This is a genomic window from Fusibacter sp. QWL-12 (assembly GCF_058683495.1).
In genome coordinates, this window is record NZ_CM178745.1 from 3,571,859 (window position 1) to 3,802,544 (window position 230,686).

A 230,686-nucleotide genomic window follows, 5' to 3' on the forward strand; every position below is an offset into this window, starting at 1 on the left:
ATATATCTTAAGGATATTTTTACAAATGCAGATTATTTGATATCAAGTGGCTTAATTGAAGCTGATCGATTGGTTTCAGCAAGACTAATTTCAATCGATGGTGAAAATGCAATTATTGGTGATACCTTTGAAATGGATACCTTTTATCTTGAAAGTATACGCAAGTATTTATTAGATCAGTACAATCAATTTTCAAAAGTGAATGGCATTCTATCTTTAACTGACTTTCTTGACATTAACGGTCATCTACTTTATAAGGTTATGGGTATTTTAACTCAGGTTGAAGAGGAAAACTACGACAGTGAAGAATTGATTTTATATCAAGCAACTTATGCTTTTAATTGTCCAATGGATATTTTATATGATAAGATGTTAAATCTCTCACTCCCTGTATTTTCAGATGAGGATGAAGAACCGATATTAAGGGTAATGAAAGAGGATGAAATCGTAGCTGAAATAGAGATAACCAATGGGCAGTTCCATATACTATGTAATAAACCTTCACATCGTGATATGATGCATGGTGTAATTGCTGATATACTTGATGCATCAATCGTTTTCTTAAAGGATGAAGTTTTTTCATTAGAAGATTTATTATAAACTAGATATAGGTGGTATTTCAGTGTTAAATTATACGGACTACCGACAACTTTATAGTCATGAAAGTGCACTTTTTAGTGAGAAGAGAGATGGCATCGTCTATACACCAGACTGGTTGGCAAAAGAGATGCTTTATCATCTCTTAGATGAAAGGCTGTTTGCTGATCATCCTTCTCATAAATACAGGGCACTGTTTGCTGATTGTTTCAAACAGGTGGCAGGTGAAAAACCTTCTACCTTTTTTAATTGGCTACTTGAAGCCTTAAGGTCATTAAAAATATTAGATTTATCCTGTGGTTCAGGTGTATTGTTATTGACTTATTTAGATTTTTATAAAAAAGTGATTGAACAAAGTGATGCAAGAGACAATGAAAAATCACTTTTAGAAGAAGCAATAAGTGATCGTATTTATGGTGTAGATATTAATCGAAAAGCCATTGATATCTTTGAAGAAACGTTACGTGTATTTTGCTTAAGTCATTCACTTGAGCCAAAGACTTTCAATCTATGGACTACAAACAGCTTAACGACACACTTGTTTGAAACGGCTTCTTTTGATTTAATCATCGGCAATCCGCCCTATATTGGAGAAAAGTATCACACTGATATTTTTGCTGAGGTTAAAGCAACTGAATTTGGCAGTAAGTATTATGAAGGCAAAATGGATTACTTCTATTTTTTCATCTATAAAGGCTATGAATTACTCAAACCAAATGGGGTTTTAACTTATGTGTCGAGCAATTATTTTTTAACAGCAGATGGTGCTGTGAAGTTAAGGCAGTTTATACATGATTCCTTTTTTATTCACAGATTTATCGATTATGGCGATGAACGCATTTTTCCTGAAAAAAAACTTCATGGCTGCACATATTGTTTGTCGAAAAGTAAAACGAAGTTAATAGATTTTTATCAAATGAATTTTGAATGTGTGAAATCTTTTGAAGCAGAAGCAGTATTTAAATCAAATGGTTCTATAAGGTTTGTTTTGTCTGATGCATCCAATCATAGGCTTCAAAGGCTAGAGCAGTTGAAAATCGATCGATTAGGCGTTCTATATAGTGTGAACCAGGGGATTGTATCTGGTGCAGATAAGGTCTATGTCCTTGATCACGATAAGGTTAATCTACTTCCACCGACTTTACAGGATAAAACCGTTCGCTTCTATAAAAATAGCGATATCGGTCATTTTAAAATTAATACTGAAACAAATCGCCGTTTAATTTACTTTACAGAAGAGCTTGATGAAGATGCTATTCAGTATTTTGAACCTTTTAATGAAGTATTAGTCAAAAGACGAGAAGTGAAAAAAGGAATCCGAAAATGGTATCAGTTAACTTGGCCAAGAAATAAGTCATTATTTGAAATGCCTAAAATTGTTGCACCACAAAGAGCATCAAGTAATCGATTTGCCTATGTTGAAAATCCATTTTACGCTTCAGCTGATGTCTATTATATTTCTATGAGAGAAAATTCTCCTTATTCTTTAAAGGTGCTTTCATTAATTTTAAATTCAAGTCTTTATAAAGAATGGCTGTTACAATTGGGAAAACGCAAGGGGAGCCTTTTAGAGCTATATGCAACACCTTTAAAAGCGATGCCAGTTATCAGTATAAGCGATTCAGATATCCATAAACTAGAGATGCTGGCAAGTCAGATAGAAGTTGAAGCTTTTGAAGTTCAAGAAATAATTGAAAAGATTGATTTAATTTTGAGTCGTTATTTATAACCGCGCTTATTGCCATATTATTCCATTTTGATATAATGGAAATATATGGGAGGTTCTATGAAGCGTGGTTTTTTCTTTTTTGTGCTCTGTTTATCACTTGTTTTACTGATGTATCAAAATACACATTATAAGGACATTGTATCTGAAGCTAGATTACAGTATCCATCAAACGATAAAAGAGAATCCATGGAAGTATCTGTTAGTGGAGAGCTTATTGAAGGAAACTGGACGGATGATTCTGTTTTGGTTCGTATTAAATCGATTGGTAATCAAAAGGTCAACTATAAATGGCTGATTTATCCTAAATTTACCGAAATAAGGCAAGGAGTAGATTTGGAAAATGATATCGCTTTTAATGGATCAGTGAATGTTAATACAATTCCATTTACATCTGCAAAAAATCCAATAGTATTTGACTATGACAAATACCTTTATTCAAAGGGGATTAATGGTAAATATACGGTTGAAGTCAATAATGTATATTCGTCTACCCAATGGGGATTTAATGCATTTATTATCCGAGTAAGAAATAAAATGAATCATCAAATCAGTGAACTTTTTTCAACTGAGGAAGCACAATTGGTTAACGCGGTTATCTTTGGAGAGAGAGATCAGCTTGAGAATTATGATGCGTACAAGCGCTTAGGTCTTGCACATCTATTCGCTATTTCTGGTTTACACTTTGGTATTTTGTTTTCTAGTATTTCTTTCATTACAAAAGGCATGCCTAGGGTTGCACGTTTTAGCATTACTTCATTTCTTATGCTCATTTTACTGCTGATTATAGGTGCACCCTATTCAGCTCAAAGGGCTTTTTTCATTATATTATACAAAGAGCTTTCATTTTTATTTAGGCGAAAAACTGATGTGCTTATGAGTATTGCATTTAGTTTACTCAGTATTTTGATTCTTCAGCCATATGCAATTTTATCGACGTCATTGTATCTATCTTACTATGCCTATTTAGCAATAGTGATTATTTATCCGCTACTGCCAGTGCCTAAATTTAAAAACAAGTTAGTTGAAAGCTTAAAATTCAGTATCTCAATTCAACTCATTTTATTGCCAATTAGCATCTATTATTTTAACGCCATCAATTTACTTAGCTTTATTGCAAACTTGATCTATATCCCTTTGATTGGTTTATTTTTACCATTTTCACTGTTGTCAGTACTTTTCGCTAAATTACCTATTTTAAGTTTCATTCTTAAAACGGTAGTTGTAGGGCTCTCAGCACTTATACAATTTATTGTGTCAGTGATTCCGTATATCGAGAGTGATATTCATCTTTACTATTTAAAAGATTTTAGTTTGTTTCTGATTTTGTTATTTGCACTTGTAGTGAGCTTTGTATTTTGGCGATTGCATAAAAATAGAGTGCTATTTTTAACCATCACCTCTTGCGGCCTTATTCTTTGTGCACTGGTGCCAAACAATGCTGGCACACAGGTTATCTTCTATGATGTTGGCCATGGGGATATGGTTTTAATTAAAGACGATGACTTTTCATTATTAATAGATACAGGTGATGGTAGAAATGATCCAGTGAGTTTGCTTCGAGCTAACGGAATAACTCAACTTGATTACTTGGTGTTATCGCATGATCATAACGATCATACAGGTGGATTCGAGTCATTAAGAGATAAGATAGCAATAGATACTATATTCGTTACGGATTCGTTCTTCATGTCACAACAATCAACTGCTAGGGAAGATGGTTCTGATTTAATTGGTTCAAATCTAAATGTATCAGTTTTAAATCAAAGCTTGGTATTAGAACACAATCGTATTCGTTTGACGCTGGTTCCTATCTCGGGAAAGGCGTATTTAGAAGATCCTAATGAAGAAGCGATTATCACGAAACTTGAAGTTCAAGATGAGGTCATCTATTTCTTAGCAGATATCTATGACGACATGATTGATTCAGTAGAAGGGATAGAGACGGCAACCATTGTAAAAACAGCACATCATGGTTCGAAGACTTCAATCAGTAATCAATTGTATAACTGTGCATCTTTAAAACTTGCGATATCATCGTGTAATTATAAGTACACAATGCCTTCAAAAGTACTTGAGAGCACCTTAGAAGTCAATCAAACTTCACATATGACGACCTATACTTATGGTCAAATACAATTAAAATTCAGTCACAATGATTTTTCAATAGAGACTTATCTTAATTAATTCTACTTAGTGTATTTATTTATTGGTTCATTCTTGTTATGATAGATTTTGGAGGTAATCTATGGATTTCATGACGTACTTTAAGACGATAAAAAGTGGTGAGCTTGATCGAATTACATTGATAACAGGTGATGAGGTTTATCTTATCGATAACCTGATAAAATATATTGGTGAAACATTCTTAATGCCCTCGTATTTGGACTTTAATTATTCGGTCTACGATCAGGTAACAGATATGGATACCATTGTGGGAACAGCTAATACGTTACCTTTTTTTGATGATAAAAGAATTGTATTATTTCAAAATAGTGGCGTTTTAAAGAGCGTGAAAGAGGAACAAGAGGAAAAACTTCTCTCTCTATTGAAAAGTATCCCTGAACACTTATACATTATCTTTGCAGAATCAGATATTGATAAAAGGAAAAAGACTTACAAATTTCTTTCTAAAAACAGTCAAATCGTGAATGTTGATAAACTATCTAGACAAGAACTCGTCAAATGGATTGCGAAAAGGTTTAAAACATATGACAAAGACATCTCTTTGCACATTGTTAATTATTTGATAGAGATGATTAACTATTTAGAAGAGTCAAGTGGTAAGAATTTATACGACGTAGATAATACCATAAAAATGCTTTGTGGTTTGGATTCAGAAATCACTGAACAAGTGATTAATCAATATATAGAAGTACCAATCGAGCAAAATATTTTTAAAATGATGGACGCCATAAGCACTAAAGAAATTACAACAGCGATTCAGATTTTAAATCAGCTGGTTAATAATGGTGAAGCTGAAATTAAAATATTCTTCTTGATCAATCAGCAGTTTAGAAACATTCTTAAGACAAAGCTTTTATTATCGGAAGGGCATAGCAGTTCGACGATTGCTTCAAAACTAGAAATTCATCCTTTTGTTGCGAAAAAAGCAGGGCAATTTGCTTCTCAGTTTACAGTCAAACAACTGACAAGTATTATTTCTATGCTTGAGGACGTCGATACGTCTATGAAGTCTAGTGGCACTGCACCAATGCTGTTAATAGAAAAGGCGATATTTGATATCGCCTTAGTGAAGTAACCCGTTTGTAAGAAATATAGTTTAAAATAAAATTCATATATCAAAAAAAGAAGAAAGCGTACTTAACTTGTACGCTTTTTTAATATTTGATCAAATATTAAATTGACACGGTCTCTTAAATTCGGGGAATCTCAAATTAAGTCAAATTAAACGACTATTCAGCCGCAGCGTTTAATCTTTTTCTTAATCTAGAGATTTTTCTAGCAGCTGCATTTTTATGGAAAAGACCATTTGCAGCGTTTTGAGCCATCTTTTTCTCAAAGAAATTAAATTTCTCTGTAGCTAAAGCGATGTCACCAGCTTCTAATGCTTCAGTAAATCTTCTTTCAGCAGTTTTGATTGCAGATTTTCTAGATTTATTTACAGCAGTTTTTTTGTTGATAACGCTAATTCTTTTCTTAGCTGATTTTATATTTGCCATTCTTTCACCTCCCCAGAATTTTTCAACAGACTTATTTTATCACTTCAAGCGGTTCTATGCAAGTTTTTTATTTGGCTTGATAGAATTATTTGAGTGTCGTCAGTGACTATGGTATAATTTATAAGCTAGTCAACCGTTTATAACTTCGAAAGAAGAGACTATAAATCTAGCTTCATAGTATAAGGAGGCATATTAAATGTCAAGTGAAAGACAAAAGTATATTAGAAATTTCTCCATTATCGCACATATCGATCATGGTAAATCGACATTGGCGGATAGATTGATTGAAAAAACAGGACTTTTAACACAACGTGAAATGAAGGATCAAATCCTTGATAGCATGGATCTTGAAAGAGAACGTGGCATCACAATAAAGTTAAACAGCACACGTCTGGTTTACAAAGCAAAGGATGGTCATGAGTACCTTTTAAATCTCATCGACACCCCAGGACACGTGGATTTTACGTATGAGGTATCAAGATCATTAGCAGCATGTGAAGGGGCAATCTTAGTTGTTGATGCGACACAAGGCGTTGAGGCACAAACATTGGCGAATGTGCACTTAGCAGATGAACAAGGCTTAACCATAGTTCCTGTTCTTAACAAAATAGATTTACCGAGTTCAAGACCAGAAGAAGTTATTCAAGAAATTGAAGATGTTATCGGCATCATCGCTGAAGATGCACCTCGCGTTTCAGCAAAAGAAGGCTTAAATATCGAAGATGTACTTGAAAAAATCATCACTGATATTCCAGCACCAGAGGGAGACGAAGAAGCACCATTAAAGGCGCTCATCTTTGACTCATACTATGATAGCTATAAAGGTGCGGTTGCATATGTCCGTATCGTAGAAGGCTCTGTTAAAAAGGGTGACAAAATCCTAATGATGGCAACTGGTAAAAAGTTTGAAGTTGTTGAAGTGGGTATCAGTGTTCCAGGCCCATATCCTGTAGATGTTCTTAAAGCAGGAGATGTAGGCTATATTACCGCAAGTATTAAAAATGTTAAAGACTGTCGTGTCGGAGATACGATTACTTTTAGCGATCGAAAAACTGAAACGGCATTACCTGGCTATAAAAAGGCAACGCCTATGGTTTACTGTGGTATATATCCTGCTGAAGGCCAAAGCTACGACGAAATTAGGGATGCACTTGAAAAGCTACAGTTAAATGATGCGGCACTCTCATTCGAACCTGAGACCTCTGTTGCACTTGGTTTTGGTTTTAGATGCGGTTTCTTAGGGCTTTTACACCTTGAGATCATTGAACAGAGAATTGATCGTGAGTTTGATTTGGATATTATTGCGACGGCGCCAAGTGTTATTTATCGCGTAACAAAGACGGATGGTGAAGTTTTAATGATTCAAAACCCTACCAATTTACCTGCTGTCACTGAGATTAAAACGATGGAAGAGCCAATTGTAAAAGCAAATATCATTGTACCAAATGAGTATGTTGGTAATATCATGGAGCTTTGTCAAAACAGACGTGGAGAAATGATCCATATGGATTATCTAGATCCAAAAAGAGTTGTGCTTCATTATGAGTTACCACTCAATGAAGTTATTTACGATTTCTTCGATGCATTAAAATCAAAAACACGTGGTTACGGCTCACTTGATTACGAGTTCTTAGAATATCGTGAATCAGATCTTGTTAAACTAGATGTTTTATTAAATAAAGAGATGATCGATGCCTTCTGTATGATCGTTCATAGATCGAAGGCTGAATCTAGAGGTCGAGTAATCTGTGAGAGACTTAAGGAAGTCATTCCAAGACAAATGTTCTTAATTCCAATTCAAGCAGCAGTCGGTAATAAGGTCATTGCAAGAGAGACCATCAGTGCACTTAGAAAAGACGTTCTCGCAAAATGCTACGGTGGTGATATTTCCCGTAAGAAAAAACTACTAGAAAAGCAAAAAGAGGGTAAAAAGAAAATGAGACAGCTGGGTAATGTTGAAGTACCACAGCAAGCATTCTTGTCTGTTCTCAAATTCGAAGAAAATTAGAAAGCATTATTTTTTCACGCGCTATTGGAGCAATCTTCGGATTGCTCTTTTTATCCCTATCAATTAAGGAGGGCATATGAAAGAAAGATTAGGTATTTACATCCATATTCCATTTTGTGCAAGCAAATGTGCCTACTGTGACTTTGTATCCCATCGAGTCGCTGAATTTGAAATTAACAATGGTATTGAAGCGTATTTCACCGCTTTATCAAATGAGATTGAGTTTTATAAAGAAGAGATTCAAAAATATGAAATTGGTTCTGTCTATTTTGGTGGTGGTACACCTAGTATCGTCGATGGTATCTATATCAGTCGGGTTTTAAAGCAATTAAGAAATGTTACTACTTTTACAACTGATGTTGAAATTACACTTGAAGTAAACCCTGGTACATTAACTGAGGAAAAACTCAATTATTATACGGCATCAGGCATTAACCGCATTTCTATGGGCCTTCAGACGACCAATGATGTTTTACTGAAGCAAATTGGTAGAATTCATTCAACCAACGACTTTCTTACATCATATGAAGCAATTAAACGATCTGGCATTGATAATATCAGCTTAGATCTAATGTTTGGTCTTCCTGACCAATCCATTGAGGACATAAAAAAGGCAGTTGAACTGGTTAAAACGCTTTCTCCTAAGCATGTCTCTGCTTACTCTTTGAAATTAGAAGAGGGGACACCTTTATATGAAAAATATGTTAATGGAAAAGTTGAACTTCCTGATGATGAAGTTGAAAGAGAGATGTATCATACTTTAGAAAGTGAGCTTGCAAGCATAGGTTTAATGCAATACGAAATCAGCAATTTCTCAGTACCAGGATATGAATCCAAGCACAACCTAACCTATTGGAAAAACAAACCTTATTTAGGACTGGGACTTTCATCGCATTCAAAAGTTGGACATAAAAGATTTGCAAATTCGTCGGTAATGTCGAGTTATATAGAGCAGTGGCAAGTCATGCAGCCCAAATATACCGAAGAGTCCCTTTTAGATGAGAAAGAAGAGCTTTTCGAAACCATTATTCTCGGTTTAAGGCTAAATGAGGGCATATCATTTGAAAAAATTAATGAGGCCTACAATATTGATTTTAAAGATCGGTATGCAGTTGCTTTGCATGAGCTTAAAGGATATGAGTTGGTATCCGAAACAGAGACGCACTTATCCTTAACAGCTAAAGGAAGAGATCTTTCAAATCTCGTATTTTTGAAGTTTATGGACTAGTTGACCTTATTTAAAGGTTATATAGATAAAGGTACCATTTCAGCCTGTATTTCAAGGGTTATCTTATACCCATTGAGAATACAGGCTTCTTCATTTGTGAATAGAGTGTAAATAGAGTTTAAAATGAAAAAAAGTCACTTGACAGATAAAAGGTGCTGCTGTAAAGTAAATATAGAATTAGCACTCGGTAATATTGAGTGCTAACAAAAGGCAGGTGAGTCAATGTTATCTGATAGACAGTTAAAAATACTTGAAGCCATTATAAGTGACTTTATTGATACGGCACAGCCTGTGGGCTCAAGAACAATTTCTAAGAAATACCCTCTCGGTATAAGTTCTGCAACGATTAGAAATGAAATGGCAGACCTAGAGGAGCTCGGTTATCTATTGCAGCCACATACTTCTGCAGGTAGAATTCCTTCAGATTTAGGTTATCGATTGTATGTTGATTATCTCGTTAGGGAAAACAGCATTTCGATAAGAGAAAAGGAAGTAATACAATCTCTATTGCTCAATAGAATTATTGAGGCAAGTGATATCGCGAAACAAGCGGTTAAATTACTTTCTGAGTTTACTAAATTAGTTGCAATTGTTTCGATTCCTAAATTTAATAAATGTAAATTAGCGAATCTTAAGCTTGTAAAGGTTTCTGATTCAAAGGTTCTATTGATTTTAGTTACAGATACAGGGATTGTAAAGAACATTCAGTTGGCTTTAACCAATACAGAGCAGTACATTCTAGATCGAATTTCAGATACTATGGTCGATCACTTAAGTGGTGAAACCATCGAAAATATCGATGTAAGAGCTATTTCTAAGATCAAAGAAAAATTAGCCGCTTTTGGTGGTATCGTTGATTACTTGATACCGATTTTGAGAGATGCACTTAAGGGATTAAATGGTACTGAGCTTTATGTAGATGGCGTTTCCCATTTATTATCCACCTATGAATTTTCAGATACAGAAAAAGCAAAATCAATATTTGAGTATTTAAAAAATGAAAGCCAATTGGTTGAGCTTTTAGATGAATTACCTGAAAATAAGCTTTCGATTAAAATTGGGAATGAAATTGGGATTGATGCACTTGACGACTGTAGTATCGTCGCATCTTCTTATCACGTTGATGGTAATAATGCCGGCAAGATACTTATCCTAGGACCTAAACGTATGGATTACGGTTCAGTGGTATCAACGGTTAATTATATTAGTAACACTTTGTCAGATGTTTTTTCAGGAATATACTTATAAGACTAGTTGGAGGAACTTATGGCAGGCAAGAAAATGAGTAAAAAAAAGGTAGATGATGAAATGAGCAAAAAGAAAAGTCATGAAGAAGAGGTCGTAAAAGACGAGGCTGCTGAAGCAACTCCAGAGGTTACAGAAGAAACAGGAGTGGATGAGCTAGCAAAATTGCAGGAAGAAATAGGACAATTAAACGATAAGTATTTAAGATTAAATGCTGAGTTTCAGAACTATCGTAAACGTGTTGAAAAAGAAAAAAGTGATATCTTTAAATTTGGAACAGAAAAACTCATGATTGAGATGCTTCCTATTATGGATAACTTTGAAAGAGCACTTCAAGCAAGTGCAGCTGAAAACATGGATAGTAAGGTTTTAGATGGCATCATCATGATAAAAAAATCACTTGATGAATTCTTTGACAGAAATGGTGTTAAAAAAATTGAAGCGTTGGGAATGCCTTTTGATCCAATTAAGCATCACGCAGTTATGACGGTTGAAGCTGAAGATGGTAAAGAAGACCATGTAACAGAGGTTTTCCAAGATGGGTATGAACTTAACGATAAAGTGATTCGACCAAGTATGGTTAAGGTATCACATTAATTTAAAAAATAAGGAGGATAAAATATATGGCTAAAATAATTGGTATCGACTTAGGTACAACAAACTCATGTGTATCAGTATTAGAAGGTGGAGAGGCAGTTGTAATCCCTAATGCAGAAGGTAATAGAACAACGCCATCTGTAGTTGCATTTACAAAAAATGGCGAAAGATTAGTTGGTGAAACTGCTAAAAGACAAGCAATCACAAACCCAGATCGTACCATCATCTCTATCAAAAGAGAAATGGGTACGGACCACAAAGTAAAAATCGATGACAAAACATATACACCACAAGAAATTTCAGCGATGATTCTTCAAAAATTAAAAGCAGATGCTGAAAGCTACCTTGGTGAAACTGTAACTGAAGCAGTAATCACTGTTCCTGCTTACTTTACAGATGCTCAAAGACAAGCTACAAAAGATGCTGGTAAAATTGCTGGTCTTGAAGTAAAAAGAATTATCAATGAGCCAACAGCGGCTTCATTATCATACGGTCTTGATAAAACGGATAAACAACACAAAATCATGGTATTTGACTTAGGTGGTGGTACATTCGACGTATCTATCCTTGAAATCGGTGATGGCGTGTTTGAAGTATTAGCAACAAATGGTAACAATCATTTAGGTGGCGATGACTTTGATAAAGTTGTAATGGATCACTTGGCTGAAACTTTCAAAGCAGAACACGGCGTTGATTTAAGACAAGATAAAATGGCACTTCAAAGACTTAAAGAAGCTGCTGAAAAAGCTAAAAAAGAGCTTTCAAGTACACAATCTACTAACATCAACTTACCATTTATCACTGCAACTGCTGAAGGTCCACTTCATATGAATTTAGATCTTACGAGAGCTAAGTTTGAACAATTAACAAAACATTTAGTAGATATGACCATGGAACCATCTAAAAAAGCGTTAAAAGATGCAGGTTTAAATCCTAGTGATATCGAGCAAGTTATCTTAGTAGGTGGTTCAACTAGAATCCCAGCAGTACAAGAAGCTGTAAAACGTTTCACTAGCAAAGACCCACATAAAGGTGTTAATCCTGATGAGTGTGTTGCACTTGGTGCGGCAATTCAAGGTGGTGTATTATCTGGTGATGTTAAAGACGTATTATTATTAGACGTTACGCCATTATCACTTGGTATCGAAACTTTAGGTGGCGTATTCACTAAGTTAATCGAAAGAAATACAACAATTCCTACTAAAAAATCTCAAGTGTTCTCTACAGCAGCTGATAATCAAACAGCAGTTGACATCCACGTATTACAAGGTGAACGTCAAATGGCGAATGATAACATCGCATTAGGTAGATTCCAATTAGATGGTATTCCACCTGCAAGAAGAGGATTACCACAAATCGAAGTAACATTTGACATCGATGCTAATGGTATCGTAAATGTAAGTGCGAAAGATTTAGGAACTGGTAAAACACAACACATTACAATCACTGCTTCAACTAACTTATCTGACTCAGATATCGAAGCAAAAGTAAAAGAAGCTGAGCTTCATGCTGAAGAAGATAAAAAACGTAAAGAGTTAATTGAAGAGAGAAATAAAGCTGACAACATGATCTATGAGATCGAAAAATCTTTGGATGAAATTGGCGATAAAGCATCAGATTCTGAAAAAGAAGATGTAAAAGCAAAAATTGAAGCATTAAAAGTAACCATGGCAACAGATGATGTTGAAGCAATTAAAAAAGATTTTGAAGCATTAACTAATGCATTCCAACCAATTGCTCAAAAGTTATACGCTCAAGAACAAGCAGGTGCACAACAAACGACTCAAGATGATGGTCAAGATAATGTTGACGAAGCAGACTACGAAGTGGTAGACTAAATTTCAGGACATGACAGTAATAAGGGCATCTAACGATGCCCTTCATCAATAGAAAGGCGGTTTGAGGTGTGAGCAACAAGAGCGATTATTATGAACTACTGGGAGTGGAACGAAATGCTGATGAAGCTCAGTTAAAAAGCGCTTATCGAAAACTCGCGATGAAATATCATCCAGATAGAAATCCTGATGATAAGGAAGCTGAAGCAAAATTTAAAGAAATCAACGAAGCGTATGAAGTCTTAAGTGATGCTGAAAAACGTCGACTTTATGATCAATTTGGTCATGCAGGTGTCAACCAAAATGGTGGTGCTGGTGCAGGATTTGGCGGATTTGAGGGCTTTGGTGGATTTGAGGATATTATCAACGAGATGTTCGGTGGTGGCTTTGGTTTCGGTTCTTCCTCGAGAGGTCGCAACAGTGCAAGAAAAGGTAAAGACATACGAGTAGACTTAACACTTGAGTTTGAAGAAGCTGCATTCGGTAAGAAGCAAACGATAGAATACCTAAGAACTGAAGAATGTGACGTGTGTCACGGTGCCGGAAATGAACCAGGTACAGATACACATAAATGTAGTGCTTGTAATGGTACGGGAGAGATTAGATATTCACAAAGATCTCTTTTTGGTGAGTCTATAAGCGTGAAACAATGCCCTACTTGTAAGGGGAAAGGTGAAACGTTTGATCAAGCCTGTCATCAATGTAAGGGGCATGGCATCATTAAGAAAAGATACACTAAAGAAATCGATATTCCAGCTGGTGTTTTTCATGGTGCACAAATGCAACTTAGAGGTGAAGGCGATCTAGGACAAAACGGTGGTCCAAGAGGCGATGTAATGATTGTTTTAAGGGTAAAACCACACAAATTCTTTACAAGAGATGGCAATGATATTTATTATGATCTTTGGATAACCTACCCTCAAGCGGTACTCGGTGCAGAAGTATTGGTTCCAACACTTGATGGTAAAGCTAAGTTTACTATCCCTGAAGGAACGCCTTCTGGAAAACAGTTCAAGTTAAAGGGAAAAGGCATTCCTGTCCTCAATGGCTATGGTAGAGGCGATCAATTCGTTAAAATTAATGTTGAGATTCCGACTAAGCTGACTAAAAAGCAAAAGGAAGCATTGATGCAATTTGATTCAGAACTATCTGGAATTAAAGCTTCTACTACAGAAACTGAAGAAAATCCAAAGCCAAACTCTAAAGGAAAAAAAGGAAACGATAAAAATTTTTTCGATAAGCTAAAAGACAATTTTAGCTAAGATAAGTTAAATCTACACAATCCTGCTATGCACTTGTTTGAAGTGATGGCAGGATTTTTTCACGATAGACGATAGAGTTGAATTATGATATATTATTTAGGATATCTTAGTATTTAAATAGGGTTTATTTTGAACATAAATAAGGAGTTAAGTATGAGCTGGTATGAAATTAATGTTAAAACCTCTGAAGCTGCCATAGATGCAGTTACAAACTTATTATATGGTTATGGTGCTACAGGCGTTATGATTAATAATCCTAATGATGAGGATTTTACGAATCAGGAAATGGGAAAATGGGATTATTATGATCCGCAGAATTTAGAACTTGATTTTGACGGTGTGTTAATTACTGGCTACTTTGATGATTGCAATATCGAAGAAGTGGCAAGTAATTTAAAAGAGAGCATAGAAAATTTGCTTGAATTTGATATCCCAATTGGCCTTAATGAAGTTAGTCATAAAGCAATATATGCTTCTGACTGGGAAAATGAGTGGAAGAAGTACTTTAAACCTTTTAGACTTGGGAATCGAATCGTTATTAAACCTTCATGGGAAACTTTTGAAACCAAAGAGGATGACCTTGTGATTGAAATTGATCCAGGTAATGCTTTTGGTTCTGGTACACATGAAACCACATCCATGTGCATAGAAATGATTGAGAAGTATATGAGACCTTCAGATACGGTTATAGACGTAGGATGTGGTAGTGGGATACTTGCTATAGCAGCTGGCAAATTGGGTGCAAAGGAAATTATTGCGGTAGATATAGATGAAAACGCGGTTAATACTGCTCGTGAGAATTTAAGATTGAACGGCCTATCAGAACGCTCTGATGTAAGACATGGTGATTTGATTAAAGTTGTACCTGAGAAAGCAGAGTTAGTTGTAGCAAATATCATTGCGGACATCATCGTTAGACTTTCAGATGATGTTGAAAGTATCATGAAGCCAGATGCGTTGTTTGTTAGTTCAGGATTAATACTGGATAAAGTGGATTGGGTTATTGAAGAACTTAAGAAAAGACAGTTTGAAATTGTCGAAGTCATGAAAAAAGGTGAGTGGGCTGTTGTTGTCTCTCGAAAGGTTAAAGGATAGGGTATGCATCGTTTTTTTCTAGAATCTGAAGATGTCATTTCTGAGAATCAGGTCGTTCTCAATCACACTGAAAGCGTGACGCACTTAACGAAAGTTTTAAGAGTTAAAATCGGCGAGATGATTGAGCTCGTTTCAGATACCGAGCTTATAATTGGTAAGGTCAATGTGATAGAGTCAAATTCTGTCGTTCTAATCATTGACAGCAAACAACCATTGGGCACTGAATCAAATATTCAAGTCGACCTTTTTCAATGTTTGCCAAAAGGATCAAAGCTAGAATTGATCTTGCAAAAGAATGTTGAGTTGGGCATTCACGATTTTTATTTGGTGCAGTCAAAGAGATGTATTGTCGATTATAAGCCCAAAGATGTTCCTAAAAAACTAGAACGATTGGAACGCGTTATCAAAGAGGCTGCTAAACAATCAAAAAGAGAGAGAATTCCAGGTCTCAATGGAATTCTTAAAATAAACGAACTGGAGGCAATTGTGGCTGATTATGATGCCTTCTTTATTCTTTATGAAAAAGAAAAAATTGCATCATTAAAGCAGCATATGCAAGCCTTTAAAGGTAACAAAATAGCTATTCTTGTTGGTCCTGAAGGTGGATTTGAAACCTCTGAGGTTGAGAAAATTGTAACTGCCGGAGCTAAATCAGTTACGCTTGGCAGTCGAATTTTACGTACAGAAACCGCTGGATTTGTTGCGACGACATGCATCCAATATGAAATCGGCGAGTTAGATTAAGGAGTATTTAATGAATAAAGTTGCATTTGTCACACTTGGTTGTAAAACAAACCAATATGAAACAGATGCCTTAATGGATCTTTTTTATAAAAACAGATATGAAGTTGTCGATTTTGATGACTTTTCAGATGTATATGTGATCAATACTTGCACAGTTACTAGCATTAGCGATAAAAAGTCAAGACAGATGATAAGACGTGCCAAAAAGAGCAATCCAAATGGCATCGTGGTTGTGGTTGGCTGTTATGCACAAATTTCACCGGATGAAGTTAGTGCGATAGAGGATGTTGATATTGTAGTCGGAACGGATGCGAGAACATCTATCCTTAACTATATCTCAGACTATATCAGCGGAAACACACCAAAACCTTACGTTATCGTAGAAGATATTTCAAAAATTAAGGTATTTGAAGAAATGACCGTCTCTAATATAACCACACATACAAGAGCGTTTGTTAAAATTCAAGAAGGCTGTAATCAATTCTGCACTTACTGTATTATTCCTTATGCACGAGGTAGAGTGAGAAGTCGGGAATTATCACATGTAGTAGATGAAATCAAGCAATTAACGACAAAAGGTTATGTGGAATTTGTACTAACAGGCATTCATATAGGGTCATATGGTTTAGACCTTGATCAAGTTGAATTAATTGATTTGATTGAGTCTATCCATGCTATTGAAGGCGTTAAACGGATTCGTTTAGGTTCTATTGAACCTAGATTGATTTCTGATTCATTTGTATCGCGTCTTTCTTCACTTCCGAAAGTCTGTGATCATTTCCATCTTTCTCTTCAAAGTGGTTCCAATACAGTCTTGAAGAGAATGAATCGCAAATATACTGCGGAAGAATTCTACGAATCTGTTAAAAGACTCAAATCCATTTACGAAGCACCTTCATTAACAACGGATATTATCGTTGGTTTTCCAGGTGAAACAGAGGAAGAGTTTCTTGAGACGATGGCTTTTGTTGAAAAAGTTGGCTTTAGTGAAATTCATGTATTTCAGTTTTCTAAGCGTGAAGGCACACCTGCTGCAGAGATGAAAGATCAAATAGACGGCAAAGTTAAGAAATCCAGAAGTGAACAGTTAATAACAAAGGCGAATCAATTAACACAAATCTATCAAGAACAATTTATCAATCAGGAACTTGAGGTTTTGGTTGAAGATGAGAAGGATGGCTTTTCGCAAGGCCATAGTACAAATTACCTGAATGTGTTGATTAAAGACAAAGTTAAATCTGGCACATTATTAAAAGTTATCGTTACTGAAATCTCTGAAAATAAGTTAATGGCTACAATAGAGCTTTAATTTTTATTTGTAAGAATATTTACTTTATTTGGTTATTTCCACTTAATTTCGAGTGAAAAGTTTGATATAATAGTTGAGTATTATGATTGCATGAAAGGAGGTGTTAAAAGATGGATTGTATATTTTGTAAGATTATAAACGGAGACATTCCCTCGACGAAAGTCTATGAGGACTCGCAGGTTTACGCATTTAAAGACATCAATCCCGAAGCGCCTGTTCATGTATTGATAGTACCTAAACAACACATTGAATCGGTTGCTCATCTAGATGACACTCATAAAGATTTAATAGGGCACATACATTTAGTTGCCAAGCAATTAGCAGAGGAAGCTGGCATTGATCAAAGTGGTTACCGTTTACTTACAAATATCGGTAAGGAAGGTGGTCAGTCAGTATTCCATTTGCATTATCATATGCTTGGAGGACGTCAACTAAAATGGCCACCAGGCTAAAAAATAGTAAGTTTAATATTGCTTTTTAGCCGTACCTAGTATATAATAACAAGGTATGTTCTAGGTACATTCCTCTGTACTTAAAGAATCTAATAACGGAGGGAGGGAATGTGAATGTCTGGCATCAAAGTTGGAGAAAATGAAAGTATTGATAGTGCTTTAAAGAGATTTAAAAGAGAAACATCTAAAGCTGGCGTAATGGCTGAGATTAAGAAAAGAAGACATTACGAGAAGCCTAGCGTAAAGCGTAAAAAGAAATCTGAAGCAGCTAGAAAGAAAAAGAAAAAGCAGTTTTAGTGAAGAGGTGAAAAGATGTCACTAAAAGAGTTGCTCATGGATGATTTGAAAGTAGCGATGAGAGACAAGGAAACTGTTAAGAAGTCTGTAATCACGATGCTTCGTGCTGCTGTAAAGCAAGTAGAAGTAGACGAGAGAAGAGACCTTGATGATGAAGCTGTTATTGAGATCATTACAAAACAAATCAAACAGAAGAACAATGCCATCGTTGAATTCAAAAATGGCGATCGTCAAGATTTGGTTGAATTGACGGAAAAAGAAATCGAATTTCTTATGAAATATATGCCTGAACAACTTTCAGTTGAAGAAGTTCAAAAAATTGTTGACGATGCAATCGCAACAGTTGGCGCAACATCTATGAAAGATATGGGTAAAGTAATGGGAATCGTTTCGAATGCTACTAAAGGCAAAGCAGACGGCAAGCTAGTTGCTGATCTCGTTAAAAAAGGTCTTTCGTAGAGTTTAACCTAAAGTTAAATGGCACACCATACGGTGTGTCATTAATTTTTTTTGACATAATTATAACTTGGATTAAGTGCTTTAATGATTAAATTATGTTAAAATAAATGTAACTTTCCCCAATTGGAGGATCTATGACAGCTAGTACAGTAAAAAAAGTCGTTTTAAATGATTTCAGTGCATTTCATCTTTTATTTGGTAATCTAGATGAAAATATTTTGTTACTTGAAAAAGCATATCGCGTTAATATCACTTCAAGAGATGGTGAGATTAGTATAAAGGGCGAGCCAGATCAAATTCAAAAGGTAGAAGAAGTTATCTCAATATTAATTAAAAACATTCAATCAGGTGAAGTCGTTGATAAACAGCGCGTCAACTATGTCATCCAATCAGTAAATCATGGTGTTGGAAATCAACTCGAGGATTTAAGCAAATCTTTCATCTGTGTGACAACACGCGGAAAGTACATTAAACCTAAAACTATTGGTCAAAATAACTATATTAAAGCCATTCAAGGTAAAGATGTGGTATTTGGTATTGGACCAGCCGGAACTGGTAAAACTTTTCTCGCTGTAGCGATGGCCATTCGTGCATTTAAAAATAATGAAGTATCGCGAATCATCATCACGCGTCCTGCTGTTGAAGCTGGAGAAAACTTAGGTTTCTTGCCGGGTGATCTACAAATGAAAGTTGATCCATACTTAAGACCCTTATATGACGCTATGTTTGATATTCTTGGTGTGGATACGTTTAACTCTTTTAGGGAACGTGGACTCATAGAGATTGCACCTCTTGCTTATATGCGGGGAAGAACCCTTGATAATGCTTTTATCATCCTTGATGAAGCGCAAAATACGACGCGAGAGCAAATGAAGATGTTTCTAACGCGATTTGGTTATAATTCAAAAGTTGTGGTCAATGGTGATACAACGCAGATTGATTTACCAAATGGCAGAAAATCTGGATTGATACATGCAATAGAAGTCTTAAGAAGTGTAGAAGAAATCGGTTTTGTTTACTTTAATGAAAAAGATGTTGTTAGACACGAACTCGTTAAGAAAATTATACTTAGTTATGATCGATACGAGAAAGAGAATAAGGACGTGAAACATGGCTCAAAGCAGGAATTCAAGCAAGAAATCAAAAAAGACATCCAAAAGGAATCGTAAAAAATTTGGTATTAAAATTCGAAATAAGAATCTTCTAATCAATAATTTAATCATGCTTGCGTCTTTTGTCATTATATTTTTAATGATGAACAACGCCTCTTTTTATGGCATTTACAATTATGTTCCTGGAGATGTGATCAAAGAAGATATCTACTTAAAAAACGATCTGATAGATTATGAAGCTACAAATGCGTTGAAAAACGAAAAAACTTCAGAAGTTGAACCGATTATGTATGTTGATTTTTCTAAACAAGTAGAATCAAAGAAAAATCTCACTGAGTTTTTTTCTCGTCTTCTTGAAATCAAGACAGATTATGGCAACGATATAGAGTTGATGAAAAAAGTTTATGCTGGTATTGAAAGAAGAAATGCATATGGGCTTGATGATGCAGAGCTAATGAGTCTAGTTATTTTATCTAATGAAAAGCTTAGTTTAATTCAAAATTATGCTGTCGATATAACCGTTGAAAATATGTCAAACGGGTTAACTGCATCTGAAATTATATCTGCTGGACAATCTATTGAAAGCTATATTACCTCTCAAACGGATGTTAACGATTTTGAAAAAAGCATTCTTCTAAAACTGATTAGTGGCGCTATTGTTGAGAATAAGTTTATTGATGAAGCTAAGACGCAGGCTAAAGTAGATACTGAGCTAGCTAAAATTGATGATGTAACTTATAACAAAGGAACCTTATATTTGGCAAAGGGCAATACGCTTTCTCAAAGCGACTACGAGTTACTTAAAAGCGGTGGTATTATTTTAGACTCAACACTTGATAGTTTAATTATGAAGCTTGGGCTAGTTGTATTATTAGGTTTGTTATGGTTCATTCTTCATATCTATCTATGGTATTTTGAAATTGATATCATCAAATCCAATAGAAAATATGGCATATTAATGAGCTTATTTTTAACCTTTTTCATTAGTTCAAATTTCTTTTATGAAATATCGCCTTATCTAATTCCATTGCCTGCATTCTCTATACTGGCAAGTATCATGCTTACTCCGACAATCGCATTGTTTTTTGGTTCAGGTTTGCTGATACTCGTTAGCTTGCATTCTGGAATAGATGGATTCACTTTAATTGCTTATCTTTCTACGATTATGATCTCAAGAGCCCTGGTTAAAAACATCAAACAGAGATCACAACTTATAAGCATTGGTCTTTATGTCTCATTGGTCTTAATGATTTTCGTTCTTACTGAATGGTTAATTTTTAAGACTGAATCCACAAACCTTGCGTATGACCTTGCATTTTCAGCCTCAAATGGCGTTTTAAGTGCGATATTAACAATTGGAATTATGCCGTTTTTTGAAAGCTTCTTTGTGGTATTAACACCTTTTAAATTATTAGAGCTTTCTAATCCCAATCGACCATTATTGAAACGGCTGTTAATCGAAGCACCAGGCACCTATCATCACAGTATTCTAGTAGGAAATCTGGCTGAAACAGCAGCACATGATATCGGTGCAAATAGCTTATTGACCAGAGTTGCTGCTTTCTATCACGATGTTGGCAAACTTGAAAGACCGTACTATTTTAAAGAAAACCAGGTTGGTCACGATAATCCTCATGATAAGTTACCACCTCAAGTCAGTGCAAACTTTATTAAAAATCATATGACGGTTGGCGCTGAGTTACTTGAAAAAAATAAATTGCCAAAAGAAATCATAGATGTTGTTAAAGCACATCATGGAACATCACTAATCAAATATTTCTATCATCGTGAGCAAGTCAATAATCCTGATGTTGATGTCACAAAGTTTCTTTATGCTGGCCCTAAACCAGATACAAAAGAGGCAGTTGTACTCATGTTAGCAGATTCGGTTGAAGCTGCTGTAAGAAGTTTAGATGAACCTACTAAGGATTCTATCACAGAACTAATTGACAAGATTTTCAATCAAAAAATTTCAGAAAACCAGTTCTCAAATGCAAATATCACATTTAGAGAGCTTGAGAAAATAAAATCCTCGTTCTTAAAGGTTTTAAGTGGGATTTTCCATGAGCGTATCGCTTATCCTGAAGTAAATCTAGATCAAATCTCTAAATCTGCGTTTGATCAATCTGAAGCAAAGGAGAACTAATATGCAAATTGAGATACTCAACGAAACAGAGATAGAATTATCAGAAGAATTAGAATCCCTAATCGTTAAAGCAAGTGAGAAAGTACTAGTATATGAGGATTTTGATATTGAGGGAGAGGTTAGTGTTCTTTTTGTCAACGATCATAGAATTAAGGAATTAAATAAAGAATACAGAAACAAAGATACAGTTACAGATGTTTTATCTTTTCCTCAATATGATTCAATCATTGAAAATGGTGTGAATGATCCGTTTATTTATTTGGGTGATGTGGTAATTTCATTAGAACAAGCTCAAAGACAAGCCGATGAGTTTGGACATTCTTTGGAAAGAGAAATCGTCTACTTAACAGTGCACAGTATGCTACATCTATTTGGATATGATCATATGACAGAAGAAGATAAAAGTGTAATGCGCGCCAAAGAAAAACAGGTTCTTGGTGCGATGAAAATTTTTAAAGGCACATCACTTGGTGATGTGTTATGAATAAAAAATATATAGCAGCAGCTGGAATCGTTGGTCTTATCGTTTTATCAGTAATCATTGGTATTCTACTAAAAAAGACTTCATCTGATGAAGTCCCAACTACTGAGGCAACAACTGTACTTATTACCACTGAACCTACTGAAAATACAATGGAAACAGAGGAAGTAGAAACAACTGAGGGGATTAAGTACGATAGTCACTATAATCCATATACTGGATTATACTCTGACTCAGAACTGACCGATCGCCGACCAATCGTCGTTATGTTAGATAATCAATATCTTGCTAGACCTCAGGCTGGCTTAGATGAAGCTGATGTTGTATATGAAATCTTAGCAGAAGGGCTTATTACAAGATATATGGCTGTGTTTTACGGTGATCTTCCGGATCATGTAGGTCCAGTGAGAAGCTCTAGACCATATTTTGTTGAAAAAGCTTATGAATATGACCCCTATTATGTGCATGTTGGTGGCTCAATGCAAGCACTATCTGATATTAGAAGATATGCACTTGCTGATATTGATGGCTTAACCAGTGGTGCATTTTGGCGTGAAAACCACAAAACTATTCCTCATAATATGTATACATCGAGTGAATTGCTCATAAAAGATGGTAATCGACTAGGATATAAAACAGCTATAACACCAAATTTTATTAAATTCAACGAGGCATTTAAAGCTCTAAACGGCTCAAATGCGAATGAAATTACATTTGTTTACAAAGACCCTGTTAAAACAGACCCTACAGGTTATTACACTTCGTATATTTATAACGATGAAGAAAAGGTATATTACCGATATACTAATGGTACTCCCCATAAGGACGAGGATTCGAAAACTCAATTAACTTGTACTAATATTTTAGTTCAATATGCGAAAACCGATGTCATAGACAATGAGGGTAGACTTGATATTGATTTAATCACATCTGGAACGGGTAAGTACTACACAGGTGGCAAGTTTATCGAAGTAACTTGGTCTAAGAAAAGTGCGGATGCATTAACTGAGTTCTTTGACCTAGATGGCCAACCGATTCAACTCAATCCTGGAAAAACTTGGATTCAAGTAATGAAGATTGGCAGGGAAGAAATAATTAAATAGCGAGGTATAATATGACATATCATGAATTAGTTGAAAAAGCTTATGAAGCAATGCAGTTTTCTTATTCACCATACTCAAATTTTAAAGTTGGTGCTGCATTACTCACCACTTCTGGAAAAGTTTATACCGGATGCAATGTTGAGATCGCATCTTTTGGCGCAACGAATTGTGCAGAAAGAACAGCAATTTTCAAAGCAATATCTGAAGGTGATCATGATTATTCGGCGATAGCTATTGTTTCATCTAGCAGAGATTTTACTTATCCATGTGGCATCTGCAGACAAGTTATCGTTGAGTTTGCTAAAGATATTGACATCATCGTCGCTAAAGACTATGATTATGAAGTCTATAAAATAGACGAATTATTACCAAAATCATTTACTCAAATTGATCTAAAGTAGGGGCAAATTAGAAAGTAATTAAAGAAACGGAGGCGCTATGCAGTTTAAATCTGGTTTTGTGACCATTATAGGTAGACCGAATGTAGGAAAATCAACTTTGTTAAATCAGATCGTCGGTGAGAAAATTGCCATAATGTCGAGTAAACCACAAACGACTCGTCATAAGATATCAGGCTTTTATAATGATGAGGACAGCCAGATAATTTTCGTAGATACGCCTGGTATACACAGACCCAAAAACAAACTTGGCGACTATATGGTAAACAGCGCGAAAAGTGCAGTAAAAGATGTAGACGTCGTAATTTTAATGGTGGATCATTCATTAAAAATGGGACCTGGAGATGAATATTTAATTGATTTTATAAAGGAAGCTAAGGTTAAAGTCATATTAGCCATTAATAAAGTTGATCTAATCAGCCCAGAAGAGTTTAAGACCATATATGACCGTTATATGACATATGATTTTATAGAAACGGTTATTGGATTATCTGCCATAAACTCAAAAGGTGTAGAAGAACTTCTACAAGCAATAAAAGCAAAATTACCTGTAGGACCCGCTTTTTATCCAACTGACCATCTTACGGATCAAACTGAAAGAACCATTGTATCCGAAATTATTCGCGAGAAGGTTTTACTTTATATCGATGAAGAAATACCTCATGGTGTTGCAGTGGAAGTACAGAGCTTTAAAAAAAGAAACAATAAAGAGCTGTATGACATTGAAGTAGATATTATCTGCGAAAAACAGTCACACAAAGGTATTATCATTGGTAAAGAGGGGAGAAAATTAAAAGGCATTGGCAAAAGTGCTAGACAAGACATCGAGAGATTATTACAATGCTCCGTTAACTTACAGCTATTTGTCAAAGTTCGAGAAGGATGGCGCGACAATCAAAACTTCTTAAAAAGCATCGGTTATAAGGAGTAATTTGTAACGTAACCTAAAGGTAAGTGGCCACACTTACCTTTTTTTATTAAGCAGCAAAGAATTAGATGTAAAATCTGAAGGCTTGATGCCTGAAGATTTTTATTAATTAGGGCAAAAGGAGGTAGCCATGAGCTTATTAATGTTTTATGAGTATCTATCAAAAGTAGAGAGACTTCTCGAAGAAAATAATGAAGTCGAGCTTCATGTCTATCTAGAAGACATGCATGCTGCTGATATTGCTGAGGTTTTAGAAAATCTTGAAGATGATCAGCAAGAAATTGTCTTTGGACTATTATCAACAGAAAAAGCGACCGAAGTTCTTGAGGAGATCAATTCAGAGCAATTTAGTGATATCTTGAAGAATTTGACATATGAAAAAAAGGTCGAACTGTTAGAAAATATGTCCCAAGATGATATCGTTGACAAGTTAAGTGAATTACCTGAAAGTCGTCAACAAGAAATCATTGCATTTCTAGATTATGAAGATGCCGCTGACGTTAAGGAACTTCTCGTGTATGAAGAAGGAACTGCTGGACGTAGCATGACAAAGGATTTTGTTTCTGTAAGAAAAAATTTTTCTGTTTATTATGCTATAGAAACGCTCAGAGCAATTGCACCAGATGCTGAAACCATTTACTATGTCTATGTAACCGATAGCAACGATCGTTTAGTTGGTGTTATTTCGCTTCGTGAATTGATAATATCATCTCCAAACAAACCGATAGAATCTATTATGAATGAGAATTTAATTACAGTCAATGTTCATGATGATCAAGAAGATGTTGCTAAAGTGGTTTCTAAATATGACCTTTTAGCAATACCAGTCGTGGATGATGATAATGTTTTACGAGGCATCATCACTATTGATGACGTTTTGGATATCTTGGAAGAGGAAGCAACAGAGGATATTTTTAAATTCGCTGGTGCTTCTGAAACTGAAATGTACGAAAATGATGACTCATTATTTGAACGTGTAAAAAATTCAGTTTTATCAAGGTTACCGTGGTTAATTATCACTATTTTTGGTGGTCTACTATCAGCAAGTGTTCTTGCAAAGTTTCAGGGAACGATTAGCGCAAATGCAACATTGGCTATGTTTATGCCACTTTTGACTGGTATGGGAGGGAATGTCGGCACACAGTCCTCAACAATCACAGTTAGAAACATTGCAACACATGTCATCGAAGGAACTGGCATATTAAGAACTTTAATACATGAAATATCAGTTGGTCTATTTGTAGGCATCGTCTGTTCAGTTTTAGTTGGATTTGCAGCAATTATAATGAATGCAGAGTTTCATATCGCAATTATCGTAGGCATTTCTATGTGGGCGAATATGACCACAGCTGCAACTATTGGAACGATTGTGCCACTGGTATTTAAAAAAATAGGAATTGATCCAGCGGTTGCTTCAGCTCCTTTTATTACTACCACAATTGACCTAACTGGTCTTACAATTTATTTTTCACTTGCAACGATATTAATGACAAGCTTATAACTCGATAGGAGATCTTATGTATTTCGATACAGATGCCTTAGTGATAAAATCAAATAAATCCTTGAACAACGATATATTTTTAACTTTATTTAGTAGAAAATCAGGGAAAATGGAAGTTGTTGCGAATGGTGCAAAAAGTTCTAAGTCTCAACTGGCTGCCAGTTCTAAGCCCTTTGTGTACGGCACCTTCACCATCAACACATCCAATAAGATTCCTAAAGTAATCTCCTGTGAGATCATTGATTCTCATTTTAGGGTTACAAACGATCTAGATGTGTTGGCATATGGTAATTACTTTATTGAACTCTGTAATTTGACGACTGTACCCAACGTTGGAGATTATCCGCATTATCAGTTAATCGTTGAGCTAATCTCTATCCTGTCAAATTCAGGCAGAGAAGAGGCACCACTCACATTGGATATGCTTGAGCTATTAAGAGCATCTTATCTGATCAAATTATCAAAAATTACTGGTCATCAAGCGAATCTATCAACCAATTGTACCTCTTGTGGTTGTAAACTAAATGATCATCTTTATTTTTCTCCTTATGCAGGTGGGTTAATCTGTGACAATTGTGAAAAAAGCAAGTATAAAGGCTACAAGATTAACCAAACTTATATTAATCTGATCAATTATCTCTTGTTAAAAGATCCAAGAGTCATAATTAAGACTAAAATACATCCAAACTACATTCAAAGATTGTGTAGTTTTTACGAAGAATTAATAATATATCACAATCAAATTAAGGATATAAAGTCTAAAAATTTTTTAGAAGACATCAAAAAACATCAGTAATTCAAATACTTGCAAATCTACAATAATTTTTATATAGATTTTATATTATAGTTATATAAGTTTTAGTTGACAAGAAGGTGTCTATACACTTTCTTTTTTATTGTAAAAATTTATGTTAGAATAATACAACTGTGGGGGTATATTATAGTTAACTTAATTGTTTACGGGGAGGAAGGCTTATGAGAAAATTCAGTTTAAGAGCAAAATTGATTCTCGCTTTTATACTAGTTATTACCATTCCTATGGTGACACTCGGGGGAATCATCTACAAGGTTTCAAAGGACTCATATTATAACAATATGAAGGAATCATCTTTAGAAATTTCAGAACAAGTAAAAAACAGCGTTACCAATTATATGGCTATCTATGAAAGAGCTACTAAATTAATGGCATTGGATCCAAATGTAAAAGTAGCTAGAACTGAAACCGATAGTCAACCATGGATGTTAAAATCGTTTGAATCTTTTATTACTGAGTACAGCGAAGTCAAAAACATTTATGTTGGGTACAAAGACAAATCTTTTTATATTTGGCCAGAGGTTGAACTTCCTGCTGGGTATGATCCGACTGGAAGACCATGGTATACTGATGCTGTAAACAAGGATGGCTTTATTTGGACACCACCTTACACTGATGCAACTGATAAATCAGTTGTCGTTATCTCAGCAGCATTACCAGTAAAAAACAGTTCTGGTAGTCTCGAAGGTGTTTTAGCACTTGATTTGGATATTTCAAAGGTAGCGGTCAGCTTAAATGAAATTAAGATTGGAAAAACTGGATATGTCATTGCTATTGATAGTAATAATCTAGTAATGACACATAAAGATCCCGCTCAAATCGGTAATGAAATTCCACTTGAAGGTTTAAAGAATTTCGTTGCAAACAACACATCTGGTTCATATGAATATGCGTATAAAGGTGTAAATAAAATTGCATTTTTGACAACTATTGATTCATTGGGTTGGAAATTACTTGCTACAGTCGATGAAAGTGAAATTGCAGAACAAACCAGATCTTTGATATTAACTTTATTATTCTTCTCTAGTATTCTGTTAGCATTAGCTATCGTCGTTGCTATTGTATTCTCTAACTTAATCCTTAAAAACATTAAGAAAATCAGTACATTCATTAGTGAAGTGAGTCGTGGTGACTTAAGCCATAGAATTCATATTAAAGCAAAAGATGAAATTGGTCTTTTATCACATGACTTAAACGATATGTTAGATAATGTTTCAGGTCTTTTAAGAAATGTTGATGATGCGACATCAAAAGTACTTGATTCTTCAAATGGTTTGGTTGGGTTATCTGAACGATCAACTCAAGCAGCTAGGGAAGTTGCTCATGCAGTAGAGGAAGTTGCTGTTGGCGCATCAAAACAAGCGATGGACAGCGAAACGAGCAGTAAGGTTGCAACTGAAATGGGTAATAACATTAAAACGCTCACTGAAAACATCGTATCTATGATTGATCAAACGACTAAAGCAAGTCAAATCAATAAGAGCAGCGTTGATGCTGTAAATGTTTTAAGACAAAAGAATGTTGAAAATAATGATGCAACTCAAAAAACTGAAACTGCAATATTAGAGCTAGCAAACCAATCACAAGCGATCGGTAGTATCGTTCAAGCAATTAGTACAATTGCTGAACAAACCAACCTACTTGCACTTAACGCTTCAATTGAAGCTGCAAGAGCAGGTGAGCATGGTAGAGGTTTTGCAGTTGTTGCAGATGAAATCCGTAAGCTTGCAGAAGAATCAAGCAAGGCTGCAGATGAAATTAAGAGTATCGTAAACTCGATACAACAAGGCTCTTCGCATACAGTTAATATCATGCAAGAAGTTAAATTGCGTTCAAATGATCAAAATCTTGCTGTTCAAAAAGTTGAAGAGTCATTTAACAGTATCTTTACAGCAATTACAAGCATTCAAAGTGTAATCGACGCTGTTTCAAAAGATATTGAAGTACTCGATGCAAGTAAGGTTGAAATTCTAGATAGTATTTCAAGTATTGCAAGCGTCTCTGAAGAGGCTGCAGCAGCATCTGAAGAGGTAAGTGCATCAATGCAAGAGCAAACAGCTATCGTAGAAGAAGTTGCTTCTTCAGCTGAAAAACTCAGAGAATTGGCATTGCATCTTGAAGAAAACATCAGTAAGTTCACCATTTAATACGATCAATATAAAAAAGTACAACAATAATTAAAGCAAACCCGCCTTGTATCGTTTATACCGAGCATAGGCGGGTTTTTAGCTTAATTAGGAAAATAATAAATATTTCTATTAGCGTTAGAATTTCATTAAAAACTGGCTATAAATCCGAAAAAACAAAACAAAGATGCAAATGTAGTGGTATAATGATTTTATAAAATCGAAACTTATTATATGACTATAAATAATCAGAAGGGAGAATGTTATGAGAATTACTTTAGAAATGGTTGATGAGGTTATTAGTAGAACTGGCGTATCCTATAAAGACGCAAAAGAGGCTCTAGAGTTACATGAAGGTGATGTCTTACAAGCAATCGTATACTTAGAAGAAAAATCATCTCCAAAACGATCGGCAGGTCAAGATACGATTGAAAAATTAAAAGCTTTGGTTAATGAAGGCTTAGTAAGTCAAATTATCATTCAAAAGAATGGTAAAACGATTCTAGATCTTCCTATCGTTGCTGGTGCAATTAGTGCTGTGATTTTTACAGTCCCTACAGTAGCTGGCATCATTGCTGCAATCGCTACTGGTTGTGAAATCAAAATCATTAAGAAAGATGGCGAAGAAGTCAACTTTAATGAAATGACTCAAACAAAATTTGAAGATTTTAAGAATTTTATCAATAGAGAAAAATCAAAAATGAACAAAGAAGAGCCTTCAGAAGCTGCTCCTGAAGAGGATATTTTTGAAGAAGATATCTTTGAGGAAGAAGATAAGTACGAATAATAGAAACAAAGTTTCTTGGTTGTATGAAATTACTGTAGTTCAGCCTTTACACTAATTTAGTTTTGTGGTAAAATCAAAAAAAATATACTGCTGCGATGATAAAGAGGAGTAATGTGTTCTACTTTATAGAGAGTTGATGTAAGGTGAAAATCAACATTTAGGATATATGAAGGCGCTTTTGAGCTATGCATACTAAAGTGGGTCTTTTGACCAACTAGGGTGGAACCGCGGAATAATCTTTCGTCCCTTCTGGGATGAAAGATTTTATTTTTTGTCAAGAAAGTTGACAGGTGTAAGAAATACACACAACAAGGTAGGAGGCATTATGGAAAAGGTAACGATGGAAAAGGTTGTTTCTTTATCTAAATCAAGAGGATTTATCTTCCCTGGTTCAGATATTTATGGTGGACTTGCGAACACATGGGATTACGGTCCATTAGGCGTTGAACTAAAAAACAACGTCAAACAAGCATGGTGGAAGAAATTTATTCAAGGTTCACCTTACAATGTAGGGATCGATAGTGCAATTCTTATGAATCCAGAAGTTTGGGTAGCATCAGGCCATGTAGGCGGATTTAATGACCCTTTAATGGACTGTAAGTCTTGCAAAACTAGATATAGAGCGGATCAATTGATCGAAGCACATATGATGGCTAAAGGTGAAACACCAGAAGCTTTAGATGCTTGGGGCAATGAAAAAATGGAAAAATACATTGATGAAGAAGGCATTGTTTGTTCTAACTGCGGTAAGAAAGACTTTACTAGCATCAGACAGTTCAATCTTATGTTCAAGACATTCCAAGGGGTTGTTGAAGATTCTTCGACAGAAATCTTCCTAAGACCTGAAACCGCGCAAGGTATTTTTGTTAACTTTAAAGCCATTCAAAGAGCAGCAAGAAAAAAAGTTCCTTTTGGTATAGGCCAAATAGGTAAATCTTTTAGAAACGAGATTACACCAGGTAACTTTACTTTCAGAACAAGAGAATTTGAACAAATGGAGCTTGAATTCTTCTGTGAGCCTGGAGAAGATTTAAAATGGTTTGCTTACTGGAAAGAGTTCTGCATGAGCTGGCTATTAAAACTTGGCATGAATCCTGCTAATGTAAAGTTCAGAGATCACGATGCAGAAGAGCTATCACATTACTCAAATGCAACTACAGATATCGAATATAAGTTCCCATTTGGATGGGGAGAGCTATGGGGGATTGCGGATAGAACTGATTTTGACTTAAAAGCACATATGACGCATGCAAAAACAGATTTATCTTATCAAGATCCAATTACAAATGAAAAATATGTCCCATACTGTATCGAACCATCACTAGGTGCAGATAGGGTTACACTTGCATTTTTAGTCGATGCATATGACGAAGAAGCTTTGGAAGATGGTACATCAAGAATCGTAATGCGCTTCCATCCAGCACTTGCACCTTATAAAGCAGCTATTTTCCCACTTTCAAAAAAATTAAACGAAGGTGCAGAGAAAGTATTTGCAGATTTGGCTGAGCATTTTAATGTAGATTTTGATGACTCAGGTAGTATTGGAAAACGCTATAGAAGACATGATGAAATCGGAACACCTTTCTGTATCACTTATGATTTTGAGTCAGAAGAAGATCAAAGTGTAACGATTCGTCATAGAGATTCTATGGAACAAGAGCGTGTAAAAATTGATGAGTTAGAAAATTATATCCGTACGAGACTCAAGTTCTAAAATGTGATATAATATTGTTTGAATATTCAAACATTTCAGATAATATTTTGGTTTTAGAAATAAATATTTGGATATAATTATTATGACGTACTAATTCTAGGAGGTTTCAATGGACAATCGGTATTATATATTTATCCTATCCGATTCGTTAGGTGAGACAGCTTCGCATGTTGCAAGAGCTGCAATGAACCAGTTTATCAATAAAGACTACGTCGTAAAAAAATACAATTATGTGAGAGATGCAGATGCAGTTGAGGAAATTGTCGTTGAAGCATCTAAGCATAAATCCATGATTTTATTTACAACCGTTATAGAAGAACTGACAAATAGCATTGTCTCACTCTGTGCGAAACACAATGTACTTTGCCATGACATCCTGTCACCAGTTCTGGGACAGTTTTCATCCTTCTTTGACGATTCACCTGTAAGAAAACCAGGAACGATGTACAAACTAGACGATGATTACTTCGAAAGGGTGGCAGCCATCGAGTTTGCGGTTAAGTATGACGACGGTAAGGATTTAAGGGGTTTAAAGTATGCGGATATTGTGCTTTTAGGTATTTCGAGAACTTCAAAAACTCCTCTGAGTATGTATTTATCCCATAAAAATGTAAAAGTAGCGAATGTACCATTAGTACCTGAAATTCAGGTTGCTAAAGAAATATTTCAAGTTCCAAAAAACAAATTAATCGGACTTACAAATTCACCTGAAAAGCTCAATGAAATTCGTATTGAACGTTTAAGAGCACTTGGTTTATCAGCCGATGTAGAGTATGCGAACTTCGATAGAATTCTTCATGAGCTAGATTATGCAGAAAAAGTTTATAAACAATTAGGATGTCCAGTTATCAATGTTGCAAATAAAGCAATCGAGGAAACAGCAAGTATTATCCTCGAAATCACTGGTCTTAATATCAAACTTAAGTAGGCATCATCAAATAAATAACTTTTAGGTAATTTACCCATAGTAAGTTTCGATTTACTATGGGTTTTTTATAAAATTCTTTGTGAGGGAAGGTTTTTATGATGAAAAAGTATGTTTATGCCTTTGAAGAAGGAAACAAGGAAATGAAAGCATCACTCGGCGGTAAGGGTGCAAATCTAGCTGAAATGAAAAAAATCGGCCTCCCTGTACCAGATGGATTTACTATTACTACAGAAGCTTGCAACCAATATTATGTAGATGGTAAAAAAATCTCTGAAGATATTCAAGGCCAAATTCTAGATTATCTCGAAAAATTGGAAACCAAAACGGGTAAACTACTTGGTGATCCAAAAGATCCACTTTTAGTATCAGTTAGATCTGGCGCAGTTATCTCCATGCCTGGTATGATGGATACCGTCTTAAACCTAGGTTTAAATGATGAATCTGTAGAAGGTCTTGCAATTCTAACGGATAACAGAAGATTTGCTTACGACTGCTATAGAAGATTTATTCAAATGTTTGGCGACGTTGTACTTGAAATACCTAAGTACAAATTTGATAGAGTCTTAGATGGCCAAAAGGAAAAAATGGGCTACGAGCTAGATACACAGCTCAATGTTGAAGACTTTACACATATTATTACTGAGTACAAAGCAATCGTTAAGAGAGAAAAAGGGTTTGATTTCCCAATGAATCCTAGAGAGCAAATGATGTTTGCTATCGAGGCGGTATTTAATTCATGGAACAATGATCGCGCAAGAGTTTATCGTAATTATAACGATATCCCTCACGACCTTGGAACAGCAGTCAACATCCAATCCATGGTATTTGGAAATATGGGAAATACATCAGGAACAGGCGTTGCATTTACTAGAAATCCATCAACTGGTGAAAATGTATTATTTGGTGAATTCCTAATTAATGCCCAAGGCGAAGACGTCGTTGCTGGTATTAGAACGCCTCAAAAAATTGATGAGCTTAAAGATGTTATGCCAGAAGTATACGTACAATTTACTGATGTTGCTGATAAGCTAGAAGCACATTATAAAGATATGCAAGACATAGAATTTACAGTTGAACGCGGTAAGCTTTTCATGCTTCAAACTAGAACAGGGAAAAGAACTGCCTTTGCAGCAGTAAAAGTTGCAGTAGATATGGTTGAAAGTGGTGTTATATCAAAAGAAGAAGCGCTTTTAAGAGTTATGCCTTCTCAACTTGATCAACTTTTACATCCTATGTTTGACCCAGATGCAATCAAAGGGGCAAGTCCAATCGCTAAAGGTCTTCCAGCTTCACCTGGAGCTGCTTATGGTAAGGTTTTCTTCCATTCTGAAGATGTTGCGAGACATAAAGAAAACGGCGATGAATGTATCTTAGTTAGAACAGAAACTTCTCCAGAAGATATTGAAGGTATGGTTGCCGCAAATGGTATCCTAACTGCAAGAGGTGGTATGACATCACATGCCGCGGTTGTAGCAAGAGGCATGGGTAAGTGCTGCGTAGCTGGTTGTAGTGAAATCTTTGTTGATGAAGAAGAAAAGTATTTTAGAGTAGGCGATGTCGTCTATAAAGAGGGCGATTATATTTCTTTAGATGGTAACTCTGGTAATGTCTACAGTGGTAAACTGGATACAGTTGAAGTTGCACTTACTGGTGACTTTGCACTGTTATTATCATGGGCTGATGACGTGAGAAAGCTTGGCGTTAGAACCAATGCAGATACTCCTAGAGATGCTGAGACTGCAGTGAAATTTGGTGCTGAAGGAATCGGTCTTTGCCGTACTGAGCATATGTTCTTTAGTGAAGAAAGAATCCTTAACGTTAGACGTATGATTTTATCAGGTACGTTACAAGAACGCTTAGAAGCATTAAAACTATTGCTACCTTACCAAAGAGAAGATTTTATCGGTATCTTCAAAGCCCTAGGTGAAAGACCAGTAACGATCAGACTCTTAGACCCACCTTTACATGAGTTTGTACCTCATAAAGATGACGAGATCAGGGCTTTAGCTGAGGACCTTGGTCAAACTTATGAATTCGTTAAATATAAAATTGATAATTTAATGGAAATCAACCCTATGCTTGGTCATAGAGGCTGTCGTCTTGCGATGACCTATCCTGAAATCTATGAAATGCAATGTATCGCAATATTTGAAGCCGCTGTTCATTGTAAAAAGGATCTTGGAATAGACGTTAAACCAGAAATCATGATTCCACTTGTTGGTCATATGAAAGAGTTCACTGAGTTAAAAGGACTCGTTAAAAAAGTAGCTGATCAAATAATCGGTGAAACAGATTTAACTTTAGATTATAAGATTGGAACTATGATTGAAGTGCCTAGAGCAGCGCTTATCGCTGATGAAGTTGCTAATGAAGCTGAATTCTTCTCATTTGGTACAAATGACCTGACTCAAATGACACTTGGTTTTTCTAGAGATGACTCTGGTAAATTCTTACCTGAATACTTGAAGAAAAATGTATTTGAAAAGGATCCTTTTGAAACCATCGATCAAAATGGCGTAGGCAAACTCGTTAAAATGGCATGTGAGCTTGGTAGAAATACGAATGCCACCTTAAAACTTGGTATTTGTGGTGAACATGGTGGCGATCCAAAATCCATTGATTTCTGTCATAAAACTGGTCTAAACTATGTTTCTTGTTCACCTTATCGTGTACCAATTGCTAGATTAGCAGCAGCACATGCGGCGATTAAAAACAAATAGACTAGTAGCTATCAGTTTAACGGTTTTATAATAGTTAATAAGTATGACTTACTAAAAGGGTATTGTCTATTAATCTATATAGGCAATACCCTTAATGTTTGTTAATTGTAGAAGTTGATACATATTATTTGGATTACAAATGTGTGTTACCTTTGAAAGAAATTCTCATTTAACATATAATTAATGGGTAATAATATAACAAGGTTAAAAAACAGATCTACCAAATAAAGACATAAAGTAAAGAAAGGTAAACATAATATGAAAACTGAAAAAGAAAAAATGTTAGCTGGAGAGTATTACTATGCGAGCGATGAACAGTTAACTTTGGATAGAGAAAAAGCGAGGATGTTAACTTACACATTTAATCACCTTAAACCAAATGAAATGGTGGAGGGTAAAAAAATAATAAAAAAACTAATACATGCAAAGGGGGAGTTTAACTTTGAACCTCCATTTTATTGTGATTATGGATACAACATTGAAGTTGGTAACAATTTCTTCGCAAATTTTGGTTGTACGATTCTTGATGTTTGTAAAGTGACGATTGGTGATAACGTTTTGTTTGCGCCTCATGTGCAAATCTACACTGCAACACATCCTATAGATCCAATTGAAAGAAGTAGTGGAAAAGAATACGCTAAGCCAATTTCTATTGGAAATAATGTTTGGATTGGTGGTAATGCTGTCGTATGTCCAGGCGTAAGTATTGGTGACAACACTATCATTGGTGCTGGAAGCGTGGTTACCAAGGATATTCCATCCAACGTTATAGCTGGTGGCAATCCATGTAAAGTAATTCGTTCAATAAACGAGTAATTCATCACTTCATTATTGCTTTTGAAAATATTGCTGATAGAATATAACTATTGCATTATATTGTATACAGAATACGCCGTATGATAGTCAGTATGATTAATTTCTTAAAAGGAGGAAACATGGAAAATTACAGAAAAACTCAAGAAGCAGAAGAATTTAATCGTTTAAGTCAATTTGCTAAAAAGGTAGCAGAAAGTAATGGTAGAAGAGTATATGAAGAGCCATGTCCCATCAGAACAGATTATCAACGTGATCGAGATCGTATTTTACATTCAAAATCTTTTAGAAGATTAAAGCATAAAACCCAAGTTTTTTTATCGCCTGAAGGCGACCATTATCGAACTAGATTAACGCATACTTTGGAAGTCTCTCAGCTATCGAGAACAATAGCAAGAGCACTCAGATTAAATGAGGACTTAACTGAAGCCATCTGTTTGGGTCATGATTTAGGTCATACGCCATTTGGACATTGTGGAGAAGATCGACTTAACAAAATCCATCCAGGTGGGTTCAAGCATAATGAACAAAGCTTAAGAGTGGTTGACTATCTAGAACGCCGTAAAAATAGCAAATTTGGTTTAAATTTAACCGAAGAAGTACGTGACGGCATTTTCCATCATGGCTCAAAAGGAACTCCATGTACACTCGAGGGCGAAATCGTCAGCAAATGTGACCGCATTGCCTACTTAAACCATGATATAGATGATGCAATCCGTGCAAATGTACTAATAGCAAGTAGTATACCGTCTGAGCTTGAGGCCGTTTTAGGAGCATCACATGGTGAACGAATCAATACTATGATTATGGACATCATAAAACATAGTGAAGGAAAATCTTCTATTCTTATGAGTTCTGAAATTGAAGAGGCATTCAATGCACTACGTAACTTTATGTTTGAAAATGTTTACTATAATAAAGAAGCTAAAAAGGAAGAAGAAAGAGCTGAGTATATCGTTGAAGCACTCTATTCATATTATAAGGATCACCCTGAACAGATGCCAGAAGAACGCTTTATCGATTTTAACAACGGCGACGGATTAGATGCAGTTAAGGATTTTGTCGCTAGTATGTCTGATCGATATGCAGTTAATTTATATAAAGAGCTCTTTATACCAAAATTTTGGGTTTATTAGGATATAAACTTTTGTTAATAAAGAAGGAATTTCCGAATAAATGTCGAATTAATTAGAGTCTCTTAATAATTTAAGAAAGGTGATGGAATGAGCATAAAAAATGATGGGAATATTTTCGACTACATCCTTGATCATGTCAACATAGTCGATGTCATTTCCGGATATATTACGGTCGAACGTTCCGGTAGAAATTATAAAGCATTGTGCCCATTTCATAATGAAAAGACAGCATCGTTTATTATTTCAGAAGAAAAGCAACTTTTTCACTGTTTTGGTTGTGGTGCAGCTGGGAATGCTATTGGATTCATAACTCAATATGAGAACTTAGACAGTATTGATGCCGTTGAATTTTTAGCAGATAAATACAACGTTGATATCTCTCAGTTTGCGCGAGGTGGTCAAAAAAACACTAGTCAATTAACAAGGTATTATGATATATTAAGAGACGCGGCTGTTTTTTATTATAAAAATCTTAGATCGCACCCAGAGGCATTAAAATACTTGGAAAATAGAGGCTTGCATTTAGATGTAATCAAGCAATTTGGTATAGGATTTTCAAGTGATGCATGGGCTGATTTACTAAAATCACTATCACAAAAATACAGTCAGAAAGATTTAGAGAGTGTCGGATTAATTATTCCTAATAAAGATCACAGTAGCTATTATGATCGTTTTAGAAATAGAGTTATATTTCCTATCATTAATCCGAAGGGGAAAGTCATCGGTTTTGGTGGTCGCGTTATGGATCAATCCTTACCGAAATATTTAAACTCTCCAGAAACTGAAGTTTTTAATAAAAGTCAAACCTTATATGGATTAAATCTTGCAAAAAACAACTTAGCGGATAAAAAGCAGTTAATTATCGCAGAAGGTTATATGGACGTTATTGCGCTTCATACCTATGGCTTTACAAACGCCGTTGCAACTTTAGGAACCGCCCTAACGACAGAACACGCTAGACTGATGCGCAGATATGCAGATGAAGTTATCATTTGTTATGACTCTGACTTTGCTGGACAGAAGGCAACTTTAAGAAGTTTAGATGTGCTAGAGGGCATCATTGAAAAAGTACGTATTATCGTGCTTGGCGAGAACTTAGACCCCGATGAATTTCTAAAAAAATACGGTACAGATAAGTTTAAAGAAAAAATCGATACTGCAATTACAGCGACTGAATACCGTTTAAACCATTTGATGCAAGGCTACAATCTAAATAATGATCAGGAGAAAATTGAATTTCTTTCAAAAGCTGTTGTCATAATTGGAAAGCTGGCAAATGCATTTGAAAAAAATCTATACATCGATATTTTATCTTCTCAGTTGAATGTCAGTCGTGAATTGATTGCTCAAGAAGTATACAAAGACAATTATAACGCGAATATCCAATATGGATTTCGAGGTAAAGTCGTTACTCAAGAGCCAATCACTAAGCTTACAAATGATAAAAAAGCATATCTTGAAAAGCAGTTGATTACTTACTTTGTCAATCGATATGATGAATTATCCGAAATTCAAAAGAAACTAATTAGCTCTTTTAGATTTACTGAGGATTTACAGAACATCGTTGATACAATTATCACTTATTTTGAAAGAAATGAGCAATTTTCACTTCAAAATATAATTGAAAATGCTGACATCGATGTATCAACAGGTTTAATTGATTTGATGAACAATCAGCTAGAATCGTTTGAACATTATGATATTGAACTCATCTTAAATAATCTAATCGCTCTAACACTAGACGAAGAAATTAATGCGCTTAAATCAAGGTTAAAGGAGTCAGAGGATCCAACGAGTATCCAACAGCTGATTCAACAGAAAATCATTGAAAAACAAGCGATTACATTAAAAATCAGAAATCATAAATTAAAAAATTGAAAGGAGGCAATTCAATTGAGCGAAAAATTGAATGCCAAAAACCAAGAATTAGTAAAAGCACTTATTAAAAAAGGAAAGAAAAACGGTAGCTTATCTTATAAAGAGATACAAGACAAGCTCTCTGAACTCGAAATCGATAAAGATCAAATCGAAGAAATTTATGAAGCGTTTAGTGCGATGGATATTACTATTGTTTCGGATGACGAAGAAGATGAAGATTCTGATCTAGATGATGAAATTGAAGATATCGATCTTGATGATTTAGAAGAAATCGAAGACTTAGATGACTTAGATGACCTAGACGATTTGGATGACCTTGATGATATAGACAACATGGATGAGGATGAGTCTGAAGACGAGGACGAAGACGACGAAAAAACAATAGATATATCTGTCCCAAAAGGCATTAATATCGACGACCCTGTACGTATGTATCTGAAAGAAATCGGGGAAGTTGCTCTCTTATCAGGTGATGAAGAAGTTGAACTTGCTAAACGTATGGCAGATGGCGATGAAGATGCAAAGAAGAAGCTTTGTGAAGCTAACCTTCGACTTGTTGTAAGTATCGCTAAGAAGTATGTAGGAAGAGGTATGCTTTTCCTTGACCTTATCCAAGAAGGAAACTTAGGTCTTATAAAGGCTGTTGAAAAATTTGACTGGACAAAAGGCTTTAAGTTTTCTACTTATGCAACTTGGTGGATTAGACAAGCAATCACTAGAGCGATTGCTGACCAAGCTAGAACGATTCGTATACCAGTTCATATGGTTGAAACCATCAATAAATTAATTCGTGTTCAAAGACAACTTTTACAGGAGTACGGTCGTGAACCACTTCCAGAAGAAATTGCTAAAGAAATGGATATGACGGTTGAGAAAGTAAGAGAAATCTTAAAAATTGCTCAAGAACCAGTGTCGTTAGAAACACCTATTGGTGAAGAGGAAGATTCACATCTTGGTGACTTTATTCCTGATAATGATGCGCCAGCACCAGCTGATGCTGCTGCATTTTCTATGCTTAAAGAACAATTAATGGAGGTTCTTGAAACCTTAACACCAAGAGAGCAAAAAGTCCTCAAGTTACGTTTTGGTCTTGAAGATGGACGTGCGCGTACGCTTGAGGAAGTTGGTAAAGAGTTCGATGTAACACGTGAGCGAATTCGACAAATTGAAGCGAAGGCACTCAGAAAACTGAAACATCCAAGTAGAAGTAAAAAACTCAAAGATTATCTAGAATAGACTGCCAATATAACATTAATGATCAATAGAATTTGAGTCTTCTCAAATTCTATTTTTTTAAGTAACCGTTTTGCTAGTGGTAAAAAAGTATTTTACGAGGTGTAATCTTGGAACGAATAAAAATTTCAAATAGAATCAAACGACTCGCATTTCAAATTGAACAATTACCTATCAGAATCAACAGAATTGCTGATATTGGGACAGATCATGGTTATCTGCCATATGTTTTATTTGAAAATCAATTAATAAAGTCAAGTATTTTATGTGATGTGAACGTAGGTCCACTTCAAAATGCACAACAAACTTTTAAAGGAAAGAATTACAGTACTGAGTTTCGACTAGGATCTGGGTTAGAACCTTTAAATGAGGGTGAAGTGGATGCAGTTGCAATTGCAGGAATGGGTGGCGGTCTAATCATTGATTTACTAAATCATGATAGAGATAAAACCCTATCTTACCCATTTTTCTTACTTCAGCCTATGACTGAACAAGATCGTCTAAGAAATTGGCTGCTCGACCACAAAATGGTTATCCTTTGGGACTATTTTTTTATTGATATGGACAAACACTATGAAGTCATAGTTGCCTATAACCCTAATTCAACACTTCATAATCAGTTAGCCCATGTAGTTAATTCTTCTGATGAAAGTCTTTTTATTAATCCTACAAGTGATTTGGAATTTGGTTATTGCATTAATTTGAAGGATGCTGATGGCTACCGTACTTTTTTAGATTTTAAAAAGCACAAATATAAATCTGTTATTTCAAAAATATCGAAAGAGAGCCATAGTGAAATATACACAGCTAATCAAAACAAGCTTAAACTAATTGAAAAAATCGAAGAAACTTTAGATGAAACGGTCAATAAGGAGAAAGGATTATGAGTATAACTGTTGAAAGTATATTAAATACAATTGATCTAATTGCACCTTTTTCAACTGCAGATGACTGGGATAATTCTGGTCTATTAGTAGGCACCCCAGAAAAGGTTGTGAAAAAAGTGCTCTTATCGCTAGATGTCACTGATGAAGTCGTCACTGAGGCAACTTCAGGTGATTACGATTTAATCATTTCGCATCATCCACTTATTTTCAAGGGTCTTAAAAAATTAGTTTCAACCGCTTCGCCTTCAAATAATATCATCAAGCTAATTAAATCAGACATTTCGATAATATCAGCACATACAAATTTGGATCTTTCGTTTGAGTATGGCATAAATCGTTTTCTAGCGGATCAATATGAGGTAGAAGAAGTCGTTAAATTAAATGATGAACATGGGTATGGCATCATAGGTACTTTTAAATCAAGTGTATCAGCTGATGCTTTTATCAAAAATACCAAGTCGATCTTTAACATCGAGACCGTAAAGTGCGTCAACTTTAAAGCGTCAGAATTAAAAAAAATTGCAGTATGTTCAGGTGCATCTTCAGATTTTATATCAGATGCAATTCGTCAAAATGTAGATGCTTATATCACATCTGATATAAAATATCATGAAGCACAGGTAGTGCTAGGCACTGGGGTTGCTTTGATCGATGTTGGCCATTTTGAAAGTGAGTTTGTCTACCTTAATTATTTGTGCAAACTACTATCAGAACGCATAAATCATGTTGAATTTAATGTCACTTTGACAGAAAAGCCTATTTTCAGTTACTTGTAGTGGAGTTTGTTGATTATTTGACAACAGTTATGGAAATATAAAAGCGTAAGGAGATCTTCCTTATGCTTTTTTTATTTAACCACAATCTCACTAGTGGTAAAACCTGAAGGCTCGATGCTTTCGACTAACAGAAATCAATATTATAAGCTTACAAATGCTTATATCGCTATAAAAAGGATATATATAGCATAGAAAAAGAAAGAGGTGACATTATGTCTAAAAAAATGTGCAAGCTTTATTCACTCGCTGAAAAAGATACAAAGGCATATACAAAGTATGTATTACCTGCAAAATACGTTTGCAAAAAATGTGGTAGAGTAGCAAACTCTGATGATTTGCTATGCCGTCCTAAAGAACTGGATATTAAAAAAGTAAAAGATCAAAAAGATAAAAGTAACGAAGATCATAAAAAAAAGAAAGATAAAGAGAAATGTGATAAAAAGTTCAAAAAAGATAAAGCAAGTAAGAGTAATAAACTTAAAAAGGCAAAAATCGATAAAAAAGAACAAATTATTAAGGTAAATGATCAGACAGAACCAATTGATGTAGAAGCGATCAATAAATACATCGTTAAAGCGGCATCAAGTGAAGGCTCGCCAGAGAAAAAGCGGGTAAAAGTTAGCAAATCACAAGTACTAAAGTAAAATTTATGTAAAGTACTTAGCTTATGATACTATTTGTATCGATATAACCGTATAATAGAATTATTAAATATCATTAGTGATAGGAGCTTAATATGAATCATCTTTTTGCAGCTATCGATTTGGGATCGAATGCATTAAAGTTAAAAATTGTACAAGTAATCAGTAATCAAATGCAAACCTTGGAGGATATCTCTGTTCAAATTCCGCTGGGAGATGAAGTGTTTCTTTCAAATACCATTCAACTCGAGACTGTAAAAGAAGCTGTGGAAACGTTGATTTATTTTAAACAAGTGATGGAGTCTTACGGCATCGTTGCTTATAAAGCAGTGGGTACAAGCGCTTTTCGTGAAGCAGAAAATGCGAAAAACTTTATCGAAATCATCCGTATGAAAACCGGACTTGAGGTCGAGGTTGTAGAAGATACGATTGAAAAGTTCCTTACTTACAAATCAATACGCGACAATGTTGATAATTATAAAGACATTCGAAAAAGTGCTTTACTCGTTGAAGTCAATTCAGGTAGCTGCGATGTCAGTATCTATAGCCAAAATAAGCTTATCAAAAATGATGAAATAAGACTGGGCACTAAAACGCTAAAATATATGTTAATTGAACTTGAAAAACGCGCGATTAATTATCCTTATGTGCTCAGAGAAATTATAGAGACACGTACTTCGCATATTTGGCCAAGTATTGAGGCAAAGAAAATTAAGCATTTCATCGCAATCGGTGGTGAGGCTAAACAGGTTAAGGAGATTCTGTTTGGCTCAAAATCCAATATTTCAATGCGCGATTTTAAAGCACTTTGCGTTAAAGCGCTTAACAACGATTACGAACTTCGAAAAAAAGTTGAATCAAAGTCTGTAAACTGGTACGAGTTTTTAGCAACCATGGTTTTATACGATGTATTTACCGACTTAGTCGATTCAGAATATCTCACTGTGCCAAATATTTCTTTACGAGATGGTATTTTGGCTGAACTGATTGAACAAGCCTATGATTTAAATCGTTATAAACACTTCAATAACGACATCTATCATCTGGCATATGAAATCAGCAAACGCTACAAAAGTAGTGAGAGTCATATTAAAAACATTGAGCATAATGCCATTAGACTTTTTGAGGGTTTAAATAAAACGTTTTCATTTAACGAAAGAGATGAAATGCTCCTACGCTTGAGTGCTATATTACATGAAATCGGCAAATACACGCGTATGAGAGATTATCTGGTGACCAGTTATGAAAAACTCAGTACAATGGACATTTTTGGAGTGAAGCATAACGAAATGCTTATTATCGCTCACATCTGTAGACTAATTTCAAGCTCAGAAACGAAGCTGTATCAACTGCCGCCGAATAACTTAACTGAAGATGAGCAAATTCGCGTATTTAAGCTGGCTTCAATTTTGTCTATATCAGATTCACTAGATAAAGGAAAGAAACAGCGGATCGAAATCATCGATACCATTATCAATGACGATAATTTTATCATCAATGTTAAAAGACAATCCGAAACCATACTTGAGGATTGGAGCTTTGAGTTTACAATAGATAACTTTGCAAATACCTTTGGGATTTTACCAGAAATTAAGGATGTGGACTAATGTATTTTAATAGAGAGCTGAGCTGGCTTGAGTTTAACAGAAGAGTACTATATGAAATGGATGATCTAAAACAGCCTTTACTTGAAAGACTTAAGTTTAGTGCTATTTTTTCATCTAACCTAGATGAGTTTTTTATGGTGCGTGTTGCTGCGATAAAAAATCAAATCAGTTCAGGCTATGAGGATCCCGATCAAACTGGCTATACAGCAAAACAAAAACTTGATTTAATCAACGAGAAGGTCTCAGAACTGGTAACCTTACAATATGAGAAAACCATGAGTCAGCTTGAAGAGTTAGCGGTAAGTGGTATTAAAATCATTCATAAAACTCAGTTTACTTCAGAAATCATCTCTCAGCTTGAGCAAAAATTCAACTTCGAGATTTTTCCGGTGTTAACCCCAATGGCAGTTGACTTTTCAAGACGTTTTCCTTTAATCTCCAATAAGAGTATTTATATAGGCGTACGTCTTATGATTGGTATGGAGTCCAAATTTGCTTTAGTTCAGGTGCCAAATGTATTGGATCGCCTTATTAAGGTGACCAGCTGCAAAGATAGTGCTTGCTATGTATTACTAGAAGATGTGATTGAAACCTTTATTGATAAACTCTTTATTGGTCATCAAGTCATGTCAACTTGCCAATTTCGTGCGACGAGAAATGCAGACCTCAACATCGTTGAAGACGAAGCTGAGGATTTGTTGATGGTCATAGAAGAAGCAATTAAACTCAGAAAATGGGGAGAAACCGTTCGCCTCGAAATTACTGACAGTTCTCAGGACCCTTGGTTAATGAAAGTACTTGAAGATGCTTTGCAGCTCGATCCCTCACAGATCTTTAGAGTGAATGGTATGCTGGATTTAACATTTCTGATGAAATTAAAGCCACCTAAAGGCAATACTTCATTGGTTCGTGCACCTTATAAACCTAAGAAATATCCACCAATTGATAAAAAAAATTTATTTAAAGCAATCAAGGATAATGATATTTTATTACATCATCCATTTGAAAGCTTTGATTTGGTAGTTGATTTTATAAAGCAGGCGAGCAAGGACCCTCATGTATTGGCGATTAAGCAAACCCTTTATCGCGTTAGTGGAGATTCACAAATCATTAAGGCGTTAGCAGAAGCGGCTGATAAGGGAAAGCAGGTCACCGTTTTGGTTGAGTTACGTGCAAGATTTGATGAAGAAAACAACATCAACTGGGCGAAAAAGCTGGAACAAAGAGGGGTGCATGTCATCTATGGCATCTATGGTCTTAAAACCCATTCCAAAATTACGCTTGTGGTAAGACGTGAAAAAAATAAAATAAAAAGATACTTGCACCTTAGTACTGGGAACTATAATGACCAAACCGCAAAGGTTTATACAGATATGGGACTATTTACATGTAAGGAATCATTTGGAACCGATGCTTCAATCTTTTTCAATATGGTTTCAGGGTTTGTCACTTCCGTAAATACCAACATCATGAGCGTTGCACCCTATACATTAAGGCAAAAATTCTATGATTTGATCAATCGTGAAATCATCCATGCAAAGGCGGGAAATGCTGCTCACATCGTAGCAAAGATGAACGCACTTGTGGATCAAGAATTAATTGCAAAGCTTTATGAGGCATCAAAAGCTGGTGTTAAGATTGAGTTGTTGGTGAGAGGTATATGCACTTTAGTTCCAGGAGTTGAAGGACTTAGTGAAAATATCGTCGTTAAAAGTATCGTTGGGGAATTTCTTGAACATAGCCGAATCTTTTACTTCCAAAATCATCGCTCTCCAGAAATTTACTTATCCAGTGCAGATTGGATGACGCGAAACTTAAGTAGGCGAGTAGAGCTTTTATTTCCCGTAGAAGATCCAGTTCTCTATAAGAGAATATGGCTAACCCTTCAGCTTTATTTTAAAGACAATCAAAAATCATGGTCACTTCATTCAGATGGAAGTTATACAAAAGTTGTAGCTGAAAAAAATCCAGTTCAGGTACATGAAATTTTTAAGCATCTCACATATGAAGACGATGCAGAATATAACAAAAAAATACAATCTCTATTAGAAAGCTAGGCGCCTATGAAAAAAACGATTGCAATAATTGACTTAGGATCAAACTCAATACGTATGAACATTATTGGTATCAATGAATTTGGCGGGTACAGTATCTTTGATCAAGCCAGTGAAATGGTAAGATTGAGCGAAGGGATGGGTTCTGCACTTATCCTCAGAGAAGAGCCAATGCGTCGTACGATTGAGGCATTAAAATACTTTAAACAGCTCATTAAAATAAATGATACAAAAGAAGTTTACGCACTTGCAACAGCTGCAGTTAGAATGGCTAAGAACAAAGATGCTTTTTTATCACGTGTAAAAGAAGAGGTAGATCTTGAGTTTAGAATTTTAACCGGCAAAGAAGAAGCTTATTATGATTATTTGGGCGTCGTAAACTCTATGGAGTTAAAAACCGCATTATTACTTGATATCGGCGGTGGTAGCACAGAGATTATCTATATGGCCGATCGCGAATTAAAGGAATCTGTAAGTTTACCCTTTGGCTCCGTTACCTTAACTGAAAAATTCGCAGATCAAAAGTCAAAGAAAAAGAGAATAGAAGCTGCTTCCAAATTTATCAAGGAACATTATGATAAATTAAAGTGGCTTGAGCAGGTTAAGGATATTCCGATTATTGGCCTTGGTGGTGTGATTCGTACCATCGGTAAAATTGATCGTGATCAAAATGGTTATCCAATTGAAAATATGCATAATTACAAGCTACATGACTCTGAAATCGAAAAACTATTTGATTTAATTATTAACACTGAAGAGAAAGATCTCGATAAAATCAGTGGCATCAGTAAGAAACGAGCTGACATCATCACATTAGGTTTACTGCCTTTTAAATGTTTATTTGAAAGAATCGATGCACCAGAGATAAGAATTAGTGGTAATGGTCTTAGAGATGGTGTGTTTTATGAGAAATATTTCCCTAGTATTGGTATGCCAATCATCGTAGATGATGTGCTCATTCAAAGCAAGCAAAATATGATGCGTCGATTTGAAGTGAACGAAAAACACGCAAGACAGGTGCAGTCATTGGCACTTGGTCTCTATGAAGGATTAAAGCCATTATTAAGCGAAGGGCCTTCAGACATAAAAATCTTGAGTACTGCAGCTTTATTACACGATATTGGTATTCATATAGAATATTACGATCATCATGTGCATGGCTTTTATCTCATATTAAACGGTCGCTTGGAAGGACTTACTAATACAGAACGCATCTCAGTCGCCTACCTTGTTGGTTCTCATAGAGAAGCTGGAATCAAAACCAAAATGACAGACTTTGAAGGTTTATTATCCAAGGCTGAGCTGAATCGTTTAGGCAAATTAGTCGTTATTATGAATTTGGCTGAACATTTAGATCGTGCTGAAGATGGTGTTGTAAAAAGCATTTCCGTCGAAAGCTTTAAAGATGAAGTCGTTTTACACTTAGAAGGGGACGGGACCTTTGAGCTAGAGAAAAAATCAGTTATGAGATTTGCTGAACGTTTTGAAAAGCAATTTTCTAAACGCTTAACCATTATTTAATACTTGAAACAACCTTCACATTTGTATATAATATTTAAGTCGCTTTTGACCTACGGATAGTTATCACGAGATGACTATCCTTCTTCTTTTGTGGAGGTAGTTATGAACGCAAGCCAGCATCCCCAGTATCTTCAAGAAAATGATAGACTGGAAAAGACACTTAAACATGTGCATCTAACCATTGACGCTGTAGATCGTTTTACTGAAAGATCCAAAGACAATCTACGTGACGCAATGAGTGAAATTGATACGCAAGAAGCTTCTTCAAGCTACATTGATGCCATGATTTCAACTCAATTCATCGAAATTGCAAATCGTAACTACGACAGCCTAATGCGTGCTAAGGACAAACCTTATTTTGCGCGAATCGATTTCATCCAAAGCGGTAAAGAGAATACCGAAAGTTTTTATATTGGCAAGACTTCAATTCTTAAAGATGGCGATTTTACCCCATTAGTCGTCGATTGGCGAGCACCTATCGCATCGCTATATTATGAAGGTCGTATCGGAGAAAATCAATATGAGAGCGAAGGAGACACCTACAGTGGTGAATTGACACTCAAAAGACAATTTGCAATTGAAAAAGGTGAGCTTGGCGATATCACAGACGTTGATATTACGACGAACGATGCATTCTTACAAGCATCACTTGAAGCAAATGCAGATAAGAGGCTAAAAGATATCGCTTCTACCATTCAAGCAGAGCAGAATAGAATTATACGTGCAAGCATGAGAAAACCACTTATCGTACAAGGGGTAGCAGGATCTGGAAAGACGACAATTGCACTACACAGAATCGCATATTTTATCTATACTTATGAAAAGACCTTTAAGCCAGATTCATTTATGATCATAGCGCCCAATCGACTCTTCATCAACTATATTTCAGAAGTACTTCCTGAACTCGGTGTAGAAAAAGTCAATCAGACAACCTTTCAAGATCTAATGTTTTCTATATTGGGTAAAAAACTGAAACTTCATGCCAAGCATACGGTTTTAGTTAACTTAATTAATCACAATGAAAATGCTGAAGTCGAAGCGGAAATTGCACGCATTAAAGGATCAATTGGGTTTGTCAAATCGATAGAATCTTATTTAGACAATTATGAAAAAGACATAACGCCAACCGTTCATTGTGACTTTTTTGATGAAAGAGTCGCTTCAAGAGTAGAAGTCAGATCGTGGTTTTTAAGTCATTTTGCTCATTTACCTTATGCACATCGTATAAAAGAAATTCAAAAATTACTTGAGAATCGACTTAAATCAATTTATAAAGAACGATTAAAACACCTTCAGGAATCCTACGATGCTAAAATTGATCACATCCTACGAAAAGAAGTACCTTCTGATGAGAGAAGAGAAAAAGTCGTCGGTTTAATGACGAAAAGGGATTTGCTTATAGAAGAAACTAAGCAGCTTAATAAAACACTCATTAGGGGTTATATGCGTTTGTTTAAAAAATCTGATCCTTTTGAACTTTATTCTGATTTTTTAAAGTCTATAGATACTTATATCAAAAACGCGCCAATTATAAAGCACGATTTTTCAAAAGCCGATACTTTTGACCTTGAAGATGTTAGCCCTTTAACGTTAATCGGTTTTAAGTGTCATGGCTCAGTTGCAGATCTTGATATCTCAACTGTGGTAGTAGACGAAGCTCAGGATTTTAGCTCAGCAGAATTCTATGTGCTGAAGACAGTACTAAAAACAAGTCGTATGACCTTACTAGGAGATCTATCGCAGGGCATATTAGCTTATAGAGGCACACAAAACTGGCAAAAGATGATGGACGAAGTTTTTCCTGAGGACGAACCTAATTATATGACTTTGGTTCAAAGCTATAGAACTACTGGAGAAATAATGACAGAGGCAAGTCAAGTCCTAAAACGTCTGAATCAAGAGGACCTAGTGACTGCAAAGCCAGTTATTAGACATGGGGATGCGCCAATTAAACGTGCGTTTCAGCTTGAAAAGGAACTTCTTTCAAGTACAATTGAAAAAATTGAAGAATGGCACACAAAAGCATATAAATCCATGGCAATAATTGCAAAGACGCAAAAAGAGTGTCTGCATATCCAGCATGAACTCGCTAAACGAAATATAACGACCGAGATACTAACAGATCAATCCCTAATTTATAATGCCGGCGTCGTCATAGTACCATCCTATCTTGCAAAAGGACTTGAATTCGATGCGGTTTTAGTGGTAAGTTTAGCTCAAAGCTATACAGATTCAGAACGTGATATAAAATTACTCTATGTTGCGATGACCAGAGCATTACATCAACTCGATCTATATTATATTAAAGGCAATATTCAAGCATTTGAATAATGGAGGTAGCTATGAAAATCTTCACAAAAAAGAGAGTTCTAATCACTATTTTATCAGTTCTACTAATTGCAATCATTGGAATGGGGGTGTGGTTTACGAATTCTTATGCGCCAGATGAGCAAGCTTTAGAAGCTTTAAAGGGAACAAATGATATCACGGTTACAAACTCAAATGATTATATCTTCTTTAGTCCGGAGACAGCAGAATCAAAAGGGATTGTCTTCTATCCAGGTGCAAAGGTTGAGCCAGAGGCATACAGTGTGCTTGCTTTAGAAATTGCAAAACATCATATTCCAGTGGTCATCGTAAAAATGCCTCTTAATTTTGCCATCTTTGACGTGAATAAAGCAGATGATATAAAATCAGAACTAGCAATCAATCCAGATTGGGTTTTAATGGGTCACTCCTTAGGTGGTAGCATGGCTGCAAAATACCTCTATGATCATTCAGAAAGTTTTAGCGGTATCATATTCTTAGCATCGTACTCAGCTAGTGATTTGTCTCAAATGGATATAGACGTGTTAAGTATTTGGGGGACAAAGGATGCTTTTGTTACCCAAGAAAAGATAGAATCTACAAAAAACAAATTACCTTCTAATTCAATTTTTCAATCTATAGAGGGAGGCAATCATAGCCAGTTTGGTAATTATGGTTTTCAAAAGGGAGACAATGAAGCTGAAATTGACAGAAGCGAGCAAAGAGCAATTATAGTTGATGAGATAGTAACCTTCATAACTGATATTATCAAATAAGGTGGGAAGCCATGAAAATAGGCCAGTTTGCGAAACGTAATAACGTCAGTATAGATACCATTCGACATTATATGGATTTGAACTTGATTTTTCCAGAGAAATATGGAAGCTATTATCACTTTGATCAAGCATGTCAAAACGATTTTGATGATTTAATTCATCTTAAAACACTTGGATTTTCTTTAAGTGAAATTAGTAAAATACTCATCTATAAAAGAATTGGTAATCTTACCGACGTTGAAAAGCGTGATTCGTTTCTGTCTTTTTTTCGTAAGAAATACGATTGGGTTAATAAAGAGATAGAATCGTTACTCGTAACAAAGCAAGGGTTGCAAGATGCGATTTATCAATATAGTGAAACCAAATCATCAGCGACTCGTGTTAAAGGATTGCCTTTAGACGGTCTTGCACTTCTTAAGTGTCCACATTGTCAATCCACACTGATTACAGAGTCGGGACAAATCGTTCAAAATTCGATTTTAAATGGTAGTTTGACCTGTCAAAGATGTGAGGCAGCTTATCACATGAAAATAATTGATGGCATACTTGTATCTTCTGATTTTGAGCCCGATTCAACTTTCAGTTATTCACATTTGGTTACAGAGGCAAGCGAAACCTATATTGATCAATATTTAAGATCTACTGACCCAGATTATCTCCAAAAGCTTTATGCCAGTCTACAATGGTCATCAAGACATAACCAGTTTAATGAGCTAAAACAAGGTGATCTCATTCTTGAACTTGGATCAGGGCATGGCTATTTTTTAAGGTATCATCTTGATCTCTTCGATAAAGAATTGTTCTATGTTGCAGTAGATCATGATATTGAAAAGCTTGTTTGGTTAAAATCAATAATGGACCAACAAGAAACTAGGCTGAAAATCGTCTATATTTGCTCAGATTTTAAAGAAATTCCTTTAGCCGATCAATCTGTCAACTTACTACTAGATGTATCTGGATCTAGTAATTACGCCTTTGAACATACTGAGTTCTTATTAGATGATTTGATGCCACTCCTTCATGATCAAGCGCAGTTTCATGGGTATTTTATTCTGTTTGATAAATTTGCTAAAAATTCTATTATAGAAATGGCATTTAGACCAAACTTCAAGCTAGAAACAATTAAATCTGCTTTAGAAAGATTGGGATTAGAATCGTTTAATGTCTACCAATCACCATCCGTTACAAAAGGTGGTCCTATGGAAAACTACTTTGTATCTGGAGAAAGTGTATTTACTTATATCGTTAATGGCAAGTTTAAACCATTGGGTTAACCCAATGGTTTTAATTTTTTGAACCATAAAAAACCATATTTAATATCTTGCTATCGGTTATACACCATCCTATACACTGTTTATAGAGAGGTGAATATGATGAGTGATAACAAATATGGTAAATATAATTTAGGCTTATTCTTTATGGGAAAAGGGGTGTCCGTCATAGGTTCGGCGATCTATAATTTTGCAGTAGGATTATATGTCCTAAAACTGACAGGTTCTGCGTTGAATTATGGTATAACCTTAATGCTCTCCATTTTACCACTAATTTTGATCAGTCCTTTTGGTGGTGTCATTGCTGATCGCTTTGATAAAAAGAAAATCGTCGTCAGCATGGACATCATCAACGGCTTTCTGTTTATTGCAATTTTCTTTTTAACAGGGAAAATGAATTTCACATTAGAAATGGTTTATTTGACGACAATTTTACTCAATAGCTTTGGCACTCTATTCGCTATTAGCATAGAAGCAGCAAAGCCAAATCTAGTGCCAGATGAGAAACTAATAAAAATCAACGCCTATAGCAAACTCATCGATTCCATTTCCTCTGTTCTAGGCCCAATCATAGGCGGTGTTATATATGCCTTAGTTGACATCCGAGCTTTCATTTTATTCAATGGCATTTCATTTTTAGTCTCAGCCTTAAGTGAGTCCTTTATGGATTTCAATTATCACAAGAAAGAAACACCTATAACTGTCAGTACATCCTTTAAAACAGATTTTAAGGAGGGGATAGCGTACTTTATCAAAAACAAGTCTATTGTAGAGTATTTTTTTATCTTTGCTGCATTAAATTTCCTCCTAGGGTTTTCAGTAAACGTACCTGCACCTTACTTGATTAATGAAATATTCAAACTATCTTCAGCACAATTTGGATTAATAAATGGGCTTTTTCCAGTTGGTTTAATCATTGGCTCATTAACTATTGAATCACTATTGAAGAAATTCTCTTATAAGAAGGTATTGCTCACAATGAATTTATTTTTAGCGATTTTGGCAGGTGGTGTAGGATTACCTTACCATGTTTTTTCAAATCCTGTCATACTTACCTTATATTATGGTTTGAATTTTTGTCTTATGGGTCTTGCAATCGCATACGTGGATGTGCCGATTACAACACTCCTTCAGCAAGAGGTTCCTTCTCATTTATTAGGAAGAGTGATGAGCATTTTAATGAGTTTGGTTAAGGTAATATTACCAATAGCTTTAGTTACATCCGGAGCTGCAATATCAATCTTACCGATAAAAATCATCCCTTTAATTGGTGCATCTATTTCTGGAGGATTTACCATCTATCTTATTAAAAAGGAGTTTAGGATGAATAGATTGAATTTTGAAAATATTGAGTAGCATTATATTATTTGTTGCATAATTGTTCAATTTTTCATACATTTATGTTTTGATTTTTGTACAGTTTATGATACACTATATCTAGTGGGGCATAAACTGACCTAACAAACCTACTAATAATCGAAAAGGAGACTTTATATGCACAAAATGGATTTATTCTCAGCAATTTTTGATTACTATGAACACTTGTTTTCTAAAAAATTGAGCGACGCTGAAAAGCAATCTATTATGGAATCGTTTGAAAGAATGGATATTGAAGATGGCATTGAACGTGCAATTCGTTCTATAGAATCTGGATTGCATATCAAACTACCCTATGAACTTTTCGTTGAAACTAGAGGATCATTTCATGACGACCCAATAGACAGGATTTTACATCGATTTAATTTTCAAGCTTCTATGTGGACAAATGAACATTTGAAGGAGAACTTTATCAATGAGATGGCCTAACATTCAATATATAAGTACTGGTCATAATTCCCTTTATTTAAAATAAAATAGAGGGAATTTTGGTTTTTTGGTGTATAAATAAGTATAGCTCAATTGAGGAGGTTATATGAATCGTTATGAACTGAAAATGAGGGCAAAGGATGCGCTTCAAGGCAAATGGATCATTGCCATTGCAGTAACTATTATTGCACTAATTCTTAACAACATTCATTTGTCCACTGATACATCTATTTTTAGATTCAGTGGAGGTTGGATGGAGCATCTAAGAGTTTTATCACCATTAAGCTCTGTTTCATCAAGTATTTCATCATTAATTAACTTTATTCTATCTGGTCCAGTTGCCTATGGCGTTGCCTTTTTTTATCGGAACATTCTCAGAGAAGATGAGGCAAGAGTTGAATCCATGTTTCAAGGCTTTAAAAGATTCTTAGACACTTTACTTGCGTATTTATTTATTTCAATTTTTACTTTTTTATGGTTTTTATTATTAATTATACCTGGCATTATAGCAGGATTAAGCTATTCTATGACTTATTACATTTTAATTGATCATCCCGAGCTAACCCCACTTGAAGCCATTCGACTCAGTAAGGAAATTATGGTAGGTCATAAAGGAGAGCTGTTTGTATTAGGACTTAGTTTTATCGGTTGGTTTTTCCTCGGACTCATCACATTTGGTATAGGGCTACTATATGTGATTCCATACTTCAATGCGACATTGGCTGAGTTTTACCTCTCAATAAAAGGTGAATAAGTTAAATATGACTTTCGAAACTTCGTTTAGGAATTATAAGACGTTGTTTGGGAAGTCATTTTTATTTATAAGATATTTTTAAGTATAATAAAAGCATCATATTTGGTGAGGTTGTTATGTTGCAGAAACTCATATATGCTGTTTGTTTGATTCTATGTTTTATAGTAATTTTTATTTATGCTGTCTTAATCTATCCGGTATGAAGGAGTGATTTTTTGAAGCACTATATTATCTTAATCGTTTTAACTACAATCGCTTTTTTTAGCTTTTGGGGATTAACAAATATACATAATCTATTGGTTTGGTTTGAGAGACGTGTTGAGAGATACAACGCAACTTATTCCATGTATTTACATAGTTTTCAGTTTTCAATCATACTTAAAACAACCTTGTTCTTGATATTTTTCGTCAGTTTATTTACTTTATTGTCACTAATAATTTTATAGGAGGTAAAAAAGTGTTATCAATTCCAATGCTTATAAACTTAGTCAATCTATCAACACTATTAGCAATTATTTTTGGTGTACCATTTTTACTATACCGATTGTTACAATACATACTAAAAACAAATTTAAAGCTTAAACGTGTAGAAAGAGATATAAGATTATTGACGATGGAAAAAGAAGTAGCCGTTTCAAAATTAAGAAATAGTTTAAAGTAACGCAAATAAAAAGCCACAAACAGTGGCTTTTTTATTTTTTTGCTACAAATTCACATATGGTAAAATCTGAAGACTTTATACTTTAAAATTTTAATTATAGCAGTGTTAATATAATATGTCCTAGGGTAACTATCATAAAAAGGAGGCTATTATGAATCAATTTGAAAAAATTACAATTACAGTATTAATTGATGCGCCACTTGAAAAGGTTTGGCGTGCATTTACTGAGCCAGAGCATATTACAAAATGGAACTTTGCATCTGATGATTGGCATTGTCCAACTGCAACCAACAATCTTGTAAACGGTGGCACATTTTCATATAGAATGGCTTCAAAAACTGAAGACATTGGATTTGATTTTGGTGGTGTTTACTTACAAGTTAACCCATTAAAGCATATTAGTTATGAGCTAGGGGATGGTAGAATTGTAACGATTGATTTTAATGAAAAAGATCCATCTGGTGTCTTAGTAGAAGAGACTTTTGATGCTGAAAAGGTTAACCCACTAGAATTACAGAGAAATGGCTGGCAAGCCATTTTAAATAACTTTAAAAGTCATGTAGAATCATTATGAAAATAAAAAGAGCTGTTGCAAATCCATTTGATTTGAAACAGCTCTTTGGCTTTTACTTAAAATAATTGATTTAAATTACGCGAATGATACGTTATCCGCAACGATTCTTACTAAGTTACAAGAAAGGTCAGAAATTCTTTCAAGGTTGTTTACCATTTCAAGATAATAAACGCCGGCTTCAGTACTACATTCATTTGAATTAAGTCTTGAGAAGTGGTCACGACGTGCATCTCTTTGAAGTTGATCCATTTCCTGTTCAAGACTGATAACAGAATCAATCAATTGTTGATCTGGCTTTTCTAAAACCTCAAGAGCCATCTCATAAGTTTCCTTAGTTTTATTATACATAATGAGTAATGCTTTTTTAGATACATCTGAAAGAGCAATGTGGTTGTCACTCATGGTCATAACGAGTTCAGCGATATTATCTGCATGGTCACCAATTCTTTCAATATCATTTACACTATTAAATAATCCATCTAGATACTTTCTATCTGTATCCATAATGTCTTTATTTGAAAGCTTAACTAAATATTCAGTAATTAACTCTTCCAGTTTATTAACGTCTTTTTCATATTCAAATGTTTTCTTAACCTTATCGAGCTGATCCTCAAATAAACCATCCATAGCAGACACAAGGCTCCTCTTAGCGATTTCACCCATGTTAATGGTTTCATTTGTAACACTTTTAATTGCAATAGTAGGTGTTTCTAAAATACGTTCATCAATATATTTTGTTAACTTAACTTGCTCTTCGCCTTTTTCTGGTATAATCCACATTGCTATTTTAATTAAGATAAACGCAAATGGGAACTGGATTACAACGTTTGCAAGGTTGAAGATCGTATGTGCATTTGCAATCTGTCTTCCTACATCAGTTGGATCAAGTTTAGTAACAATAGATGTAATTGGATGACTTAATACAACGACGAATAATAAAGTACCGACTGTATTGAACGCTAAGTGAATAATTGCAGCTCTTTTAGCATTTTTACTTGCACCAATAGATGAAAGTAGGGCAGTTGTACAAGTCCCGATGTTATCACCATAAAGAATTGGTAATGCAGCTGCTAATGGCAATGCGCCTGCAGAAGCTAAGGCAATTAACATACCGATAGAAGCACTTGAACTTTGTACGATAAAAGTAAGACCAAAGCCTACGAGAACACCAAGAATAGGATTATGACCGATACTTGTCATTAAATCTTCAAAAGCTTGAAGCTCTCTAAGTGGTTTTAATGAATCCTTTAAAAATTCCATACCGATAAATAAGATCCCTAAACCAATGAGGATTTCAGCAAAGTTCTTTTGTGAATCCTTTTTTGACAGCATCCAAATAATCATACCGACACCTACCGCTATAGGTGCGATTTCATCAATGGATAAAGAAACGATCTGTCCCGTTATTGTAGTACCAATATTTGCACCTAGTATGACGCCAACAGCTTGTGAAAGCTTCATAATACCTGCATTTACAAATCCGACAACCATTACTGTAGTGGCACTAGAGCTTTGAATAACACCTGTTACGATGACACCCACTAAAACGCCCATAAAACGATTAGTCGTTAAAATTTCAATTATACGTTCTAACTTCTTACCAGCGGCTTTTTGTAAACCAGCTCCCATCAGCTGCATTCCAAAAAGGAATAGTCCAAGACCGCCTAAAACACCAATTGCTACTGACATTATTTAATGCCCCCTAATTTAAAGATTTTTAAAAATTGTATACACGATAAATTCCTATCCTATTCTAACATAAAATAGATTTTACAATGTTAAATCTATGTAAAGTCGAAGTAATTTAGATGTAAAAGTGATTTGAAATCTGTACATAACTGAAACTGACTGCATTCTACACCATATTATGCTAAAATATTCTAAGGGGGAAAGAATATGATATTAAGCATAAGTAGACGTACCGATATACCAGCTTTTTATAGCGAATGGTTCTATAAAAGAGTAGAAGAGGGCTATCTGATTACTCAAAATCCTATGAACTCAAAGCAAAGACGTAGAATTGAATTTAATGATCAGATAGACTGCCTTGTTTTTTGGACTAAAAATCCTGAACCAATGATTGAAAGATTAAATGAAATTGAACGGTTTAACTATTACTTTCATTTTACATTAAATGCATACGGCACAGACATCGAACCAAATTTACCATCTTTAGACAATCGATTGAATACTTATGTAAGTTTAGCTAAATTGATTGGAAATGAACGTGTCATATGGCGATATGATCCTATATTGCTAAATGATCAATATGATACACAATTTCATATTGAAAACTTTACAAAAATAGCTAAAGCATTATCTCCATATCTATCGAAATGTGTCATCAGTTTCATCGATACATATCCTGTTAATAAGAAAAAACTGGAACAACAAAACATCCATACACCAAATGCAGATGAAGTAGGAAAGATTTTGAATGCCTTTACATCCATTGCATATGAGTATGATTTCTTAATTGAAACTTGTGCGGAACAATCATCACTGGAAGACTATGGTATCTGTCATGGACACTGTATTGATAAAAAATTAATTGAATCTGTATTTGATGTGACTTTATGTGAGAAAAAAGACGATCATCAAAGAGAAAATTGTGGATGCGTGCAAAGTATAGACATTGGTGCCTATAGCACTTGCTTAAATCATTGTATCTATTGTTATGCCCAGCATAAGCAAAACAAATCAAAATTCTGCTATGTTGATTCGCCTTTAATGTGTGGTGTGGAATAAGAATTGTGGCTATAAAAAAAGAGAGTGCAAAAATTGCACTCTCTAATTTTTTTATTTTAATTACCTTTAGAATTACCTTTATTTGAATTATCATTGTTGCCATTATTCGTTTTAGGTTCTACTGGTTTTCCTGAAGGATTTTTTGTTTCAGGTTCAGTGGACGGCTCAGAAGAAGGTTCCGTTGTTGAATCTGTTGAAGGTTCAACAGATTCAGAAGTTGGCTCTGTAGTTAGTGTTTGATCGTTTTTCTTTCCACTATTGCCATTATTGCCATTATTGTTTTTACCATTATTATCATTTGAATCCGTTGTTGTAGGGGATTCAGTCGTTTCATTTTTAGGATTATTAGAGTTGCCATTATTCGATTTACCTGGGTTTTGTGGTAACTGAATCTCTTGTTGTTCTATAAATCCTTTCAATTCTTCAATTAATGAATCGTAGTTCACATCTTCTTGAGATAATTTTGCTCTAAAGGCTGTAACATCTACGCTTAACATCTCAAGTGTATTTAATAACTTGTTTATTTCATTAACTTTAGCTTGATCGCTCTTTTGAATGATGGTACCAAAATGTTCAAATTGATTAATCAGGGCTTCTTCAGCGAAATATTCTTTTACATTTGTCTGATCAGATTCTTGATCTAAAACATAAAGGCCAACAGAAACTGATTTTTCTTTTGCCGCTTTTAACTCATTTTTAGTTGCTTTGTTAAATGCAACATTCACTTCTTGAAGGACTTCTGATTCGTTTATTTTTTCTTCTAATTTATTCTCAATATCAGCGTTATTATTTGGATTACCTTTTACTGGTATCGTCGTAACGAGTACGTAATCATCAATCAAGTCTTCTGAATTGATAAAGCCTTGCTCTATCGCTTGTGAGACGACGATCTCAACGGCATCTTCGACTGCCATCCCTTTGATACTTTCGAGAGAAAGGGAAGCTGCATCATCATTAAGTGCAATATATCTTAAAACTTTATCATTTGCATTTAATTCAAGCTGTACACTTGGATTAATATCAATTGTAACAACTGTAGCGGTTGCATAGCTAACTTGATACATGTTAAATCCAAAGAAACTAGAAAAAACAATTGCGATAACTGCTGCAGCAGCAACGATTGATCTTTTATTAAACATCGATACAACATTATTACTTGATGTATAGAAATCATCACTATTCACCCAGATTTTTTGTCCTACCGATAGGCCAAGTTTATTTTTTATACGTTTGTATTGATTTTCATTTGTTAAAATAATAGAATAGTTTTCATGAACGCTTAAAACGATTCCTTTGTATAACATCGCCACACCTTCTTTCTCATATGTAATATTATACGATTATTATTCAAAAATTAGGTGACAAATCCTTATTTTTTTATAGTTTATTGCATTCTATTTTAATCTTAAGAAATGCTATTATAAATTATGGGTAACTATATAGTAATTTAATGTCTATATAGGAGGCTAACATGAACAAAATTATACCCCACATATGGTTTGACAAAGAAGCGCTTGAAGCGGCAGAAAGATATGTATCTGTTTTTGAAAATGCAAAAATAAATCATACGACTGAACTTGAGGATACACCATCAGGAACCGCACATCTCGTAGAACTCACTCTAGCAGGACAACCCTTTCAGTTTATTTCAGCAGGTCCATTTTTCACACCAAATCCTACGATATCATTTTTAATTAATTGTACAACTAAAGAAGAGGTAGATCGGTTTTACAACTGCTTTATCGAAGGTGGATTTGAACTTATGCCACTAGGAACTTATCCATTTAGTCCATACTACGCTTGGGTTGAAGATCAATATCATGTATCCTGGCAAATCATGCTCAACCATACACCATTATCAGATCAGAAGATTATCCCAACACTTATGTATGTTGGTAAACATCTTGGCGAATGTGAGCAAGCCGTTCATCATTATATTAAAACCTTTGGTGGTTCACTGAGTAGTGAAGTGACACGATACTTGAACGAAGCGCCAAATCCAGATAACAGCGTCAAACACGTTAACTTTATGATTAATGGCATGATGCTTGGTGCTATGGACAGTGGTTATGATCACCAATATCAGTTTAATGAAGGCGTTTCTTTCATTATACCATGTGACACCCAAGAAGAAATTGACCATTACTGGTCGTTATTATCACACGATCCAGAAGCTGAACAATGCGGCTGGTGTAGGGATCAATTTGGTGTCTCATGGCAAATAACACCTTCCATTATGGGGGAATTATTAAACACTGACAATCAAGAGAAAAAGACAAAAGTAATTCAGACCTTTTTAGGTATGAAGAAATTCGATATTAATCAGTTAAAGAAGGCAGCTGAATAACAGCGCCGATTGGAGGAATGTAATGTTAACAAATGTACTATTTTCGCTACTCTTTGTTTTAGTTGGTAGTGCTTTAGGTGGATTTATCATGAGTTTACGTCACAAAAGAGCTTTAAAGCAAATGAATCACTCTTTGAAACTTCTGACTAAGGGCAACTATAAAGTCTCATTTAAAGTAAAGAATAAATCGGTAAAGGAGACAAGTGCTTTATTAACACAGCTAAGCGAAAATTATGAACGCACATTTGAAGAACTTCTCATTACATCGCTTAAAACGAATGCACTTTCAGATGAACTTTCAGAGTTTATGACAAATAATGCAAGTAGAATGAATGAAATGGTAGAAAATGTAGATACGATTGCAGGTTCTTCCCAAAACTATGTAAAGAATATCTCATCAGCAAATGAAGATATTACAAGTGTTGCCAATTATGTGAAGGAAATTACAGATAGCATGAAGCAAGCAAAAATTGCTTCAGCAGAAACCTATAATCGATCAAAAAGTTCACTGGCTGAGGTTGAAGCAACAATGAGCACGGTGGAGACGATGGCAGAGTCAACCAATCGCTTTGTTGGACAAATCGACAATTTAGTGACCTCAGCGAATGCCATCAATCAAATCACAGATACAATAGAAGCCATTTCATCGAATACAAGCTTACTTGCACTAAATGCAAGTATTGAAGCTGCTCGTGCTGGCGAAGCCGGTAGAGGCTTTTCCATAGTTGCAGATGAAATTAGAAAGTTGGCTCAAAGTACTTCAGAGTCACTAACCGATATCGTATCCAGTGTTACGGCTATTACGACAGCACTTAAAGTAACAGAGCAAGAGACGGAAAAAAGCGTTGAAATGAGTGAATCGGTAAAAAATCAGGTCTTTGGAACAAGTAAGATTTTTGAAGCAATCTCAACGGACTCAAAATTAACTGAAGAGCGTGTAGAACACGCCTTTACAGCAATAGATAGACTTTCAAATGCGGTCCATGAAATAGAAAATCAAATTGAAGCTATTTCAAATCATACATCAACAAATAATCAAACCGTATTAACAACAAAGTCTATCGTAAAAACGATGAGCTTAGATATTGAAAAGCTTAAAACCTCTGCATTAAACTTAGGTGACATTAATGAGCGTTTCTACCAAACAATATCTTCTAAGAGTATTGATGTGATTTTAACGCAACAACTTGAGTTTTTAATGAATGAATACCATGCCAAAAGATCAGTTGAAGAAGCAAAGTCATTTGCAGAGCAACATAAAATTTCTAACTATCAAGTCCTTGATCCGTCAGGCAAAATTATTACAGCAACTGAAGCTGAAAGTATAGGACTCAACTTATTCGAGATATACCCGCCATACAAAGACTACTTTGATTCTAAATCAAGTACTTATCTTCTAACGCCTATCGTTAAAAGATTAGATGGCTTTTATGCTAAATTTGCAGCTGTTAGAAAAGAAAACTTTTTAATTATCATAGAGTATTCTTTCAATTTAAAATAATTTAGACTTTCAAAGAGATGACATTAATCTTTAATTAGATGGACGTCGTCTCTTTTTTATTTGCCACATTCTTACTTTTAGTAATATCTATAAACACTATTTCCAAAGATTTTAATTAAAGGATTTTATCAGTGAATGTAGAAGTTATAATAGGGTAAGTATAAAAGGACAGTTTTTCAATTATATTTACAGGAGGCTTTATGGCACAATCAAAAGTTGTCGTATATATTGCAATGTCATTAGACGGTTTTATCGCAAAACCCGATGGAGATTTAGCATTCTTATCACTCGTTGAAAAGGAAGGCGAAGATTACGGGTATCATCAATTTCTAACAACAGTCGGCTCTGTACTAATGGGCAGAAAAACTTATGAAAAAGTCATGTCCTTCGGTATACCTTTTCCACATCAGGATGTGCCTTGCTATATTATTACATCGAAAGAGAAGACTACAAGCGATGGCCCTTACTTTTATAACGGAGACCTCAATGCACTGATTCAAAGGTTAAAAACTTTGGAGGGTGATGTTTTCGTAGATGGCGGTGCTGAGCTAGTGAATACACTTCATAAAATGGACCTGATTGACAGATGGATCATTTCTGTAATTCCAACCTTTATAGGTGAAGGCGTTAGATTATTTAAAGAAAAATCCATGGATCAAGTTTTAAATCTCGTCAAAGTAGAATCCTTTCAGACAGGATTGGTACAGCTCACATATGATAGAAAGGAGAACCACCATGTCTAAACCTTTTAAAACAGGCTTAACCGTTGGAAAATTTGCACCCTTTCACAATGGACATCAATTTCTTATAGAATCATCACTTAAAGAAGTAGAAAAACTCATAGTTATCGTATACGACGCGCCCAAACACACGCACATTCCATTAACCGTTAGAGCTAACTGGATCAGAATGCAATATCCAGAAGTAACCGTTATAGAAGGGTGGCATGTCCCTACCGATATCGGCTGGACAGATGAAATACAACAAAAGCATGTGGATTTTATCATAGAGTTGTTGGCCGGGCAAAAAATAGATGTTTTCTTTTCAAGTGAAGCTTATGGCTTTAGAATGAGTCATGCATTAAACGCTGAAAATAGAATCGTAGACATTGACCGTAAAGAAATTCACGTAACTGGTACCGATATTAGAAACAATCCTTTTGCAAATCGTAACTTTGTACCACCAGCAGTTTATAATGACTTCATCACAAAAGTCGCTTTTTTAGGTTATGACCGCGAAATGACATTTAACTTGGTTAAGAAGCTAAGTGAAATCTACCAAACTGAGTTGGTCACACCATATGATGATGATTTTAAGATAGAAGATATCGGATTAGGCTTAAATAAAGTAGCGACAGAAATAAAAACAAAAACCAGCGACGCCAATCAGTTTTTACTTATACAAGCTGGACTGTACGAGCTTAATTTAATCTATCGTCAAAAGCATCATGTGGATCATCCCGAATTCTTAAGCATACAAGCGGACCATATGTTACAACCGGATGTAGTTTTCATCGTGATGAGTGAAGATACCATAGAAAATCGTAAATTGATAGGTGAGTTTCAGATGCGCAATTTACCTTATATCGCGTTGGTTGGGAATATGGAAAATCAATTGGTCAAAGTCGATAATATCCTGAAACTCTATAAAAAGTTTACCAACCCATTAACCATAGAACTATAGAATACACAATTGGGGGAGCATATGAACGTAATCGAGCTAAATCAACTTACAAAATACTACGGAAAATCAAGAGGCATTGAACAAGTCTCTTTGGATGTAAAGGAAGGCGAGATCTTTGGTTTTATCGGCCCAAATGGCGCTGGAAAGTCTACAACAATTAGAACCATGCTTGGACTGCTATATCCAGACTCTGGTACGGCGAAAATTTTTGGTAAAGACTGCTTTATGTCTGGACCAGAAATACGTCAGGAAATAGGTTATTTGCCATCTGAGGTTTTCTACTATGATAAGATGAAGGTCATCGATTTACTGAATTATACCGCAGGCTTTTTCAAAAATAAAAATTCTAAAGTTAAAATGCGCGAGCTTGCAGAAATCATGGAGCTGGACCTTAAAAAGAGAATTGAGGATCTTTCCTATGGTAACAAGAAAAAAGTTGGTATCGTACAAGGACTCATGCATTCACCTAAACTGATCGTACTTGATGAACCTACGAGTGGTCTCGACCCCTTAATGCAGCAAAAATTCTTCGATATCATCAAGCAAGAAAATCAAAATGGTGCGAGTGTCTTTTTCTCATCACATATTTTAGCAGAGGTTCAAAGTCTCTGTAATCGAGTTGCGATCATAAAAGATGGTCAAATTATAAAAGTGGATGATATCAAGTCCATGAGAGAGGACAACTACAAGAAAGTAACACTAAAAGGCAATCAGATCCCATCAGATCAGTTTATCAACCTTCAAGGAGTAACCAATATTCATCATGTTGATCGCGAACTTAAATTTTTCTATAAAGGAGATATCAATCAATTAACGCATCTCGTCAGTCAAAATAGCCTCAAAGACGTTCTAATAGAAGAACCGACGCTTGAAGAAATCTTCATGCATTATTATCGCTAGGAGGCACTGATGTTAAATATTTTAAAATACGAGATTAAGCTGCATTTGAAATCACTCATTATTTGGGGTATCTCATTAGTCATCTTAGCAGCTTTACTTATGATGTTTTATCCTACATTTGGTGACGACGTAGCACTTGTCGATAAGATGCTAGAGAACTATCCAAAAGAGCTTCTACAGGCATTTGGAATGGGTGGTCAATTATCACTTGCGACGGTTCCAGGCTACTTTTCATTTGTGTTTGTCTTTCTTCAGCTCATGCTTGCTATCCAAGCCTCCAATTATGGATTTTCTATCCTATCCGTTGAAGAAAGAGAGCTGACTGCAGATTATTTAATGACCAAACCGGTGTCTAGAAGCGAAATTTATATCTCTAAGTTCTTAGCATCCGTTATCATCATGATCATATCCAGTGGTATCGCAATTGGAGCATCGTTGATTTCAGTAGAGGCGTTCAGAAACGGACACCCTTATGACCAAGAGCGTATGGTTCTATTACTTTTAACATTATTACCACTATCACTTTTATTTTTATCACTGAGCTTGTTTATTTCAACACTTCTTAAAAAGGTGAAGTCCGTGCTTAGCTTATCACTTGGTTTGTGCTTTGGCCTTTACATCGTGAATAGTGTTCAAACCATCGTCGGTGGCAAATGGGTGAGTGGACTGATTCCATTTCATTATTTTGAACCCAATTATATCCTAGAAAATGGGGAACTTAATTCTAATTACTTTATGATGTACTTTATCATCGTTGTCGTTTCAATTGTCGTTTCCTACAAAACGTATTTGACCAAAGACATTCATTCTGTATAAACAAAGGGGCAAAGTATGCACATATTAAAATGGGAAATTAAAGCACAATTTAAAACATTGCTCATCTGGAGTGTGGTCTTTATCGTCTTAATTTTTATGATGACCTCTGAGTTTTCTGCGTATTATGATAATCCAGAGATGAGCGATGTTCTCGACGCCATGCCAGAAGGGATGCTCAAGGCATTTTCTATGGAGAACGCCAACTTAACCACCACAACAGGCTATATTAGTTTGGTGGCACTTTACTTCTATATCATGGTTGGTGTTTACGCTGTACTGCTCGGGAATGGCATTATAGCAAAAGAGGAGAGAGATAAAACTGCAGAATATCTACTTACTTTACCAGTTTCCAGAAGGAAGCTACTATTTATAAAGTGGCTTGCAGCACTTATCAATACCGTCTTCCTATCATTGGTTATTTTTGCTGCAACTACAGCAGCGATGCAACCCTATGATCTCGATCAAGTGTTTTTCAAATTCTTAACTCAGATTACGGTTTCTTGTTTCATCATCATGCTGATATTCTTATCAATAGGTTATCTCATGGCGAGTGTCTTAAAGCGATATAAAAGTAGCGGAAAACTCTCAGCAGTGCTTGTTTTTATCTTATACCTCGTCAATGTCATTATGGCATTAAGCGACAAGCTAGATTTTATGAAGTACTTAACACCGTTTAAGTACTTTGAAGCACAGAAAATATTAAAAGAAGGTAGCTTAGACACGACCTATCTCATCATTTCAGGTGGTATCGTCATCGTTTCGATGATAACTGCCTTTATTGTCTATCCAAAGCGAGATATAAAAATATAGTTAGAAAACGGCCTTCGGGCTGTTTTTTTTATTATCATAAATTTTTGATGAATAACTTAGACCTCTTGATATTAATCACAAGTCGAAAACTTGAAAGGCTTTTGTAAAGTATGGGTATATAAGCTTCATGGTTACACAATACATATAACGAGGCATTCAAACTAATAGATTGACAACCATGTTGGGTTGTCTTTTTTGCTTAAAGAAAGGAGTGAGAATGGATGTATAAAAAAATCATCATTTTAATGCTGTTTTTCATTTTGGTTTGTGTACCAAGCTATTCTGAAAATGACATTCAAATTGAGATTGATGGCAAACCTTTACAACTTGAAGTTGCACCTCAAATTGAAGATGGTAGAGCACTTGTACCTTTCAAATCAATTTTTGAAGCACTTGGTCTGAATATAAGTTGGAATAACTATTTACGAATTGCAACTGCCTATAACGAAGAAATAAGTGTCTCAATAAAACTTGATGAAAATTTTGGTAATATTAATGGCGAATTGATCGCACTCGATGTCCCCGGGCAGATAAAAAATGGGAGAACGCTTGTACCATTAAAATTTGTATCAGAAGCATTTGGAAATGAAGTTTCATGGGATCCAGTTAAAAGATTAATTTCAATAAAAAGTGGTTTTAAACCCCTTACTTATACAAATAATTTACCCACTGTAGATTCAAATGAAAAACTGCGCTTATTATTTGAATATGCAGAAAAGTACACACAATATTATGTTCCTCCATCAAATGATTATGTTATCGAAGAAATGCCTTTAGAATCTATAGATGAGCCACTCGCAGATTTAGCCCCAGTAGCAGAGCCAGATCATAGCGATACTAATGTCCAGGTAAATGGCGTCGATGAATCAGATATAATTAAAACCAATGGCAATCTTATTTACCAGTTAAGGGGCCAAGATATTAAAATTACAGATATTTCTGGTGAACAAATGAAAGTAATATCAACAATTATGTTTGATGATAATTTAAGAGCATCAGAATTTTATCTTTATAAGAATATGCTCATCGTTATCGCTCGGAAGGAAATATCATATGCTATTGAATATCCACCCACAACACCATCAACAGACGATTTGATAGATGATCCAGATTTTTATCTCTATGATATACCTCCGGTTCAATATCCAAGCACCATTTTAAATTCTGTTTTATTCTATGATATATCAGATCCTACTGACCCAAACTTAATTAGAACTTTTGATAATGAAGGTAATTTATTCACTTCAAGAGTAACCGATGGCAAACTTTATATGGTTCAAAATGCTTGGATGACTACCTACAACTATACTATTGATAACCCAATTCCAAATTTCACTGATACAATAATAGGAAATGGAAAAGATGAAGTAAAAACAATAACCGTGGGTCTTGATGAACTAAAGTATTTCCCTGATTCAATTGAAAGGAGCTTATTAATAACTCTTGGATTTGACTTAGATGTTTTAGATAAAAGTCCAGATATAAATGTTTTTCTAGGTAATAGTTCAACCGTATATGCAAGTTCAAACACAATGATCATTGCTATGGAACGCTATCAATACAAATATCAGATGATTTATGATTATTTCGCACCTGTCAATTTGAGATTTACAGATCTATATAAATTTGAGTTAAGTAACGGCACTTTTCAATATAGTAGTAAAGGTACCGTACCAGGAAATATCCTCAATCAGTTTTCCATTGATGCTTATAATGATCAATACAGGGTTGCGACGACATCTGGAGAAACATGGTTTGATAATTCACAAAACAACATCTATGTTTTTGACTCAAAGATGCATTTAACAGGAAAACTAGAGGGCCTAGCACCTGGAGAACGTATCTATTCCGCTCGATTTGCAGGAGACCGCGCTTATCTTGTAACGTTTAGACAGGTAGATCCGTTTTATGTTATTGATTTAAAAGATGCCTCAGAACCAACAGTATTGGGATTTTTAAAAATACCTGGTTACAGTGACTATCTTCATCCATATGGTGAAAATTCTGTGATTGGATTTGGAAGAGAAATGATCGATACTGGAAATGGTCAGATGTTAGGAGGTATTAAGATTGCACTGTTTGATGTCTCAGATGTTTCTAATCCAGTAGAAAAAAGTAAAATTACCCTTGGTTCAAGCTATAGTTATACAGAAGTGCTCAACAACCACAAGTCACTCTTATTTTCTTATGAAAAAAACTTATTTGCATTACCTGTAACACTTTACGAAGGTGATTATTATGATAATAAATTTGTTTTTCAGGGTGCGTATGTTTACATTATCAACCCAGAAGTAGGCTTTATTTTACTCGGTAAGTCCTCTCATTTAACTCAAAAAGAAATTGAGGATAGTTCTCTTTATTGGTATGACACGTCTAAGTCTGTAAGTCGCATAATTTGGTCTGGTAATAAAATTTATACGGTTTCAAATTATGGTATTAAGAGTCATGATATAAAAACAATGCAAGAAATAGAATTTATGATTTATTAAATTAGTTCATAAAGAATTAATGGGTTATAGCCAATCGATATCGATTGATTATAACCCATTACTATTATATTAATTGTTCTTTTTATTCAACCAAAACGTCAAATTTCTTAACCAATTCTATGGGGTGGTAGGATTGTTTTGCCTTACGAATTCCTTCTTTTCCCATGTCTTGTTCACGGTTAACGACACTTGCTTGACCTAAAACTTGATTGACCAAGGCATGGTTAATTGCGGTATAAGCCCCTGTAACATCCGCATCTGCTTTCTCAATATGACATAAAAAAGTGTCATTTTGTATCCGTTCTCCAAAAGACATCGCCACTGGACGATCATCTACATAGATAAGACTTCCAATTAAGCCCTTTGTCGCATAGCTTTCCCAATGTGTTAAGACGTTTTTAATCCCTGCAAACTCATAGCAAAGATCGTAGGTGTCACCACAGCCGTTTGCCGTACACCAGTTTTGAGCAACGGTAAGTGCATCGTTTGAAGATTCAGGAGTAATGGTTTCAATTCTGTATCGATCCACATAATACTTTCTAAATTGATTCAAATGATTTTTCTTTTTATGATAGGCATTACCAGAAAGCGTTGCTAGCTTTTCTAAATCATAACAGTAATCATAATAATCTTCGGATGTAGTGATATTGAGGGGATAGCCAAAAGATTCAAGCTGATCTTTAAACGACTCACTAACACGTCTAAATCTTATTGTATTATTTTCTGCTCTTAGTAGGGATAGAAGTGCAGTGACGCTATCCTTCAGAGCTATTAAGTCTGAATAATTACCAACCGGTTCAGATATCATTCTTTCAAAGACGTTATCAGGATGATAAATAAAATAGAGATAACCACCAAGTTCTAAGGTGTGTAGTTCATGACTTTCATGCCATATATCTAGATTGGTTAGGTTTAAATCATGCACCTTCGAGGTATAGTTTTCGTAGTATTTTATATAATCTTCATAAAGTGCTGGATCATAGGGTTTAATAAGTTCGTTTATATCATTCATCATATTTTTCACCTCAAAGGTTTTATACCCACGAATTATAATTAATTGACTAATATTTCGTGTACAAAAAAGCAATTGTAATCTTAAGTCGATTACAATTGCTTTCTCATTTTAATTATGACCCCGTAGATTTATAATGTTTAACACCGAACTGCCAGAAGAAGAGAGCAGGGATGATAAAAAACATACCAATGTAGGGCATAAAAGCATAAAAACTACTTTGATAACCTGGTTTTTCAAGAAGATAACTCAAAGGTATGACATTGACAACTGCAAACGGGACAACAAATGTAAAAAATCGCCTTACACTTTTCGCATAGATGGAAAGTGGATACTGCGATAGCTCTCTACCACCATCTGTAAAGATATTAGCGATTTCCAGTCCTTCTATGGTCCAGAATGCCACCGTGGCGAAAATGATAAATAATCCTGAAAAGATAAAGATGCCACCAATTAGCATCCCTGAGATGCAGATGACTTTTAACAGTGTCCAGTGCAATCCAATTTTTGAAAGTGCCCATGTAAAAATCAAAACCCCTTGTAGCAATCTTCCGATGCGTGTAAATTCAAACTTCCAGCCCAGTACCTGTAGCGGTGTGCTCACCGGACGCAGTAATAAGCGGTCAAAGTCACCAGACTTAACTAAGTTTGGAAAGGAATCAAAGCCTCTGACAGATGCCTCAGCAAGTGCAAATGCCATATGGGTGATTCCGTAAAGAAGGGCAACCTCTGTAAAAGACCAGCCTTGCAAGTTTTCAAACCGATCAAAAAGAAGAAACATACCGATAAAGACGAAAAAGGGAACGAAAAACTGACCGATGCACAAGAGAAAAAAGGACAGTTTGTAAACCATCTGCGATTTGATGCCCATCTTGACGTAATGTAAATAGAGTCTCATATTAACCCCCCTGAACAACAAGGTGCTTGAGTGCCTTGTTGAGTAGAAAATTACCAAGGAGCGGCAAGAAAAGCAGCCAGAAGATTTGAATGCATATGCCAATCACCGCATCAGTGATGCCTACATTTCCTGAGTAGATTCTAAATGGAAGATCCCCAGTATATCTGAAGGGTAGACACATCAATACCTTTTGTAAGGTGTCTGGCATAAGTGGGATCGGAATTACCATACCAGAAAAAAACTCACCTACAACGCTAAAGATGAGGAGTGATCCAATCGGTGAAAGTGTTATAAATACAGAGATATAGATAAACATCGATATCGCTACATTGATCATTACCCCTAAAACCAATGCGACGATAAAAAGTAAAAGGGCAGTGAAAGAGTCAGGTAACTCAAGTCCATATGGCTTTGGAAAGAAGTAAGCGAACACCAAAATGGGCAAGCATCTTAAAGCAGCGCTTGCGAACCTCGAAGACAGAAGCTTAGTGTACCAAAAACTATAGAGGTTAATCGGCCTGCACAATTCGTATGCGATGTTGCCTGTTCTGATAAGCTCGAACAGCTCTAAATCGCGAATCCAAAGTGCGATAAAGACCAAAAATGCCTGTTGTAGCCATATATAGGTAGTCAGCTGTGATTTTGTAAAGCCGTCAACAGATGTTTGATTACCGTAAAAAGCAGTGAACATCATGATTAATATCATGCCCCAAAAAAACTGTGTCGCCACACCTGCAGCTGCAGCCGTGCGATAGGTCAGACCCTGTGCCAGCCTTAGCTTAAAGATAGCTGCTTGATAGGATGAGCGTAACTTTTTCATATCGCCATCTCCTTATAAAGTGCGACGATCATTTCTTCTATCGCTTGATTTTCCACAGTGATGTCTTTGATCATCAATTGATTTGTCAGTTGGTGGATGACAGCTGGAACACTTGTTTTTGAAAGGTCGATGGTTAGGAGTGCACGTTCATTTGATTTTTGAATGAGTGTCGTACCTTCAGGGCATGAAAAATCACTCGCTTCGTCAAAATCAACGGCGATTCGCTTTTCTTTAAGATATTGGGCTTTCAAGGTGTCAAGTGCACCATCGTATAGCTTTTGACCTTTTCCGATCAGTAGGATACGATCCGCTAACGCTTCAATATCACTCATATCATGTGTCGTAAGTATGACGGTGACACCCCGTTCTTGGTTAATTTTCTTAATGGTTTGACGGACTGCGATTTTAGATACCGCATCCAGTCCAATAGTGGGTTCGTCTAAAAAAAGGATTTTGGGTTCGTGGAGAAGTGCTGCCGCAATTTCACATCTCATTCTTTGACCGAGACTGAGTTGTCTGACAGGCACGTGTAGTAGTGATTCTAATGACAAGGTGCTCACCAGTTCATCCAATGAACGTTTGTAGCTTGTAGGTGACATCTTGTAGATGTCCTTCAAGAGATTAAATGAATCCAGTACAGGGACATCCCACCATAGCTGTGTACGCTGTCCAAATACCACACCGATATTTTGGACGTGCTTGATACGGGACTTCCATGGTGTCAAACCAAGGATTTGGCATTTCCCTGAACTTGGAACCAGAATACCGCTCATGATTTTGATAGTGGTGGATTTACCGGCACCATTGGGTCCGATGTAACCGACGATTTCGCCAGAATTCACCTTGAACGATACATCTGTTAACGCATGAACGGTTTCGTGCTCGCGCCGAAGTAGAGATCCGTTCTTGCGTTTGGCAACTCGAAATGCTTTTGAAAGATTTTCAATTTCAATCATTGTGCCTCCTAAGATAATATTTAGTTTTGTCGAAAGGATTTTTATTATATCACTGAGGGTTTGTTCATGCAAGTTTAGATAATAAAATGTAGCTGATAGATAAAATAACTTTCTCTGGAGGGCTGGTCGTAATCTTCGATTATTGCTCGCCAATGCATCCTAACTGCGGAGCCTCCTCCGAAAGTTATTTTATCTATCAGCTACGGCATATGAATATCTATAATGAATTCACAAAATATATTAAAACCTTATCATTAATTATAAATAAATAAATTGAACCAAACTAAAAAAACCTCCAAATAGAGGTACTAATTAAATGCTTAATTAGATCCGCTTAATTGGAGGTTTTTATTTATTGTTTTATTATGCTATTGCTATAAGACTATTTTAAATCTTCTGCAGCGAAGGTGCCGCCTAATCTGCCTGATGTGAATGAGTAGCCGATGCCGACGCCGTTTCCAACGTAAGTGTCATTGAATAAGACGCCTTCTGATTCTAAACCAACTGCATACAGACCTTTGATTGGGATTCTGTTGTCATTTAGTACTTGGAATCTAGAGTTGACGAGTAAGCCACCAACTGAACCGAGGTTGTTGATTTCTGCTTTGATTGCATAGTAAGGACCTGTTTCACCCATAGATAAAAGGTAGTCTGTTGATTTACCAAAAGCAGTATCAACGCCTGTGCTGATCGCTTCTTGGTATTGATTAAATGCCGCTGTGAATACTTCAGCATCCATTCCTGCATTTTCAGCTAAAGCTTCTGGGGTATCACCTTTGAAACCATCGCCGTTTGCAACCATTTGATCAAACACAGCATAAGCATCTGCCCATGGTGTGTCGAGTGTAAATTGAGCAGCAAAATCTGCATAAAACTCAGGTGGCATACCTGGTAATCTCGTTGCGCCTACACCGGTCATACCTGAAGCAATTAATGCATCAATTTGAGATTTCGATACGATAACATAGTGATATGGTCCGTTGAAAGCACTAGTATTAGCTGCTGCGACTGCTGTTAACGTCGCTGCTTCATCTCTAAATCTTGCACCTGATGGGCCAACATTCATAAAAGTAGGGAGGTAAGTTAACATTAATGGGTAGCTTGCTTCAAAGCTTTCATATGACTTTTTAAGATCAGCCGTTGCAGATGCTAAGGTTTGGTGAAGCATTTGACCACCGATATTATCTGGTACTTTTGCTCCGATTGCCCAAGCCATCTCTAAGCCTTCACCAACGTTTTGACCCAAACCACCGTTAACACCTTCAAATCCAAATAATTCTTTAACCATTTCAGCATTAGCAGCATATCCACCAGTAGCAAGGATTACTGCATTTGCTTTGATTTCTAAAACTGTACCATCTGCTTTTTCACAGATTGCACCTGTGATGTTGCCATTAGCATCTGTTACCAATGATTTACCTGTCGTTTCGGTTAATAACTGTCCGCCGTTTGCTTCAACAGAGTCACTGATCATATTTCTTAAAAGTCCTTGACGCGTTTCATATGCCGGTAACATGTGAAGCGGTTCACCAAAGAAATTAATAAACGTCGTTGTATAACCTTTTTCATTTAACCAGTCATAGGTTTCGCCAGATTTAACCACATATTGACGAATTGCAGAAGCATCTACGCGCCAGTGATTGTTGACGATCCAGTTTGCTATCTCATCTTCAACAGCGATGTTTAAGCCCGCCGCTACTGAAGCAGAGGAGTTGTAGAACTTACCTGCCCAAGAAAGGTTACTCGCGCCACCAACTGTAGCTGTTTTTTCAACTAATATTACTTTTTTGCCTTCATCCGCAGCTGAAACTGCAGCTGAAACGCCAGATGCACCAGCACCGATAACGACGATATCCGCTTCTAAGGTCTCTGTCACACCAGCATTGCTTTTTTCAATAGCAACCGCTTTTAAAGCGTCAACATCACCACCAGCAGCTTTTACAGCTTCTGAAACTGCCATTAATAAAGCTTCACTGGTTTCAGAAGCCCCAGACACTGCATCTAATCCTAATGATTGATAAGCAACAATATCTGATTTTAATCTTTCAATCGCCTCAGCACCGATACCCGCTGTTTCTGTTTGACTAACGATTTCAATCGATTCAATTTTATCTTCAGAGAAGGTAACCGAAACTTCGATGACACCTTCTTTTCCTTCCGCTTTTCCTGTGTAAGTACCTGCGTTATAGTGAACGCCACCTTCAGCGACAGTTGTCTCTGCTGTCGTAGACGCTTCAGTCGTAGGTGTAGCGTCATTTGCACAACCACTAAGTGAGCCCAACACGAGCATCAAACTTAAAAGTACGATTAACCCCTTTTTGCTTAACGTTTTCACAATATCCTCCTGATATAAATTTAACATATCCTCTTAGACGGCCGTCTTTTTCATAGAATAAACCTTGGTGTAACACCAATGTCAAGAATTTAACAAATTATTTTTTTCTTTCTCATATTGCATTGAAATTCATTAAACTCTTCGCTAAAATAAACGAGGAGGCAAGTATGAAATACACAATTAAAGCATTTTCTGAAAAAATTGGCTTAACCCCAGATACCTTACGTCTTTACGAGAAGTATGGTGTCGTCGAGCCCAAAAAGGACGAAAACAATGGCTATCGATATTATGATGACTTCGATGTGAGGGAGCTCCTATCTTGCAGAAGGTACAGAAGTCTTGATTTTCCGTTGGATCAAGCTGCAAAGCTTTCACTGGGCATCGAGAAAAGCGACTACCAAACGACTTTACAAAATCAAGTCGATCACATCACATCTGAACTCAAAAGACTAGAGCAAGTTCAAAAGCATTTACAGAAACTTAATCGCATTATCGGCTCTTCTCAGATCTATAAGCTTTCTGATTTTAACCTGCCTAACATTCCTTTTGAGCCTGAAAAAGTGACACAAGGTGTACTCTATCGTATGATTCAGACCGATGAAAACCTGTTAATTGATGAAGTTGAAGACATCGCCTTTTGGATGAGTCAGCTGCCTGAAGTTAGTTATAGCTTTAAGCTGAGCTCAGATGATCCTTCACATTTTGATTGGGGAATCGCCATCACAGAAGAAATGCTACATGCCTATCCTAATAAAAACATCGATTCATTTGACGTGATACCTGCCTCAGATACGCTCAAAATGTACGCTCTATCGAATCAAACTAATTTTGACTTTAGTGCAATTATCAAACGATTCGCAAGCTATACTGATCAGTTTGGTTACGGCTCTAGGAATCTATTATGGGGTAGAATTTTAGGCAACTATGTAGAGAACAATGAAAGGTTTACACTATTAGAGATCTATTATCAAGTAAATCCTACAGAAGATTAACTTGTCATAAAATAGAACCACATGCTATAATAAGGCGAATTTAATAATTCGGGAGCTCATATATGGGCTGAGAGGAAACTGAGAGTTTCGACCGTACCTGATTTGGATAATGCCAACGTAGGGAAGCGACATGAATGATTGAATGGGTGCACCTAGTTTTGGGTGCACCCTTTTATGTTGTCTCAGACTTACATGTAAGCAGCTAGACATACAGCTGTTTGGTTACATCTAGTATCTGACGAAATTTAACCGTTTCTTCCTTTCCCGTAAAAGGAGGAAGAATGACACACAAAGCATCACTATCTAACTTTAATCTAAGCATCCTTTGGTTTGGAGCAGCAGTTTCTCTCGCTGAAATCCTTACAGGCGCATTACTTGCACCACTTGGACTTGGAAAAGCACTTCTCGCTATCATTATAGGACACCTAATTGGTGGTGGCATCTTATGGCTCGCAGGTGCCATCGGCGCACATGAAAACCTTGCAGCAATCGAGTCATCTAAACTCAGCTTTGGAAAATACGGCTTACCACTATTCGCAATCCTCAATGTGGTTCAACTCATTGGTTGGACAGCGGTAATGATCAGTAGCGGTGCAAGTGCACTTGGCGGTGTACTGACAGCAATGCCCACACTGACTTTTATTACATCAAATGGTTCAACGCTTCAAATTCTACTTTGTCTATTTATCGCCATTTTAATAGCGATTTGGATCGGCATTGGGTTTGATCGACTAAAAAAGCTTAATCTTATTGCAGTTACAGGACTTTTTTTAGTGAGCATCTATCTAGGCTTTAAAGCTTTTTCCGGTGGTGTAACACCAATGCTCTCAGAGGAAACGCTCTCCTTTGGTTTGGCACTTGAACTCAGTATTATTATGCCACTTTCATGGCTGCCTTTAATTTCTGACTATACGCAGTATGCAAGCTCAAAAAAATCAGGTCCAATCGCAAGTGCATTCGGCTATACCGTAGGGAGTATTTTTATGTATGCCATCGGCCTTGGCGCTGCGCTATATGCTGGGACAAGTGATATCGGTGAACTCTTAACTGCAGCTGGATTACCTGTTTTAGCGCTTCTAGTTATTTCGCTTTCAACTGTTACAACGACATTTTTAGATGTTTATTCTGGTGCGATTAGCTTTATCACACTAAAAAAAGCAAACGAGAAAACCGTGGCACTCATCATCTGCGGTATTGGTGCTCTTTTAGCGATTATGATTCCAACCACATACTATGAGAGCTTTCTTTATTTAATTGGATCAGCTTTTGCACCTATGTTTGCCATCTTACTAACGGATTACTTTTTGCTTAAAAGAAGAGGTGGGAGCGATCTTTATAGCATTCAGAACTTGATTCTTTGGGCGTTTGGTGCAGGTCTATATCAGTACTTCTTAAAACTAGATACGCCTATTGGTAACAGTTTGCCGATCATGTTAATTTTAATGGCGATAAAGTTGATAATAAGTCCGATTCAGAATAAAAAGTCTATAAAATAAATTCAAAGGAGATTAATAATGGATCATTCAAATACAAATACAAACTCAGCTCATACGACAATCAACGTAACTAAAGAAAATATATCAGGGGTACAATTGACCGAACTACTTACACCTATGACAAACGTTAGACTTAAGCATCCTTTAGTACACAACATCACCAACTACGTAACCGTAAATGATTGTGCAAACATTCTCTTATCAATAGGCGCTTCGCCAATCATGTCTGACGATCAAGCAGAGGTATCTGAAATTACAAGTATCTGTAACGCGCTGGTCATCAACATTGGGACATTGAATGCAAGAACGATTGCGTCCATGTACCTTGCGGGAAAGACAGCGACAGAGCTAAAGCATCCAATCGTCCTTGATCCAGTAGGTTCAGGTGCATCTAACCTTAGAACAGATACTGCAAGAGGCTTACTAGATGCGTTAAACATCACTGCCATTCGAGGCAACATCTCAGAAGTAAAATCACTCACTGCGTCACATATGAAAACCCAAGGGGTTGATGCCAATGATCTCGATGCAATTTCAGAGGATAATTTGGAACAAAACTTAGCGCTACTTGGTGAGATCGCTAGATCACTTGCAACCATATTAGTTGTAACGGGTAGAATCGATGTGATTACAGATGGTCAGACGGCTTATACCATTAAAAATGGGCATCAGAATATGAAAAATATTACGGGTACTGGTTGTATGCTAAGTAGCGTCTTAGGCGCATTTATCAGTGCAAATCCAGACCAAATGCTCGAGGCAAGTGTTTGTGCCGTGGCGATGATGGGGATTTCAGGGGAAAAAGCAAATGCCTATTGCGAGCAACACAAACTAGGTACATCAAGTATGCGCACACGCTTAATCGACTTAATGGGTACTGAAACCATAGATGCCTTTAAACAAGCCGTCAAAGTCGAAAAATACACCTTAGATTAAGGACAACACTCATGGAAAATTCAAATTTATCCAAACTATGGGCACACAAAAAATACACGCTCTATCTGGTAACAGACGACCGTTGGAGCGATCAGTATCCTCTGACGGATCAAGTGGAAGCAGCAATCAAAGGCGGCGTCACACTGGTTCAACTAAGAGAAAAAAATCTCAGTACAACTGACTTCATTGAGAAAGCTAAATCGATTAAAGCCATCACAGACCGATATCATGTACCACTCATCATCAACGATAACCTTGAGGTCGCCATAGCAGTGTCAGCAGAAGGCATCCACGTCGGACAAAGTGATGTCTCCTGTAAAGAGATTAAAGATAAACTCAAAGCACCTATGTTAATCGGTGTTTCGGTGACAACCGTAGCAGAAGCCATAAAAGCCTATGAAGAGGGTGCTGACTATCTTGGCGTAGGAGCGGTTTTCCCAACGGGTACAAAACTGGATGCAGATTATGTTTCTCACGATATGATCAAACAGATCACAAGTGCTGTGCCCATACCAGTGGTCGGTATCGGCGGCATCTCTGAAAGGACTCTACCTAAACTTAGGGGAACGGGTCTTTGCGGGGTCTCTTTAGTATCGGCGATCTTGGACAAGGCATCACCGGAGGCGATTCAAACGATTTCAAAAGTTCTCTATGATCAAACCTGTGAAACATTAGAATTGACAACGCCAAAGCTGGATACGGTGATGACCATTGCGGGATCAGATTCAAGTGGCGGTGCGGGGATTCAAGCAGATTTAAAAACGTTCACCGCACTTGGCAAATACGGTATGAGCGTTTTAACGGCTCTTACCGCACAGAACACAACAGGAGTCACAGGAATTTTCCCAGTAAGTGCGGAATTTGTTAAAGCACAGCTCATCGCAAACCTTTCAGATATACCACCTAAAGCCATCAAGATAGGCATGGTCAATAACATCGAGGTGATTGAGACGTTGGCGCATACGCTTAAGGATTACCCTGAAATACCTATTGTGCTCGATCCGGTTATGGTTGCAACATCAGGAAGTCGCTTGATCGATGAAGAGGCGCTTTCTGTGTTAAAATACAATCTGATGCCAATGGCACATCTCATAACGCCTAATCTACACGAAGCGGCACTATTGGCTGATATGTCAATTGAAGATGAAGCGGATATGATCACAGCGGTTGCACACATCCGAGAATTTTATAATGGGCATATCCTCATAAAGGGCGGACACCTAGGTCATGTTTCAGATGATTTACTGGTAGAAGCCTCAAGCGATGGCGACCGCTATCACTGGTTCACACAGCCAAGAGTAACGACAGAAAATACACACGGAACAGGCTGTACATTGTCTTCTGCCATTTCTTGCGCACTCTCAGAAACCGCTGACATCCGCATGGCAGTCACTTTTGCAAAGGACTATATCACAGGTGCGTTATATTCTGGTTTGGACTTAGGCTTTGGCAGTGGACCACTGAATCACATGTGGGCGACGCCTTTCAAATTTTTTAATAACTAAGGTCAAATTTTTTAATTTTAGAATTGACTTTTTAAAAAGAGAAGCGTATAGTTACTTTAACAAACACATCGAAAAGCTTTGACGAGGAGGAGTACAGTTCATACGTAGCTTTAGAGAGAAGGCGGTTGGTGAAAGCCTTTGCGACAGTGATCTGGAAGTAGCCTTTGAGCTTTGGTTTGAAAGATGCCTTGCATCAAGTAGACGCCAACGGATTTCCACCGTTACAAGGAAGCTATATCGGCATTTGCCCGTATAGATAAAGTGCAGAGTTTTCTCTGAATTTAGGTGGTACCACGGACGCAAGCCCGCCCTAAGCATTATGCTTAGGCGGGCTTTTTTATTTAGCCACAATCTCGCTTGTGGTAAAATCTGAAGGCTCGATGCCTGAAGATTTTTATTTGTCAGAAAAGATTTTTCTTTAGACACAATCTCACAGATGAGTTAAGTTTGTGAGTTCGATAAAATACCGCGTTCGCAGGTCAATCTCATTTACAATCAACTTTTTGATGTCGTTTTAAATCCTAAGGAGGCAACTATGAAAAAGAAATACGACTTTAGAGAAATCGAACCTCAAATGCAGACCCTTTGGTCAGAAGAAGCCCTTTACTCATTTGACGAAACATCAGAAAAGCCCTTATACAGCATCGACACACCACCGCCAACCGTAAGTGGTAGCCTGCACATCGGTCATATCTTTTCCTACACACAGGCTGAAATCATCGCGCGTTTTAGACGCATGACGGGCTATAACGTTTTTTATCCATTTGGATTTGATGACAATGGGTTGCCTACGGAACGACTTGTTGAAAAATCACTCGGCATCCGTGCAACGGATCTCTCTAGGACTGAATTTATCCAAAAATGTCTTGAGACCACACAGTCCTATGAGGCTGAGTTTATGTCACTCTGGCAATCGCTTGGCTTTTCCTGTGACTGGTCACTGGCTTACCAGACGATTGGCCCAAAAGCTCAGAAAATCAGCCAAGCCTCTTTTATAGAGCTCTATCACAAAGGGAAAGCATATGCTAAAACGGCACCGGTTCTATGGTGTACCGAATGTCAAACCTCAGTTGCACAAGCTGAGATCAACACAGAAACCCACGATTCACTCTTTCACAAGATCCACTTTAAAACCGATCATCCCAATTTCCCAACACTTGAGATCGCAACTACAAGACCTGAGCTTTTAAATGGCTGTATCGCACTCTTTATTCATCCTGAGGACGAACGTGCCGAAGCTTTAAAGGGACATCACGCCATCGTTCCGCTCTTTGAATATCCCATCCCAATTCTACTAGAAGAAACGGTAGAAAAAGAGAAGGGCACTGGCATCGTTATGTGTGCAACATATGGTGATCTTACCGATACGCAGTGGCAGGAAAAGCATCAACTGCCATATCGAGATGCCATAACTTCAGATGGAAAAATTGCGATGACCACGCCATTCATCGGTGGCTTAACCATTAGAAAAGCACGAATAACCATCATAGAACTTTTAAATGACGCAGGTCAATTATCAAAGAGTGAGCCTATATCACATACCATTGGCACACATGAAAGATGCGGCACGCCAATTGAGTATCTACCTTCTAATCAGTGGTACATTGACATCTTAACCGATAAAGAACGCTATCTAAAGGCTGCCGATGAGATCAACTGGTATCCGGAGACCATGAAGGGCAGATATATCCATTGGGTAACCAATCTCAAATGGGATTGGTGCATCTCTAGACAGCGGTTTTTCGGTGTTCCCATCCCGATTTGGTACTGCAAATCATGTGGCGCAACACATGCTGCTGATGAACAGGCTTTGCCAGTTAACCCCTTAGAAACCAGTCCTTCAAAGCCTTGTCACTGTGGGTGCAACGACTTTATCCCTGAAACGGCAGTATTGGACACTTGGGCGACGTCTTCTATGACGCCTTTTATCAACACGCAGCAGCTACCGATGAGCATGCATACACAAGCGCATGAAATCATAAGAACATGGGCATTTTATTCCATCGTTAAAAGCATTTATCATACTGGAGAAATTCCTTGGAAGGACCTTATGATCTGTGGGTTCGTACTTGCGAAAAAAGGGGAGAAGATTTCTAAATCAAAAAGCAATACCTCACTTGAGCCCTTTGAACTAATACAATCAGAATCTGCTGATGCGCTAAGATACTGGGTTGCTTCTGCCAAACTAGGGACAGATACTTTCTTTGATAGAGACGACCTCGGCAGCGCAAAGCGCACCCTTAATAAACTCTATAATGCGGCGAATTTTTCTCTAATGCATCTTGAAGCAAATGAAGATCTCTACAGCCACACAGACTTGTCAGATTTACTGCCACAAGACAAGTGGTTACTCATCAAGCTTGAAAACACCATGCTTGAGGCAAAAGCTGCACTTGATCAGTACGAGATTGGGCTTGCAAGACACCATATCGATCGTTTCTTTTGGAGCGATTTCTGTGACGATTATCTTGAACTGGCTAAAGAGCGCATCTATCAGCCTGAAAAACATGGCAAAAAAGAACAGGGCTCTGCGCTTAAAACCATCTATCATGCACTCTTAGGTATATTAAAGCTCTACGCACCTTATATACCACATATGACAGAGTCGATCTACCAATCTTATTATATAAATTATGAAAAAGAGAAGTCGATCCATATCCTGCAGTGGGATAGCATTGAAACCGGGTGGTTTAAAGCTGTTATGTTGGAAAATAGTATGTTTGAAAAATACCTCGACTTTGGCGACCAAATCAAGCAAGCACTTTCGGAGGCGAGACGCTATAAGTCTGAAAATAATCTCTCGCAAAAAAGTGAGATGCCGCTTCTTACGATTACGGGAACTGCGCCTTATAAACACTGGTTTGAAGCGAGTTTAAACGATTTATACGCTTGTACTCACGCTTTAAAAATCGAATTATTATAAAATTGTCACCATTTAAAAACTGTGGTACGATAAACGGTGAAAATTCTATCTAGTATTTTGGAGGGATCGGGATTATGAAAAAAACGTTTATCGTACTGATGCTAATCGTCGTCGTACTTGTCGGCGTGCTTATAAATCAAAGACACATCATGACGCAGGATAAGACGGAGACAGTATTGCCACACACCACGGTTTCACTTGAGGGAACCTCGCTTGAAAACTTTGTTTTTCCTAAGGATTTCGATCTTAGGAAGTATGAAGGAATCACTTTAAATTTCATCGTTGAAAATAATCTAGGCGCGAACGTTCTCTCGCTTGAAACCGAGGAGTTTACAAAGCTCACAGGAATCAATATCAAGATTAGACCGACAGATTACGATACCTTTATACAAAAAATCAACCTCGATTTCATCTCTAAGGCGGGGGATTACCAATTGATTTATTCAGATCCTTATCAGACGCTCAACCGTTTTCATAACGATTTAGAACCACTGGAGAACTTTATTCAGAATCCGGATCTGCCATCGCTTCAGGTTGAACTAGATGACTTTTTTGAAAATCAGCTTAAAGTCTGCTCTTATTTTGAAAGCTCAGATCATCTGTACGCGATTCCCTTTGACTCTACGACGATGATTCTTTACTATCGCAAAGACGTCTTCAATGACTTTAAAACCCAATTTTATAATAGCATGGGCTATGATTGGACGCCTGGAGGTCCTGATTTTACATGGGACAGATATATAGAAATAGCGAAATGGATCGACACCTATGTGCCCAATGAGATCGTAAAATACGGTAGTGGTCAGATGGCACAAGCGCACAACGCCATCTTTTGTGAGTTTTCAAATATCCTAGCCTCTAATGGTGGCGATTACTTTAGAGACGACAACATTAGTACCTATGGCTTATCCAGCTTCTATAAGATAGACGTTATGAGCGACGCCTTTATAAAATCGCTTTATGATTATAAAAACGTCATAGCTGCAGCGGCACCGGATAGCGTGAACTGGAACTGGGAAGACTCTGCAGATGCTTTTTATAGAGGCGAAATCGCAATGATGGTGAACTGGGATGAAAACTATGCCACACTTAACGCCTCTAATAACTTTAGGGTAAGAAACAATGTGGGCACAGCGATCTTACCTTACGGTACTGAAAGAAGCGCCAACATCTTTGGAGGTTCGGGCATCGGTATCAACCGATATGCGTCTCAGGAAGAGAAGGAAGCCGCATGGTTCTTTATCGCATGGGCAACCTCTAAAGAAATGCAGCTTCGCATCCTAACTGAACCCACTGGTGGCGCACTACCGACGATAAAATCTGCATATGACGCTATTGATCCTGAATTTAGAGCCACTCATCCACAAATTGATACGGTTTTAGAAGCGTGGCAGCCTGAAAATATATACCTCAGACCGAAGCTAGCCAACTTTTATCCTATAGAGCAGGCGATTATAGAAGCCCTGCACAATATGGTAACTGAGGATTTAAAGCCTGAGGATGTCGCACTTGAGCTCTATAAAAAAATCAACGAGGAGAGATGACCATGAAACGGTTAAAATTTTACAACAGACTGAGATTTCAGCTTGTGGTCATCGTCATCTTCTTTATCATCATACCGATCGTTTGGCTATTTATGCTGTTATCCAACACCATCAAAGATACCTTTAATGAAAAATACAGCACCGTTGCACAGCAATCCATAGCAGAAACAGGGGATAAAATCAATTTCCTCTTAAGCGATATTGTAGACTATACGACGACCATTCTTTCTAACAGAACCTTTTTAGAAATGGTATCCAACACAAAAACACCGGATAGCGATATCAATGAGCTGCTTCGAGGCTTTTTAGCTTCAAGAAGTGACATCGACGGGATTTCTCTTATTAATGCTAAAAGCACTTATGCCATCGGTACAAATAAAACCACACCGCTGATTTCCATCCAGCAAATGTCCAGTGAGCATCACGACAGTAGGCCGATTTGGCTCTCAACGGTAAAGCAGAACATTAAGATTCTGTCTGGTATATCGACACGATATTACTTTTCTGTGGTAAGAAACATCATAGATTTCAATACGCTTGAGTCCTACGGTACGTTTGTGGTCGATATAGAAGAGGTCCTGCTGGAGCAAGCATATACGAATTTAGACGCAGATGGTGGTGAGGTGTTTATCATCGACCAAACGGGCACCATCGTTTCACATCCAGACAAATCCTTAATTGGTACCTCTATTTCAGAGATGCCTTACTTTGTTGAACTGATGTCTGAGTATAACCAGACTGGAGCCATCTCATATCAAAGCAACAATCAAGAAAAAATCGCTTTTTTTAGTTTACTTGAAACCAATGACTGGCGCATCGTTAAGACGATTTCTAAAAATGAGCTCTACTTTGAAGTCGATCAGATTCAGAGGATCTTCTTTATCGGTGCCGGTATTTATACTGCGCTCATTTTGATGTTCGTCTTAGGATTATCTTTACAATACACAGAACCAATGCTTAAAATTATCAGCGACCTTAAACGCGTCGAGCAAGGGGATTTATCTGTTCGTACAAAAGTATCGACGACAAATGAGATGATGGAGCTCAGCGATAGTATTAACAACATGGTCTCTGAAATGGAAGTGCTCATCGACAAGCTGGTCATGGAAGAGCGCATGAAACGAGAAGTAGAGCTTGAAGCCCTACACGCACAAATCAACCCACACTTTTTATACAATACGCTGAACACCATAAAGTGGATGGCGAAAATACAAGGCGCAAATAGCGTAAGTAACGCCATCGTGGCACTGGTCAAGCTTCTGCGCATCAGCATCAACATCAGTAGCGACTTTATTACGCTGAATGAAGAGCTGGAATATATCCAAAACTACGTGGTCATTCAAAAGTTGAGATTTAACGAAGACTTTGAGGTTGAATATGATATAGATCCTGCAACGACACCACTTTTGATTCCAAAACTTATCCTACAACCCATTATTGAAAATAGTATTATCTACGGCATGGAGGCTTCAGAGCATCTAACGATTGCCTTTGAAAGTCACTTTGAAAAAGAAGGGGAGGATTTAATCATCTCAATTAAAGACAATGGTCCAGGCATCTCGGAAGATGTGCTCGGAAAAATTTTCAAGGATAATACCACTGGAAGTAAGCTAAGTAAAGCGGGGCTCAACAATGTCAATCAAAGGATTCAGCTACTCTGCGGAGATTCATATGGACTTGAAGTCTTGACAAGTGAAGGAACTGGCACTACAGTATTGGTTAGATTACCTGTAAAAAGAAAAACCAATGATGAAGAAAATGGAGGTACCGATGTATAAGGTCTTAATCGTCGACGATGAAGTCCTCGTGCGTATTGGACTTAAAAACACCATCGATTGGGAAGAAATTGGCTTTACAGTTGTAGGCGAAGCCTCCAACGGTGAACAGGGCTATGCCCAGTTTTTAAAACTCAATCCCGACGTTGTGATTACCGATATAAAAATGCCGAAGCAAGATGGCCTTTGGCTAACCGATAAGATTCACAAGGAAAACAAGGACACGAAAATCCTAGTTCTAACTTGCTATGATGAATTTCAGTTTGCACGAACAGCGCTTAAAAATGGCGCAACTGACTATATGCTTAAATCAGAAATCGTGGATGATGAGCTCATCGCCTTGATGAAGCGATTCAAGACCACACTAGATGACAGTTCAGCAGGACAATCGGTTATTCCCAATAAGCATCACAACCAAAATGCGATTAAACGTTCCCTTTTAAACGATCTGATAAAAGTTAAGTTCAGTTTTGATGAAAAGTTGTTGTTCCGATTTGAAGAGCAAAACTTTCAGTTGAGCAATACCAAGTATGCCTTTATCAACCTTGAACTCAAACTTAAGGATCAAAAAAACGCTAAGCAAATTAGTGAAACGACTGTTAACCTGATCATAGACCAGCTCAACGAAAAGGGGATTCAATACCTTTTCAATGGCTATATGGACGAGCATCTCTTTTTAATCTCGTCCGCTGACTTGACCCTTTCCACCATAAGTCGAATGGCGTCGGCTGTTCAAAACGGTGTGGTTCAGTACTTTGATATCGCCATCAACCTTATCTATACCAACGCTTTTACTGAAGCTGATGCGCTTTTAAGTCATTATGCACTATTGATGGAAAAATCTGAGATGCTCTTTTATATCCCAAGTGGTGAAAGCTTAATAGAGAATACCGACCACATCAGAGTCCTATCTGGAAATACGCATGAACTCAAGCTTAAAACCACTGCTCAGTTCGTCGATAATATCGGTCAAGAAAACCTCGAAGGGATACTTCATACCATCGACGAGGTGCTCGATCTGTTCCGACAAAAGTGCTATCCACCGAGGATTGCAAAGGTGTTTATGACTCAGCTTGTGGGTGAGCTTTACAATGTGTTTCAGTATCTCTTTGATGCACCTGAGGTCGCTTTTAGCTATAGTGCTTTTCATGAATCCGTTATGAAATCCAAGCATGTGAGCGAGCTTAAAAACATTGTCACCGACCTGTTTAAAACGTTGATTAATGAGCTGAGCTATATCCGCGATCATCAATCGAGATACATCATCAAGCAGGCGATTAATTTTGTAGAGCAAAATTATGATCAAAACATCTCACTTGAGGATGTTGCAAAGGAGCTCAGTTTATCAAAGCAGTACGTCTGCAGCGTCTTTAAGCGTGAAACCGGTCAAAATTTATCGACCTTTATTAATCAAGTACGTATCGATAAAGCGAAACAATTCCTAGTCAATCCAGCCTATCGCAACAAGGACATCTACGCTATGGTGGGCTACTCCAATCAACAATACTTTACTCGCGTCTTTAAAAAAATGACGGGGATGACGACTTCAGAGTGGCAAAAGCACGATCGTAAAGAAAACTAGTGCAAAATTTCACTCAGTAGGAGAATCTAGTGCAAAGTCGCATTAATATAGTGCAATGCCGATTAAAATTTTTATAACTTCAACAAAAATTAAATAATATTGTATTAAATCTTGTGAATCGAGGGCATTTTTTAGCCCTCGATTTTGTTTTATCCTAAATACATGATTAAGGGAGGCAATACAAATGAGTCAAGACGTCAAATTGAAGGTATTGGGCATCGAGAAATCCTTTCCTGGGGTTAAGGCATTGGATCAAATCGAGTTTTCAGTACGAAAAGGAACCGTTCATGTATTATGCGGCGAGAATGGTGCAGGAAAGTCCACTTTGATGAAGATCATCAACGGAATTTATCAGCCAGATGCTGGCCAAATTATTATAGATGGCGTTGAAGTTAAGATTAAAAATCCAATTCAAGCGAGACAGCTTGGTATCGGAATGATTTTTCAAGAACTCAACTACATCCCTGAAATGACCATAGAAGAAAGCTTATTTGTGGGCAACTGGCCACTGGATAAAGCCGGCAAGGTCGATTGGAAAGAGATTAGAAAAAGAACGCTTGCTTTGCTTAAAGCAGAGAACCTCAATTACAGACCTGATATGAAGCTTAAAGATCTAACTGTATCAGATATTCAGATGCTCGAGATCCTTAAAGCCATTTCATATAACTCAGACATCATCATTATGGATGAGCCAACTTCTGCCATTACAAACAAAGAAGTTGAAGTCCTCTTTAGCAAAATCTTTGAACTCAAGGCAAGAGGTGCAGCGATCATCTATATCAGTCATAAGATGGATGAAATCTTTAGAATTGCAGATGACATCACCGTATTTAGAGATGGTAAGGTTATTGACTCTAAGCCAAAAGCTGAACTGGACATCGAATCGGTAATCGCCTTGATGGTTGGTAGAAAGCTGGGAAATGATTTTCCAAAGGTAGAAGTTCCAATTGGTGCACCGATTCTTAAAGTTGAAGCACTTAACAGTAGTAAATTCAAAGATATTAACTTTGAGATTAAAAAAGGTGAAATCGTTGGTTTTGCAGGACTAATGGGTGCTGGTAGAACTGAGGTAATGCGAACAGTGTTTGGACTTGATCCTTATCGTTCGGGAAAAATCATTAAAGATGGCAAAGAAATCAAAATCAAAAATGTTAAAGACAGTATCGATCACAAAATCGTCATGCTGTCTGAAGATAGAAGACGCTATGGTATTTTACCGGTTAGAAGTGTTAGAGAGAACATCAGTATCACCAATCTAAAACGCTTCATTAAAAAAGGTAAGCTCCATGCAAAAGAAGAGTTTGAAACGGTCAAGTATTACTGTGACAAGATGAAGGTAAAAACACCAACTTATGAAACGAACATATCGAGCTTAAGCGGTGGCAATCAGCAAAAGGTACTTCTTGCAAAATGGCTGATCACAGACCCTGAGGTTTTCATCGTAGATGAACCGACAAGAGGCATCGACGTTGGCGCTAAATATGAAATCTATAAACTGATTTCTGATTTGGTTAGCGAAGGAAAAAGCGTCATTATGGTTTCATCGGAATTACCAGAACTGATTGGTATGTGCGATAGAATCTACGTTATGGCTAAAGGTGAAATCATGGGTGTCCTAGACAAACCTGAATTTACACAAGAAAATATCATGCGCCTTGCAACAGGCACTACATCAAACAATTAGGAGCTTTATCATGAACAGTTTACTTCAGAAAATAAAAAAATCGAATTTAATGGCGACGTTCAGCATCTATTTTGTCTTATTATTCTTGTTTTTAATCAGTATGATGGCAAATGAAAACTTTGCAACGATCGGCAACTTATCCAACATCTCAAGACAGATTGCAGTTGGAACCATATTGGCATTTGGTCAAACGATTCTCATCATCAGCGGTATGCTGGATTTATCATCGGGTTCTGTACTTGCACTTGCAGGTGTTTTATCAGTAGATGCATATGTGAAAACTGGCTCTTTGATTTTATCATTTGCAGTAGGCATCATCGTTGCAGTAATTTGCAATATTTTAAATGGACTTATGGTTACTAAATTTAAAACGCCTCCTTTCATCGCAACCCTTGCAATGATGGCGATGGCAAGAGGGGCAGCGCTCCTATATACAAACGGACAAAACATCTATCAAATTGGCGATTATGTCATCTTCGGTCAAGGCTCTTGGTTTGGTGTTCCTAACCCAGTTTGGTTCTTAGTGATCACTATGACGGTTACTTGGTACCTTTTAAAACACACGGTATTTGGTCGTTCTGTCTATGCCATCGGTGGTAACGAGGAAGCGGCAAATGCTTCTGGTATCAACGTCGATCGCGTTAAGATGAAAGCTTATATCATCAACGGTATCTTCGTTGGTCTTGCAGGAATCATCTTTATGTCGAGGGTAAATGGCGGTCTGCCAAATGGTGCCAACGGTTATGAATTTAAAGCATTAACGGCTGCTGTAATCGGTGGTACATCGTTCTCAGGTGGTGTAGGTACAGCTTCTGGAACACTTGCTGGTGCATTCATTGTCGGATTCCTAGACAACATCATGGTACTCGTAGGCGTCAACTCATACCTACAACAAATCGTAAGAGGCGCAATTATTGCCCTTGCAGTTATCTATGATATTTACTTCAAAACAACTCGTAAGAAAAACAAAGCAGCAAAAGGTTAAATTATGGTTGGTTATATTCTGAAGCGAAAGGCATAAGTGGTTTTGACCTCTAAAAACGATTTATGCTATGGCTTCAGGTTTAACATATAAGATGATTAAAAATCATAGGAGGAGAAAATGAGAAAGGTTTTAGCATTATTATTAGTATTTGTGCTGGCATTGGGGATGCTCGCAGGCTGTAGCTCAGACTCAAGTACATCGACAACTGAAGCGGCAACAACAGCTGCTGCAGGTGGTGAATCAACAGATAAGGTTTTCAGAGTAGCATACATCGCAAGAGCGCAAGCAGATTCATTTGCTGCATGGCTTGCAAACGCAGTTATGGAAGAAGCTGACAAGTATGACAACATCACTGTAGACGTATTTGATGGTCAAGCAAGTGACGATATTGAAAATGGTCTTATTGAAAATGCAATCACTAACAAATACGATGCAATCATCGTACAACCAAACAATGGTGAAGCTCAAAGACCATACGTTGAAAAAGCAGTTGCTGCTGGTATAGTAACAATCACTACAAACGCTAGAATCTCAGGTATCGATGGCGCATCTTCAGTAGATGCTGATCCATACCTCCAAGCAAAAGTTAACGCTGATGCTGCAGTAGAACAAATTCCACAAGACGCTAAAGTTGTCGTATTGTTGGGCCCTCCAGGAAACTTCCATGCTGATGCAAGACGTGACAGCTGGCAAAAAGAGTTCTTCGATAAAAGACCTGACGTAACAATCGTTGGTGAAGAAATCGCTAACTGGAACAAAGATGAAGCTATGAACTACATGGAAACTTGGGTACAAGCTAACGATCAAATCGATGCAATCATCGCTATGAACGATAATATGGCTGCTGGTGCACTTGAAGTTATCAAAGATAACGCTAACTTTAGCAACATTTTAGCTTATGGTGTTGACGGTACTGCTGAAGCTTGCCTTTTAATCCAAGAAGGTAAATTAACTTCTACAAGCTTACAATCTGCTTATGCACTTGCAGAAGGCTTACTTGACACAAGCAACAAATTATTAACTGGACAAGAAACTCAAATCGATATCGATATCGATTGTCCACTCATCACTAAAGATAACGTAGCAGAATATATTGAAATGCACAAAAAAGCTGGCGCTATCCAGTAATCTCCCCACAGTAAGCGGCTATATGCCGCTTACATTACATAATCTAGACGAATGGCTTTGGCTATTCTTACATATTTGAGGATGTTTCCAACTTTAAGGATGTTTGCATTTTTAATGATGCTTTCAACTTTAACGAAGTTGCCATCTTCATGTGTGCCATTAAATTGGATAATTCAGCTTATTGGTTAAATGAATAATGATTTAAATCTATAAAATTTATTAAAAGTATCATTTTAGGAGGGCAATATGAAAAATTTAGCGGCATTTATGTCAGGCACAAACAATATGATTTTCAAAGAGATTCCCGTTCCAGAGCTTGGACCAAAAGAAGTATTAGTAGAAGTAGATGTGGTCGGCATCTGTGGTTCAGATGGACACTATTACCAACATGGCAACATCGGTGATTTTGTAGTTGAAGGCGATTTTATCCTCGGTCATGAAAGTGCAGGCTATGTTGCAGCCGTTGGCAGTGATGTTAAATCACTTGTTGTGGGCGATAGAGTAGCGCTTGAGCCAGGTGTGGTATGTGGTACTTGTGAGCAATGTTTATCAGGAAAATACAATCTTTGTGAGCACGTTGAATTTTTCGCAACTCCGCCATATCATGGCACTTTTGCAAACTATGTGAAGCACCCAGAAAACCTTTGCTTTAAATTACCTGAGAACGTATCCAATGCTGAAGGTGCACTCGTTGAGCCACTTGCTGTAGGTCTTCATGCTGCTGCACAAGGTGACGTCAAACTTGGCGATACTGTAATCGTTTTCGGTGCTGGTTGTATCGGACTTGTTTCTATGCTTGCAAGTAAAGCAAGAGGCGCTTCAAACGTCTATGTGGTGGACATCATCGATAAAAGACTTGAGTTTGCTAAAAAACTTGGCGCAACTGAAGTCATCAATGCTAAAAATGAAGATGTCATCGCTAAAATCGACGCACTTACTGGTGGCAAAGGAGCGCATGTCGTCATCGAAACGGCTGGATCTCCTATTACTATAGGTCAAACCGCAAGTGTCGTTAGAAAAGCAGGAACGGTTGTTTTAGTTGGTATGACTGTAAAACCAGAAACCAGCTACGACTTTATGAAATTAATGGGCAAAGAAGGTACGCTTAAAACCATCTTTAGATATAGAAATCTTTATCCAGTTGCGATCAATGCCATCAGCAGTGGCACAATCGATGTTAAAAGCATTGTGACACATGAATTTGAGTTTGAAAATATCAAGGAAGCGTTTGATTTCGTCGCTGCAAATCCAACTGACGTTGTAAAAGCAGTGGTAAAAATTAAGAAATAAGTCTATAAGTATTAATGTGTAGAAGTATTAAAGTAGTAAAAGCATTAAAATAGTAGAAGCATTAAAACGTAAAAACATAGATTAATAATTATTTAATCAACCTAGAAATATAATAATAAATATTAGAAATATAATAATAAATATAAGTATAAATTAGTACTATTTGCATTTGGTTCGTTTATATTTATGATCATGTGAGGTAAAGTATGTATTTTATAGGCGTCGACTTAGGCACTTCGTCGGTTAAAGTACTGGTAATGGATCAAGCGGGTCAAATTATCAGTACGGTTACTAAGGATTATCCACTTTTCTTTCCAAAGGCACTTTGGTCGGAGCAAAATCCTCAGGACTGGCTTGAGCAATCATTGTTGGGTATCAAAGAGGCACTAAACGGACTCGATGCAAATGCCGTAAGAGGTATCGGTTACAGCGGACAAATGCACGGGTTAGTGATTCTAGACGAACACGATAATGTCATCCGTCCTGCGATTTTATGGAACGATCAAAGAAGCGTTAAAGAAACCAACTATTTAAATGAGGAAATAGGTATAGAGAAACTGACTGAACTTACTGGAAACATAGCGTTCCCTGGGTTCACAGCGCCAAAACTCCTTTGGGTTAAGGAAAATGAACCTGAGAACTTTAAAAAGATAAAAAAGGTGATGTTGCCAAAGGACTACTTAGCTTATAAAATGACTGGCGCTTTTGCAACTGATTTTGCAGATGCATCAGGCGCACTTTACCTTGATGTCGCAAATAAAAAATGGTCCCAAGGGATGCTGGACATCATCGGCATCGAGGAAAGCGTTCTTCCAAAACTCTATGAGTCTTATGAAAATATAGGGTCACTTTCGAAAGAAGTCTCTGACTATTTAGGCATCCATCATGAGATAGCAGTTGCTATTGGCAGTGGGGATCAAGCTTGCGCCGCTGTGGGTGGTGGTGTTGTCAGTCCAGGGTGTTGTTCGATTTCCCTCGGCACCTCTGGGGTGGTATTCGTTCACAGCGATACGTTTATCAAAGATCCAAATAATGGCCTCCACGCCTTTGCCCACGCCAATGGTGCGTATCATTTAATGGGCTGCATGCTTTCAGCTGCAGGCTCATTAAAATGGTGGGTTGAAGAGATACTAAAATCAACCGATTACAATCGTTTGATGGATTCGGCTAAGGAAGCGCCACTGGACAATGGCCTTTATTTCTTACCTTATCTTATGGGTGAGAGAAGTCCACACAACGATCCAAATGCAAGAGGTGTCTTCTGGGGTTTAAATCTTTCCCACGGGCAAGGCGATATGACGCGCGCAGTAATTGAGGGAGTTTCATTTGGTCTTAGAGATTCATTTGAGATCGTCAAATCACTGGGTCAAGAAATGACAGAAATCAGAATCAATGGTGGCGGCTCTAAAAATGAATTTTGGTGTCAAACCATCGCCAATATACTTGATACGAAGGTCGTCAAACTTGAAACTGATGCCGGTCCAGCCTATGGTGCAGCTATCCTTGCAGCTGTCAGCGCAGGTGCATATCCATCAGTAAAGGTCGCTTGTGATCAGCTTATAAAAACGACAGAATCCTATCAACCAATCCCACAACTGGTTGATGCATATAATAGAAAGTACAACTCCTTCTCAAAGCTTTACCCAGCTCTAAAAGCACTATTTCCAGAAATAGAATAGTCTAGATTGCGTGGTATCAAGCGTGGCGGTCTTTTGACCGCCTTCTTTTTTTAGTTAATATTATAATTTTATCTTTTTTATATTATGAATATGTCTTTACAGAACGGACTTTATTCTTTATAATAACCTAGAGTAAATCAGATGATCGCGTGCTTCGGCACGAGGAAAGTCCGAGCTCCATAGAGCAGGGTGCTGGGTAATCCCCAGTGGAGGCGACTCCAAGGATAGTGCAACAGAAATAGACCGCCTCGCAAGAGGTAAGGATGGAAAGGTGAGGTAAGAGCTCACCAGCACATAGGTGACTATGTGGCTCTGTAAACCCCATCTGGAGCAAGACCAAGTAGGGTGTAAAAAAGAGGCTGCTCGTCTCTCCCAGTGGTAGGTCGCTTGAGCGTTTCGGTAACGACTCGCCTAGATAGATGATCATCTAATACAGAACTCGGCTTATAGATTTACTCAACAAAGTACCCGCTAACCACTAGGTTAGCGGGTACTTTGTTGATAAATAGTTTAAAATTTTATATATTTTATTTCTTTTATAAATAATTAATTTTAAAACATTCACTGTTTATTTAAATCCATTAGGTTAAATTTGGTTTTCATGTCGTTATAAAACTATACATTAAATAGACATTATGTTTGAAAAACTAAAACTTAGCAGAGTATAATAAATGTAACAATTTAATTTATGTATAAACTTTATTAAAGAGGAGGTTTACATATGGGAAAATTTCCAGAAAACGTATATTTTAAAAATCAGAATTATTTTAAAGAGTTTGTTGGTTTCAGTAAAATAACAACATCAAATGTTATAATTGGTAAAAATAATATTGGAAAATCATCATTGATGGATTTTATTAATTTTATTACTCAGGATGGTGATTTTTCAAACGAATCTAAAATGGACTTTGTTTTAGATGAAAAACTTGTCAAAAAAATATATAGAGAAGATGAATATCGTGAAGTTAAAGGTTATACAGATTGGGAAAGTATCGGTAAATCTGTAGTTGGTGGTAAAATAACAATAACTTCAACTGGTCGATGGAGCCCAAGATTAATAAAAAAAGAGGATGATGTATCAAAAAAAATTGCATCTACATTAGGTTGTGAATTTCTTTTAAGTAAGTTAACTAATCCTTTTAAAGGCTATAATATTGGCCGAATCTCTGCAGAAAGAGATATTTTAAAAGAAAAATATGATTCTGGAAATTTAGATGTTGCTTTAAATGGTAATGGAGCAACTAATTTTATTCAGAATATAATTAATCACATTGGTTATGATTCGAAACTAATTCAAGTTAATTTACTTAATGCTTTCAATGAGATCCTACACCCCGAAGTAAAAGTCAATAATATTGTTACACAATTCGATGGTAATGAATGGGAAGTTTACTTAGACGATTCTGTGAATGGTAGGGTAGCATTATCAAAATCGGGAAGTGGATTGAAGACCATTATATTAGTTCTACTTCAATTGTTAGTAATACCTGAAGTAACTAAAATTTCGCTCAATAAGAGAATATACATTTTTGAAGAATTAGAAAATAATCTACACCCTGCACTTCAAAGAAGACTATTTAATTATATTCATCAATTTGCAGAAAAAAATGACTCAACAGTATTCTATACAACACATTCTAATGTAGTGATTGACCTATTTTCAAAATATGAAAATTCACAAATCGTTCTATTGAAAAATAATAATGGCGTTATAAGCACCGAAGATGTAATAGACGTTTATCAAAAGCGTTCAGTCTTTGAAGAACTTGATGTAAGAGCAAGTGATTTACTCCAAACAAACTCAATTATTTGGGTTGAGGGACCTTCTGATAGAGTATACATTAATAAATGGTTATCCTTGATTGATAATAAAGGGCTAATTGAAGGACTTCATTATCAATATATGTATTATGGTGGTAGGTTACTCTCACACTATTCAACTGAAAATTTTGAAGACAAATTAAGTATATTAAAGGCAAATAAGAACAGTATTATTGTTATTGATTCAGATAAAAAGAGCTCAAAATCACATATTAATGAAACAAAGCGTAGAATTCGTGATGAATTTGAAGCTGCCGGGCTTATTTCTTTAATCACTGAAGGACGAGAAATCGAAAACTATTTAACTGATTGTGTAATTAAAAAACATCTTAAAGATGAAGATATTCCACCTTTAAAAAAGTTTGAAGATTTTAAAGAATATCTAAATAAAATAGAAAAGGACAAGGGAAAAAAATTTGAATCCTCAAAAGTTAAATTTGCAAATGAAATTGTACAGCACATTACACTAGATGATTTAAAATCAACTTACAACTTATATAATGTCATTGATAAAATCATCAGACAAATCTATGATTGGAACAAACTTTAGTACATCGTAGTTAAAGAATAAAAAAACACTCGCAAACGCGGGTGTTTTTTATTTTTAATCAATTTGTTAATATGATAAACTGTAGTCGGCTATTGGATAAAAATTATATTGAAAAGAGGCGCTTATGAAAATCAATTTAGATACTATCAAAATATGGCTACGTCATGTAAGTGTTTTGGGGCTATCACTATTACTTGTTGTTGTCTTAATCAATGCATACATATTATTTAGTACACAATCGAGTATCTTTACCTTTGATGAGTTTGAACGCTCTCAAACAGATGCGTCTATAAAATACGATGCAATCCTCGTTCTAGGCGCTGGGGTCAATCCTGATGGGAATCCCAGTCTTATGCTAAGAGATCGTCTTGATATGTCGATAAAAATCTATGATGCTCAGCTTGCACCTAAACTGCTGATGAGTGGTGACCATGGCAATGTGGCTTACGATGAGGTAAACGTCATGAAAAGCTATGCACGTGCTGCAAACGTGCCATCTTCTGATGTTTTTATGGATCATGCGGGATTTTCTACATATGAGAGCATCTATCGTGCAAAAGCTGTGTTTGATGCGAAAAACTTAATCATCGTTACACAGCGCTATCATCTTCCAAGAGCTGTTTTTATCGCTCAATCGCTTGGTATAGAAGCCATCGGTATCGCTGCAGAGGACATCCGCTACAGTGGTCAAACGATGAGAGAGGTTAGGGAAGTACTCGCTCGAGTTAAGGATATGGCATCTACAATTTTCAAACCGTTGCCAACCTATCTAGGTGATGTGATTCCCCTCAGTGGTGATGGCGATCAAACCAATGATTAATATTACAAAGAGATATCATATACATCACAATTTGATTGCGTAATTGTTACTATTTTTCCGTTAGTAGGACATAGTTAATGGGTATCTGTTAAACTAGTTATAATCAATAACCAAATTAACGGAGGCCTTATGTTTATTAATAATAAAATAAATAATTCTGGAAGTCATTTTTTTAATAAAAAGTCTGTTTTAGGAAAAGGGATTTTCTTTACTCTCATTCTTGTGTTTGCCTTTTCTAATTTTACTTTTGCAGCGGATGAACCACAGGATACTTATGGTGATGTGCTGTTTGATATCGGTATTATCACAGGATACGACGGTGATCTGATGTCTGACAAGGCGCTTAATCGCGCAGAAATGATCGCAATTATTAGTAAGTTTTATCCTGAAGCATTTGAAGCCTATACAGCGCCTGAGACGCCAACCTTCAAAGATGTGCCGACGACTCACTGGGCTTATAAGTATGTAGAATTTGCTTATGAGAAGGGCATAACTGCAGGTAAGGGAAATGGTATCTTTGGTGTCAGTGATTCAATCAATTATAATCAGGCGAGCATCTTTATTATAAAAGCACTTGGTTTTGTACCAGAAGGTTTAGTATATGATTCGGCTTCGTTACAAGTGGAAGCTGAATATGGGTTAAAGCTTACAATTCCTACTTCTGGAAGCGCTTCATTAATTCGTTCAGATATTTTTGAACTCCTTGCCAAAGCGTTGGTAATGAAGGATGCTTCTGATGTTATGACTTTATCTAGATTTGTGGCAAGTGGTGCTGAAGAGGATGCTTATTCTAGTCGGATCACGTTAATCGTCAATACGCCTGTAGCGGTTTATCTAACCGGTTCGTTTTTCAATATTTTTTATGCAAATGGCGATATATACACTGGTGAGTTCGATGGAACACATTTAACAGGTAGTGGCATGACACAGTTTGCAAATGGCGATCTTTATATCGGTCAATATGCAAACGACTTCTTTAATGGTTATGGACTCTATATTTGGAGTGATAATGAAAATTACGAGGACTACTGGCTCGATGGCAGATTCCACGGACTAGGCACTTATACGTATGTGGATGGCGCCTATCAGTACGGTGAATGGGAAGACGATGCGCTTGTAACGCCTATCGAGGAAGTTTCAGATGTGGACGTGTCAAATGGCGTCGTACAACCAAGTGAGTTTTTAACGGTTATTTTGAAAGATCAAAATGATAATCCGATGAATGGGATCGCAATTACAGTTGAAGATCAGTTTAGCGAAGTCGCTTATAATCTAGTATCCAATAGCGATGGGGAAGTCGTTGTACCTCTTACAGGTCAATTTTCAGTTTTAAGTTTAGTGCTGCCTGACAATTCTGCCTATAAGTTTGAGGTGACAGGTCATCCATTTGCTGCTACAACTGCAGGGATTTATAAAACAAATGTTACTTTTGTTCTTTTAAGAGATTAATCGATTAGGTAAGCTAAAAATAGATCATAGTGTGAATTATTTAGAAGTGAACTATAATTGTATTTCATCAAAATTTTACCCCCAATTCTGTTTTTACAGTATTGGGGGTTTGAATTTGTAATGTTTAAATTATAGATTATCTAAAACTTGTATTAAGTGCTTTGAGTAGTGTGCGAACATCGTAGTGATGTGGGGTTACTGGATTGATTTTTCTAGAGCTTTCAAGTAGTGTGTAGACTGCAATTCTTGCTGCTCTGATTGAAAACTCTTCTGTAAACACCATATCCTCAGGAATTTCTACAAACTGGCTGATCATCGCAAAGTTAGTTGAACCTGCTGGAACTACCTCTGGACGATCTTTAATTGCCCTTGGTTGGAACATGGAGATGATATATGGCATCATACATGGAATGACGTTAATTACTGACCCCATGATTTCATCCATTTCTTCTTCCATGTGTAGATGGTGGAGGAGCTCAATTAAGATTTCTTCGCCTGTACAATCCTTCATTGGTTTTTTTACATAGTCGCCGAGTTTGTCTGTATAAAGTCCGTAGCCCCAGAAAATGGTAACGTCTTCAGGTTGATTTTTAAAGTGTGGCTGTTTGGCAACGACGATTGACATTAGCCAGCTTGAGTCTTTAAAGGTCATTAAAGCGCCACTTCCTGGTTTATTTCTAGAGTATTTTTCAATCTTTTTAAGTAGATCGTTGCCTTTCATTGTTACAGTAAAGGATTCCCAATTGGTCTCTGTTGGATTTCCAAAGAAGGATTCTGGATTACCAAGACCTTGTTTTTTAGCTGCGATATTTCTCCAAAAAGTGCCTGAAAGTGGTGTTTCCGGAACAAATGGTGCAGGTTCTTTAAAGCTACCAAGTGTTGCGTTATCTGTCATACTACCGTTTGTTGCAATACAGATATCATTTTCACCTAGTTTAATAACGCCTTCTTTTTCAGCAGCTTTGTATTGGATTCCCGTTACGGTAATGCCATCATGATCTGCGAATTCAAGGTCAGTTACTGTGCATTTTAAGCTGAAATCCACACCTTTTTCTTCAAGGTAAACTTTCATAGGGTGGATGATGGAATCGTATTGGTTATAAGGGGTTCTAGTAACGCCTTCTAATGTCTGAATACGTGAAAATTCAAAGACCATACGTTGCATGTAGCGTTTAAATTCGATTAGGCTTGACCATTTTTGAAAAGCAAATGTGGTCTGCCACATATACCAAAAGTTCGTTTCAAAGAAGTGTGGTGTTTTAGCGAACCAATCTGATATTTTTAGCATTTGAATCTTTTCTTCTGGTGCAATCATGAGTTTACCAAGCGCCATACGATCCGCCATATCAAAGCCCATAGACATAACATCTAAGATTTCGCCGTTTATATCGATTAAGCGCGCATTGGCATGTGTTGGATTTTCGTGGTCAAATGCTAAAATTTCTTCGCATAGACTCATTTCTGGTCGATCAAGGGAAGGGATGGTACTGAGCAATTCCCATGTGTTTTCATAGGTTTCTTCGTTCAGCATACGTCCGCCACGACAGATAAAACCGTTGACAGCATCGCCTGCGCCATCGTTGCTACCACCTAATATCGGTAGGCTTTCTAAGATGTGAATTTGTTCGCCTTTAATTCCAAAATCTCTGATTAAGTAAGTTGCGCCTGCAAGTGATGCCAAACCACCGCCGACGAAATAAACGTTTTCTAAAGCTTCTTTTTTCATGTTTTTCTCCTTATTCTTATCTAATATGCGACATGATTTTTTTCGTTCTTATCGCAATTTCTAATAATAAGTTACATCAGTTAAAACCGCATAAAAATAGACAAACGAGGTGAAATGTCTAATGTTATGACATTTTCACGTGTTTGTCTAAATCTAAGGAACGTACTTCCATATAATCTTTTTTAAGGCTTTGTATACTTTTCTATGGCGCGACTGATTTCACCGTTAATCAGTTTGTCCAGTTTATCGATAATGACTGCTGGTGCTTCCTTTGCACCTGATTTGAGCCATTCGAGCATCAGTGCGACGAAGCCGTAGGTATAAAACTTGGCGATAAAGGACTTGTCATCCTCTGAAATCTGAAAGCCTTCAGCAACTTCTTCTACCACCCCAATTAAAAGGTCATAGGTGAGGCTATAAAGAAACTTTTCTAGGTGATCACGTCCTAGTGAATTCACTGTACAAAGGCAGAAATCGCGATTGGCTTCTACATACTGAAATATTTTAAGAAAGCCAAGCTGCCAAGTCTCATAGGTTTTGAAGGCATCGATGGACCCAAGTGCCTCGGATTTATAGATCCAGCCTAACAGCTCATAGATGTCTTGAAAATGGTAATAAAAGGTTTGTCGATTAACACCACACTCTGTTACGAGCTCCTTTACAGTGATATGCTCAAGGGATTTCTTTGTCATCAAATTTTTTAGGGTTATGCCTAATTCACGCTTTGTTCTATTTTGCATTTTATCCACTCCAAATCATAGTTACATATGTATTTTAGCAGATTTCTTCACACTTTTTAATTCACAAAACCATAAATTTTATATATAATAAAATAACGAAGGGTAATCAATGCTCTTTTCACAATTATATAAAAGATTCGTCTTAATATATCTATCAATTCATTCGTAGGAGGACAACATGCTCATTAAATGTGAAAAGTGTGGTCGTTTTTTTGGAGATGACGGCAATACGCTTTGCTCATCTTGTCGAATCACAAAAAGAAATTTCAAAAGCTCAGGTGATCCTGAACGCGATAAATTCCTCATGGCGAGAGATTTGGTTTATGATAATCCAGATATATCACCTCAGGGCATTATCGACCTCATGGCAGAGATGGGCATGGACATCACTATTAGAGAAATTATGAAATACGTCGATGAAGGCCGTTTAACTTTAAATACCATCCGCGAAGGCAATCATTGTCAACGCTGTGGTACGAAAATAGGATTTGGCAAATATTGCGATCGTTGTCGATTTAAAATTGAACAAGAGGGTGGCTCTGCAAATAGTAGTGCTTCTGATACGGACAACTCAGGTCGAGTAAAAATGCATATTTCAAGAAAATAAGATTCAACGAAACACATCTTAAATAGGTGTGTTTTTTTTACTTTACAAAAGAACATACGTTCTGTATAATAAAATCAAACGTATGTTCTGTTTTCTGCAGTTTCTTTTTCGTACACCCGCATTCGGAAAGTCATCTCAGTAATAGGGCATACGTCTTTAAACTTTTTCTCTCTTTAGAAAGGGGGATTGCATGGGAAAAATAATCTTTCATATAGACGTCAATAGCGCCTATCTATCATGGGAGGCAGTCTATCGACTTCAACAGGGCGATGAGTTAGATTTGAGAACGATTCCTTCTGCGGTTGGTGGCGATCCTGTTAAGCGTCATGGCATTATCCTAGCAAAGAGTATCCCTGCAAAGCCGTATAAGATCCAAACGGGGGAAAGCCTGATGGCAGCCTTTCAAAAGTGTCCTTTTTTAACCGTTGTCCCGCCGCACTATGATCTTTATCTAAGATCAAGTAACGCCTTAATTGAACTCATAAGTGAGTATTCTGCACAGATTCAAAGATACAGCATCGATGAATGTTTCGTAGATTTTACGGATATGGTGGCGCTTTTTGGCGATCCGATAGAAACCGCACACGTCATTAGAGAACGGATAAAAAAAGAGCTTGGCTTTACGGTAAGTATAGGTGTATCTTCTAACAAGCTATTGGCGAAGGTCGCAAGTGATTTAAAAAAACCGGACGCTGTAACGACACTTTTCCCTGAAGAAATTGCAACTAAAATGTGGCCACTTCCAGTGGAGGAACTTTTTATGGTTGGGCGGGCGACCGTACCAAAGCTACATTTTTTAGGCATAGAGACCATAGGTGACTTGGCAAATTATGATCTTGAAGTTTTAAAGACTGCACTTAAGTCTCACGGCGCATTGATTTGGAACTATGCCAATGGCATCGAAAACTCAGATGTTAAAAAGAGCAATCGACTGGCAATTAAGAGTATTGGCAATTCTTCGACCATTCCATTTGATATAGACAGTCGAAAGGAAGCCCATCTCATGCTTTTAAGTCTCTCTGAAATGGTGGCGATGCGTCTTAGAGATAGCCAATATCTTGCAAGGCTTGTCAGTGTAAGCTACAAGACACATGAGTTTAACAGTACTGGGCATCAAAAGAAATTTGAGATTCCCACAGATCACACTTCCGAGATCTATGGTTATGCAAAGAAACTATTTGATGAGATTTGGGATGGAACACCTATACGTCATTTAGGTGTACGTGTTTCTGAATTTTGCGAAAATGATTTTGTGCAGCTACATCTTTTCGATGAATATGCGACGCAAAAAAACAACCGTTTAGATCGTGTGATCGATGAGTTAAGAGGTCGATTTGAGCCTAAGGCAATTATGCGTGGTAGTTTTATCGGAAGTGGTATAAAACCGATGACTGGCGGCGTTGGGGAAGATGATTTTCCACTTATGAGCAGCATTTTATAAATTTATATCGCAAGGTGTTTGGGAAAACTGAAATTAATATGTTAGAAAGTAGTAAGGCGTATGAAGGTTGTTAGAAAAGATATCGATGTTCTTTGTTGGTTCGACCAACAAGGTTATCCAAATCCAGTCAGGTTTCGAATTATAGATGAAGCGCAAACACCACAGGTGATAAAAATAGATAAGGTCATTACTCGCGAATTTGAAAAACTGGCGGGTAATAAGATGTTTGTATTCACCTGTCAGTGCGTGATTCAAGAGATGCTTCGAACAATTGTTATCAAATATGAGCTCGAAAGTTGTCGCTGGATTTTATTCAAGTATTGACCTCACTCATTTTGTTGTATTTTACTGTAGAGATATGTTATAATTTACGAGTATAAAACTAACTATTACCTCATATCAGAATTTATGAGGTAACAACAAAATATTTATTTAATTAGGAGTGTGGTTTTTTTTGGAAGCAGGCGCGAGTTGGCAGTTTATACTATTAGCGGTGTTGATTGGGATGTCCGCATTTTTCTCAGCATCGGAAACAGCATTAATGTCACTCAGTAAAATCAGAATCAGGCACTTGATGGAGGAAAAAGTCAAAGGTGCCACTGCCGTCAATCGATTGGTTGAAAACCCTAACAAGTTATTGGGGTCAATCCTTGTAGGAAATAACATCGTTAATATCGGTGCATCTGCACTGGCAACCTCTTTAGCAATTCAATATGCTGGTAATGCCGGCGTTGGAATTGCAACTGGAATTATGACGTTGTTAATTTTAATTTTTGGTGAAATTACGCCAAAATCCTTAGCGGCGCAGCATTCAGAGTTTATATCTCTTAAAATTGCCGGTATTATCAACTTTTTTGTCGTGCTTTTTAATCCAATTGTATTTGTACTTCTGTTACTTACAAATGGCTTGATTCGTTTGTTAGGTGGTAAGCCTGCAAGCTCACAACCATTTATTACAGAAGATGAACTTAAGACGATTGTAACTGTTAGCCACGAAGAAGGGGTTTTAGAAGTTGAAGAAAAACAGATGATTTATAACGTTTTCGAATTTGGTGATGCACAAGTTAAGGATGTGATGACACCAAGAACGGATATGATTTCACTGGAAGTTGGTGTAAGTTATGAGAAAATCATCGAAACCTTCAGAGCCGAGCAGTTCTCAAGAATTCCAATTTACCAAGAAACAACTGATAACATCATTGGGATCCTTTATATTAAGGACCTGATCTTTAAGGCAAATGAGAATACCGAGTTTGTTATTCAGGATTATATGCGTGAACCGCATTTCACATTTGAATTTAAAAAGACAACTGAGCTTTTCCAAGAGCTTAGATTAAAGAGAATTCCTATGGCCATCGTTTTAGATGAGTATGGTGGTACTGCAGGTATTGTAACGATGGAAGACCTTATTGAAGAAATCGTTGGCGATATCAGAGATGAATATGACGATCATGAAAAAGACATCGAAGTGATCAAGGAAGATGAATATATCGTCGAAGGCAGCACACGTATTGATGAACTAAACGAACTCATTGGGGTTCATATCGAATCAGAAGACTTTGATTCAATCGGTGGCTTTATCGTCGGCGAATTTGGATATATACCTGAAGTCAATGAAGTAATTGAATATGAAGGTATCCGATTTGTAGTTGAAGAAGTCGATCGAAACAGAATTGAAAAGTTAAGAATTCACACGTAGTTAATAATTGAATCATTAATAAAGAGTCCTCGAACTGAGGACTCTTTTATATAGTCATGTAAGTATCATTAGGAGGAAATTTAGTGTTAAATCAGTTTTCAAGAACAGAATTATTAATAGGGGAAGACGGTATAGATAGATTAAAAGATGCATCCGTCGCAATTTTTGGAGTAGGTGGCGTTGGTTCTTTTTCAGTGGAAGCGCTTGCAAGAAGTGGTGTTGGTACGTTCTATCTTTACGATGATGATAAAGTATGCCTAACAAACATCAACAGACAGTTGATTGCTACACGTAAAACAGTTGGTAGAGTTAAAGTTGAAGTTATGAAGGAAAGAATTTTAGAGATTAATCCCGATGCGATCGTCTATGATCATAGATGTTTCTTTGGTGTCGAAACGGCTGCTGAAATTGATTTTACAAAGTTCGATTACATTATAGATGCGATAGATACAGTATCCTCTAAACTTTTACTCATTGAACTAGCAAACCAATCAGGTGTTCCAATTATGAGTAGCATGGGGGCTGGCAACAAACTTGACCCAACACGTTTTGAAGTAACAGACATTTATAAAACATCGGTTTGTCCACTTGCCAAAGTTATGAGACGTGAACTAAAAGCAAGAGGTATAAAGAAGCTCAAAGTAGTATACTCGCAAGAGCCTGCCATGAAGCCTATCGAAAAGGAAGAATCCAGTTGTAAGACCAACTGCATTTGCCCTAAGGATGTTCAAAGGAATTGTAGCACTAGAAGACAAGTTCCTGGCTCAATTGCATTTGTGCCTTCTGTCGCTGGCCTAATTATAGCGGGTGAAGTCATCAAAGATTTAATTAAAACAAAATCCGTAAAAAAAGAAACGCCAATAACGGAGACGATATCAGATATTAAAGTTTTATAACCAGTTGTTTCAACTGGTTTTTACATATAGAAATTACCATGTGTCACTCTCATTCTAAATTATTTATCACAATAAAGGGGGAAACATGCTAAAAGTCATTCTCAAAAGAATTCTTCACACCTTACCCTTATTGCTAGCGATGACGATTGTCGTATTTATCATCGTCGATGCCATGCCTGGCGATGCGCTTTCTGCTTACATCAATTCTTTGCCAGAGGGGACTCCGAGACCTTCCTATGAACAAATCAGTCAAATGAGAGCTTTACTCGAATTTGATAAACCTTGGTTTAACCGCTATCTCGATTGGCTTTCAGATGTTGCTAGAGGCAATTTTGGTATCTCACTTTACTATCGAGCGCCAGTGGTCGAAATTGTTCCCAATCTGATCTGGCACACTTTCATGATTAATTCAATTGCACTTATTTTAACGTTTTTACTTTCTATTCCAATAGGGGTACGATCTGCTATACACAAAAACGGTATATTCGATCGCGTCATGACCACCTCTACATTGATTCTCGTTTCTTTACCTTCTTTTTTTATTGGTTTATATTTGATGCGTCTTTTTGCAGTTAAATTAGGCATGACACCAGCCACAGGGATGCACTCTGTACTTTCTGTTGTAAAAGGCTATGAAAGCAAACAAGCTGAAATTTTAGATGTACTACATCACATGATTTTACCCGTTATGACACTGACGTTAGTTGAACTTGGAACGGTTTCTAGATATGTTCGTAACGCGATGGTAGAGGTCATTCATCACGACTATATTAGGACAGCAAGATCTAAAGGTTTGAAAGAAAGAGTCGTCATCTATCGCCACGCCTTTAGGAATGCGCTAATTCCTGTTATCTCATTATTTGGTGTGCTGTTTCCAACACTCTTTGTCGGTAACATTTTCGTGGAAGCGATCTTTTCTTGGCCAGGGATTGGTCTCGAATTTTTAGCTGCAGTTTATCGTCGTGATGCTTCCATGATTTCTATGTTTATCTTATTTTTCTCAGTCGCTTCAATCTTGGGTAATTTGCTCGCTGATTTACTATATGGTGTTGCAGATCCTAGAATAAAAGTAGAGTAGGAGGTAAATATGACTGAATCACCTTGGAAACAATCCATAAGAAGATTCTATAAAAATAAACTTGCAATCTTAGGCGGTATTATACTCCTTTTTATTATTGCCTTCACATATATCGGCCCTTATTTTTCTCCATATCCTAACGACGTCATCAACGTTGTTTTAAGGTACAAAAAACCAAGTATAAGTCATCCATTTGGCACTGACCGACTTGGATTTGACATGATGACCAAAATTATGGAAGGTGGTAGAATTTCACTTGCACTTGCTGCACTCTCAGCATCTGTTACTTTAATTTTTGGAACGATTGTAGGAACATTTGCCGGTTACTTTGGCAAGTGGATTGATCATTTGTTGATGCGTATTTCTGAGTTTATATATGTACTCCCATTACTACCTATGATTATAGCTTTTACAGCAGTATTTGCCTTTAATGTAACCCCAATGAAGCGAATGATTTTAACGATGATCATATACGGGTTTTTAAGTTTTCCAAAGTTAGCTCGATTGATACGTGGAGAGATTTTATCTATTAAAGAGTTAGAATATATTAAAGCTACTGAAGTCTTAGGATTAAAAACACATAGCCGTGTTTTTAGACATTTATTACCCAACACCATCGGGGTAATCGTCGCGTCTACTACCGGTATTATTGCAAATGCAATTTTACTTGAACTCACTTTATCATTTGTCGGTATGGGTTTTCCAGCAGGGATTGCAACATGGGGCAATCTCATTCCCAATATACGCGGTGAAAGTTTGGTCACAGCAGGCTATTATTGGATGTGGTTTTATCCAGTTACTTTTATTTCATTGACCATTATAAGCATTAACTTACTTGGTGAAGGACTGCGTGATGCGCTTGATCCAAAGGGTGAGGGGCAGTAAATTAAATCTATATTACAACCCTTATCATAGCCTTCTTTTAAAACTATATTATGTTAAACTAGGACTATAATCATAGCACGAGGAGGTTATCATGACACAATGGATTGAAAAGATTAAAGCACATTCGCTTTGGATAATTGTTGCTCTTGTAGTTTCAATTTTGATTCTAGTGAGTCTTGCAATATATTCTGCTAATTTAAATCGTGATTTAAATAGTTCAAACGATGAAATAAACACACTTAATAAAACGATTGAAGAAATCAATCGAAGCAATGATACTTTAAACAGTGAAAAAGAGTCCCTTATTGGTCAACTTGCACAATCTGCATCTGATTACGAAGCTCAGATTACAGAGTTAAAGACACAGCTTAATGCACTTGAGGGTAACACTTATCATTATCCAGATTATTTGGTAAGTGAGTTTAATTCAAATGGCTTTTCTGATATTCAACAATTTTTAAACACATTGACTGATCATCCAGAATTGATCCCTACAGAAGGTGTACTCGGTGGTACTATGAGATGGTATCCTGAATTTTCAATTGTATTAGATGATAAATTTGTATATGCTTATTTTGAGGATGGTCATATTTCAGGCCACTCAATTCTTCAGTATAACCTTTTGGGTAATGGTGAAGTGGATTGGCAGACCAGTCAAACTTTTATGGATTAATTAATTTTAATTTAAGGGGTGAACGATGCAATCGTTTAAATTTATAGTGAATGATCCTGTTGGGTTTCATGCAAGACCTGTATCAAAGTTGGTGCAAGAGGCAATGCAATTCGAAAGCGATATAACTCTCACGTTTTTAAACACATCCGTTAACCTAAAATCAATTTTTAGTGTTTTAGCCTTGGCTATTCCAACACATAGCAATATTGAAATAACGGCGAATGGCATAGATGAAGAAACAGCAATAAATCATCTAATAAAAATATCGAAATCTTTATGAAGTAGGAGAAAACTATGGAATTAGTTACACTGGTCGATAATTTGGTTTATGGTGAAGGATTAATTGGAGAACATGGTTCTTCATTCTTGATAAAAGTTGGTTCAAAAAAAATACTTTTTGATACTGGGCAGACATCTGCACTTATCAATAATGCCATGTATATGGCTGAAGATTTAACGGATGTTGATTATGTGGTTCTGAGTCATGGTCATTACGATCATTGTGGTGGTCTTGAAGCCTTCTTATCTGTCAACCAGACCGCTAAAATTTATCTAAAACCCAAAGCTTTAGGTGAAAAGCTTTCACTTCGAGATAATGTTGAACACTTTATTGGATTTAAGCTAAAAAAACCGATTCAAGATTATCCAAATGAGTTCATTCTAATTGAAAAGGATACTAAGCTTACAGACAATATTGAAATTATAACAGAGATACACACCTACACGCACGACCTCGTCGATACCTCTAGGTTTTTTGTTAAGGACACCATGAATCTTGTTCAAGATCCATTTAATGACGAGTTGTTTTTATTGTTGCACGAAGGGAAGCGCACCTTCTTATTTACAGGTTGTTCTCACAAAGGAATCCTCAATATTTTAAAAACGGCATATGAAAAAAATGCACACCAGCCCATAGATTATGTCTTTGGTGGCATGCATTTTAGTGGTGAACTTTTACGTCATTTAGATCAGTACTTAATGCAGCTGAAACACTTTGGAATCAAAGCGTTCTATATTAATCATTGTACGGGAATCGATGGCTATTTTAGGTTAAAAATAAAATTCCCGCAAAAGGTATTTTACGCTTTTACGGGCTTTCATGTGGAACTATAAAAATTTCACTTTATTTTCTAATTTAAATGAATAAATAAAAAGAGTGGGGGTATAAAGTCGATAGACTTGAGAAGACGATTTCTTCATAGTCTATTATATATTTCCCCCCTATTTCCTCTAGTGCAGCTAGGGGATTTTTTTTTAGCCACAATTTTAATTGTGATAAATTATGAGAATTCAAAAATCAATGATTTTACTATTTAATCATCATTTATATTAAAATACATAATTTTATAGTTTTGTAAGTTTAAGTTTATATTTGTGAAACACTTATTAATAATTACTTCAATTATATAGTATACAATAATGCCAGTATGCTTAAAGTTCCTCGTTGTAGGGAACAATAGGTTTTCTTTTTAAAGGGCTTGATAAAATAATTGAAGTTCTTGTATCACCAATTCTTTGAATTTTGTCAAGTAATGCTTCGAGCTTATGAGTATCCTCACACACGACGCGAACGGTCATACAGTCCTCACCAGTCACATGATGGCACTCTACAATTTCTCTTTCATCATAGGCCAATTTCTTAAAACGCTCATGTGAACTGACTTTCATGGCAACGTGAATATATGCCTCAACATGTAATTGAAGTTTTTTAGGGTTTATAACTGCGGTATAGCCTTCTATCACACCACTTTCTTCAAGACGTCTTATACGTTCTGAAACGGCAGGTGAGGTAAGATTAACGCGCTGTCCTAGCTCTTTCATTGAAACACGAGCTTCTTGTTGAAGTATCTTTAAAATTCGAAGATCTGTTAAATCCATGTTAAACTCCCTAATTATATTAAGTCTAATTCAAAATATATTTATTTAATTAACCAAGATTAGTCTATCACTTTTCCATTCTTCTGTACAGTTATATGTACAAATGTTAAACTTTTGATGAATAAGCGTAGGAGGGTTCATTATGGCCACTATAAAAATTACCGAGACAATTTTAAGAGATGCACATCAATCCTTAATTGCGACTAGACTTAAAACAAATGAAATGATCCCAATTTTAGAAGATTTGGATGCAGTGGGTTATTACGCCTTGGAATGCTGGGGTGGTGCAACTTTTGATGCGTCATTACGATATTTAAATGAAAACCCATGGGAAAGATTAAGATTAATTAGAAAACACGTTAAAAATACCAAGTTACAAATGCTTTTAAGAGGACAAAATCTTTTAGGGTACAAGCACTACCCAGATGATGTCGTTTCTGAATTTGTAAAAAAATCAATTGCCAATGGTATTGATATTATTCGTATTTTTGATGCATTAAACGATATAAGAAACTTAGAAACCGCTTTGATAACGACAAAAAAAGAAGGTGCACACGCACAAGCTGCGATTTCATATACGATAAGTCCAGCACATACAATTGAAAAGTATGTTGCACTTGCAAAAGATATGGAATCACTTGGTGCTGACTCAATCTGTATCAAAGATATGTCTGGTTTATTGACACCTTATGAAGCTGAGAAGTTAGTAAAAGCTTTAAAATCAAATATCCAAGTACCATTGGAGATTCATTCGCACTATACAAGTGGACTTGCATCTATGACATATTTAAAAGCGATCGAAGCAGGCGTCGATATTATCGATACAGCAATTTCACCATTTGCACTCGGCACCTCTCAGCCTGCGACTGAGCCTATGGTCGCTGCGCTTTCTGGTTCACCATTTGATACTGGTCTTAGCTTAAATAAACTGGATAGAATTACTGAATACTTTACACCAATCCGTGAAAAGGCAATTGATACAGGTTTATTAGATCCTAAAATGCTTGGTGTAGACATAAACACATTAGTTTATCAAGTCCCAGGTGGGATGCTGTCGAATCTCGTATCTCAACTAAAGGCTCAAAATGCTTTAGATAAATACGAAGAAGTATTAAAGGAAGTCCCAAGAGTTAGAGAAGATTTAGGTTATCCGCCACTTGTAACGCCTACAAGCCAAATGGTAGGAACTCAAGCTGTTTTAAACGTCATTACTGGTGAAAGATATAAAATGGTTCCAAAAGAAATTAAAGAATACGTACGCGGCATGTATGGTCGTCCAACGGTTGAGATAAAAGATGAGATTGTCAAAAAAATAATTGGCAATGAGGAAGTCATCACTTGTAGACCTGCGGATTTACTAAAACCAGTAATTGCACTTGAAAGAGAAAAGATAAAAGAGTATATTGAAGAGGACGAGGATGTCTTATCTTACATTCTTTTCCCAAATGTAGCTGAAGAATATTTTAAATTCAGACAAGCTCAAAAATACAAAATCGATTCTGATTTAGTAGATAAGGAAGAGAAAACGCATCCAGTCTAATTCAACGTTGGAGGCATAAATGTTTCAAAAGAAAGAAAACACAGTGGATCGCGCAACCAAGCAAAAGATGAGAGAAGCTGAAAACGAAAAATTAATCTATGATACTTGGCCACAAAGCCGAGAGAATGGTAAGTTAAAATTTGTATTGAGATTTGGCGCAATAACATGGGGTTTACCCACTTTTTTAATCTACTCTGCGATTATGATTGTATTGAATTTCTTTGTTAAGGAAAGTGTCAAATACGACTTCGTTCAAGCGGTTATAGCCATTTTATTCTTCATAATATTTGGTACCATTTATGGCCATTTTATCTGGAATAAAAATGAAAAAATCTACAGAAAAAAATTCCCTTATGGAAAAAAATAAGCTAAGTTTAACATCAACACCCTTTGAAACCTAAAAGGGTGTTTTTTATTTTTTGTATTGCTTTTACCAGTATATGGAAGTATAATATCATTATCCATTATTTTACAATTGAGGTCACAATGATCTATTTGCTTAAAAACCGTTATACAGAAAAATTATACAACAAAATAAAAATGTCAGTTGTTAATCTAGCCTTAATCACATTGGAGAGTATTGAACAGCTTCAACCAGATGATCTCTTAGTTGTAGAAGATATTGATCGATCTTTGATAAAAGAGCTAGACATAAAAAAAGAAAATGTTATTCTCCTAGGTGAAGCTGAAGATGATTACCGCGTTATCTCTAAGTATCAAAGCTTTGAGCGCATAAAAAGCTTACTATCAGATCAATTTTTTCCATTATACTATTGCACCAGTACTGAAGTAATTGGTATAACCGAGCCACAGATGTATGAAATTGCAGAGAAATATGGCATAGAATATATGATCTGTCTTAACTTTAATCAGGCTTCAAATTTTTCATTATTTAAATGGAGTATGGATAATAACCTTGTTCTGCCTATCAAAGAAATCATATATGTCATCAATACTATTAACGATTTAAAATTTGAGCCAAGTTTAGAAATCTTAAATTTAATAGAATCTGCAAGAAGAAAAGGCACTACTATGGTGTTTAGTTTTCCACACAAAGGTCAACTAGACTTTCAGGTTTTTGAAATCTCTAATTTTCTAATTACTATTTTTAAGGACAAATCTAAAAAAAATGTGCTTTGTAACGATCAAAAAAATCCTAAGTTGATTGATGTCATTTTAAGAGGAGAGGAGATTACATATAGTGATCACTAATGAGTTAGTTGAAAAACTTAAGTTAGAGATTTTAGAAGCATCTCTTGGGAATGACGACGAAACCCTGAATCGTTTTCTCAATCATCGAGTTGATCAAGAATCCCAATTGAGTTTGCACGAAAAGAAGGAGCTCGTTCAATTTTTGAAGCAGGAATTATTTGGATATGGTATTATACAGCCTCTATTAGATAATCCAGAAGTCACTGAAATTATGATTAATGGTTTAAGTAGCATTTTCTATGAATCTAATGGCCTTCTGCACAATTCTAAGATTCAATATCAAACACAGGATCAATTAATGCAACTCATCTATAAAGTTGCAAACGAGATTGGACGAGAGGTCAATTTAACACATCCTACGTTAGACGCAAGATTAAAAGACGGCTCTAGAGTAAATGTAGTCCTCAATCCAATTGCGCTAAACGGTCCTATAGTCACCATAAGAAAATTTAAAAAGGCACTCATCCGTACACAGGACTTAATTGATAACGAAATGTTTGATTCAGAAACAGCACTCTTTATGGCTAAATTAATAAAATCTAAGTATAACTTGTTTGTCTGTGGTAGCACAGGTTCTGGAAAGACAACCTTACTAAACTGCTTATCCGATTATATTCCAACAGAAGAAAGAATTATAACCATAGAAGATGCTGCAGAACTAAAGTTATTAAATCACAAAAATCTAGTTTCCCTTGAAACGCGCTTGTCAAAAAGTGAAGCGAATGTTAGCACAAGCCATTTGATAAAAAACGCACTTAGAATGCGACCAGATAGAATCATCGTCGGTGAAGTTAGAGGTGAAGAAATAATCGATATGCTTCAGGCAATGAACACAGGTCATGATGGTTCTCTATCCACTGGACATTCTAACTCTGCTTTGGATATGCTGGTTCGACTTGAAGTAATTGCTTGTAGTCACAGTGATATAAATGCCTCATTAATTAGAAGACAAATTGTCTCCGCAATTGATTTCTTGATATTTGTTGAAAAATTACCCGACGGAAAGCGTTGTATCACGGAAATCTGTGAGCTTCTAAAAACCACTGATGACTATTCAGTCAACGTACTCTATAAGTTATCTGATTTCAACCAAGTCAAATGTAATGATTTATTGTCTTCTATTATAAATAAAACGAAGCTCAGGAGATTTCAAAACTATGATAAGTCAAGTTAAAAGAAAGCTTTGTCAATTGCTATCAAAAGCACCTAATTCAAAAGGAATCATTAAAATCAAATCTGAAGCGAACAAAAACATAGATTATACGCGTTATTCTCTAGACCTGTCTTTTTATCTGCTGAGTGCATGGGCATTTTGGAAGAGCCAGGTATTATGTCTTTTAACAATCATAGTTTTTGTATTCTTATTAAAAATCACAAAAAGATATGAAAAGAATATGGATTCCTTTTATTTAGATCATTTTATTGATTTTCTAAATCTTATTAACACCAATCTTTCACTAGGTTATGGCTTTGAGTCAGCTATTGCTTCATTAAGTAAAGACATTAACTATGATCATAACTACTCAGCTAAATGTATCCACCAATTAAATAGCGCCATACAAATTGGCATAGAAAGAGAAAAAATCTATCAACAACTTTATTCATTTTATCCAATCACAGAGTGTGACCTTTACATTAAAATGATTAGAGCCGCAAAAGTATCTGGCGCGAATCTAAATAGAATCACAGATGTTACTTTAGATAAGCTTCACATGAAATATAAAGTGAAAAATGAAGTGAAAAGCATCTTATATCAAAAGACACTTGAACAAAATATTCTCAGTTTAGCACCAATTTTCATTATTTTATTTATAGATAGTACCTCTAGAGGTTATTTAAATATTATGTATTCCACTTTAGTCGGTCGAGTTACGATGACGTTTGCATTTATTTTATTATTAACGATGAACTTAATTGCCAAAAAAATTGTTAACTTTGAAGTTTAAAGTACTTTTCAACATAGATGTTTATGGAGGTGAACGATAATATATAAAATCAAAAAATGGCTAGAGGAAAAAAATCAACTAATTGACACATGGCTTGGATTTTCAAAAGCTTCGAATAAGAAAACCTTGTTCGATAAACACCTCCCCAGTTTGATACAAGAATTTATAATCACTTACGAAACAGGTGTAAGCTTAGAAAATGCCTTAAAACAAGCTTTTGAAACATTCAACTTGGATGATACATTTAATGTACATAAAAGAGTCTCATCAAATTATATAGACCTATTTAATCAATATGCTTTTGAAAGAGATGATAAAGAAATTTGGCGATTTACACGACTTATCTCTCAATTAAAAAAAACTGGGTCTCAAACAGCCGCGTCCGCTCTTGAGAAATTTCACGACGAACTTTGGCTAAATCTCTCAGTAAATGCAAAAATCAAGTCTGAAAAAGTAACCATTCAGCTGACTTTTATATTAATGCTATCCTTAATCAGCGTTATAACAGTTGTCATCACACCAATTTTACTAATATTATAAAAGGAGAATTATTATGCTGAAATTATTACCGAACTACATAGCAATGCAATTAAATCGATTCTATAAAAATGAAAAGGGGATGGGAACCATTGAAATCGTAATTATTATTGCGGTATTGATTGGCTTAGCCTTTTTATTTAAGACTTTTGCTGTCGATTTCTTCACTAAAATCACTCAAGGTATTAGTGAAAATAATGATATTGACAGCTTATTTAATTAATTATGGAAGCGCATTATTATCTATCCTCTAAAATCATTACCTTTGAAAATGAGATGATTCAAAAGACAAACTTAAAATTATTACTACCCATCGAACTAAAATCAATGGGTAGTGGTGAAACATCAAAGCTCAAGTGGCAAGTTGATGATTCATTACAATCATTAACTCAACTGTTGAAGTCCGGTATCCTTAGTATCAATCTTATCTCACAATTAATCTCTGATTTATCCGCTTTAGAAGATGTATTAGATCATCATCTACTTGATTATCAAAACATATTATATACACCTGATATGATCTATTATGACGGTATTCACAATCACTTTAAGTTTTGCTATTTACCTATAGACTCTGTGAGAAAAGAAAAAGCATTAATACAATTGATGTACTATCTCTTAATATGTAGTGAATTAGCCATACCACATGAAAAATTAAAGGATATGCCGACTACACCAAAATCGATTGCCAATTGGTTAGAAAAAAACTCTAAACCGCAGAAAGAACCTAAATGGCTACAGCGATTCTTACGTTTGAAGAGTAATCAAACAAAAGACAAACCGATTACCACTATTACAAAGCATCCATCAAACAACTCAATGCTCATGGACAAATCAAACCCACAAAAGTTTTACAAACTTTATTTTGAATCCAATGTCATTGGTCGTGATGATACATCAAATGTTCAGATCCTAGAGGACTCAATTAGTAGAAAACACTGTGTTATTTATAAGGAAAACGTCGCCTATAGAATAAAAGACCTTGATTCTAGAAACGGTACTTGGATCAATGGGACTCTTCTGAGAGAAAGTGTACCTATTGTCAATGGTGATATTATCCAATTAGGTGAAAAAGAATTTATATTTATACGGTAGTTTTTGTGATATTATATAGTTTGTGATTATATTATTTGCAAATTAAGGAGTGTATCATGAAAAACGATGTTAAATCAGTACTTTATTCTGAAGTTCAACTTAAAGAACGTGTAAAAGCAATAGCAGATCAAATCTCTGCTGATTATAAGGACAAAGAACTCTTATTAGTAGGCGTACTAAAAGGTGCAAATGTATTTATGTGTGACCTTATGAGAGAGATTAGCTTCCCAATACAAATTGATTTTATCGCAGCTTCTAGTTATGGACATTCTACAGAAAGTTCTGGTGTCGTAAAAATTTTAAAAGACTTGGATTTTAGCATTGAAGGCAAACATGTATTGATTGTTGAAGATATTATCGATACTGGTTTAACTTTAAAATATCTTACAGAAAACTTCCATTCAAGAGGACCAAAGAGCTTAGAAATCTGTACATTGCTTGATAAACCTGAAAGAAGAATCGCAAAACTTGATGTAAAATACGTCGGATTCGAAATTCCAGATGAATTTATCGTAGGGTATGGTATCGATTATGCTGAGAGATATAGAAATTTACCTTACATCGCAACATTAAAAGAATCAGTTTATTCTAAATAATTTCGTTGTAAACTTATTATAAAAAATAGGTTTCTTATTTGACGATTGGGTAAGTATCAAGTATGATTGAACTGAAATCAAAGAAGAGGTGATTCTATGAATATTGCTAAAATGATTGATCATACGATTTTAAAACCAAATGTTACCGATGCTGATGTCATTAAGGTCTGTGATGAAGCTAAAGAATATGGATTTTTCTCAGTTTGTGTTAATCCATACTTTGTGCCATTAGTTGCAAAAGAACTCAAAGGTACAGATGTAAAGGTAACTTCAGTAATTGGCTTTCCACTTGGTGCCAACACAACTGAAATGAAAGCATATGAAGCAAAGAAAGCTGTAGAAGACGGTGCAAATGAAATCGATATGGTTCTCAATGTATCTGCTTTAAAAGATCAGAAATATGATTTTGTTAAGAATGATATCGCTGCTGTTGTTGAAGCGATTAAAGGGAAAGCCATCTTAAAGGTGATTCTTGAAACTTGTCTATTAACTAAAGATGAAATTGTTAAAGCAAGCGAATTATCTAAAGAAGCTGGCGCTCAGTTTGTAAAGACTTCAACTGGTTTTAGCACTGGTGGTGCTACTGCAGAAGATGTTGCACTTATGAAAAAAACAGTAGGTGATGCTTTAGAAGTAAAAGCTTCTGGTGGTGTGAGAGATTATGCAACTGCTAAAGCAATGGTGGATGCAGGTGCTACTCGAATTGGTGCATCAGCATCAGTTGAAATTGCAACAAACAGTGGAACAAGTAATTCAGATTATTAATAATCATTCTTTTTAATAACAATTAGGTTGTCGTAATTATATTATGACAACCTATTTTTAATTTTTGATTTTATACTATACGAATCAACTTCAATATCTCTTTTTCGACTTACATATAAATCACGCAATCCAAACATAAGACTTAAAACTCATTTTACTATTAAAACCTTATTTTAATACAAATTAGGACGTAAATCAGATATAATAGTATTAACTAAAAATCATGATTGCCTTTGGGTAGGAGAGTAGTATGAATCTAAAAGAAATTCGCTCATCAACTTTTGCAAAACTTATTATTATTGCGACATTAATCATTATCATTATGACTAAAACGGATCTCTTGACGATTATAACAGCGGCAATTTCTCCTGTTTTACTTGCTTTTATACTGGCATATTTTTTAGATTATATTGTCAGATTTTTTGAAAACAAAGTTCATCTACCTCGATTCATTTCCATTATTATTACTTTTGCTATTTTTATATCTTTGATTGGATTGTTAGGGGTTGTTGTAATTCCAGGTATTGTAGATGCAGTTGCTTCTTTAATAAAGACCATTTCCACAATAGATTATAAAAATTCTTTTGATTTTTCGTTTTTAAACCGAATTGATTTTAATAACGTTTATCTTAAGCAACTACAGCAAACATTAATTGACACGCTTACACCTTTCTTACAAAAGATAACCAACTTTACAGGCTCTGCAGTATTACTCATTGTGACTCAGCTCCAGCAAATTACATCTGGTTTGATCTCATTTATTATTGCTCTTGTTATTGCAATCTATATGCTCGCTGAAAAGAAGGACCTAGTCGCTAGAATTAAACGTATGATTTATGCTTATTTCAATGATAAGCAAGTCAATTGGATTTTTTATGTTTCAAGAAAAAGCGATACAATTTTCAAGGATTTCGTCATTGGAAAATTCATAGATAGTACAATTATTGGTTTTTTATCTTATTTTGTATTTACTTTTTTCCATTTCGAATATGCAATGATCATTGCACTAATAATTGGTATAACTAACATGATTCCATATTTTGGTCCATTTTTAGGCGCAATACCCGCTGGTGTGATTACACTTATTGCCAACCCAACACATCCTATCAGCGTTGTCTATATTTTATTATTGGTACTTGCAATCCAACAACTAGATGGACTGGTTATTGGACCGTTTATTTTAGGTGACTCTGTCGGTGTTTCCGCATTTTGGATTATCGTTGCTGTAACCGTTGGTGGTGCTGCCTTTGGTATCGTGGGTATGTTTTTAGGTGTCCCAGTTTGTGTACTAATTAAAACGCTTCTTGAAGAGGATATAGAAAGGAAGCTCTCTTCAAAAGGATACGAAGGATTAGAAGAAAGTCAGATAAGAAATAGAAGAAAAAAGAAATAGTTAGCTAATAGGGAGGTCAAATGACTCATATAATGGTAGTCGATATCAATGCAACAACTGCGTACCGGATAAAAAAAATACTTGAACATGTAGCAGTTGAGATTGTAAGTGCCTCTACAATGTATGAAGCCATAAATAGAGTAGGGAATCTTCAATCGGTTTTGGATATGATCATAATAGACGTAAACTTGGGTCCAGAAGATGGTTTTGAGTTAATCGGAAAATTAAGAGATATCAATCCAAACCTCGTCGTAATCATCGCCACAAGTCTAAACACTAGAAAATCATTTGTTAAAGCGATACGCGTTGGTGCAAATGACTACATTTTAAAGCCTTTTGATGACGATTATTTTAGAAGCAAGTTAACGGCACATATCTCACAAATAGATCAGGCAAAAACTTTACCTGTAAGTTCTACTAAGCAGATTGATGTCTCCATCTATAACGCAATAAAGAAAGCCATAAGAGAAAATCATGAACTTTTAATTGGTTTAATTTTATTCTATAACAAACAAAATCCAGCAATGACGATCTCTGGTGTAAGAGATCTAGCGTTAATAAAAGGACTCGGTAGGGAGCTTGAAACTGATTTAAATCCCGATGATGAGTTATTTAACCACGATAATAATGGTTTTGTAGTTGTATTGCATAAAAAATCACTCAGCTCGAAACCTCAAGTTATTGAGCATTATAAAACCTTGTGTACCGATTATCTTCTAGAAAAAAATCTCGATGCATTTGATTTTGAAATCGCATTTTTAAATTTACCAAACGAAATTGATCCAAGACACAATGCACTTAGTGTGCTTATGCAAAAGATTGAAAAAAATATTAAATAAACTATTATATATAAAGTAATCTTAATTTCAAATTAATTCCATTTGAAGTTTGAAAGGTTTCCATATAAGATAAGTTTTATCAAGCAAAAGATATGCCAAAATAGACGTGAATTTGAAATTCATGTCTTTTCTTTTCCTAATTTTAATATTTTAGCTATTTTATTTTAAACAAAAAGTATTATAATAGATATTAGTTTGAAATTAAAAAATACTCTTTTTTGACCGAGGTGTCATATGAATCAGACTTATAACGTTGGCGTCGATGTTGGTTCTACCACTGTAAAAATGGTAATTCTCAACGAAGAACGCCAAATCATTTTTAAGGAGTATAGACGTCACTTTTCTGACGTCAAGAACACCGTCAAGGCATTATTTGACGATGCGAAAAATGTACTTGAAAGTGCTACATTAAAATTAATGGTTACTGGCTCTGCTGGACTAGGACTTGCTGAAAGCTTAGGTGTAAGTTTTGTACAAGAAGTTGTCGCTTGCTCAAAAGCCATTAAAAAATTCGCGCCCCAAACTGATGTTGCCATCGAATTAGGTGGTGAAGATGCAAAAATTATGTATTTTGGGACATCAGTTGAACAACGAATGAACGGAACATGTGCCGGTGGAACCGGTTCTTTCATAGACCAAATGTCATCTTTACTTAAAACAGATGCAGATGGTTTAAATAAACTTGCAATGAACCATCGTGAAATCTATCCAATCGCTTCACGATGCGGTGTTTTTGCAAAAACGGACATACAGCCTTTACTTAATGAGGGCGCTTCAAAAGAAGATATTGCAGCTTCAGTATTACAAGCAGTTGTTAATCAAACGATCAGTGGACTTGCTTGTGGTAAGCCAATACGAGGAAGAGTTGCTTTTCTAGGGGGCCCATTGTCCTTCTTACCTGAACTTCGTAAAAGGTTTGAGGTGACCCTTAATTTATCAGAGCAAGATATTGTCACCATCGATAATCCTCAATACTTTGTCGCATTAGGTGCTGCACTCCAATCAGAGGCGGTTGACCCGCTCGAACCGCATTGCATTTATGATAAAATGCCTAACATCTACTGTGAAGGACCTGACTCTGAAGGACATTTGGATCAGTTATTTGTCGATGATGCGGATTTTAATGCATTTAAAGAAAGACATGCTGAGCATAAAGTCAACAGAGCGGATTTAGCTGAAACAAAAGGCCCATTATTTTTAGGGATAGATGCCGGTTCAACAACAACTAAGTTAGCTGTTGTTGATGCAAATAAAAACCTTGTATTTAGCCATTATGGTTCAAATGAAGGCAATCCACTATCGACTACTATTTCGGCACTTAAAACGCTTTACAGTCAAATGCCAAGCGATACATTTATTGCATATTCTACTGTCACTGGTTATGGCGAGAGCCTTATTAAAGCTGCATTGAAAATCGATCATGGTGAGATTGAAACGGTAGCGCATTATAAAGGTGCAGATCACTTTTTGCCAGGTGTAGATTCCATCCTCGACATTGGTGGTCAGGATATGAAAAGTCTTAAGGTTCAAGATGGTGTTATTCATTCTATCATGTTAAATGAAGCCTGTTCTTCAGGCTGTGGTTCATTTATTGAGACGTTTGCCAACTCCGTCAATCATACGGTCCAAGACTTTTCTAAATTGGGTCTAATGGCTGAAAACCCTGTTGATCTTGGTACTCGCTGTACTGTATTTATGAATTCAAGAGTAAAGCAAGCGCAAAAAGAAGGCGCAACCGTTGGCGATATCTCAGCTGGGATATCAATGTCAGTAGTTAAAAATGCGCTCTTTAAAGTTATTAGAATGCGTTCGATTGAAGACCTCGGCGAAAAAATAGTCGTTCAGGGTGGTACTTTCTATAATGAGGCGGTATTAAGAGCACTTGAAAAAATGTCAGGAAAAGAAGTGGTTCGCCCAGATATTTCTGGTATCATGGGTGCATTTGGCTCTGCTTTAATTTCATTAGAAAGATATGAGTCTGGCTATATCTCAAACTTACTTGACAATGATCAAATAGACGCATTTGGTACAACTACAGAAACGCGCAGATGTAATCTCTGTACCAATCATTGCCAGCTTACCATCAATCATTTCTCTGATCAAAGACAGTTTATTACTGGTAACAGATGTGAGAGAGGTGCGGGAATTGAAGTTGCTGAGAATACACTACCGAACCTATATGAGTATAAGCTTAATCGAGTATTTGATTACCCTGTTTTGAGCCGTAAAGAAGCGACGAGAGGTGTTGTAGGTATTCCTAGAGTTCTTAATATCTATGAGGATTATCCGTTTTGGGCAGCATTTTTTACATCACTTGGTTATAGATTAGAGCTTTCTTCACGTTCTTCAAGAAAAGTTTACGAGATGGGGATGGAAACGATTCCGTCTGAGAGTGTTTGCTATCCAGCAAAACTCGTTCACGGACATATTGAGGACTTAATTAATCGAAAAGTTGATAAAATATTTTATCCATGTATTCCGTTTAACACGAAGGAAGATCAAGGTGCAAACAATCATTATAATTGTCCAGTTGTAACGTCATACCCAGAGACCATTCATACGAATGTGGATCATATTAGAAATAAGAATGTTCATTATTACCATCCATTCTTACCAATTGATGCACCAGATAGAATGAAGAAACGCGTCTATGATGAACTCAAGTCGTGGGGACTGTCAAAGGAAGAAATCTATTCTGCAATAGACAAGGGCTATGAAAGCTTAGAAAAATACCGCTCCGACGTCAGACACCAAGGTGAACTTGCGCTTCAATATATTGAAAATCATAAGATTAAGGGCATTATCTTAGCTGGTCGTCCATATCATATCGATCCTGAGATCAATCATGGTATACCTGAGTTAATCAAATCTTATGGTTTCGCCGTTATTTCGGAAGATGCGATCGCACATTTAGATGACATCGATCGTCCTCTACGCGTTGTCGATCAATGGGTCTATCACACTAGACTCTATGCAGCGGCTACTTTTGCCTCTAAACGTAAGGATATTGAACTCGTCCAACTGAATTCTTTTGGATGCGGTTTAGACGCAGTAACATCTGACCAAGTGCGCGAAATATTAGAAGCAACTGGTAAAATTAGCACACTGATTAAAATTGATGAAATCAACAATCTTGGTGCAATTAGAATTCGAATTCGTTCACTCATTGCTGCAATCAGCGAAAGAGATAAGCAATGCTTTATTCCTGAAGAGTTTAAAGCAACTGAGGAACGTGTTATATTTACTGAAGAAATGAGAAAGACGCATACCATTTTGGTACCGCAAATGTCTCCAATTCATTTCCAGTTTATGGAAGCTGCTTTGAAGCCAGAAGGTTACAACATAGAGGTGTTACCATCGTTAGATGTTAGTGCTGTAGATGAGGGACTCAGATATGTGAATAACGATGCATGCTATCCATCTATTTTGGTTGTTGGTCAAATGATGAAAGCGCTTAACTCAGGCAAGTATGACCTCAATAAAACGGCGTTAATAATCTCTCAAACTGGCGGTGGCTGTAGAGCAACTAATTATATCGCGTTTATCAGACAAGCACTAAAAAGCGCAAAAATGGGTCATGTACCTGTAATTTCATTAAACGCACTAGGACTTGAAGACAATCCTGGCTTTAAGCTTACGAAATCCGTAGTAGAAAAACTAGTACAATCGATCTTATACGGTGACCTCTTCATGCGTGTACTTTATAAAACAAGACCTTACGAGTTAGAAAAAGGATCAGCTAATGCTCTTTATGAAATGTGGGTTGAGAAATGTAAACAAGCTATCGTTAAAGGGGATCGTAGAACCTTTAAGAAAATGATTAGTGGTATTGTTACAGATTTTGATAACTTGCCTTTAACGGATGAGATTAAGCCAAAGGTAGGACTTGTTGGCGAGATATTAGTAAAATTCCATCCAACTGCTAATAATAATATCGTCGATTTAATAGAACGTGAAGGCGCTGAAGCCGTAATGCCTGACTTAGTAGACTTCTTCTCATATACTGCCTATAACGGCGTTTTGAAAAACAAGTATCTTTCAGGATCAATGAAGGCAAGGCTAACCAGTGAAGTCTTAATCAGCTTAATAGAATATTATAGAAAGCCATTGGTTAAAGCACTGGAAGCAAGTAAACGCTTTGAACCACCTAAGCATATCAAAGCTTTAGGTGAACTCGCTGAACCACATCTTTCACTTTGCAACCAAACTGGTGAAGGATGGTTTTTAACAGCTGAGATGGTTGAGTTGATTCATAGTGGCGTTGATAATATCGTCTGTATGCAGCCATTTGCGTGTCTACCAAATCACATCACTGGAAAAGGAATGATTAAAGAGTTGAAACACAGTTATCCTAGCTCAAACATCGTTGCTATCGATTATGATCCGGGGGCAAGTGAGGTCAATCAAATCAATCGTATTAAGCTTATGCTGGCAACTGCTCATGAAAAGGTTAATGCTATTGAATAGAGGTATAAAGAGTTCTATTAAAATGAATATTAAAATCACATTGTTAGAACTATATTTCTAATCCGATTACAATTACAATTACAATTTGTTAAAGCGAAATATTTGCTTAAATTAGAGAACCTTAGGGTTCTCTTTTTATGTTCTGTTACCATATAAACAGCTCAATCATACCCACTTTTCTTTCATTTGCTATGAGAACCTTACATGGCAAACAAACTTTAAATCTGATATAATAAACATGATTATAAATGGAGGTGTTAAATTTGAGTACACATATTAATGCTAAACTCGGCGATATCGCTGATATCGTTTTATTGCCTGGCGATCCACTAAGAGCAAAATATATCGCAGAAACATTTCTGGAGAATCCAGTTCGCTATAATGAAGTAAGAGGGATGTATGGCTTCACAGGCACTTACAATGGCGTAAGAGTCTCTGTTCAAGGAACTGGAATGGGGATGCCATCATTATCCATCTACGTGAATGAGCTTTTAAGATTCTACGATGTAAAAAAACTAATCCGCGTTGGTTCATGTGGCGCTATGGTACCAAAAGTGAAGATTAGAGATATTATTCTTGCACAAGGCGCAAGTACATCTTCTAATATGAACAATCGTCGTTTCCCAGGACTCAATTTTGCTGCTATTTCAGACTTTAATTTACTTCATAACACTTACATGACTGCACAATCACTTGGTATGAACGTTCATGTGGGTAATATCCTATCTGAAGATAGCTTCTATGAAGATTTTAACGCAAATAGAAATGAGAAGTTAGTGGAATACAATATCCTTGCTGTAGAAATGGAAGCAGCTGAGCTATATACTTTAGCTGCACGTTATAAGGCACAAGCATTGTGTGTTTTAACTGTAAGTGATTCATTGGTAACTCAAGAGGAAACAACTGCTGCTGAAAGAGAACGTACTTTTGGCGATATGATTAAACTTGTCTTAGACACAGTAACTAAATAGTTGGCATTTTGCGCCATATTTAAATTTCTTAGGATGCTTAGGCATCCTTTTTTATGTTATAATGTTGGTTGAATAAGATATAAGGAGGAACAAATGCCATGGAAGATAAGATACTCATTTTTGGACACAAAAATCCCGATACCGACAGTGTTACCTCCGCGATAGCACTTTCATATCTCAAAAATCAAAATGGTCTCCAAACCGAACCTTGTGTTCTCGGAGAAATTGCAAAAGAAGCAGAGTTTGTTTTGGATTATTTTAAGGTAGACAAGCCTAGAATGCTTGAAAATGTCAAAATTCAATTAAAAGACTTGGACTTTGATAAAATCATGCCCCTTGAACCCTCAAATTCCATTTTAAAAGCGTATAACCACATGAATGCCTATAAGATTAGAACGCTTCCTATCGTCGATCAAGAAGGCTATTTAATCGGTATCATAACAATGAAGGATATTGCAATGAATGCCATAAATGGTGATTATCACGCGCTGCACACGACGTTTAATAACATTCGTCAGGATTTAAATGCAGACATTTTAAATTATGGTCATAGCGATATTAACGGCCACATCATCATCACAGCCTTTCATGAGACTACAATTATAAGACAACATAGAATTGAAAGCGATTCCATCGTTATTACAGGTGACCGCTTTGATATAATAGAACATGCAATCTCTAAAAAAGCACAAATGATTATCGTTACTGGTGATTTACAGATTCCTGAAGTGCTTATGGATAAAGCGAAAGTGTCAGGCGTCAACCTTATCCGAACACCTTACGATACCTATTCGACTTCAAAGCTCATCAACCAAACGAACTTCGTAAGTACGATTATGAAAAGCGATCGTTTGATGAAATTCAAAGTAGATGAGTATCTTGAAAATTGTCGTGAGATTATTCAGACCTCTAAACATTCAAAGTTTCCTGTGGTTGATGAAGCTGGAAAATACCTTGGAATTATTGGTCGTACACACTTTTTAAATCCCACTAAGAAAAATGTCATACTTGTGGATCATAATGAATATTCTCAGTCTGCGAGTGGATTGAATGAAGCTAATGTTCTAGAAATATTAGATCATCATAAAATAGGGGATATCAGTACCAGTCTACCTATAACATTTAGAAATATGCCAGTGGGCAGTACGAATACCATCATTTTTCAGCTTTTCAAAGAAGCTCAAATCGAAATCCCTAAACAAATCGCTGGGCTGATGTTATCGGGAATCGTATCGGATACACTTTTACTTAAGTCGCCAACAACGACTTACTTTGACGAGCATGCTGTCTCTGTATTAAAAGAAATCGCAGAAATAGACCTTTCTAAATATGCTCTTGAAATGTTTAGAAGTGGTACTTCACTTGACGGTAGAACGGTTAACGATGTGTTTTATAACGACTTTAAAGAATTTGTTATCGATGGATATAAACTTGGCATTTCACAAGTTTTCACACTTAATTTCGAAGAGATTGCATCACAAGAGGACGCATATCTAAAGCTTATAAGAAAAATCCACGACGGTAGAGATCATTACCTAACTCTAATGCTAGTGACTGATATCATCAAAGAAGGTTCTTACACCTATTTCGAATCCAAGCACGATCGATTATTAAGTATGGCATTTGAAAAATCTGTTGACCAGGGAACTTTTATCGATAGTATTGTTTCGAGAAAGAAACAGATTATTCCTATGCTAATCAATGCGATTAATATGATTAAATAAATATAGATCACCGGAGGCAGCCTTGACTTATAACAAGCTCAATTATTATGATGCACTCGGCATCAGCTCTGATACTTTAAATTTTATTAGAGAGAAAGAGATAGAAATTCAAGATCAATTTTCAAATATCGATGAAATTGCGCAGCATAATCAAATGAAAGTTCTATATGCAATGCAAAAACACAGACTTTCCGACATACATTTCAATTGGAATACTGGCTATGGGTATGATGACATTGGTAGAGATGCTGTCGAAAATATCTATAGTACTCTGTTTGGTGCTGAAGACGCCATTGTAAGACCTATTATTGTTTCAGGTACACATGCATTAACACTAATGCTCACTGGCGTTCTTAGACCCAATCAAAGGATGCTTAGCATTACCGGTAGACCTTATGATACGCTAGAAAAGGTCATAGGACTTTCGACATCAGAGTCTATGTCACTTATGGATATTGGTGTCACTTACGACGAAGTGTCTTTAAAAGAAGATGGTGGTTTTGATTTTAACGCCATTGATTCAAAACTCAATGAAAATACAAACGTTGTTTACATTCAGCGCTCTGCGGGATACTCGTGGAGAAGAGGATTAACTATAAACGAAATAGCAGATGTAATTGCTCATGTCAAAAACAAGTGCCCACAAGTTATTGTCATGGTAGATAACTGCTATGGGGAGTTTTTAGATTACCTAGAACCGACGGAGGTTGGTGCCGATTTAATGGCTGGGAGCTTAATTAAAAACCCTGGTGGGGGATTAGCGCTTAGCGGTGGGTATATTGTTGGCAAGAAACACCTTATCGAACAGGTTGCTGGACGTATGACCTCGCCAGGAATAGGAAAAGAATGTGGTTTAACATTTGGTCAAACAAGACCTATTCTTCAAGGCCTTTTTATGGCACCGAAGGTTGTAAGTGGTGCACTAAAAGGTGCAATTTTATGTGCCAAAGTATATGAACATTTCGGTTACAGAGTCAATCCTAGCCCAGAATCGTCACGAAGCGATATCATTCAAGCAATTGAATTTAAATCTCCGGAAAAGGTCATCGCTTTCTGCCAAGGCATTCAAAGTGCTTCGCCTATCGATAGCTTTGTTTCACCTGAGCCATGGGCGATGCCTGGGTATAGTAGCGATGTTATTATGGCAGCAGGTGCATTTGTACAAGGTTCTTCCATAGAACTCAGCGCTGATGCGCCTATCAGAGAACCGTATATCGCCTATTTCCAAGGTGGCTTAACCTATGAGCATTCAAAATTTGGCGTAATGAAATCCTTGCAGTTTCTAATGGACCGAAGTTTAATCACACTCAAGTAGTTGCTATTCCATTTTGCTAAAGGCAAAAAATCAAGGAGGTAATATGAACTATAATCAATTAGCACTTGAGCTACATGAAGCTAAAAAAGGTAAAATCGAGGTTACAAGTAAAGTAAACCTAGAGACAAAGGTTGATTTATCTACAGCATATACGCCTGGCGTTGCTGAACCTTGCAGAAAAATTGCAGCTAATCCTGACGACGTTTATAAGTACACATCAAAAGGTAATTTAGTCGCAGTTGTTTCTGACGGATCTGCGGTTTTAGGATTAGGCAATATTGGCGCAAAAGCGGCTATTCCAGTTATGGAAGGTAAAGCAATTCTTTTTAAAGCATTTGCCGGTGTTGACGCTTTTCCAATCTGTGTTGAATCGCAAGAAGTGGATGATATCGTGAATACTGTGGTTCAAATTGCACCCGTTTTCGGTGGTATTAACTTAGAGGATATTTCTTCCCCAAGATGCGTTGAGGTAGAGAGAAAGCTTAAATCGTTATTGGATATTCCGATTTTCCATGACGATCAACACGGAACAGCGATTGTCGTTTGTTCTGCTTTAATTAACGCATTAAAGATTGTAAATAAGAAGATTGAAGACATTACAATCGTTATCAACGGTGCAGGATCTGCTGGGAATGCTATCGCTAGAATGTTAGTTGATATTGGTGCTAAAAACATACTCTCGTGCGATCGTAAAGGCATCTTAAATAGAAATGAAACACAAAAGAACTGGGTACAGGATGAAATTGCTCTTATTACAAATCCAGAACTTAGAACTGGCACTTTAGCAGATGCAATGGTTGGTGCAGATGTTTTTATCGGAGTTTCGTCAAAAGACGCCGTTTCTCAAGAAATGGTTAAGTCCATGAACTCAGATGCAATCGTCTTTGCAATGGCAAATCCGGATCCAGAAATCATGCCAGATCTCGCAAAAGAGGCAGGGGCGAGAATCGTTGGAACTGGTCGCTCAGACTTCGAAAATCAAATCAACAATGTTTTGGCTTTCCCAGGCATCTTTAGAGGTGCACTCGATGCTAGAGCATCGGATATTAATGAAGAGATGAAAATTGCTGCTGTACATGCAATTGCTTCTTTAGTTGCTGATGAGGAGCTAAATGAATCCTACATTATTCCATCTGCACTTAACAAATCAATAGGCGATAGAGTTGCTAAAGCAGTGTATGAGGCTGCAGTTAAATCTGGTGTTTCTAAATTATAACCTTAACTTCAAGTAACTCTGTTTGAAATTCCTGCTTGTTTATTGTTTTTTAATAAGGAGAAGTATTATGACTATGATTACAATACCAATGATAATACTTATTTGGATCATATATGGATGGTTCTTAAAAACTAGTAGTAATAAAGCTTTTAATTGGTCAAGTTGGATTTTCCCCTTGTTAGTATTATCGATAATACTAAATATTGATTTTTCTACAAATTATACTGCTTCTTTGAACTTGGTCGCAAATGATGGAATTTCATTACGAGGCGTTTGGAGTCATTTGTTTATTAGTGACAAAAATTGGTCCGTATCAACATTTTATAACTATTATAGATTATCCTCATATACTAGTCTGACACTAATGTTTTTACTTATAGTTTCATTGATCTATGATCGAAACAAAAGCAAAGATATGTGAAAAGATGATCAGAATAATGCAGTATTTTTCTAAACCATGATCTTATATTGAAATAACATAGACTCTGATTTGGAAAGTACAATGACTTTATAAAGTGTATCGTAGTCTCAGAAATAAAAAAATGCGTAACAGCAGGAGCAGTTACGCATTTTTTATTGCTATTAGATGTCAAATTCAAAATATTATGGTTTTCAATATAAGAACTTCAATTTAATCATCTTCAAACCCATTTATATCTAGATTTAGTAATCACCTTGAGCTAACATCGCATCAGCAACTTTTATAAATCCAGCAATATTTGCACCTGCTACAAGGTTATAACCAAAGCCATATGTTTCAGAAGCTTTAGCCGCATTCTTGTGGATATTGATCATGATATCTTTTAACTTAGCTTCAACTTCTTCAAATGTCCAAGAGTATCTCATCGAGTTTTGGCTCATTTCAAGAGCAGAAGTTGCTACACCACCAGCATTTGCTGCTTTAGCAGGTGCAAGTAAGATATTTTGATCTAAGAAGTACTTAATTGCTTCGTTTGTACAAGGCATATTCGCGCCTTCACCAACAGCAGTAACGCCATTTGCAACTAAGATTTTTGCATGCTCAAGTGTAATGTCATTTTGAGTTGCACAAGGAAGCGCAATATCACATTTAAGTGACCACACAGCGCCATGTCCTTCAACAAACTTTGCAGTTGGATGATCTTTAAGGTATTCATTGATACGTTTTCTTTCAACTTCCTTAATTTTTTGAATTGCAGGTAAGTCAATACCATTCTCATCATAGATATAGCCACTAGAATCAGACATCGCTACAACTTTTGCACCCAGTTGAGTTGCTTTTTTACATGCGTAAATGGCTACATTGCCTGAACCCGATATAATTACAGTTTTATCTTTTAAATCTTTACCATTATGTTTTAACATTTCTTCAACGAAGTAAACCAATCCAAAACCAGTCGCTTCAGTTCTTGCAAGCGATCCACCATAAGTTAATCCCTTACCAGTTAAGACACCGTTCTCAAAAGCGCCTCTGATTCTTCTGTATTGTCCATATAAGAAGCCAATCTCACGGCCACCAACGCCAATATCCCCAGCAGGAACATCAACATCAGGACCAACATGACGATATAATTCAGTCATAAAGCTTTGGCAAAATCTCATAACTTCAGCGTCAGATTTACCTTTTGGATCAAAATCAGAACCACCTTTACCGCCACCGATTGGTAGGCCAGTTAGTGAATTCTTAAAGATTTGTTCAAATCCTAGGAATTTTACAATGCCAATATATACAGAAGGGTGGAAGCGTAAACCGCCTTTATAAGGCCCAATCGCACCGTTAAACTGTACTCTGAAACCTCTATTAACGTTTAGGTTGCCTTGATCGTCAACCCAAGGAACTCTGAAAACGATTTGTCTTTCAGGCTCTGTAATTCTTTCTAAGATATTAGCTTTTTCATACTCTGGATGTCTAGAAATTACTGGCTCAAGAGACTCAAAAACCTCTTCAACAGCTTGAAGAAATTCCTTTTCATTAGGATTTCTCATTTTAACACGGTCAAAAACTGATGTTATATATGACATACAAATCTCCTTTAAAAATATTTTGTACTACTAAAATAATATCACTTTTTTGGAATCAATAAAATAACCATTTTATAACATAATGGGTGATTTTATCACTAAAATACGTAAAAAAAAGGAAATAAATGAAAATAAAAAAACAAGTTGACATAATATAATTACGTCAACTTGTTGCTCGTTTGATTATTACAAGAATTCATTTTACATTTTTCTAAAAACACCCTTAACTTTACCTAATATCTGAACATCATCAACATAAATAGGTGACATTGTAGGGTTTTCAGGTTGCAATCTAACTCTGCTTTTTTCTTTATAGAAGGTTTTAACGGTTGCACTGTCATCAATCATTGCAACGACTATATCACCGCTAATTGCATCATTTTGTTTTCTTACTAATACTAAATCTCTGTTAAAAATTCCGGCTTCAATCATGCTATCGCCCTTAACTTTTAACATAAAATAAGTTCCTTCATCAACGAAATCAGAAGGAATAGGGAAGGTTTCTTCAATATTCTCTACTGCAAGAATAGGTTGACCAGCAGTAATCTCACCAACTATAGGAATAAATTGAGTATCTCGCGCCATGGAAACGACATTAGACACTGGTTCGTGATCCATATCAAAGATTTCAATCGCTCTCGGTTTAGTCGGATCTCGTCTAATCATTCCAAGTTCTTCAAGCCTCGTTAAATGTGTATGTACAGTCGAAGTAGATTTTAAGCCTACAGCTTGACAAATTTCTCTTACTGATGGTGGATAACCTTTTTTTGAGACTTCGTCCTTTAAGAAGTCTAAAATCATTTGTTGTTTTTTTGATATAGAAGCGCCCATGATACCCCCTATAGATATAATTTATTTATCAAAATATAATGCGCAAAATAGTGCGTCGTAACTTTAAAATAGCTTGAACTCCTGTATTTATGCTGATTATAACACAGAGACAAAAAAAAATCAAACATTAGTTCTGTTTTTCTCTTTACAAAGAACATCCGTTCGTATATAATGACATTGAAAGAACGCATGTTCGGAACTGGTCCGAAAAGTCGCAAGAAAGGAAGTTGAATCCTATGAAAGCAGATAAAGATGTAATGCATTACGACTACCTTAGACAACCTAGTAATAGCCATAAAAGAAGAAAAAGACTATATATTGTAAACAGAACTCGTTTTGTCATTATGAGTTTAATCACACTAATTATATTGAGCACCATCGTAACTTATGTAGCAGGCTTTTTTATGTCTGAAGCAACTACGAATCACGAACCACTTAAAATTGAAGTGATGCCAGGGGATACATTATGGGATATTGCTGCTTCACATAATTACTATGAAGAAGATATTAGAGCCGTTGTTTATCGTATTAAGCAGTATAATGAGCTTAGCGATGCCACGATCTACACTGGTCAAGTAATTTTGGTACCAACTTCAAACCACTAATTAATGAATAAAAGCTGATCATTAAGACCAGCTTTTAAATATAATAACTTTACATCCTTCTTATTAAATCTAGCAGAAATCAATGCTAGATTTTTTTAGAAATAAAAACCATATAATCAATTTAAATATCGTATTAATTTTCGTTTTCATCGTTAGAATTCTTCAGATGAGAAATATTTGTTAGTTCACTCATTTCATTGGTTTCAAACTCATCTAAAAGTTCATACTGTGATATCACATCTCGCTTTGCATTTTTACGATGTGCAGAGTACAACTGAGTGGTTGTAACATTGTCATGATCCAGTAGGTTCTGTACATCATAGATAGAAAAACCAAACTGTATCAGAGTCGATGCAGCAGTAGCGCGAAGTTTATGTGGACTGTAACCTTTATCTCGGGATGTCTGCATTGCAATTGACGTATATTTCTTAACCAATTCTCTAATGGCTCTAACTGTCATCCTAGTGCCCTGTAAAGAGACGAAGAGGGGATCTTCCTCAACAGAAGGTTCAATACGTTCTATATGAATATACTCATTTAGTACCGTTACAGCTGACTTGTTTAGTGGCATCAAAACTTCTTTACCGCGTTTTCTATATATTTTAAACTCTTGACGCGTGTAATTAAAGGAGCTTAGATTAAGCTGTTGAATTTCACTAACACGAAGCCCATATGTGGTAAATAATACAAGCATTGCTTTATCTCTAAGCTTTGTTTTTTCCCAGTACTGAAGTTCCTTTGGGGTAAGGCCATATCCAGATTCAACTGCATTTAACATCACTTGAATTTCTTCGATTTCTAGTCTTTTTATAGCATCTGGTTGCGGTTTAGGTAGCTTTATTGGATTAAATCCATCAATAATATTAGTACTCATAAGTTGCTCACGATAGAGGAACTTAAATAACACGCTCAATGAAGATCTTTTTCTTGCTAAGGATCGATTGTGATTTTCCATAATATAGTCAGCATGTTCAGTTTCTACAATATATCGCGTACAATAATCACCAAGAAAGAGATTAATATCTTTGGCAGTTAAATTATAGAAAGATTCAGCCGAAATGGATTGAGTGGCAGTACCATCACCAAAATTAAGTTCACTAACCAAATATCTACAAAAGAAAAGAAGATCGCTAAGGTATGCAACACGCGTACTAATAGCAACTGAATTTCTTAAATATAAAAAATAATCTGCTAAAAAACGAGGTAACTCAGCTTCAAGCTCACGACATTTTTCAACCTGCATATTTTGTTTAATAACAATGTTGTTAGGTTTGTCCGATTTATTATGAATCCTCAATTGTTTGTTAGCAGCACTAGAATCGCCGGGGGAGCTTATTTTTTTCCTTGCCATAACGCCTCCTATTTTAACTTCGAGCAACTATTCCCTAAATATACATTTGAGGAATAGTTGATTCAAAGATAGTATATCATATTAAATATAGGAATTCCAGCATTTACTTGAGTTTTCTAATTGTACTTTCTATAAAGCTTTTAATGTTTCTCTTGATGAATATATTGCGCTATGAATGTCATTATCAATGCAATGTGATTAATCTTTTATTCATTTAATACATAGTATTTATTTTCAATTTTATTCTGAATAATTATATTGATACGAAATAAAGATTTGTTTATGATCACAAGTTTGTGTATTGCATTCACTAAATAGCTATTATGATGCTTCTATCAAATATATCACTATTTCTTTTATTACTTAACCTACGTTTACTCAACTCAAAAATTTCCATCGCCGTGAGCAGCGTCTACATTTAACTTGTATTTAGAGTGTAAGCATTCAGTATACATTGGCGAATATAATCGAAGATTACAAACGTTTTAGATCTTATCAAAAAGATAATAAAAGCTCAGCAGTTTAGCTGAGCTTCAGTATTGATTAATATAGATTAGAATCGATCATAAGTTCTGATCAATTAGATTAAAATTAACGCTTATTCTTTATCTTCAATGAATTTTCTTACTGGTTTTAAAGCATTCAATAATATCATACCAAATCCTAGAACAGATACAACTTCGCCTAAGAAAACGCCTCCCATCAACACTAAAAGACCATCAGGAATTCCATAAGCATATTTTAATACAAATCCAACGACAACCGTATTGATCAAAATTGGTGGAATTGGAACAAGCCACTCTTTCTTTCTCAACTTGTAAGACAAGTAAGCAGCAGCTAAAGTTGCTAAACTACCAAATATTGTATCCCAGATAATCGCGCCACCTAAAAAGTTAGCAACGAGACATCCAACAAACAAACCGGGTACAGCTGCTCCTGTAAAAAATGGTAAAATCGTCATCGCTTCAGCCACTCTGAATTGAATTGGCCCAAAGCTACTAAAACTAAAAATCATTACTAAAACCACATAAATGGCAGCAATAACCCCAGCCTTTACTACATAATTAACTTTCTTATTCATTATTCCTCCTAGTTTTGTTTAATGACAGGATGGTTGCGAACTGTCATATTAGAATTTAAAAGCCCCTTTCCACAAAAGAAAGGGGCTCAATAATTCATCGTATTAATCATATTAATCGAATAAATCTACTCCCCTTGATTTTTTAAGTGGGTTCCAAGGAAACACTTTTACCTTGCTCATTATATCATAAATAAAAGCCTTGTAAACTAAGTTTGTAGCTTTTTTACAAATTATAATTGATTGTATCTTTTAAGTAGTTTTAAAGCATCAAGTGTTAATATTCCTGACCATTCTCTCTTTGCAGTTTCCCACTCTTCATTATATTGATCCCATTTCCAGGTTGGAGGAATATGACCTATAAACGAAATTTTATCTCTTAAGTAATTCAAATTTGTTCTCAAAAGTTCATCGGAAACATCAAAAATCGAATCTTCTGTCAAACCAATAAATTTTAATGGATATGGTTTATACAAATGCCATTCGTCAGGATCTTTTGAAACCAATTGATTATACGCATGAACTATATTGGGTCTGATCAAATCTTGTTCGATGTCTGACAACGTATTGTAAAATCTTATATAGCAGTACAAATCATGTTCTTCATCCACACCATTTTCAACCAAATAGTTTATATATTTATTCTTAAGATGTTCGACATCCAATTTCTCTACATAGTCTCTATATTTAACCAGATATCCAACCAGTTCAACTGAAGGATTCAGCGGAACCGCGTCTTTAGACTCTTTATATTGCCACCATGGCGCATGTGGAAATAAATTGACCATCTTGCTAGTCCTCTCCCACCCTTCAATTTCATCCGAATAAGTATCTTCTAAATATTTAATTGCTAACTTAATTTGTTCTATAGCGTATGGTTCCGAATCAAATGGTACAAGCATTCCAAGTGCAACACTTGTAGCCATCGGCGAAGAGTATGACATTCTAAAATCAGGCTCAATTCCGTTCCCAAATCCACCATCTTTATTTTGATACATCTTAAGTGCTTTAACAATTTTGCTAGAACAAGGTTGTATAAAATAATGACCAAACAAGACTTTTTCTAAATATCTTCCATTATTCATAATATAGCTAGATGCAGAATCGATCGCCGTTTGATTAATTTTGTTCATAAGCACCTCCGTAAACTTAATTACTATTAATATAACCATTTTTTTGAAAAATATGCATCTTCTAAGTATTTAATTTAAAAGGTTTATATTTTGCAACACAGTTGTCATACATCATTCATATTTTCAATTTGTTTTAAATGAGAAAAGTAAAAAAACCAGCTTCATTATCATCGAAGCTGGTTCACATATATCGTTATTTTTACTTCTACACTTTAAGATCTACTTCTTTACCAAGAACAGAAGCATTTTTTTCCCTAATTGGTTTTACCATTGTATCGATAAATTCATCCACCTGCTCTGAACTTCTACCTATATAGGCTTCAGGCTTAAGCAAATCGCTTAAATCAGATTCACTTAAGTTGAATGCCGGATCACTAATAATTCTGTCTAAAAGATCATTGTCTTCGCCATGCATCTTCACTTGCATACCAGCTGCCATAGAATGAACACGAATCAACTCATGCATTTCTTGTCTATCGCCACCTTTTTTTACTGCTTCCATAATAATGTTTTCAGTTGCCATAAAAGGTAGTTCTGCCATTACATGCTTATGAATCACTTTTTCATAAACAACCATACCTGAACATACATTATTTGCAATATCTAGGCACGCATCCAAAGCTAAGAAGGCTTCAGATACCGCTAAACGTTTGTTCGCACTATCATCAAGTGTTCTTTCAAACCACTGTGTTGCTGCAACAAGCTGTGGGCTTGTCGTTAATGACATGATATATTTACATAATGAAGCAATTCTTTCACTTCTCATAGGGTTTCGTTTGTATGCCATTGCCGATGAACCAATTTGCTTTTTCTCAAAAGGCTCTTCAAGTTCTTTTAAAGATTGCAACATTCTAATATCGTTTGTCATTTTATGAAGTGATAGAGCAATACCATTTAACACGTTCAATACTTTTGCATCAATTTTTCTTGTATAAGTTTGTCCCGTTACTGCAAGTGTATCTTCGAAGCCCATTTTTTGTGACACCATTTTATCAAGTTCTTTAACTTTTTCATGATTGCCATCAAATAAGCTTAAAAATGAAGCTTGTGTACCAGTTGTCCCTTTAACACCCCTCATTTTAAACTGTCCTATTAAAACATCTAGATCTTCATAGTCCATCACTAAATCCATTAACCAAAGTGTTGCTCTTTTTCCTACCGTTGTCAGCTGTGCAGGTTGATAATGTGTAAAACCTAGTGTTGGTATTCCTTTATTTTCTTCAGCAAAAGACGCAAGCTTATCAATTAAAATAGAGAGCTTTTCTTGAACCAACCACAGGCCTTCTCTCATAACAATTAAATCTGTATTGTCACCAACGTACGCACTAGTTGCACCAAGATGGATAATTGGTTTAGCATTTGGACATTGTTCGCCATAAGCATGTACGTGTGACATAACGTCATGTCTTACTTCTTTCTCTATTTCTGTTGCACGTTTAAAATCAATATCAAAAATATGTGCTTTTAGTTCATCTATTTGTTCCTGTGTAATATTTAATCCAAGTTCTTTTTCACTTTCTGCTAATGCAATCCATAATTTTCTCCAATTAGAGAATTTGTTTGCTGGTGAGAATACCTTTAACATTGCTTCACTAGAATAACGCTCAATTAACGGATTTTGATACACTTCGTACATTGAATTCCTCCTGATATTATAAAAAATACGAACATTTTTACTAATTATCGCTATATCATACACGTTCTGTTTTATTATAATATAATCTCACAGTATTTACAAACAAAAAGAGCCTATAAGGCTCTTCTTTAACTTTATTTAAAAATTATGATCTTGGTTGAACAATCAGTTTAATTGCAGTACGTTCTTCTCCATCGATTGTAATATCAGAAAATGCAGGAATACAAACCAAATCAATTCCTGAAGGAGATACAAATCCTCTCGCAATCGCAATCGCCTTAATGGACTGATTAATCGCACCAGCACCAACCGCTTGAATTTCAGCACTACCATGTTCACGAATTACACCAGCTAATGCACCTGCTACAGAATTTGGATTAGATTTTGATGAAACTTTTAAGACTTCCATTTGAGAACCTCCATTGTTATAAAATATGCTTTTGGACGATCAGTTTAATTGCTGTTCGCTCTTCACCATTGATTTCAACCTCAGTAAAAGCTGGAACAAAAACCAGATCAATCCCACTTGGTGCCACAAATCCTCTTGCAATTGCAATCGCTTTTATTGCTTGATTTAACGCACCTGCTCCAACCGCTTGAATTTCAGCATGCCCATGTTCACGGACAATTCCAGCAAGTGCTCCAGCAACTGAGTTTGGATTTGAATGTGTTGCTACCTTCAATACTTCCATTCTTACGATCCTCCTTAGTGCGAAGTTAAATAGATAAGGATTATATACCCTTGATTATATTCGTTAAACATATGTATAAATTCAAACCATTTAAATACGTAGACTTCATTATAATTTTCTAGTATAACCCATTTTCCACAAATTAAAAATCTTCAGGCATCGAGCCTTCAGATTTTACCACAAGCGAGATTATGGCTTAATTAAAAAGAAGAATTCACGAATGAATTCTTCTAATTTCCAAGATAGCTCTATATTATTTTGCGTAATCGGTTACTCTAGACTCACGAATAACATTAACTTTAATTTGTCCAGGATAATCCAAATCAGCTTCAATCTTTTTACTAATTTCTCTAGCCAATAAGAACATATCGTCGTCATTTACCTTTTCTGGTAAAACTACAACTCTTACTTCTCTACCTGCTTGAATAGCAAAAGATTTTTCAACACCATCATAACTATTAGCAATATTTTCTAATGATTCCAATCGTTTGATGTATGTGTCTAAAGTTTCTCTTCTTGCGCCCGGTCTAGCAGCTGATAATGCATCTGCAGCCGTAACTAAAATTGCTTCAATTGATTCCGGTTCATAATCACCGTGATGTGTACTCATTGCATGAATAACTGCTTTTGATTCACGATACTTTCTTAAAATTTGCATACCCAATTCGATATGTGTACCTTCTAAGTCATGATCAACCGCTTTACCAATATCATGTAATAAACCAGCACGTTTTGCTACTTTTACATCTGCACCAATTTCTGCAGCCATTAATCCAGCAAGATGTGCAACCTCGATAGAATGCTTTAAAACATTTTGTCCATAGCTTGTTCTATACTTCAATCGACCAACTAACTTGATCAATTCAGGATGTAAATTGTGGATGCCTACTTCAAAAGTAGCGTTCTCACCTTCAGTTTTAATAATCTGCTCGATTTCTTTCTTTGATTTCTCAACCATTTCTTCAATACGAGCTGGATGAATTCGACCGTCGATGATAAGTTTTTCTAGTGCCATACGAGCTACTTCTCTTCTTATTGGATCAAAAGAAGATAAGATAACTGCCTCTGGTGTATCATCAATAATTAAATCAACACCTGTTAATGTTTCAAGGGCTCTGATATTTCTACCTTCACGACCGATGATTCTACCTTTCATCTCGTCATTTGGAAGATTGACTAATGAGACTGTGCTCTCAGCCACATATTCAGCAGCACACTTTTGAATTGCATAAGCTAAAATATCCTTAGCCTTTTTGTTCGCCTCTTCACGCGCTTTACTTTCAATGTCTTTAATAAGAACAACCGTATCATGCTTAACTTCTTTTTCTACGTCTGATAATAGTTGATTTTTAGCATCTTCTATTGTTAACTGAGAAATTCTTTCAAGTTCTTTGATTTGTTGAGTATACAATTCTTCAGCTTCTTGTTCTCTTGTTTCAACAGTTTTAATCTTTTGTGCAATTTTTTCTTCTTTTGTCTCAAGATTTAAAGCTTTCTTATCGAGTGACTCTTCTTTTTGAAGATTTCTTCTCTCTAATTTTTGTATCTCAGCACGGCGATCCTTAGTTTCTCTATCAATTTCTTTTCGAATTTGGAGAGCTTCTTCTTTTGCTTCTAGAACCTTTTCTTTTTTAACAGATTCAGCTGCTTTAGAAGCTTCGGCAATTATTTCTTTCGCTTTGAACTCAGCACTTAAAATTGCTTTTTCTGCTGTATTTTTACGAACGATATAGCCGATTCCATACATAATAGCTCCAATTACAAGAACTACTGGTACAACGATAAATACTGGCACGTTTATGTCGTTCACCCCCTTTTGCTTAAATTTTAAGACCAGAAAACTGGTCTTGTCATGAATGCATGTTTCAATATACAATCATACAATTAATTTTATAATTTTTCCAGTGTATTGTCAAGTGAGACACAGGCTGAAAATCCGTTGACACCTACATTTCAGCAAATTTATATATCAATTAACCACCAGTATAAATATTTTTTTTAGTTCAACTTATACATATCACCTATGAAACTGCTTAAAAATACATTGAAAAAGTATTAATATCCTAACTTATGCTATTGATCTGTGTTGATTATGACTAACAAATTCTCCTGACAATAAGTCGTCAGATTTCACCACAAGTATGATTGATGATAAATAAAAAATACCCACTTTTTCAAGTGAGTATTCGGTAATTTTACTATTCTTCAACTTTGTTATTTACAGCACCAGTTAAATTAAAGTGTGTACGAACAGTTTTTTCAATTTCAGCACAAATTTCAGGATTTTGAATCAAATATTCTTTTGCATTTTCACGCCCTTGACCTATTTTATTACCTTCATAGCTGTACCAAGAGCCCGATTTTTTAATTATATCCGCATCACAAGCAACGTCTAGAATACTACCTTCTTTAGAAATCCCTGTTCCATACATGATATCAAATTCTGCCTGTTTAAATGGAGGTGCAACTTTATTTTTAACCACTTTAACGCGTGTTCTATTTCCGATTACATCAGAATCCTTTTTAATTGAATCAATTCTTCTGACATCTAAACGTACTGACGCATAGAACTTAAGCGCATTTCCACCAGTAGTCGTCTCAGGATTACCAAACATAACACCAATTTTCATACGCAATTGGTTAATAAAGATTACAGTACAGTTTGATTTATTAATTATTGCTGTCAGTTTTCTCAATGCTTGCGACATAAGTCTAGCTTGAAGACCCATATGCGAATCGCCCATCTCACCAGTGATTTCGGCTTTAGGAACAAGTGCAGCAACAGAGTCAACTACAACGATATCAACCGCACCGCTTCGAACGAGTGCATCAACTATTTCAAGTGCTTGTTCACCAGTATCTGGTTGAGATACAATTAATTCTTCAATATTTACACCAATTGCTTTAGCATAAACAGGATCGAGAGCATGCTCAGCATCAATAAAAGCAGCAGTTCCCCCTGTTTTTTGAACTTCTGCAATCATATGCAGTGTAACTGTCGTCTTACCTGATGACTCAGGTCCGTAAATTTCTACTATTCTTCCCTTTGGAATACCGCCGATTCCTAAAGCAATATCTAAATCTATAGAACCGGTAGGTATACTTTCAACGTTCATTTTAGCTGATTCATCACCGAGCTTCATGATAGAACCTTTTCCGAATTGTTTCTCAATTTGTCCAAGTACACTTTCTAGTGCCTTTTGTCTCTCACTCATAGTATCATACACCCGCCTTTGTTATTAGAACATTTGTTCTGTTTTATTATAACATATATTTTTATTTATTCAAACACTTTGATACAATTATATAATTGAAAATTAAATTTGTCAATTATTTACATTTTCTCCAAAAAATCATAAATTGTTTTAAGTGCTTTTATAACCGTTCTATTCTGTATCAATTCACGATCACCTGTAAACTTGTTTTCGAAAGTAAATATTTCACCACCAATTCCAATTCCAATATAAACTAAACCAACCGGTTTTTCAGCTGTACCACCATTTGGGCCTGCAATTCCAGTAACGCTAATACCTATGTCTGATCCTGTCTTCTCAAGCAAACCTTTTACCATCTCATAACACGTTTGGTGGCTGACTGCCCCATAAGTTTGTAGAATTTCCTCTCTTACATTCAGTTCTCTTACTTTTGATGCATTGCTATAAGTTACAATTCCAGTATCGACAACCTCTGATGCACCTGAGTATTTTATTAGTGAACTGACGAGTTTACCTCCAGTACAAGATTCTGCAAATGAAATTGTAAGTTTCTTATCTAGCAACTTATTTAGTACCACTGCATCGATATCCTCTCCAGTATACGATATAATATGTTTGCCTATTCTTTCACTAATAACCGAAGCATACTGATCGCATAAGGCCTCATTTTCAGAAGAGTTTGGACCAGAAGCTGTAATTCTTAAAATCACCTTTCCATCTCCTGCGTAAGTGGCAAATGTAGGATTAGTTTGACCGTCAATCAAGTCAATCAAGCGTTCCTCAACAGCAGACTCACCATAATCATAGATACTTAAAAAGCGACTAGATAGTTTTAATTGACTTTTGTTTGATAAGTAATCTTTAATATAGGTGCTATAAATAAACTTCATTTCTCTTGGTGGACCTGGCAAAACAATGATACATTTTTGATTTTCAAGCTCTACAATACACGCTGGAGCTGTACCCATTTTATTATCTAATATAAGTGCACCTTCTGGAAAATAAGCCTGTCTAACATTACTTTCAGGCATAGTCCGATTAAACATTCTAAAGCGTTCTTTTATTAAGTCTAAACTGTGCTGATCTAGAATCATTTTTTTATTTAAAACCTCGGCAACCATCTCTTTTGTTATGTCATCTTGTGTCGGTCCAAGTCCACCAGTTGTAATGAGTACGTCTACACGTTCAAGCAGTTCTGATATCGCAAGTTTCATGCGTTCCATGTTATCTCCAACTGTTTGTTGATAATATACACCAATTCCCAATGTAGCGAGCTCACTACCAAGATACGCTGCATTAGTGTTAACTGTTTGACCAGTCAATAACTCTGTTCCTATCGCTAAAATACCAGCTCTCATATTGCCTCCATTAAAAATCATTGCCAATAAAATGAAATTGGTTGACATAATGTTATTACGTCAACCAATTTGGCTAATCCTTTAAAACTTGTTTATTTTTTACAATATAATCATAACCTGATATAACGGTTAATATCGTTGCCACATAGATCAATATCTGATCCATCGGAATATGAAGCCATTCAAATGGATAATTATTGAGCAATAATACAATAACCATAAACATTTGACTAATCGTTTTTGCTTTCCCCCACCAACTTGCTGCAATTACTATTCCTTCAGCTGCAGCAATGGCTCTAAATATACTTACAATGAACTCTCTTGATAAAATGATAATGACAACCCATGAATTTAACAAACCTAGTTGTACAAAACAAACCAGTGCAGAAGTAACCAAAAGCTTATCCGCTAAAGGATCCATAAACTTTCCAAAGTTCGTAACTAAATTATATTTTCTAGCTAAGTAGCCATCTAAAAAATCTGTAAGGGACGCTATAGAAAACATCACGAACGCGGCAATGGTATAACCTTCTAACAATAGGTAGATAAAAATGGGAATGAGGACAATCCTTAAAAGTGTCAGTTTATTTGCGATATTCATCTTCATTTTCAATCACTCCAATCAAATCGTATTCTAAGGCATCGGTGATTTTAACATTAACAAAAGTGCCAAATTCAATTGGTAAAGTAGTGTGTACATAGACGACACCATCGATATCAGGTGCATCAAAAGCTGTTCTACCAACTAATATTTTACCCGCTTCAGCTACTTCTTCAATTACAACTTCGTAAACTCTTCCAATCTTTTCGTAAGATAGGGATTCAGAAATGATCATCTGCTTTTCCATTAAAAGCTCACGTCTCTCTTTTTTAATTTCATCAGACAAGTGATTTGGCAATTTTGCAGAAGGCGTATCTTCTTCAAAAGAATATTCAAAAGCGCCTAATCTATCAAATCTAACCTTCTCAACGAAGTTCATCAGAATATCGAAATCAGTTTGTGTCTCCCCTGGGAAACCGACAATAACTGTAGTTCTAATAACAGATCTAGGATCTCTAGATCTTATTTTAGAGATGATCTCCTCAATATCCTTTAAAGATGTACGTCTATTCATTAATTTTAAAATGTTGTCACTTGCATGTTGAACTGGGATATCAAAATAATTGACCACTTTATCATTATTGAAAAAGCCATCTAACAAACGATCATCTAAGATGTCAGGATAAGAATAATGAACACGAATCCATTTTATGCCCTCAATTTTTGATAACTCACCTAGTAGCACATCTAGTTTTGCTTCACCATAAATATCAATACCATATCTAGATGTATCTTGAGCAATGATCATAAGTTCTTTTATCCCCATACCTGCGAGATCCTTTGCTTCTTCTACGATATCTTCAATTTTTCTAGATCTATATTTACCTCTTAGCTTTGGAATAATACAATAAGTACATTTGTTATCACAGCCTTCAGCAATTTTTAAATAGGCATAATGGGAAGGTGTCGTCAAAATTCTAGGTAATGCTTCTGGAATTTCAATATCGACATTTTTCATAAACAGCTTGTTATTGTGATGTGGATTCTTTTCATCGTATAGTACGTCTAAAACTTCTTCTATTTCATAGAAATTACTCGTACCAATGACTGCATCAATTTCTGGAATTTCCTCAATCAACGTTTCTGGATATCTTTGTGATAAACAACCCGTAACGATGAGTTTTTCACAATTACCATTTGTTTTTAATTTTGATAATTCTAAAATGGTTTCAATTGATTCTTCTTTTGCATCGTGTATAAAAGAACACGTATTAACAATTACAACATCGGCTTCAGATACTTCTTCACACAATGTATAATGATCGTCCAAAATGCCTAGCATAATTTCACTGTCATTAAGATTCTTAGAACAACCTAAGGTCTCAATAAATACTTTTTTCATATTTTCCTCACTCTAATTTACTCTTCGTTTGAGTATGCATCTTCTTCATACTCATAATTGGTTTCTTGATTAAAATCAAATGCTTCGTCAGAAAAAGTTTCTTCAACTTCTGCTTCAGAGCTAAAAGCATCCAACTCTCCTCTTGAAATTAAAACCTCTCTTGGTTTACTACCTCTATGTGGTCCGACAATGCCTCTTTCTTCCATCGCCTCTACCAATCTAGCGGCTCTATTATACCCAACTCTAAATCTTCTTTGCATCATAGAAGCAGAAGCTTGACCGGTTTCTACAACAAAGTTAATTGCTTCTTCAAGATATTCATCCACATCATCCATGTTAGTGGTGAATGATTGAACTTCGTCAAGAATTTCTTCATTGTATACCACTTCTTGATTTTGCTCTTTAATATAGTTTACTAAAGATTCAACTTCTTCGTCAGAAACAAAGGCACCTTGTGCACGTTTCGGCTTAGATACACCATTTGGATAAAACAACATATCACCCTTACCCAAAAGTTTCTCAGCGCCACCCATATCAATGATGGTTCGTGAATCTACTTGAGAAGAAACAGAAAACGCAATCCTGGAAGGAATATTGGCTTTTATCAATCCCGTTATAACATCAACAGAAGGTCTTTGTGTTGCAACAATAAGATGGATTCCAGCTGCTCTCGCCATTTGAGCTAAACGGCAGATGGCGTCCTCAACTTGATTAGGCGCTACCATCATAAGATCCGCTAATTCATCAATGATCACAACTATTTGAGGCAACATTTCGAGTCCATTTGCCTCAGCTTTTTTATTGTAGCTTTTCATATCTCTGACCACTTGCTCTGCAAAAAGCTTATAGCGTCGAGTCATTTCATTTACAGCCCAGTTCAAAGCGATTGAAGCCTTCTTTGGATCTGTAACTACCGGCAAAATCAAATGTGGAATGCCATTATAATTGCTTAGCTCAACAACTTTAGGGTCGATCATAAGAAACTTAACCTCATCCGGTTTTGCATTAAACAAAATACTCGTAATAATTGTATTCACACAAACTGACTTACCAGAACCCGTCGCACCTGCAATTAATAAATGTGGCATGGTTGCAAGATCGCCAATAATTGCATTGCCAGATATATCTTTTCCTAAACCAACCGTCAATTTGGACTTTTGCTTTTTAAACTCTCCAGAAGTGATAACTTCTTTAAGCGTAACCATTGATGTTGTTCTATTTGGTACTTCTATGCCTATAGCTGCTTTGTTTGGTATTGGTGCTATCCGAACATTAGTTGTTGCAAGATTAAGTGCAATATCATCCGATAAGCTGACGACCTTGCTTACTTTGACACCTGGACTTGGCTGAACCTCAAACATAGTGATGGATGGCCCTCTTTTTACGGATATAACCTTAGCATCTACATTAAAATTATTTAATGTATCTTCGAGCTGCTTTGCCATCTCTAAGTATTCATTTTTATCCTCTGTAGCCGCAGGTTGTTTACCATGATTCAACATGTCAACTGGTGGTAAAGTATACGCTTCGAAAACTTTGCCAGTATTTACAGCAATCTGATCATTTACCAATTGTCTTGTTTGAGGATCAATATCTGACTCTTTAATTTTCTCAGGCTTTTCAGTTACGTTTATCTGGTCGGGCTTATTAACTGAAATTTTACCCGCTTGATCATCTTTTATAATTGGATCGTTTTTAGGGATTGGTTCACTTCTACCAACAGTGTCACTTTTAATGGCTTCAGTATTTTTTTCCGTATGATCTTGAAATACAATTTTTGACGCATTTACTGATTCAGTCTTTATCGCTGGTGTTACTTTATCTGTAGCTTGCTTTACTTGATCGTTAGCTGCAATAACTTCCAGTTCTTGATAAGGATCAGAAACAACCCCAACACGATTCATTTTTTGTTGTGCTTCTACTTTTCTCTCACTATTAACAGGAGCAGTTTTAAGTTCACCATCATATGAATCAAAGTCAAAACTTTTAACATCTTTTTTTCTTGATTTACGCTGATTTTCAATGGTACCTAAAAATCCAACATCTTGCTCGTCAATTGGTGCATTGATTTTATTGTCTTTTCTTTTCTCGTTTTCGAGTTTCTCGGCTTTTTTATTTTCAATTATACTTGCCTCAATAGCTCGTTCTTGTTCCTTAGCTAATTTTCGGTCATAACTGTTCTTCTTTTTCATCTCCCATAAATCCTGAAGTGAGACACGAGTAAAAATAATAAAACCCGCAATGAACGAAACTATAATCGCAATATAAGCACCAAAAATGCCTATCAATTTGACAGTCGTAATGGTCAACACATCACCGAATACGCCGCCACCATTTAAATCCATACCTAGTTCATAAGCTTGTTTCAATCCTTCGCCAGTTAGATAATCATTTCTTAAAATCAACTTCTGTTTTTCTATACCGTCATATGCGATTAAGGTTGAAAGTAATAATAATCCAATTAATACAAGTGCTAATGCAACATTAATTCTGAGTCTAGCAGGTCTAAAATTTGGATTAAGCTGAACAAATATAATAATAAAAAATACAATAGGAAAACTATATCCTACAAACGAAAAAAGTCCCAAAACAATATTGGTTATGCCATGGCCAACTACGCCAACTGCAGTCGTGTATAAGCTTAACATCATAAATAAAGTAACTGCAATCAACGCTATCATTTTAAGTTCGTATTTTATTTTATAACTACGTTCTAACTCTTGCTTGGTAGGTTTAGCAGGTCTTACAGCCTTATTAGTCGTACGCTTTGTACTTGAGCTGGTTCGTTTTTTCTGATTTGTTTTTGGCACTTTATATCACCTCGTTTATACGCCAGTTGAACCGAAGCCGCCTTCACCTCTGTGTGTTTCATCTATCGCTTCAGTTTGTTCCCAATCAATTTTTTCATACTTTGTTATAATTAATTGTGCTACTCGATCTCCTTTAACAATAGTAAAACTAGAATCACTAAGGTTTATTACGGGAATTTTTAACTCACCTCTATAATCACTATCAATCGTACCAACGCAATTTACTAAAGTAATTCCATTTTTTATCGAAAGACCGCTTCTCGCTCTTACTTGGCCTTCAAAACCAAAAGGTATTTCAACAAACAATCCAGTCGGTACAAGTTGTCTTTCCATTGGTGCTAATGTTATTGGTTCATCGTTATTAGCAAGTAAATCCATACCAGAAGCACCATGCGTTTTATACTCTGGAAGTGGATTGCCTGATTGATTCACAATACGAATTTTCATATTTCCCCCTAGAAATTCTTTTATAGTTTAATTTGAAATTGTACGAATAAAATCGTCGTAGAGCATCTCAATTTCACTTTTTTCTACATCACCAACGACAGCCATAGCAATTGTTGATGGAGTTAAACACATTTTAATTAACTCATTGACACCGTTGATACTAATATGATTGATTTTATCCAGCATATCATCGATGGTTTTTTCTTTATGAGCAAATAACTCAATACGACCGATTAGGTCCATTAGATTTTCACTACCTTCGAGATTTAAGAAAAAACTTCCCCTTAAATGACTTTGAGCGTGTTTAAATTCCTCATTTGAAACTAAATTTTTTCTTATTTCAACGATTTCATTTGCGATAATTTCCATGGTTTCAGAAAGGTTTTCTTTAGAAACACCAAAACCAATCGTCATCGTACCAAGCGCATCATAAAAATTAGGTTCTGAGTATATAGAATACGTCAGACCGCGATCCTCGCGAATCGACTGAAATAATTTTGAGCTGTTAGTTCCACCGAGTACATTATTGAGAATCATCATTTCATAGCTCAACACGTGATCAAATTCAATACCAGGAAAATTAATCGCAACTTGGACCTGTTCAAAATCCTTCTTTTTAACAATAAGTCCGCCATTAAATTTTGGATCTTCAAGTTTGTGAATTTCACTTGTCTGACGTCTAACAATTTGCCCGAATGATTCTTCAATCAGTTGAATTAACTCATCCTCATCAAAATAACCCGTTACAGAAATCACCATATTGTCTGGTCTATAAAACTTTTCAAAATAGCCGATAATGTCTTTCCTAGTAAATGATGAAACGGTTTGTTTTGTACCTAGTATAGGGTAAGACAACGGATGCCCCTTAAAAGTAATCTCATTCAAAACATCGACAACCACTTCTTCTGCTGCGTCTTCGTACATATTGATTTCATCAATAATAACTGTTTTTTCAGTTTCTATATGTTCATCGTTAAATGTCGAATTGCAGATCATATCTGATAACACATCAATTGCTATCGGTAAATCTGTACTTAACGTCTTAGTGTAGTAACAGGTACATTCCTTTGCAGTAAATGCATTTAGTTCCCCACCAATTCCATCAATTATGTGCGCAATATCTCTAGCACTTCTTTTCGAAGTTCCCTTGAATAACATATGCTCTATAAAATGCGAAAGACCGTTTTCTTTTATAGCTTCATAAGACGAGCCGGTTTTAACCCAAACACCGACAGATACCGATTGATAGCCATCTAATTTTTCAAATACAATCGTTAATCCATTTTCTAATTGTAACCTTTTGTGCAAATCACACCTCTTATATTATAACACATACATATCAAACCCTAGGTATTAAATACCTAGGGTTCGTTATCCTTCACATTAATTTGTGATTCATCATTTACCTATTTATTGTCTTCTAGTAAAACTTTTCTTGAAACGTTAATTCTACCTTGATCATCAATTTCGATGATTTTAACGGTCACTTCATCGCCGATGTTAACAACATCTTCAACCTTAGCAACTCGTTTATTGTCAAGTTGAGAAATGTGGCAAAGACCTTCTTTACCATGACCTAATTCAACAAATGCACCGAACTTAAGAATTCTAGTTACTTTACCCGTATAAACTTGACCTACTTCAGGTACTTTTACAATACCTTGGATTTCAGCAAGTGCTTTTTCACCACTAATACCATCATTAGCTGTAATTAATACAGCACCAGTATCTTCGATATCAATTTTAACGTTGTAAGTAGAAGTAATTCTTGTAATCACTTTTCCACCAGGTCCAATAACATCTCTAATCTTATCTGGATCAATTTTGATTTGGAAGACTCTAGGTGCATATTGCGACATTTCTGCTCTTGGTGCATTGATGACTGCATTCATCTTTTCAAGAATATGAAGTCTGCCAGTTCTAGCTTGCTCCATAGCTCTTTCAAGAAGTTCTCTATTTAAGCCATCTACTTTAATATCCATTTGAAGTGCTGTAATACCATCTTTTGTACCAGCAACTTTAAAGTCCATATCGCCAAGTGCATCTTCCATACCTTGAATGTCACTTAAGATTTCAATTTTACCATCTTCTTGAATAAGACCCATAGCTATACCTGCAACTGAATCTTTAATTGGTACACCAGCATCGAGAAGTGATAATGTGCTACCACAAATACTTGCTTGAGAACTTGATCCATTACATGTAACAACCTCTGATACCAAACGAATCGTATATGGGAAATCAGCTTCTGAAGGGATTACAGGCAATAAAGCTCTTTCACCTAAAGCACCGTGACCAACTGCACGTCTATTAACTCTACTCATACCAACTTCACCTACTGAAAAAGGAGGGAAATTGTAATGGTGCATATAACGTTTTGTATCTTCAAGATCTAAACCATCGATTCTTTGCATTTCGCCTAGAGCACCTAAAGTTGTAATTGTAAGTGCTTGAGTTAAACCTCTTGTAAATAAACCTGATCCATGTGTCCTTGGTAATAAACCAACTTCACAAGAGATCGGTCTGATTTCAGTAGGAATACGACCATCAGGTCTTACACCTTCATGAATAATCATTTTTCTCATAGTTGTTTTTTCGATTGCTTTGAATTGACCTTTTAGGTAATCCGCACTATCAGGATAGGATTCAGAAAAGTGCTCAATAAGCTCAATTTCTAAATCTTCCAAGGCAGCATTTCTATCATGCTTGTCTGTAATTCTTACCAATTGATTCATTTTATCAGATAAGAATGCAACGATCGCATCTTGGAATTCAGTATCCACTTCTGGTAATACGATTTCAAACTTTTCTTTACCAATTTCAGCAGCTATTTTATTAATAAATCTGCAAATTTCCTTAATTGCATCATGACCATACATAATTGCACCAAGCATGATGTCTTCAGGAAGAATATCTGCGCCCGCTTCAACCATTACTACTGCTTCCTCAGTACCAGCAACGACTAAATTAAGTTTAGATTTTTCTTTTTGTTCTACAGTTGGGTTGATTACATATTCTCCATCAACATAGCCTACTGTAACCGCACCCGCTGGGCCATCAAAAGGAATGTCAGAAATGCCAAGTGCAATAGAAGCACCGTTCATCGCTACAGTATCAGGAGAACAGTCTTGATCTACTGATAATACAGTTGCAACTACTTGTACCTCATTTTTAAGGCCATCTGGGAATAAAGGTCTAATTGGTCTATCAATTAGTCTAGACGTAAGAATTGCTCTTTCAGATGGTCTACCTTCTCTTTTAATAAAACCACCAGGAATCTTTCCTACAGAATATAATTTTTCTTCAAACTCAACTGTCAATGGGAAAAAGTCAATTCCAGCTTTTGGTTTTCTAGAAGCGACTGCAGTAACCAATACAACAGTTTCTCCATATGATATTAAAGCTGAACCATTAGCAAGATTTGCTACTTTACCGATTTCTACTTTAAAGGGTCTTCCAGCTATTGTCGTTTCAAATGTTTTTACTTCTTTTATTTTGTCGCCACCTACAGCTTGGCAACCATTATTTTGACTCATAAGGCCTCCTATTTTTTTTAATCACCTTACGGAATTTATCCTACTTATTTCAAGTCAACACTCTATAAAAAGCATTCACTTCAAATAAGTAGGATTTTAAGATAAATTCCACTTAGTGTATGATTAAGTCTACTATATTATACTAAATATCTCCTTAAATATAAAGAGATATTTATCTGCCGGGACTTGTCTTGTCCACTTTTCGGCATTGGAAATTCAAGTTTTCATCGAATTACAGCTTCTGAAACCTCTAGTGACATATGAACTATTGATACCTAAGAATGAAATAGAGCTTGACATCCGTCAAGCTCTATCATTAAACTTATTTTCTTAAGCCAAGTTCTTTAATTAATTCTCTGTACTTGTCAAGATTGTTGTTCTTTAAGTAGTTAAGAAGACTTCTTCTTTTACCAACCATTTTTAAAAGACCTCTTCTAGAGTGGTGATCTTTTTTATGAACTGATAAATGCTCATTTAACTCGTTGATTCTTGAAGTTAAAATAGCGATTTGAACTTCTGGAGAACCAGTGTCAGTTGGATGTGTTTTGAATTTCTCAATTACTTCAAATTTTTTGTCTTTTGAAATCATAGTTTCCTCCTAAATTAATATATAATATGCCTTCAGCCTAGTAAATCGGTGGAGTGCCGGTTAACAACGCCGAGGTAAACAACAAACGTATTATATCACTTGTAACTACTAAAGTAAAGCTATTTATCTAAACCAAAATAAGCTTTCGTATTCTTTAAATCCCTGTTCATTGCATCGATTAAGTCATCCAAGTTATTAAACTTCAGTTCATCTCTAAGTCGCTTTAAAAAATGAACTTCAATGATCTCGTCATACAATGGACGATCAACACCTAGAATATAAGTCTCTAAATGAATCCCAGTTTGTTCAAACGTTGGGTTAAATCCAACGTTTGTTACAGAAGGATAAGTCTCACCTTTAAGTACTGTTTTGCTAACATAAACACCTGGCTTAATTGTGCTGATATTATCTTTAATTCTTAGATTAGCTGTTGGAAATCCGAGCTTGTGTCCCACACCTTTTCCTTTGACCACAGTCCCTTTTATAAAATGCTCACGCCCTAAATAGTAATTGGCTTCTTCAATTTTACCGTCAGACAATAGTTCTCTTATTAGAGAAGATGAAACACGAACATTGTTTCGCATAATCGGTTGTACAATATGGTAGGTATATCCATATTTTTTAGAAAGAGCTATGAGCAAATCGGTATCGCCTTTGGCAAATTTTCCAAATTTATAATCATAACCAACGGTTAAATGCTTCATATTTAATTTTTTAATTAGAATTTCTGATACAAATTCTTCAGGATCATAATTGGTTTGTTCTTTATCAAATTTTATTAAAGACAAGTAATCAATATCAAATCTAGTAAAAATCTGAACTTTCTCATCAATATCCATAATTTTAGAAGGTACACTATCTGGAGATATAACCTCTTTAGGATGATTAGAAAAAGTATAAACAAAAGTCTTAAGCCCTTCTTCTCTTGCTACTTTTTTCATTTCATTCAATACTTCAGCATGACCGATATGTAACCCGTCAAAGGTACCAAGTGCAACTGAAGTAGGTTCAATACCAATATCAATTTGTTCAATTTCAAAATATATTTTCATTATTTCACCCTATTAAATTTCACCTATGAACATGAAGCCTATACTTTCATGTTTTTCTTGAGTATTAGTTTCTGCGCCTCTGCTTCCCCAATTCCCCAGAAAACATCATCTATAAAAATTCTATAAAAGCCATCTTCAAGATCTAGACTAAGTCTATTGTTCAAATCCAGTTTAACGCCATTATTTAGTAGTTCAATCATCTTTGGGTTACCAATTAATTCGACTTTTGGCATAAATGACAAAGCGGTTTCAATATCAACTAATGAAATGATTGCAGACTCTGCAGTTACCGTATCTATAGAGATGGCATCATCTAAAGAAAAAGGTTCTGATAGCGTGCGTCTGAGACTTGTCATATGTCCAAAGGTACCCAATTTTATCCCTATGTCGTGACAAAGGGTTCTAATATAGGTTCCTTTAGAACAAGTAACGTCAAATGATATTGTATGATGTCTGACTTCTAAATTTTCTATAGAATAAATGGTTCTCTTTCTAGACTCTCGTTCGACAACAATCCCTTTTCGAGCAAGATCTACTAGTTTTTCACCACCGACTTTTAAAGCACTGTACATCGGTGGTACTTGATCAATTTCACCAATAAACGAAAGGACAACTTCTTTGATAATCGAAGTATCTGGAAACTCACCATTGAACGATTCCGTAACAGTGCCCCAAACATCTTGAGTATCAGTTGCGCTACCAAGTTGCATTTCACAAGAATAAGCTTTGCGTCTTTCAGTTAAATAATCGACCAGCTTAGTTGCTCTACCAATGCAAATAGGCAATACACCTGTTGCCATCGGATCCAAGGTTCCAGTGTGGCCTATTTTTTTTGTATTTAATCGTTTCCTCATAATTGCAACCACATCATGCGATGTCATATTTTGAGGTTTGTCGATGACGATTACGCCATTAATATCATTTGACAATTTAAAGCTCCTTATATCACTTTTAAAAGTGCTTCAACCACTTTTTCTTCAATTAAATCAATACTAGCATCCATCTTAAATCCAGCAGCTTTTGTATGTCCGCCACCATGGAAAAGCATGGCTACTTCGCTAACATCCACATTGTGTTTAGATCGCATGGATACTTTATGAGCCACTCCACCTAAATGACGAATAAAAACTACAACTTCAATGCCTTTAATATCTCTAACGAATTCGACGATTCCGTCTGTGTCATATTCACTTAAATTTAAGCTGTTAATTAATTCTTGAGATAACTTAACAACAGCAATTTTATGATTACCATATAAATCAAGCGTCTCAAATACTTTGTTTAGTAGAAGAACCTTTTCATAAGATTTATTTTGAAAGATTTCTACATTTAAGCGATTGAAATCAAACCCAGTTTGAATCAATTCGCTACAAGCAGTAAAGGTTTCACTTCGGGTATTTGTGTATCTAAAACTTCCCGTATCTGTAACGATTGCAGCATATAATCCTTGCCCTGCTGTCGCGTTAATTGGACATTCAAAAGTCTTCATAAGTTGGTAAACGATCTCGCCTGTTGAAGATGCTGCCACCTCGACTATATTCAACCCTGCATACATTGAATTCGTTTTATGATGATCGATACAAACGGTTTTACCTGATGCTTTAAAGGCTTCATAGCGATCTTCAAATAATTTTGTTTCTCCAGCATCTACCGCAATACTTAGTTCAAAATTGATGTCTTCAACCTCACTAAGCTGATAACACTTTACCTCTTCGTCAAATAGGAAGGATAAATTAGAAGGTATATCGTCATTTAAGACGATATACCCCCTTTTGTTAAAATGTTTCACCATATAGTATACGCCGATACACGATCCCAACGTATCACCATCTGGCATATTATGCGGTAGAATCAATACATTATGAATTGCTGGATCTTCTAAAAGAGCTTTTAATTCATAAATTGATTCCATATTACTCCTCTTCTTCCTCAGATGACTCATCTGAATCGTGTTTAATATCGAGTTTACCTAATATATCATTGATATGCATGCCGTGCTCAATTGAGTGATCCGGCTTAAATATCGGCTCCGGCGTATAGTGCAACTTGAGTTGCTTACCAATTTCCTTACGAATAAAGCCTTTCGCACTGTTCAAACCATCAATTTGTGTTTCGACGTTGTGTTTCGGATCGAAAACACTAATATAGATTGTTGCATATCTTAAATCATTGGTTACATCTACGTGAGTGACCGATGATAGGTTTGAAACTCTTGGATCTTTAATTTCAAACATCATAATATGACTCACAATTTTTTTTATTTCTTCAGATATTTTTTTTGTTCTTGAAATGGACATAACGTCACCTTCCTTACTTAGCGAAGTTATCTTTTAACTTCTTCCATGATGAATGCTTCGATTTCGTCAAGTTCTTTTAAGTCATTGAATTTCTCAATACCGATACCACATTCATAGCCTTGTGCAACTTCTTTGACGTCGTCTTTAAAGCGTTTTAACGAACTGATTTTACCTTCGTTTATAACGATACCTTCTCTAATAACTCGAACTTGAGCGTTTCTAGTTACTTTACCCGAAGTTACATAACCACCGGCAATAACACCTGAAGGAATTTTGAATGTTGCTCTAACTTGAATTCTACCAAGAATTACTTCTTTGTAAAGTGGGTCGAGCATACCCTTCATAGCAGTCTCAACATCGTTAATCGCGTTATAAATAATTTGGTAAGTTCTAATATCAACGCCTTCGTTATCAGCAGTTGTTGAAACAATTGCAGAAGGTCTTACGTTAAAGCCAATAATGATTGCGCTCGATGCAGAAGCAAGAATAACATCTGATTCTGAAATCGCACCAACATCAGCTCTAATAATGTTCACTCTAACTTCATCATTAGATAATTTCAACAACGATTGCTTAATCGCCTCAACTGAACCGTGAACATCCGCTTTTATGATGATATTTAAATCTTTTATACCACCATCTTTAATTCTCGAGAATAAATCTTCAAGAGTAACACCTTTATTTTTATTAAGTGTTTTTTCTCTGAATGCTAACGCATGGCGATCCGCAATTGTTCTTGCAGTTTTTTCATCTGGTGTTACATAGATTTTTTCACCTGCTTGTGGAATTTCACTTAAACCATCTATTTCTATAGCTGAAGATGGACCAACTTGTTTAACTTTCTTACCTTTATCATTATACATCGCCTTGATTCTACCAGAAGTCGTCCCAGCGACTATCATGTCACCAACACTCATCGTACCATTTTCAACAATGATAGACGCAACCGTACCTCTGCCTTTAACCACTTTAGCTTCAATAACCGTACCCACACCAGCACGTTTCGGATTCGCTTTTAACTCTAATACCTCAGAAACTAAAAGTACCATTTCTAACAGAGTATCAAGACCTTCGCCTGTTTTAGCTGAAACTGGAACAGCGATGACATCTCCGCCCCACTCTTCAATTACGACGCCTCTTTCAGAAAGTTCTTGTTTAACTCTATCAGGGTTAGCTCCCGGTTTATCCATTTTGTTGATTGCAACGATAATAGGAACATTAGCAGCTTTACTATGGTCAATCGCTTCTATCGTCTGCGGCATTACACCATCATCAGCAGCAACAACTAAAATCGCAACGTCTGTTACCTTAGCACCACGTGCACGTAGTGACGTAAACGCTTCATGACCTGGGGTATCTAAAAATACAATTTTTTCACCTCTGTGAACGATCTCAGAAGCACCGATATGTTGCGTGATACCACCTGCTTCACCACTAGCAACACCTGTATTTCTAATCGCATCAAGTAATGAAGTTTTACCGTGGTCAACGTGTCCCATAACGGTAACAACAGGTGCTCTTTTAACAAGATCTGTCGCTTCGTCTGGCGTATCTAAATCAAAGATTTCAAATTGATTTTCTTCTTCGATTACTTCTTGCTCAATAACGATACCGTAATCAATTGCAAGCGCTTCAGCAGATGCAAAATCTAGTAACTGATTTAAAGTTGCCATTTTACCCAATGCCATTAACTTCATAATCACATCAGTTGAAGGTTTATTGATGATTTCAGCAAATTGCTTTACTGTCATCTCTTCAGGAACATAAACAATATCTTGAGTCAATTGCTCATTGATTTTTGTTGTTCTTTCTTTCTCAGACTTTTCTTTGTAAATTACACCTTTTTGTTTTTTCTTCTTACCAAAGTCGAATTGTCTTCTGTTATCTGTATCCGTAACACTAAGTTCTTCTTTTAATAATTTTTTAGTTTTCTTTGATTTTGATTCTAATTTATCTGTATCAAAGGTAACAACAATTTTATCTTTCTTTGGCTTTCTTTTCTTTGGTGTTTTTTCTGCAATTTCAGTTTCAGCAAAAGTAGGTTTTGTATTATCCGTTTTTCTACCTTGTCCTGGTGTATAGTCTTTATCCTTGTTAAAACCACCACCATAAGATTTTGGTTTATTATAACCACCTTGTGAACGGTTTGGATCATATGGTTTCCCATCAGCGCCTGTTCTTGGTTTATTATAGCCACCTCTATTTTCATAGTTTGGTCTTGAACCATCATTTGGGCGATTAGGATCATAAGGCCTTTTTTCATAAGGTCTATTATTACCAGTGCCATCGTTATCACGTGGTTTTCTATCTCTATAGTCTTTGTTATAAGGTGGTTTTTGACCATCTTTATTATAAGGAGGTCTTTGACCATCTCTGTTATATTGCGGTCTTTCACCATTATTCTCACGATTGTAAGGTCTTTGGTTGTCTCTGTTGTACTGAGGTCTCTCACCATTGTTATCACGATTATATGGTCTTTGGTTGTCTCTGTTGTACTGAGGTCTTTCACCATTATTATCGCGATTGTATGGTTTTTGATTGTCTCTATTGTACTGAGGTCTCTCACCATCTTTGTTTTCGTCGCGATTATAAGGTTTTTGATAATTATTTCTTTGATTATCATTATTAGTACGGTTTGTATTATCGCGATTTTCATAATTTCTGTTGTTATTGTTATATGGCTTTCTTTCGCCAGTGTTATTATTGTAGTTTCCGCTACCAGTTGTATTTCTATTATTGTTATAGTTGTTGTTTCTATTGCGATTGTCATAATTACGGTTATCACCGCTTCTGTTATCGTTGCTACGATTATCGCCACTTCTATTATCGTTATTTCTATTGTCATAGCTCTTATTTTGACGGCGATTTTCTTCTTCACGAATTTCTTTTGTTCTATCGTAAATAATTTTATGATGTTTTTCTGGCTTAGCTTGATCTTGTGACTTGTTCTCAGCTGAAGCTTGTGGTTTTTCCTGTGTGTTTTTAACAGATTCTGTCTTGTCTACAGAAGCACTCTTCATAAATCTCCCTTTTAACTTACTAATTTCTTGATCTTCCAAAGTACTCATATGGTTTTTAACATCTAAACCCATTTCATGAGCTTTGTCGATCAGATCTTTGTTTGCAATATTCAACTCTTTTGCGAGTTCATGGATTCTGGTCTTTGACATTGCTTCACCTCCGGTTTATAGAGCGTCAATTTTTTCAATTAAAGCTCGTGAGAATTTTTTGTTTGTTACACCGAACAATCCATAATTGTCTTTACCAATTGCATTTGATAAAGTTGTTTTGTCTGAGATAACTCTATAAGCGACACCTTCGGATTCACACAACGTGATTATCTTGCTTTTTGTCGATTCATTTAAATCAGTAGCAATAATCAGTAATGAAATTTTTTTGCGTTTTATTCCCTGTTCGCAAAGTGTCTCGCCTGGTACTAACTGCCCAGCTTTCCTTGCGAATCCTAAAAGTGATAAAACATTACTCATGTTCACTTAACCTTTCCTTAAGCTTTTCGAACACCTCATCTTCAATCTTTGTTTCTAGTGCGCGATTGAAAGCATTCTTCTTAATAGCAAGATCAAAGCAAGCTTTGTCATTACAGATATAAGCGCCTCTTCCATTAGCTTTTCCTGTAAAATCGACAGATACTTCGTTCTCATTATTTTTAACAACCCTGATCAATTCTTTCTTTGGCTTTTGCGCACCACAAGCGATACATTTTCTCATGGGTATCTTTTTCATATTTATTCTTCATCTCCATATACTTCTTCATACTCGCCAATTTCTTTCAAGTAAGCTTTGTATTGAGTTTCATTTTTGATATCGATTTTCCAACCTGTTAATTTAGCAGCTAATCTTGCATTTTGACCTTCTTTACCAATTGCAAGCGATAACTGGTAATCTGGAACGACTACTAAAGCTGAATTGTCATCTTCATCAACCTCTACTCTCATAACCTTCGCAGGGCTTAATGCGTTTGAAATAAGAATAGCTGGATTTTCATTCCATTCGATAACATCAATTTTCTCACCTTGTAATTCATCGACGATGTTTTGAACACGATGTCCCTTTTGTCCTACACAAGATCCAACAGGATCAAGATCAGGATTTGGTGCATATACTGCAATTTTAGTTCTAGAACCCGGTTCTCTAGATATGCCTTTAATTTCTACTTCACCATCAAAAATTTCTGGAACTTCTAGTTCAAAAAGACGTTTAACTAAAGCTGGGTGTGTTCTCGAAACATATATTTGTGGGCCTTTAGTTGAGTTTTTAACCTCAGTAATAACCGTCTTAATTCTTTCACCCTGAATATATGCTTCGTTAGGAATTTGCTCGTTTGGTTGCATAATTGCTTCAGTTCTTCCTAAGCTAATGTATACGATACCTTTAGAAACTCTGTGGATGACACCATTTACGATTTCGCTCTCTCTACTTGAATACTCATCGTAAATTACACCTCTTTCAGCTTCACGTATTTTTTGAACAACTACTTGCTTAGCAGATTGAGCAGCAATTCTTCCAAAATCTTTTGGCGTTACTTTCTCTTTAACAACATCGCCATTTTCAAAATTTGGATCGATTTTTTTGGCATCTTCAAGAGAAATTTGTGTAATGTCATCAATGACTTCATCAGCTACAATTCTTACAGAATAAACGTTGAATTCACCATTTTCACGATTGATTTCAACTTCAACATTGTGCGAAGCACTAAAGTTATTTTTATAAGCTTTGACAACTGCATCTTCTATGACATCAAATAGCATATCAATTGCTAATCCTTTTTCCTTCTCAAGTTGCTCTAAAGCAAGCAATAATTCTGTTTTCACCGGTTATCCCTCCTATTCAAATTCAACGACAATTTTCGTTAATGATACTTTGCTTTTTGGTATCTCGATTTTACCCATTTTTTCATGCTCGATCACAATATGATCGTCAATTAGGCCAACCAACTTACCGTTTAAGACCTTTTGTCCTTCAAAAGCTTGAAATAACTTGAGTTGAACTTCTCTACCAACAAATTTTTCAAATTCTTTTTCCTTTTTAAGAACACGCTCAACGCCAGGAGAGGAAATCTCAAGGAAATACTGTTCTTCAATAGGATCAAGTGCATCCAATTTTGAATTTAAAAACTGACTCACCATTTGACAATCATCTAAAGTTACTGGTTCTTCTTTATCAATGGTAACTCTTAAATATCTGTAAGGACCTTCCTTAACAAACTCAATATCAACGATTTCCATATTATTTGTCGCTACAAACGGGGTCAGAATTTCTTCGACGACATCTACAACTCTTCTTTTTTTCATTTTACGCACCTACTTTCAATTCTATGTAGTCTATATTCAGCGATAGTGATTAATCGCATAAAGCCCATATCAATAACAAAGAGTGGGAAATCCCACTCTTGCTGTCAACTACTATTTACTTGATTATTATAACATATCCAGCCCTGTTATGCAAATGAGAATAGTGATAATTGATTGTCTTCAGGCATATCTTCAAAACAACCATGCTGTTTTAAAGTTTCAATTACCGTCTTAGATACTTTTGTCAATCTTTGGAAGTCCTCAATTGACATAAACTCATCTTGCTCTTCTCTTGTTTTGACAATGCTAAGAGCTGCTGACTCACCAACACCTTGTAATGCAAGGAACGGTGGTAATATCTTACCGTCTTCAATCTTAAACTGTAATGCATCCGATTTCATAAGGTCGACCTTTAAGAAATTAAAGCCCCTACTGTACATTTCATCAGCGATTTCGAGTATCCCCTGTAAATCTTGTTCCTTCTTTGTCGGCTTTTCTAGTGCATCTAATTCTTTCATTTTAGCGCGAATTACCTCAACACCTTTACAAATCAAATCAGCATCAAAGTCATCTACCTTTGTAGAAAAATAAGTTGCATAGAATGCGAGCGGATAATGCACCTTAAAATATGCAATTCTAACAGACATCATAACATACGCAACCGCATGAGCCTTTGGAAACATATACTGAATCGTTTGACATGAATTGATGTACCAATCTGGAACATCATTTTCTTTCATAACTTTAATTTCATCTTCTTTTAAGCCTTTACCTTTTCTTACATTTTCCATGATTTTGAATGATGTAAGCGGCTCAAGTTTCATCTGAATCAAGTAGTTCATAATATCATCACGAGTTGCGATTACTTCTTTGATAGTAACCGTATTATTTCTAACCAAATCCTGTGCATTGTTTACCCAAACATCAGTACCATGTGATAGACCAGAAATACGTACTAAGTCAGAAAATGTTTCAGGGTTTGTATCTCTTAGCATTTGTCTAACGAACTTTGTACCAAACTCTGGGATACCTAGACTCCCAATGTCCAGAGAATAAGAGGGATCTTTAATCTTCAAAGTTTCTGCTGAAGTAAAAATTCTCATCGTATCCGGATCACCAAGTGGAATATCAAAAACATTAACACCTGTTAATTGCTCAAGATATTTGATGATCGTCGGAACGTCGTGTCCAAGGATATCAAGTTTTAATAATCGCCCACTAATAGAATGGTAATCAAAGTGAGTGGTTATTACATCAGAAGATGTATCATTTGCAGGATATTGAATCGGACAAAACTCATGAATATCACGATCGGCTGGCACTACCATAATACCGCCAGGATGCTGTCCAGAAGTTCTTTTTACGCCCGTCAAGCCCTGTGCTAAACGTTCGATTTCATATCGATGTATATCAATTTCACGTTCTTCAAAGTATTTTTTAACATAGCCATAGGCGGTTTTATCCGCTATGGTTCCTATCGTTCCAGCTTTAAAAGTCTTTCCTTTACCAAACAGAACTTCACAATATTTATGCGCGTTTGCTTGATAAATACCAGCAAAGTTTAAGTCGATATCCGGCTCTTTATCGCCATCAAAGCCCAAGAAGGTTTCAAATGGAATATCAAAGCCATCTTTAAAATATCGCTCTCCGCAAACAGGACAATCTTTGTCTGGCATATCGACACCAGCGCCATATACGCCATCTGTAAAGAATTCTGAATGCTTACAACTCTTACAAATATAGTGTGGTGGCAATGGATTAACTTCAGTAATATCGCTCATAGTTGCAGCAAATGAAGAACCAACAGAGCCCCTTGATCCAACGAGGAAACCATCTTCAAGAGATTTTGTAACCAACTTTTGAGCGATGATATACATAACCGCATAACCATTGCCTATGATGGAATTAAGCTCTCTTAGAATTCTTTTTTCAACTATCTCAGGTAATGGATTGCCATAAATCCGCTCAGCTTTTGCCATACACATAGTTCTAAACTCTTCATCAGCACCCTCGATAGACGGTGGAAAAGTGCCTTTAGGTACCGGCCTAACCCATTCGCACATATCTGCGACTTTAAGTGGATTATCTATTACAACTTCTTCCGCTCGATCCCCTAAATAAGCAAACTCTTCAAGCATCTCTTCAGTCGTCCTGAAATAAAGTGGTGCTTGATTATCAGCGTCACTATAACCATTACCTGCCATAAGGATTCTTCTAAAGACCTCATCTTCAGGATTCAAAAAATGAACATCGCAAGTAGCCACGACTGGTTTCCCTAACGCATCGCCCATTCTTAGAACTCTTCGATTGAGATTTCTAAGTTCTTCAACCGATTTAATCTTTCCATTTTCAAGCATGAAAGCATTATTATCAATAGGTTGAATTTCTAGATAATCATAAAAATTTGCAATTTCAAGCACTTTATCTTCAGGCAAGTTATTCATCATTGCTTTAAAGACTTCCCCTGCCTCACAGGCACTACCAATTAATAAGCCTTCTCTTTTGCTACGTAAAAGAGATTTTGGAACCCTTGGCTTTCTATAATAAGTATTAAGATTAGAATGTGATACGATTTCATAAAGATTTCTCAAACCCGCCTGCGTTTGAGCCATGATAATGACATGATTCATTTCAAGTTGGCTATAATCATAATTCAACATCGCATATTTATTTAGCTCAATGAGTGTGTGAACTTCAAGCTCGCTCAACATATTGATAAAATGAATAAAGACGCGAGCTGTTGCCTCTGCATCGGCTACCGCACGATGATGATCGTTTAAGGCAATCTTCAAATGCTTTGTGATTGCTTTCAAATTATGTTTCTTTATGCTAGTCAAAAGAAGTCGACTTAAAGTCAAGGTATCTAATATCAGCGATGTAAATGGTATATTGTATAGCTTACAATAATGTCGAATGAAAGAACAATCAAAGGTTGCGTTGTGTGCAACAACTGGCGCGCCATCAACAAAGGCCATAAATTTAGGCAGTACTTCTTCTAAAGTAGGCATCTCAGATACCATTGCCTCTGAAATCCCAGTTAACTCAACAATGTTTGAGGGAATTGGACGATTAGGATTAATTAACTGACTAAATTGCTCAGTTACAACACCTTCAACAACTTTAACTGCACCAATTTCGATAATTGTATCTCCATGATATGAAAAGCCAGTTGTTTCGATATCGAAAACAACATAAGTTTCGTTTAATCTATAGTCAGTTGCATGATCAATCATATTTGCTTCGTCATTGATCAGATAACCTTCAACCCCATAAAGTACTTTGATTTTATCTCCTGCAACCTGAGCAGCATCTGGAAAGGCTTGTAACACACCATGGTCAGTAATTGCAATCGCTGGATGTCCCCAATCGATTGCCGTTTGAATAAGTTTTTTAACCGGAGTCATACCATCCATCTCACTCATATTGGTGTGAAGATGAAGCTCCGCACGCTTTCTTTTCGCCATATCGACTCTAGGAACAATCTCTTTTCCTTTATTGATGGATGAAAATAATAAGACAGACTCTTTATCAAACTGATCGTAACGATTAACACCTTCCACTATATACCAATTGCCTTTTTTTAGTTCAGGCAAAAGCGCATCAAATTCACTTGGTTTTAAAAACGCTTTACATGCAACTGCATTTGACATATCAGATAGAAATAGCTTCAGTAGTACTTTACCACCACGTAGCTCTCTTGATTCAAAGTTGACAAGTTCACCTTCGATGGCATAAGTCTCTTCTTCTTGAGTTATATCAATTATTTTTGAAATAGATCGTCTTATTTTGTTTCTATAGATCACTTCAGGTGCATTAGATTTAACTGCTTTTTCAGGATCTCTTTTAAATGTAGATTGCTTGTTAGCTGGTGCCGAATTCGCTGCTTGAGATGCACTTTTCTTGATCTCTTCGTCGCTAAATCCTCCAGTAGTTGATGCAACGATTGAAGCTGCAGCTTCTTCTTGCTGACGTTCAAATTCCACTAAGCCTTCAAGCTCATTTTTTACAGATTCAGTTGTTATTTCATATGTCTTTTTCAAGTTTTGCTCGCAAATCATATGAATCATTTCATCGGTTTTATAATTGTGAAATGTATTCTCTAGACCTTTGTCTTCAAAGACTATATGAATCCGATTGTGATCAAAATTAATTTTTGATCTTCTCAAAATACTTGCAACTGCTGGATTTTTTCTCTTAATTACGAGTAAGATATTATCCCAATTTTCTCTAGCTTCATTTGCTATAGTTACTTCACTATTTTGAATCTGATCCTCATTTGTCACAACAGAATCATGATGATTAATTGAAGCATCGATTTTTGAACTTGCCTGAATTTTCTCCACAACTGGTGCACTAGGAGAATCATCCTTAACACTTGCAAAATTATTTGCGATTAAATCGCCACACTCAATACAAAACGTTTCAACAAAACTCAAATGAGATTTGAGTTTTTTCTCAAGTTTAAGAATATGATCCGTTTTTATTTCTGGATGATAAGCCATTTTTATGTTGAGCAAGGACTCATTTTTACGGTATTCAATTTTTTTAATTTCTACGTCGTTAATTCCCAATGATTCAAGAATCAACTGATTAAAGGGCATTTTTTCCATTTAATCACCTTTCGTTTATAAGCTATCGATTTCTTTAAGCACTGCCTCAATGACTTCTTCTTCTTTAAGTTTTTTTATAACAATGCCCTTTTTAAACAACAAAAACTCATTTTTACCACCTGCGATACCAAGATCGGCTTCCTTAGCTTCTCCCGGACCGTTAACTGCACATCCCATAACGGCTAAAGTAATAGGTTTGTCTATATGACTTACTTTTTCCTCTAGTTGTTTCGCAATTCTAACCAAATCAACCTCAGTTCTACCACAGGTTGGGCATGAAATTAACTTCACACCAAAATTGCGCAGATCCATTACTTCTAAAATCTTTTTAGCTGCCTTAACTTCCTCTACAGGGTCGTCAGTAAGTGAAACACGAATAGTGCTTCCAATACCATCAAAAAGCAATATACCGATGCCAATTGCAGATTTGATAGTCCCTGTATAATTGGTCCCAGCTTCTGTAATACCTAGATGTAATGGATAGTCAACTTTTTGACTGAGCAATCTATAAGAGTCCACGGTCAGTTTAATATCAGAAGCTTTGAGTGAAATCACAATGTCATTAAAATTTAACCCATCTAAGATTTCAACATGACCAAGTGCACTTTCTACAAGTGCCTGAGCAGTTACACCACCGTATTTCTGATAAATCGCTTTATCAAGCGAACCACCATTTACTCCGATTCTTATTGGGACACCCTTAAATTTTGCCATTTCAACGACTTCTTTTACTCTGTCAATACTACCGATGTTACCTGGATTGAGTCTGATTTTATCAATACCATTTTCCATGGCCTTTAATGCCAAACGATAATCAAAATGAATATCAGCAACCAAAGGAATGTCAATTTGCGCTTTAATCTGCTTGATCGCTTCAGCAGCAAGCATATTCGGTACAGCTACTCTAACAATTTCACAACCAGCTTCCTGCAAACGATGAATCTGAGAAACTGTTTCTTTTACATTTTCTGTTTTTGTATTGCACATAGATTGAATGGCAATCGGAAAACCACCACCAATGTATCGGTTCCCTATTTTTACAACTTTTTCTCTCATCTCAACCTACAATCTTTGTATATCCTTAAACACTAAGAATACCATCAATGCCATTAAAATTGCAAAGCCAACCAAATGAACATAACCTTCTTTTTCTCTATTAATTGGCTTACCTTTAATCAACTCAATTAAAACAAATATAATTCTACCACCATCAAGTGCTGGAAACGGTAACAAGTTAACGATTCCCAAGTTGATTGAGATGTATGCCGCTAAGAAAAGTAAGTTCATAAGTCCTGTTTTTGAGGCTTCACCAATGATACTAACCAATCCTACTGGTCCAACAACCTCTCCTTCAACTTTACCACTACCTAACTGACCGAAGAACTTAAATATATCCGTAAAGAACGTTCCGAATTGTTTACCTGCATTGATAAAGGCTTGATCAATTTGTTTAACAAACTTTGTTTGTATGCCAACTTGATAACCGCCACCTTCACGTGCTTGTGGTACGATGTCAAAAGTCATTTCCTGTCCGTCTCTTAAGATAACAATAGACAAAGTTTGACCATCACTGCCGTTAATACTATCGATCACTTGGTCCCAATTTTTAATTTCAGAATTATTGATAGATATAATTTTGTCATCTGCTTGAAGACCAGAAGCCTCGGCAGGATATCCTTCGATGATTGCACCGATAGAGTTTGATGGCGCTCCCATGCCAAACATAATAATAACCAATAACACATACGCTAATATAAAGTTCATTATTGCGCCTGCTGCCAATATGATTAATCTCGGTAATGGCTTTTTGCTTGAAAAGCTTCTCGGATCCTCTGATGCCTCATCTTCACCTTCCATTTTGACATAACCACCAATTGGAAAGAGTCTTAGAGAATATAAAGTTTCCTTACCTTGTTTTTTCAAAATACTCGGGCCCATTCCTAAAGCGAACTCTAAAACCTTAACACCACTTAATTTCGCGGTAGTAAAATGTCCAAGTTCATGAGCAAAAACAATCATTCCAAATACAAAAATAAAGCTAATTGCTGTCAACATAAACTACATCCTTTCTTTCTGTCTCACTTTATAGCAAATTACTTATATAAGGCTTTTACAATTTTCCTAGCTTCTTGATCTGCCATAAAAATATCATCCAATGTTGGAGATAATACATTCTTAAATTTTGTCATCGTATGATTAATAAAATCAGATATATCATAGAATCCAATTTTGTCATCAAGATACGCTTGTACCAGTATTTCATTTGCTGCGTTCATAACCGTAGGCATAATACCGCCAACTTTAAGAGAATTGATCGCAATTTCCAAACATGGGAATCGTTCATAATCCGGTTGGTCAAAGGTTAGAGCGGATAACTTCGTAAAATCCAGTGGTTCTACTGTATTAGGATATCTGTCGGGATAATCCAAAGCATAGATAATTGGCACCCTCATATCTGGCACTCCTAATTGAGCCATGATCGCATGATCTTTAAATTGAACCATTGAATGAATGATACTTTGTGGATGTACAACGACTTGAATTTGATCAATCGACACATCAAAAAGCCATTTAGCCTCAATAAACTCTAACCCTTTATTCATCAATGTTGCTGAGTCGATGGTAATTTTTCTTCCCATAGACCAGTTTGGGTGTTTCAATGCCTCCACCGCTTTTTTATTTCTAATTTCATCTTTAGTAAAATTTCTAAATGCGCCTCCAGATGCCGTTAATAAGATCTTATCAATTGCGCGATGGGATTCACCATTCAAGCACTGAAAAATAGCACTATGTTCCGAATCAACCGGTAAAATAACACTACCGTGCTCTTTTGCTAATGGCATAATAATTTCACCTGCAGTTACAAGTGTTTCTTTATTTGCAAGTGCTATGGTTTTGCCTTTTTTTATCGCTGCAACAGTTGGCTCTAGGCCAATATTACCTACAACCGAAGTGATTAAAATATCTACAGAATCAGACGTTGCAATTTCAAGCAATCCTGACATACCAGTCAACACCTTTATTGAAGTGTCTTTTAATGCGCTTTTAAGCGATAGGTATTTTGATTCATCAAAAACAACAACCACTTCGGGATTAAACCGTCTAGCTTGCTCAATTAATGGTTCAATTCGATTGTTACAACTAAGTGCATAGATTTCATATCGATCACTTTCTGAGATAATGTCTAGAGCTTGAGTTCCTATAGAACCCGTAGATCCAAGTATGGTAATTTTCTTTTTAGTATAATGATTTATGCTCATGTTTTCTCCATATAAAAACGAGCATATTTCTATGCTCATAATTTTCTATATTTGATTTATATAATTAAATAATACCATAAAATAATACACAAGTGGTAACACGATAATTAAACTGTCAAAACGATCCAGTACGCCACCGTGTCCAGGCATTATTTTTCCAAAATCCTTAATGTCAAATATTCGCTTCATTTTTGAAGCTATCAAATCGCCAATTTGTGATAATACGCTTCCTAAAAGGCCTAAAAATATCGCATAAAACTGAAACTCAGGCATAAAGGTTCTCGCATAGAAATAACTCAATATAAGACACGCAATAACACCACCCAATGAACCTTCAACCGTCTTATTAGGGCTTACAGATGGAATTAATTTCGTTTTACCTAAGAGCTTACCAGTTAAGTAAGCAAAGGTATCTGTTGAAAATGCAATTATAAAAGGAAACCAAACGAAAAACGCATTGTTAAAATCTGAAATTAAAATCAGATGAGACAACATATATGGGACATACAAAAAACCCAAAATGGTTGTCATTGCATCTCCAATAGATTGTTTACCAAACACTACAAAAGAGAGTGATACAAAAATTAACGATGCAATAATTAGTCCTAATGCATTCAACGAACTAGTAAAGTAAAGATTAATGTAGAGTGCAATCGTTGCTATATAACCAATTATTTTAGAGGGTTTATAGTCTCTTGAAAATGCTTTATAAAATTCATACAGTCCAATTAAACTAATAATCAATACTGCAGCATATAAAAGCTTTCCACCTAAAATTAAGACAGCTATCAATATCGGTAATGCTACTAATGCAGATAATGTTCTAACTAACATGATTGCTCCTTATATCGCGCCATATCGTCGATTGCGATTTTGATATTCTATAATTGCTTTTTGTAATGCTAATTCATTGAAGTCTGGCCAATAAATAGTTTCGAATTTAAATTCGGTGTATGCAACTTGCCATAAAAGGAAATTACTTAATCTAAACTCACCACTTGTTCTTATTAAAAGATCTGGATCAGGCATACCAGCTGTATACAAATAAGAGGATACCATCTCCTCGTCGATATCATTAATGTTAAGATCTCCTGAAACGCAATTTTCTGCAATTTTTTTAATGGCCATGATCATCTCATCTCTTGAACCATAATTAAGTGCAATATTAAATTGCATTGAATGATTGTCCTTAGTTAAATCAAGTGCATACTCAACTTGTTGTTTTGCATATTCAGGTAGTCTGTTGATATCGCCTAAAATATTGACTTTAATATCGTTAGAATGAATTTCTTTAATTTCAGATTGAATATACTTTACCAAAATATTCATCAATCCATTCACTTCATCAGAAGGTCTTTTCCAGTTTTCTGTCGAAAAAGCGTAAAAAGTGATATAGCCAATTCCAATTTTTTTACTTTCTTTAACGATGCGTTTTAGTGTCTCAGTACCCGCATTGTGACCTACTAATCTAGGCATGCCTCTTTTTTTTGCCCATCTACCATTACCATCCATGATAAACGCAATGTGCTTTGGCAAATTATTAAAATCAATTTCTTGCGATCGCTTTTTGAAAAGCATTTTGCACCTCATTAACTTACTAAGATAATTGTGGTCTTACACTACTTAATAATTATATAAGCCCTCCTAGGTGGAGGGCATTAATACTCGAATTATACTTCCATAATTTCTTCAGCTTTTTTTGTTACCGCTTGATCAATTTTTGTGACTATGTCATCAACCATTTTCTGCACTTCTTTTTCAGCTGAAGTTAAATCGTCTTCAGTAATTTCTTTCGCTTTTTCCATTTTTTTAAGATGATCAATTGCATCCCGTCTCTCATTTCTTAAAGCGACTTTTGCATCTTCACCCAATTTTTTTACGTTCTTTTGAAGATCTTTACGTCTCTCCTCTGTTAACATCGGAATAACAAGGCGAATCATTTTACCATCATTACTTGGGTTAATTCCCAAATCTGCTATTTGAATCGCTTTTTCAATTTCTCTTAAAATTGAGGTGTCATAAGGTTGAATTTGAAGAATTCTTGGTTCTGGAACAGAAATACTTGCCAATTGCTTGATTGGAGTTTCAGAGCCATAATAATCCACTTTAACCTTATCAAGAATTAGAGGATTCGCACGTCCAGCGCGAATGTGATTTAATTCCTCTTTAAGTACACTTAAAGTTTTCTCCATTTTTTCGCTTAACGTTTCATGAACATGATTTCTCATTATTTCCTCCTAAAATTTATTATTCGCCGAAAACTAATGTTCCGACGTTTTCACCGGCACATGCCTTCATTATATTTTCTGGTTGATTTAAATCGAAGACTTGGATTGGAATTTGATTATCCATACAAAGTGTAATAGCCGAAAAGTCCATAACTGCTAATTTTTTGTTTAAAATTTCGCTATAAGAAAGTGAACTATATTTCACAGCATTTGGATTAATCATTGGGTCACTATCATAAACACCATCAATGCGTTTTGCTAATAAGATGAGTTCAGCATCCATCTCAGCTGCTCTTAATGCTGCCGTAGTATCCGTTGAGAAAAACGGACTACCCGTGCCAGCTGCAAAGATCACTACTTCACCCGAACTCAAATAGCTAACCGCATTTTCTCTATTATAGTTCTCAGCAAGTTGTGTCATCGATATTGCACTGATGACTCTTGATTTTACTTTTAAGTACTTTAAAGCATCAGCCATTGCTAGGGAGTTCATAACCGTACCCATCATCCCCATATAGTCTGCCGTAGTACGTTCCATATTTTTAGAGCTACGGCCTCTCCAAAAGTTTCCTGCACCTATAACAACGCCAACTTCAATTCCTGCATCAGCCATTTTCTTAATATAGGTTGCAACATTTGATATAACTTGATCATCTATACCAAATCCCTTTTGTCCGGCGAGAACCTCACCACTAAGCTTCAGTATAACCCTCTTATACTTAAATTCCACTGAACATACCTCCGTTCCCTTCTATTCTACAGCAATTTATAATGCCATTCAAATATTTTTTAATTAATAGAATTCTTTGTACTTTTGGTATAAGAATCTGTTGAACTTACATATAAATCCTATTCTTTAAAAAAGAGAACACAACAATGTGTTCTCTTTGATTTAACTAGTTTAATTAACCTTGAAGCGTTTTAGCAACTTCTTCTGCAAAGTTTTCTTGTTTTTTCTCTAAACCTTCACCAACTTCGAAACGAGCAAATCTTCTGATTGAAAGATTTTCACCGATGATAGCGATTTTTTCTTTTAATAACTCACCAATAGTTTTGTCTGGATCTTTGATGAAAGGTTGCTCAAGTAAACAAACTTCTTTGTAGTATTTAGCAATTCTACCTTCAACCATTTTATCAACGATTTGAGCTGGTTTGCCTTCGTTAAGCGCTTGGTTTCTAAGGATTTCTTTTTCTTTTTCAATTGCATCTGCTGGTACGTCTTCTACTCTAACATATAAAGGATTTGCAGCAGCTACTTGCATTGCAACGTCTCTACCAAAATCTTGGAAATCAGCATTTTTAGCAACGAAGTCAGTTTCACTGTTAATCTCTACGATAACACCAATTCTTCCACCGTGAATATATGAAGAAATAATACCTTCAGATGCGATACGATCCATTTTCTTAGCAGCTTTAGCAATACCTTTTTCTCTTAAGTATTTCACAGCTTCTTCAATATTTCCATTCGTTTCAACAAGCGCTTTTTTACAATCCATCATACCAGCGCCAGTTGTTTCTCTTAATTCTTTTACCATTGAAGCAGTAATTTCCATAGGTTCCTCCTCATGTACTTTTCTACATTATTTTACATTCTGGACACGTCCAAAATAATTGTCTTAACTAAATAGAGATTTATGACCTTAAAAAAAGGCAAGAGCCAGACTCTTGCCTCTCAGTAGTATTATTACTCAGCAGCTTCTTCAGTTGCTACAGCTTCAGAATCAGTTAATTGCTCACCTTGTTTAGCTTCGATGATTGCATCTGCCATTTTACCAGCGATTAATTTAACTGCACGGATAGCATCGTCATTACCAGGAATTACATAATCAACTTCATCTGGATCACAGTTTGTATCTACGATAGCAACAACTGGGATACCAAGAACTTTAGCTTCTTTAATTGCAATTCTTTCTTTTTTAGGGTCAACAACGAACATAGCACTTGGTAATTTGTGCATGTCTTTGATACCGCCTAAGAATTTTTCTAATTTTTCTTTATCAGCTCTAAGTTTGATAACTTCTTTTTTAGGAAGTGCTTCGAAAGTACCGTCGATTTCCATTTTTTCAAGTTTGAATAAAAGATCAATTCTTTTCTTGATTGTTTTGTAGTTTGTTAACATACCGCCTAACCATCTTTGGTTAACGAAGTACATACCAGCTCTTCTAGCTTCTTGCTCGATCGCTTCTTGAGCTTGTTTCTTAGTACCTACAAATAAAATAGTACCGTTTTCTTCAACGATGCTTTTGATGAAAGAGTATGCATCTTCAACTTTACCTACAGTTTTTTGAAGGTCGATGATATAGATACCATTTCTTTCTGTGAAGATGTATTCAGCCATTTTAGGGTTCCATCTTCTTGTTTGGTGTCCAAAGTGTACACCAGCTTCTAGTAATTCTTTCATTGAAATTACTGACATGTGAGTTCCTCCTTGTTTTTTTCCCTCCTCGCTTTTCATCTTTCAAAGGGACTAGATAGCAACACCTTTAAAATTGAAGCGAGTGTGATTTAATAATTACCTTGGATATTATACCACAGTGATATATAAAGCACAATAACAAATGCGCCTATATTACTTATTTTTTAAGCGATAAGAGGAGCTGTATTTCTCCCATACCGATGCCAAGTTCTTTCGCTACCTGAGTAAGTGATTTCCCCTGACTTCTTAAAAGAATAATTTTATCGATTGTTTCCAACTCATTGCTATCGAAAGTCTGTGTTTGATCAATTGCTTTATCATTGGCCTTAATGGATCTAGCAATAGTCCCTTCAACCATATCAGAGCTGTTCTCTTCATCATCACTCAGCCATTCAGAAGGTTCAAAAATTTTGTATTTATCGTTGCTTTGATTTTGGTTATGATTCCAATTTTGCTCCCTGTTTTTTTTATCAAATTGTTGTTGCATCTTACTTAGATTTGACTGAATGTCCTTCAAAGACTCAGTTTGAGAGTCTGCATTTTGAGCGATCACTTTCTCAATTTTACCAACAGACAAAGTCTTTATATCGTTAACCAATTGTGCTAAATCATTTATTTCCTTTTCATGGATGCTGTATTTACCTTCCAAATCGTCCGCAATCTCATAAAAAGCGCGATTCATTTCATCGATTGAGACCTGCAGTGCTTCAAGTAAATTAAAAAGATCGCCTTCTTTATATAGTTTTGATTGTTCCAATATCTGTTCCTGTTTTTTGATTGCTCTATTGAGCTCGTTTCTCACCAAAAAAAGGGAACTGATAACTATTATCAGCCCAATTGTAAAAGAAACCATATACATTTTTTATACCCTCATATCAAAACGTCCACCTGCTACGTTTACTTTTTTATTTAATTCCTTCTCTTTTTCGTTAATTTCTTCATCTTTTTTGGAATTACTTTGTTGATATCTACGTCGTCTAGATTCATGCTCGTTCTCATCTTCATCAGTAACACGTCTGAACTCCGCCTGTTCCATTTCATTAACAGTTTGTGTTTTTCGAATATCGTCTTGTCGGGATTTGTCTTGAATTTTAGCAAGTTCGTTGTCCATTTTACTGACGACTGTTTGCTTAGCCTGATGAATTTCTTGAGTTTTGTGTATAACGACTTGCATGTCTACCGGACGTATAGACATATGCGCCTCCTTGTCTAATAGCCTATTGTCACAATATCTCCTTTATCTTTTGTGATAATCGTATGTGACAAAGCATATTTAACATAATAACTCGTACTTCCTATTTTAACTCTTGTGCCTGGATAAATGGTCTTCGCCTTTAGCTGTGCACCCCTAATATTGTTAACTAACTCATTAATCATTTTCAAACGCATTCTCTTTTCAGATAATTGTACATCTAAATCGAGAAAGTTACCACTGTATTTCTTAAGCATAAAAATCGATCTTTCGTCTTCTGGATTTTGTTCAACTTTTAATTTTAATATTTTGATAGACTTGTCTAATTTATCATGCATCTCCATTAGTTCTTTAACTTCAGTTGTTAAAGTTTTTAGTTCTTCGATGACTTCCACATCAACGCCCATTTTAATCGACGTAATGATTCCCATTTCTGATCCAACGACATTTGCTTCAATATCGCTTTTACTTGTAATTTCACCGCCAACTATCAAGCCCTTCTTGCCTTTAACACTTATTTTGCCATCAGACTTAACAATACTATTCATAATAGCACCAGTTTCAATGTCTCCTTTACAGTTAACATTTGCACTGTTAATAAAATTACTTGTCAGTTGACCTTCACAGGTTACAAAAGCAGCATCATGTCCCTGAATACCTCGTGAAATCGTAATGTTACCGCGTGAAATCAGTTCTGCACCTTCAACAACGCCATTGACTGTAAGATCACCTTCACATGAAATTTTATATCCAGATGTTACATTTCCATTGACGACCACTTCACCTTGAAAATCAATATTTCCAGTTTCTACGCCTACGTCACCTTTAATCTCTAAAAGTTTAATTACTGTAATTTTATCACCATCAAAAGTAACTGTGCCATCAACTTCTGCAATGATTTTCATACCATCTGGTGACAATCTAACATTTTTACCAATTTTAAATACAGCTTCTTTGCCATCACGTGCTTTTATAACTTTTCCTGTAACTGTCGTTCCATTTTTACCTTTAGTAATCGGATGCTTTACGGCTAAAACATCCCCCTCTTTAACGGTTTCAACGAAGCCCATATTTTTAAAGTCAACACGGCCATCTTCTAAAACCTGAGGCTTGGCTTTATGTTCTTTATTTACTAAATGCTCAATACTAGCATCTTGTCCATTTTCATGTGGAATACCTTCAGCTATCACTTCATTGAAAACAGTTTTACCATTTTGACAAATTGCTTCAATAATATTATATTTCAAGCCAAAAATAACGTTTTTATCTTTAAGCAAACGAATAACTTCTTCTGATTTTACTTTTACATCAGAAGAGAAAAATTCTATAGAAAGATAAGCTTTATAGTAGTCGTCGGAAATCTTAACGGCTATATCAAACTTCTTTTTATCCTCGCTCATTTTTTCCCCCTTGAAAGACTATTTTACGCGAACAACGTATACTTATAGTATCGGCATAAATCTATGTTTTTATAATTAAATTATACCATAAATAGTATTTTAATAATATTTAAAAATTCAAACAATTAAAACCTTACAAAAAAGTAGCCAAAATAAATATAGTGCATTATTGATCATCTCAAAATGCACTAATACAAATCATTCAAAGTCAGTTTTAATTTGGCTATCGCCTTTGTGTGAATCTGCGATACTCTTGATTCTGAAATACCTAAAATTTCAGCTATTTCTTTGTACGTTAAATCAGAATAATAATATAATTGCATGACTTTCTGTTCTTTTTCAGGTAAATTATCAATCGCTTTAATTAACAATCTCTTTACTTCTTTGTTAGCAAAATTATCTTCAGGTTGAAAATCTACTGAATCAGAAGCAATATCAAAATTTGAATTGTCTTCCAACCTTTCTTCAAGTGAAACTACAGAATAGGTCGTTACCTCACCCATCAGCTTGTTATACTCTTCTAAGGTTATATCCAATTCCTGAGCAACATGTTCATCCGTCATTTCATTGCCATATTTCTTTTGTGCATTTGCAATTGCTTCTTCTACTTTTTTATACTTTTGTCTCGTGCTTCTTGGAATCCAATCCATATGTCTGATCTGATCGATGATTGCACCCCTAATGCGTATATTTGCATAGGTTTCAAACTTAATCTGCTTTTTATGATCAAACTTTTCTATTGCATCAATTAATCCTATAATGCCATAACCAAGTAAATCATCGAACTCAACATGTGCATTATAACTAGAATATAGCCGACCTGCAATAATTTTGACCAAAGCAACATAATGGATGATGAGTTCGTCCTTAGCTTCTTGAATGTTACGTTCCTTGTAATTAATCCAAAGTTGCTCTGTCATTTTATACACCTTCATTTTATAGTTCTTTAATTCCCTTACCAGCTGTTTTAATTAACAGCTTCCCATTTTCACTAAAAAACTCTATAGTTCTACCAAAGTTGCCACCGGTGTCATCTGCCTTTATTGGTATTCCGTAATTTTTAAGAATTTCTCTCACCGCTTCAGCATTCCGCTCACCAATTTTCATGGTGTCGTTTTGTGAAGTAAATGAGAACATCTGTGCGCCGCCTGCAATTTTCGCAACAAACCTCGCACGACGTCCTCCTAGCTGTTCCATTTGAGCAATCAACTCAACAATCGCAGTATCGGCAAACTTCGCAAGATTTTCATTCTTTCTTATAGCTTTACTGGATGGCAACATAATATGTGCCATCCCAGTCACTTTTGTAGTTGTGTCATATAAGCAGATTCCTACGCATGAACCGAGTCCCAGTGTTGTTAAAGCATCGGGATATACAACGGCTTTTAAATCCGCCATTCCTACTTTTACCACGTTGCTCATAAAGTCACTCCCAGACTCCCAAGTAAAACCTCATACGAATCCATGTCCGGTATTAAGAAAAAGTAGCCATCAACACTTTTTGCTTCAAGGACTTCTATAAACTCATTTTGTATGATTAGTACGTTATCACTTAACTGACCGAAATGAATCGCAGGTACACTTAAGATTGCGCCCGCCATATCAATAGCAATTGCTGGAATTGATATCTTAATTTTAAGATTAGTTAACCCCGACAATGAAGCTATATAGGAGCCAGCAAGAATATTTCCGATTTCTTTTAAAGCAGAAATCGTAAATTCATCAAACTCTGCGGTATCTCTAGGCATCAATAAGTTAACCAAATTGCTCGCTGATTTTTGATCGAGAACAAACATGATGCTACCCGTCATATCGCCTTCAATTTTAAAGAATATTCCGCAAACGACGTTTTCTGGCCCACCTAACAAGTCAGGAACTTGATCAAAATCCAATAATTTTACAATAGGTACCTTCATATCAATTTTCTTATCGATCATTTTTGCTAGAGAAGTCGCAGCATTACCAGCACCAATATTGCCAATCTCGCGTAAAACATCAAGTATAATTGTGTTGTTCATTTTGTCAAACTGAAAACTCATGAGTGGCTCCTATTCGATGTGCTCGATATTTAATACTTTGTATAAATCAATCAACATGATTATACGGCCGCTTTTTTTACCAATGTTCTTGATAAATTCATTGTTAATCTCTTTTTTCACATTTGGTGCTGCGTCAATATCTTCGTCAGTAATTTGTAAAACTTCCGAGGAAGAATCCACTAACATGCCAATTTTATTCTCATCTAAATTGACGATTATAATTCTTGTTTCTTCAGAAACAGGTTTTGGTTCTAAACCAAATCTTGCTCTTAGGTCAACAACTGGCACAATAATACCTCTGAGGTTGACTACACCCTTAATATAGTTTTGGGTATAAGGTACTCTTGTAATTGGTAATACTTTTTCGATATTTTCAACATTCTGAATGTTGATGCCATAGTACTCTTGATTGAGTCTAAACGTTACAAATTCTCTAAATTCACTCATCTTATCACCTCTACTAGAACAATTGGTTTGGATCGACAATCAATGCAACGCTACCGTTACCAAGAATAGTCGCGCCTGCAATAGCTTTAATACCAGTAAGGTATTTGCCAAGTGACTTGATGACGATTTCTTGTTGACCGATTAAACTATCTACCACAAGACCTGCTTCAACATCGCCTTTTTTAACGATAACTACGATTAACTCGTCTAATTCCTCGTGACCAGCTTCGATATCTAATACTTCTTTCATTCTAATAATTGGTAAAGTTTTATTTCTGTAAAGAACGACTTCTTGATCTTGAACCATCGTAATTTTGTTTGTTTCAATTGTCGTAATTTCTTTAATGTTATTAAGTGGAATTGCAAATTTTTCTTCATTTAAATTAACCATCAACGCTTGGATAATCGCAAGTGTAAGTGGTAATCTAATAACAAATTTACTGCCCTGCCCAAGATTTGATATAACTTCTACTGTACCATTGATTGCTTCGATCTTAGATTTTACGACATCTAGACCAACACCACGACCCGATAGATCCGTTACCTTATCCATAGTACTGAATCCCGCTCTAAACAATAGATTAATCAAGTCCTTATCTGTCATTGCATCTGCTTCATCTCTAGTAACAATTTTCTTTTCAATTGCCTTACGTTTGATGACTTCAGGGTCTATACCTTTACCATCATCTTCAACTTCGATCACAACTGTGTTTCCATCTGGATAAGCTCTTAAAGCAACAAAGCCTGATTCGTCCTTGCCAAGCTTAAGTCTATCTGCTGGAGACTCAATACCATGATCTAATGAATTTCTAATTAAATGAATTAATGGATCGCCGATTTCATCAATTACAGTTCTGTCAACTTCAGTTTCTTCACCTGACATAAACAATTTAATATTTTTCCCTAAATCTTTCGATAAATCTCTTACAAGACGTGGGAATCTATTGAATGTTCTTTCAACTGGAACCATTCTAACCTTCATAACAGCATCATGAAGACTAGTTGTAATTCTCTCAAGGTATTCAATTGCTTCATTCATATTGTTTTTATTGCCTTGTTCTTGAGATTTGTGATTTGTTGTATCTAAATCTTCAAGTCGAGTCTTAATGATAATTAACTCACTTACAAGGTTCATTAAGTTATCTAAACGACCAATTTCAACTCTAACTGTCTTAGAAGTTTTACCTTTGTCGCCTTTGTTTTGATTGTCTTCCTTAGCTTTAATTTCATTTTCTTTTACTTCAACTTGTTCTAAGTTAACTTCTACATCTTCTTTTTTCTCTTCGACGGCAAACTCCACTTCTGCAAGTGGTTTTACAATTACATCAGCAATTTCAGATATTCTCATAAGCTCTGTGTGAATGTAATTTTCATCCAATTTGGTGAAATATAAAATTTCAAAAGATTCTTCAAATTTTTCATCTTCGATTTCTTCAGCCAATGGGAATGATTTAAGAATCTCTCCAAATCTTTCAAGGGTGTTGAAAACAATAAATGCACGTGCTGCTTTTAGCATACAGCCTGGATCTAATGTCACTTTAATTAAATATGGTCTAACGCCTAGTTCAAAAGCTTTAGATATAACGCTATCGATGTCATTAAGTGATATATGGAAATCATCACCAAGATCAGATGTGATTTTTTCTTTTGCTACTTCTTCTTTTTTAGAGGTGTTTTTCTTAGAAGTTGTGCCTTCTGTACTCTTATTTTCTGCGATAAGAGCTAATTTTTTTACGAGTTCAGATGAATCTAGATCGCCTTCTTTACCAGTTTTCTCAAGATTTTCAATATATTCTTCAAGTGCATCAAAACACTCAAACAACACATCTACTATTTTACTGTCAACTTTAAGCGCACCATTTCGAACAAAATCCAAAAGGTTCTCCATTTTATGCGTTAAATCAGCGACTTTCGTAAATCCCATTGTTCCAGACATACCCTTCAAAGTATGGGCAATCCTGAAAATTTCCCCAATGTACGATAAATTCTCAGAGTCACCTTCTAAGACGAGTAAAATTTCATTCATCGTCTGTAAGTGTTCTTTTGATTCATCGATAAATATTTCTAAATATTGACTCATATCCATATAAATCACACCTCCATGGCTTTTACTATTTCATTTGCTATATTATTAAGGCTGACCACCTTATCAACGACACCAAGCTTAATGGTAGATTTCGGCATTCCGAATACGACACAAGAATCTTCATCTTGAGCAATTACAAAACCACTCCGCTCTTTAACTAGTTTCAACCCATCTGCACCATCCGCACCCATTCCTGTCATGATAACACCAATTACATTTTTATCATTTAATGCAGCTATTGAATACATCATAGCATCAACAGACGGCTTATGTCCACTAACTCGTTCTCCATTATCTAATTTTATCACAAATTGTCCAGCTTGTTTAGTCACTTTTATATGGCTATCTCCTGGGGCTAAGTATGCAACACCTGCATAGATAACATCGCCATCCTCAGCTTCCTTAACTTGTATTTGACTCATACCATCAAGGCGTTCCGCAAGAGATTTTGTAAAGCCTGGAGGCATATGTTGTACGATCAGAATACCAGCATCTATATCTCGAGGTATCAGAGGAATTACATCTTGTAGGGCTCTAGGACCACCGGTTGAAGTCCCAATCGCTATTAATTTTTTAAATTTTGTTTTTCGATTAATTATAGAAGGTGAACTATATTCGTCTCTTTGAATACTCTGAGTTACTCTTGGCTGTCTAACTGTAAATGTCGGTTTACTAATTTTGGTTCGACTTGCTATTTTAATCTTAGAAATAAGCTCATCCCTAATTTCAGGTGTTGATACTTTAATTAAGGAAGTTGGCTTGGTAATAAAATCGAATGCTCCATAATCTAATGCCTTTAAAGTTTCAACAGCACCATTTGTGGTTAAACTGCTTAACATTATTACTGGCATCGGACTGACTTCCATTATCTGTTTCAGTGCGGTTAGACCGTCCATTTTGGGCATTTCAACATCCATTGTTACAACATTAGGTCGAAGTGAAACAATCATTTGAAGTGCTTCTTCTCCATTTTTGGCAGTCCCAACTACCTCAAGATCTAAATCACTTGAAATCATATCTGATATCACTTTTCTCATAAATGCTGAGTCATCCACTACTAACACTCTTATTTTCATCATATCAAACCCTTTTTAATTAAATTTCGTTCAACTTCAAAGACATAAGAAACAATTTTAGATTGAGTTGCAGCATCTAATTCTAAGAACTTAATACCCATTTCAAAGCGTTTATTATCTTTTTTCTCAACTCTTACTACTTCTCCTTTAAAATTGACCCAATTTGAGGCAATATTAAACTCTCCTGCCACAAAATCTCCAAGTTCAAACTGAAGATGCGTATAAACTCTTAAGCCACCACCACTTATATCAAGTGTTTCAAAACCAATTTTTTCATTGATGGTTTCCTCAATAATAAACTGTGATTCATCTTTGTACTTCTTTAAAAGTTTTTCACGCATATTCTGAATTTCTACAGGATCGAGTTCTCGCTCAAATATAAAATTGCCAACTGAGTTCAAGTTTACTCTGAAAAACTTTCTTCTTTGAACGCGTTTGATATCTGAAACTAATTTCACTTTTATACTTGGTAAGTTATCATAGTTTAAACGTTCAAGCACTTCACCCTTAAATAAGTACATGCCCGAGTTCTCTATATAAAATCTAAAGTAATATGTGTATGTTTTTTCTAATGGATAGTAGTTGCCATCCTTAATTGGATTAGACACAATAATTTTCTCATCATTTGTCACTTCATAAACAAAAACTGACAAAGTTAGAGACTCATTATTATTTTTAAATATCATTATATCTATCTCATCTGCGATATTTAGAAACTTTGTAAAACCATCCATAAATCACCCATTATATTATATTTTATTCATCAGCTTATTTATAAACATCCTAAAGCTCGTATTACTTTTCGCATATTTATGATTATTGATCAAGTTATAAGCGATGTTTTCTATTCCTTTACTCGCAATTGCTCTTGGATATGCTTCAAGTAATGGAATTTGTTTTCTTACAGACCTTTTTAAATTTGAATCTTCAAAAATATAACCAAGATTCTCTAATTCTCTACCGAGGAACTTTGTGACTGCCTGCTCGAGTTTATAATAGACCTCATCCCCTTCTTCATTGCTCTCCACTCTATTGATGATCAATTTAATCTTCTTTTCATCATCGCCAATGATGTTTTTAATGAGTGCATATGCGTCTGTAATTGAGGTTGGGTCAGGTGTAATTATAAGCACAACGTCAGAAGCAGCCTCGACAAAAGATAATACCGATTTACTTAAACCAGCACCCGTATCAATTAAGATATAGTCCGATATAGTATTAAAATAACTAAGCGTATGAATCAATTTATCTAGTTGATTATTATCTAAATCAATCAAGTCCATTATTCCTGATCCACCTGAAATAATATTGATATCATGCGGCCCTTTAACAATACATTCTTGAACAGATATCTCACCCTTAATCACATTAGATAGGTTATATTTTGTCACTATACCAAATAATACATCAACATTTGCCAATCCCAAATCCGCGTCTATTATTGAAACACGTTTTCCTTGTTTAGCAAGTGCTATTCCTAAATTCACTGTGAAATTTGTTTTTCCAACGCCACCTTTGCCACTTGATATGGTTATTATCCTAGAATCGGATACTTCTGGCGCGGTCTCACCAATTATGTCCCGTAGCTTTTGTGCTTGATCCATCTCAATCCCCCGATTATTTATGTTGATCAAATATATACTGGATAATTCTCTCTTTATCAGCCACCTCGATGTCGTCAGGAACACTTTGACCAATAGTGAAGTAAGAAAGCGGCTTACCAGTAAGCACTTTTAAATTCAATATGTTTCCAAAATTACTGGATTCATCTAATTTAGTAAATAACAATCGATATTCTTTTAAGAAGTTATATGAGTCAATAATGCTTTTCATATCTTTAAAGCTCGTCGTCATACTCATTACCAAGAATATTTTATAATCATCAAGATATTTTACTAAGTCGTCATAATCTGATTTAAGTTCCTTACTCTTATGACTTCTTCCAGCTGTATCTATCAAAATATAATCTTTATCCTTAAACTTATCAATTGCATCTTGTAGTTCGCTTGCTTCATAGATAACCTCAAGTGGAATTCCTAAAATCTCACTATAGGTTTTGAGCTGTTCAACGGCTGCAATTCTATAGGTGTCAGCTGTTATTAAACCGATTTTTTTATTGTCAATCAAAGAAAGTCGAGCTGCAATTTTGGCTAATGTAGTGGTTTTTCCTACACCGGTTGGGCCAAGAAAGATATACACATTCGGCTTATTAAGAAGATCCGTATCTATCGTCTTAATTTCACCTAGATATTCTCTCGCAATTACTTTCATAGCATTTAGAATGGTATCATGGTTTTTTTCATGGATATTGATTTGTCGTTGTACAATTTCAATTATTTTTTTAGCTATAGACTCTTGAATATCAAGCCCAGTTAAAAACTCAATATATTTATCTTCTGCCGTCACATTTGTTTGTGGTGACATATGTTCAATATTCTCAACCTTTTTAATCAGATTGGATACCATTAATTTTAGTTCCTGCAACTCTTTATTATCACTATTTTGCGGTAGTTCTATTTTTTGATCGAGAACTTGAACAGGTGGTTTTTCAACTACAGTTTCAGGACCCTTAGTCACAACTTCCTTTTCAACGACCGGCTCGCTAGGTTTAGCTTTTGGCAAAGGTTTGGTTATAACAGGATCATCAACAGCTGCTACAACTTCCAATAATGGTTTTTTAAAAAACTTGAAGAAGCCACCCGCTTTGATTTTTCTTGTATTTAGGATAACCGCATCTATCCCAAGTTCACTTTTAATTTTTATCATTGCTTCATTCATATCATTGACTATATAGCGTTTAACCTTCATTAAATGCTCACCATCCCCGCCGACTGTATGTCTATATCTGATTCGATCTCATTATAAGATAAAACAATCAAATCAGGTATAGCTTGTGTTGCCATTTTTTTAAAATAGAGTCTTACAATAGGTGCAGTTACAACGATTGGTAATTCACCCATCTGCATTAATTTTCTAACTTCACTTGCCAAACTGGCTAATATCCCCTGTTGTTTAATTGGATCAATGGATAGATAAGTGCCATTTTCATTTTGCTCTATGGCTTCCATTAACATGTTTTCTAATGATTGATCTAATGTAACTACTTTCGCCTGTCCAAATGGAAAATAGGCTTTTGATAATTGCTTCGATAATTTTTGTCTAGAATACTCAGTCAAAATATTGATATCACGCGTACTTCTAGCATGATCAGCCAATGCTTCTAATATTGAAACTAGATTCCTAATGGAAACCCCTTCAGATAGTAAATTACTTAAAACTTTCTGAATATCACCTAAAGCCATAAGCCCAGGTATAAGTTCCTCTACTAAAGTAGGATTTGTTTCTTTGGTGTTTTCAACCAGTTGCTTAACATCTTCTCTACTTAGAAGTTCGTAGCTGTATTTCTTAATAACTTCAGTCAGATGAGTTGATATTACAGAAGATGGATCAACCACCGTATAACCAAGGAGTTCAGCTTTTTCTCTTAAATCTGAACGAATCCACTTTGCAGGAAGTCCAAATGCAGGTTCTATCGTATCAATCCCCTCAATTTCACCTTCTACAGAACCAGGACTCATAGCTAAATAATGATCAAACACAATTGTCCCTTTTGCCATATCATTGCCTTTTATCTTAATCAAATACTGATTGGAATCTAATTGAATATTATCTCTAAGACGAATAATCGGAACAATCAATCCAAGTTCCAACGCAATTTGCCTTCTGATCATAACCAAGCGGTCAAATAAGTCGCCTCCTTGATTTGGGTCAGCAAGAGGAATTATACCATAACCGAATTCAAGCTCAATAGGATCAACCTGCAATAAAGGCATGATATTTTCTGGTCGACGCATATCATCTTTCCCATCTTCAGGTTCAATTTCTTCACGCTCAATTTCTAGTGCTTCTTTTTTCTTATTTGTTTGAACCATATACCCTGCAAATAGAACAGCTGCGCCAATAACCATGAAAGGGAAATTAGGTAACGGTGTAGCTGCACCAAGTAGGATAACTGTAATACCAACGATATATAATACCTTGCTTTGAGCAAAAAGTTGACTGATAACATCAGTACCTAAGTTTGAATCTGAAGCGGCCCTTGTTACAACGATACCTGTTGCTACAGAGATCATCAGAGCAGGTAATTGGCTGACCAAACCATCACCAACTGTTAAAAGTGTAAACCTAGAAAGTGCTTCTTGAATGGTAAGTCCCATTGTCATTGCACCAAGGATAAAACCAGCAATGATATTAATAATCGTAATTAAAATACCTGCAATGGCATCCCCTTTGACGAACTTACTGGCACCATCCATTGCACCATAGAAGTCTGCTTCACGCTGAATTTTACGTCTTCTACTTTTAGCCTCAGCTTCAGTAATTAAACCTGAATTTAAGTCAGCGTCTATTGCCATCTGCTTTCCAGGCATTGCATCTAATGTAAATCTTGCTGCAACCTCAGATACACGTTCAGAACCTTTGGTTATAACTAAAAATTGAATGATCATAATGATAACGAATATAATAAAACCTACAATCGCATTTCCCCCTATAACAAATGAACCAAAGGATGCGATAACTTCACCAGCGGCACCAGTAGATAAAATACTCATAGTTGTTCTTATGTTTAGAGCTAGTCTAAACAGAGTTGTGACCAAAAGTATGGATGGAAAGACACTAAATTCCAGAGTTTCTTTAACGAACATGGATAGCATTAAAATAGTCAAAGATAAGGAAATATTAAGCGCAAGAAAGAAGTCCAACATTCCAAGAGGAACTGGTACGATTATTAATAAGATTATGGTTACGACTAGTATCGCGACAATGATGTCACTAAAGCGCATAATTTATGCCTCCTATTTTTTTTGCTTGAGAGAATACACATATGCTAGAACTTCAGCTACAGCCTCATATAAGTCCCCAGGAATATATGAACCTATATCAACTGTCTTATAGAGTGCTTGAGCTAAAGGTTTATTTTCTACAACTGGTACAAGGTTCTCAGCTGCTATACGTTTGATATTTTGTGCAATTAAATCCTGTCCTTTCGCAGTGACGATAGGTGCATCACCAAGCGATACATCATATCTTAATGCTACTGCAAAATGAGTCGGGTTAGTAATGATGACATCTGCTTTGGGAACTTCTTGCATCATCCTGCTCATAGCCATTGCACGTTGCTTCTCTTTTATTTTCGACTTAAGCTGAGGGTCGCCTTCGCTTTGCTTATACTCTTCTTTTATTTCTTGTTTACTCATCATTAAGTCTTTATTGTTCTTCCATCGCTTATATGCAAAATCAAATAGTGCAATAACGAATAGTAAAAGCGAACATCTAATTACGACACCGTAAACAGTATCCCACATTACACGAATGAATTGACCGGTTTCAAGCTCCTGCGTGGACAGTAATTCCATCATATGATCCATAACATAGGAAATTGCTACATAAAGCAATAAAACAGCTTTAAGAATCGATTTTACCATTTCAACTAAAGATCTAGAAGAAAATATATTTTTAAAACCTTTCATTGGATTTATTTTATCAAATTTAGGCTTCAAAGTCTCTGTTGTAAACAAAAAACCTACTTGAATATATGAAACAACGACGCCAGATACAAGAGCAATCATTAGTAGAGGGAGTGATAGCTTTAGTATAAAGAAGACGGTTTCCGAAAGGAACATATTAATCCCATTACCAGAGAACAATGATGCAGTATCCTCAGTCAAGTTCATAGTAAAATTATAATAGCCAATAATTTGATCAATAATATAACCACTAAAGGCTGAAATTCCAATGAACACAGTTAACAAGCTCACTGCACCATTTAAATCCTTTGATTGAGGGATTTGTCCTTTATCCCTTGCGTCTTTGATTTTCTTATAGGTGGGTTGCTCTGTTTTTTCTTCTGAAAATAGCTGGAGGTCAAAATAATATAACATTCTAATCCACTCCGTTAATTATAGACATTTAAGAAATCACTAATATATTTAAAACTCATACTCAGTATGTTAGCAAAAATATCGTACATATAAGGCATCAAAATGATAAAAAGTAGCATCCCAAAGAAGATTTTAAAAGGCATTCCTAGAATAAATATATTCATCCCAGGCATCGCTTTTGATAATAAACCTAAAATAATATTTGCGATAAGTACTGTAATCATAAATGGTGCGGCAATCTGAAGCCCTAAAACAAAAGATTGTCCTATAATATCAAGTAATATTGGAAATGACCCTGCAACTTTGAAAAAGGAACCCAGTTCTATACTTGAAAAGGATACAACTAACGCAGAAATTAATTCATGATGAAAATCAAGTTGAAGAAAAATCAAGGTTGAAAAGACGTAAAAAACGTTAGATGTAATTGCAATTTGTGATTCATCCATCGGGTTAATAACACTTACCATTGAAAAACCTAACTCATGGTCAATGATGTCACCTGCAAAATAAACAAAGTTAAAAAACACAGATACTAATAAACCTATGAAGAGACCTATTATCAGTTCATTTACCAACAAAATGGCAAATCCCCAAAAAGTAGTTACATCATAGGTTAATGTTGAATTCACAAATGGAAATACTATAATGGTTGTAAAAAAAGCTAGACCTATTTTCATAGGGATTGGATAGTTTCTACTTCCAAAAATTGGTGCTGTAAAAATCATACCAACAATTCTAGCAAATACTAGAATGATATCTAGTAGTGGAATAGAATACGTCATAACCTCACCTAGTATATAATTAAGTCAATTAAATTCATAACATAGTTTGTATAATCGACAAGTGAATTAAGCATCCAAGAGCCTGTTAAAAGCATAACGCCAAAAACGACAAGGATTTTAGGAACAAAAGCTAATGTCGCTTCTTGAATTTGAGTCGTCGCTTGAAAGATTGCAATGATTAGACCTATAAGCAAACCACTTAAAAGCATTGGCGCAGATAATATCAAAATCATTTTAATCGACTCTGAAAACAAATCGATAATCATCTCTTCCGTCATCTGTTTCTCCTTATCGAATACTTAAGACTAATTTTTCAACTACCAAATGCCAACCATCAACAAGTATAAATAATAAAATTTTGATTGGTAACGATATCATTACTGGCGGTAGCATCATCATCCCCAAGGCCATCAGTGTAGATGCAACAATCATATCTACGACAATAAAAGGCATAAAAATCAAGAACCCTATTTCAAAGCTTAATTTTAACTCACTTAGTATGAAAGCAGGAATTAAAACTGTAATTGGGATATCATCATTTGTATTCACTTCCTGAATATCAGCTATATCCAAAAAAAGCGCTAAATCCTTAGATCTAACCTGAGCAAACATAAACTCTCTAAAAGGTTCAGCTGCCAAGTCAGTTGCCTCTTCCAAGGAAACAGTGCCCTCTTGCAATGGAACATATGCATTTTCATAGACATCAGAGAAAACAGGTGCCATAACAAATAGGGTCAAAAATAAAGCCAAACCAATCAACGTTTGATTTGGTGGCGTAGCTTGTAGTGATAAAGCACGTCTTACAAAACCTAAAACGATGATAAATCGTGTAAAAGAAGTCATCATAATAAGTATTGAAGGTGCTAAAGACAACACAGTAAGCAAAATTAAAATTTGAATACTGTTTGCAACTTGCACATCACCATTTTCACTCGAAATAGATACATTGATATCAGGTAGTTGGATTTCAGTAGCTGCAAACCCTATGTTACTTGGAATTAACGTCAACATAAAGAGAACAACTAAAACAATCCCCCATTTCTTTATTTTATGCTCTGTCATCATCTTGATCCTTTGCTGATTCTTGTTTAATAATTGTTTTTTTTAACTGCTCAAAAAAAGCACCTGACTGAGTTTCCGATATCTTCATATCCTCAAGGTTGAGATGCTCACGTTTGTCAATTAAACGCATGCCACTTTTATCACTGCTGATAAGATAGTATAAGCCATCCAATTCTATAAGAAATAGGAATTTATCTGCACTAATTGATATGCGTTCGATAACTTTTATGTTCTTTTGACGTATGGTTATCCCTTGACGCTTGGTAAGGTACTTAGATAACCCCCATAATAATAACAAAAACACCGTGGCCACAATTATATATTTAACTGTGAACAAAGTGTCAGATGTCGAATTATATTTAGAAATACCCGTAAGAGAACAGGTGAAAATGTTCATAACATTTCACCTATCCTAGTACTTTTTTAACAGCTTCAATAACACGATCAGCTTGGAAAGGTTTTACGATAAAATCCCTAGCTCCAGCTTGAATAGACTCGATAACCATGGCTTGTTGTCCCATTGCAGAACACATGACAACCTTTGCACTCGGATCAAAAGCTTTTATTTCTTTAACTGCCTGAATACCATCTACCTCTGGCATTGTAATGTCCATAATAACGAGTTCAGGTTTAAGTTCTTTATATTTTTCAATCGCCTTTTGACCGTTTTCAGCCTCTCCAACAACTTCATAGCCGTTTTTTGTCAAGACATCTTTGATCATCATCCTCATAAATGCTGCATCATCGACTACTAATATTGTATTAGCCATATTTATCCTCCTTAAAAAATTATTCGCTTGCCCTTCTTGGTATTATAATATCTGTGATTCTGATACCGTAGTTTTCGTCAACGACGACGACTTCACCTTTTGCAATGCGTTTACCATTAGCCAACACATCTAAAGGCTCTCCCACAAGTCGGTCCAGTTCAATTACTGTGCCAACACCAAAATCTAGGATTTCATTAATCTTTTTACCGGTTTTCCCCAACTCTACAGTGATTTCAAGCGGTACATCTCTGATTAAATCTATATCATTATTATAATACATTTGAGCAGAATTGCTATCAAAATTTTCAAATTGTAGCGGGACAGCATTAACTTTTTCAGAAGACATCCGTGCTCTAGGTTCTTCTTCTTCATAATAATACTGAGCTTTAGGTGGTTCTTTCTTAGGAGAAACTACATCCTCTGGCATAACTTCTGGCTTTGCTGATGCCTTCGGCGCAGCTGTTACAACAGGTTCTGGCTCTGATTTCGCGCCAATTATTGTTGAGACCATCTGTTTTGCAACTTCTATTGGTAACACCTGCATGATCTCACTATCAATCAAGTCGCCAACGGTCATTCTAAATGCAATTTTAACAACTTTATCATCTCTATCTACTCCAAACTGTGTATAATCCAGTTCGGAAATTCGATCGTGATAAGCTTCTGGAGGTGAAATATCAATTTTTTTACCTAACATTTCTGAAAGAGAAGTTGATGATGAACCAATCATTTGATTCATAGCTTCACCAATCGCACTTAAATGTAAATCGTTTAAATCATTTGAAATATTAGTGCCATCCCCACCCATCATTAAATCGGTTATAATCTTTACATCTTTTTCATGGAGAATAAGAAAATTAACGCCTTCTATTCCCACTTTATAAGTGATATTGATTAAAACAGATGGATCTATAAACTCATTTGAAAGTTGCCCCATAGTTGTTTCTGATACTTTTGGCGTCGTTATCGTAACCTTTTTGTTGAGTAAGGTAAATAATGTCGTCGCCGCAGTTCCCATACTGATATTGCCGATTTCACCTATTGCATCGGCTTCCTCATCTGTAAGTCCACTTGCAACTGCAGATGAAGATGAAGGTGCTCCACCGCCTAGCAATGCATCTATTTCCTCTTGAGATAGCATATCACTCATCTATTTCATCCCCTTCCTCAACAATTTCAGTTATCATTATAGCGACATTTTTCTTTTTAATACCTGGTTTAGCTCTATATTTTACTTTGTTTTCTACGTAAACATCGAGCGATTCTTTAACACCTTTGTTTAATAAAATAATATCGCCTTTTTGTAAATTCAATAGCTCTGACACTGTAATCGACGAACCTCCTACCATAGTAGTTAAATTCAATCTCGATCGACTGATCCCAGTCTCTAAAGCATCTCGTTCTTCTTCAGTTACTTCTTTTTTGTTACTTGTAGCAAACCATAACCTAGAACTTAAACTTGGTAAAATCGGTTCTATGACATAGTGTGGTATACAAATATTGACCATTCCCTCATTATCGCCTATATGGAGATTAAACGTAATCAAAGCCACGGACTCAGAGGGAGATACGATTTGTGCAAACTGCGCATTGGTTTCAATGTTTTCAAGTTTAGGTCTTAGTTCTACGATATTTCCCCATGGTTCTTTTAGTAAATTGATAAACTTAATAAGTATGTTTCTTAAAAGAGTCATTTCAATTTCAGTAAGAGTTCTACTTTCTTTTGCTGCACCACCAGAGGCTTTTCCAGTACCACCAAGCACACGTTCAATCATTGCATTGGCAATATCTGAAGAAATATCAATAATCACCTGACCGCTAAATGGTGCGAAATCAACAATACCTAGAATTGCAGGATTTGAAATTGAGTTGCTAAACTCTGTATAAATCAAACTCTGAACTGAAATGACATCAACTTCAATATAAGTTCTTAAATAACCGGACAAAAAGTTGTTCAATAATCTAGAAAAATTTTCATGAATTATTTCTAAAGTTCTTAGCTGATCTTTTGCAAATTTATCTGGACGGCTGAAATCATACTTTCGAACTTTTTTCTCTTTCTTTTCTTCTTCTATCTCACTGACGTCTACTTCGCCGGTACTAAGGGCCGCGAGCAGCTCGTCAATCTCGTTTTGGGACAAAACGTCAGGCATGATTTCACCTCCTTATCAATAGATTTATAATTCTAGTATAAATATCGGCTATATAGTGTATAAACTTAACCTTGAATCACAAAAGGTTGTATATATATATTGGTTATAGTTTCTTCATCAGACTCTAAAACTTCTATAACCATATCTTTGATCTTATCTCTAAGTTTTTGTTTACCATTAGCTTTTTCGATATCGGTTGATAAGGTGGCTCTCATAATCTCATCAATATTATTTCTGATTTTCGTCTTATTAGCTTCAAATACAGCAGCCATATCTGTATTTGTATATTCAATCGTAACTTGATATTTTACAATTTTAGAACTATTCTCATCCGCTAGATTAGAATACTCTTCAGCAAAAGAATACTCATAATATACAATTGGTTCTTCCTTTGGCGTTCTAGTCAGTAAAAATACCGCTGCGCCACCACCGATTACCAATATTAGTACAACTGCAGCTATTATAATCAATAATTTTTTATTCATTAGTTTCCTCCATCTTCGGTTGTGCTTTCACTTGTAGTAACATCTTTTTTTATAACAACTACATCGACCCTTCTATTTGCAGACCTTCCCTCAGCTGTATCATTCGTATCTATCGGATGATACTCACTATAACCAGCAGCAGAAAGCCTAGAAGGAACAAAACCTGATTGCTCTATAAAATACCTTACAACGTTGGTTGCACGTGCAGTCGACAGCTCCCAGTTTGACGGATACATAGCTGATATATTGGGAATGTTATCCGTATGACCTTCAATGCGGATTTCTTCATTGATCAAATCCTCAGTTGTTAATAGCTCAGCTAAAAAATTCAAGATATCATAGGAAGCAGTCTTTATAGTTGCACTTCCAGAGTCAAAAAGAACATTATCTTTAAAGCGAATAACTAAGCCTCTGTCTTCAAGCTGTATCTCAACCTGATTCTCCATTTGATTTTCTTCAAGATACTCTTCTACTTGTTTCTTTAGGTTATCGAGTTTTGTTTGCTCTACAACTTGCTGCGAAGAGGTTTGAGACTCAGGCATGCCATCGAATACAAGAGGTGCTTCCGACAAGGATTTACCACCAGACAAAACACCTGCCGATCCTTGAAAAGACTCCATAACTGCTTGAAATTTTTGTGCATCAATAGATGAAAATGCAAACAGTAGAACGAAAAAGCACATTAATAGCGTTACTAAGTCGCCATATGTCGCCATCCATTCTGGAGCACCAGCTTTGCATTCCGGACATTTATCTTTAGCCATTATCTGATTTCGCCTCCTGAGTACCAACGCGTTTTCTTACAGATGGAGGTAAGAAAACTTTTAACTTCTCTTCTATAATTCTTGGGTTTTCACCAGCCTGAATTGAAAGAAGACCTTCAATCATAACACTTCTAATAAGCATTTCTTCATTACTTTTAAGTGATAATTTCCCAGACATAGGAATAAAAATTAAGTTTGCTAATACAGAACCATAGAAAGTTGTTAATAAAGCTACGGCCATTGCAGGTCCAATGGATGACGGATCTGATAAATTCTGAAGCATCGCAACCAAACCGATTAGCGTACCGATCATACCAAAGGCTGGACCTAATGAACCAAATGTATCCATCATAGCTTTACCTTTACCATGTCTTGCAGAAATATTTTCAATCTCTGTTTCAAGAATGTTCTTCACAAGCTCAGGATCTGTACCATCGACAATCAACATGACACCCTTTTGAAGGAAATCATCCTTGATTTCAGAAACTGCTTCCTCAAGAGCAAGCAATCCCTCTCTTCTTGCAACATTGGCCAATTCAATAATCTTAGTTATAATTTGATCTACGTCAAATTCATTATTTTTTATTGTCTTTCCAAAGACTTTTCCAAGACTTAACACTTCCTTAAGTGGAAAAGCAACAAGGAAACCTGCGAGCATACCACCGACAACAACTGCTACAGAAGGTGCATTAAAATACCACCCTAATTGTCCACCGAGCAGGATTGACCAGATGATAAAGCCAAAACCTAAGACTAATCCTAAAATCGTTGTTATATCCAAACCAAACACCTCTTTTGTACTTTAATAGAATTTTTTAAGTATTACTTATAGTATGATTAATTTTATGGTTATATTCAATAATTCTTTCTATAACATACTCAATATTTTCTTTAATAATCACTTTTTTTCCAGTGGTTAGCGTAATCATAGTATCAGGTGTCTCTTCAATAAATTCGATGAGATTAGAATTTAGGTAGATAGGCTCACCGTTTAATCTAGTTACTTTAATCATCTGTAAGCATCCTTTCTCACATACTTAAGCACTAATAAACAATTTGATCTTCGAAAAGTTTATATAATACCAAACAAATATGAATGAATACCATGCTCTGAATGGTTATACCCACTCAGAGCACGTTATTACCTATTTTATAAAGATTAATTACTATCTCTTCAAGTTTACAAGCTCTTGAAGAATTTCATCACTAGTTGTAATTACACGAGAATTCGCTTGGAAACCTCTTTGAGTTGTGATCATTTCAGTGAATTGTGCTGCTAAATCTACGTTACTCATTTCAAGAGCACCAGGTGTAATAGAACCAAAGCTCCCTGTTGCTGGTGCACCATATTTTGGTGTGCCTGAGTTAGGCGTATCTTGGAACATGTTATTTCCAATTTTTTCAAGACCGGCAGGGTTATCAAAATCAACCAAACCAAGTATCTGTAATACTTTTCTCTCACCATTGGTGTAGATACCTATGATTTCACCTTTTGAAGAAATGTTAAAGGTATCGATAGAACCAGCGGAGTTACCATTGAGCTGAACACCTTTTGCATCGGATTCTTTTGATACTTGTGTAAAAATTCTAGAACCATTAACTACGTCACCATTTGAGAAAAACATAGAACGATCCACTGGTAAAGTGATATCAGCTGCACCAGGTACGGTCATGAGTAGTGTTCCTGAAACAACCGTTTCAGCTGAGTTAGCGTCTCCAGCAGTTGCTAGTGTAACCAAATCTACAATTTCACCACTTTCATTGAACTTTGCATACCAATGGTTATCTGGTGCTGCAGCAGCTGGATCGGGAACCATTTGTGTACCAGTATTATCAGTAATGGTTACTTCTCTATAAGAATAGTTATAGGTTGCTGCTGGAGTGGCAGGATCGTAATTCGGATCATTTGGATCGACGGTTTTCTTTACGGTTGTCACATACGGATCACCTACGAAATTGAAGTTCACTGTATGGATATCACCCAACGAATCATAGACATCTACTGTTGTTGTATAATCAGAATCATTAAAGTTTAAGTTGCCGTTAATTGTCAAATTTGTTGTCGCAGTTGCATTTTTCGTATCAGACATGTTGATTTGAATCGCCTTCATATTTTGGTCTAAAACTTTCATTCCGTCTGTTGTAACCAAATATCCAAGCTCATCTAATTGAAAATTACCTGCTCTTGTGTAGTATTTATTTTGAGCATTTGCATCGTTCGTAACGACGAAAAAGCCTGAACCATCTATCATTAAGTCTGTTGCTATATCTGTTCTTTGAATAGAACCTTTCGCATGATTCACAGAAATAGACGCAACTGTTGTTCCTAAGCCAACTTGCATTGGGTTAGTACCACCTCTTGAATCAGAGGATGAGCTTGCGCCTCTTAAAGTTTGACTGTACATTTCAGCAAAAGATACTGAAGATGCTTTAAAACCAACGGTGTTAACATTGGCAATATTGTTACCTATTACATCCATTTTCAACTGGTGTGCTCTTAAAGACGAAACACCAGAGTACATAGATCTCATCATAAAAATAACCTCCTAACGTCAGTTGGGACTATCATTCGGATAGTATCCCTATAGCTTCCTTAAAAGGTCCAGCTATACTATGACTGCGCCATCAATATTCGTAAATACGTTGTCTTTTAATTGTTCACCTGCAACTGCAGTGATAATTGTTTTATTTTGAACACTTGCTACAAACACTTTATTGTCCATCATTATCAAAGCTTCTCGAACACCTTTAGATTGTGCTTTGTTCACACCATCGTTGATTCTTCCAATTTCATCCTCAGTAAGAGAAATGTTTCTAGAGTTCAATCGGTCCATCGCATGCTTTGAAAACTTTATCGAATCATTACTTTTAATACGAGATAATACATCGTTAAACGACGTACCATTTACTGTATTTTTATCCGTTTGATTTTGAGTGCTTGTATTCGGCTGTACGACTTGAGAACGGCGAATCATATAATCGTTGTTCATATTCTTTAAGTCACTCATCTTCATTCTCCTTTATAATCCGAGAACTGATAGCACCTCTTCGTCACTTACATCGTTACCGCTGCCTGTGTAATTCGATAATAGAGCATTCAGCTTAATTAATTCATTTAAAATTTGGGAGTTTTGCTCAATAATTTCTTTTTGTCCGTCTACTATTTCGTCTGAGCCCTCTGTTGTACCTGATAGTTTTGCTATAACCGCTGCCATATCTTCAAGCTGCTGTGATATCAAGGAATTCAGCTGATTGGATGTCTCAGATGATGACGCAATATTTGATAATTGTTCAACTGATGAAAACTGTGCCATTTGACTCATATATTCAGTGTTATCTTGAGGATTTAAAGGATTCTGATTTTGTAATTGTACCATCATCAGTTTTAAAAATGCATCCTTATCTAACACTTGACTCTTTTGTCTTTGGGCATTTGTGGCATCATTTGAAATAACATTAAGTGCTTTTATTTGGTCCTCAGTAAACGAACCGCTTACATTAAAAGCCATGATTGCCTCCTATCCATAATAATTAAATGTCGATCCATCTAACTCGTTTAATTCATATCGACTGATTTGTTCAAGTGGTTCCAACGCATCTACTGAAGCGCTCTCTTGATTATTTTTCTTGCCGGATTTTTGTTTTTTTACATCGAAACCAGCTTGTCCTTCTCTTTTCCCACTATCGATATTGACATTAATCTGGTTGATTGAGTATCCTTTGTTGTTTAACGATTGCTTTAGATCGTCTAAGTTAGACTCTATTGCAGCTTTAACAATTTCATTCTCAACTTTAAGTTCTGCTAAAACGACACCTTTTTGAATATTCAATTTTAACTCTACGTTGCCTAATTGCTCTGGTTGAAGCTTGACAATCATAGAAGAACCATGATCAGATAATTTCACTTGCGCTTTAACTGCATCTAATATTTGACTGAAAATTTCTTGCTTTGGAATTTGTTGTACGGTAGTTTGTTGCACTGTAACGTTGTTACCTTGTTTCATAATTACTTGATGAATACTGATACCTGCGTCATCCGAAGTAATCACCTGCTCAGATTGTACTTCAACTTGAGTGTTGACTTGTTCCTTAACCGCTGGAGTGACTTCTGCACTATTAGGTTTAACTTGGACACTACTTTGAACTGCATCCTGATCTTCAACAACAGAATTTTGATCGGATTCTACTGGTATAAGATCTTGAGCTTGTACTTTCGTCTCCTTGATAGCATCAGTAGTTTGAACATCCTTTTGAATGGTAACCCCTTCAATCACTTTAGTTTCTGCTTTCGATTCTGCTTTATTTTTGCTTATGGCATCCACAAGTAATTTGCGAACTTCATTAGCAGGTACAGTATCATCAGAAAGCTCACTTAACTGACTTACTACTTCACTAAGTGTTTGAATCAACTTTTGTTCAAAATTCGGTTCGCCCTCAGTGGTTTGTGGCTGTGTCAGATTTTCTAAGTTCTCCAACATTTTTGTTAAGTCATTGGTGATTGAATTGACATTCTCATTTGATAAGCTGGTCTCAAGCTGTGAGTCGATTTCCAAAGTATCCAGAACATCTTGTACCATCTCTATAACTTTAGTTACACCCTCACTAGAGTTTACCATTTCTTTTAAATCATCTACCGTCAAATTCATCATTGCAAGTATTTCATTGATTTGATCTTCAGTCATATTGGTTTTTGCTTTTAGTTTTTCTTTTACTTCATCTTTAAGCGCTTCTGAATCTTCTACCTCAGTATCTTCGTCCTTACTGACTTTTTTGACTGGTTGTTTTTGTTGAGATTGGTCATTTTGCTGAGGTTTTTCAACCTGCTGTGCTTTTCCATCACTTGCCTGTACTTTATCATCAGTTTCAACTCGACCTACATAGGCTGGTTTATTATCTGATAAAGTAAATTTTGGTTTCTCAACTTCTCCAAATGTCTGTTTTGAAGTGTTCACATCTGTCTTCTTTTGTGTAAGAACGTCTTTAAAGGCATCTAATTGGTCATTTAGGTTCGTTTTATTTGCAATCATTGGGTTGAGAGCTTGCTGTGATTTAAGCAATTCTCTTAATTGCATGTGTCACCTCCTAATTTTGTGGCAGTGCGAGTTTTCTAGTCAATTCAGATGACAAAGTTTGATCTAACGAAGAAAGAATTGTCGCAATTTTATCCTGTGGGAAGCTGGTTAAAATCCTCAGTATCAAATCTTCATCAGAAATTGAGATCATCTCACCATTATTCAAATCATAGGTTTGAGAAGGAGATGCATTTAACATCATATTTCTAACTATAGAAACAACCTTTGTCGTATCCATTTTCGAATAGACATTGATTAACTCGTTAACATTATCGTCAAATTCTTTATATATCTTTAGTGATTTTAGTATATCTGGCGTTAATAAATCTTCACCATTATCTAATAGTTCATTGGCCTTAATTTTAGATATTATATCAAACACAAATGTTTCATCATCAGATTTCGCCAAAACTTCCCCAGCTTTTTTTGCACCTAGTTCTTTGTAGATAATTGCTAGATCGTCTAATGAGTATACCGATGTATTTCCTAAAGTGTTAATCAAGGTGTCAGCCGCTTCTGATTTATAAACATCCGCAATTTGCTGTAAATCTTCTTTTCTTCTTTGCTTAGAGCTATACGCATTACGAATCGATTGCGCTTTCGTATCAGAAAGTGCTGCATAAATTTTATCTCTATCTACTTGATCCAACTGATACAAAATATTAACAGCTGTGTTATCGTCAATGTATTCAAAAATAGCAGCTGCATTTTTATGACCATTAATACTATCTTCAATAATGCCGTTAACCTCTTCAACCGCTGCTGTTAATGGCAATCCTGAGATATAGCTTGCTTGAGCTTTAAGATCGTCTGTTTGCTCAGAAGAGATCCCTTGAACTGTATTTGCTAAAGCGTCTTTATTTACTGTAGCTGCTCGAAGTGCTTCCAATATGTTTCTTGTTTTATTGGGATTAACCCTTAACATCTCTTTGATAACATCATCATATGCACTCTTATCGTCCTTTTGAAGGATTAAAAGTTTATCCACTGCCCTAGATTCATCTAATGAAAGCATGTAGTCGGCAACCGTTTTAACCTGTGCGAGTTCTTCAGCCCTCGTTGGAAACTTTTCAAAATAAGTCCCAAGCGGACCAGGTACATTCGATAAAATACTATTGGCACTCAGGTTAAAATCCTTATTCAAAAAATAAAGAGTTCCCAACGCCAACAAAGGTGTTAAGAACAATATTAATAAGACGATAAGGCAACCACCTTTTCCGCCAGATTTCTTCGATTTATCATCTTCGATTTTAGAAGTATCCGGTTTATTCTCCGCCATATTATTCTCCGTTCTTTTTATTATTTGCAAAATTTACGACTTCTTCAATCAGCTTTTCATCAGCGACATTGATCGCTTCAACAAATGCCATAAAAGCCTTTTCTTTGAGTTTATCCATAATCTTACGCTCTTTAACAGCTTCTACTAAAGCGACTTGTGTCAAACGAATTTGTTCATCAACTCTTTCGATATTGCTATTGATTCGATCACGATGCTCTTTGTAATATTTTTTACCACTTTCAAACTTTGATAGCTCTCCTGCAGAAGTCCCATTGCTCATTACTTCAGTAATATAAGCATCGTACTGAATACTTCTCATGTTTAACTCTTCAAGATCATCCAACAAGTGTTGTTTTTTTGCAATTAGCTTGGCAAGGTTGTTTTTTATCTCTTCTTCCTTATCCATTCGCATTTTAAGAACACTTTCATATCTAAATTTAAATTTCTTCATTTAAATGCCTCAGTCTCTAATTAACAAGGTCTTTAAGACGATCGATACAAACATCAAACTCAGAACTTTCAGTTGTTCTCTGCTTTAAAAATGCATTGAAGCTATCTATTTTTGAAACCGCCAAATCAATATGTGGATTGGTTCCACGTGCATATGCACCTATATTGATTAAGTCTTCAGAATTTCTATAAGTTGCCAATATTTCTTTAAATCTTAATGCGGCTAAAAGATGTTCTTCATCTATAATATTTGGCATAACACGACTTGCGCTTTCAAGGACGTCAATTGCGGGATAATGGCCAAGGGCTGCTAATTTCCGTGTTAATATAATGTGACCATCTAAAATTCCACGAACAGCATCTGAAATCGGTTCATTGAAATCATCTCCATCAACCAAAACGGTATATAAACCAGTTATTGAACCAACTGCCGAGTTGCCAGCTCGCTCTAGGAGTTTAGGTAAAACAGCAAAAACAGAAGGTGTATAACCTCTAGTAACTGGCGGCTCGCCAATAGCGAGGCCAATCTCTCTTTGCGCCATTGAAAAACGCGTTACTGAATCCATCATCAAAATTACGTTTTTTCCTAAATCTCTAAAATATTCAGCGATAGAAGTGGCAATTAGTGCCGCCTTCACACGAACCAACGCTGGCTTATCTGAGGTTGCAACTACGACAACCGATCTTTTAAGCCCTTCTTCTCCGAGATCGTTCTCGATAAATTCTCTTACCTCACGTCCTCTCTCTCCAACAAGAGCGATAACGTTTACATCCGCCTTGGTATATTTAGCAATCATACCTAACAAAGTACTCTTACCAACACCTGATCCAGCAAAGATCCCAATTCTTTGACCTCTACCAGTCGTTAATAATGCATCCAATGTTCTTATGCCAAGGGGGATAGGTTCAACAATTTTATCTCTAAACAACGGGTTCGGAGGATCATTATTGGCTGGGTATTTTTTATCTACTGCTGGCTTGCCATTTTCATCAATTGGATTACCCAAACCATCTAATATTCTACCTAATAAATCCTCAGACACATCTACTTGAAGCGAATGCCCTGAAGCAACCACCCGACTACCAGGCCCAATACCAATCATATCACCTAAAGGCATGATTAGTACTTTATCGTTGTTAAATCCAACGACTTCACCTTTTAAAGGTTCGATGTTTTTAATAGGATATATATCTACAACTTCTCCAATCTCAACAGCTGGACCGATAGATTCAATCATTAACCCTATAATTTTTGAAACTCTTCCACTAAATCTAAGCAAAGAGTTTGTTTTTAGAGCTTCACTATATTTCTCAAGCATTTCAATCACCCTTTAAAAGGTCTTCAAAAATTTTCTTAATTTGATCAAGCTGTGTTGATAAGCTTGAATCAATACTGCCTGAATCTGTATCAATCATGCACGAGCCTGACGGTAAAGACGGATCACGTTTGAGCTCCATTTCCTCAATTTTATCACTTGTAGCCAAAAGCATAGGTCTTATAGATAAAGCGTGATTATAATCCTCATTCGAAACGCGAATGGTAATGGCGTGAGATTTTGATATTCTTTCGATCCCTTGTCTAATCAAAGTTTCGATAATCGCCTGATCTGTCTCAACCTTATAATCAAAAACCTTCTCTATTGCTTCAACTACCAAATTAACCATTTCAGACTCAGCTTCTTTATGTACCTTTTTACGAATTTCATTCCACTCTGACTTGATGGATAAAGCTTCATCGACAATTTGCTTCGCTATTTCTTGACTATCTTCAACGCCTCTATTATAACCATCCTGATAACCATCCGCTTTCGCTTGTTCCATTATTCCCTTTGCTTGATCATACGCATCAGAAACTATAGCCTCACTACTTGCTTGAGCTGCAGTCATCTTTTCTTCATAATGACGATCTGCTTCTTCAAGTATTTCGTTAGCTTCACGGCGAGCTTCTTCAATTAATTGATTGGCTGCCGCCTGAGCATCAATATGCTCTGCGACAGCCAATTCTTCAGCTTTATGATTTAATTCTTTTTGCTCTTGTGTCGATGAAAGTACAAAAGCTTTATCATCCAATACAATCCTTGAGGATTTAAAAATCTTAGACAATTAACTCATCTCCTCCGCCTCTTGCTATGATAATTTCGTTTGCTTCCTCAAGTTTTCTTATAATATTAACAATTTTTTGTTGTGCTTCTTCAACATCTCTAAGACGGACAGGTCCCATAAAGTCCATATCTTCTCTAAGCATTTCTGCCATACGTTTAGACATATTGGCAAAGATCATCTCTTTAACCTCATCAGTAGCACCTTTAAGCGCTATCGCAAGGTCATTGTTATCAACCTCACGAATGAACCTTTGGATACCAACGCTATCAAGGTTAACGATATCTTCAAATACAAACATTTTCTTACGAATTTCTTCAACAAGCTCTGCATTTTGAATTTCAAGTGTTTCGAGGATATATTTTTCAGTACCACGATCGACAGAGTTAAGAATATCAACGATACATTGAATACCACCTGTAGCTGAGTAGTCTTGTGTCACCATAGAAGATAACTTGCGCTCAAGAACAAGCTCAACTTCTTTAATGATTTCAGGAGAAGTACTTCCCATGGTAGCAATTCTCTGCGCAACATCCGCCTGTTTTTCTTGTGGCAGTGCGGATAACACCTGCGCCGCTTGGTTTGGATTTAAATAAGATAAAATCAAAGCAAGGGTTTGAGGATGCTCGTTTTGTATAAAGTTAAGCAACTGGTTCGCATCAGTTTTCTTCACAAAGTCAAACGGTTTAACTTGTAACGACGAGGTCAATTTATTGATAATTTCAAGCGCTTTTTGTGAGCCCATTGCTTTTTCAAGAACTTCTTTGGCGTAGTTGATACCGCCTTCTGATATAAATTCTTGAGCCAAGCAAACTTGATAAAACTCTTCAAGTACGGCTTCTCTTTCTTCAGGAGTAATACGGCTAACATTAGCAATTTCAAGCGTTAACTCCTCAATTTCATCATCATGCATATGACTAAATAACGCAGCAGATCGCTCAGGACCAAGGGCAATCAGCAAAATAGCCGCTTTAGTTTTTCCGGATAGTTTACCTTTTTTAGTTGCCATCATGCCTCCTAATTATCATTTAGCCAAGCGCGTAATAATGCTGCCGCTGCCTCTGGATTGTTGTCCACAAATTTCTCAATGTGATATTTAGGACTTCCTTTATCTTCTTGGAACGCTTCGATTTCTTCAAGATCAGCTTGAATTTCAGCCTCTCTTTGAGCTTCAAGTTCTGCTTCAAGCTTCTTCTTACGGTTTCTACGAAGTATGAGCATAACTACGATGACTGCTACGATTGTTACTAGTACAACGATCACAATAACAAGAATTGGAATCCCAAACAATGTACCTGCCGTATCTTGACCAGTGTATACGTCATAGTATTCCATCGGATCAGGAAACTCTTGAACCAAGACTTGGATATTTGCACTATCTGTACCTGCAGACATTGCAATTAAATTTACCAGTTCTGTTTTATGTTCGTCTGTTAATGTACCATCTACTAATGCTTTTGAGTTAAGTAATACACCGATGGTCATCGACTTAACATCACCTTGAGATTTTACGATTTCTCTATAAATCTCATTCATTTCATAGTTTAATGTCTCACTAGCTTTTTCATAACTTGAACCATTACCGGTCGTTTCAACAACTGAAGTCGCTTCACCTGTATTAGAATCAGTTCCAGGTGTGCCCGTTGCACCCGTATCATTAACGATATTCTCTTTTATTGTCGTCGCACTTCGAACCATACCATTAATTTCGCCTTCAATAGGAGGGCTAAAAATCTTTTGAGTTTCCGTTTGTGCGTTAAAATCTAATGTTATACTTGGTTGTACCTCTACATTACCAAGTCCATATAATTTCTCTAAAAAATTTGTCAAATTGTCTTGAAGCTCTGATTGAACTCTTTGAGTTAAATCAAACTGGGAATTTGCTGTGAACGAAGTACCCTGCTCTTGATTGTTTAGCTGAATCCCACTATCATCGAGTATGGTTACATTTTCTGGTTTTAAATCCTTAACTGCATTGACGATTAAGTTTACGATCCCACTTACTTGAGCATCATTAATCGTAATACCAGGTTTAAAACTCACTACGACAGAGGCTTTTGACTCTATTTCATCCTTAATAAAATAGCTACTTTCCTTCGGGATCTGCAAAATAACCGTTGCATTTTCAACAGCAGTTATGGTTTCAATGGATTTTTCAATATCCGATGCCAATAACCGAATATACATTTGCTCTCTAGTTTGAGAAGTCATGGTAATGGATTCGCTACCTAAAACATCAGACCAACTTAAACTTCCAGCCTGTGAAGAAACTGCGAGTTCCATTCGTGCTCTAGAAACATCACCTTCAGGAACAGAAATAACAGAAGTATCATTAGAATCTCTCCACGTTATACCTAAATCATCCAGTTTCGTCGTAATCACTTGAGCTTCTGCAGGCGTCAGTCCTTGTGCAATAACCGTATATTTTGTACGTGTTAAAAAGAAGATACTAAAGGTCAACACTAATACAGCGGCTACTATCCCAATGATTAAAAATATTCGATTATTTCTACTTAGTCCATTAAAAAAATTAACAACACGCTCTCTGAGCTGGTTAATCAGATTCCCCATGAATTACACCCCTAAAATATCATTTGGCATTATAATTGAAGTCGCATGATTTCACTGTAAGCTGATAGCACCTTATTGGTTACTTCTACAGCCAAATTGATAGACAAGTCCGCCTTCATAGCTGCAATTGTTACATCTGAAATATTATCAGTAACACCCAATGCAAAAAGATTATCCATTTGCTCAGCGTATATCTGATCATCACTTACTTTCTGTATCGATTGCGCTAGGATGTCAGAAAAATTGACATTGTCTTTTGACAGGGTATTATTTACCTCAACTAATTTCTTATCTTTTGAAATTATAGAATTCTGTAACTGATCAATTTTCATACATTCTCACACCCTTATTTATAAAATTATAATTTTTCCGTTTTCTAGTATACACTATTTTATTCCATTTTTGTCCTAGACTATTTTCCTATTTCAAGTGCTTTCATAGCCATAGCTTTGGTCGCATTAACTGCAGTGATATTTGCCTCATAAGCCCTAGATGCTGATATCATATTAATCATTTCATTAACGACTTCAACGTTTGGCAAATTAACATAACCATTTTCATCCGCATCGGGATGGGTTGGATTATATTCCTTTTTAAATGGTGACTGATCCTCAATAATACCCGCTATCTCGACGCCATTTCCTAGAGATCCTGCACCAGATGCTGTGTTGAGTACTTGCTCAAAAGAGTTTGCTTCTTGAGCTCTAAACACTGCAACCTTTCGTCTATATGGCGTACCACTCGCAGTTCTAGTAACATTTGCGTTTGCTATATTTTCAGAAATCAAATCCATTCTTAAGCGTTCAGCTGTTAAACCAGACGCACTTACATTTATCGAATTAAAAAATCCCATTTAACTGCCTCCTACTTATTAATCTTTAATGCCGTTTTAAGCCTTGCAAATTGTCCGTTAACTTCATTTACAACTGCATTATAGTAAATTGTATTTTTTGCAAGCTCAGCATTTTCAACATCGATATCAACATTGTTTTCATCCACACGATAACTCGTATCATTTACTGTTTCAACCGTTATGTCCGTCGTATATGCAGAATCTATATGCTTTGCATTCGTCTTGACCATCTGAACGCCTTGATTATAATTCATCTGATTGCGTAATACTTCCTCGAAGTTTACAGTCTGTTTTTTATATCCAGGTGTATTCACGTTCGCTATATTATTTGCAATAGCACTATTCTTAAGCCAAGAACCACTTAGGGCTTTACCCATTAAATCAATTTTTTGAAATGAATTTTTAAGCATATTGTGCCTCCCTTCATACATATAGTTATATCGGTAAAATGATGTCATCTTATTAACAAAAATCAAGTTTAATGTAAATATAGGCTAATAATCACAAATCAATTCATTATTCAATATTATATTCACGTATTTTTATAATTATTCGCATTTCACGCATACAAGATATACTTCTCTAAGTTATATTTTAAACTATATATTGTAGAAAATAAAGAGTTTTTCCTAAAAACGATTGAAATTCAGCGATTTGTGGCAGTTATAAGAAATTTGTTTTATTTGGTATAGGTATAGAGTCATGAAAAGCAATCATTTCTAATTATTGATTGAAACCCAATAACAAAAAAGCATCCAATTAAAAAAAAAATCCAGCCTTCGCTGGATTTTACTTAATAATTAATTAATTCCTAATTTTATTTAGCTCTTCAAGTAAGTGTTCGTTAAGTACTTTAATATAAGTACCTTTCATACCTAATGAACGCGTTTCAATTACGCCAGCACTTTCAAACTTTCTAAGTGCATTTACGATTACCGAGCGTGTAATTCCAGCTTTATCGGCAATTTTACTTGCAATAAGAAGACCTTCCTCACCGTTTAACTCTTCAAAAATATGAAGAACGGCCTCGAACTCAGAATAAGATAAAGTGCTAATTGCCATTTGAACAACTGCTTTCTTTCTCACAACTTCTTCATGTGCATCACTTTTTGCTCTAATAATTTCAAGACCAATAATCGTAGCTGCATACTCAGCTAAGATTAAGTCCTCTTCAAGATAATTTTTCTCTCTTCTAGCGATGATAAAAGTTGCAAGTCTTTGAGCGTTACCAATTACAGGAACAATCGTAGCAAATTTGGAATAACTTGCTAAATCATTTTTAAAGATTTCGATTAATTTATCACCAGTAATATCAAATAAAGTCTCATTGATTCGAAGTAATTGTTCTTGTTCTTCCTTATTGTAAAAATGCTCTCCATCCTCAGTTAAAACAACTGCACTATCTTCATGATCATGAAGACTTACGCCGAGAATGCGACCTCTTTTACTTACGACATAAACATTTGAATCTAAAATGTTCATCATCGTTGTACATAAATCTTGAAACGATAACTTTGTCGCTCCAGAAGTCTGTAAAATTGAATTTAATTTCCTCATCTTACTCAAAATATTGCTTTCCAAGATACCCTCCTAGTTTTGCTCTATATAATCGCAAGTAGCATTATGACATTTTATAATCTCTTGCTTTTTGTTCTTTTTAACGACGAGTAAATCGCCACACTTTGGACACTTCTTATCAATCGGCATATCCCATGATACAAAATTGCATTTTGGGAACTCCGAGCAACCATAAAATACCTTAAGTTTCTTGGATTTTCTCTCTATAATTTCACCATCCTCACATTGCGGACACTTGATGCCTAATTTTTTTAAAATTGGCTTGGTGTTATCGCAGTTTGGATAGTCAGAACATGCTAAAAATTTACCATATCGACCGTGACGAATCAACATTTTCTTGCCACATTTTTCACAATCAATATCTGTTTCTTCTGTTAAATCAACTTTTTCAATTTCTTGATCTGCTTTTTCAATCATTTCAATAAATGGCTGATAGAAATTTCTAATGACTTCTTTCCAAAGAACATCGCCTTCTTCAATATCATCAAAACGATTTTCCATATCTGCTGTAAAATCTATATCCACAATTCGAGTAAAATAATCACTCATTATTTCATCAATAATAAAACCGAGTTCAGTTGGTTTTAGGCTTTTCTTTTCCTTATCAACATAACCACGACTTAAAATAGTAGTGATGGTTGGTGCGTAAGTACTTGGACGACCGATTCCCTTTTCTTCCATTTCTTTTACAAGCGAAGCTTCAGTAAATCTCGCTGGTGGTTGTGTGAAATGTTGTGTTGGATCATAATGATCTACATTCAAAGTTTCACCTTCATGGAGCTCTGGAAGAATTCTATCAGTTTGAGAACCTGAATTATATACTTTGAGAAAACCTTCAAATAGTAATCTACTTCCATTTACTTTGAAAATATAATCGCTAACGGTTGCTTCAACACTGTGTGCTTCATATTCTGCACTGGCCATTTGACTAGACACAAATCTAGACCAAATAAGATCATAAAGCTTTAATTGATCTTTGCTTAGAGATTCTTCAATTGATTCAGGTGACAATTCTACCATAGTTGGGCGAATCGCTTCATGAGCGTCTTGAGCGTTTTTAGATGCTTTTTGCTTTTTTTCTTCAGTCGCAAGCATTTTCTCGCCATAATTTTCTAAGATGAATTTACGACATGCATCTTTAGCAACATCAGAGATTCTAGTAGAGTCAGTTCTCATGTAGGTGATCAAACCGACAGAACCAAGTCCTTTGATATTAATACCTTCATATAATTGCTGTGCAATAATCATCGTTTTCTTTGTTGTGAAGCCAAACTTATTTGAAGCTTCCTGTTGCAAAGAGCTTGTAATAAAAGGCGCAGAAGGATTTCTAAGTTTTTTGCGCTTATCCACTTTTGATATTACTGCAGGTTGATTTTTCGTACTTGCTAGAATTTGATTAACCTCATTTTCATTTTGAGGTACAATTTTTCCGCTTGTATTGCCATAGAACTCAAAACTCAAAGGCTCTTTCTCAACGACCAAATCAGTAACTGCTTCGATCTTCCAATACTCTTGTGGCACAAAATTAAGAATATCGCGTTCTCTATCACAGATCAGTTTAGTAGCTACAGATTGAACTCTACCAGCACTTAATCCTTTTTTTACTTTCCTCCATAATATAGGACTTATGGAATACCCCACAATTCTATCGAGTACGCGTCTCGCCTGTTGAGCATCAACGAGATTAATATCGATTGCACGAGGCGACTTTATTGCACTTTTAATTGCATCTTTAGTAATCTCGTGAAAAGTGACACGACAATCTGAATTTGCATCCACACCTAAAATATACGCCAAATGCCAAGCAATCGCTTCGCCTTCACGGTCGGGGTCAGTTGCGAGATAAACATGATCCGCTTTTTTAGCTGCACTCTTTAAAGATTTGATAAGGTCACCTTTACCACGAATATTAATGTATTTAGGTTCAAAATCATTATCAAAATCTACCCCCATTGTACTTTTCGGCAGATCGCGAATATGACCTATCGATGCAACGACTTTGTAGTTTTTACCAAGAAATTTTTCTATTGTTTTCGCCTTTGCAGGCGATTCAACTATAACTAAATTATTAGACATTCAATCACTCCATTATGTTTTTTACTAGCCTTCGAGTGTACTTAATAAATTTATATATAAAAAAACCTCTTGTCAAGTGTTTTTTATGTCAATTCAACCTCATCTAAACTCACGAAATCACACAAATCTTCTAAAATCAATTCGTTCAGGGCGGCGTTAATTTCAGAATATTCTAAACAAGTTGCAAAATTTAAATCATTTAACGTCATCTTTTTGTGATTTAACAAGATTTCATACACTATTTTTGCAGTATGTGATAATTCTACCATCATTTTCTTTTGTAACTGTGGTTTTACATTTAAAAGTTCTAAGATAACCTCGTAATTATAAAGCGGAATTGCACCATCAAAGATCAGTCGATTGGTTCCTATAGACTGTTCCGATGTAATGTTACCAGGCACAGCTAAAATTGGAACACCCTGATCTAAAGCATGAGCTGCTGTTATCAAAGTACCACTCTTCTCGCCTGCTTCAACTAAGATAACTAGGTCGGATATACCACTTATAATTCTATTTCTTAAAGGAAAATGATAATGCTTTGGCTCACTTTGTACTCTATATTCAGAAAGAATTAAGTTCGCACTCGTATTAATTCGGCTATATATCCCAGAATTTGTCTTAGGATAGACGGTATCGATATCCGTTGGCATAACTGCAATGGTGTTTCCGCCACTATCCAATGCACCTTTGTGCGATTGTGCATCAATACCAAGCGCCATGCCACTGACAACAGTAATATTATATTGTGCCAAGTACTTGCCCAAATCATATGCGACTTTTCTACCATATGCTGTAGGCTTTCTACTGCCAACAATTGCTACTTTTTTTGTGCTTAATAAGTCTAGGTTACCTTTCGTATAAAGAAGATTGACCTTTGGCTGTGTATTTTTTAAAACATTCGAAAAGTACTGACTATACGGTGTGAGAATGCTCAAGCGGTCTTGTGTATAATGCTGTAATCGATCTTTCAGTTTTAACCTTATATACTGTAAATCATTTTCGTCAAAAGGGCAAGTGACATTTATCTTTGTTAAGTCTTTCCAATTCTCGATTAAATGTCGCCACTTTATATGATGATAATCTGTATAATAGTTCAATATACATTTTCTTAAAGATGGTGAAAGTGTTAGTTCTTCTTCCAGTAACCAATAATTTATAATATAGCTTTGCATATTCACCTCATATAAAAAATTTCTTCATTACTTGTGCCGATAAAAAAGTATAAGCCTCAAGTATGTGCTTTTTTTCTATTTCAAACGACTGTTCTAAGTCGGCTATTGATCTAGCGATTTTAATGAGTTTAACCACGCTTCTCATTGATAAGCTTCCCTTTTGCTCATAACGCCTTATAATTTCTATGGACTCCTGATTCAGTAATTCACCACCTAATGTGTCCTTGTCTTTATGCTTTCCCTCCTTTATTAAAGCTCTATCTAATTGAAACGCAGTCGCAACTTTTATTTTTTCGTAAATATAATCGGAACTTTTTCCCTTCATCAGATCTACAGATAAGTCTACACGATCCATCAAAACAGTCATGTCGATTCTATCTAATATTGGCCACGATAGCTTTCCCATATAGGATTTAATTGAGGGAACACTGCAGTTGCAAAGACCAGACTTTGATAAAAAGTGTCCACATGGACATGGATTCATCGTAGCGACCAACATAAAATTTGAAGGGTATTCCAAAGATCTTCCTCCTCTAGACAATTGTACCTTGCCACTAGACATTGGTTCTCTAAGTGACTCTATCGCATCTTTTTTAAATTCTCCCATTTCGTCAAGATACAATACGCCCTGATGCGCTTTCGAGATCTCACCGGGTAAAACCTTCATACCACCTCCCACTAGTCCTATCTTACTTATAGAGTGATGGGGCGAACGAAAAGGGCGCTGATTAACCATCCCTTTAACTTCTCCTGCAGCGACACCGTAGATCTTTTTGTCAACTCAATTCTCTCCTTTAAGGTAAGTGGTGGTAGTACCGACTGAATGCGTTCTGCAATCATACTTTTACCACACCCAGGTGGGCCGATTAACAGTAGATTATGACGACCTACCATAGCAATCTCCATGGCCCTTAGTGCATGTCCTTGTCCCAAAACTTCATTATAATTAACATTTCCAGCAACCGTTTCAATACTTGTGTTAATAAAATCGTTTTTATCTCGGTTGACTTCTTCTTTTAGACTATTGGTGCTTAAATCAGATACCAACGTTTGTAAGCTCGAATAAGGATAAATTTCGATATCTTCAATGAACTTTGCCTCAATTCGATTTTCAAATGGTAAAACTATTTTTTTAATACCAGAGGCGACTAAACCTTCTATCAACGACAAAACATTTGAAATTGGCTGTATATCACCATTTAGAGCGAGTTCACCGATAAAGCCAAAAGACTCATAAGCACTCTCATTTAGCGTGTCTGTACACGCAAGAATCCCAATAGCTAAAGGCAAATCAAGATGAGATCCCTCTTTTTTAAGATCTGCAGGATATAAATTTTGAACGATGCGATCATCAGAAAATTTGACTCCAATAGATTTAATCGCTGAACGTACTCTCTCCTTTGACTCTTTAATCACCATACTAGGCAAACCAACAAGTATGTAATTTGGCATCCCTCTTAATATATGTGTCTCAATTTTTATCCCAAGCCCTTCAATCCCCCAGCTTACAGCTGTATTGATTTTGCTATACATACATCACCTCATTCATTTTATAATAACGAAATATTTCGCTCTTAATAGACTAGCTAATATTTTTACTATTATTAATATATTATCCATAATTTTACATATTGTAAATAAAAAAAAGACATCTCTATCACTGAAAAGTCATTTCGAATGTCTAATTTGTTAGTTTCTATTAAGAAAATATATTATCTAAAAAATCAAAATGAATGATTTCATCTTGCATTTCAATGCCTAAAAATGAAATTGCATAGGATGGGTACTCACTGAATTTTCCTTTCATTAAATACGCAACCGACTTCTGTAAACGTTTTAATTTTAAAGTCGTTATTGATTCTCTCGCTGATCCATAATTCTGATTTGAACGAAATTTGACTTCCACAAAAAACAAACAATCGTCCTTTTCTAAAATTAAATCTACTTCTCCAAAAGGCGTATACAAGTTTTTAGCAAGAAACCTATAGCCTTCTTTTTCAAGATATTCAGCACCAAGCTGCTCGTAGGTTGTTCCAATCGACCTTAAATTTGATTTCAAGACGCCTCCTATTTTTTACGTTGATCAACGTTTGCAATAAATACCAAAACCTCTGCGACAACTTCATAGAGCTCATAAGGAATCTGATCCCCTACTTCAAGCTGCTTGAGTTGACTCGACAGCTTCTCATCCTCATATATTGGGACATCATTTTCTCTAGCAGTTTTAATAATATTCTCTGCAACCACACCCACACCCTTCGCTATTAGCCGCGGCGCACTATCCGCTTCAGGATCAAACTTAAGTGCATTTGCAATTTTTCTTTTTGATTCTTGATCTTTAGCCATCTCTACACCTTCATATCAAAACCAAATTGAGTTGACGTATCCGACATCAATTCTTGAATCGGGTGACTATCCGTTCTCACTCTGAAACTCAGTTTAAAGTTAAATTGCTCAAATCGCTCTAATGCAGTTTCAAGTTCGTTCTTCAAGCCTTCAAAGGTTTTTAAACTTGAATCCTCAGCAAAAGTAAAATTAAGATCAATGTTATTTTTATTTTTATCAATCAAGCATCTCACTTCATCAAAATGCTTCGTATTTAAAGCAATTAAAACCTGAAATTGATCTGTATTTTCTTGATTTTTCTTTTTCTTTCTATAATATAGCTCAACCTGCTGATTCTCCTTACCGATTGGCACTTGAATCGGCATATAGACCACTTGATCGTATAACGGTTTTGAAAAGTTAGACAGCTCCTTTATAATATTAATCTCAGCCTTCGTTTCAGAAACCATCTTACTCTCTGATTCTAGATGTTTAGCGATTTGAATCAGCTTCTCCTCGTCTGGCGCCTCTCTTTTAAGAATTTCTACTATTTCGCTAATTTTTTCATTAGGAACTCTATGACGATTGATATCAGAAACTAACTTATTAATCATTTCCTTAACCGCTTCAGGTTGATTCGCAATAAGCTGTGAAACGGCAACATTTTTTAAATTAAGTGTAAGCTCGTTTTTCACAATCAAAGCATCCTCTTTTACACCAAACTGTTCTAGTAACGCTTTAACATTTTCGGCTTCATTCCCAAGCTTGTTTTGTAGAAGTTCAAATACTTTTACATTATCCGTCTCGCTAATTAGATTGCTTCCAGCTTGAATTTGGCCTTTATCCAATCCCATGACACTTTCTTCTAGTTGCATCACACTAGATTGCTTAAGGGATGATTCAACAGAACGATCTAAAGAACTAGAAGAACCATTTGGATTAAACACGTCCATAGGATTACCAGCACCTTGCGTTTGAACCAACTTAGCACCTTCCATTAATACAGTCTCAGCACTTTGTCCATTTTGGGCATTAGTGCCAATCACGTTAGACGCTGTACTGCTCTGAATCAACTCATTATTCTGTAGGGCTATATGATTACCTAGATTATTGCCTAGATGATTGCCTTGGCTATTATTTAATTGATTAATAGTATTAACATCACCTAACTTATTTGAAGAATTTGCACCTTCTGTTTGTGATGAAATTAAATTAAGAACCAATTGCTTTAAAGGGGTCTCAAGATCTTTAGAAAGGTTGATTTGACCTCCAGAGGATAATTCATTGAGCAACGTTTTAACTTCGATCATCCCTTGGCGCATATTTTGAAAGCTCTCAGAATTTATAGGTAAATTTGAGAGCTTAAGCTGATTTATTATTTGAAGATTTTCAGTGTTCACAGGCATGCCCAATTTAGAGAGCAACTGTCCATCAGCTGCCGTTGACATTTGTGCATCTTCTTTTAACACTGAAGCCAATAAAACACCGTCTTGAGTGTCGTTAATCATAATCGTAAGTGCCTGTTGATCCACTAGATTTAACTGCCCAACATTTAGCATGACTTTGTTGCCATTAAAAGCAAACCCAACCATACCATTATCTGGAGTTCCCACTACCTTACCGGTTAACGTTTTTCCAACAAGTGATTGTAAATCTAGATTCTTTTGTAAATTAACAGAATTTTGAACAATATTATTTTGCGTTATCCTCATAATTCAACCCCTTTAAGAAGCTTCTTCTATGCTCAGGCAAAATTCCATATTCTCTTATTGCTTGATAATGCTGATCGGTTCCATAGCCTTTATGAGAGGCGAGTCCATACATTGGATACTTTTTATCCATCTCTTTAAGCATGCGATCTCTTGTCACTTTTGCGATAATTGATGCTGCAGCAATACTAACACTTCGCGAATCGCCTTTAATCAAGCTTTCTTGTGTAATAGCAATTTCATTTAACTTAACTGCATCAATCAATAAATAATCAGGTGATACTGCCATTGCCTCAATTGCTCTTTTCATCGCAAGTTTTGTCGCATTTAAAATATTGATCGTATCGATTTCTTCATGTGATGCGACGCCTACACCATATGCGACAGCCTTCGATATAATCCTATCAAATAGAGCTTCACGTTGTGCTTCACTCAATTTCTTTGAATCATCGATGCCTGTGATGTCCATATCTTCTGGTAAGACAACCGATGCTGCTACAACTGGCCCAATCAACGGTCCGCGTCCAGCTTCATCTAAACCCGCAATGACTTTATAACCCTTGGTTTTAGCTTGATTTTCGAACTCGACAATTTTTGTCAAACGGATTTGTTCCTTTTCAAATGCTGCAATTTGTTTTTCAACCTGCAATGCCAATTTATTGATACTTTGACGAGAATCATTTCTTAGAATTTCTAGCCAATGATATCGTTCCTCAATCGGAGTGCTTAATATCGAAGCTTTTATCTCTGAAACTTTCATCTCATTTATTTGAGGTACCAATGCCATAAGCCCTCCACTGTTATTATAATGTACTTGATTCTAGCTCAGCTTCTTTTAATGCTTTAGCCGCAGCGATCGATTTAGGTGTTTCTAAAGTGATTTTGCCAATTAAACCTTTTCTAAATTCATCGACAATCAATCTAGATGCCTTCTCTAAATCAACTTCATTCCCTTTTACCAAGCACCCTCTTTTACGACCGATCTCAGTCATTATTGCAACGGTGTGATCCGGTTCCTCGTCAGGTTCGATCTCTTGTAATTTATATCGGTCATTAAAGAGAGATTCATAATCCTCATTTAATAACTGAATCAAATGAAATGCGATTTCTTCTATATTAATAACTTCGTCTTTAATCGCCCCAGAGCTTGCAAGCTTAATCCCTGTAATATCCTCTTCAATTTTAGGCCATAAAATACCAGGTGTATCAAACAATTCGATTTCCTTATTGATACGAATCCATTGCTTTCCTCTCGTAACACCAGGCTTATTACCTGTTTTTGCTGCATTTTTTCCTGCCAGTTTGTTAATCAAAGACGATTTCCCTACATTGGGAATACCGACGATCATAACGCGTATAGGTCTAATCAAACGACCTTGTCTCTTCGCTTTCTCAATAACATCAACCGCTAAAAGCTTTGCTTCATTTACAAGCTGAGAAACGCCTTCTCCAGATAACGCATTAATTGGAATCGCTTTAATTCCTTTATCAGCATAATCAGCAATCCACATACGTGTTCTCACAGGATCAGCTAGGTCAAATTTATTCAACGCAACCAATCTCTTTTTATGTCCTATCAAAGCATCAAACTGAGGATTTCGACTGCTTATTGGAATTCTAGCATCTAACAGTTCGATTACAACATCCACCAGCTTCAAATTGGCTTCAATTAAATCCTTCGTCTTTTTCATGTGCCCTGGATACCAGTTTATACTCATAATATCTCCTCTATTTCAATCATAAAACGCAATAAGTGATCCAAACATATCTTTATGTTAAGTTTGTTTCCTTATATTATTTTATCATAATATGCGAATTTCGTTTCACAAACAATTAAGTTTGATTTGTGTCCTCTTCAATATTGTGTCAATTAAAACAATTTACCCTATATAAATCTAAAGGGACCTATATAGGTCCCTTTTGACTGCGTACAATTATCTTTTTTCTTTAACTTTTGCCGCTTTACCAACTCTGTCTCTTAAGTAATTGAGTCTAGCTCTTCTTACTCTACCTTCTCTTACTACTTCGATTTTCTCGATTTTTGGAGAATGTAATGGCAAAGTTTTTTCAACGCCAACACCGTAAGAAATTTTTCTTACTGTGAAAGTTTCAGCAACACCGCCGTTTTGTCTTTTCATGACAACGCCTTCGAATAACTGAATTCTTTCTCTTTTACCCTCTTTAACTTTTAAGTGTACTTTAATCGTATCACCTACATTAAATTGAGGAATATCATTTCTTAATTGTTCGTTATCGATAGTTTTGATGATATTTTGGTTCATATTAACTACCTCCTTCCCTCGTAGATGTTCTTAACGACGTAAAACGCCAACAGAGGACCATCCGTAATACAACAATCGTTATTATATCATTAACATACTAGGTTTACAAGACTTTTTTAATGATCTCGCGTACCTTTTTGCTATGATCACCTTTAATATAAGTTTCATACAAATCAGGGCGTCTTTCTTTTGTAATTCTAAGTGCTTGCTCGAGACGCCAGTCATTAATCTTAGCGTGATTACCAGATAATAAGACCTCTGGCACCACATTACCATCATAATCTGTTGGCCTTGTATAATGTGGGTACTCTAATAGTCCCATGGCAAAGCTTTCTTCCTCAGAAGAATCAGAGTTCATTAAAACCTCAGAAACCAATCTGCTTACGCTATCCACAACTACCATAGCAGCAAGCTCACCACCAGTAAGCACATAGTCACCTATAGACAACTCTTCGTCGACATAACTGTCGATAAATCTTTGATCGACACCTTCATAATGGCCACATACTAAGATGAGTTCATCATAAGTAGAAAGCTCAATTACTTTATCATGCGTCAAAGTTTCACCACGTGGTGAAAGATAGATCACTCTCTTCAAATGATTTTCCTCTACAACAATGCTCCTAAGTGCATCTTTCAATGGTTGAACGGTCATTACCATTCCAGCACCACCACCAAATGGGGCATCATCTACCTTTTTATGCTTATCCAATGAAAAATCCCTAATTTGTATCGTATTCAGCTTAATTAAGTCGCTTTGTGTTGCACGACCAATGATACTCGTCTGCTTAAAAGATTCAAATTGTTCAGGAAACAATGTCATAATGTGAAAGATCATTCCAACATCCCCTCAATTAAATGTACGATGATTTTTTTATTCTTGATGTCGATCTCTTTTACGAACTCATCAACCACAGGCAACAGAAACACACCACCCTGAACGCGGTTGATTTCATAAAGATCTTGAGCTGTGTTTTGAAGCACATCCTTTAATACACCTAGTTTTTCGCCTGATTCATCGTAGATTTCGCAGCCGATCAAATCAACGATATAGTGCCCTTCGCCGTCATCTGGCGCATCTTCTCTCTCGATATAGACGTTCTTGTTGATAAACGCAGTAATCAGATTGATGTCATTATAACCATCAAAGGTTGCTAAAACCATGCCTTTATGCGCTCTAGCTGATAGTAGCTTGTACTTTACTTTGCCAAAGCCTTCTATATATAAATAATCAAAGTCAGCAAATTTATCGATGTCATCGGTATAAGGATAAATTTTTACTTCTCCCTTAATACCATGTGTATTCACAATTTTTCCGATATTAAAACAATTTTCCATTAAGCCTCCGCGGAAAAGTTCTTATGAAAATAGCTATTCTGAGAATCTCAAAATAGCTAGTGTCATTCATTATTGTATAATCTCTACAACAACTCTTTTATTTTCTTTAGTTGCAGCAGCCTTGACAACCGTACGAATTGCCTTAGCGATCCTGCCTTGTTTACCAATCACTTTGCCCATATCTTCTGGAGCAACCTTAAGCTCAATGATAACTGATTGAGAACCCTCAACCTCTCTCACTTCAACGCTTTCTGGATGATCAACCAAGGAAGCCGCAATGATTTTTACCAATTCGCTCATTTAATCACCTCGTATGCTTACTTAGCTTCGTATACGCCATGTTTTTTGAAAAGCGCTTTAACGGTCTCAGTAGGTTGTGCACCATTGTTTAACCATTGATTTGCTTTTTCAACGTCAAGTTTAACTTGCTCACCTTCAGCAACTGGGTTGAAGTAACCGATTTGGTCGATGAATTTACCATCTCTAGGAGATCTAGAATCCGCAACAACAACTCTATAGAAAGGTTTTTTCTTAGAACCCATTCTTGTCAATCTGATTTTAACTGCCATTTTTTTCACCTCCTTAAATTTACCTTATCAATAACACCAGGATATCTGGCATTTAATTGCTTTATTTAGAAGAACGGAAATTTCATCCCGCCGCCTCTTTTCATTTTCTTTTCCATACCGCCAAATTGCTTCATCATTTTTTTCGACTGATCGAATTGTTTGAGTAAGCGATTGACCTCTGAAACATGTACACCTGCTCCAGCAGCAATTCTTTTCTTTCTGCTGCCGTTGATAATATCAGGATCGATACGTTCTTTTTTTGTCATAGATTGAATAATAGCTTTTGTTCTTAACAAATCTTTATCATTGACTTCAAGCCCTTTTAAGGCTTTGTTATTATTCATTCCCGGAATCATACCTAAAAGATCACTGATTGAGCCCATCTTTTGAATCTGTTCCAACTGATCAAGAAAATCCTCCAAATCAAAAGATTGGGTTTTCATTTTCTTTTCAAGCTTCTTCGCTTTTTCTTCATCGAAGTTTTCTTGCGCCTTCTCTATAAGAGATAAGACATCGCCCATCCCCAAGATACGAGAAGCCATACGATCTGGATAAAACTCTTCAATATCTGTTAATTTTTCGCCGACACAAGCAAACTTTATCGGTTTACCTGTAACTGCTCTAACAGAAAGTGCTGCACCACCACGAGTATCGCCATCGAGCTTTGTCAAAATAACGCCACTTACTTCTAATTGGCTATTAAAATGCTCTGCTACGTTAACGGCATCTTGACCAGTCATTGAATCAAGTACCAGTAAAATCTCGTTTGGTTTTACTGTTTCTTTGATTTCGATCAATTCTTGCATCAAAGCTTCATCGATGTGTAAACGACCAGCGGTATCTATAATCACAACGTCATTACTAAATCTGACGGCATGTGCTAAACCTTGTTTTGCAATTTCCACTGGACTCACTTGATTACCAAGCTCAAACACAGGCACATCAACTTTTTCGCCGACAACCTTTAACTGTTGAATCGCAGCAGGTCTGTAAACGTCACACGCTACTAAAAGTGGTCGTTTACCTTGTTTTTTAAGAAGACTTCCAAGCTTACCACAGGTGGTTGTTTTACCAGCCCCCTGCAAACCCGCCATCATAATCACCGTTGGCGGTTTAGAACCGAAGTCAATTTTGCTTTGCGTCTTACCCATTAAATTGGTTAATTCTTCATTAACTAATTTAACCACTTGTTGGCCTGGTGTGAGGCTTTTCATAACCGATTCGCCAATAGCTCTTTCAGTTAAGGTATTTATAAAGTCTTTGACAACCTTGAAGTTAACATCTGCTTCTAAAAGCGCTAGTTTAACCTCTCTCATGGCGTCTTTTACATCTTTTTCAGTAAGTTTGCCTTTACCTCTTAATTGACTAAAGGCACCCTGTAGTTTTTCAGCTAAATTTTCAAATGCCACTCAATGCCCTCCTGTGTCACTCAATTTCAGTAAGCACAATCTTTTTAATTGTGTCTATGAGTTCGTTTGATCGAGTTGACTCATACTCGTTGATACATTCAAGAATTTTCTCAAACGCCTTTTGTTTATCAGAAAAGCGTTCGTATAGTCCAAGTTGTTCCTCATAGTGTTCGAGGACTTTCTCAGTTCTCTTGATCGTATCGTGAACGGCTTGACGACTTATACTATGCACTTCTGATATTTCACCCAATGAGTAGTCCATATTACAATACAAATCCATAATCTCATTTTGCTTATCTGTCAACATTCGACCATAAAAAGCATAAAGTGCATCTAATCTCATTTTTTTCTCAAACATAGTATCCTCACAAATTATAATTCATATTCGAAGGTGTGTCAAGCATTATTACTTTACATTATTATTTAATATTAGTTGAATAATGCTTCAACAAAATCATGTGGATCAAACGTTTGTAAATCCTCGACAGCTTCACCTACGCCAATTAACTTTACCGGTATATTCAGTTCATGGTTAATCGCCATAACAACGCCACCTTTAGCAGTACCATCTAATTTTGTTAAAACAATACCCGTAATATTAGCTGCTTCATTGAAAACCTTTGCTTGTTGAATCGCATTTTGACCCGTTGTAGCATCTAATACTAAGAGAACCTCACGTTTAGCATCTGGATATTCTCTATCGATGATTCTAAAGACTTTTGAAAGCTCATTCATAAGATTCACTTTATTATGAAGTCTACCAGCAGTATCACAAATTAGCACATCGACTTTTCGTGCTTTAGCCGCTTGAATCGCATCAAATATAACCGCAGCAGGATCTGATCCTTCTGATTGATGAATCACGCTAACACCTACGCGATCTCCCCAAATTTTAAGTTGATCGATAGCTGCTGCTCTAAAGGTATCCGCCGCCGCTATTAACACTGACTTGCCTTCTGATTTAAGATGCTGTGCAATTTTACCGATTGAAGTGGTTTTACCTACGCCATTTACACCGATCACCATTACGATCGTCGGTACATCACCTACGTTAAATGGCTCACTGTTATTTTCTCTAAGCATTTCTTCTACGACTTCTTTGAAAACGCCCTTAACTTCACTTGCATCTTTAACCTTTCTGATTTTAAGTGTTTCTCTAAGACGTTCTATCAGTTTATGCGTGGTTGGCACGCCAACGTCTGCCATAACTAAAATCTCTTCAAGTTCATCGAAAAGCTCATCGTCGATTTCACCATAATTATTGAATAAGTCATCGATTTTATCGGTTATGCCTTTACGTGTTTTATCCAGACCTTCTTTAAGTTTATTAAAAAATGAAAATGCCATGATGCCTCCTTAAATAATAGTTTACTTTTAATCAAGTTGAGCTGCAATATCTTCAAGCTTGACACTTAAAACTTTTGAAATACCATACTCTTCCATCGTAACACCATAAAGTGTATCGGCAACCTCCATAGTTCCTTTTCTATGTGTAATAACGACAAACTGAGAATTCTTAGCATACGCCTTGATGAAGTCGGCAAAACGATAGACGTTGACATCGTCAAGCGCAGCTTCTATCTCGTCTAAGATACAAAATGGCGTCGGCTTTGTAGAAAGGATCGCAAATAAAAGTGCAATCGCTGTTAAAGCCTTCTCCCCGCCTGATAGCAAATTGATACTTTGCAGTTTTTTGCCAGGTGGTTGTGCGATAATCTCTATGTCACAATCCAGCAAATCGTCATAATCGCTTAAAAGAAGCTCTGCATCACCACCATTGAAAAGATCTTTGAACGTCGATTTAAAGTGTTCATTGATTAAATCAAAGTTTTCTTTAAACATAACAATCATCTTCTTTTCCAAGTCAGCAATGATTTTCTCTAGATGACCGATTGCCTCTAGCAAATCTTTTTTCTGTTCCGTTAAGAATGTAAAGCGCGTTGAAACCTCTTCGTATTCTTTAATCGCATTTAAATTAACGTTGCCTAGCATTTTAAGTTCTGTCCTGAGCTGATTCATTTCAGATTTTTGATAAGGTACTTCTTCAACCTGAAGCGCTTCTGCAATACTCATTTCATATTTTTCCCAAAGCTCCGTCACTACAGAATCTTTTTCAACCTCAAGCTTCGCACGTTTTACCTCGAGCTTGTGAAGTTGTTCTTTTGACTCTTCGTGCTTTGATGACAAAGATTCAAGTTCTTTCGTTAAACCATTCAGATGTTTATACTCATCTTGCTTAAGTGCCATATGATTGGCGATATTCATCTGGGATTTTTCAATATTTGATTTTATTTCTAACAAATTCTGACTTAAAGTCTCAACTTGCTCTTCGAATATTTCTTTGTGTTCATTGAACTCTAGATTTTGCTTTTCTCTTATTTTCAAACGTTGATTAAAGAGCTCTGCTTCATCTTGAATTCTAAGAAGCTCTCTTTCCTTAAAATTAATGGATTGTTCAAGAGAAGCCTGTTTAAGTTTATTTGAGTTGATGCGTTCAACAAGCTCTTTTACTGATATTTCTAAGTTTTCAACCGCTTCGTCAGCATTAGATAAGGTTGATTCCACCTGTGAAACCGCTTCATTTAAGAGCACAATGTCCTTTGTATTTCGTTCAATTGTAACGCCAGATTCATTCAACTCTTCTGTCAATGTATCTAGATCATTCTGGTATTTTTGATAAATGTCCTGAGAACTCGACGCTTGCTGTTCATAATTTTCTAAAGTGTGCTCAAGACGTACAATTTCCAATCGGGTTTCATCCTGCTTTTCTCTAATCGACTTGGTAATCGCTTCATGCTCAGTAAGTGATTGTTGAATTTGCTCATTTTTCTCAATCAAAGCTGTTCTTTGATCTCGTAATGAAAGAATCGTTTCACCAAGTTCATTAATTCTTCTTTTTCTTCCTAGTATGTTTGATACTTTAGATCTAAATGAACCGCCTGATATTGCGCCACCAGGTGTTAATATATCCCCTTGAAGCGTAATGACTTTATACTTTAAATTTTTGATGCGGATCAATCGGCTTGCTGTATCGAAATCTTCAACGATTAAGATCCGACCTAAAAGAAAATCGGCAAGTATTTCAAGTTCACGATCGACAGTGACAAGATCTTTTGCAACACCAATAAAACCTTTTTCTTTCTTGGCTTTGGAGATCATGTCCTCTTGTTGGCCTTTTTCTTCTAAATTTTCTATAGGTAAAAAAGTAACACGACCTAGATCATTCTTTCTCAAATAATCAATAGAACGTTTTGCATCACTGATTTTTTCACAGACAATATTCTGAATGGCTCTGCCAAGTGCCACTTCAATAGCGATTTCATACTTTTTAGGAACGTCTAATAAAGATGCTACGATGCCAATGATGCCACTTTGATCTGGAAGGTGTTTTAAAATATCTTTAACCCCTTTATCGTAGCCATCATACTCTTCCTCGAGTGTTTTCAATAATTGATGTTCTGTTTCGCTTTGTGATAGCTCTGTACTGATTTTATCCAGCACTCTCGCATTCTCACTGAACTCTTTTTTATTATACTCTACAAATTGAATGGCTTTTCCCAGCGACTCATTTAAAGCATCTTTGTTGACAAGAGCGGTTTCAAGAGCCTTTGTAACAATGACCTTATCACTTTCAGATTGCTCTATTAGGTTCTTCTGTGCTTCAATTTGAGCAGAAATCAACTCAATTTTTTCATTTAATAAATGTCCTCGTTTGGTTAAAGACTCATTTTCTTGCTTTTTAAGTTCAATTTGATTCAATTGATCGATAACTGTTTTCTTTTGGTTGGCATTCTCTGACTTCTTTTCACTTAAAGCAAACTCACTATCATTTAGTTTATCGTTTAGCAAGTTAAGGTCATTCAATAGCGTTTCCATTTCAGAGCTAATCACTTGCTTTTCTTCTTCTAAAAGATCGATGTTCCTCTTGATATTGCTTTGATTTTGCTTAAGCTCATCAATTTCATCTTGTAAGCGCTTTATATTGACTCCAGTATTGGCAATCTTCTCATTAAGAAGCTCTCTATCACCTAATGTTTTACTCTCTAAATTTTTAAGTTCATGAAACTGGTCTTCCAGTTCTCTAATTTCACGATTAATCTCATAAACCTTTTGATCTTTTTCATTATAAGACTGCTTATATGAAAGCTGACTGTCCTCTATTGCTTTTATAACATCTTGAAGGGTTTGAGTTTGAGCCATAATTTCCATTAAATTTTGCTCGCATACCATATATCGTTTTGCATAGTAATTAAGCTCAATACTTTTAAGCGTTTCAGAAAGATCTATGAATTTTTTAGCACGTTCACTTTCGTATTTCAAAGGCTCTACGCGATCTTCAATCTCGGTTAAAATATCCTCAACTCTAAGTAAGTTATCCGTGGTTGCTTTCAACTTCTTTTCAGATTCAATTTTTCGTCCTTTGTATTTTATAATACCTGCTGCCTCTTCAAAAAGAAGGCGACGCTCTTCTTTGTTATTGCTTAAAATTTCGTCGATACGCCCTTGACCTATGATAGAATAACCTTCTCTACCGATTCCTGTATCCATAAAGAGTTCACGAACATCCTTCAAGCGACAAGGCATCTGATTAATGAAGTACTCACTTTCACCTGATCTATGAACACGTCTAACCACCGTGATTTCATCATAATCAAGCGGGAAAAATTGGCCACTATTATCAAACGTTAATTTTACTTCTGCCAGTCCCAGAGATTTTCTGTGCTTCGTACCGTTAAAAATAACATCTTCCATCTTGTTACCTCTTAACGTCTTCACACGTTGTTCCCCAAGAACCCATCGCACTGCATCAGTAATATTACTTTTCCCACTGCCATTTGGTCCGACGACGCAAGTGACACCTTCTTTAAACTCTACTGTCGTTTTATCTGCAAAAGACTTAAAGCCTCTCATTTCAACTTGTTTTAAATACACAAAACACCTCTAAGTATAAAGTATTGTCTTTTCAGTACGATTTCCGACGCTTACGATTAGCTGATTAATTGATAGCTGATCATCTGTCTCAAAAAAAACGCTTTCGCCATAGCGACTTTTCAAATCATATAAATTCTTCTTCTTTTGCCCAATGAGCTTTGAATATGAATTGGGATGTACTTTTACTGTAATAAAAGAATCATCTTCATATAGTTTTTCAATACTACTGATTACTACATCAAAATAGTATTTTGACCATACCAGCTCACCAAACGCTGGATGAAATGGACCAGCAATTACATCACCGTCAAAATCAATAAGGTCAGTTCGCTGTAGTCCAATCCTAATTACATCGATATCTGCTTTAACAAACTCAGCCAATGCCCATGCGCATAATGCTACCGCTCGTTCTAATGATAACGTTTCATACGCATTGTCACTATATCTAACTGCTAACTCAGTTAAATTGACAACGAGTGTTGGATAAAGTCTTACGCACTCAGGTTTTAAAGCAATAGCCTTTCTCACTGACATTTTAAATTTATCATCAGTATCATTTGGAAGCCCTAACATAAGTTGAATACCAAATGAAATCTTAGCATTTGATAGCATCTCAACCGCTTCAAATATTGCCTGTTCTGTATGCCCTCTTTTACTAGCACTAAGTACGACATCATCAAAAGATTGACACCCTAGCTCGACCAAATCCACATCATAATGTAACAATCGATCAATCGTCCCAGGATCAATATAGTCAGGTCGAGTTGATAACCTTATTTTATGAATCTTACCTTCCATCTTTAATTGCTTTGCAACGCGTAGATATTCAGTTTGTAGCTTTACATCAATTCCTGTAAAGCTGCCACCGAAAAAAGCGAGCTCTATCACGTCTCGCTTCATTGTTTCAATATAACGATCAACATAACTGTATAATTCTAAAGGCTTTAATGCCTCTGTAACCCCATTAATTTTTCTTTGATTGCAAAATACACAATCGTTTGGACATCCCATATGAGATACAAATACTGGAATGATACCAACGCTATTTTTCATCAGTTGCCAACCTCAATAGACCTTGCTTAGCAGCCTCTTGCTCAGATTCTTTCTTACTTCTGCCAGAACCGATGCCGATAACCGCATCATTCAACTTAACTTCAGTAAAAAAGATCTTTGAATGATCGGGACCTTCTTCTCTAACGATATCATACTTAATGCGATTCCCTTTTTGAACCTGAATCACTTCTTGAAGTCGGGTTTTATAGTCAACAAATAATTTACCTTGTACTGCATCGTCTATAGTGGCTTTTAATTGCTTTAAAACAAATTCTCTTGCACATTCCATACCACCATCTAAAAATATCGCAGCAATTAGAGCTTCGAAGGCATCTGATAGTATAGAAGCGCGTTCTCTACCACCAGTCATTTCTTCTCCACGTCCAAACAACATATACTCACCCAATTTGATACGTCTTGCAGCTTCACCTAGCGAAGCTTCACAAACAATCTTTGCTCTTACCTTAGTCAGTTGACCTTCTTCTAATTGAAGATAGTGACTAAAGATAAACTCACTAATAATTAACCCTAAGACTGAATCCCCTAAAAACTCAAGTCTTTCGTTGTTTTTAAGTTTTTCTTTTTTATTCTCATTGGAATATGAGCTATGCGTCAATGCTCTTGTAAGATAATGTGATTCTTTAAAATTGTAACCAATTAATGCTTCGATTTCTTTAATTAAAACATCCATAGTATCATCCTTTCTTTCTCAGAATGCTTAGCATTCTAATTTAATTTGAAAGGGCACTTAAATATACTATTACATCGTGAGGTTATTATTACGTCATAATATATTTAAACGACCTTTGACTGATAGGCACACTTCTTATTTTATAATTTTGAGCCATAAAAAACAATGATTTAATTAAAAATAAAACGCCTATCACAATATAGTTGTAAAGACCTATATGTGATAGGCGTTATGATTTAATGTATCGAATAAATTACTCATCCAGAGGAACAATATTCATTCCTAAAACTAAAATTACTCAGAAACCTGTACTTTATCCGTTGGTACCTTAATTAAAATCAAACCACCAATGATAAACAAAATAACGATGCTTAAAACACCGTAGTTGCTTTTACCTGTAACATAAGTGACAAAACCCATTAACAAAGGTCCCATAATTGCAGCAAACTTACCAAATATATTGAAGAATCCAAAGAACTCATTTGATTTGTCCTTTGGGATTAGCTTCGCATAATAGGATCGACTAATTGCTTGAATACCGCCTTGAACGAGACCTACTAAGATTGCTAAAACCCAGAAATCCAAAGTTGTCTTCATGAAAAATGCATAGATACAAATTAACGTATAGATTCCGATCGCTACATAGAGCATCGTCTTTCCTTTAAGCTTTTCAGCCAATTGTCCAAATATGATTGCAGATGGAAAGGCAACAAACTGAGTTACCAATAATATAATTAAGAGCATGTTGTCACTGACACCCAAATCCGAGCCATATGAAGTTGCCATTTTAATAATTGTATCCACACCATCAATATAGAAAAAATAAGCCAATAAAAATAAAAATGCAGGTTTATGAAGCTTAATATTTTTAAAAGTAACTGCCAATCGTTTAAAGCTACCTGCTATAGGATTTTTCTCTCTTGGGATACCATATTTTTGATCGACGTTCTTTGTCATCGGAATACTAAACGCAAACCACCAAACTGCAGTTAAAACAAACGCAATTTTAGGTGTTGTATAGCCGCCAAAAGGCAAAATTCCCTGTTGACTTAATAAAATGATTGCCATTGCGATGATAAAAGGAATTGTACTGCCAATATAGCCAAGCGCATATCCGTATGTGGAAACTCGGTCCATCCGATCATCATCTGTAACATCCACTAAAAAAGCATCATAAAAAACATTACTCCCAGAAAAACCAATCGCTGTTATGATATAGACAAACAAGAGCATCAACCATTGTGACTCGGGGACAAATCCAAGAACTAAATTAGCGGTAACCCCTAGAGCTAAAAAAATCATAAAAAACCGTTTCTTAAATCCATAATAATCAGCCAAGGTACCTAAAATAGGTGATAATACGGCTACGAGAAGCGAAGCGATAGAGTTAGCAAATCCCAAATACGCTGTAGATTGACTTGCTGTCACGCCCATATCCGTCGCTGCCGCTTTAAAGTAAAGCGGAAAAACAGTTGTCGTCACTGTCATTGTATACGCTGAGTTCGCCCAATCGTACAGTGCCCAACTGCGTTCTTTCTTTGAATATTTCATAAAGCCCCCTCGTTTTTATATGACTTTACTCTTCTTTTGTTCGATTCATATTAATATTAAGTTAAGTTTGACTACTGCTATTCGTTTATCCGCTATTTATGATCATATGATTCTAATTTTCTATATGATTACTTTTTCGTTTATAACTATTCCTCGTCTTCAGACTCTTCTGTACTGACTTTTGGGAAGTCATTTACTTTATCCTTAATTGCGTCCACCAATTTGCTATCGATTCCTATTTGAGCATACTTAATCGCATTCATAAACGCTTTTGCATTGGACGAACCATGTGCTTTTACCACTAAGCCACCAAGACCTAGTAACGGTGCGCCACCATACTCTGTATAGTCGAGCATTTTTCTGAAGTCCTTTAGG

Annotated in this window: 209 protein-coding genes, 1 other RNA gene, 1 riboswitch and 2 other annotated features (2 of these 213 cut by a window edge); of the genes, 101 read left to right on the plus strand and 109 right to left on the minus strand. The window is 35.9% G+C overall.

What is annotated here, in order from left to right:
* From AC4PID_RS17135 to holA, 4 genes are all read left to right on the plus strand, one after another.
* Positions 1 to 600: the 3' portion of a DUF7986 domain-containing protein gene (locus AC4PID_RS17135; protein ID WP_492133208.1), read on the plus strand. It extends 291 nt beyond the left edge of the window; the window shows 600 of its 891 coding nt (coding positions 292-891); the start codon falls outside the window, past its left edge; it ends in the stop codon at positions 598 to 600.
* A gap of 22 nt (positions 601 to 622) precedes the next feature.
* A complete protein-coding gene (locus tag AC4PID_RS17140; RefSeq protein WP_492133209.1) occupies positions 623 to 2,326 on the plus strand; it encodes an Eco57I restriction-modification methylase domain-containing protein in 1,704 nt (567 codons plus the stop codon).
* Positions 2,327 to 2,383: 57 nt separating this feature from the next.
* Positions 2,384 to 4,510 carry a ComEC/Rec2 family competence protein gene (locus AC4PID_RS17145; protein WP_492133210.1) on the plus strand — a complete coding sequence of 709 codons (2,127 nt, stop codon included), beginning with the start codon at positions 2,384 to 2,386 and terminating at the stop codon, positions 4,508 to 4,510.
* Between the two features lie 61 nt (positions 4,511 to 4,571).
* Positions 4,572 to 5,585, plus strand: coding sequence for a DNA polymerase III subunit delta (gene holA / locus AC4PID_RS17150; protein ID WP_492133211.1), 1,014 nt, complete (start codon positions 4,572 to 4,574; stop codon positions 5,583 to 5,585).
* 154 nt (positions 5,586 to 5,739) lie between these two features.
* On the opposite strand, the gene rpsT is transcribed toward holA, so the two are convergent.
* Positions 5,740 to 6,006 carry a 30S ribosomal protein S20 gene (rpsT, locus tag AC4PID_RS17155; RefSeq protein ID WP_492133212.1) on the minus strand — a complete coding sequence of 89 codons (267 nt, stop codon included), beginning with the start codon at positions 6,004 to 6,006 and terminating at the stop codon, positions 5,740 to 5,742.
* 196 nt (positions 6,007 to 6,202) lie between these two features.
* Here rpsT and lepA point away from each other — a divergent pair, with 196 nt between their 5' ends.
* The 43 genes from lepA (at position 6,203) to AC4PID_RS17370 (ending at position 55,990) form a co-directional block, all read left to right on the plus strand.
* Complete coding sequence (gene lepA / locus AC4PID_RS17160) at positions 6,203 to 8,014, plus strand: translation elongation factor 4 (protein WP_492133213.1); 1,812 nt, start codon at positions 6,203 to 6,205, stop codon at positions 8,012 to 8,014.
* A 76-nt stretch (positions 8,015 to 8,090) separates the two neighbouring features.
* Positions 8,091 to 9,242, plus strand: a complete 1,152-nt coding sequence (gene hemW, locus AC4PID_RS17165) for a radical SAM family heme chaperone HemW (RefSeq protein WP_492133214.1) — start codon at positions 8,091 to 8,093, stop codon at positions 9,240 to 9,242.
* A 222-nt stretch (positions 9,243 to 9,464) separates the two neighbouring features.
* Positions 9,465 to 10,490 carry a heat-inducible transcriptional repressor HrcA gene (gene hrcA / locus AC4PID_RS17170; RefSeq protein WP_492133215.1) on the plus strand — a complete coding sequence of 342 codons (1,026 nt, stop codon included), beginning with the start codon at positions 9,465 to 9,467 and terminating at the stop codon, positions 10,488 to 10,490.
* A gap of 18 nt (positions 10,491 to 10,508) precedes the next feature.
* Positions 10,509 to 11,084: a nucleotide exchange factor GrpE gene (grpE, locus tag AC4PID_RS17175; RefSeq protein ID WP_492133216.1), complete on the plus strand. Its 576-nt coding sequence runs from the start codon at positions 10,509 to 10,511 to the stop codon at positions 11,082 to 11,084.
* Positions 11,085 to 11,110: 26 nt separating this feature from the next.
* The gene (gene dnaK / locus AC4PID_RS17180; RefSeq protein ID WP_492133217.1) at positions 11,111 to 12,922 is read left to right on the plus strand and encodes a molecular chaperone DnaK; all 1,812 of its coding nucleotides are present in this window, start codon (positions 11,111 to 11,113) and stop codon (positions 12,920 to 12,922) included.
* Between the two features lie 68 nt (positions 12,923 to 12,990).
* Positions 12,991 to 14,181 (plus strand): molecular chaperone DnaJ, encoded by a 1,191-nt coding sequence (dnaJ, locus tag AC4PID_RS17185; RefSeq protein WP_492133218.1) that lies wholly within the window; start codon positions 12,991 to 12,993, stop codon positions 14,179 to 14,181.
* 153 nt (positions 14,182 to 14,334) lie between these two features.
* Positions 14,335 to 15,276 (plus strand): 50S ribosomal protein L11 methyltransferase, encoded by a 942-nt coding sequence (gene prmA / locus AC4PID_RS17190; RefSeq protein ID WP_492133219.1) that lies wholly within the window; start codon positions 14,335 to 14,337, stop codon positions 15,274 to 15,276.
* A 3-nt stretch (positions 15,277 to 15,279) separates the two neighbouring features.
* A complete protein-coding gene (locus AC4PID_RS17195; RefSeq protein WP_492133220.1) occupies positions 15,280 to 16,020 on the plus strand; it encodes an RsmE family RNA methyltransferase in 741 nt (246 codons plus the stop codon).
* Positions 16,021 to 16,030: 10 nt separating this feature from the next.
* Entirely contained in the window at positions 16,031 to 17,329 is a 1,299-nt protein-coding gene (gene mtaB / locus AC4PID_RS17200; RefSeq protein ID WP_492133221.1) for a tRNA (N(6)-L-threonylcarbamoyladenosine(37)-C(2))-methylthiotransferase MtaB, read from the plus strand.
* 110 nt (positions 17,330 to 17,439) lie between these two features.
* Positions 17,440 to 17,781, plus strand: a complete 342-nt coding sequence (locus AC4PID_RS17205) for a histidine triad nucleotide-binding protein (protein ID WP_492133222.1) — start codon at positions 17,440 to 17,442, stop codon at positions 17,779 to 17,781.
* A 114-nt stretch (positions 17,782 to 17,895) separates the two neighbouring features.
* Complete coding sequence (gene rpsU / locus AC4PID_RS17210) at positions 17,896 to 18,078, plus strand: 30S ribosomal protein S21 (protein ID WP_204661319.1); 183 nt, start codon at positions 17,896 to 17,898, stop codon at positions 18,076 to 18,078.
* Positions 18,079 to 18,093: 15 nt separating this feature from the next.
* The gene (locus tag AC4PID_RS17215; RefSeq protein ID WP_492133223.1) at positions 18,094 to 18,537 is read left to right on the plus strand and encodes a GatB/YqeY domain-containing protein; all 444 of its coding nucleotides are present in this window, start codon (positions 18,094 to 18,096) and stop codon (positions 18,535 to 18,537) included.
* Between the two features lie 134 nt (positions 18,538 to 18,671).
* The gene (locus tag AC4PID_RS17220; protein ID WP_492133224.1) at positions 18,672 to 19,706 is read left to right on the plus strand and encodes a PhoH family protein; all 1,035 of its coding nucleotides are present in this window, start codon (positions 18,672 to 18,674) and stop codon (positions 19,704 to 19,706) included.
* Positions 19,648 to 21,795 (plus strand): HD family phosphohydrolase, encoded by a 2,148-nt coding sequence (locus AC4PID_RS17225; RefSeq protein ID WP_492133225.1) that lies wholly within the window; start codon positions 19,648 to 19,650, stop codon positions 21,793 to 21,795. The genes AC4PID_RS17220 and AC4PID_RS17225 overlap by 59 nt, the downstream gene beginning before the upstream one ends.
* Before the next feature lies 1 nt (position 21,796).
* On the plus strand, positions 21,797 to 22,279 hold the full coding sequence (gene ybeY, locus AC4PID_RS17230; RefSeq protein WP_492133226.1) for an rRNA maturation RNase YbeY: 483 nt from the start codon (positions 21,797 to 21,799) through the stop codon (positions 22,277 to 22,279).
* Positions 22,276 to 23,379: a DUF3048 domain-containing protein gene (locus tag AC4PID_RS17235; protein WP_492133227.1), complete on the plus strand. Its 1,104-nt coding sequence runs from the start codon at positions 22,276 to 22,278 to the stop codon at positions 23,377 to 23,379. The genes ybeY and AC4PID_RS17235 overlap by 4 nt, the downstream gene beginning before the upstream one ends.
* Before the next feature lie 11 nt (positions 23,380 to 23,390).
* Positions 23,391 to 23,780: a cytidine deaminase gene (locus tag AC4PID_RS17240; protein WP_492133228.1), complete on the plus strand. Its 390-nt coding sequence runs from the start codon at positions 23,391 to 23,393 to the stop codon at positions 23,778 to 23,780.
* Between the two features lie 37 nt (positions 23,781 to 23,817).
* A complete protein-coding gene (gene era, locus AC4PID_RS17245) occupies positions 23,818 to 24,708 on the plus strand; it encodes a GTPase Era (RefSeq protein ID WP_492133229.1) in 891 nt (296 codons plus the stop codon).
* 127 nt (positions 24,709 to 24,835) lie between these two features.
* Complete coding sequence (gene mgtE / locus AC4PID_RS17250) at positions 24,836 to 26,206, plus strand: magnesium transporter (RefSeq protein WP_492133230.1); 1,371 nt, start codon at positions 24,836 to 24,838, stop codon at positions 26,204 to 26,206.
* Between the two features lie 16 nt (positions 26,207 to 26,222).
* Positions 26,223 to 27,002 (plus strand): DNA repair protein RecO, encoded by a 780-nt coding sequence (recO, locus tag AC4PID_RS17255; protein ID WP_492133231.1) that lies wholly within the window; start codon positions 26,223 to 26,225, stop codon positions 27,000 to 27,002.
* 179 nt (positions 27,003 to 27,181) lie between these two features.
* Positions 27,182 to 29,167 (plus strand): methyl-accepting chemotaxis protein, encoded by a 1,986-nt coding sequence (locus AC4PID_RS17260; RefSeq protein WP_492133232.1) that lies wholly within the window; start codon positions 27,182 to 27,184, stop codon positions 29,165 to 29,167.
* A gap of 244 nt (positions 29,168 to 29,411) precedes the next feature.
* Positions 29,412 to 29,933, plus strand: coding sequence for a DUF4342 domain-containing protein (locus AC4PID_RS17265; protein ID WP_492133233.1), 522 nt, complete (start codon positions 29,412 to 29,414; stop codon positions 29,931 to 29,933).
* A gap of 86 nt (positions 29,934 to 30,019) precedes the next feature.
* Positions 30,020 to 30,184: a binding site (T-box leader), on the plus strand.
* 71 nt (positions 30,185 to 30,255) lie between these two features.
* Positions 30,256 to 31,647 carry a glycine--tRNA ligase gene (locus AC4PID_RS17270; RefSeq protein WP_492135396.1) on the plus strand — a complete coding sequence of 464 codons (1,392 nt, stop codon included), beginning with the start codon at positions 30,256 to 30,258 and terminating at the stop codon, positions 31,645 to 31,647.
* A gap of 109 nt (positions 31,648 to 31,756) precedes the next feature.
* On the plus strand, positions 31,757 to 32,575 hold the full coding sequence (locus tag AC4PID_RS17275) for a pyruvate, water dikinase regulatory protein (protein ID WP_492133234.1): 819 nt from the start codon (positions 31,757 to 31,759) through the stop codon (positions 32,573 to 32,575).
* A 95-nt stretch (positions 32,576 to 32,670) separates the two neighbouring features.
* On the plus strand, positions 32,671 to 35,295 hold the full coding sequence (gene ppdK / locus AC4PID_RS17280) for a pyruvate, phosphate dikinase (protein WP_492133235.1): 2,625 nt from the start codon (positions 32,671 to 32,673) through the stop codon (positions 35,293 to 35,295).
* Positions 35,296 to 35,553: 258 nt separating this feature from the next.
* The gene (locus AC4PID_RS17285; RefSeq protein WP_492133236.1) at positions 35,554 to 36,111 is read left to right on the plus strand and encodes a sugar O-acetyltransferase; all 558 of its coding nucleotides are present in this window, start codon (positions 35,554 to 35,556) and stop codon (positions 36,109 to 36,111) included.
* Between the two features lie 119 nt (positions 36,112 to 36,230).
* On the plus strand, positions 36,231 to 37,244 hold the full coding sequence (locus AC4PID_RS17290) for a deoxyguanosinetriphosphate triphosphohydrolase (RefSeq protein WP_492133237.1): 1,014 nt from the start codon (positions 36,231 to 36,233) through the stop codon (positions 37,242 to 37,244).
* 87 nt (positions 37,245 to 37,331) lie between these two features.
* Positions 37,332 to 39,122: a DNA primase gene (dnaG, locus tag AC4PID_RS17295; protein WP_492133238.1), complete on the plus strand. Its 1,791-nt coding sequence runs from the start codon at positions 37,332 to 37,334 to the stop codon at positions 39,120 to 39,122.
* A gap of 15 nt (positions 39,123 to 39,137) precedes the next feature.
* Positions 39,138 to 40,358 (plus strand): RNA polymerase sigma factor RpoD, encoded by a 1,221-nt coding sequence (gene rpoD, locus AC4PID_RS17300; RefSeq protein WP_492133239.1) that lies wholly within the window; start codon positions 39,138 to 39,140, stop codon positions 40,356 to 40,358.
* A 107-nt stretch (positions 40,359 to 40,465) separates the two neighbouring features.
* The gene (locus tag AC4PID_RS17305; protein WP_492133240.1) at positions 40,466 to 41,242 is read left to right on the plus strand and encodes a tRNA (adenine(22)-N(1))-methyltransferase; all 777 of its coding nucleotides are present in this window, start codon (positions 40,466 to 40,468) and stop codon (positions 41,240 to 41,242) included.
* Entirely contained in the window at positions 41,239 to 42,018 is a 780-nt protein-coding gene (locus AC4PID_RS17310; RefSeq protein WP_492133241.1) for a Nif3-like dinuclear metal center hexameric protein, read from the plus strand. The genes AC4PID_RS17305 and AC4PID_RS17310 overlap by 4 nt, the downstream gene beginning before the upstream one ends.
* A gap of 212 nt (positions 42,019 to 42,230) precedes the next feature.
* Positions 42,231 to 42,662 (plus strand): hypothetical protein, encoded by a 432-nt coding sequence (locus tag AC4PID_RS17315; RefSeq protein ID WP_492133242.1) that lies wholly within the window; start codon positions 42,231 to 42,233, stop codon positions 42,660 to 42,662.
* 92 nt (positions 42,663 to 42,754) lie between these two features.
* Complete coding sequence (locus tag AC4PID_RS17320) at positions 42,755 to 44,266, plus strand: Ppx/GppA phosphatase family protein (protein WP_492133243.1); 1,512 nt, start codon at positions 42,755 to 42,757, stop codon at positions 44,264 to 44,266.
* Complete coding sequence (ppk1, locus tag AC4PID_RS17325; RefSeq protein WP_492133244.1) at positions 44,266 to 46,323, plus strand: polyphosphate kinase 1; 2,058 nt, start codon at positions 44,266 to 44,268, stop codon at positions 46,321 to 46,323. Before AC4PID_RS17320 ends, ppk1 begins: the two co-directional genes overlap by 1 nt.
* A 6-nt stretch (positions 46,324 to 46,329) precedes the next feature.
* Positions 46,330 to 47,841, plus strand: coding sequence for a Ppx/GppA phosphatase family protein (locus tag AC4PID_RS17330; protein WP_492133245.1), 1,512 nt, complete (start codon positions 46,330 to 46,332; stop codon positions 47,839 to 47,841).
* Positions 47,842 to 47,943: 102 nt separating this feature from the next.
* Positions 47,944 to 50,172, plus strand: coding sequence for an RNA polymerase recycling motor HelD (gene helD / locus AC4PID_RS17335; RefSeq protein ID WP_492133246.1), 2,229 nt, complete (start codon positions 47,944 to 47,946; stop codon positions 50,170 to 50,172).
* Positions 50,173 to 50,183: 11 nt separating this feature from the next.
* Entirely contained in the window at positions 50,184 to 50,924 is a 741-nt protein-coding gene (locus tag AC4PID_RS17340) for an alpha/beta family hydrolase (protein WP_492133247.1), read from the plus strand.
* A gap of 11 nt (positions 50,925 to 50,935) precedes the next feature.
* Entirely contained in the window at positions 50,936 to 52,198 is a 1,263-nt protein-coding gene (locus tag AC4PID_RS17345; RefSeq protein ID WP_492133248.1) for a MerR family transcriptional regulator, read from the plus strand.
* A 99-nt stretch (positions 52,199 to 52,297) separates the two neighbouring features.
* Positions 52,298 to 53,551, plus strand: coding sequence for an MFS transporter (locus AC4PID_RS17350; protein WP_492133249.1), 1,254 nt, complete (start codon positions 52,298 to 52,300; stop codon positions 53,549 to 53,551).
* Between the two features lie 138 nt (positions 53,552 to 53,689).
* Positions 53,690 to 54,001, plus strand: a complete 312-nt coding sequence (locus AC4PID_RS17355; RefSeq protein WP_492133250.1) for a hypothetical protein — start codon at positions 53,690 to 53,692, stop codon at positions 53,999 to 54,001.
* A 106-nt stretch (positions 54,002 to 54,107) separates the two neighbouring features.
* Positions 54,108 to 54,755, plus strand: coding sequence for a DUF975 family protein (locus AC4PID_RS17360; RefSeq protein ID WP_492133251.1), 648 nt, complete (start codon positions 54,108 to 54,110; stop codon positions 54,753 to 54,755).
* Between the two features lie 457 nt (positions 54,756 to 55,212).
* Positions 55,213 to 55,416 carry a hypothetical protein gene (locus AC4PID_RS17365; RefSeq protein WP_492133252.1) on the plus strand — a complete coding sequence of 68 codons (204 nt, stop codon included), beginning with the start codon at positions 55,213 to 55,215 and terminating at the stop codon, positions 55,414 to 55,416.
* 151 nt (positions 55,417 to 55,567) lie between these two features.
* On the plus strand, positions 55,568 to 55,990 hold the full coding sequence (locus AC4PID_RS17370) for an SRPBCC family protein (protein ID WP_492133253.1): 423 nt from the start codon (positions 55,568 to 55,570) through the stop codon (positions 55,988 to 55,990).
* Between the two features lie 75 nt (positions 55,991 to 56,065).
* Here the strand turns inward: AC4PID_RS17370 and AC4PID_RS17375 are convergent, their stop codons facing one another.
* Entirely contained in the window at positions 56,066 to 57,679 is a 1,614-nt protein-coding gene (locus AC4PID_RS17375) for a Na/Pi cotransporter family protein (protein ID WP_492133254.1), read from the minus strand.
* Positions 57,680 to 57,886: 207 nt separating this feature from the next.
* Here AC4PID_RS17375 and AC4PID_RS17380 point away from each other — a divergent pair, with 207 nt between their 5' ends.
* Positions 57,887 to 58,738, plus strand: coding sequence for a DUF1848 domain-containing protein (locus AC4PID_RS17380; protein ID WP_492133255.1), 852 nt, complete (start codon positions 57,887 to 57,889; stop codon positions 58,736 to 58,738).
* A gap of 56 nt (positions 58,739 to 58,794) precedes the next feature.
* Here the strand turns inward: AC4PID_RS17380 and AC4PID_RS17385 are convergent, their stop codons facing one another.
* Complete coding sequence (locus AC4PID_RS17385; RefSeq protein ID WP_492133256.1) at positions 58,795 to 60,042, minus strand: anti-sigma factor domain-containing protein; 1,248 nt, start codon at positions 60,040 to 60,042, stop codon at positions 58,795 to 58,797.
* A 167-nt stretch (positions 60,043 to 60,209) separates the two neighbouring features.
* On the opposite strand from AC4PID_RS17385, the gene AC4PID_RS17390 reads away from it, so the two are divergent.
* The 8 genes from AC4PID_RS17390 to AC4PID_RS17425 all read left to right on the plus strand — a co-directional run bounded on the left by AC4PID_RS17390 (position 60,210) and on the right by AC4PID_RS17425 (position 69,284).
* A complete protein-coding gene (locus AC4PID_RS17390) occupies positions 60,210 to 61,085 on the plus strand; it encodes a VOC family protein (RefSeq protein WP_492133257.1) in 876 nt (291 codons plus the stop codon).
* 22 nt (positions 61,086 to 61,107) lie between these two features.
* Positions 61,108 to 62,586, plus strand: a complete 1,479-nt coding sequence (locus AC4PID_RS17395; protein ID WP_492133258.1) for a methyl-accepting chemotaxis protein — start codon at positions 61,108 to 61,110, stop codon at positions 62,584 to 62,586.
* Between the two features lie 200 nt (positions 62,587 to 62,786).
* Entirely contained in the window at positions 62,787 to 63,329 is a 543-nt protein-coding gene (locus AC4PID_RS17400; protein WP_492133259.1) for a dihydrofolate reductase family protein, read from the plus strand.
* On the plus strand, positions 63,322 to 64,269 hold the full coding sequence (locus AC4PID_RS17405; RefSeq protein ID WP_492133260.1) for an adenylyltransferase/cytidyltransferase family protein: 948 nt from the start codon (positions 63,322 to 63,324) through the stop codon (positions 64,267 to 64,269). Before AC4PID_RS17400 ends, AC4PID_RS17405 begins: the two co-directional genes overlap by 8 nt.
* Before the next feature lie 21 nt (positions 64,270 to 64,290).
* Positions 64,291 to 65,169, plus strand: coding sequence for an ABC transporter ATP-binding protein (locus AC4PID_RS17410; RefSeq protein WP_492133261.1), 879 nt, complete (start codon positions 64,291 to 64,293; stop codon positions 65,167 to 65,169).
* Between the two features lie 9 nt (positions 65,170 to 65,178).
* Positions 65,179 to 65,985 (plus strand): ABC transporter permease, encoded by an 807-nt coding sequence (locus tag AC4PID_RS17415; protein ID WP_492133262.1) that lies wholly within the window; start codon positions 65,179 to 65,181, stop codon positions 65,983 to 65,985.
* 15 nt (positions 65,986 to 66,000) lie between these two features.
* Entirely contained in the window at positions 66,001 to 66,795 is a 795-nt protein-coding gene (locus AC4PID_RS17420; RefSeq protein WP_492133263.1) for a DUF2705 family protein, read from the plus strand.
* Positions 66,796 to 67,016: 221 nt separating this feature from the next.
* Positions 67,017 to 69,284: a beta-propeller domain-containing protein gene (locus AC4PID_RS17425; protein WP_492133264.1), complete on the plus strand. Its 2,268-nt coding sequence runs from the start codon at positions 67,017 to 67,019 to the stop codon at positions 69,282 to 69,284.
* 82 nt (positions 69,285 to 69,366) lie between these two features.
* Here AC4PID_RS17425 and AC4PID_RS17430 read toward each other — a convergent pair whose 3' ends face one another.
* The 5 genes from AC4PID_RS17430 to AC4PID_RS17450 all read right to left on the minus strand — a co-directional run bounded on the left by AC4PID_RS17430 (position 69,367) and on the right by AC4PID_RS17450 (position 75,305).
* Positions 69,367 to 70,299 (minus strand): DUF2156 domain-containing protein, encoded by a 933-nt coding sequence (locus AC4PID_RS17430; RefSeq protein WP_492133265.1) that lies wholly within the window; start codon positions 70,297 to 70,299, stop codon positions 69,367 to 69,369.
* 112 nt (positions 70,300 to 70,411) lie between these two features.
* On the minus strand, positions 70,412 to 71,194 hold the full coding sequence (locus tag AC4PID_RS17435; protein WP_492133266.1) for an ABC transporter permease: 783 nt from the start codon (positions 71,192 to 71,194) through the stop codon (positions 70,412 to 70,414).
* Between the two features lies 1 nt (position 71,195).
* On the minus strand, positions 71,196 to 72,014 hold the full coding sequence (locus tag AC4PID_RS17440) for an ABC transporter permease (RefSeq protein ID WP_492133267.1): 819 nt from the start codon (positions 72,012 to 72,014) through the stop codon (positions 71,196 to 71,198).
* Complete coding sequence (locus AC4PID_RS17445; RefSeq protein WP_492133268.1) at positions 72,011 to 72,970, minus strand: ABC transporter ATP-binding protein; 960 nt, start codon at positions 72,968 to 72,970, stop codon at positions 72,011 to 72,013. Before AC4PID_RS17445 ends, AC4PID_RS17440 begins: the two co-directional genes overlap by 4 nt.
* A gap of 382 nt (positions 72,971 to 73,352) precedes the next feature.
* Positions 73,353 to 75,305: an FAD-dependent oxidoreductase gene (locus AC4PID_RS17450; protein ID WP_492133269.1), complete on the minus strand. Its 1,953-nt coding sequence runs from the start codon at positions 75,303 to 75,305 to the stop codon at positions 73,353 to 73,355.
* A 167-nt stretch (positions 75,306 to 75,472) separates the two neighbouring features.
* On the opposite strand from AC4PID_RS17450, the gene AC4PID_RS17455 reads away from it, so the two are divergent.
* The 17 genes from AC4PID_RS17455 to AC4PID_RS17535 all read left to right on the plus strand — a co-directional run bounded on the left by AC4PID_RS17455 (position 75,473) and on the right by AC4PID_RS17535 (position 99,464).
* Entirely contained in the window at positions 75,473 to 76,297 is an 825-nt protein-coding gene (locus tag AC4PID_RS17455; protein ID WP_492133270.1) for a MerR family transcriptional regulator, read from the plus strand.
* 38 nt (positions 76,298 to 76,335) lie between these two features.
* A riboswitch (TPP riboswitch) is annotated at positions 76,336 to 76,438 on the plus strand.
* A gap of 140 nt (positions 76,439 to 76,578) precedes the next feature.
* On the plus strand, positions 76,579 to 77,793 hold the full coding sequence (cytX, locus tag AC4PID_RS17460) for a putative hydroxymethylpyrimidine transporter CytX (protein WP_492133271.1): 1,215 nt from the start codon (positions 76,579 to 76,581) through the stop codon (positions 77,791 to 77,793).
* A gap of 18 nt (positions 77,794 to 77,811) precedes the next feature.
* On the plus strand, positions 77,812 to 78,729 hold the full coding sequence (thiM, locus tag AC4PID_RS17465; protein ID WP_492133272.1) for a hydroxyethylthiazole kinase: 918 nt from the start codon (positions 77,812 to 77,814) through the stop codon (positions 78,727 to 78,729).
* An 11-nt stretch (positions 78,730 to 78,740) separates the two neighbouring features.
* A complete protein-coding gene (thiD, locus tag AC4PID_RS17470) occupies positions 78,741 to 80,234 on the plus strand; it encodes a bifunctional hydroxymethylpyrimidine kinase/phosphomethylpyrimidine kinase (RefSeq protein WP_492133273.1) in 1,494 nt (497 codons plus the stop codon).
* Between the two features lie 69 nt (positions 80,235 to 80,303).
* Positions 80,304 to 80,550: a binding site (T-box leader), on the plus strand.
* 219 nt (positions 80,551 to 80,769) lie between these two features.
* Entirely contained in the window at positions 80,770 to 83,157 is a 2,388-nt protein-coding gene (locus AC4PID_RS17475) for a valine--tRNA ligase (protein ID WP_492133274.1), read from the plus strand.
* A 74-nt stretch (positions 83,158 to 83,231) separates the two neighbouring features.
* Positions 83,232 to 84,701: an extracellular solute-binding protein gene (locus AC4PID_RS17480; RefSeq protein WP_492133275.1), complete on the plus strand. Its 1,470-nt coding sequence runs from the start codon at positions 83,232 to 83,234 to the stop codon at positions 84,699 to 84,701.
* Between the two features lie 2 nt (positions 84,702 to 84,703).
* Entirely contained in the window at positions 84,704 to 86,479 is a 1,776-nt protein-coding gene (locus tag AC4PID_RS17485) for a sensor histidine kinase (protein WP_492133276.1), read from the plus strand.
* Positions 86,472 to 88,058, plus strand: coding sequence for a response regulator transcription factor (locus AC4PID_RS17490; RefSeq protein WP_492133277.1), 1,587 nt, complete (start codon positions 86,472 to 86,474; stop codon positions 88,056 to 88,058). The genes AC4PID_RS17485 and AC4PID_RS17490 overlap by 8 nt, the downstream gene beginning before the upstream one ends.
* 184 nt (positions 88,059 to 88,242) lie before the next feature.
* Entirely contained in the window at positions 88,243 to 89,742 is a 1,500-nt protein-coding gene (locus tag AC4PID_RS17495) for a sugar ABC transporter ATP-binding protein (protein ID WP_492133278.1), read from the plus strand.
* 10 nt (positions 89,743 to 89,752) lie between these two features.
* Positions 89,753 to 90,727 (plus strand): ABC transporter permease, encoded by a 975-nt coding sequence (locus AC4PID_RS17500; RefSeq protein ID WP_492133279.1) that lies wholly within the window; start codon positions 89,753 to 89,755, stop codon positions 90,725 to 90,727.
* A gap of 117 nt (positions 90,728 to 90,844) precedes the next feature.
* Complete coding sequence (locus AC4PID_RS17505; RefSeq protein ID WP_492133280.1) at positions 90,845 to 91,855, plus strand: sugar ABC transporter substrate-binding protein; 1,011 nt, start codon at positions 90,845 to 90,847, stop codon at positions 91,853 to 91,855.
* A 246-nt stretch (positions 91,856 to 92,101) separates the two neighbouring features.
* Positions 92,102 to 93,145, plus strand: coding sequence for an NAD(P)-dependent alcohol dehydrogenase (locus AC4PID_RS17510; RefSeq protein WP_492133281.1), 1,044 nt, complete (start codon positions 92,102 to 92,104; stop codon positions 93,143 to 93,145).
* Positions 93,146 to 93,351: 206 nt separating this feature from the next.
* Positions 93,352 to 94,824: a xylulokinase gene (xylB, locus tag AC4PID_RS17515; RefSeq protein WP_492133282.1), complete on the plus strand. Its 1,473-nt coding sequence runs from the start codon at positions 93,352 to 93,354 to the stop codon at positions 94,822 to 94,824.
* Between the two features lie 129 nt (positions 94,825 to 94,953).
* Positions 94,954 to 95,287: RNase P RNA component class A (gene rnpB / locus AC4PID_RS17520), an RNA gene on the plus strand.
* Between the two features lie 258 nt (positions 95,288 to 95,545).
* On the plus strand, positions 95,546 to 97,195 hold the full coding sequence (locus tag AC4PID_RS17525; protein WP_492133283.1) for an ATP-dependent nuclease: 1,650 nt from the start codon (positions 95,546 to 95,548) through the stop codon (positions 97,193 to 97,195).
* A 124-nt stretch (positions 97,196 to 97,319) separates the two neighbouring features.
* The gene (locus AC4PID_RS17530; RefSeq protein ID WP_492133284.1) at positions 97,320 to 98,015 is read left to right on the plus strand and encodes a SanA/YdcF family protein; all 696 of its coding nucleotides are present in this window, start codon (positions 97,320 to 97,322) and stop codon (positions 98,013 to 98,015) included.
* Positions 98,016 to 98,144: 129 nt separating this feature from the next.
* Positions 98,145 to 99,464, plus strand: coding sequence for an S-layer homology domain-containing protein (locus tag AC4PID_RS17535; RefSeq protein ID WP_492133285.1), 1,320 nt, complete (start codon positions 98,145 to 98,147; stop codon positions 99,462 to 99,464).
* Between the two features lie 136 nt (positions 99,465 to 99,600).
* On the opposite strand, the gene AC4PID_RS17540 is transcribed toward AC4PID_RS17535, so the two are convergent.
* Together AC4PID_RS17540 and AC4PID_RS17545 are read right to left on the minus strand one after the other, a co-directional pair.
* Entirely contained in the window at positions 99,601 to 101,190 is a 1,590-nt protein-coding gene (locus AC4PID_RS17540) for an oleate hydratase (protein WP_492133286.1), read from the minus strand.
* Positions 101,191 to 101,372: 182 nt separating this feature from the next.
* Positions 101,373 to 101,930 carry a TetR/AcrR family transcriptional regulator gene (locus tag AC4PID_RS17545; RefSeq protein ID WP_492133287.1) on the minus strand — a complete coding sequence of 186 codons (558 nt, stop codon included), beginning with the start codon at positions 101,928 to 101,930 and terminating at the stop codon, positions 101,373 to 101,375.
* A gap of 178 nt (positions 101,931 to 102,108) precedes the next feature.
* Here AC4PID_RS17545 and AC4PID_RS17550 point away from each other — a divergent pair, with 178 nt between their 5' ends.
* The 10 genes from AC4PID_RS17550 (at position 102,109) to AC4PID_RS17595 (ending at position 110,322) form a co-directional block, all read left to right on the plus strand.
* Positions 102,109 to 102,537 (plus strand): hypothetical protein, encoded by a 429-nt coding sequence (locus AC4PID_RS17550; RefSeq protein WP_492133288.1) that lies wholly within the window; start codon positions 102,109 to 102,111, stop codon positions 102,535 to 102,537.
* A 190-nt stretch (positions 102,538 to 102,727) separates the two neighbouring features.
* On the plus strand, positions 102,728 to 103,978 hold the full coding sequence (locus AC4PID_RS17555; protein WP_492133289.1) for a DNA polymerase Y family protein: 1,251 nt from the start codon (positions 102,728 to 102,730) through the stop codon (positions 103,976 to 103,978).
* 60 nt (positions 103,979 to 104,038) lie between these two features.
* Positions 104,039 to 104,302: a hypothetical protein gene (locus AC4PID_RS17560; RefSeq protein ID WP_492133290.1), complete on the plus strand. Its 264-nt coding sequence runs from the start codon at positions 104,039 to 104,041 to the stop codon at positions 104,300 to 104,302.
* A 181-nt stretch (positions 104,303 to 104,483) separates the two neighbouring features.
* Positions 104,484 to 105,677 (plus strand): HlyC/CorC family transporter, encoded by a 1,194-nt coding sequence (locus tag AC4PID_RS17565; RefSeq protein ID WP_492135397.1) that lies wholly within the window; start codon positions 104,484 to 104,486, stop codon positions 105,675 to 105,677.
* A gap of 83 nt (positions 105,678 to 105,760) precedes the next feature.
* Positions 105,761 to 106,573, plus strand: a complete 813-nt coding sequence (locus tag AC4PID_RS17570; RefSeq protein ID WP_492133291.1) for a tRNA threonylcarbamoyladenosine dehydratase — start codon at positions 105,761 to 105,763, stop codon at positions 106,571 to 106,573.
* 85 nt (positions 106,574 to 106,658) lie between these two features.
* Entirely contained in the window at positions 106,659 to 107,651 is a 993-nt protein-coding gene (locus tag AC4PID_RS17575) for an ABC transporter permease (RefSeq protein ID WP_492133292.1), read from the plus strand.
* A gap of 9 nt (positions 107,652 to 107,660) precedes the next feature.
* Positions 107,661 to 108,536, plus strand: a complete 876-nt coding sequence (locus AC4PID_RS17580) for an ABC transporter permease (protein ID WP_492133293.1) — start codon at positions 107,661 to 107,663, stop codon at positions 108,534 to 108,536.
* A 91-nt stretch (positions 108,537 to 108,627) separates the two neighbouring features.
* A complete protein-coding gene (locus AC4PID_RS17585; RefSeq protein WP_492133294.1) occupies positions 108,628 to 109,209 on the plus strand; it encodes a coiled-coil domain-containing protein in 582 nt (193 codons plus the stop codon).
* A gap of 25 nt (positions 109,210 to 109,234) precedes the next feature.
* Positions 109,235 to 109,489 (plus strand): HPr family phosphocarrier protein, encoded by a 255-nt coding sequence (locus AC4PID_RS17590; protein WP_492133295.1) that lies wholly within the window; start codon positions 109,235 to 109,237, stop codon positions 109,487 to 109,489.
* Between the two features lie 14 nt (positions 109,490 to 109,503).
* The gene (locus AC4PID_RS17595; RefSeq protein ID WP_492133296.1) at positions 109,504 to 110,322 is read left to right on the plus strand and encodes an MBL fold metallo-hydrolase; all 819 of its coding nucleotides are present in this window, start codon (positions 109,504 to 109,506) and stop codon (positions 110,320 to 110,322) included.
* A 318-nt stretch (positions 110,323 to 110,640) separates the two neighbouring features.
* Here AC4PID_RS17595 and AC4PID_RS17600 read toward each other — a convergent pair whose 3' ends face one another.
* A complete protein-coding gene (locus AC4PID_RS17600) occupies positions 110,641 to 111,087 on the minus strand; it encodes an Lrp/AsnC family transcriptional regulator (protein WP_492133297.1) in 447 nt (148 codons plus the stop codon).
* Positions 111,088 to 111,229: 142 nt separating this feature from the next.
* Between AC4PID_RS17600 and AC4PID_RS17605 the strand changes: the two genes are divergently transcribed.
* The 17 genes from AC4PID_RS17605 to AC4PID_RS17685 all read left to right on the plus strand — a co-directional run bounded on the left by AC4PID_RS17605 (position 111,230) and on the right by AC4PID_RS17685 (position 130,703).
* Positions 111,230 to 112,627 (plus strand): oxaloacetate decarboxylase subunit alpha, encoded by a 1,398-nt coding sequence (locus AC4PID_RS17605; RefSeq protein ID WP_492133298.1) that lies wholly within the window; start codon positions 111,230 to 111,232, stop codon positions 112,625 to 112,627.
* 19 nt (positions 112,628 to 112,646) lie between these two features.
* Positions 112,647 to 112,994 (plus strand): hypothetical protein, encoded by a 348-nt coding sequence (locus tag AC4PID_RS17610; protein ID WP_492133299.1) that lies wholly within the window; start codon positions 112,647 to 112,649, stop codon positions 112,992 to 112,994.
* 119 nt (positions 112,995 to 113,113) lie between these two features.
* Positions 113,114 to 113,839 (plus strand): hypothetical protein, encoded by a 726-nt coding sequence (locus AC4PID_RS17615; protein ID WP_492133300.1) that lies wholly within the window; start codon positions 113,114 to 113,116, stop codon positions 113,837 to 113,839.
* The gene (locus AC4PID_RS17620) at positions 113,829 to 115,013 is read left to right on the plus strand and encodes a TadA family conjugal transfer-associated ATPase (RefSeq protein WP_492133301.1); all 1,185 of its coding nucleotides are present in this window, start codon (positions 113,829 to 113,831) and stop codon (positions 115,011 to 115,013) included. The genes AC4PID_RS17615 and AC4PID_RS17620 overlap by 11 nt, the downstream gene beginning before the upstream one ends.
* Positions 114,997 to 115,785 carry a type II secretion system F family protein gene (locus tag AC4PID_RS17625; RefSeq protein WP_492133302.1) on the plus strand — a complete coding sequence of 263 codons (789 nt, stop codon included), beginning with the start codon at positions 114,997 to 114,999 and terminating at the stop codon, positions 115,783 to 115,785. The genes AC4PID_RS17620 and AC4PID_RS17625 overlap by 17 nt, the downstream gene beginning before the upstream one ends.
* 150 nt (positions 115,786 to 115,935) lie before the next feature.
* On the plus strand, positions 115,936 to 116,325 hold the full coding sequence (locus AC4PID_RS17630) for a hypothetical protein (protein ID WP_492133303.1): 390 nt from the start codon (positions 115,936 to 115,938) through the stop codon (positions 116,323 to 116,325).
* A gap of 13 nt (positions 116,326 to 116,338) precedes the next feature.
* Positions 116,339 to 116,545: a Flp1 family type IVb pilin gene (locus tag AC4PID_RS17635; protein WP_492133304.1), complete on the plus strand. Its 207-nt coding sequence runs from the start codon at positions 116,339 to 116,341 to the stop codon at positions 116,543 to 116,545.
* 2 nt (positions 116,546 to 116,547) lie between these two features.
* Positions 116,548 to 117,417 carry a DUF6382 and FHA domain-containing protein gene (locus AC4PID_RS17640; RefSeq protein WP_492133305.1) on the plus strand — a complete coding sequence of 290 codons (870 nt, stop codon included), beginning with the start codon at positions 116,548 to 116,550 and terminating at the stop codon, positions 117,415 to 117,417.
* A gap of 56 nt (positions 117,418 to 117,473) precedes the next feature.
* Positions 117,474 to 118,013: a hypoxanthine phosphoribosyltransferase gene (gene hpt / locus AC4PID_RS17645; protein ID WP_492133306.1), complete on the plus strand. Its 540-nt coding sequence runs from the start codon at positions 117,474 to 117,476 to the stop codon at positions 118,011 to 118,013.
* A 96-nt stretch (positions 118,014 to 118,109) separates the two neighbouring features.
* The gene (deoC, locus tag AC4PID_RS17650; protein WP_492133307.1) at positions 118,110 to 118,778 is read left to right on the plus strand and encodes a deoxyribose-phosphate aldolase; all 669 of its coding nucleotides are present in this window, start codon (positions 118,110 to 118,112) and stop codon (positions 118,776 to 118,778) included.
* Between the two features lie 250 nt (positions 118,779 to 119,028).
* Positions 119,029 to 120,171, plus strand: a complete 1,143-nt coding sequence (locus AC4PID_RS17655; RefSeq protein ID WP_492133308.1) for an AI-2E family transporter — start codon at positions 119,029 to 119,031, stop codon at positions 120,169 to 120,171.
* A gap of 20 nt (positions 120,172 to 120,191) precedes the next feature.
* Positions 120,192 to 121,010, plus strand: a complete 819-nt coding sequence (locus tag AC4PID_RS17660; protein ID WP_492133309.1) for a response regulator — start codon at positions 120,192 to 120,194, stop codon at positions 121,008 to 121,010.
* Positions 121,011 to 121,244: 234 nt separating this feature from the next.
* A complete protein-coding gene (locus tag AC4PID_RS17665; RefSeq protein ID WP_492133310.1) occupies positions 121,245 to 125,477 on the plus strand; it encodes an acyl-CoA dehydratase activase-related protein in 4,233 nt (1,410 codons plus the stop codon).
* 263 nt (positions 125,478 to 125,740) lie between these two features.
* Positions 125,741 to 126,448 carry a purine-nucleoside phosphorylase gene (gene deoD, locus AC4PID_RS17670; protein WP_492133311.1) on the plus strand — a complete coding sequence of 236 codons (708 nt, stop codon included), beginning with the start codon at positions 125,741 to 125,743 and terminating at the stop codon, positions 126,446 to 126,448.
* A 98-nt stretch (positions 126,449 to 126,546) separates the two neighbouring features.
* Positions 126,547 to 128,172, plus strand: a complete 1,626-nt coding sequence (locus AC4PID_RS17675; RefSeq protein ID WP_492133312.1) for a putative manganese-dependent inorganic diphosphatase — start codon at positions 126,547 to 126,549, stop codon at positions 128,170 to 128,172.
* Between the two features lie 22 nt (positions 128,173 to 128,194).
* Positions 128,195 to 129,487 carry a methionine gamma-lyase family protein gene (locus tag AC4PID_RS17680; RefSeq protein ID WP_492133313.1) on the plus strand — a complete coding sequence of 431 codons (1,293 nt, stop codon included), beginning with the start codon at positions 128,195 to 128,197 and terminating at the stop codon, positions 129,485 to 129,487.
* 43 nt (positions 129,488 to 129,530) lie between these two features.
* Complete coding sequence (locus tag AC4PID_RS17685; RefSeq protein ID WP_492133314.1) at positions 129,531 to 130,703, plus strand: NAD(P)-dependent malic enzyme; 1,173 nt, start codon at positions 129,531 to 129,533, stop codon at positions 130,701 to 130,703.
* Between the two features lie 663 nt (positions 130,704 to 131,366).
* Here AC4PID_RS17685 and gdhA read toward each other — a convergent pair.
* Both gdhA and lexA read right to left on the minus strand, forming a co-directional pair.
* The gene (gene gdhA, locus AC4PID_RS17690) at positions 131,367 to 132,704 is read right to left on the minus strand and encodes an NADP-specific glutamate dehydrogenase (protein ID WP_492133315.1); all 1,338 of its coding nucleotides are present in this window, start codon (positions 132,702 to 132,704) and stop codon (positions 131,367 to 131,369) included.
* 201 nt (positions 132,705 to 132,905) lie between these two features.
* Positions 132,906 to 133,535: a transcriptional repressor LexA gene (gene lexA / locus AC4PID_RS17695; protein ID WP_492133316.1), complete on the minus strand. Its 630-nt coding sequence runs from the start codon at positions 133,533 to 133,535 to the stop codon at positions 132,906 to 132,908.
* A gap of 236 nt (positions 133,536 to 133,771) precedes the next feature.
* Between lexA and AC4PID_RS17700 the strand changes: the two genes are divergently transcribed.
* Positions 133,772 to 134,140 carry a LysM peptidoglycan-binding domain-containing protein gene (locus AC4PID_RS17700; RefSeq protein WP_492133317.1) on the plus strand — a complete coding sequence of 123 codons (369 nt, stop codon included), beginning with the start codon at positions 133,772 to 133,774 and terminating at the stop codon, positions 134,138 to 134,140.
* A 133-nt stretch (positions 134,141 to 134,273) separates the two neighbouring features.
* On the opposite strand, the gene AC4PID_RS17705 is transcribed toward AC4PID_RS17700, so the two are convergent.
* The 96 genes from AC4PID_RS17705 to plsX all read right to left on the minus strand — a co-directional run.
* Entirely contained in the window at positions 134,274 to 135,491 is a 1,218-nt protein-coding gene (locus AC4PID_RS17705; protein ID WP_492133318.1) for a tyrosine-type recombinase/integrase, read from the minus strand.
* Between the two features lie 598 nt (positions 135,492 to 136,089).
* On the minus strand, positions 136,090 to 136,572 hold the full coding sequence (locus tag AC4PID_RS17710; RefSeq protein WP_492133319.1) for a QueT transporter family protein: 483 nt from the start codon (positions 136,570 to 136,572) through the stop codon (positions 136,090 to 136,092).
* A gap of 230 nt (positions 136,573 to 136,802) precedes the next feature.
* Complete coding sequence (locus tag AC4PID_RS17715; protein WP_492133320.1) at positions 136,803 to 137,702, minus strand: hypothetical protein; 900 nt, start codon at positions 137,700 to 137,702, stop codon at positions 136,803 to 136,805.
* Between the two features lie 205 nt (positions 137,703 to 137,907).
* On the minus strand, positions 137,908 to 139,338 hold the full coding sequence (gene purB, locus AC4PID_RS17720; RefSeq protein ID WP_492133321.1) for an adenylosuccinate lyase: 1,431 nt from the start codon (positions 139,336 to 139,338) through the stop codon (positions 137,908 to 137,910).
* A 145-nt stretch (positions 139,339 to 139,483) separates the two neighbouring features.
* Positions 139,484 to 139,747 (minus strand): stage V sporulation protein S, encoded by a 264-nt coding sequence (locus AC4PID_RS17725; protein ID WP_492133322.1) that lies wholly within the window; start codon positions 139,745 to 139,747, stop codon positions 139,484 to 139,486.
* A 16-nt stretch (positions 139,748 to 139,763) separates the two neighbouring features.
* Positions 139,764 to 140,030 (minus strand): stage V sporulation protein S, encoded by a 267-nt coding sequence (locus AC4PID_RS17730; protein WP_492133323.1) that lies wholly within the window; start codon positions 140,028 to 140,030, stop codon positions 139,764 to 139,766.
* Positions 140,031 to 140,283: 253 nt separating this feature from the next.
* A complete protein-coding gene (gene rny, locus AC4PID_RS17735; protein WP_492135398.1) occupies positions 140,284 to 141,777 on the minus strand; it encodes a ribonuclease Y in 1,494 nt (497 codons plus the stop codon).
* 451 nt (positions 141,778 to 142,228) lie between these two features.
* Positions 142,229 to 143,245, minus strand: coding sequence for a recombinase RecA (gene recA, locus AC4PID_RS17740; protein WP_492133324.1), 1,017 nt, complete (start codon positions 143,243 to 143,245; stop codon positions 142,229 to 142,231).
* 119 nt (positions 143,246 to 143,364) lie between these two features.
* On the minus strand, positions 143,365 to 144,603 hold the full coding sequence (locus AC4PID_RS17745; RefSeq protein WP_492133325.1) for a competence/damage-inducible protein A: 1,239 nt from the start codon (positions 144,601 to 144,603) through the stop codon (positions 143,365 to 143,367).
* A gap of 73 nt (positions 144,604 to 144,676) precedes the next feature.
* Complete coding sequence (gene pgsA / locus AC4PID_RS17750) at positions 144,677 to 145,204, minus strand: CDP-diacylglycerol--glycerol-3-phosphate 3-phosphatidyltransferase (RefSeq protein WP_492135399.1); 528 nt, start codon at positions 145,202 to 145,204, stop codon at positions 144,677 to 144,679.
* Positions 145,188 to 146,546, minus strand: coding sequence for a 30S ribosomal protein S12 methylthiotransferase RimO (rimO, locus tag AC4PID_RS17755; RefSeq protein ID WP_492133326.1), 1,359 nt, complete (start codon positions 146,544 to 146,546; stop codon positions 145,188 to 145,190). Before rimO ends, pgsA begins: the two co-directional genes overlap by 17 nt.
* Before the next feature lie 17 nt (positions 146,547 to 146,563).
* A complete protein-coding gene (locus AC4PID_RS17760) occupies positions 146,564 to 149,356 on the minus strand; it encodes a DNA translocase FtsK (protein WP_492133327.1) in 2,793 nt (930 codons plus the stop codon).
* A 15-nt stretch (positions 149,357 to 149,371) separates the two neighbouring features.
* On the minus strand, positions 149,372 to 149,803 hold the full coding sequence (dut, locus tag AC4PID_RS17765; protein ID WP_492133328.1) for a dUTP diphosphatase: 432 nt from the start codon (positions 149,801 to 149,803) through the stop codon (positions 149,372 to 149,374).
* Positions 149,804 to 149,830: 27 nt separating this feature from the next.
* A complete protein-coding gene (locus AC4PID_RS17770; RefSeq protein WP_492133329.1) occupies positions 149,831 to 151,111 on the minus strand; it encodes a M16 family metallopeptidase in 1,281 nt (426 codons plus the stop codon).
* 98 nt (positions 151,112 to 151,209) lie between these two features.
* A complete protein-coding gene (gene pnp / locus AC4PID_RS17775) occupies positions 151,210 to 153,339 on the minus strand; it encodes a polyribonucleotide nucleotidyltransferase (RefSeq protein WP_492133330.1) in 2,130 nt (709 codons plus the stop codon).
* Between the two features lie 322 nt (positions 153,340 to 153,661).
* Positions 153,662 to 153,928, minus strand: a complete 267-nt coding sequence (gene rpsO / locus AC4PID_RS17780; RefSeq protein WP_492133331.1) for a 30S ribosomal protein S15 — start codon at positions 153,926 to 153,928, stop codon at positions 153,662 to 153,664.
* A 119-nt stretch (positions 153,929 to 154,047) separates the two neighbouring features.
* The gene (locus AC4PID_RS17785; RefSeq protein WP_492133332.1) at positions 154,048 to 154,980 is read right to left on the minus strand and encodes a bifunctional riboflavin kinase/FAD synthetase; all 933 of its coding nucleotides are present in this window, start codon (positions 154,978 to 154,980) and stop codon (positions 154,048 to 154,050) included.
* 38 nt (positions 154,981 to 155,018) lie between these two features.
* Positions 155,019 to 155,909 carry a tRNA pseudouridine(55) synthase TruB gene (gene truB / locus AC4PID_RS17790; RefSeq protein WP_492133333.1) on the minus strand — a complete coding sequence of 297 codons (891 nt, stop codon included), beginning with the start codon at positions 155,907 to 155,909 and terminating at the stop codon, positions 155,019 to 155,021.
* An 11-nt stretch (positions 155,910 to 155,920) separates the two neighbouring features.
* Positions 155,921 to 156,892: a DHH family phosphoesterase gene (locus tag AC4PID_RS17795; RefSeq protein ID WP_492133334.1), complete on the minus strand. Its 972-nt coding sequence runs from the start codon at positions 156,890 to 156,892 to the stop codon at positions 155,921 to 155,923.
* A 1-nt stretch (position 156,893) separates the two neighbouring features.
* Positions 156,894 to 157,277 carry a 30S ribosome-binding factor RbfA gene (rbfA, locus tag AC4PID_RS17800; protein ID WP_492133335.1) on the minus strand — a complete coding sequence of 128 codons (384 nt, stop codon included), beginning with the start codon at positions 157,275 to 157,277 and terminating at the stop codon, positions 156,894 to 156,896.
* Between the two features lie 26 nt (positions 157,278 to 157,303).
* Entirely contained in the window at positions 157,304 to 160,447 is a 3,144-nt protein-coding gene (gene infB / locus AC4PID_RS17805; protein ID WP_492133336.1) for a translation initiation factor IF-2, read from the minus strand.
* A gap of 15 nt (positions 160,448 to 160,462) precedes the next feature.
* Positions 160,463 to 160,765: a L7Ae/L30e/S12e/Gadd45 family ribosomal protein gene (locus AC4PID_RS17810; protein WP_492133337.1), complete on the minus strand. Its 303-nt coding sequence runs from the start codon at positions 160,763 to 160,765 to the stop codon at positions 160,463 to 160,465.
* Positions 160,758 to 161,027, minus strand: a complete 270-nt coding sequence (gene rnpM, locus AC4PID_RS17815) for an RNase P modulator RnpM (RefSeq protein WP_492135400.1) — start codon at positions 161,025 to 161,027, stop codon at positions 160,758 to 160,760. Before rnpM ends, AC4PID_RS17810 begins: the two co-directional genes overlap by 8 nt.
* Complete coding sequence (nusA, locus tag AC4PID_RS17820; RefSeq protein WP_492133338.1) at positions 161,024 to 162,109, minus strand: transcription termination factor NusA; 1,086 nt, start codon at positions 162,107 to 162,109, stop codon at positions 161,024 to 161,026. The genes rnpM and nusA overlap by 4 nt, the downstream gene beginning before the upstream one ends.
* A gap of 12 nt (positions 162,110 to 162,121) precedes the next feature.
* Positions 162,122 to 162,589: a ribosome maturation factor RimP gene (gene rimP, locus AC4PID_RS17825; protein WP_492133339.1), complete on the minus strand. Its 468-nt coding sequence runs from the start codon at positions 162,587 to 162,589 to the stop codon at positions 162,122 to 162,124.
* Between the two features lie 146 nt (positions 162,590 to 162,735).
* Complete coding sequence (locus AC4PID_RS17830; protein ID WP_492133340.1) at positions 162,736 to 167,199, minus strand: PolC-type DNA polymerase III; 4,464 nt, start codon at positions 167,197 to 167,199, stop codon at positions 162,736 to 162,738.
* A 15-nt stretch (positions 167,200 to 167,214) separates the two neighbouring features.
* Positions 167,215 to 168,255 carry a flavodoxin-dependent (E)-4-hydroxy-3-methylbut-2-enyl-diphosphate synthase gene (ispG, locus tag AC4PID_RS17835; RefSeq protein WP_492133341.1) on the minus strand — a complete coding sequence of 347 codons (1,041 nt, stop codon included), beginning with the start codon at positions 168,253 to 168,255 and terminating at the stop codon, positions 167,215 to 167,217.
* Between the two features lie 6 nt (positions 168,256 to 168,261).
* The gene (rseP, locus tag AC4PID_RS17840) at positions 168,262 to 169,254 is read right to left on the minus strand and encodes an RIP metalloprotease RseP (protein ID WP_492133342.1); all 993 of its coding nucleotides are present in this window, start codon (positions 169,252 to 169,254) and stop codon (positions 168,262 to 168,264) included.
* A 38-nt stretch (positions 169,255 to 169,292) separates the two neighbouring features.
* Positions 169,293 to 170,459: a 1-deoxy-D-xylulose-5-phosphate reductoisomerase gene (locus tag AC4PID_RS17845; RefSeq protein WP_492133343.1), complete on the minus strand. Its 1,167-nt coding sequence runs from the start codon at positions 170,457 to 170,459 to the stop codon at positions 169,293 to 169,295.
* A 45-nt stretch (positions 170,460 to 170,504) separates the two neighbouring features.
* Positions 170,505 to 171,293 carry a phosphatidate cytidylyltransferase gene (locus tag AC4PID_RS17850; RefSeq protein WP_492133344.1) on the minus strand — a complete coding sequence of 263 codons (789 nt, stop codon included), beginning with the start codon at positions 171,291 to 171,293 and terminating at the stop codon, positions 170,505 to 170,507.
* Positions 171,294 to 171,302: 9 nt separating this feature from the next.
* Positions 171,303 to 172,037 carry an undecaprenyl pyrophosphate synthase gene (gene uppS / locus AC4PID_RS17855; protein ID WP_492133345.1) on the minus strand — a complete coding sequence of 245 codons (735 nt, stop codon included), beginning with the start codon at positions 172,035 to 172,037 and terminating at the stop codon, positions 171,303 to 171,305.
* 92 nt (positions 172,038 to 172,129) lie between these two features.
* Complete coding sequence (gene frr / locus AC4PID_RS17860; RefSeq protein WP_492133346.1) at positions 172,130 to 172,687, minus strand: ribosome recycling factor; 558 nt, start codon at positions 172,685 to 172,687, stop codon at positions 172,130 to 172,132.
* Between the two features lie 19 nt (positions 172,688 to 172,706).
* Positions 172,707 to 173,417 carry a UMP kinase gene (pyrH, locus tag AC4PID_RS17865; protein ID WP_492133347.1) on the minus strand — a complete coding sequence of 237 codons (711 nt, stop codon included), beginning with the start codon at positions 173,415 to 173,417 and terminating at the stop codon, positions 172,707 to 172,709.
* 175 nt (positions 173,418 to 173,592) lie between these two features.
* The gene (gene tsf / locus AC4PID_RS17870; RefSeq protein WP_492133348.1) at positions 173,593 to 174,240 is read right to left on the minus strand and encodes a translation elongation factor Ts; all 648 of its coding nucleotides are present in this window, start codon (positions 174,238 to 174,240) and stop codon (positions 173,593 to 173,595) included.
* Between the two features lie 131 nt (positions 174,241 to 174,371).
* Positions 174,372 to 175,103, minus strand: coding sequence for a 30S ribosomal protein S2 (rpsB, locus tag AC4PID_RS17875; RefSeq protein WP_492133349.1), 732 nt, complete (start codon positions 175,101 to 175,103; stop codon positions 174,372 to 174,374).
* 157 nt (positions 175,104 to 175,260) lie between these two features.
* Complete coding sequence (locus AC4PID_RS17880; RefSeq protein WP_492133350.1) at positions 175,261 to 175,905, minus strand: hypothetical protein; 645 nt, start codon at positions 175,903 to 175,905, stop codon at positions 175,261 to 175,263.
* A gap of 60 nt (positions 175,906 to 175,965) precedes the next feature.
* Positions 175,966 to 176,298: a hypothetical protein gene (locus AC4PID_RS17885; RefSeq protein ID WP_492133351.1), complete on the minus strand. Its 333-nt coding sequence runs from the start codon at positions 176,296 to 176,298 to the stop codon at positions 175,966 to 175,968.
* Positions 176,299 to 176,312: 14 nt separating this feature from the next.
* A complete protein-coding gene (locus AC4PID_RS17890; RefSeq protein ID WP_492133352.1) occupies positions 176,313 to 177,695 on the minus strand; it encodes a flagellar assembly protein A in 1,383 nt (460 codons plus the stop codon).
* 188 nt (positions 177,696 to 177,883) lie between these two features.
* Positions 177,884 to 178,630: a FliA/WhiG family RNA polymerase sigma factor gene (locus tag AC4PID_RS17895; RefSeq protein ID WP_492133353.1), complete on the minus strand. Its 747-nt coding sequence runs from the start codon at positions 178,628 to 178,630 to the stop codon at positions 177,884 to 177,886.
* Position 178,631: 1 nt separating this feature from the next.
* Positions 178,632 to 179,117 carry a chemotaxis protein CheD gene (locus AC4PID_RS17900; RefSeq protein WP_492133354.1) on the minus strand — a complete coding sequence of 162 codons (486 nt, stop codon included), beginning with the start codon at positions 179,115 to 179,117 and terminating at the stop codon, positions 178,632 to 178,634.
* Complete coding sequence (locus AC4PID_RS17905) at positions 179,114 to 179,734, minus strand: chemotaxis protein CheC (RefSeq protein ID WP_492133355.1); 621 nt, start codon at positions 179,732 to 179,734, stop codon at positions 179,114 to 179,116. Before AC4PID_RS17905 ends, AC4PID_RS17900 begins: the two co-directional genes overlap by 4 nt.
* Positions 179,735 to 179,743: 9 nt before the next feature.
* Positions 179,744 to 180,181: a chemotaxis protein CheW gene (locus tag AC4PID_RS17910; protein WP_492133356.1), complete on the minus strand. Its 438-nt coding sequence runs from the start codon at positions 180,179 to 180,181 to the stop codon at positions 179,744 to 179,746.
* A gap of 13 nt (positions 180,182 to 180,194) precedes the next feature.
* Positions 180,195 to 182,267, minus strand: a complete 2,073-nt coding sequence (locus tag AC4PID_RS17915) for a chemotaxis protein CheW (RefSeq protein WP_492133357.1) — start codon at positions 182,265 to 182,267, stop codon at positions 180,195 to 180,197.
* Positions 182,268 to 182,272: 5 nt separating this feature from the next.
* Positions 182,273 to 183,346: a protein-glutamate methylesterase/protein-glutamine glutaminase gene (locus tag AC4PID_RS17920; protein WP_492133358.1), complete on the minus strand. Its 1,074-nt coding sequence runs from the start codon at positions 183,344 to 183,346 to the stop codon at positions 182,273 to 182,275.
* The gene (locus AC4PID_RS17925; protein WP_492133359.1) at positions 183,343 to 184,077 is read right to left on the minus strand and encodes a flagellar brake protein; all 735 of its coding nucleotides are present in this window, start codon (positions 184,075 to 184,077) and stop codon (positions 183,343 to 183,345) included. Before AC4PID_RS17925 ends, AC4PID_RS17920 begins: the two co-directional genes overlap by 4 nt.
* 15 nt (positions 184,078 to 184,092) lie before the next feature.
* The gene (locus AC4PID_RS17930) at positions 184,093 to 184,947 is read right to left on the minus strand and encodes a MinD/ParA family protein (protein WP_492133360.1); all 855 of its coding nucleotides are present in this window, start codon (positions 184,945 to 184,947) and stop codon (positions 184,093 to 184,095) included.
* A 13-nt stretch (positions 184,948 to 184,960) separates the two neighbouring features.
* A complete protein-coding gene (flhF, locus tag AC4PID_RS17935; protein ID WP_492133361.1) occupies positions 184,961 to 186,151 on the minus strand; it encodes a flagellar biosynthesis GTPase FlhF in 1,191 nt (396 codons plus the stop codon).
* Positions 186,151 to 188,187 (minus strand): flagellar biosynthesis protein FlhA, encoded by a 2,037-nt coding sequence (flhA, locus tag AC4PID_RS17940; RefSeq protein ID WP_492133362.1) that lies wholly within the window; start codon positions 188,185 to 188,187, stop codon positions 186,151 to 186,153. Before flhA ends, flhF begins: the two co-directional genes overlap by 1 nt.
* Positions 188,188 to 188,199: 12 nt before the next feature.
* The gene (gene flhB / locus AC4PID_RS17945; protein WP_492133363.1) at positions 188,200 to 189,285 is read right to left on the minus strand and encodes a flagellar biosynthesis protein FlhB; all 1,086 of its coding nucleotides are present in this window, start codon (positions 189,283 to 189,285) and stop codon (positions 188,200 to 188,202) included.
* A gap of 14 nt (positions 189,286 to 189,299) precedes the next feature.
* Positions 189,300 to 190,067 (minus strand): flagellar biosynthetic protein FliR, encoded by a 768-nt coding sequence (gene fliR, locus AC4PID_RS17950; protein WP_492133364.1) that lies wholly within the window; start codon positions 190,065 to 190,067, stop codon positions 189,300 to 189,302.
* Between the two features lie 8 nt (positions 190,068 to 190,075).
* Positions 190,076 to 190,345 (minus strand): flagellar biosynthesis protein FliQ, encoded by a 270-nt coding sequence (gene fliQ, locus AC4PID_RS17955; RefSeq protein WP_492133365.1) that lies wholly within the window; start codon positions 190,343 to 190,345, stop codon positions 190,076 to 190,078.
* Positions 190,346 to 190,355: 10 nt separating this feature from the next.
* Positions 190,356 to 191,078 (minus strand): flagellar type III secretion system pore protein FliP, encoded by a 723-nt coding sequence (gene fliP, locus AC4PID_RS17960; RefSeq protein ID WP_492133366.1) that lies wholly within the window; start codon positions 191,076 to 191,078, stop codon positions 190,356 to 190,358.
* A gap of 37 nt (positions 191,079 to 191,115) precedes the next feature.
* Positions 191,116 to 191,427 carry a flagellar biosynthetic protein FliO gene (locus AC4PID_RS17965; protein ID WP_492133367.1) on the minus strand — a complete coding sequence of 104 codons (312 nt, stop codon included), beginning with the start codon at positions 191,425 to 191,427 and terminating at the stop codon, positions 191,116 to 191,118.
* 109 nt (positions 191,428 to 191,536) lie between these two features.
* The gene (locus AC4PID_RS17970) at positions 191,537 to 191,899 is read right to left on the minus strand and encodes a response regulator (RefSeq protein WP_492133368.1); all 363 of its coding nucleotides are present in this window, start codon (positions 191,897 to 191,899) and stop codon (positions 191,537 to 191,539) included.
* A gap of 19 nt (positions 191,900 to 191,918) precedes the next feature.
* Entirely contained in the window at positions 191,919 to 193,049 is a 1,131-nt protein-coding gene (gene fliY / locus AC4PID_RS17975; protein WP_492133369.1) for a flagellar motor switch phosphatase FliY, read from the minus strand.
* Complete coding sequence (fliM, locus tag AC4PID_RS17980; RefSeq protein WP_492133370.1) at positions 193,042 to 194,052, minus strand: flagellar motor switch protein FliM; 1,011 nt, start codon at positions 194,050 to 194,052, stop codon at positions 193,042 to 193,044. The genes fliY and fliM overlap by 8 nt, the downstream gene beginning before the upstream one ends.
* A 65-nt stretch (positions 194,053 to 194,117) precedes the next feature.
* Entirely contained in the window at positions 194,118 to 194,537 is a 420-nt protein-coding gene (locus AC4PID_RS17985) for a flagellar basal body-associated FliL family protein (RefSeq protein ID WP_492133371.1), read from the minus strand.
* Entirely contained in the window at positions 194,537 to 195,301 is a 765-nt protein-coding gene (locus AC4PID_RS17990; protein WP_492133372.1) for an OmpA/MotB family protein, read from the minus strand. The genes AC4PID_RS17985 and AC4PID_RS17990 overlap by 1 nt, the downstream gene beginning before the upstream one ends.
* Positions 195,294 to 196,091, minus strand: coding sequence for a motility protein A (locus AC4PID_RS17995; protein WP_492133373.1), 798 nt, complete (start codon positions 196,089 to 196,091; stop codon positions 195,294 to 195,296). Before AC4PID_RS17995 ends, AC4PID_RS17990 begins: the two co-directional genes overlap by 8 nt.
* Positions 196,092 to 196,116: 25 nt before the next feature.
* Positions 196,117 to 196,314, minus strand: coding sequence for a flagellar FlbD family protein (locus tag AC4PID_RS18000; protein ID WP_492133374.1), 198 nt, complete (start codon positions 196,312 to 196,314; stop codon positions 196,117 to 196,119).
* 153 nt (positions 196,315 to 196,467) lie between these two features.
* Entirely contained in the window at positions 196,468 to 197,835 is a 1,368-nt protein-coding gene (locus tag AC4PID_RS18005) for a flagellar hook protein FlgE (protein WP_492133375.1), read from the minus strand.
* A 72-nt stretch (positions 197,836 to 197,907) separates the two neighbouring features.
* Positions 197,908 to 198,309 carry a TIGR02530 family flagellar biosynthesis protein gene (locus tag AC4PID_RS18010; protein WP_492133376.1) on the minus strand — a complete coding sequence of 134 codons (402 nt, stop codon included), beginning with the start codon at positions 198,307 to 198,309 and terminating at the stop codon, positions 197,908 to 197,910.
* Positions 198,310 to 198,321: 12 nt separating this feature from the next.
* The gene (locus AC4PID_RS18015) at positions 198,322 to 198,810 is read right to left on the minus strand and encodes a flagellar hook assembly protein FlgD (RefSeq protein WP_492133377.1); all 489 of its coding nucleotides are present in this window, start codon (positions 198,808 to 198,810) and stop codon (positions 198,322 to 198,324) included.
* Positions 198,811 to 198,819: 9 nt separating this feature from the next.
* Complete coding sequence (locus AC4PID_RS18020; RefSeq protein WP_492133378.1) at positions 198,820 to 200,373, minus strand: flagellar hook-length control protein FliK; 1,554 nt, start codon at positions 200,371 to 200,373, stop codon at positions 198,820 to 198,822.
* Between the two features lie 10 nt (positions 200,374 to 200,383).
* The gene (locus AC4PID_RS18025) at positions 200,384 to 201,652 is read right to left on the minus strand and encodes a hypothetical protein (protein ID WP_492133379.1); all 1,269 of its coding nucleotides are present in this window, start codon (positions 201,650 to 201,652) and stop codon (positions 200,384 to 200,386) included.
* Between the two features lies 1 nt (position 201,653).
* Entirely contained in the window at positions 201,654 to 202,103 is a 450-nt protein-coding gene (gene fliJ, locus AC4PID_RS18030) for a flagellar export protein FliJ (protein ID WP_492133380.1), read from the minus strand.
* 16 nt (positions 202,104 to 202,119) lie between these two features.
* Entirely contained in the window at positions 202,120 to 203,421 is a 1,302-nt protein-coding gene (gene fliI / locus AC4PID_RS18035) for a flagellar protein export ATPase FliI (protein WP_492133381.1), read from the minus strand.
* Position 203,422: 1 nt separating this feature from the next.
* On the minus strand, positions 203,423 to 204,205 hold the full coding sequence (locus AC4PID_RS18040; protein WP_492133382.1) for a FliH/SctL family protein: 783 nt from the start codon (positions 204,203 to 204,205) through the stop codon (positions 203,423 to 203,425).
* Complete coding sequence (gene fliG / locus AC4PID_RS18045) at positions 204,198 to 205,211, minus strand: flagellar motor switch protein FliG (RefSeq protein ID WP_492133383.1); 1,014 nt, start codon at positions 205,209 to 205,211, stop codon at positions 204,198 to 204,200. Before fliG ends, AC4PID_RS18040 begins: the two co-directional genes overlap by 8 nt.
* A gap of 8 nt (positions 205,212 to 205,219) precedes the next feature.
* Entirely contained in the window at positions 205,220 to 206,773 is a 1,554-nt protein-coding gene (gene fliF, locus AC4PID_RS18050) for a flagellar basal-body MS-ring/collar protein FliF (protein ID WP_492133384.1), read from the minus strand.
* Positions 206,774 to 206,802: 29 nt separating this feature from the next.
* The gene (gene fliE / locus AC4PID_RS18055; RefSeq protein ID WP_492133385.1) at positions 206,803 to 207,105 is read right to left on the minus strand and encodes a flagellar hook-basal body complex protein FliE; all 303 of its coding nucleotides are present in this window, start codon (positions 207,103 to 207,105) and stop codon (positions 206,803 to 206,805) included.
* Positions 207,106 to 207,185: 80 nt separating this feature from the next.
* On the minus strand, positions 207,186 to 207,626 hold the full coding sequence (gene flgC / locus AC4PID_RS18060) for a flagellar basal body rod protein FlgC (protein ID WP_492133386.1): 441 nt from the start codon (positions 207,624 to 207,626) through the stop codon (positions 207,186 to 207,188).
* A gap of 11 nt (positions 207,627 to 207,637) precedes the next feature.
* A complete protein-coding gene (flgB, locus tag AC4PID_RS18065) occupies positions 207,638 to 208,036 on the minus strand; it encodes a flagellar basal body rod protein FlgB (RefSeq protein WP_492133387.1) in 399 nt (132 codons plus the stop codon).
* A gap of 394 nt (positions 208,037 to 208,430) precedes the next feature.
* The gene (gene codY, locus AC4PID_RS18070) at positions 208,431 to 209,183 is read right to left on the minus strand and encodes a GTP-sensing pleiotropic transcriptional regulator CodY (RefSeq protein ID WP_492135401.1); all 753 of its coding nucleotides are present in this window, start codon (positions 209,181 to 209,183) and stop codon (positions 208,431 to 208,433) included.
* Positions 209,184 to 209,216: 33 nt separating this feature from the next.
* The gene (topA, locus tag AC4PID_RS18075; protein ID WP_492133388.1) at positions 209,217 to 211,280 is read right to left on the minus strand and encodes a type I DNA topoisomerase; all 2,064 of its coding nucleotides are present in this window, start codon (positions 211,278 to 211,280) and stop codon (positions 209,217 to 209,219) included.
* A gap of 83 nt (positions 211,281 to 211,363) precedes the next feature.
* Positions 211,364 to 212,452 carry a DNA-processing protein DprA gene (dprA, locus tag AC4PID_RS18080; RefSeq protein ID WP_492133389.1) on the minus strand — a complete coding sequence of 363 codons (1,089 nt, stop codon included), beginning with the start codon at positions 212,450 to 212,452 and terminating at the stop codon, positions 211,364 to 211,366.
* 7 nt (positions 212,453 to 212,459) lie between these two features.
* Entirely contained in the window at positions 212,460 to 213,119 is a 660-nt protein-coding gene (locus tag AC4PID_RS18085; protein ID WP_492133390.1) for an ATP-binding protein, read from the minus strand.
* A gap of 26 nt (positions 213,120 to 213,145) precedes the next feature.
* On the minus strand, positions 213,146 to 213,985 hold the full coding sequence (locus AC4PID_RS18090; protein ID WP_492133391.1) for a magnesium chelatase domain-containing protein: 840 nt from the start codon (positions 213,983 to 213,985) through the stop codon (positions 213,146 to 213,148).
* A 166-nt stretch (positions 213,986 to 214,151) separates the two neighbouring features.
* The gene (locus AC4PID_RS18095) at positions 214,152 to 214,511 is read right to left on the minus strand and encodes a YraN family protein (protein WP_492133392.1); all 360 of its coding nucleotides are present in this window, start codon (positions 214,509 to 214,511) and stop codon (positions 214,152 to 214,154) included.
* A gap of 8 nt (positions 214,512 to 214,519) precedes the next feature.
* Positions 214,520 to 214,798 carry an EscU/YscU/HrcU family type III secretion system export apparatus switch protein gene (locus AC4PID_RS18100; protein WP_492133393.1) on the minus strand — a complete coding sequence of 93 codons (279 nt, stop codon included), beginning with the start codon at positions 214,796 to 214,798 and terminating at the stop codon, positions 214,520 to 214,522.
* Positions 214,799 to 214,800: 2 nt separating this feature from the next.
* Positions 214,801 to 216,489, minus strand: a complete 1,689-nt coding sequence (locus AC4PID_RS18105) for a hypothetical protein (RefSeq protein ID WP_492133394.1) — start codon at positions 216,487 to 216,489, stop codon at positions 214,801 to 214,803.
* Positions 216,470 to 217,273: a ribonuclease HII gene (gene rnhB, locus AC4PID_RS18110; protein WP_492133395.1), complete on the minus strand. Its 804-nt coding sequence runs from the start codon at positions 217,271 to 217,273 to the stop codon at positions 216,470 to 216,472. Before rnhB ends, AC4PID_RS18105 begins: the two co-directional genes overlap by 20 nt.
* A gap of 16 nt (positions 217,274 to 217,289) precedes the next feature.
* A complete protein-coding gene (gene ylqF / locus AC4PID_RS18115; protein ID WP_492133396.1) occupies positions 217,290 to 218,204 on the minus strand; it encodes a ribosome biogenesis GTPase YlqF in 915 nt (304 codons plus the stop codon).
* A gap of 216 nt (positions 218,205 to 218,420) precedes the next feature.
* Entirely contained in the window at positions 218,421 to 218,768 is a 348-nt protein-coding gene (gene rplS / locus AC4PID_RS18120) for a 50S ribosomal protein L19 (protein ID WP_492133397.1), read from the minus strand.
* A gap of 103 nt (positions 218,769 to 218,871) precedes the next feature.
* Positions 218,872 to 219,606 carry a tRNA (guanosine(37)-N1)-methyltransferase TrmD gene (gene trmD / locus AC4PID_RS18125; RefSeq protein WP_492133398.1) on the minus strand — a complete coding sequence of 245 codons (735 nt, stop codon included), beginning with the start codon at positions 219,604 to 219,606 and terminating at the stop codon, positions 218,872 to 218,874.
* On the minus strand, positions 219,603 to 220,106 hold the full coding sequence (gene rimM / locus AC4PID_RS18130; RefSeq protein ID WP_492133399.1) for a ribosome maturation factor RimM: 504 nt from the start codon (positions 220,104 to 220,106) through the stop codon (positions 219,603 to 219,605). Before rimM ends, trmD begins: the two co-directional genes overlap by 4 nt.
* 69 nt (positions 220,107 to 220,175) lie before the next feature.
* Positions 220,176 to 220,406, minus strand: a complete 231-nt coding sequence (locus AC4PID_RS18135) for a KH domain-containing protein (RefSeq protein WP_281092449.1) — start codon at positions 220,404 to 220,406, stop codon at positions 220,176 to 220,178.
* Positions 220,407 to 220,423: 17 nt separating this feature from the next.
* Positions 220,424 to 220,675, minus strand: coding sequence for a 30S ribosomal protein S16 (gene rpsP / locus AC4PID_RS18140; protein WP_492133400.1), 252 nt, complete (start codon positions 220,673 to 220,675; stop codon positions 220,424 to 220,426).
* Between the two features lie 65 nt (positions 220,676 to 220,740).
* Positions 220,741 to 222,084: a signal recognition particle protein gene (gene ffh / locus AC4PID_RS18145; RefSeq protein WP_492133401.1), complete on the minus strand. Its 1,344-nt coding sequence runs from the start codon at positions 222,082 to 222,084 to the stop codon at positions 220,741 to 220,743.
* Between the two features lie 16 nt (positions 222,085 to 222,100).
* On the minus strand, positions 222,101 to 222,442 hold the full coding sequence (locus tag AC4PID_RS18150; RefSeq protein ID WP_492133402.1) for a putative DNA-binding protein: 342 nt from the start codon (positions 222,440 to 222,442) through the stop codon (positions 222,101 to 222,103).
* A 71-nt stretch (positions 222,443 to 222,513) separates the two neighbouring features.
* Entirely contained in the window at positions 222,514 to 223,431 is a 918-nt protein-coding gene (gene ftsY, locus AC4PID_RS18155; RefSeq protein WP_492133403.1) for a signal recognition particle-docking protein FtsY, read from the minus strand.
* 27 nt (positions 223,432 to 223,458) lie between these two features.
* On the minus strand, positions 223,459 to 227,016 hold the full coding sequence (smc, locus tag AC4PID_RS18160; RefSeq protein WP_492133404.1) for a chromosome segregation protein SMC: 3,558 nt from the start codon (positions 227,014 to 227,016) through the stop codon (positions 223,459 to 223,461).
* A 9-nt stretch (positions 227,017 to 227,025) separates the two neighbouring features.
* Complete coding sequence (locus tag AC4PID_RS18165) at positions 227,026 to 228,069, minus strand: elongator complex protein 3 (protein WP_492133405.1); 1,044 nt, start codon at positions 228,067 to 228,069, stop codon at positions 227,026 to 227,028.
* Positions 228,059 to 228,760 carry a ribonuclease III gene (rnc, locus tag AC4PID_RS18170; RefSeq protein WP_492133406.1) on the minus strand — a complete coding sequence of 234 codons (702 nt, stop codon included), beginning with the start codon at positions 228,758 to 228,760 and terminating at the stop codon, positions 228,059 to 228,061. The genes AC4PID_RS18165 and rnc overlap by 11 nt, the downstream gene beginning before the upstream one ends.
* Before the next feature lie 294 nt (positions 228,761 to 229,054).
* A complete protein-coding gene (locus AC4PID_RS18175) occupies positions 229,055 to 230,311 on the minus strand; it encodes an MFS transporter (protein WP_492133407.1) in 1,257 nt (418 codons plus the stop codon).
* Between the two features lie 146 nt (positions 230,312 to 230,457).
* Positions 230,458 to 230,686 carry the 3' portion of a phosphate acyltransferase PlsX gene (gene plsX / locus AC4PID_RS18180; RefSeq protein ID WP_492133408.1) on the minus strand. It continues 797 nt past the right edge of the window, so only the last 229 of its 1,026 coding nucleotides appear in the window; its start codon lies beyond the right edge, outside the window; the stop codon is at positions 230,458 to 230,460.

Bases quoted from the DNA above. Each gene is read 5' to 3' on its own strand.
- AC4PID_RS17145 (WP_492133210.1), top strand. From the start codon at position 2,384: ATGAAGCGTGGTTTTTTCTTTTTTGTGCTCTGTTTATCACTTGTTTTA.
- holA (WP_492133211.1), top strand. From the start codon at position 4,572: ATGGATTTCATGACGTACTTTAAGACGATAAAAAGTGGTGAGCTTGAT.
- rpsT (WP_492133212.1), bottom strand. From the start codon at position 6,006: ATGGCAAATATAAAATCAGCTAAGAAAAGAATTAGCGTTATCAACAAA.
- lepA (WP_492133213.1), top strand. From the start codon at position 6,203: ATGTCAAGTGAAAGACAAAAGTATATTAGAAATTTCTCCATTATCGCA.
- hemW (WP_492133214.1), top strand. From the start codon at position 8,091: ATGAAAGAAAGATTAGGTATTTACATCCATATTCCATTTTGTGCAAGC.
- hrcA (WP_492133215.1), top strand. From the start codon at position 9,465: ATGTTATCTGATAGACAGTTAAAAATACTTGAAGCCATTATAAGTGAC.
- grpE (WP_492133216.1), top strand. From the start codon at position 10,509: ATGGCAGGCAAGAAAATGAGTAAAAAAAAGGTAGATGATGAAATGAGC.
- dnaK (WP_492133217.1), top strand. From the start codon at position 11,111: ATGGCTAAAATAATTGGTATCGACTTAGGTACAACAAACTCATGTGTA.
- prmA (WP_492133219.1), top strand. From the start codon at position 14,335: ATGAGCTGGTATGAAATTAATGTTAAAACCTCTGAAGCTGCCATAGAT.
- AC4PID_RS17195 (WP_492133220.1), top strand. From the start codon at position 15,280: ATGCATCGTTTTTTTCTAGAATCTGAAGATGTCATTTCTGAGAATCAG.
- mtaB (WP_492133221.1), top strand. From the start codon at position 16,031: ATGAATAAAGTTGCATTTGTCACACTTGGTTGTAAAACAAACCAATAT.
- AC4PID_RS17205 (WP_492133222.1), top strand. From the start codon at position 17,440: ATGGATTGTATATTTTGTAAGATTATAAACGGAGACATTCCCTCGACG.
- rpsU (WP_204661319.1), top strand. From the start codon at position 17,896: ATGTCTGGCATCAAAGTTGGAGAAAATGAAAGTATTGATAGTGCTTTA.
- AC4PID_RS17215 (WP_492133223.1), top strand. From the start codon at position 18,094: ATGTCACTAAAAGAGTTGCTCATGGATGATTTGAAAGTAGCGATGAGA.
- AC4PID_RS17220 (WP_492133224.1), top strand. From the start codon at position 18,672: ATGACAGCTAGTACAGTAAAAAAAGTCGTTTTAAATGATTTCAGTGCA.
- AC4PID_RS17225 (WP_492133225.1), top strand. From the start codon at position 19,648: ATGGCTCAAAGCAGGAATTCAAGCAAGAAATCAAAAAAGACATCCAAA.
- ybeY (WP_492133226.1), top strand. From the start codon at position 21,797: ATGCAAATTGAGATACTCAACGAAACAGAGATAGAATTATCAGAAGAA.
- AC4PID_RS17235 (WP_492133227.1), top strand. From the start codon at position 22,276: ATGAATAAAAAATATATAGCAGCAGCTGGAATCGTTGGTCTTATCGTT.
- AC4PID_RS17240 (WP_492133228.1), top strand. From the start codon at position 23,391: ATGACATATCATGAATTAGTTGAAAAAGCTTATGAAGCAATGCAGTTT.
- era (WP_492133229.1), top strand. From the start codon at position 23,818: ATGCAGTTTAAATCTGGTTTTGTGACCATTATAGGTAGACCGAATGTA.
- mgtE (WP_492133230.1), top strand. From the start codon at position 24,836: ATGAGCTTATTAATGTTTTATGAGTATCTATCAAAAGTAGAGAGACTT.
- recO (WP_492133231.1), top strand. From the start codon at position 26,223: ATGTATTTCGATACAGATGCCTTAGTGATAAAATCAAATAAATCCTTG.
- AC4PID_RS17260 (WP_492133232.1), top strand. From the start codon at position 27,182: ATGAGAAAATTCAGTTTAAGAGCAAAATTGATTCTCGCTTTTATACTA.
- AC4PID_RS17265 (WP_492133233.1), top strand. From the start codon at position 29,412: ATGAGAATTACTTTAGAAATGGTTGATGAGGTTATTAGTAGAACTGGC.
- AC4PID_RS17275 (WP_492133234.1), top strand. From the start codon at position 31,757: ATGGACAATCGGTATTATATATTTATCCTATCCGATTCGTTAGGTGAG.
- ppdK (WP_492133235.1), top strand. From the start codon at position 32,671: ATGATGAAAAAGTATGTTTATGCCTTTGAAGAAGGAAACAAGGAAATG.
- AC4PID_RS17285 (WP_492133236.1), top strand. From the start codon at position 35,554: ATGAAAACTGAAAAAGAAAAAATGTTAGCTGGAGAGTATTACTATGCG.
- AC4PID_RS17290 (WP_492133237.1), top strand. From the start codon at position 36,231: ATGGAAAATTACAGAAAAACTCAAGAAGCAGAAGAATTTAATCGTTTA.
- dnaG (WP_492133238.1), top strand. From the start codon at position 37,332: ATGAGCATAAAAAATGATGGGAATATTTTCGACTACATCCTTGATCAT.
- AC4PID_RS17310 (WP_492133241.1), top strand. From the start codon at position 41,239: ATGAGTATAACTGTTGAAAGTATATTAAATACAATTGATCTAATTGCA.
- AC4PID_RS17315 (WP_492133242.1), top strand. From the start codon at position 42,231: ATGTCTAAAAAAATGTGCAAGCTTTATTCACTCGCTGAAAAAGATACA.
- AC4PID_RS17320 (WP_492133243.1), top strand. From the start codon at position 42,755: ATGAATCATCTTTTTGCAGCTATCGATTTGGGATCGAATGCATTAAAG.
- ppk1 (WP_492133244.1), top strand. From the start codon at position 44,266: ATGTATTTTAATAGAGAGCTGAGCTGGCTTGAGTTTAACAGAAGAGTA.
- AC4PID_RS17330 (WP_492133245.1), top strand. From the start codon at position 46,330: ATGAAAAAAACGATTGCAATAATTGACTTAGGATCAAACTCAATACGT.
- helD (WP_492133246.1), top strand. From the start codon at position 47,944: ATGAACGCAAGCCAGCATCCCCAGTATCTTCAAGAAAATGATAGACTG.
- AC4PID_RS17340 (WP_492133247.1), top strand. From the start codon at position 50,184: ATGAAAATCTTCACAAAAAAGAGAGTTCTAATCACTATTTTATCAGTT.
- AC4PID_RS17345 (WP_492133248.1), top strand. From the start codon at position 50,936: ATGAAAATAGGCCAGTTTGCGAAACGTAATAACGTCAGTATAGATACC.
- AC4PID_RS17350 (WP_492133249.1), top strand. From the start codon at position 52,298: ATGAGTGATAACAAATATGGTAAATATAATTTAGGCTTATTCTTTATG.
- AC4PID_RS17355 (WP_492133250.1), top strand. From the start codon at position 53,690: ATGCACAAAATGGATTTATTCTCAGCAATTTTTGATTACTATGAACAC.
- AC4PID_RS17360 (WP_492133251.1), top strand. From the start codon at position 54,108: ATGAATCGTTATGAACTGAAAATGAGGGCAAAGGATGCGCTTCAAGGC.
- AC4PID_RS17370 (WP_492133253.1), top strand. From the start codon at position 55,568: ATGAATCAATTTGAAAAAATTACAATTACAGTATTAATTGATGCGCCA.
- AC4PID_RS17375 (WP_492133254.1), bottom strand. From the start codon at position 57,679: ATGTCAGTAGCAATTGGTGTTTTAGGCGGTCTTGGACTATTCCTTTTT.
- AC4PID_RS17380 (WP_492133255.1), top strand. From the start codon at position 57,887: ATGATATTAAGCATAAGTAGACGTACCGATATACCAGCTTTTTATAGC.
- AC4PID_RS17385 (WP_492133256.1), bottom strand. From the start codon at position 60,042: ATGTTATACAAAGGAATCGTTTTAAGCGTTCATGAAAACTATTCTATT.
- AC4PID_RS17390 (WP_492133257.1), top strand. From the start codon at position 60,210: ATGAACAAAATTATACCCCACATATGGTTTGACAAAGAAGCGCTTGAA.
- AC4PID_RS17395 (WP_492133258.1), top strand. From the start codon at position 61,108: ATGTTAACAAATGTACTATTTTCGCTACTCTTTGTTTTAGTTGGTAGT.
- AC4PID_RS17400 (WP_492133259.1), top strand. From the start codon at position 62,787: ATGGCACAATCAAAAGTTGTCGTATATATTGCAATGTCATTAGACGGT.
- AC4PID_RS17405 (WP_492133260.1), top strand. From the start codon at position 63,322: ATGTCTAAACCTTTTAAAACAGGCTTAACCGTTGGAAAATTTGCACCC.
- AC4PID_RS17410 (WP_492133261.1), top strand. From the start codon at position 64,291: ATGAACGTAATCGAGCTAAATCAACTTACAAAATACTACGGAAAATCA.
- AC4PID_RS17415 (WP_492133262.1), top strand. From the start codon at position 65,179: ATGTTAAATATTTTAAAATACGAGATTAAGCTGCATTTGAAATCACTC.
- AC4PID_RS17420 (WP_492133263.1), top strand. From the start codon at position 66,001: ATGCACATATTAAAATGGGAAATTAAAGCACAATTTAAAACATTGCTC.
- AC4PID_RS17425 (WP_492133264.1), top strand. From the start codon at position 67,017: ATGTATAAAAAAATCATCATTTTAATGCTGTTTTTCATTTTGGTTTGT.
- AC4PID_RS17430 (WP_492133265.1), bottom strand. From the start codon at position 70,299: ATGATGAATGATATAAACGAACTTATTAAACCCTATGATCCAGCACTT.
- AC4PID_RS17435 (WP_492133266.1), bottom strand. From the start codon at position 71,194: ATGAGACTCTATTTACATTACGTCAAGATGGGCATCAAATCGCAGATG.
- AC4PID_RS17440 (WP_492133267.1), bottom strand. From the start codon at position 72,014: ATGAAAAAGTTACGCTCATCCTATCAAGCAGCTATCTTTAAGCTAAGG.
- AC4PID_RS17445 (WP_492133268.1), bottom strand. From the start codon at position 72,970: ATGATTGAAATTGAAAATCTTTCAAAAGCATTTCGAGTTGCCAAACGC.
- AC4PID_RS17455 (WP_492133270.1), top strand. From the start codon at position 75,473: ATGAAATACACAATTAAAGCATTTTCTGAAAAAATTGGCTTAACCCCA.
- cytX (WP_492133271.1), top strand. From the start codon at position 76,579: ATGACACACAAAGCATCACTATCTAACTTTAATCTAAGCATCCTTTGG.
- thiM (WP_492133272.1), top strand. From the start codon at position 77,812: ATGGATCATTCAAATACAAATACAAACTCAGCTCATACGACAATCAAC.
- thiD (WP_492133273.1), top strand. From the start codon at position 78,741: ATGGAAAATTCAAATTTATCCAAACTATGGGCACACAAAAAATACACG.
- AC4PID_RS17475 (WP_492133274.1), top strand. From the start codon at position 80,770: ATGAAAAAGAAATACGACTTTAGAGAAATCGAACCTCAAATGCAGACC.
- AC4PID_RS17480 (WP_492133275.1), top strand. From the start codon at position 83,232: ATGAAAAAAACGTTTATCGTACTGATGCTAATCGTCGTCGTACTTGTC.
- AC4PID_RS17485 (WP_492133276.1), top strand. From the start codon at position 84,704: ATGAAACGGTTAAAATTTTACAACAGACTGAGATTTCAGCTTGTGGTC.
- AC4PID_RS17490 (WP_492133277.1), top strand. From the start codon at position 86,472: ATGTATAAGGTCTTAATCGTCGACGATGAAGTCCTCGTGCGTATTGGA.
- AC4PID_RS17495 (WP_492133278.1), top strand. From the start codon at position 88,243: ATGAGTCAAGACGTCAAATTGAAGGTATTGGGCATCGAGAAATCCTTT.
- AC4PID_RS17500 (WP_492133279.1), top strand. From the start codon at position 89,753: ATGAACAGTTTACTTCAGAAAATAAAAAAATCGAATTTAATGGCGACG.
- AC4PID_RS17505 (WP_492133280.1), top strand. From the start codon at position 90,845: ATGAGAAAGGTTTTAGCATTATTATTAGTATTTGTGCTGGCATTGGGG.
- AC4PID_RS17510 (WP_492133281.1), top strand. From the start codon at position 92,102: ATGAAAAATTTAGCGGCATTTATGTCAGGCACAAACAATATGATTTTC.
- xylB (WP_492133282.1), top strand. From the start codon at position 93,352: ATGTATTTTATAGGCGTCGACTTAGGCACTTCGTCGGTTAAAGTACTG.
- AC4PID_RS17525 (WP_492133283.1), top strand. From the start codon at position 95,546: ATGGGAAAATTTCCAGAAAACGTATATTTTAAAAATCAGAATTATTTT.
- AC4PID_RS17530 (WP_492133284.1), top strand. From the start codon at position 97,320: ATGAAAATCAATTTAGATACTATCAAAATATGGCTACGTCATGTAAGT.
- AC4PID_RS17535 (WP_492133285.1), top strand. From the start codon at position 98,145: ATGTTTATTAATAATAAAATAAATAATTCTGGAAGTCATTTTTTTAAT.
- AC4PID_RS17540 (WP_492133286.1), bottom strand. From the start codon at position 101,190: ATGAAAAAAGAAGCTTTAGAAAACGTTTATTTCGTCGGCGGTGGTTTG.
- AC4PID_RS17545 (WP_492133287.1), bottom strand. From the start codon at position 101,930: ATGCAAAATAGAACAAAGCGTGAATTAGGCATAACCCTAAAAAATTTG.
- AC4PID_RS17550 (WP_492133288.1), top strand. From the start codon at position 102,109: ATGCTCATTAAATGTGAAAAGTGTGGTCGTTTTTTTGGAGATGACGGC.
- AC4PID_RS17555 (WP_492133289.1), top strand. From the start codon at position 102,728: ATGGGAAAAATAATCTTTCATATAGACGTCAATAGCGCCTATCTATCA.
- AC4PID_RS17560 (WP_492133290.1), top strand. From the start codon at position 104,039: ATGAAGGTTGTTAGAAAAGATATCGATGTTCTTTGTTGGTTCGACCAA.
- AC4PID_RS17565 (WP_492135397.1), top strand. From the start codon at position 104,484: ATGTCCGCATTTTTCTCAGCATCGGAAACAGCATTAATGTCACTCAGT.
- AC4PID_RS17575 (WP_492133292.1), top strand. From the start codon at position 106,659: ATGCTAAAAGTCATTCTCAAAAGAATTCTTCACACCTTACCCTTATTG.
- AC4PID_RS17580 (WP_492133293.1), top strand. From the start codon at position 107,661: ATGACTGAATCACCTTGGAAACAATCCATAAGAAGATTCTATAAAAAT.
- AC4PID_RS17585 (WP_492133294.1), top strand. From the start codon at position 108,628: ATGACACAATGGATTGAAAAGATTAAAGCACATTCGCTTTGGATAATT.
- AC4PID_RS17590 (WP_492133295.1), top strand. From the start codon at position 109,235: ATGCAATCGTTTAAATTTATAGTGAATGATCCTGTTGGGTTTCATGCA.
- AC4PID_RS17595 (WP_492133296.1), top strand. From the start codon at position 109,504: ATGGAATTAGTTACACTGGTCGATAATTTGGTTTATGGTGAAGGATTA.
- AC4PID_RS17600 (WP_492133297.1), bottom strand. From the start codon at position 111,087: ATGGATTTAACAGATCTTCGAATTTTAAAGATACTTCAACAAGAAGCT.
- AC4PID_RS17605 (WP_492133298.1), top strand. From the start codon at position 111,230: ATGGCCACTATAAAAATTACCGAGACAATTTTAAGAGATGCACATCAA.
- AC4PID_RS17610 (WP_492133299.1), top strand. From the start codon at position 112,647: ATGTTTCAAAAGAAAGAAAACACAGTGGATCGCGCAACCAAGCAAAAG.
- AC4PID_RS17615 (WP_492133300.1), top strand. From the start codon at position 113,114: ATGATCTATTTGCTTAAAAACCGTTATACAGAAAAATTATACAACAAA.
- AC4PID_RS17625 (WP_492133302.1), top strand. From the start codon at position 114,997: ATGATAAGTCAAGTTAAAAGAAAGCTTTGTCAATTGCTATCAAAAGCA.
- AC4PID_RS17635 (WP_492133304.1), top strand. From the start codon at position 116,339: ATGCTGAAATTATTACCGAACTACATAGCAATGCAATTAAATCGATTC.
- AC4PID_RS17640 (WP_492133305.1), top strand. From the start codon at position 116,548: ATGGAAGCGCATTATTATCTATCCTCTAAAATCATTACCTTTGAAAAT.
- hpt (WP_492133306.1), top strand. From the start codon at position 117,474: ATGAAAAACGATGTTAAATCAGTACTTTATTCTGAAGTTCAACTTAAA.
- deoC (WP_492133307.1), top strand. From the start codon at position 118,110: ATGAATATTGCTAAAATGATTGATCATACGATTTTAAAACCAAATGTT.
- AC4PID_RS17655 (WP_492133308.1), top strand. From the start codon at position 119,029: ATGAATCTAAAAGAAATTCGCTCATCAACTTTTGCAAAACTTATTATT.
- AC4PID_RS17660 (WP_492133309.1), top strand. From the start codon at position 120,192: ATGACTCATATAATGGTAGTCGATATCAATGCAACAACTGCGTACCGG.
- AC4PID_RS17665 (WP_492133310.1), top strand. From the start codon at position 121,245: ATGAATCAGACTTATAACGTTGGCGTCGATGTTGGTTCTACCACTGTA.
- AC4PID_RS17675 (WP_492133312.1), top strand. From the start codon at position 126,547: ATGGAAGATAAGATACTCATTTTTGGACACAAAAATCCCGATACCGAC.
- AC4PID_RS17685 (WP_492133314.1), top strand. From the start codon at position 129,531: ATGAACTATAATCAATTAGCACTTGAGCTACATGAAGCTAAAAAAGGT.
- gdhA (WP_492133315.1), bottom strand. From the start codon at position 132,704: ATGTCATATATAACATCAGTTTTTGACCGTGTTAAAATGAGAAATCCT.
- lexA (WP_492133316.1), bottom strand. From the start codon at position 133,535: ATGGGCGCTTCTATATCAAAAAAACAACAAATGATTTTAGACTTCTTA.
- AC4PID_RS17700 (WP_492133317.1), top strand. From the start codon at position 133,772: ATGAAAGCAGATAAAGATGTAATGCATTACGACTACCTTAGACAACCT.
- AC4PID_RS17705 (WP_492133318.1), bottom strand. From the start codon at position 135,491: ATGGCAAGGAAAAAAATAAGCTCCCCCGGCGATTCTAGTGCTGCTAAC.
- AC4PID_RS17710 (WP_492133319.1), bottom strand. From the start codon at position 136,572: ATGAATAAGAAAGTTAATTATGTAGTAAAGGCTGGGGTTATTGCTGCC.
- AC4PID_RS17715 (WP_492133320.1), bottom strand. From the start codon at position 137,702: ATGAACAAAATTAATCAAACGGCGATCGATTCTGCATCTAGCTATATT.
- purB (WP_492133321.1), bottom strand. From the start codon at position 139,338: ATGTACGAAGTGTATCAAAATCCGTTAATTGAGCGTTATTCTAGTGAA.
- AC4PID_RS17725 (WP_492133322.1), bottom strand. From the start codon at position 139,747: ATGGAAGTCTTAAAAGTTTCATCAAAATCTAATCCAAATTCTGTAGCA.
- AC4PID_RS17730 (WP_492133323.1), bottom strand. From the start codon at position 140,030: ATGGAAGTATTGAAGGTAGCAACACATTCAAATCCAAACTCAGTTGCT.
- rny (WP_492135398.1), bottom strand. From the start codon at position 141,777: ATGTATGGAATCGGCTATATCGTTCGTAAAAATACAGCAGAAAAAGCA.
- recA (WP_492133324.1), bottom strand. From the start codon at position 143,245: ATGAGTGAGAGACAAAAGGCACTAGAAAGTGTACTTGGACAAATTGAG.
- AC4PID_RS17745 (WP_492133325.1), bottom strand. From the start codon at position 144,603: ATGAGAGCTGGTATTTTAGCGATAGGAACAGAGTTATTGACTGGTCAA.
- pgsA (WP_492135399.1), bottom strand. From the start codon at position 145,204: ATGAATATCGCAAATAAACTGACACTTTTAAGGATTGTCCTCATTCCC.
- rimO (WP_492133326.1), bottom strand. From the start codon at position 146,546: ATGAAAAAAGTATTTATTGAGACCTTAGGTTGTTCTAAGAATCTTAAT.
- dut (WP_492133328.1), bottom strand. From the start codon at position 149,803: ATGAAAATTCGTATTGTGAATCAATCAGGCAATCCACTTCCAGAGTAT.
- pnp (WP_492133330.1), bottom strand. From the start codon at position 153,339: ATGAGTCAAAATAATGGTTGCCAAGCTGTAGGTGGCGACAAAATAAAA.
- rpsO (WP_492133331.1), bottom strand. From the start codon at position 153,928: ATGATTTCAAAAGACAAAAAATTTGAAGTAATTGAGAAATTCAAAACA.
- AC4PID_RS17785 (WP_492133332.1), bottom strand. From the start codon at position 154,980: ATGAAAATATATTTTGAAATTGAACAAATTGATATTGGTATTGAACCT.
- AC4PID_RS17795 (WP_492133334.1), bottom strand. From the start codon at position 156,892: ATGGAATCAATTTATGAATTAAAAGCTCTTTTAGAAGATCCAGCAATT.
- rbfA (WP_492133335.1), bottom strand. From the start codon at position 157,277: ATGTCCATTTCAAGAACAAAAAAAATATCTGAAGAAATAAAAAAAATT.
- infB (WP_492133336.1), bottom strand. From the start codon at position 160,447: ATGTCAAAGACCAGAATCCATGAACTCGCAAAAGAGTTGAATATTGCA.
- AC4PID_RS17810 (WP_492133337.1), bottom strand. From the start codon at position 160,765: ATGAGTAATGTTTTATCACTTTTAGGATTCGCAAGGAAAGCTGGGCAG.
- rimP (WP_492133339.1), bottom strand. From the start codon at position 162,589: ATGAAAAAAAGAAGAGTTGTAGATGTCGTCGAAGAAATTCTGACCCCG.
- AC4PID_RS17830 (WP_492133340.1), bottom strand. From the start codon at position 167,199: ATGGAAAAAATGCCCTTTAATCAGTTGATTCTTGAATCATTGGGAATT.
- ispG (WP_492133341.1), bottom strand. From the start codon at position 168,255: ATGAGAGAAAAAGTTGTAAAAATAGGGAACCGATACATTGGTGGTGGT.
- rseP (WP_492133342.1), bottom strand. From the start codon at position 169,254: ATGTTGACAGCAATTAGCTTTATTTTTGTATTTGGAATGATTGTTTTT.
- AC4PID_RS17845 (WP_492133343.1), bottom strand. From the start codon at position 170,459: ATGAGCATAAATCATTATACTAAAAAGAAAATTACCATACTTGGATCT.
- AC4PID_RS17850 (WP_492133344.1), bottom strand. From the start codon at position 171,293: ATGTTAGTTAGAACATTATCTGCATTAGTAGCATTACCGATATTGATA.
- uppS (WP_492133345.1), bottom strand. From the start codon at position 172,037: ATGCTTTTCAAAAAGCGATCGCAAGAAATTGATTTTAATAATTTGCCA.
- frr (WP_492133346.1), bottom strand. From the start codon at position 172,687: ATGAGAAATCATGTTCATGAAACGTTAAGCGAAAAAATGGAGAAAACT.
- tsf (WP_492133348.1), bottom strand. From the start codon at position 174,240: ATGGAAATTACTGCTTCAATGGTAAAAGAATTAAGAGAAACAACTGGC.
- rpsB (WP_492133349.1), bottom strand. From the start codon at position 175,103: ATGTCAGTAATTTCAATGAAAGAATTACTAGAAGCTGGTGTACACTTT.
- AC4PID_RS17885 (WP_492133351.1), bottom strand. From the start codon at position 176,298: ATGTCTATACGTCCGGTAGACATGCAAGTCGTTATACACAAAACTCAA.
- AC4PID_RS17890 (WP_492133352.1), bottom strand. From the start codon at position 177,695: ATGAGCGAGGATAAAAAGAAGTTTGATATAGCCGTTAAGATTTCCGAC.
- AC4PID_RS17895 (WP_492133353.1), bottom strand. From the start codon at position 178,630: ATGAAGGTGTATAAAATGACAGAGCAACTTTGGATTAATTACAAGGAA.
- AC4PID_RS17900 (WP_492133354.1), bottom strand. From the start codon at position 179,117: ATGAGCAACGTGGTAAAAGTAGGAATGGCGGATTTAAAAGCCGTTGTA.
- AC4PID_RS17905 (WP_492133355.1), bottom strand. From the start codon at position 179,734: ATGAGTTTTCAGTTTGACAAAATGAACAACACAATTATACTTGATGTT.
- AC4PID_RS17910 (WP_492133356.1), bottom strand. From the start codon at position 180,181: ATGAGTGAATTTAGAGAATTTGTAACGTTTAGACTCAATCAAGAGTAC.
- AC4PID_RS17915 (WP_492133357.1), bottom strand. From the start codon at position 182,267: ATGGATATGAGTCAATATTTAGAAATATTTATCGATGAATCAAAAGAA.
- AC4PID_RS17920 (WP_492133358.1), bottom strand. From the start codon at position 183,346: ATGATGAAAATAAGAGTGTTAGTAGTGGATGACTCAGCATTTATGAGA.
- AC4PID_RS17925 (WP_492133359.1), bottom strand. From the start codon at position 184,077: ATGGATGGTTTTACAAAGTTTCTAAATATCGCAGATGAGATAGATATA.
- AC4PID_RS17930 (WP_492133360.1), bottom strand. From the start codon at position 184,947: ATGGATCAAGCACAAAAGCTACGGGACATAATTGGTGAGACCGCGCCA.
- flhF (WP_492133361.1), bottom strand. From the start codon at position 186,151: ATGAAGGTTAAACGCTATATAGTCAATGATATGAATGAAGCAATGATA.
- flhA (WP_492133362.1), bottom strand. From the start codon at position 188,187: ATGCGCTTTAGTGACATCATTGTCGCGATACTAGTCGTAACCATAATC.
- flhB (WP_492133363.1), bottom strand. From the start codon at position 189,285: ATGTTATATTATTTTGACCTCCAGCTATTTTCAGAAGAAAAAACAGAG.
- fliR (WP_492133364.1), bottom strand. From the start codon at position 190,067: ATGACGTATTCTATTCCACTACTAGATATCATTCTAGTATTTGCTAGA.
- fliQ (WP_492133365.1), bottom strand. From the start codon at position 190,345: ATGACGGAAGAGATGATTATCGATTTGTTTTCAGAGTCGATTAAAATG.
- fliP (WP_492133366.1), bottom strand. From the start codon at position 191,078: ATGTTGACGTTAATTCCAAGTAACATAGGGTTTGCAGCTACTGAAATC.
- AC4PID_RS17970 (WP_492133368.1), bottom strand. From the start codon at position 191,899: ATGGCTAATACAATATTAGTAGTCGATGATGCAGCATTTATGAGGATG.
- fliY (WP_492133369.1), bottom strand. From the start codon at position 193,049: ATGAGTGATATGCTATCTCAAGAGGAAATAGATGCATTGCTAGGCGGT.
- fliM (WP_492133370.1), bottom strand. From the start codon at position 194,052: ATGCCTGACGTTTTGTCCCAAAACGAGATTGACGAGCTGCTCGCGGCC.
- AC4PID_RS17985 (WP_492133371.1), bottom strand. From the start codon at position 194,537: ATGAATAAAAAATTATTGATTATAATAGCTGCAGTTGTACTAATATTG.
- AC4PID_RS17990 (WP_492133372.1), bottom strand. From the start codon at position 195,301: ATGGCTAAAGATAAATGTCCGGAATGCAAAGCTGGTGCTCCAGAATGG.
- AC4PID_RS18000 (WP_492133374.1), bottom strand. From the start codon at position 196,314: ATGATTAAAGTAACTAGATTAAACGGTGAGCCTATCTACCTAAATTCT.
- AC4PID_RS18005 (WP_492133375.1), bottom strand. From the start codon at position 197,835: ATGATGAGATCTATGTACTCTGGTGTTTCGTCTTTAAGAGCACACCAG.
- AC4PID_RS18010 (WP_492133376.1), bottom strand. From the start codon at position 198,309: ATGAGTGACTTAAAGAATATGAACAACGATTATATGATTCGCCGTTCT.
- AC4PID_RS18015 (WP_492133377.1), bottom strand. From the start codon at position 198,810: ATGGCTTTTAATGTAAGCGGTTCGTTTACTGAGGACCAAATAAAAGCA.
- AC4PID_RS18020 (WP_492133378.1), bottom strand. From the start codon at position 200,373: ATGCAATTAAGAGAATTGCTTAAATCACAGCAAGCTCTCAACCCAATG.
- AC4PID_RS18025 (WP_492133379.1), bottom strand. From the start codon at position 201,652: ATGGCGGAGAATAAACCGGATACTTCTAAAATCGAAGATGATAAATCG.
- fliJ (WP_492133380.1), bottom strand. From the start codon at position 202,103: ATGAAGAAATTTAAATTTAGATATGAAAGTGTTCTTAAAATGCGAATG.
- fliI (WP_492133381.1), bottom strand. From the start codon at position 203,421: ATGCTTGAGAAATATAGTGAAGCTCTAAAAACAAACTCTTTGCTTAGA.
- fliG (WP_492133383.1), bottom strand. From the start codon at position 205,211: ATGGCAACTAAAAAAGGTAAACTATCCGGAAAAACTAAAGCGGCTATT.
- fliF (WP_492133384.1), bottom strand. From the start codon at position 206,773: ATGGGGAATCTGATTAACCAGCTCAGAGAGCGTGTTGTTAATTTTTTT.
- fliE (WP_492133385.1), bottom strand. From the start codon at position 207,105: ATGAAAATTGATCAGTTACAGAATTCTATAATTTCAAAAGATAAGAAA.
- flgC (WP_492133386.1), bottom strand. From the start codon at position 207,626: ATGGGATTTTTTAATTCGATAAATGTAAGTGCGTCTGGTTTAACAGCT.
- flgB (WP_492133387.1), bottom strand. From the start codon at position 208,036: ATGCTTAAAAATTCATTTCAAAAAATTGATTTAATGGGTAAAGCCCTA.
- codY (WP_492135401.1), bottom strand. From the start codon at position 209,183: ATGAGGAAATTAAATTCAATTTTACAGACTTCTGGAGCGACAAAGTTA.
- topA (WP_492133388.1), bottom strand. From the start codon at position 211,280: ATGTCTAATAATTTAGTTATAGTTGAATCGCCTGCAAAGGCGAAAACA.
- dprA (WP_492133389.1), bottom strand. From the start codon at position 212,452: ATGCAAAGCTATATTATAAATTATTGGTTACTGGAAGAAGAACTAACA.
- AC4PID_RS18085 (WP_492133390.1), bottom strand. From the start codon at position 213,119: ATGAAGGTTTTACCCGGTGAGATCTCGAAAGCGCATCAGGGCGTATTG.
- AC4PID_RS18090 (WP_492133391.1), bottom strand. From the start codon at position 213,985: ATGTATAGCAAAATCAATACAGCTGTAAGCTGGGGGATTGAAGGGCTT.
- AC4PID_RS18100 (WP_492133393.1), bottom strand. From the start codon at position 214,798: ATGGCTAAAGATCAAGAATCAAAAAGAAAAATTGCAAATGCACTTAAG.
- AC4PID_RS18105 (WP_492133394.1), bottom strand. From the start codon at position 216,489: ATGAGGATAACGCAAAATAATATTGTTCAAAATTCTGTTAATTTACAA.
- rnhB (WP_492133395.1), bottom strand. From the start codon at position 217,273: ATGGCATTGGTACCTCAAATAAATGAGATGAAAGTTTCAGAGATAAAA.
- ylqF (WP_492133396.1), bottom strand. From the start codon at position 218,204: ATGAGTATAAACTGGTATCCAGGGCACATGAAAAAGACGAAGGATTTA.
- rplS (WP_492133397.1), bottom strand. From the start codon at position 218,768: ATGAACCAAAATATCATCAAAACTATCGATAACGAACAATTAAGAAAT.
- trmD (WP_492133398.1), bottom strand. From the start codon at position 219,606: ATGATCTTTCACATTATGACATTGTTTCCTGAACAATTTGAATCTTTT.
- rimM (WP_492133399.1), bottom strand. From the start codon at position 220,106: ATGGAAAATTGTTTTAATATCGGAAAAATTGTGAATACACATGGTATT.
- AC4PID_RS18135 (WP_281092449.1), bottom strand. From the start codon at position 220,406: ATGAGCGAATTGGTAAAAATCATTGCGGCTTCCTTGGTTGATCATCCA.
- rpsP (WP_492133400.1), bottom strand. From the start codon at position 220,675: ATGGCAGTTAAAATCAGATTGACAAGAATGGGTTCTAAGAAAAAACCT.
- AC4PID_RS18150 (WP_492133402.1), bottom strand. From the start codon at position 222,442: ATGTTTGAGAAAAAAATGAGATTAGATGCACTTTATGCTTTTTATGGT.
- ftsY (WP_492133403.1), bottom strand. From the start codon at position 223,431: ATGGCATTTTCATTTTTTAATAAACTTAAAGAAGGTCTGGATAAAACA.
- AC4PID_RS18165 (WP_492133405.1), bottom strand. From the start codon at position 228,069: ATGAAAAATAGCGTTGGTATCATTCCAGTATTTGTATCTCATATGGGA.
- rnc (WP_492133406.1), bottom strand. From the start codon at position 228,760: ATGGATGTTTTAATTAAAGAAATCGAAGCATTAATTGGTTACAATTTT.
- AC4PID_RS18175 (WP_492133407.1), bottom strand. From the start codon at position 230,311: ATGAAATATTCAAAGAAAGAACGCAGTTGGGCACTGTACGATTGGGCG.